This window comes from Petroclostridium xylanilyticum, from assembly GCF_002252565.1.
GTDB lineage: Bacteria > Bacillota > Clostridia > SK-Y3 > SK-Y3 > Petroclostridium > Petroclostridium xylanilyticum.
Genome location: NZ_NPML01000018.1, coordinates 57,672 through 288,357 on the forward strand (window position 1 = coordinate 57,672; position 230,686 = coordinate 288,357).

Here is a 230,686-nt window from a genome sequence, read left to right on the forward strand (position 1 = left end):
TCCTGCTTTAGCGCTAGATCTTTTGCTGTCTGAACGGACTGGCTTTCCAACACTTTAAGCTGTTCATGAAGTTTTATGCAATTATTCTCCGCTAACCTATAGCTCTTTTCAGTTTCGGCCAGCTGCTCTTCAGCCTGTTTTAGCTGCTGTTCTATTTCATGCATTTTTTGCTGCTCTACTGCATTTGCAGGGTTAGGGTGGTGTAAAGATCCGCAGACCGGACATGGAAGTCCTTCACTTAAATTTTTTGCCAAAGCATAGGCCGTATTTTTGTCATATAGTGTTTTAAATTTTTCAACCCTTTCACGACCGGTGTTAAGTAAAGCCTCCAGACTGGTTTTATGCAGTTCAGCTTCTTTGCATTTCTCCCCTTGCTGTTGGATGTGGGCATGAATACTGTCCAGGCGCGCACTAATGGCATCTATATCTGCTTTTTTGGACCTTAGTGCTTCCCATTTTAATTTTATATCATGGTAGCTTCTTTCATCCGCCATGAGTTCATTCCGGTCACCCGGTTTTGTGCTCTCATGCTTTACCTGCTGGGATTTTAACTCTTCCAATTTGGCCTGCAGCAGCTGTGTCTGCTTGGAAGCCTCCTCAAGTTTGATCTCCAGTTCACAGATTTTAGAAGACAGGTCATTATACTCCCGCTGGTGTTTATCCCTGTCCTGCCTGGCTTTATTTAATTCTTCCTCCAGCTTTATTCCTGCCTGTACTTGTTTTCTATCGTCAACATCTACTTTTAACTTTTCAATATCCTGCCTGCATTCCATGATGCTTTTCTCTAATGCCTCAAGCTCCTGCTTCTTTTTGATAACCTCCTGGTCTTTCGCCCTAATCTTCTCATTATGGCTTCTATAGCTGTCGCGAAGCATTTGCAGTTTTGTTTCAATTGCACATATTTCCTGTTTTACCTCTAATGCATTATTAAATTTTGCTTTAAGTTCTACCAGCATGGGAATTTCTATTTCTGCCTTTTCAAGGATTCTGTCATATTCGGCCTGCGCCTTATTCATTTGCGTCTCCAGATCAGGCAGCAGCTTGTATATTGATTCCAACTGATGCCGGGTATCCGCTAAATTCTTTTCAGCCTCCCTGTATTTGCTGATGACATCCACCAAGCCATCGGCCTTGACAGCCTTTTCATAGAGCTTCCTTTTATTGTTTATTTCCTCTAAGCCTGATAAATGTTCCTTTTCTTTATCGGTGATATCCTTTAATTCATTGACAAGCTCCCATACTTCTTTTGCTTCATTATATTCTATCTCAGCCATTTTAAGTTCATCATCCGAATTCTCTTTATCCTGCCACGCCGTTTTCATCTTTCCTTCAGCTTCTATCAATGCTTTTTCCGAGGCATCCCCTAAAGAAGACATGGCACCTTCTATATGGGACAGCTTATTTCTTATATCTGATAGTTTTTTGCCAACTTTTTCGGTCAACCCTCTCCCATATTCCTCAAGGTAGAATATGCGCTCCATCATATCCCTTTTTTTGGCCTTATCCAACAGAAGGAATTCCTGGAACTTGTTCTGCGGAAGTACTACGGAACGGGTGAAATCATCCGGATCAAGCCCTACAAGGTCTATCACCTTTGCTGTAACCTCCCGCTCCTTGTCTGCCATGACAATATCTCCATCACCGGCAATCTCAAAAAGTCTTACCAGTCTGGCCTCAATAAAACTGTCCGAACCTTTTTTTCTTTTATATACTCTTTCTACCTTATAGGTCTTCCGCGTATTTTCCTTTAACAGGTCAAAGGTGAAGGATACCCGGACATTGCTCATGTCGGTATTAATAATACCCTGAGTACCACGGTTTGCACGCTGCACATTTCCATATAGCGCTAAAGTAATGGCATCCAGTATGGTAGACTTTCCGCTGCCGGTAGGACCAAAAATGCCGAACAGCCCTGTTTCCCCCAGCTTGTCAAAATCTATTTTTTGAGTTTCTTTAAAGCTCTGCAAGCCTTCTATCTCTAAATATCTTGGTCTCATTATATCACCTCCTCCATCATCATTTCTTCATCTTCCTCACTATCATTTAACACATCAAGAAAAGTATTGATAAGCTCTTCGGATACTTCTACTCCCACTTTATATTTATAAAATTCTTTAAATAATTCATCAATCTTCTTTGTTTCCCTGCTTTGATATCCCTCTGCTTCCCTGTCCGCCGTCTTTATGATTGGTCTTATATTGATAATTCCAGGGTTTAGTTCTCTAAGCTTTTTTTGTTCTTCCATTGTTAATACCCTGTCGGTGTGAACCTCAAGGTCTATCCAGGCATTGGCATCCCTGCCCTGTTCGCACCATTCGAGGGCTTCTTCCATGCCGTTTTTTGCTACCCATTTTACCAGGGGCCTTCCACAATTTAATGTGATTTCATGAATCACTGATTCACTTCCTGGAACCGCATCTACGATGTATACTACTTTGCTGTATCCTGCTTCTGAAAAGCTGTATGCAAGGGGAGAGCCGGAATAGCACGTAGGAGACGGAGCACTTTTTATTCTCTGGGGTCTGTGCAAATGTCCCAGTGCAATATAATGGGCATTCCCCGGTAAAACTTGCGGGTCTACCGTCATCGCCCCTCCGACCTGCAGCGTCCTTTCAGACTCTGACTGTTTTCCTCCTCTTAAAAAAATATGACTCACTACAAGGTTAACCGTATCATCCCTGAATTTTTCGCCAAGCTTTGCAAATATACTCCCTATCTTATCCGAATAGGCCTGCTGAAGCTTTTCTTCATCCGCTTCCCGGGACAATACCTGTTCCAGCCTTGACTCCGAGGGATAGGGCAGGGCAATGATTACAGCATGGTGTTCACAACTGCCTATATGAAGTTCCAGCCATCCCGGCCCCGAATCAACAATTTTTACATTTTTACCGGCAATGGGATATGTACCTGCATCACTATCAGGATAACCCAACAGTATTACGCCATTTTTATATGCCAGAGGGCTTGCCGCACAAAGTCTTTCGGGACTGTCATGATTCCCGGCTATAACAACAACTGCCCTTCTTCCTTTACCATTGAGCCTGTCCACCGCTTCATAAAAAAGCTCCTCTGCTGCCGATGATGGCGTATATGTATCAAATATATCGCCTGCAATAAGGACGATATCAACGTTCTCCCGCTCTACGATATCACAAAGTTCATTAATAAACTCTCTTTGTTCATCTATCCTGTTTATATTCTCAAGACATTTTCCCAGATGCCAATCGGACGTATGAAGGATTCTCACTGTCATCACGCTCCTTGGTGTTAGTATGCTATGATTTCTCCATTCCCAAACAAATATATGTACTTTTCTTTTACCCTCTTACCTGTGATGCTTTCTAATGCTTTTGCATAGTAATCAATTTGTACCCTGTACTTCTCCTTGATGATACCTGTATTCCCATCCGTGATATAATCGGTCTTGTAGTCCAGTAGTACCAGTTCACCCTGCTCTTCGAAATAACAGTCAATAATTCCCTGCAGCAGAATGGTTTCGCCTCCATAGGTGTTTTCGTCCAGGTCCTTATATAATTCTGTACTCTTGAGTTCGATATTAAAGGGAATTTCTCTGCTTACCCTGTCGGACTGCAGCATCCTTTTTCCCAGCGGCGAGTCAAAAAACTTTTTAATCCTATGCAGATTTACAGCGTTCGCCTGCTGTTCGGTCAACAGCTCCCTCAACATCATTTCGACAACCTGGAATTCTATTTCTCTAAGGGTAGAGACTTTGTTTAAATCCAGATGCTGCATTACAAAGTGCATGATGGTGCCTTTCTCTGCTGCGGTCAACCCCTTGCTTTCTTCTAAAAACATAGGCCTTTTTACAAGAGGAGGTATAAAAATAGATACTGTATACTCATCAGAAAATTCAGCATTAAAATGTCTTTTTAACTCGGTTACCGATATTTTGCTCGGAAGCCTTCCACATATATGGTAAGGATATTGCCAGCTTAATCTTCTATGAACGTCCTCGCCGTATTGGCTGCATATACCCTGGTTGCCCAGTTCTTCAAGTTTTCGCAAAAAATCCTGTTCCTTTTGCTCCATCTCTGACTTTCCGGTTAGTACATCTTTTTTATTCCACAATTTCACCTGCCATAGGGAAGCATCTTCAAGCAATGTACCGGGATATTCCTGCTCCAGGCCGCCAATTTGCCTGAGCGGCCTGCAATCTTTATGACGCACAAGTGCACTGCCTATCCAGTCCAGATAGCTTTTTGCCCTCAGCATCTCATATTCCGGCAGCTTGGTATCTTCTACCCCGATACTACTGCACCATCGTCCGGCGGCCTTTTCAATATCCTTTACCGCTCCCGTAATAATTAATTTTTCTTTTGCCCGGGTGAAGGCGACATATAAAACCCTCATTTCTTCTGAGAGGCTTTCCAGTTTAGCCTTGTATTTTATCGCCTGTTTAGGAACAGTAGGATATGAAATCCTCCTTTTATAGTCTACAAAATCCGGGCCAAAACCCAAATCCTGGTGAAGCAGTATGCTTTTGTTCATGTCCTGCAGATTAAAGCCCTTACCGGTCCCTGATACAAAAACTACCGGGAACTCTAACCCTTTACTCTTGTGAATGCTCATAATTCTGACTACATTTTCATTTTCTCCCAGTATTTTAGCGCTGCCCATATCTCCTCTGCTGCTTTTTAACTTGTTGATAAAATTAATAAAGTTAAATAACCCTTTATAGCTCGTCTCTTCGTACTGCCGTGCCCTTTCAAAAAGGATTCTCAGGTTTGCCTGGCGCTGTACGCCTCCCGGCATGGCCCCTACAAAGCTAAAATAGCCTGTGTCGGTATATAAATACCAGATCAGCTCATCGGTAGACATATGGGCTGCATTTTTTCTCCATTGATGAAGGCGCTGTAAAAAAGCCGCCGACTTATTGGCGGTTTCACCACTGCCTTCAAGAACCATTTTTTTCATAGCCTCGTAGAAAGAACTTTCCCGGTCCGCCAAGCGGATATCAATCAATTCCTCCGGCGTAAAAGAAGCAATGGGTGAACGCAGCACTGAGAGAAGTGGAATATCCTGCATCGGATTGTCAATTACCTGCAAAAGGGACATCACTGTTTGTATTTCTATTGTGTTAAAATATCCTGTCCCGGTATCGGCATAGGCAGGAATGCCCTGTGCTCCCAGTTCTTCTACAAATATTTCAGCCCAATTCCGAGTTGCACGGAGTAAGATAACAATATCTTTATATTCTACAGGCCTATAGGACTTTAACTGTTTATCATATACTTTAAAAATTCTTCCTTCTTCATCGGGCAGCATTAGCTCCTTGATTCTCTTTACCACTATCCTTGCTTCAGCCTGAATGTTATCCAGTTCCTCTTCCTCTTCTGTGGTCAGTCCATCGGCTTCCTCATCATCGATTAACTCTTGTGTCCAATCATCTATCCTATCTTCGCCGTCTTTCATATCAATGATATGAAGCTCTACCGTCCCCCCTGCCGTCCCTTCCGGATCTTCCAGCACATCATATTTCGCACCTAAATTTAAAGCTTCTTCATCGGTGTAATCAAGTTCTCCTATGTTTTCCGACATAATCTGCTTAAATAGGTAGTTAACACTTTTTATGACTTCTTCCCGGCTTCTGAAGTTTTTATAAAGCTGTATTTTTTTCTCTTTTGCCTCTTCCTGGTCTGAATACCTGTTATACTTGTCAAGGAAAAGCTCCGGTCTCGCCTGTCTAAAACGGTAAATGCTTTGTTTTACATCCCCTACCATAAAAATGTTAGGTGTGCCGGTATCTTGTCTGGAGATCATGCTCATAATTACTTCCTGGACCATATTGCTGTCCTGGTACTCATCTATGAGAATTTCTTCAAACCGCTCCTGGAATCCAAGAGCTACTTTTGAAGGTTTCATATTCCCTTCTGTATCTGTCTCAGTTAAAATTTCAAGACAAAAATGCTCCAGGTCATTAAAATCCAATAGTGATTTTTCCTTTTTCTTATTAGAATATTTATCATCAAATTCAATAACAAGCTGTGCCAGGCAGTTCATTAAAGGATACAACTGTTTTAAATTAGCAGTTATTTCACGGGAAATAGACACAAAAATATCCTCTTTAATTTTTTTTAACCTTTTTTTTACTTCTTCCCTTATAGCTTTTACCTGTTCCTGCTTCTCCTTATCTGCATCTTTTGCGCAGCGTGGCAATTTGCCAAATTCAAATGCAGCAAATGCTTCATAAAGCTCATCCCATGTGGCATCACATTTTTTTAACAATATCCTTATATTCGACATATCTTCCTGAAAATTTTCGAGATAAGGGCTAAGGCCTTCCGCATACTTTATAACGTTTACTGCCCCCTGCAGCGCATTTAAAAGACCTTCAAGTTCAATTTTTATGCTTTTCATTAATACCCTGCCCCAGGCGGTATTTGAAAAATCCAGATCATCAGGCAGGTTAAAGTCTTCAACCTTTTCTTTCAGCCATTTTTTAGGCCATGGAGAGCTTTGTACGAATCCATGCAGGTTGAATACCATATCCTGGAGCATTTTGTCATCGGTATTGCCTCCGTAGCACTCTACAAGCTGAAGGAATTCCGAAACCGCTGAAAAAGTGCCTAATTGCTCAGGGCTTCGACATGAGGACAGTTCCTCAGTCGCATGAAAAGCGCATGCGACAGACGAACCGTCCCCAAGCCGCACAGCAGTTTCGAATTCCTGCTGCAGGTCGGCTGCCTCATACTTCTCTTCAAACAGCTCTTCCAGGGCTTCCATCTTTAAAAGCACAGCTTCAGTTTCATCGGCAATTCTAAAATTAGGATCCAGGTCAATACAGTGAAAATTATTTCTAATAACCTCCAGGCAAAAAGAGTGTATGGTGGTAATGCTCGCTTTGTGGAGCAGCATCAACTGTTTCTGCAACTGTCTGGACTCAGGCTTTTTTTCCAGCTCCTTTGCGATGGCATCACCTATTCTTTCCCTCATTTCGGCAGCAGCTGCATTGGTAAAAGTTACAATAAGCATTTTATCTATATCAACCGGATTTTTATCGTCAGTTATCTTTCTTATGATTCTCTCTACCAATACTGCCGTTTTCCCGGAACCTGCCGCCGCAGCCACCAGGAGGTTGCAGCCGCCGGTTGTGATGGCGGCCAGCTGTTCTTTGGTCCATTGTGTGGCGTTCATGATATCATCCTCCTTAATATGAAAATAGTGGGGAGTGAACAGTGGGGAGTAAAATCGAAATCATATTAATCACCGTGTTCCTTCATCAATTTCCACACTTCATCATCTTTCATATCCCTAAGAATTCTGAAATTATTATCGCTCATGCCAGGGTCAAACTGGCAGACCGACGCATAGCTGCAGTAGGTACATGAAGTAAATTTCTTTTTCTTATAGGGGGTGATGGACACATTTCCTTTTAACATCTCTTCCCCCAGCTGTGTGAGAAGCTTTTTAACATGTTTTCTTAGAAGCTCAAACTGTTCTATAGTAGCTGCCGAGGAAGATTTGCCCAGCACGTCTCCCTTGTTAATTCTCGCCGGGATGATCAGGGAATCGCCTTCCAGCTGCTTGTCCATTTCTCTAATCAATTTTACATCGGCAAGAAGCAGCCCCTTCATCTTCAACTGCTTCATGATTTCCTTTTCTATCTCTTCCTCAGCCGTATTCACCCCACTTTTTATGATAGGGTCATTGATTCTAAAATATAGAATTCCACCTGGCAAAATGGGATGCTGTATGTCTTCCCCACCGTTCTCCCATAAGGCATCCAGGTAGGTAATGAGCTGTATTTGCAGTCCATAATATACATCCGATAATTTGAAGGCTTTTGCCCCGGATTTATAATCAATAATTCTCAAATATGTACCAGCCTCGGTTTGCAGCGCATCAACCCGGTCTATTCTTCCTACGAGTTTAACAGTCTCGCCGGATGGCAGTTGTATGGTAATTGGGGGAAATTGCCCCTTTTCTTCAAAGGACATCTCATAGCCCAGTGGTTCAAAACTGCTCCGCTTAATATGTTCGGCAATTAACCACACTGCCCTTGCAAGTACCCGTTTTAACCTATGGGTAAGATACCTGTAGCGCTGGGAACTGTTAAGAACAGAACCTGACATTTTTTGCAACATTTCATCCACAATGCTTGATATGGCCTGGGCACACCATTCTTTCTCCAGTTCCCTCCAACTCATATGCTGTTCGTCAACTAATTTTGAAAACCGGTCCAGCACACTATGCATAAAAGTTCCCAGGTCCGGAGCATCCAGCCTGAATATCTTTCTTTCTTTTGCTTTCAACCCATATTGCACATAGTAGGCAAAAGGACAGGAAGCAAATCTTTCCAATCTGGATACACTGGAATAAACAGGATTCCCATAAAGCCTCTTCATTTTATCCGCTGAAATATAGCTTATCTGGTTGGAATAAAACAATCCGGACAGTGCTGTCTTACACTTTTCCCTCCATTGCTCATTCTGGATATACCACCGGTATACGTCCCACCATAAGGGCTTCACTTCGAACCCTTCAGCCTGTCTCCGTATAACAGATATCAGCCGGCTAAAAGTAGGAGTGGGGGTGGCTACCAGTTCAAGGTTTTCCCGGTCCGTATCGTGATTGACAATATTGCTGTATTCACTTATATTGGGAAAAATCTTCCTCACCCTTGAAATAATGACGGAAGGCCTCATGGTTTTTCCTTCATGGTCGGCAATGGGGTAACTTAATCTCAGATATCTACCGGCGGTAGCCAGTGCCATATAGATAAGATATTGTTCTTCAAAGGCCCGGGTCCGTGTATCCTGAGCAAGTTCTATTCCCCGGGCACGCAAACTTTCCCTGTCTTTATCGGATAGTATTCCTTCAGCCTGTACAGCAGCAGGAAATATGCCATCATTTACTCCCAATATGTATAATGCACTAATTTCATGGCTTCTTGAGCGCTCTACGCTTCCCACAAGCACTTGGTCCAGAGCGGGAGGAATCAGACCGATTTTATATTCCCCAAATCCAATGGCAAGCACTTCTCTAAACCGCTCTATATTGACATACTCATCCCCCATTACTTCTACAACCTGGTCCAGCACGCTCATTAGAATATTCCATATTTGGCCATATTCATTGGCAAGGTCCATAAGTCCCGAATTTTTAAATTCTTCTATTCGGTCTTCTATCCTTTCGGGAACTCTAATCTCGCATAAAAACTCATACAGTGCAGTACATATCTCCCTTGTTTTCTTTCTTCCCTTTGTCTTTGCCCGAAAATTCATAAGAGGTGAGATAATCCGCTGCCGTATTTCATTGACTCTATTTAAAATAGACTGCTCATACTCGGATATTTCCCCCTGTTCAAAGCCAGGATTGAGTCGAAAATCCCAGACTTCATTTTTGGTCCATGTACTTCCTTTTATTCCTGCAGCCAGCACATAGTTCTCGATAATATCTATATCCTCTTTTTCTATATCTGTCAGTCCTGTCTTCAAATACCTAAAAACCGATTCATAGGACCAATTTTTACTGAAGATCTCTAAAACCGAAAGCACCAGCAGCACCAGCGGATGGTTGCTGATATCCCTCTTCCGGTCAATAAAATAGGGTATTCCATATTCGTTAAATATGACTTGAATCAGTTTCTGATATCCTGCCAGATTTCTGGTGACTACTGCGATGTCCCTGTACCTTATGCCCCTATCCCGGCAGAGACGGATAATATCCCTGGCTGTGTTCTCCACCTCTGTATAAATATTAACTGCTGAAAAAATAGTGACATCCTTTGTTTTTTCCAAATATGTACGATAAGGATAGGAAAAGATATTTTTTTCCAGATGGCTGATTTCCCGACTATCCCTAAATCTGCAAAATGGTTCCTGCTTTAATGCTATGGGCGTCTCTACTTTAACATTATTTTCTCTCGCCAGCTTTATAAGTTTTCTTGCTGTATTTTTAGTGGCAGAAAATACTTCCGTACTGTCAATTGCAAAATCATCCATCAGGCAATCGGTACATAAACAAACGTTAATCCTTTGCGCCTTCTTTAGCAGCTTTTCAATTACTTTATATTCCTGGGGAGTAAACCCGGAAAATTCGTCTATCCAGATCTCCGCCCCGTCAAACTGGCGGGACAGGTCCAGTTTATTAGCAAGCATGGTTAAATCATCGTCAGAATCTATATATCTTTGATGAAGAATACTTTCAAATTCACTGAAAATTACGCTGATATCCTCAAGCTTGTCCTTTAAAAGTTGATCATCCTGTATATTATTTCTGATATTTTCCAGCAGTTGTGGAGAAATATTATACCGCTTCATCTCTGATATAGTACTGCAAAGAGTATTTACAAATCCCTGCTGCCGGACCGCCTTCGGAAACACTTTAAGGCTATCCTTAAGCCGGTCCATGACGCGATAAATGAGCATGCATTTACCTGCTGAATTAATATGCTGCCGGGTGACCCCTCCCACTTCATTGAACACCCTGTAGGCCATGCGGCGGAAGCTTAGAACTTCCGTCCGGATAATTCCTGCCGAACCAATAGTTTTAAGCAGATTTTTCTCTGCCTGGAGGGAAAACTGCTCCGGAATCAATAAAATTAATGGAGTGCTACACCCATTATTTAGTCTTTCTTTTATATCATTAAGGCAGAAGTAACTTTTACCACTGCCGGCCCTTCCGTAAATTATACGCAGACTCATGCGTCTATCACTCCTTAGTAGTTCACAGTTAACGTTCCACAGACTACAGCATTTGTTCGAATTGATACATGAACTATAAACTTATATATCCAACCAGTTATATGAAAATTTTTCTTCTTAATTTAATATATCATATTCTAGTAAATTATGCCACAGAGCATTTTTTTAATGCTACGGACTATTGGACAAACGAAAGGGAATATAAATATATTAACACCAATAATAAGTTCGGAATATGAAAGAAGGGGGAAGGATGTATTGTCAGAATTGTAAAAGCAAAATGATATGGGTTTTATACATTGTTCATAAGAAGAAATGCACCAGAGCATATTTTTGTACAGTGTGTGGAGAACTGGACCATATCAAAGGTACATACGTATTTAGAATATGGCGGGGTAATTACAAAAAGAGGTTTGCTTTTAAGGAACATATAGTATAAAATGGGAAAAGATAAATTACATAATTTTTAAGTGAATAAAGGCTGTCCTCTTTTGGACAGCCTCTTTTTTGTTTCTAGATTGAACAATATCTATCTGTTACTCGTATAACAAAGGCTTGATTTGATCAGAGTCTATGTTGGATTTATCATACCAATGGAATCCAGTATCGATGTTCTTCTCTACCTTTTCGCCTTTTATAGCCTTCACAGCGGCCTCAACAGCCTTATAACCGATACCGATAGGGTCCTGGGTGATAGCACCAGCCTGTACTCCGCTCTTGATCGCCTCTATCTGCTGCTTACCGGAATCGTAGCCTATAACTACAATCTTGCCTTCCTTCTTCATTTCTTTCACGGCATTCAGCACACCGATGATAGACCCTTCGTTCGCACCGAAGAAGCCTTTGAGATTCGGATGAGCCTGAATAATAGTTTTTGCAAGGTCAGTAGATTTGAGTTGGTCACCACCGCCATACTGGATGTCAACGATCTTTATATTCGGATATTTTTCCTTAATGCGGTTAACAAAACCATCTCGGCGGTCGACACCGGTGCGGCTGGTCTGGTCATGCACGATAACGGCAACCTCACCTTCGCCGCCGATCAACTCAGCCATTTTGTCAGCAGCCACAGCAGAAGCCTTAACATTGTCGGTAGCAGCAGTTGCAACCGGAATATCGCTGTCTACACCAGAGTCAAATCCGATAACAGGGATGTTGGCAGCCTTTGCCTTCTCGAGAAGTGGAAGAACTGCTTTACTGTCCAGGGCAGCTATAGCAATAGCTTTGGGGTTTTTGCCGAGTGCAGCCTGAAGCATTTCAATCTGTTTGTCAACCATAGCCTCGGTTTCTGGGCCTTCGAAAGTTACTTTTACGTTATAATCCTTCGCAGCCTTTTCAGCACCTGCCTTAACAGCTTGCCAGAACTGATGCTGGAAGCCCTTGGAGATAATAGGGATGTAGATTTCACCAGAATCAGCCGTTTTAGTATCTGCTGGCTTTGTGTCGGCTTGTTTAGTATCAGCTGGTTTGGTATCAGCTGGCTTAGTGTCAGCCGGCTTCTGGCCACAGCCGCCTAACAGCGCCACAACAAGCAGCAGGCTCACAAGTACAGAAAATAGTTTTTTGAACTTCTTCATGTCAATCTCCTCCTAAAGATTTTTTAGTATTTTATTTATTGTATTACACTCCTGTCAGGAGCAAATACCTTAATAAGGTTTCTGCAAATTTACTTGCTAAAATAAGCATTTTTAAAAAAACATTACTTACGACTTACGGCGACGTATAATATCCATGTATACAGCACCTATGACGATAACTCCAGTAACCACTGTCTGCCACTCTTGCGGAACAGAGAGTATACGCAGACCATTGGTGAGGACAGTGATAACAAAAGCACCTATTACTGTGCCCAGGATGCTTCCTTCACCACCGCTTAGGGATGTTCCGCCAATAACCGCTGCTGCAATTGCATCCATCTCGTAACCGGCGCCCAGCGCAGGTTGGGCAGAATTCAAACGAGATGCCATCATAACGCCGGCTAACCCGGCGAAAGTTCCACCCAGCGCGTAGATAGCAATTTTCCACCTGTCAACATTAATACCCGAAAGACGGGCAGCTTCTTCATTACTTCCAAGAGCAAAAGTATATCTCCCTAATACTGTCTTAGACAACATCACACTTGCAATAATCGCTGCCGCGAAGAAAATCAACACGGCATTCGGAATACCACCCACGGTACCCATGGAAATCTTTGTGAACATAGGTGTATCAGTAAAATAAATTGGTTTTGTACCCGAGACAACCAGTGAAAGACCTTTGGTCACCATCATCATGCCCAGTGTTGCAATAAACGGCGGGATTTTCATTTTAGCTACAGCCGTACCGTTAATACAACCGCATAACGCACCGACCAATATACCTCCCAATACCCCAACAGGAATTGGAAGTTTCCAAAATGTTATAAACACACCAGTCATCACCGCTGAAAAAGTCATAACCGTACCGATGGACAAATCAATACCTGAGGTTATGATAACAAACGTAATCCCCACAGCCAGTACGCCGTTAACTGCAGTCGCCAATAAAATACCCACAATATTGTCAAACTTTGCAAAGTTGGGTGATGCGATTGAAAATACAATAAACAATAAAATCAAGCTGGCGAATGCAAACAATTTTTGTGCGGCGTCTGAATTGACCAGGGATTTCTTTTGAGCACTTTTGTTTTGAACAACTTTACTTTCCATATCTACAGACCCCCGAATTCAGTTTTGTTTGAAACAACACCAACAACACGCATTATTTCCCGCGTTTGGTGGCAAATTGCATGATACGTTCTTGCGTGGCCTCGGCAGCAGTCAGTTCACCCGTGATGCGGCCTTCACACATTACGATTACCCGGTGGCTCATGCGCAAAATTTCCGGCAACTCCGAAGAAATCATGATAATTGACTTGCCTTGTTCTGCCAAATCGTTGAGCAACTTGTAAATTTCGCTCTTGGCACCAACATCGATACCGCGCGTAGGTTCATCAAATATCAAGATATTGCAGTCGCGGGTCAACCACTTGCCAATGACGACCTTCTGTTGATTACCGCCTGAAAGATTCTTGACCTTCTGGTGTATGCCGGGTGTTTTAATTTTGAGACTGTCAACGTAATATTCCGCCTCAGCACGGGTCTTGGCACGGTTCACCCAGCCGAGAAAACCCAGAAATTTTTTGTAGGTAGCGAGCACAATGTTGGTTTCCACATCCATCCCCAGTGTCAGGCCATAGCGCTTACGGTCCTCCGAGAGATAACCGATGCCATACTTGACAGCATCACTGGGACTTTTGATATATGCCTTTTGGCCCAGCACATAAACCTCTCCCGAGTCAACGGGGTCTGCCCCGAAAATAGCACGCGCCACCTCTGTGCGCCCGGCACCCATCAATCCTGCAAAGCCAAGGATTTCGCCTTTTTTCAGTTTAAAGCTGACATCCTTAATCACGCGACCCCGATTGAGGTTCTTTACCTCAAGCACGACTTCCTGGCTGGCATTTTCCGTGATTGGACGCGAAGTCTCATAAATCTCCCGGCCGACCATCATGCTGATGATCTGGTCAATTGTAACATCTTGCATATTAGCCGTATCGATATAGCAGCCGTCGCGCATGACGGTGATACGGTCGCAAATCTGCTTGAGCTCTTCCATACGATGAGAGATGTAAACAATTCCCACACCCTTATCACGAAGCTCACGAATAATCCGAAAGAGTTCTTCTATTTCCGATTCGGTCAATGCTGCCGTCGGCTCGTCCATAATCAGCACCTCGGAATTAAAGGACAGCGCCTTGGCGATTTCAACCATCTGCTGCTTGGCAACGGTAAGATCCGCAACCCTGGTGCGCGGGTCCAAATCCAGACGCAGCATATCAAGCAACTGCCGCGTCTTATCGTTAATCTCCTTTTCATCCACTAGAAACTTAACACCTTTTCGCGATTCACGTCCGATAAAAATATTCTGTGCCACCGTAAGGTGGGGCATCAAGTTGAGCTCCTGATGGATGATGCTGATACCTAAGTCTTGCGCCGCTTTTGGATTGGGAATTTCGACTTCATTACCCTTGTAAAGGATGCGGCCTGCGTCTTTCGTGTATACACCAGTGAGTATTTTCATCAGCGTGGACTTACCAGCGCCATTTTCACCGAGCAGGGCGTGCACCTCACCAGAGCGCAACTCAAATTGGCACTGTTTGAGTGCATGAACACCAGGAAAGGACTTTTCTATTCCTTGCATTGAAACAAGAACCTGATCCATTCCTTTATCCTCCTCCCTTTTTGTCATGAACTTATTATAGGCCAAATGGCCTGGAGGATGAATAGAATAAATTCCTATCATGGTTGAATATTTTCTTGTCTTTTACACAAAAAAATAAGGCTACTGTTTTTACAATAGCCTATAAAGTATATCTTACATTCACCGTTCTACAAACGGAAATAATAATTTCTGGTTTTCAGGACTGTACATGTTTTCTTTCGTAATGATTTCAAAACCTGTATCAATATTTTTCTCAACTTTCTCCCCACGGGCAGCCATAAGGGCGGTTTTTACACCAAGATAACCCATATTGAAAGGCTTTTGCACAGCAACTGCCTGAATGATACCCTTTTCGATATATTGGATTTGTTCTTCCGAACTGTCAAAAGCAACTATTTTTATCTTCCTCCCCATCCCGGAATCATTTACGGCCCGAGCAACCCCTTCTGCCGATTGTTGGTTTGAACCGAAGATTCCGGCTATATCAGGAATTTCCCTTAAAATCTGCTTGGTAATTCTGTATGCTTCCTCGGGACTGCTTTTGCTGTAGAACTTACCTATTATTTCTATATCCTTATATTTTGACACTGTGTTCATAAAGCCTTTTTCCCTTTCCATAGCAGTGGTAGTGCCCTGAATATGGCTTACGATTGCAACTTTGCCTTTTCTGTTTATAAGTTGTGCCAGCTTTTCTCCTATGGCCTCTGCTGCTGTAATATTATCAGTGGCAATAAAACTTTTTGCCGCTTTCGAATCAATCTCTGAATCAATAGTAATGAGCGGTATTTTTTCTTTGACTGCTTTTTCTGCCATAGGAGTCACTGCTTTATAATCAGCAGCTGCCAATACAATCGCTGCCGGCTTCTTTTGAATTGCGTCAGCCAAAATATCTATCTGCCCCTGTATATTTGTCTCACTTTGGGGACCTGTAAAAACCAAATCGCCATTAAATTCTTTGGCCGCTGTTTCCGCTCCCATTCTTACGATTTGCCAGAACTCGTTATTCGGATCACTTGATTTTACAATCATATAAACCGTTCTTCTATCATTAGAAGTGCTTTTTGTAATAATATTATTTTGACCTGCAATAATGGATACCAGTATCACAGATATTATTAGTAACGAAACTAAAGTTATCCTATTCATTCTACCACCTCCAACACCAATCCCCAGTATTAAATTATCACCGGCAGCCATACATTTACCGTCGTTCCCACGTTGACCTTGCTTTCAATGGACAGGCCATAAGCCTCTCCATAATAAAGCTGTATCCTTTCATGCACATTTTTAAGTCCGACACCACCTGTCCTGACTTTGTCTTCACTTTCACTTTGAAGAATATTTTCCAGTCTTTCTTCCGGAATACCCACTCCGTTGTCTTTTACCTGAAGCAGGATCTTGTCATCCACCTGCTTTCCAACAATCTCGACAGTACCTCCACCGGGTAAATTCTTTATCCCATGGTATATTGAATTTTCAACCAGGGGCTGCAGCACCAGCTTGAGTATGTCATATTTTAGAATGTCCTGGTCTACATCGATCGTATATTCAAGTTTTTTATCGTATCTTATTTTCTGTATTACTAAATAGTTTTTTATATGTTCAATCTCATCTTTCACCTGAATTACTTCTTTTCCTTTACTTAGACTTATACGGAAATATTTAGCAAGGGCCGATGTCATCAATACCACCTTATCGTGCTTTTTACTCTCTGCCATCCAGACGATTGCATCCAGCGCATTATATAAAAAATGCGGATTGATTTGGGCTTGTAATGCTTTTAATTCACTTCTGCGTATAGCCGCCTGGTCCTCTTTTGTTTGCTTCATTAATTCTTTAATTCTCTGAAGCATTACCTTGAAGGATGTTCCCAGGTGTTCTATCTCATCATTGCTTCTAATGTCGATATCAACATCAAAGTCCCCGTCTTCTACTCGCCGCATTAAAGCCTCCAACTTTTTAATGGGGCGGGAGATATTGGATGCAATTTTTGCAGATATCAATGTTGCAATAAGCAGGCAAACAAGGGTTATCATAATATATGAATTTCTGATATCGTCTTTGCTCAGTGAAAGGTCGTCCAGATAAGAAACCCCTACAATTTTCCACCCTACCTTAGGAAGAGTTTTAATTGTGACCAGCTTCTTCTCCTTGCCTTCTGCATCTATAAAACTTCTTTGTGTTGTATTCAGGATTCTCTCTATATTTTCACTCTTTAGCCTGGTATAGATTAATTGTTGCTGTGGATGGTAAACGATATTCCCTACTTCATCCAAAATAAAAACATATCCCTTTTGGCCCAGGTTGATTTTGCTGCATATATCTGTAATCGCTTTATAGTTTAAATCAATCAGAAGAACCCCGAGATGTTCCTGCGTCTGAAATGCATTAATCTGCCGGCTCAAAGAAACAACCCAGTTGTGACGGTCTTTAATAAAATTCTGGACATGGGAGGATGAGACAACCGGCAGGCCCTGCTTCTTTATGGCTTCTGTGTACCAACTGAGTTCTCTGATATCTACATACTCCTTTAGCTTATAATTTCTTTCATTGGTGATTACCTGCCCGTCCCTGCCAAATATATAAATGGATACGATATCACTTCTCATCTTCATGATGGAATCCAGTAATGCTACTATCTTTTGCTCCTCTGCTTCCTTATTCCATAAATTCTCTGGTTTTGTCATCAGGTAGCTATTAATAATGGGATTATAGTACAGGATGGAAGAAACATCTTCCATATACCCAATATAGTATTCTACATTTCTTCCAACCTGGTCAACAATCTGATAGGCATATTCATCAGCATTTTTTTCTATAGTCCTGGAAGATTTATAATAAAATATGGCGCCCATCGCTGAAACCGTGGCAATAATTAATATTGAGAAATAGATAAGGATACGTGCCTGTATACTGCGGGACTGCTTTTTCTTGTTATTCTGCTTAAACACTTTACGCCTTACCCCCTACTTTCTCTTTATACTCAGTGGGAGACATATTGGTAATCTTTTTAAAAATAGAACTAAAATAATGCGGGTCGCTATACCCCACTCTATCGGCAATTTCATAGGTTCTCAAGGACGAATTTTTCAATAGTTCTTTTGCCTTCTCCATCCTTACACGGGTTAAATATTCAATAAAAGTTTCTCCCATCTCTTTCTTAAAAATCAGGCTAAAATAACTGGGGCTCAAATGCATAATATCACACATTGCCCTAAAAGACAGATCCTTATCCCCGAAATTGTTTTCTATATATTCTATAACCTTTAAAATATGCATCTTGGTCGAGCTGGCCCTATCTTCAATATATGAAGCAATTTTTAGATACAGATGTTTAACCCATTCCTCTATTTCCTTCAGAGTCTTAAACTGGTTGATCTCTTTTAAAATATTAATGCGCTCTTCAAATATTTCATCCATTTGAATGCCAATTTCAGCAAATGCTTTTAGCATCACAATAAGCATTTCGATTACGGTATTCCGGCATATATCGATGTTTATGCTGGAATTTTTCATGTGTGTAAATATTTCATTTAAAATGCCTATTACTTCTTCCTTTGAAGAACCTTTTAGAGAACTTATCAACTTTTTCTCAAGATCTTTAGGATACCGATAACGTACACCTTCCGGCTGCCTGATTTCCTTAATATTTATAATGGCATCGTTACCCAGGAAAAACCGGTAGTCCAGTGCCCTCCTGGCCTCATTATATGACTTGTCCAGATCACAGATGTCAGGATATAAATCTCCTATTCCTATAGACATAGTCAATTTTAAATTATCTACCATCACTCGCCTTATTATCGAAAGAATGGAATTGATTATTTCCAGCCCGGTTTCTCTATTCGTAGTCTCTAAATAGAAAATTAAAGCTATTTCATCCTGGCCGGTTTTAAAAGCAATCCCGTTTTTCTTTTCATGCATAATTTCATTAGCTACATTAAGCAGAGCAAACTGTATTAAATCCATCTCATCCTGCCTAAAATCTACTTCAGCTTCAGAAAAGTTATCTATGTCTATCAAAGCTGCTGCAAACAACTTAGCTTGGGCATTTATTTGCAATATATCGAATTTTTCTCTGTGATTATCCGGGTTTAGTTCTCCATTGATTAGCTTGTTGAGCGTTTTTTCTCTAAGAAGCGGAAGACTCTCATCCAATTGTTCTTTAAGATGCCTTACTTCTCTTTGCTGCATTTTTTTCCAATCCAGCTCTTTAACTACTTTCTCTAACAACTCTGTCAATTCCGCACATGTAATAGGTTTTAATATATAGTCATCCACCCCAAGCCTTATTGCCTGTTGGGCATAATCAAATTCATCATAACCGGTCACAATAATCACTTTGCAGTCCGGGTGTGTATCTTTCACAAGACGGCTAAACTCCAAACCATCCATATGAGGCATGCAAATGTCTACCAGGAGGATATCGGGATTCTGTTTTTTGACCAATTCATATGCTTGAAGCCCATCCTCCGCTTCCCCGGCAAACTCAAGTCCCAGTGCAGCCCACTCTACATTGTCACGTATTCCTTCTCTTACGATTTCTTCATCATCTACAATAACAATCTTATACATTCACGCAACCCCCAAAACACAAACAGCAAACTGTTCAATACCTCATCATATTTTACGCTAGCATATTTGTAGTCGGGTGTCAATAGAAGGTGTTTCCTGTTGTCCTACAAAGAAAATCTTTTTCTTTACTCAAAAAGTTTTTTATTACATTAAATAATACAAATTTTATCTGATTTATATATAAATAATTTATATATTAACTATTTACATATTAATATAATCGTACTATAATGAATATTGGAATTTTTTTAAGAGGTGTGAAGGATGAATAAACTAAAAAAGCTAGCTGAGAGTTATGATTGGGTAGATGAAATTGCAAACAAGACAATTATTGAATTAAAAAAAACTGCCGATATCCTTGAAGAAGTTCATAGCAGTTTTTTCAATAAATTTAATATATCTCATACCAAATTTAATGTTCTTGTAATTTTATACAAGAATTCAGAGGAGGGGATGACGCTTTCAGACATAGGGGAACAAATGCTGGTTACAAAAGCAAACATAACCGGCCTCATCGACCGGCTTGAAAAACAGGGTTTCGTCAAAAGAATAAGAGACAGTGTGGACCGAAGAAAAATTACAGCAGTAATTACAGAAAAAGGCAAACAATTTACCGAAGAAATTATTATAAAGTATAAAGAGTGGTCCAGAGATATTATGACAATACTAAATGATCATGAAAAAAATCAGATACTTCATATTCTTAGGAAATTGCAACAAGGGTTAATCGATATAGCCCAATGACATGTTTAACACTCTTAGATAACTCCTAATATCATATTTTACTTTAATCTTTAAATTGGAAGAAGGAGGACCAAATGAAGCAAAAAATTGTTTCCATAATATTAATATCCCTATTGAGCACAATTTTTTTAATTCCGATGAAGCATGCAGCGGCCCAGGATGAAAATGTATTACGTTTGACACTAGAAGAAGCAGTTAAGCTAGGCTTAAAAAACAGTATCATGTTAAAACAGGTGGAAAATGAAATCAGCTTGAGTGCTTTAACTGATAAAAGAGCGAAATATCGCCGCAATAAACTCGACAATGGGGATGCAGCGATTGATGAAGGCCGCGACAAATTAAGTGAAGCAAAAAATTATTATTCCAACAACCAGGCCCCCGCTGATATTCCTATCTCTGGGACTCCATTTACTCTTCCTAAAGGGGCAGATATTGATAACTATGTTAACAATTTACCATTATCAGAGGAAGCAAAAGCCACAATTAAAACCAGTATCAAAGAATCCATAGAACAGCAAATCGAAAATGCAGAAAATGAACTGGCAAATGGACAGTCTTCTATCGATAATGCACTTGAAGAAGCGGGCGGAGTATTATCGGAAAAATTAAAAATGGATAACTTAGGTGCATTAAATAGCAAAGCAACCGGAGATTTAATGACAACAATGACAAAAGTGTCGTATGAAGTTACAAAAGCTTCTTATGACATTTATAAAAACCAGATTGCCATGCTCATTCAAAAAAGTTATTACGATGTTCTTAAAGCACAAAAAATGCTTGAAGTAAAGAAAAAAGCGATGGATCGTGCTGAAAAACAATACAATTTTGCTAAAGATAGTTATGAGGCTGGCATGAAGGCCAAAGATGACATGCTGCTGGCAAATTTATATTATACAGGGACTAAAATTGAATATCAAAAAGCACAGGGCGATCTCAACAATGCCCTCACAGAATTAAAGAAAAATTTAAATATTCCTCTGAACAGTGAGATTACATTGACCGATGTCCTCACAGACCATGTAGAAGAACCTGACCTTGAAGAAGGGTTGGCAAGCGGCCTGAAAAACCGCCTGGAGGTAAAGAAGGCTGCAGGCGAAGTGATAATATATAACTTAAACTTTGATATTATAACAAAGAAATATCCTTCCATAACGTTTCAATATCAGGAAGCAAACCTTTTAAAACAAAAAGCACTGCTAAATCTTGATAAAACAAAGTCAGACGTGGAAAGTTCCATCCGTCAGTCGTATGAAACATTGCAAAGTACCGGCCTGATGTTAAACACTTCTAAAGAGATGATTGAACAGGCAAAAGAAAGCGTGGAAATAGCTGAATATAAGTATAATGAGGGATTTGGAACAGAAACCAGCCTGCTTAAAAAACTGGATCTTGAGTCGGCCGCCGGAACAATTGTTGAAGTCCTTGCAGCACAAGAAAATCTTGCACAGGTAGAAGAAAAAGTTGTTGAGATCATGTATGGATATAATCTTGCTAAGATGAAATACCTTAATGACATTGGAAAATTTTTATACTAATAAAGTGAGGTTGGCATCTATGAATAAGAAAAAACTAATTTTTAATTTATTCAGCTTAATACTAATAATAGTATCTTTTGCTGCAGGATGTGCTGTAAAAAACGATACGGAGACCCGGGTTTTTAATCCCGAATTAGGTATTATTTCCCAAGGTGTTATTGAAGCAAAAGAAGTAAGCATTAACAGCAAGATTCCAGGCAAAATCGTGAAGCTTCACATTGAAGAGGGAAAAGAAGTAAAAACCGGAGATTTGTTGGTCGAAATTTCCAGCGATGAATTAAAAGCCAAGGAAGAACAAGCGATCGCACAAATTGAGGCGGCTAAAGCAGCTTATGAGGCAGCAAAGGGGCAGGTGGCTGCCGCAAATGCAACGCTGCAAAAAGCGGAAAATGGGGCAAGGGCACAGGAAATTGCGCAGGCACAGGCCTATTATGATCTTATGGCAAAAACTTACGAAAGAGTCCAAAACCTCTATGAAAAAGGTGCAGTATCAGGACAAAAAAGAGATGAAGTAGCGACACAGTTAGAAGTTGCCCGCCAGCAGTTAAGTATTGCCCAGGAAGGCGCCAGAAGTGAAGATAAGAGCGGCGCTCAAGCACTGGTGGCACAGGCTATGGCAATGGAACAGGCAGCCAAAGGAAAGCTTGAACAGGCACAGGCCGGCCTGCAGGAGGTCCAGGCATATCTAAAAGATACTAAAATAATCTCCCCTATTAACGGCGTCATTACAGCAATCAATTCCGATGAAGGTGAATTGGTGTCTACAGGGATGCCCATAGCCACCGTCACCGATTTAAGCAGTACATGGGTTGAAGTAAAGGTCAAAGAAACAGACTTGGAGAAAATTTCATTAAACCAGGAAGTGGATGTAAAAATACCTGGTTTTTCTGACAATATATTTAAAGGAAAAGTAGTGCGTATTAATCAAAAACCTGATTTTGCCACCAAAAGGTCTACTAACGATAATGGTCAATTTGATATTTTGTCTTTCGGCGTAAAAATAGAGCTTGAAAATAATTCAAAAGCCCTTAGGCCTGGAATGACAGCTTTTGTACAATTTAAAAAGTAGGTGATGCTGCCATGTTTAAAAGCATATTATGTACCATTGCAAAAGAATGGAATACGGCGGTAAAAGAAAAAATGATATTAATCGTGCTTATAGTGATTCCTTTGCTGGTAAACATCCTCTTAGGCTATGAATTTTCCGGTGATCAGATTCAACATATTCCAATGGCAGTGATGGACCAGGATAATTCTTCTTTGAGCAGAATGATTGTCCAGCAGTTTAGTGAAAGTGAAATTTTTAACGTACAGTATTATGTGGATACAAGCATGGAGCTGAAAAATTTACTAGACGACAGCATGGTTCGCGTAGGCATGATTATTCCAAAAGGGTTTGGTAAAGATGTAATCGAATTACGTTCCCCTACTATCTTAATGCTGTATGATGGCAGTCACATGTCTATTGTAAGTGCTGCAAAAACCCGGGCAAGTGAAATACTTCTTACATTGAAAACCGGTATTTTGATAAGAATTTTGCAGGGAAAACTGAACCTGCACAGCGATATGGCACAAAAAATGGCTTTAGCCATCAGTTTTAACAACAGAATTTTATATAACCCGGCTAAAAGTTTTAAAAATTTTTTAACACCAGGCTTTGGAGCTGCCATTGTACAAACCGCTATTGCACTAATGACTGCTGTGGCGGTAAAGAACCACGAACTTGAACAGAATTTAAGGAAACGGCTCGGATATGTGCTCGGAAAAATTATTTTTTACAGCGGGCTTGGTTTCCTGTCGCTGACTATAAATATCTATATACAAAATAAAGTTTTCAATATTCCTTTTAGAGGCAAAATCAGCCATGCGCTGGTACTAAGCTTTGTTTTTGCGCTATCTGTAGCGGCTTTTGGCATCATGGTTTCTACCTGGATTCGAAATGAAATGGTTGCCACCGCTATCAATGCGGTCATTTTTATTCCCAGTACCATTATGGCAGGCTACACCTGGCCGGTATTATCAATGCCGCAGCCTTACCAGCTGGCAGCTACCTTTCTTCCCTTTTACCATTATGGTGATAATGTTAGGGATTTGTTTTTAAAGGGCATTCCATTGGAAAATATGATGCAGGATATTGCCTGGCTTTCCCAATTTACGGCAGCCGCCCTTTTTGCCAGTATACTGGGAATTCTTAGGCTAAAAGCAGTAGAAACAAAAACTGCTTCCATGACTGTAGAGGAAGGTGAGCCGGTTGTTTTTTCTTAAAACGCTACTGAAGGATATTAAGACCACCTTTATAGACTTTGACGTTATTGTACTTCTTCTGGGAGCACCAATCTTCCTGACACTGCTGTTTGGTGGAATCTATGTAAATCCTTACATTGAGGACATTCCTATTGCTGTGCTGGACGAAGATAATTCCAGCATGAGCAGAATGATTATACAACAATTTGATGAAAATGACAGGTTCCATGTAAAATATAATGTAAACTCTAAAGAAGAACTTCATAAGCTGATAGATACAAAAAAAGTTTATATGGGCCTTTATCTTCCCCATGAGTTCTCAAAAAATGTTAATACTTTGCGTTCTGCCGAGGTCTTGGTAATTGTAGACGGAACCAACATGATTATCGGTAATAATGCTTATGCGGCTGCAGCCGGCATCATTCAAACCATCTCAGCGGGCGTCCAGATGAAACTGTTAGAAGCAAAAGGAGTTATGCCGCAAACCGCTCAGGCTATGGCAATGGTTTTTAACTTTAATGACAGGACTCTCTATGACCCCCGGCTGACCTATATGAATTATTTGATATTAGGATTTGTGGCAGTATTTTTGCAGCAAATTATGCTGTCCGGTATTGGAATTTCAGTGATTAAACATGGTGCGGATATCGCCGTAAAAAACACTTTTACAAGACTCATTGCAAAAATATTATCCTGTTGCTGTTTCGGTTTAATATCCACATTTGCTGCAGTTGCAATAGTATCAAATGTGTTTAAAGTTCCCATAAGAGGCAATCTATCCATAGCGCTATTATTATGCAGTATTTTTGTATTTGCCATTAGCTGTCCTGCTCTCATTCTTGCCGCTCTTACAAAAGATAAGCTAAAATTTGCCCAAGTTTCCTTTATGCTGTCTCTGCCGACCTTTGTAAGCTGCGGTTATGTATGGCCGCAAGAACAGATGCCAAAAATACTGGTCACTATCATAAAAATCCTGTGGCCTCTCATTAACTTTGCAAGGCCATTTGATGAATTATTGTTTAAAGGAGTCTCATTCAATACAGTACGTACGAATATGTTAGAAATGGTCATCTATACGCTAGCCTGGTTTCCTGTGGCTTTCTGGCTGGTAAAAAAGCGGTTTAAATCAAAAACAATATAAACATTTTTTCCCATTCATTTTTCTCCTTTAAATTTAAATACTAATAAAGAGTCTATTTTGAAAGGAGAAATGTGAATGAGAAGAGTAAGATTGGCAGTTATCGGCACAGGTATGGCTTGGGAGCGGCTGCACTGGCCGGCGATTCAGGAGCTTGGAGAGCGGTATGAAATTGTAGCACTTTGCAACCGTACTAAAGCAGATGCCGAGAATTTTGCCAGGAGAATTAATTTAGACCTTAAAAACGTCTATGATGATTATCATGAAATGTTAAAAAGAGAGGACATAGATGCTGTCGATGTAATGGTCCCGATATCCCAGAATTATGATGCTGCCGCTGCAGTAATTAAAGCAAATAAAAACCTTATTGCAGAAAAACCTTTGGCTGCTACTATGGAAGGGGCAAAACAGCTGCTTGACCTCCATAGGAAGCACAATGTTAAAATCATGGTAGCAGAAAACTATAGGTACAATGAAGAGATTAATAAGATCCGTGATATCGTTAACCAGGGTAAAATCGGAGAAGTTGTATACTTTATTCAAAATAACGTAGTAGATTTTGAATCCGAAATGAAAAAGGATACCTTTGCTGCCAAGGAATGGAGACAGCATCCTGATTACAAAGGCGGTGCTTTCCTGGATGCAGCGCTTCACGACCTTGCCGGAATGAGGCATATCTTCGGAGCTGTAGATCATGTATACGCAATGGGAAGGCCGCAGAAAGAAGACTTTAATCCTTACATGTCGGTTAATGTGCAGATCCTGTTCAAAAACGGTGTAATTGGGCAGTATGTTTATTACCCTGACGGCAAGGAAATGCAGGCACCCCTTGTAGGAATGCGTATCTTTGGTACAAAAGGCGAGATTTATCTGGAAGAGAAGACATGCGGCTTTATAAACGTAGCTTATAATGATGGCAACCGTGAATTGATCCAGTATACCCCTGGCCGGGGATACTTCAATGAGCTATTAAATTTCTATAATGCCATGATAGGAATAGAAAACATCTCAGTAACTCCTGAAATCGAATATGGCGACGTTAAGATGGTGTTTGACATACTAAAGTCTATAGAAACAAAACAGCCGGTTAAGGTAGATGTCCCTGAAAGCATTGGAGAAGAGGAATATAGAGTCTATGCTCATGTTTACCAGGAGCCGGAACATGGACAGTACCTTCAATAGTATGTATTGAATTTAGTTTACTAATTACATGGGAGGCTGCGACATGGGGACGGTTCCTCAGTCGCATGAAAAGCGTATGCGACAGACGAACCGTCCCCATGTCGCACAGACGAACTGTCCCCAAGCCGCATCCATTCTTCCTGCAAAACATGACTTTTTCAGTGATTTCGGATGGTTCCCCTGTTACGCTATGAAGTATGCTATGATAGGAATTGTCAAAACCGATAGCAATGTGGAAATAAATACGGACTGGGCGCCAAGATAGGCATTACCGTCGTATTTTTCAGCCAGTATGGAAGCATTGGCGGCTACCGGCATAGCAGTAATAACTACAGGTATGCCAATCATTAACAGATTCAGATGAAATGCTTTTAAAATAAACAACACAATCACGGGCAGAAAAATCAATCGTATAAAACTTACGATATATACTTTATAATTTGAAAAAAGTTCATTAGGCCGGGCATTGGCCAATATCAACCCTGACAGAATCATGGACAGAGGTGTTGTGGTAGAACCAATCATCTTTATTGACATGGTTATCGGTTCAGGGATTTTTAAAGAGAATACAAATATAAACAACCCTGCTATTGTGGCTAAAAAAGGCGGATTAATAACATTTTCCGGTTCCATTTTCACACTATTGGACTCACCTCTCTTTATAACCATGATTCCTAAAGAGTTAAATAAAAAATGTATTGGAATACTAAACATTGAGACATATAAGATTCCTTCCTCCCCAAATAACGCTTCTACAACCGGATAACCCATGAAGCCAAAATTTGAAAACATAATTCCGAATTGATATATGTTCCGTGACAAATTGTCTACTTTTAACCATTTTACTGCCAACACCGCCACAACATAAGAAAAAGCCAGTATACCAAGAGATATTACGATAAGCCACACACCGTTTGTCAAAATCTCGGCAGAAAAGGAATGGTTCATGCCATGAATAATCATCGCAGGCAATGTAATATTAAATAAAAAGTTAGACAGATTCTTGCTAAAGGAAGCATCTACTATATTCAATTTCCGTGTAATAAAACCAACTAATAGTAACATAAAAAGTATTAATATCTGATTAAAAGTTACAAAAAAGTCCATATCAAAACTCCTCACACTTATTAATAACTCCGGTTGCCCCAAATATTATACCACAAAAATTTTGATTTGGGTGCATTTAATTTATAATTGGACAGCTTCTAAGCCTTTCCGCAACGTTCTTTCCATAATATCCTTCAAATATAAAATATACACCCTTTTGATTTTGTAATATCTTGACCTTTTTACGACTTGGTGCAATAATAATAGATATTAAATTACAAAAGAAGGAGTACAGTATTTATGAATTCAGCGTACGTTACTGCTCCACTGGTAGGTGCCTTGATAGGTTATATTACAAATTTTATAGCAATTAAAATGTTGTTTAAACCGTTGGAAGCCAAATATATTTTTGGTATAAGGATTCCTTTTACTCCCGGTATTATCCCCCGTGAAAAAGCACGGTTGGCGAGAAGTATAGGTATAGCAGTGGGTGAAAAACTTTTAACAGATGAAATTATTATCGATACCCTCACCTCGCCCTATTTCCACCAAAAAATAGAACAATTTATCGACCAGAAGTTAGCTGAGGTTCAGCATAGTAATAAAACGCTGACCGACGTTATACATTATCTACTGGATGATGCTGAATCAGAAAATATACTTATTAATATTCAAAAGGATGTTGCTGACTTCTTATATCAAAAAATTAATTCTCCCGAGGTAATGGAAAAAATCAGTTTATATATATCACAAAGTTTAGTAAATTATATTGAAAAACAGTCAGCTAACCCGCTGATTAAAATGGCGTTGGGCTTTAATAAAGGTATTATAGATTCTATCATTGACATCATTACCGGAAAAATTAAAGAGTTGCTTTATACTGACTCCCGCGCTGTTATTGAATCATTGGTACAAGACGAAATACAAGGCATTTTAAACTTAGAAATAGGTAACTTGTCCCAAAAGGCAAGTGACAAAATTCCTGAAATAAGAGAGATGGCACTAAATATTTTTAATCGTATAATTAAAAATAATATTAGGACAGTTACAGCTCTGCTTGATATTCCTTCTATTGTCGAAAGACGCATCAATGATTTTGATATTCTGGAAGTTGAACAGCTTATTTTAAGCGTGGTGGATAAGGAACTTAAGGCTATTATTTGGCTGGGAGCATTATTGGGATTAATCATGGGCTTTTTAATGCCATTATTCAGTTAACATGAAACATAGTGGGGAGTGGGGAGTGGACAGTGGGGAGTGGAGAGTGGGGAGTAAAACCGAAACCACAGAAAAAGTCCGGTTTAGCAGGAAGAAGGGATGCGACTTGGGGACGGTTCGTCTGTCGAATGCGCTTTTCATGCGACTGAGGAACCGTCCCCATGTCGCACAGTCCCCATGTCGCAGCCCTGAGCAATCAAGCATATTTTCATCATTATTTGCGCCGGTGCAGTCCGGCGTGGCAGTTAATAGCAAAAAAGCGCTTCGAATAATACTCGAAGCGCTTCTTTCAGCTTATTTACGCTGTTTGTGTCTTCTTTTTAAAATTATCTACGAAGGTCATTTCGCCCATTCCACGTTCCAGGTTTACTTCGTAAATACGTTTTGAGCCCAACTTCTTTGCAATTAACTGTGCTGCTGTTTGTGGGTCAATTCTCTCCCCACAGGTAAATACGTCTATGCTCGCATAACCGTGCTCCGGAAAAGTATGGATTGCCAGGTGCGACTCAGAAATAATAACTACTCCTGATACTCCTTGAGGCGCAAATTTGTGGAAAGCCACTTCTCTAACCTCAGCTCCGGCTTCCAGTGCAGCTTCTACCATTACCCTTTCAACTAATTCCCTGTTGTCGAGAAATTCATTATTACATTCCCAAAGTTCCATAATACAGTGTCTTGAATAAGTATTCATGATACTGTCCCCCAATCTTTTTAATATTTTCTCCACCACGGGGGAAGGTTAGTTCAACCGATGCCCTAATCCACAGGATAGTTAGTTCAGCAGATGTTCCAACCCTTTAAGTGGAATAAGTACAAGTAAATTTGAATAAACTTAAGTATAATTAAGTCACTTAAAAAATATAACACAAATCTAGAGAAAAATCAAATATTTTTTTAAAATTTAACAAAAAGTTTAGTTTTATCTTTTCAAATAATGCTGTATAATATATATAAGAAGAAAAATACCTTTTTTACTTTAATAATGCATAATAATATAATATTATTATATTGTTTTTAAATTCGAAAGGAGCATATCTATGGAAGTTGACCGGATGCAAAAAGGTGATTTTTTTAACCTGGACAGCGCGGTCCCTATACCATTATCAATGACTAAGAAACTACTAAACATTTTATCTGCTGAAAGTACACTCATGTCAATAGAAACCGATAATAACCATCATTTTGTTGCAAAACTGCATTTACTTGCAAACCCAATTGAGTATTACAAAGAGATGAATAAAATCATTGGCAAAGCTTATAAAATCAGTAGGGATTTAACCAAGTACAGGAAATACAAGGAAAACTCACGAGTATTTAATAGTGTCAACATCATTCAAACTAACGGGATGTATTTTATTGATTTGCAATATAGAAGCGCCCAAGGATTTATTGATATACTTAACAATCATAAAACAGTATGAATAAGGCAGGTTGCTTTTCGGATAGGAGATGTCAAACATCTCCTTTTTATATTGTCAAAATCCGTTATTGAATAAATGTGTCCTAAAGTGGTACAATTATTGTATATGAAAAATTGGGGAGTTGAAATATGGTAGATTTATTGAAGCTGAAGACAGAAGAACTTAAAGCACTAGTTGAATATAAAGAAGTTCTCGAAAATGACGGTCAGTTCCCTAAAAATTTCTGGACTCAAGAGAAATACCAGTTAAAGGGAATTAAAGTTAAGTGCAGGATTCTAACCCGGTATTGCCTGGAGAATCTGGCCCACCTGGAAGTAACGGATTTGCCAAAGTACAATCTAAAACAAATCAAATCTATCCTGGTTAGAGGAAAACTTTTTGGAATGGTTCAACGTGTTTTTAACCATGATGTGCTGGAACTTTTAAAAAATGCTTATCCGGAGGAATTTAAGAACAGGACTTTAAAAGAATGGATGTGGAGCAAACACGGTTTATGGCACGACGATAACCTCATTATTGAAGCAGTCCAGGATATGGTGCGTAAAGAAGGTATCCGGCGAATTGAGGATATTCCTACCCTTGACTGGAAGAAGAGATTAATTAAGCACGGTATCTACAATGTTTTAGCCTATTTCAATTGGTCTATTTATGCTCTTTTTAACTTTGTATACCCGGATAAATTTCATCCTACCGATTTTAAGTATAAAATCAAATGGGCTGCCTCCGAATCCCTGGATAACGCTTTCTACTTCATGCATAAAATCTTTAAAAAGAAAAGGTATACTCTGGATGATATCCTTATGCTGGGAACCTCAGACTTCCGCAGGTTAGGGCTGGCCGGAATGCTGATGGCGTTATTTGATTCTTCTACTTTGAAAGCCAAAGAGTACTATTTATATAAAACTCTTGGCAATGAAGATCATCAAAAAGAGATTATTAATGACATCAATGCACTTATTAAGAAAAAACGTGATGAAGCCGTTATAAGAAGATTGAAAAAGGTTGCTGCAGGCAAATATATCTACAACCTGCATGCTCATCAAACCATATATGATTTTGTACAAAGGCATGCTAAAAAGAATAATATGACCATTGACGAATTTATTGCATCTTATGGGTTTGAATATAAAAGCGCCAAAAAAGATATACAGGAAATTTCTAAAGATGATATATGGAGATTGCGTAAACAAGGCTTGACCTATGTCCAAATAGCGGAAGAGCTGGGCAGCAATCCTACCACCATCTCAGAAATGTGCAAAAAGCATTTCGGTGGAGACCCGCTTATTCCAAGACCGATAGAGGATTATATTACCGTTCAGGAATTGATGAATAAGTATCATGTTGACCATAAGACCGTGATGAAACTGGTACACGAAAATGGTTTTGAAAATCATACCACCATACGGTTCAGATATTTAAAGAAATCTGAAATTGAACCAGCATTGAAGAAATACATTAAAACCAGCAAGCAGCATCAGTTTATGGTAAAGCGATATGCGAATTAAACTGCGACAGGATGCGACAAACAAGAACTGTCCCCTGTCGCATTTTAATACACCTTGTCTTTTTCAAGATATTTAATTACTTCATTATAGACTATCTGTTTCATTTCCCTTTCCTGCTTATAGCTTACATTTCCATCCACACAATTCATCTCATATGCAAAAACTTTGGAGTTCTTTTTCAGCTTGCTGATTCTTTTCATATGTTCCCTGCTCATGCGAAAAACACCGATGTTAACATCCCTGATTCCTTCCGGGGGAATAACAGCAAAAATAGAATGGATAAAGTTTTTGTAAACAGTTTCTAAATCATCTATCATAATGAGAGGTTCAAGGGATAGTCTAACCTTTAACCCTTTGGCTATTGCCTGTCTGATACTGTTTAACCTTGCCTCCAGTGAAGGTGCTCCGGCTTCATAGTTTTGTATCACCTCTTGCGGTGACAGTGTCCATGCAAAAATAACATTGCGCGGAATCTCCTTATCTGCAACTGCGTTAAAATTTGCACTTTTAGTTCTGATTTCTACCAAGACGTTAGCATTATTCCTTGCATAATGGATCCACCTGCCGGTAAACCCGGTTAAATTTTCAAATGCCAGCAGATCCGATTCGTAGGAAAGACACAGGTAAATCTTTTTATCCCTGGTCAATTCATCTACTGCACTGAAATAATCCTCCAGGTTCACGAAGATTACGATATTGCCGGAAGGATACATCCCCTGCAGATAACAGTACTCACATTCGTAAAAGCAGTTCATAATGCTTGACGAATAGTAGAAATGTTCTTCCCCAAAATTTTCACACAACCCCGAACCGGGATATATAAAGTCAAATTTCTTCTTAGCCAGGATCAGTTTTTGAGACCTTTTCTGGATAATATAATTTTGCCTGGGCCTGTTAAATATATCCCGATAGTTATTAATAAGTACCCTTTGCGCTTTTGGCAGTCTTTTTAAAATCTGCTCTGTCACTTCATGGCCCAATATCTCTTTCTCTATGTATATATGAGAAAAGCTATTCAGATAATTTTCCAATAATTTGCCGGAACAATTTTTTTCCTTCATCCTTTGTTTTCACCCTTAAATTCTCATACTCTTTCAAAAAATCTAAAACATTAACTGAATTCGTTTTATCCTTTCTAATTTTATAGTTTTCACATGCTTTAACCAATTGATTCTTTTGGGCCTCAGTAAGTCTCAGCCCCTGGATAACGCCGGCTATCATCCGGCGTTCATCAGCCTGCAGTATTTCTTCTTTTTGAAAGCTTTCTGCAATCACTGCCAGGAATTTATCAATTGCCTCCAGGTTATTATGTATTAATTCGAGTATAAAATCCTCTTTAAGCCTCTCCCCTTCAAGTCTATCCGAAACGATTTTAATCATATAAATCTGATGAGGAGAGAAAAATTTTGAAGCTGCCTGATAAAACCCACTACTTTCCATATCGCAAAGCTTTGCTGACAAGTTACTTTCCGTTGTTACCGGGCTGGCATAAGTTTCAATATCTGCTTCTTCAAATGGATGACGCATAAGAACATCCGGATAAAAATCCCTTCCCGTCTCATGGTCGGTAATTTTATTAATTAAATATGCCCTGCCTATTCCTGCATCTTCGGTCCCCGCCCCACAAATTCCGATATTCACAATGCAGTCCTCTTCTTTCAAAGTGTGTTGTGAAAGGATATGCGAAACTCCAATAGCACTGTTTACCTTTCCTACTCCTGTAATAATAAGGGCTATTATGTCGTTGTGGAAAACCTGAAAATAGTGGTCCTCATTATTCCTCTTCAATTTAAAATACTCAATGACAGGCTTTGCTTCAATATATAAAGCAGTTGCAATATACAGCATATTTGTGGTCCTTTCATTTTTAGCTATGGACAGGTGACATGGGGACGGTTCTTCTGTCACATAATTATGTGACAGAAGAACCGTCCCCATGTCACCTGTCATATTATATCATTAAAATTATATTATATATTTATCATAGATTCAATAGTGCGACAGATTTTACAAACACTGTTATATTATCCCACGGAACAAAAAGGTTGGCCTTACAGTCTAATTTAGTAAAACATATTGGAGGGATATATATGGATAATTTTGTAAATTTCATTTTTAAGTGTTATCACTTGTTTTGCCTCTTCTATTCCTTACTAAGCTATGCTATAATATAGAACAAACGTTCTAAATCATATGGATAAAGGTGATGTTATGCCTGGCAGAACCATCATTCATGTAGATATGGATGCTTTTTATGCCGCAATAGAAATTAGAGACAATCCTTCTTTGAAGGGTAAACCGGTAATTATCGGTGCTCTTCCTCACCAGCGGGGGGTTGTGTCTACCTGTTCCTACGAAGCCAGGAAATTTGGCATACGTTCAGCTATGAATATTAAGGACGCCTACCAGCGCTGCCCTGATGGGGTATATCTCCGTCCGTCCTTTGAGAAATATGAAGCAGTATCTTCTCAAATTAGAAAAATTCTTCTCGAATTTACGGATATAGCTGAATTTGTTGCATTAGATGAAGGGTACCTGGACATTACCTATACATCACATCTCTTTGGAGGCCCGGAACAGATTGCATGGGAAATCAAAAAGCGTATTAAAAATGAGTTACAGCTAACCTGTTCGGTAGGAATAGGCTATAATATGATGACTGCAAAACTGGCAAGCGAGGAGAAAAAGCCGGATGGTTTCTATAAAATAATGAACCCGGAAGACCTGGACGCTTTGATATTAGGCCGTCCTGTCAGTGTCATATATGGCGTAGGCAAAAAGACCCAGGAAATATTAGGAAAATACGGAATTTTCACTGTAAAAGATCTAAGACAATTGGACATGTCCTTTTTAAAATCATTGTTGGGTAGTCACGGTATAGATATCTATCATATGTGCCGGGGAATTGACCACCGGGAAGTAACTCCAAACGAAGAAGCAAAATCCTACGGCCGGGAAACTACCTACCAGGAAAACACAAATGATTTTAATTTTATCCGGAATACCTTGAAGGAAATCGTAAAAGAACTGGCGTTATTGCTGAAACAAGAAAAAAAATGGTGCAGGACTGTAACATTAAAAATAAAATTCAGCGATATGAACTCTATTACCCGCTCCCAGACAGTGGAAGAACCTATCAATGATACAAACACCATTTACAATATCGCCTGTAAACTGCTAAACAAGGTTGAAAGAAATAGATACATACGGCTGGTAGGACTATCTTTAAGCAACCTTACCAATCAATCCTTCCAGCAAATCAGCTTTGATATGTTGGATAACGCCCCTGTAAAGAAAGATAGGCTTTCCAATACACTCTTTCAATTGAAGAAAAAGCATGGAATGAACGTTATAAGAGATCCGATTGATTTCAGTAATAAAAGGTAAAGATAAAGATAAAGATTTAGATTTAGAAACAAGATCCTGTATCTATATCTATATCTTTATCTGTATCTCAGCCTCAATCTTTAATTATCTTCTTCGCAAGGTTAAGAATTGTCTTCTCGCTTGTAGCGCCTGAGATAGCATTATAAAATGTTCCATCGGGATTTATGATAAAGGTTATAGGTATTCCCTGTACTCCATACTGTGCGGATACCTGCCCCGTTTCATCCAGCAGCACCGGTAACGATAGATTATTTTTGTCAACATAATCCTTTACCGTCTGATAGCTTTCTTTTGAATCTACTGCCAGTATAACCGCTTTGCCTTCCTTGGCAAGCTTTTTGTTTGCCCGGTCAAGATCAGGCATTTCTTCTACACAATAGGGACACCATGTAGCCCAGAAGTTTAAAAAGACCAGCTTCCCTCTATAATCGGACAGCTTTACCTGCTTACCTTCCAAATCCTTGAGCTCAAAATCCGGAGCCACAATTTTTCTATCAATCTGTTCCAGTGCATTTTGTTCTTTGTTCCTGTTATAATAAGTATATCCAACGAAAAGAAGTACACCAATAATAACCGTCCAGAAAACTATATCAAATATTTTTTTTGCACCCATAATTTATTCACCCCCTTGTTACAGCGTCACACTAAAGTATTGCATTTTGCCTGTGAAAATAAGAATACCCATAATAATTAGGATGATTCCCGAGACTATGTTGACTACCTTTTGATATTTTTGAATAACTGTAAAGATTCCCTTAATTTTATCAAACAGAATAGCTGAAATTAGAAAAGGAATTCCCAAACCAAAAGAATATACCAGAAGAAGCAGAATTCCCCTGGTTACAGTTTCTTCAGTACCTGCCAGAAGCAATACGGAACCCAGGAAAGGCCCTACGCAGGGCGTCCATCCAAGGCTAAAAACTGCTCCAAATAACATGGAACTAAAAAATCCAAGTTCTTTGAATTCCATATGAATTCTTTTTTCTCTACTTAAAAAGCTTAACTTAAGTATCCCTAAAAAATATAAACCAAATATAATAATGATGGTCCCGCTAACCTTTTTAAGCGAGTCCGCATGGCTGCGCAGCAATCCCCCTATAGCAGTTGCAGATGCCCCCAATAACGTAAAGACAACAGTGAACCCCAGTATAAATGCGAGAGAATTGAATATCAGCTTTGTGTTAATACCTTCAGCAGTCTCATTTGACGTCCCCGCAAGATACACAAAGTATATCGGCAGCATGGGCAGAATACATGGAGAAACAAACGTGAGAATTCCCTCTATAAGTACCATTACGAGAGATACGTCGGTCATTGTACACCTCCTTTATTTAGGTGACACGGGGACGGTTCTTCTGTCACATGCATGCATGTGACAGAAGAACCGTCCCCGTGTCACCCGTGTCACCTTCTATCTAATAATTGATCTATAATCTTCATATTTCTCACTGTTTCTTCCAAACTAAACAGTGGCTGTCTATTATTTAGAACAGCATCGGCAAAGTCCTCGACTTCCAACTGATACCGGTCACTTTCTTGAACCTCTATTTCCTTCCTGCCTTCTGCAGTAGTGATAGTAATGGTTCCGGCGTTGCCAAAGAAGGTATCGGGTATTTCCATGACACCTTTGGTTCCTACTATTTCTGAGAATACCCGCGTGAAAGCGTTAAATCCAGAATTTATAACCGCTATGATACCATTTTCATATTTAAGTACAGCAGAAAATAAAACGTCTACTCTATTTTGCAGCACACACTCTCCGGACATGGATACTGGGGAACTGCCCGTAACCATACCAACAAAATTAATAGGATAGCATCCTACATCATATAGTGAACCTCCGCCTAGCTCTGGCGCCATTCTCACATCATTTTCCCTGCTCAATAAAAACCTGAAAGAAGAGTTGATATATTTCACATCTCCAATAATTCCGCTATCCAACAACTCTTTAACCTTCCTGGTCCTATCAGTATAGCGGTACATAAAAGCTTCCATTAATTTTACATTGTTCTGCTCGCATACTTTAATCATTTCGAGAGCTTCTTCCGTGTTTAATGCAATAGGCTTTTCGCATAATATATGTTTCCCTTTTTGTGCAGCCTTAATGGTCCATTCTTTATGTAATGAGTTTGGTAGAGGAATATATATAGCCTGTATTTCCGGATCGTCCAATAATTCATCATAGCTCTTATAGACCTTTGAACATCCGAATTTTTCCTGGCACTGCTTTGCTTTTTCTGCATCCCTGGACGCAATTGCGTAAAATTCTGAATTAGAGGCTCTTACTATTGCAGGTATAACTTGTTCCCTGGCAATCTTGGCATATCCCAGCACTCCCCATTTAATCCTTTTTTCCATTGTAGTTACCTCCTTGTTTTTAGTTCGAAGTTTGTGGTTTAGCCTTTTGAAAAGAACTGTAAACAACTTTCATTATTATTTGTACTATCATGTTGAATAAATTAACACTTATTAAATTATACCACTAATCTTAACACTTAATTTAAAAAATATGAAAATTATTTAAATTTATATCGATAACTCACTTTAAAATTATAAATAAATTAAGGTAGTTATCGATGAAATTCGCGAAGTTTGTATGAAGGAAATATTAAATTTTAAACTTCGCTCATTATAACCTTTTCATTAGTAAATATTTATGTTATATTGTTAAATGTTTCAAGGGAGTTGATAAAATGAAAATATATAATAAAAAGGTTTCATGGTTGTTGGTTATTTTATGGATGGGTGTAATATTCTTTTTCTCTGCAATGCCGGATACAGATTCCAGCCAGTCCAGCCTTGCAGCAGTAAATATAGTACTTGGTATCTTATCTGCTTTACAAATAACAGCAGACATTGGTTTATTGCATTTGATGATTCGAAAAATTGCTCACGGTACCGAATACTTTATACTTTGTACTCTTTGCATCAATGCATTTAGAAGTTCCGGTTTTTCATTACAACTAAGTCTTCTATATGGATTTTTCCTGTCAATTGGATACGCAGCAACCGATGAGTTCCACCAGCTTTTTGTACCGGGAAGGACAGGCACACTTACTGATGTGTTGATTGATAGTATTGGCGGTGGAATAGGGACACTAATATATTGGACAATAACTAAAACCCGGAGAAAATGAAAATAATGTTGAAACATTAAACATTATTTACTTTTTTTCGTATAATGTATAAGTATTCTGGAATTCCAGGGGGGGATAACAATCGAATTTATACAAAAAAAATTTGAGCAGTATAAGCATTTTAGTATACTAAGCTATTATCTGGTAATTCTCTCTTTATATAACATTTATGAGAAAATGACTGTTCCAAAATATATTATGTATTCAAGAATAGATGACTATATTCCTTTTGTTAAGGAGATGGTTGTGCCTTATTTATTCTGGTACATTTATATTATTATGGCGTTGGTTTATCTGGGTTGGACATCAAAGAAAGATTTCTACAATTTAGCCTTTTTTATGTTTATTGGAATGACCATTTGTTTTGCTGTTTATGCAATTTTCCCGAACGGCCAGAATTTACGCCCGGTTATCAGAGGCAATGATATTTTTTCCCGGCTTGTTTATTATATATATGTAACTGATACGCCAACAAATTCTGCACCCAGCATGCATACACTAGATGCAATAGCAGTACATGTTGCTGTAATGAAGTGTGAAGCTCTACAGAAAAAGTTCTGGATTCGGGCAGGGTCCTTTATTACAATGATATTAATTATCATGTCTACAGTGACGCTCAAACAGCATTCTATCCTGGATGTGATATACGGAATTATTTTAAGCACTGTGCTTTATTTGGCTATTTATAAATTTGACATGATAAAAATTTTCCTACTTGAAAATTCATATAGAAACGTTAAAGATTCAGAATAAAGTTCTCCCATAACTTTATTCTGAATCTTAATCTTAATCTCAATCTGAATCCGAGCTCCATACTTCTTCCATTAACTTCTCTATTTCCTCTTTTGTTTTCTTTGTTTCACAACTGTCCAGGTGAAAAAAACCATCCACAATATCCAGTACATCTCCCTCCCGTGCACAGGGTGGGAGCAGACTTCTTGCGATATTTTGTATTTGCCCGTTTTCCAGTTCCAGTACGGCAAATTTGCCTTCAAAGCGGTCTATTGTAGCCTTCATAAGTAACCTCCGTTTTCTGGACGCGGGGACGGTTCTTCTGTCACATGGACATGTGACAGAAGAACCGTCCCCGCGTCCACTAATTTTCTTTTTCTACCCAAACACTTATTTCTTGCCCGTCACTACTCATTACTACCGTACCATTCTTATCCGTCCTATAAATTTTTATACCCTTTTTATTCAAACGTCCTATCGTTTCTTTATGCGGGTGTCCGTAGGTATTGTCTTTTCCTACACTGATGACCGCGTATTCGGGACTGACTGCTTTTAAGAATTCCGGGGTTGTGGAGGATGTGGAGCCATGGTGTCCCAGTTTTAGTACATTGGCTTTTAGCCCCGTACCAAACTTTTCCAACATTTCCTTTTCAGATACATCTTCTGCATCGCCGGTCAACAGGAATGAAGTTTCACCATACGTCACCTTTGTTACGATACTGTAATTATTAAGCTCTTCATACTTTTCCGCGTTAGGAGCTAAAAATTGTACTTTCAGGTCTTCTTTATCGAAAATGATTTCCCCCGGCTTAGGGCTTGATACCTTTAGTCCTTTTTCTTTTACCGCCAGCAGTACATCTTTAAATGTTTTTGTATTATGTGAAACCTTGGGCATGTATACTTTTCCTATATCAAAGGTTTGAATAACTACATCCAGTGCTCCTATATGGTCCTCATGGGGGTGAGTACCTACGATATAATCAATGCGCTTAATTCCCTGATCCTTAATATATCTAACTATTTTTTCTCCGTCATTATTATTTCCGGCATCAATCAGCATTGTAAATTTTTGCGGAAGGTTTACCAGAATACTATCACCCTGCCCAACATCAATAAAGTGTATTTTTAGAGCATCCGGGTCCTGTTTTTTTTCTGTATCGGATGTAGTAATCGTGCAAGCAGCAGTCACAAACGTTAGTATGAATATTAGACATATGATAGAGAGTTTTTTTAGTTTCATGGGTGGATACCTGCCTTTGTTAGTTCGGAGCCTGAGCTCGAAAAAATGGTCTTGTTTTAAGTTATTTATAGTTTTATTATAGCATAAAATTTAACAGATAGTAAGTTGTGCTTTTTTAAAAACTTTAAAACAGCTTGATAAAAAGTTAATGAAAGAGTTTTATGAGAAGCTGGAGGAATAGTATGAGTTGAAATTTTTTCCATAATATTGTAGGATATAGATAATGAAGAGTAATAATGGGAGGTTTATGATGGATAACTTAAAAGTTCTTTTTGCATCTTCTGAAGTAGAACCTTTTGCTAAAACGGGAGGATTGGCTGATGTAGCAGGTTCTCTGCCTAAAGCACTTAAAAAGCTGGGTGCAGACATCAGGGTGGTTATGCCTAAATATAAGGGAATCCCCCAAAAATTTGTCCAACAAATGGAATATATCGGATATATTTATGTAGATGTAGGCTGGAGGCATCAATACTGTGGACTGTTAAAAACCGAATATGACGGGGTTACAGTGTACTTTATTGATAATGAATATTACTTCTATCGAGACGGCCTCTACGGTTATCACGATGAAGCAGAACAGTTTATCTTTTTCTCTAAAGCATTGATTGAAATGCTCCCCCGCATTGATTTTAAACCGGATATTATTCACTGCAACGATTGGCAAACCGGAGTAGTAAGCCTGCTTCTAAATGCTCATTATAAACGTCATGATTTTTATAAGGATGTAAAGACGGTATTTACAATACATAACCTGAAATACCAGGGTATATTCCCAAAGGAAGTGCTAACTGACCTGATGGGAATCGGATGGGAATACTTCACCCCTGACGGCATAGAATTCTACGACCACGTTAACTGCTTAAAAGCAGGACTAGCCTACTCAGACATTATCAACACAGTAAGCAAAACTTATGCAGAAGAGATTAAGTACGACTTTTTTGGTGAGAACCTTCAAGGGATCATTCGAAAGCGTTCCAATGATTTATACGGTATTGTAAACGGAATTGATGTCGAAGTTAACAATCCAGCTACAGACAAAAGGCTGTTTGTTAATTACGATGTAGAGCATCTGGAAGGAAAGTATGAAAATAAGCGGAGGCTGCAGGAAAGCCTTGGGCTGCCGGTCAGAGACGATATTCCCATTATCGGAATTATCTCCAGGCTGGTTGCACAAAAAGGCTTTGACCTTATTGCCTGTGTATTGGATGAAATTCTTAGAGAGGATGTCCAGCTTGTAGTGCTGGGTACCGGTGAATACCAATATGAAAATATGTTCCGCTGTGCTGCTGCCAATTATCCTACCAAAGTATCCGCCAACATCCTGTACGACGGCACCCTGGCCCAGAGAATCTATGCCGGAAGTGATATGTTCCTCATGCCGTCCCTCTTTGAGCCGTGCGGACTAAGCCAGTTATTCAGCCTGCGTTACGGCACAATTCCAATCGTAAGAGAGACCGGTGGATTAAATGATACCATCCAGTCCTATAATGAGGTCACCGGAGAAGGGAATGGCTTTAGCTTCACCAATTACAATGCCCATGATATGTTATACACCATCAGGCGGGCGATACATTTTTATTATAACAAGGATGTATGGAGTAAACTCATTAAAAGAGGAATGCGGCAGAATTTTAGTTGGGATAAATCGGCGAGTGAATATATTGAGTTATATCATAAAGCACTAGATAAAATGCACTAAGTATTTTGCATGATTGGTCAAAAATGATACATGGGGACACACCGCTCGTACTTCACGGAATGTCCCCAAGTCTCATTTCTTCTGCGTTCTAATTGTATAATTTCCCAGGCAAGAACAAAAACGAAGGAAACACACATAATGTGCGACCTTCGTTTCTTAATCTTAATCTCAATCTTAACGTTTTGAGAATTGTGGTGCTCTTCTTGCACCTTTGAGTCCGTATTTCTTTCTTTCTTTCATTCTTGGGTCTCTTGTCAGGAAACCTGCTTTTTTGAGAACAGGCTTGAACTCTTCATCAGCCTTTAATAATGCCCTTGCAACACCGTGTCTGATAGCTCCTGCCTGTCCGGTGAAGCCTCCACCGATAACCTTTGCAATGACGTCAAATTTATCAAGAGTCTTGGTAAGTGTTAAAGGTTGTCTAACAATAACCTTTAAAGTTTCCAATCCAAAGTAATCATCTATTGGTCTATCATTGATTGTAATGTTGCCATCACCGGGTACCAATCTAACTCTAGCTACTGATTTTTTTCTTCTTCCTGTTCCATAGTATTGAACTTTTGCCATTGATAGTCCTCCTCCCTCTCTCCTATTATATTTCCTGAGTCCATACTTCAGGTTTTTGAGCTTGATGGTTGTGCTCCGTACCTTTGTACACCCTCAATTTTTTTAGAGCTTTTCTACCAAGAGAGTTATGGGGAAGCATTCCTTTAACTGCCAGCATCATTGCTCTTTCAGGTTTAGTTGCCAGTAAATCTCTGTACTTTATTTCCTTTAATCCGCCTGGGTGTAAGGTATGACGTCTGTACAGCTTTTGATCCAGTTTTTTACCGGTCAATACCACTTTGTCCGCGTTAATTACAATTACGTGATCGCCTGTATCAACATGTGGTGTATATGTTGGTCTGTGCTTTCCTCTAAGAATTCTAGCTACCTGTGAAGCTACTCTACCAAGAGGTTTGCCTTCGGCGTCTATGATGTACCATTTTCTGTTGATTTCATTGGCTTTAGCCATGTAAGTACTCATCTGATTCCCTCCTATTTATTCATAAACGTATATACACTAATATCAGTGTACTCCTGTCCATAACCTTGAAACTGTCAATTGTGAGTTATATGTTACCAATTCGACTTGCTTAAGGCTAGCATTGACACGTATCATATTTTAATATATAAGCCTCACCATGTCAAGGACTTTTTTTCATTTTTTTAATTTATCATCATTATCCTTTCATTTTAAGGGTAAAATGTCCTTTTTTCTTCTTCTAGGTACGGCGTCATTTCATTTTTTCAATTTGTTCACGGTTCACGGTTCGCTGTTTGCAGATTGCTTGCCATCATGATTCAGACGAACAATACCGTAATTATTTCTAAATATTTCTAAAAATTCGACGTGTTTAAAACATTGATTAAAGTCATCGGAATAGTGTATAATTACTGTGAACTATGAACTGTGAATTGTGAACTGTGAACTAAATTTATGAAAGGAAGATCTTATGAAGCGTATTCTCAGCTTAGTACGCAAGGCTGTTGAGGATTATGACATGATTGAGGACGGCGATAGAATCGCTGTAGGCGTATCCGGTGGGAAGGATAGCCTGACCCTGCTTAGGGCATTAAAGGCTCTGCAGAGGTTCTATCCTAAGAAGTTTGAACTGGAAGCTATTACTCTTTCCATGGGTTTTGACAACTTTGACCTGTCCGGTGTCCGGAAAATGTGTGAGGAACTGGGGATAACCTATACCGTAAAGCCTACAAATATTGCAGAGGTTATCTTTGATATACGAAAAGAAACCAATCCCTGCTCATTATGTGCGAAAATGCGAAGGGGAGCCTTGCATGATGTTGCGCTTGAGCTTGGCTGTAAGAAAGTTGCATTGGGACATCACCATGATGATGTGATTGAAACTTTCTTCTTAAGTTTGTTTTTTGAAGGCAGGATTAATTGCTTCTCTCCGGTAACTTATCTGGATAGGAAAGGTATATACCTTATCCGTCCCATGATTTATGTACCGGAAAAGGAAATCAAAGGTTTTTCCAGAAGGATGGAACTGCCTGTAGCATTCAATCCATGCCCGGCTAACGGTAATACCAAGAGGCAGTATATAAAGGATTTATTAAAGGCTTTGAATAGGGAAAATAAAGGATTAAAAGACAGGTTGTTCGGAGCAATACAGAGGTCTGAAATTGATGGATGGAAATTAGAAAGAGACTGACAGGGGGGCATTCCCCAACAAAAATATCCCCTCCCTGTCAGCCTGTTCTCCCAGCTCAGATAATCTTTTTCGCTCTTAAGGTTTGAATAGCTATTTCATGGGCACCGTACATCTGCCCTAAAATGTCTATCTTATTATTCATTCTAACCTGTTCTTCTTTTATCTCTTTGATTTCTTCTTTTATCTCTTTAATTTCCTCTTTCATCTCTTTAATTTCTTCTTTCATTTCTTTCATATCTTCTTTTATCTCTTTGATTTCTTCTTTTATACCGTTGATCTCTTCTTTTACATTTAACTCAAATTTTTCCATCGAGTCAAATAACCGCTCAAACATATTTCTAATTTCAATATCCATATCATCCGCTCCTTTCATATGTACCCAATTTATTTTTTACCGGAATATTTTCTGACTGTATCTTATCATACGGTTTAAAATTTGTAAACTGTAATGCATAAGTAAGTTCATTTAATTTATTTAAAGAATTTTAATTATTTACTTATACTTTTTTTTTTGATAAAATTAACTTTGAATTTATGGATTATGAGTGGGAAAATAAAAATACAGGAGGTTATCAGCTCATGAAAGTCAGAAAAGCAATTATTCCGGCTGCAGGACTGGGTACCAGATTTCTGCCTGCTACCAAGGCGCAGCCTAAGGAAATGCTCCCTATCGTAGACAAGCCTACTATACAATACATTGTTGAAGAAGCTTGTGCTTCAGGAATAGAAGATATCATTATTGTTACCGGAAGAAGCAAAAGGGCAATCGAAGACCATTTTGATAAATCCTATGAATTGGAATCCGAGTTGCAAAAAAGCGGTAAGGAAGACCTGCTGCAGCTGGTCCAGAACATATCCAACATGGCGAACATCCATTATATCAGACAAAAGGAACCCCGCGGATTGGGACATGCCATATATTGCGCAAAATCCTTCGTAGGCAATGAACCTTTTGCAGTACTATTGGGCGATGATGTAGTGGATGCGGAAGTTCCCTGTTTGAAACAGATGATTGATGTATTCAATGAGTATAAAACAAGCATCCTTGGGGTGCAAACCGTCCCCGATGAAGATGTATCAAAATACGGAATTGTCAACTGCAAGCATGTGGAAGATAGAGTATACAAGGTTAAAGACCTGGTTGAAAAACCCAAAAGAGAAGAAGCCCCTTCCAATATCGCTATACTGGGCAGATATATCATTACCCCAAAAATCTTTGAGTGCCTGGAAAACACCAACCCCGGTGCCGGCGGTGAAATCCAATTAACCGATGCCCTCAAAGACCTGTCCCACATGGAAGCCATGTATGCCTATGACTTTATCGGCAGACGGTATGACGTAGGCAACAGGATGGGATTCCTGGAGGCGACGGTGGAATTTGCCTTAAAGCGGGATGATTTGAAGGATGAGTTCAGGGCATACCTTAAAAGAATTATAGATTGAGATAAAGATAAAGATAGAGATAGAGATTTTTAACTTCCAATCTGTGTCTTTATCTTTACCTTTCTTAATAATTACGGACGCTATTAATCGTTTTCCGCAATCCCTCAGCCAACATTACTTTCGGCTCCCATCCTAAAAGCTGCCTTGCCTTGCTGTTGTCGAGGGTGCTGTGTTTGATATCCCCTTTTCTTTCTTCACAGTAAACAGGTTTTCCGGCAAATCCTATAATACTGCTCATCAAGGAAAATAGTTCATTTACAGTTGTCTTCGTATTGGTGCTAATATTCATAATCTCATTATTCCCAAGCTGTAACGCCTTAACATTCGCCTCAGCAATATCCCCAACATAGATGTAATCCCTGGTCTGCTCACCATCCCCGAAAATCATAGGCCTTTCCCCGTTCAGCATTCTATTGGTAAAGATAGACACAACCCCTCCCTCACCCTTGGGATCTTGTCTAGGACCGTATACATTCGCATACCGGAGAATCGTATACTTAAGCCCATGTAATAAGCTATATGCTTTTATGTAGTGTTCCGGCGTATGCTTTGAAATACCGTAATAGGAGATGGGATCGACAGCATGATTCTCATCCACCGGCAAATAGTTCGGGACACCATATACCGCAGCGGATGACGCATAGATAATCTTTTTTATACCGTATTTTACACATTGTTCAAGAATGTTAACAGTTCCCAAAATATTCACATCTCCATCAAAGGCCGGCTGTCTGATGGACATCTGCACATCTATCTGTGCTGCATGGTGAATAACAATTCCCGGCTTTTGCAATTCAAATATACGGTAAAGTTCCTGATCTCTAATGTCTATATTATAAAAGGCAGCACGTCCGTTTATATTTTCAATATTACCAGTAGACAGATTATCCACCACCACTACCTCATGTCCACCTTCAATTAACTTATCAACAATATGGGAGCCAATAAACCCGGCTCCCCCTGTAACCATAATCTTCATCTCAGACTTCCTTCCAATTATTTTATATATTTTAATCTAATCATTAAATACCGGCTTTAAATCAATTACTAAATCTTCAAACAGACTTACTTTCACTTTATCCTCTTCTGAATAAATTTCAGGTCTTCCATATCTTTTATTATTTTCAAGAATAAAGACACTGACAAGCTTTCCTTCCGGCTCGACAATCCAGTATTCCTTTACACCTGCTTTTTCATATTTATTAAACTTCTCAAGCCTGTCTTTCTTAACTGAAGAGGGGGATAAAATTTCAATAATCATGTCCGGTGTTCCTTTACACCCTTTATCATCAAGTTTAGACTGGTCACACACGATAACGATATCAGGCTCTACCACTGTTTTTATATCTTTTTCATCTTTCTCATCGCCTTTTGGTAATCGTACACAAAAAGGCGCATGGTAAACTCTGCAAGGTTTTGCTTTTAAATAGTTATAAATTTGTGAAAACAGTTCTCCTGATATTTCCTGATGAATTCTTGAAGGAGTTGCCTGCATGTATGGTATGCCATCAATAATTTCCCATCTTTCATCTTCCGGCCAGGCCAAATAATCTCCGTAAGTGTAATTGTTATATTCGTTTTTTGATGGCAGTGGCATTTGCTTCACTCCTTTAGTATAAATATTTTCTAAGTTCTGATATATCATTAATATCAAGGATATCTAATGCCAGGATGTCCAGTGCAATAGCGTCCATTTTCATGATTTTTTCCTTTCCATTCTATCACATCTTCCATCTGTTGTAAATCCACCATATATCAAACACTTGTTCGTGTCAATGGATAAATATTAATCCTTTCTGCATCTGTAGTGCAAAAAGGATTGCCAAATATCTTAATGCGCATGTTAAAATTATAGATATTCTGTTCTTTTTTCTTCCTTCAATCTGTCCACAATTTTTTTGACATCCTGTGCTTTATCCTTAGGACAAACAAGCAGTGCATCATCCGTATTAACTATAATCATATTTTCCAGTCCGACAGTGGCAATCAACCTCCCACTGCCGTACACAATGCAGTTCTTTGTATCCACCCCGACGTAATCCGCTCTTACGATGTTGCCGTTCTCATCAGGCGGAAAGATAGCCCCAAGGGCATCCCAACTGCCCACATCATTCCAGCCAAAGTCTCCCGGGATTACCAGCACTTCATTGGAGCGCTCCATGATTCCGAAATCGATGGAGATGTTCTGAAGCGTGGGGTAAATCTGTTCCAGGACTTCTTTTTCCTTATCCGTGCCAATAAACTCTGTAAATTCCCGGATGCGGTCATAAATTCTGGGCAGAAACCGTTTAAAGTTTTCAATAATAACCGATACTTTCCATACAAACATACCACTGTTCCATAGATAATTCCCTGAAGCTATATACTGCTTTGCCTTATCAAAGTTAGGCTTTTCTACAAATTCCAATACTTCAAATACGTCTTCGCCATAAGGCTTGTATTTGTTGAAATTAATGTATCCATATCCTGTAGAAGGAAATGTCGGTTTAATTCCAAAAATACCGCCTTTAAATCAATTACTAAACTCCAACACCAAAATATTTGAAGCCCATGGCTTCTACTTCATGTTTGATATAAATATTTCTTAGATCAAAAAATAAAGGCTTATTAAGCAGCTTTTTCAATAACACCAAATCCATATTTCTAAATTCATGCCATTCAGTTACAATTACCAGTGCATCAGAGCCTTCTGCCACATCATATGCGTGTTTACAATACCGGATATTCTCCTCTATATCGGCAAAAACTTTTCTCGCTTCCTTCATGCCTTCCGGGTCATAAGCCCTTATTCTGGCTCCTTCAGCAACCAAATCATTTATAATGGCAATAGACGGAGCTTCCCGCATATCATCGGTCTCCGGCTTGAATGTCAGCCCCAGAACCCCTATCGTTTTACCTTTTAAATCTCCCACCTGGTTTTTGATTTTATCCACCATGAGATGCTTTTGTCTTTCATTTGCCTCAACGGTTGTCTCAACCAGTGACATCCTGCATCCATATTTCCTGCCTATCTCTACCAATGCCCTTGTATCCTTGGGAAAGCAGCTTCCCCCATAACCCGGGCCGGCATGTAAAAACTTGGGGCTGATGCGTCCATCCCTTCCCATCGCCTTTGCCACCTGCTGTACATTGGCGCCTACCTTTTCACAGAGATTTGCAATTTCATTGATAAAAGTAATCTTTGTTGCCAAAAATGCATTGCAAGCATACTTGATCATCTCGGCCGTTTCAATATTTGTCACAATAAACGGGGTCTCATTAAGGTAAAGGGGCCTGTATACCTTTTTCATAATTTCTGCCGCTTTTTCACTTTCCACTCCCAGTACCACCCGGTCAGGATGGGTAAAATCCTGAAGCGCTTTACCCTCCCTTAAAAATTCAGGGTTGGATACCACATCAAACTCATAATTTACGCCTCTTGATTCCAACTGTTCACGAATAATCCTTTTTACCTGCTGCCCAGTTCCGATGGGTACCGTACTTTTATCTACCACTACCTTGTATTCATTCATGTACTTCCCGATATCAGCAGCTACTTGATATACATAAGACAAATCTGCTTCTCCGTTTGCTGCCGGCGGCGTCCCAACGGCAATAAAAATAACTTCTGAATTTTCTACCGCATACTGCTTGTCCGTTGTAAACTCAATCCTGTTGTTTTGCCTGTTACGCTCCAAAAAAGTCTCCAATCCCGGTTCATAAATAGGAATCCCTCCGCTATTAAGCAAATCAATTTTTTCTTTATTAACATCTACACAGATAACATTGGACCCAAAATCAGCAAAACACACGCCGGACACAAGACCTACATAACCTGTACCAAATACACTAATCCTCATAGCTGCCCTCCTGTGAGTGATAGATTCATATTCTCATGATTCTTTACCTTTTCTCTAACTCAAATTATAGATATTCTGTTCTTTTTTCTTCCTTCAATCTGTCCACAATTTTTTTGACATCCTGTGCTTTATCCTTAGGACAAACAAGCAGTGCATCATCCGTATTAACTATAATCATATTTTCCAGTCCGACAGTGGCAATCAACCTCCCACTGCCGTACACAATGCAGTTCTTTGTATCCACCCCGACGTAATCCGCTCTTACGATGTTGCCGTTCTCATCAGGCGGAAAGATAGCCCCAAGGGCATCCCAACTGCCCACATCATTCCAGCCAAAGTCTCCCGGGATTACCAGCACTTCATTGGAGCGCTCCATGATTCCGAAATCGATGGAGATGTTCTGAAGCGTGGGGTAAATCTGTTCCAGGACTTCTTTTTCCTTATCCGTGCCAATAAACTCTGTAAATTCCCGGATACGGTCATAAATTCTGGGCAGAAACCGTTTAAAGTTTTCAATAATAACCGATACTTTCCATACAAACATACCACTGTTCCATAGATAATTCCCTGAAGCTATATACTGCTTTGCCTTATCAAAGTTAGGCTTTTCTACAAATTCCAATACTTCAAATACGTCTTCGCCATAAGGCTTGTATTTGTTGAAATTAATGTATCCATATCCTGTAGAAGGAAATGTCGGTTTAATTCCAATTGTTATTAATTTATCCGTTTGCTCAGCCAAAACCGCAGCTTTTTCCAATATATTGGTAAAACCTTGCCCATCAGTAATATAGTGGTCAGACGGAAACACACACATTACTCCATCTCCATATTTCTTCATCAGAACCAGCGCAGCATATATAATACACGGAGCCGTATTTCTTGCGGCCGGTTCTACCAGTATGTTATCATGCGGTACATATTCCAAGAGCACATCTTTTATCAATTTCTCCTGTACTTGATTTGTTACAATAAATGAATGTTCAAAGGGTATAATTCCATCATATCTTTTAATCGTTTCATTAATCATTACATCATTTCCACTGATGTTAAGTACCTGCTTAGGTGTAGTCTGACGGCTTAAAGGCCAGAAACGGGTACCGCCTCCTCCGGCCATGATAACAGCATATCGATTCACAGTATACCCCCTTCCATTATATTACTAATATCAAGGATATCCAATGCAACAGCATCCATCTTCATGATTTCCCTTATTATGGGCATCTATATCCATTTTATCATACATTCCATCTATTGTAAATCTACCATGTGCCAAACTGTTGTTGGTTTTAACAAGTAAATATTAATCCTTTCTGCATTTGTAGTGCAAAAAGGATTGCCAAATAGCTTAATGTGTCAGTTTTTTATGATACTCATTCAATATGCTCCGCCTTTTCTTAATAAAACAACACCTACAGTTTTAAAAATTAATTTTATATCCAACCATATCGACCAATTGTCTATATATGCTGTATCCAGTTTTACGATTTCTTCAAAATCATTAATTGCATTTCTACCGCTTACCTGCCACATTCCTGTAATACCAGGTTTTATACTGAGTCTTCTCCAGTGATAATGTTTATATCTCTCAACCTCGTCCAATGTAGGAGGTCTTGTCCCCACAAGACTCATATCACCTTTTAATACATTCCAAAACTGCGGAAGTTCATCTATACTGGTAGCACGTATAAATTTACCGACTTTAGTAATTCGTGGATCATCTTTAATTTTAAAAATTGCTCCATTCATCTCATTCTTAGCCATGAGTTCCTTTTTTCTTTCTTCGGCATCCATATACATTGAGCGGAATTTATAACATTTGAAAATCCTTCCATTCTTCCCAACTCTTTTTTGTGAAAAGAAAATGGGACCAGGAGATTCAATAAGTATGGCAGGCGCTACAAAAATGAACACAATAGCCGTAATTATAATTCCCACAAGCCCTCCGGCAATATCCAAGAGCCTTTTTAAAAACAACTGCCATTCATCTAATGAAACTGTATGGAAAGTAACTACAGGCAACTCTCCAATCGTACCAATTTTAGTTTTTGCTATTTTAAAATCAAATAAGTCTACAATCATATTCATTGTAATTCCCATTGCTTCACATTCAAGTACATAAGGTTCTATCTTGTTAAATGAATCTTTTGGTATTGCTAATACAACTTCATCTATTACATACTTTCTTATAATAGATATGATATTATTAATATTTCCAAGTACATTTAATTCTTTGTTATATTCATCCTTATCATTTACTTTTACATACCCAATAATGTCAATTAATAGATTTGAATTATCTTCAACATACCGAGTAAACTGATGTGCAAGCAAATCAGTTCCTACAATCAATATTCTTTTATGATTTCTTTTTGTCTTATTGGCATAATGGAAAACAATTTTGATACCTAGTCGTTCAATAGCTAAAAGAATAAAATTCACTACCGCAAAAATCCCATAAAATAGTCTACTGAAGCTATTGTCTTTCATAAAATAGAAAATTGCTGCAATTGTAATTACCGCAAGTGCTATAGAAGAAAATAATTTTAAAAAAATAGAGAAAAAAGATTCTTTATTTTTTAACTCATAATTACCAAAAATATAAAGACAAATTGGCCAGAGAGATAGCATCACCCAAAGAACCCACAGGTATTGATTCAATGTTCCTATTCTGCTATAGTTTTTAGCAAACCAATGATTCCTTAGATAATATGCTAGAAAAAATGACATACCTGTAAGTATGATATCTATAAGAATTGTAATTCTTTTAATAAAACTTAATGTCCCCCTATCCATCAGTTATCCTCCACTTTTACATTTTAGCCCCTTTTTATATATAGTTATTTTTATATATATTTTTACGGTTTTTACAACAAATTTACGTAAAAATTAGTTGAGAGTTTAAATTATTTATATTTATAAATATTTAGAAAACCTCTTTTAAGATTTTCATGTATAGTTGTTCAGTCTGCTTACTAATGGAGTCCCAATTATATTTTGTCAAAACATATTCCTCTACTAATTTTCTTTTTTTATAAACTTCATCAGGATTATTAACCAAAAAAGATAAAATCTGAGATAAGTTTACATAGTTCTTGTTCTCGAATGTAAAGCCTTTATCCTCTATTACCTCTAGGTTTTCATCAATATTGCTTACAATAGAACATTGTCCATAACTCAGAGCTTCTAATAAACTTATTGGTAGCCCCTCTATTTCAGAGGGCAAAACATATACATATGCATTTGTAAATAATTCACTTAATTCTTGTCCTTGAACATGACCTGTAAAAATAATATTTTTATTATTACCTGCCAAACTTTTTAACTTTTGCTCATAGTCGCTTGAATGACTGCTGCCCCCTGCAATGACTAATTTCTTATTAGTTAATATTTTATTATAAGCTTGTAGCAGGTAATGTACACCTTTTTCTGGAACTAACCTTGCCAAAAAAAGAATATATCCATCTTTTTGTAATCCGTATTTATTTTTTATTATTTCAGGTTCTTTTTTTAGTGGCGTATTTACACCGTTAGGTATAAATTGACTGTCTCTCTTATACTTATCATAAAGATATTTTTTCAAAGTATTAGATACAACTATAGTTTCATGCGGTATCTTACAAGCTGCTATTTCTCCCAACTTCAAATACATTTTAGCAAACTTTCCCCACTTCTCTCTTTTCCAATCCAATCCGTGAATAGTACACACAACCTTGCGAGCAAATATTCTAGGAATAAAGCTCATAGTAGAGGGACCAATAGCATGATAATGAATAATATCAAACTCTTTAAACAAGCTATGTACTGAGGATATAAAAGTATGAGTTATTGCGTCCAGATGTTTACTATTTATAGTAGGTAGCGGTATCAATTTCATACCTTTGTATTCTTTTAAACTCACATCAGTATAATGCGGTCTCGTATAAATATAAACTTCATGCCCCATACCTGCCAAACGTTTTCCTATCTCTTCTACATGAATCTCTATTCCACCAGCTCTAGAAGAAACACCTTTTTGTCCAATCATTGCTATCTTCATACTAATCACAGATCTCCTTTCGCCATTTATTTCTTAAAATCCACCTTATTGGAAGCAAAATAGATTTTTTCATGGCAGGAGCTGCACTACCAACCATCCAACAGTTTTTAGTACAGTTTTTAACAGCTTCTCGGACTTCTTTAGCTTCTTCACCATTCCAGATTTCATCAAATGTTTTTTCTTTAATATTGCCCATTGACATATCCATACCATTGCATGGTTTAATATTACCAAATGGATCCATAAAAAACACATCAGTTCCCATCTCACATGGGAGGAATCTGTTATTTCCTCTAATGTAATTTACTAATCCTTCATTAAAGTACGCCCTAAACCACTCTTTAGGATTTTTGCTCCTTAACATCCTCTGCTCCAATTTTCTAAATTCTTGAATTACCATTTCCTTATCTTCAATTTTGTTATCAAATTTATGAAAATAATATGAATTATGAACTGTAGCAGTTGCAAATTCCAGCCCCATCATTTCTGCTAATGTATAGAGTTCATTTAAATCCTTTGCATTTCTATCCGATACCGTTATTCCAAATCCAATATCTTTTAAACCCAATTCATGAAGTTTAAGAAGTGTTCTTAATCCATGATCAAATCCATCTTTTATTCCTCTTAAATCATCATTTGAACTAGGTAATCCCTCAATGCTAACTCTAACTCCTATATTCGGATACTTTTTTGCTACATCAACTATCCTTTCTGTAAAATATCCATTTGTACTAACAACAAGTCTTTTTGTTTTCTTCAAAACAATAGCAATTACGTCCTCTATATCTTTTCTTAGAAAAGGCTCTCCTCCTGTAATATTTGCAAATTTTAAACTTGAAGGTATTTTTTCTATGTCTTGTGCAGTTATTTCCTCTTCACTTTTACTTGGAAATTGCCATGTATTACACATATAACACTTTGCATTACATTTATAAGTAACAGCTATTAAAGCTTCCATTTACCTGCCCTCTTTTCTATGAATTGCTTCATTGTATATGTTCATAATCTTATCATAATATAGGTCTATAGAAAATCGTCTTACTTTCTCTCTACACTTAAATGAAAATTGATTCAAAATATCTCTATTATTATATAAATATTTAATTTTTTCAAGCAAGTCTAAATCATTCCCAGGTTGAAATAATAATCCATCAACACCATCCTCTATAAGTTCAGGAATACCTCCTATTTTTGCACCTATAACAGGAATACCTAAGGCTTGCGACTCCAGTACAGACATTGGACAATTCTCATACCATTCTGATGGATATACTGTAAATAAACTATCTTGAATAAGTTTTGTCAATTCCTCTCCACACTTAAATCCTACATATTCAAGGTTAGGGTGCTTTGTAAGTTCAACTTCTAATGGTCCTCCACCAGCAACAATAAATTTAATATTTTTTAATTTATCTATTGTTTTCAAGAGTGTATTAATCCCTTTTTCGCGAGATAGTCTACCAAAATAAAGCACATGGTCTTTTTTATTTACTTGTTTATTTCCAGGTATCTTTCCTATAAAATTATGCAATACTTTAATCTTGTCTCTGTCTATGCCAAATTCTATTATTTTATCAGCAATAAACTGACTTGGACAAATAAACGTATTAACATAGTCATAGGTTTTTAGCTTATAATATAAAAATCCTTCAAATGCACCAAGTATACTTCTTACTATTGATCCATGTATGCATTTTGTTTTAATACAATTTATATACTTCCTACCTTTACATTTTTCACAAATCTCACCAGTCTGGAAGTTATATAGTGAATGCGCAGGGCACACGATAGCAGGGTCATGAATTGTCTGGACTACAGGAATACCATATTTTCTAAATTCATAAATTATTGAAGGAGTTATTTGAAAATTGTAATTGTTTAAATGAACTACATCAGGTTTAAATCTTTCAATTACCTGCTTTACTTTTATTCTTGCCTCTCGTGAATAAATAATCTTAAAAGGATAAACTAAGTGTTTTATAGACCTCTTATGAAAGTTCATATTATTTACTAATAATTCAGGATCTGTATCTACAATATTTCTTTCATCAAACATTCCAAAAAATTCAACTTCATTTCCCTGCTTCATTAAATAGTCAGACAATTGAAACATATAAGTTTCACTTCCTCCATTAGGATAAAGAAACTTATTTACCATCAAAATCTTCATAGTATTCACCTTTTTCTAACAATAAATAAAAATATATATTATCTATGCATAGCTATAGCTTCTGCAAAAACTTTCCGATAAAAAGGTAACTGAGTAACCCAAGATAGCTCTTTCTCTGCAAACTTTCTTGCCTTCTTCTTTAATTCATTGTAATCCTGTAAAGGCATGTCAATTAGCACGTCAATTAATTTACTAATTTCTCCGACATTTTTAGGATTAACAATAAAACACGCATCCTGCTCACTTACAGGTATATACTGTTCATATCCTTTAATGCCTATAATACAAGGAATTCCAGATGCAATGCTTTCCGCAAGTACAGTAGTAAAAGCAGGCGGATTAGTCATATTAGGAATTACTATCAAATCAATTTTACTATATTGAAGTGGCATATCTTTATTGCTTATATGACCCATCAATTTTAAATTCTGAGGAATACGCGGTATCAACTTTTCTCTCTCAAATTCACTAGTAAACTCTCCTATCGCCGTAAAGCCTAACTGCTTATTTTTAATATATCGGCAAGCTATGTCTATGAATGTATCAAATCCTTTATTTTCTGCTAATCTACCAACATACCCAATATTAAATATTTTTTTATTTGTACTTCTTTCAGTAAATACAAATTTATCTAAATCAATAGGCTTTGGCTTTACTATAATTTTATTAGGATCAAGATTATATTTGTTAATTAGTCTTTCTTTGCCTCCATTACTATAAGTTATAATTTTTGATACATTGTTTGCTACAATTTTTTCTATCCACCTAAAAGCCATCATTCTTCCACCATCAGCACAATCTATCCATACAACAGGAATATTAAATAACTTACTGGCTATAAAGTTTAAATAACTTCTAGGAGTTAGTGTTGTGTAATTTGATTCGAAAATAATATCCGGTTTTATCTTTTTAACTTTAGAAATATATCCTATAGGAATTTGAAAAAAATTCGTAGACTCTACCTTTTTGAAATAAATTATTTTTTTATATAATCGAATCGAACTATAAAAAACAAACTTAAGGTTTTCTGGTATATATCCTAATATCTTTTCTACATTATTAATCTGAAAGTATTTTTGATTAAACAGCTTTTCATCAGCATAGCTATTAATCTTAGGACAAAGAAATATATACTCATCATTATACTTTTTACTTAAAAGATAACCTAATATTAGGTCTTTATGTCCTCTATATAATTCAATAAATTCGTGTGAATCAAGTATTCTCATAGCAACTCCTTTTTCAAAATAACACTAATATTAATTTTTTTATATGCTACCATTTGACATGAACTGCTCAGCAAGCTTGGATACAGATTATGAAGTCTTCCAAACCGCCCGAAACCAAACCTTTAACTATTATAAAAATTATACTTTCGCAATAGTTTTTTTAACACAGAAAAGAAGTAGTAGGAAATATGTCTAAAAGCAGTTTAATCCTATTTTTTATATAGGCTACATTAGGTGTGTTAATGACTATTCTACCTCCTGGTTTTAAAATCCTATTGATTTCAATCATCGCCCTAAATATATCTGGTATATGTTCAATTGTATCTGATATCAAGACACAGTCTAAAAAATTGTCATTTAACTCTTCGATATACTCTTGAATATTGCGATTTAATATTAAATGTTTATATGCTTTAAGTGCTTGTTTTGCATGCTCTACCCTGGAACTTGCAAGTTCAATTCCATAAAGCTTTTTATACCTATGCCTTAGATTATAAAGGACTGTCCCATTCCGCATCCAATATCTAATACACTATTTCCATTTCCTGCACAAAACAAAATACCTTCATATCTATTAGTAGACCACTTTCTTATACACAGATCAACTTTTCCTAAACTTTCATTTTCATATATTTTTGAGCAAGTAGTCTCCAAACTCATCATGTTTGCCACCTTTATCATTTATTATCTATCTCTAATATTTGACTTTAGCTGCTTCCTTTTGAGAAGAGTTTTCTTTGAAACTGGTGTTCTTTTACGTAAAGATTGTACGATAACATTTATTAATATAACGCAGTCAAAAACAAAAAATAAATTATTATTTTTTAGCGAATCATATATATATATGATTGTTTTTCCAATTGTTTGTAAAAGAGCAATATGGATAGGATAGTATTTCCATGCTACCCTAATATCATTAAAAAACTGTCTCTTTATAATTTTTTTTCTATTTCTCTGTTCATGTGACGCTTTATGAAAGATAATTGCTTGTGGAAAATATAAAATGTTATAACCATACTCTAGCGCACGTAAAGCAAGATCACTCTCCTCTGCTTGTCCAAAAAAATCGTTTGGATATAGGCCAACTTTATCAAATACTTCTTTTTTAAAAGCACTTGCCCCTCCAGAAAACAAATGAGTGTATCTCTCTTTATCAGATATATCTACATAAAATTTGCTAGGATCTTCTATAATTTTCGCCTGTACTATTCCAAGCTTCTCTTCCGCAGTAATTCTAGTAACTATCTTGTTTAAACTGTGTGGCTCAATAATTGCATCATTATCCAGAAAAAATAAAATCTCCCCTGAGGAATTTACTATACCTACATTTCTTCCCTCTGGACATCCTAAGTTATGAGGTAAGTGTATTAATTTTACTTCTGGATAAGTCTTTTTTATTGCTTGTGGGGTTCCATCTGTAGAAGCATTATCTACAACTATTATTTCAATGTTTTTATAGGACTGTTTGTAAATTGAATCTATACATTCTAAAGTATCTTCTTTTCTATTCCATGTTAGAATAATCACACTAACTAGAGGATCATTAATATTCATTTTTGAGCACTCCCATATAAATTTTTTCTATTTTTTTTACATTTATTTCAGCACTAAACATATCTTTTACTTTAATTGCTGCATTTTCTATAAGCTTTTGCTTTAACTGCTGATTTCTTATCAACTTTAACATTGATTGTGTAAGTGCTTCTACATTCCCTGGTGGTACTAATAACCCATTAACTCCATCTTCTATTATTTCAGGTACTCCACCTACAGTAGTCGCAATAACAGGTTTATTTGCAGCCATTGCTTCAACAATTGCTATCCCGAAACCTTCATACAATGAGGGCAGTACAAATACATCTGAATAATGTAATATATTAGGTATATCTTTTCTTTCTTCAAGAAAAACTACTTTTTCTGATATGCATAATTCACTACATAAATCCCTCACCTGTTCTAATAGTGGGCCACCACCTACTAGTAACAAGATATAGTCATCTACTTTGTATTCTGTAATAAGCTTATAGAAGGCTTTAATTAAATAAATATGTCCTTTTTCTTCATAAAATCTTGCAATTGTTAAAACGACTTTCTTAGCGCTATCAATATTTAACTTAGCTTTGTGGGCATATTTAAATTTATCATAATCAATAAAGTTATATACAAGTCTTATATCTTTTTTAAGAAACTCAAAATTTTTTAGATAATAATGTTTAACTGCCTTAGAAATTGCAATATTAACCGTAGGTTTTACTTTTAAGGAAAAATACTCTATATACTTTTTAATCTTATCTTTTAAGGCTGTACTCTCTAGCCAGGGGTCAGTACTATGAATTGTGGTTACAATCCGAGTCTTCAAGCCAAAAGTTGCAAAGCGTGCAATAATACTCGACTCGTATAAGTGTGTATGAACAATATCATATTTTTCTTCTTTAACAAGTTTTCTTAATTTCTTAATACAATATACCATTATTTTGATATCACTAATTTTAAAAGGTGGCGCTTTAAAATCATAAATTTTTATGTTCATGTTTTCTATTTCTTGTTTGAGAGGTTCACTCCGCCTAAGACAGCAGACATCTACTTGAAATCTTTTTCTATCTAAGTGTTTTAATGTAGTCACTAATAAATTCTCTGCTCCCCCTAAGCCTAAAGAATTTATTAAATACAATATTTTTGCTCCATTTGATAATTCAGCTTGCATCTTTTCATTCATTCCCTTCAATATCTAACACAGTATCCCCTCTAGATAAACCAAGCAAAAACATGAAAAAACCTAAGAAGCTTGCAAATGAAGAAACTACAGAAAACGTTTCCTGGGTTATTAAAGTAATTAGTATTCCTGTATAGGCAAATATTAGACAATAATTATATTTTTTTAGTAATGGAATTGTACTTTTTTTATAATTCTTCAAAATATACATATATATTTTGATAAGCAAAATTATAAAGGATATCAATCCTATAATGCCTGTTTCACCAAGTACTGTTAAGAAATTATTATGTGCTCCCCAGCCACCGGTTGTAGGATATAAAAAGTATCTAAAACCCATAAAACCTACTCCAAAAAATAATTGTAATAAACTATCAGGATAGTACTGAAAAAATTTATACCAAATAATGAATCTACTTCCTAAAGTAGTACTACTTATATCTCTTGAAAAAATCTTATTAATGTATAAAAATAAGTTGCTATTCTGTAACAATATATATATATATATAATAGTAATTGGAAGAAGAAATATAATATATTTTCTATATTTTTTATTAGACATAATAAATAAGAATAACGAAATTATAAATACTCCAATGGCTGCCATAGAATACGAATAAATGATTATTACTATAAATAATATAATGCTAGATAAATAACATATTTTTACTAAAAAGTTTTTGCTACTTTCAAAAAGTGCTAAAGTAACAAAAATTACTATCATCATATATATACCTAGATAAGCATAGTGAAAAGATAAATATCCTGTAATACCGCTTGTATACTGATCTCCGGTAATATTTTTGCCTATTTTAGCATATTCGTAAGTATAGGCAGCTAATATTGAATATTTTTGTAATAAGCCTATTATTGAAGTAAATAAACCTGAAATCCATACAATTTTTAAATAATTTTTAATATCTTTATCTTCTATAAAAGTCTGCACGAATATAAATATGGAAAAATATTGACTAATTTTAAAAACATGATAAATAGCATATTTTATTGCTGTAGCATCATTATATTGAAATACACTTGCTAAAGACATAATTATAGCAAATACATAAAACACTATGGGATAGAAAAGCTTATTTTTCCTTAAAACAATTTTTCTTGTAAGCATCTTTAATAAAAAAGATATTAGAACTATAAAATAAAAAATATCATCTAAACGTATAAAAATACTTGGACCAAAATTTGTTTTAATAATAGGAATAGTAAAACAAAAAGAAAAAAGTAATGCATGTAAAATATATCTTATATCTAATGTTATCAAGAAAATAAAACTTAAGCTAACTACCAATGCAATTCCAATTTTAATATTTAGTAAAGATAATATTACTGCAATTAATCCAAAAATTAAGAAAGAAAATTGCATTTTATTCTTTTTTACATACAAACTAAAATGATTAAACATGAAACTCCTTGTCACCTTTCATTAGTGGATAACCCATTTCAAATTTATATTATTTACTTTTTGTTGAATAATTTGACATTATATTACTAATAAATTTGTTTGCATATCCATAAATTATTAATGAACACATCTCTTTTTTACAAACATTAATAATAAAAAATGCTAACCAGCATAATCCAGTAGTTAAAAAAAGAACTATTGCTTTAAGATAATAAGATGTTAAATCAATGTTATTAAAAATATATAGTTTTGCTATTAAGATTAAAATTAAAAAAATTACTGATGACCAGATAATTTTTTCAATATTTAAAATATTAAATGATGATTTACTAAAACATTTAAAGTATTTTTTGATAAGATAAATTGTTCCTAATAATGTTGAAAGAACAGTTGCAACCGCTAACCCGAAAATTCCAAAAATTTTAACAAAAATATAATTACCAATTATATTTCCAATCAACATTATTAACTCAAGATGTAAAATAATTTTATTGATGCCTTTAGAAAAAAACATTTGAAGCATTATTGAATTAATACATGACAACAACAAAGTAGGTACATAAATCATCAATACTTTTGAAGTTTTTATTGTATCATCTATATTAAAAGAACCTCTCATATACAGTATAGCAACTATTTCTTTACTAAATATAAAAATTACTATGCAAATAGGCAATACTAACCATATAATAATATTCAAAAACTTACTTAAATGTATATTTTCTTGATTATTCTTTTCATGAATCATACTTGACATTATAGGAAATATAGCTGTTAAAATAGGTTCAATAATAAAAGATTTTGGCAAATACAATATTCTAAAGGCATAATCAATTATAGAAACACTCCCTTCAGCCAAAGATATTCCAAAGAATTTGTCAACAACCAAGTTTAAGTTTCCAACTAGTGAAGCAAATATTGTTACTGAAAAACCATTACTTAACAATTTAAAATATTCTATATTAAAAAAATTACTAATTCTTAATCCACTGAATAATAAACTTATAAATAAGATTATAAATTGAATTATTGCCCCTGCAATAGTTGAATAAATTAACGCATTAATACCATAACGTCCACTAAATAAAAACATTCCTATCAATATTGTTAAGCTATTTATAAATGCAGCCATAGAATATAAAAAATGTTTTGTCTGGGCTATATAGTATATTTGGATAATATTTGACAAAGTTATAAAAACTATGATAATTGATAGTATTCTAAGCATATTAGCTACAAGATATTTATCCCCGTCTATACTATTAATCATTATAATATTAACAATAAAATTGCTAAAAAATATACATATTAGACTTATTACTGCTGACACTATTAAAAATACAAATATCAATGAGCTTATGGCTTTTTGTTGTTGTACATTTTCATATTTTGTAAAATATGGTATCAATACATTTCTGATAGATAAAATACTTGAAGTAATTATTGTTGGAATTAAAAGAGCTATTAAATAATAATCATTAGCTTTAGATGTACCATACTGCTCCGCTCTTATACTTTGTACTACAAAATTTAAAGCTCTATTTAGAACTGTGAACATAGACAGTACAAATACAGATATTGATATTTTTTTTAAAGTCAAAAAAATTCCTCCTAGAATTATTCAGTACAACAAAATATACTATTAATATTTAAAGTAAAAGTGTATTTTGCGCCTATATGTTCAACTTAGTTAATATATGTCTATATCTATCATAATTTTCTTTATTAGTATCAATATTCTTTAACCTCTAACAATCATTGTACTTATTACTTAGTTTAAGTTTATTAGGTTAATTGATTATCTACTTACTTTTAATCTAATTGGTATAACATTATATCTGAAATCTCTACATAACCTTTATCATTACCATTATGATCAAACCTAATAAATTGTTTTCCATCCTTTATATCTTTAGTAGTGATAAATTCAAAATAATGTTTTTCCCAAGACAAATTCGGTCTAAGAATATTAGCACGAAATTGTACCTGCTCACCTTTCTCACTTATCATAAATACTTCAAAGGTTTTATCACTTTCTAACTCACCCTTTATTTTCATTTCTAACATATATTTTTTTTGCGGTTGTAAGGAAAATTTTCTTGTAAGTACAATACCTTCAACATTTCCAGTATTCGCAATTCTTATGGCATTCTCATTTATTATGTTAATTTGCAATTGTGATCCTTTATTTTTCCAAGACCACCATGAATCCGGCAGCCCATCCCCATTGGTATCCGCATCCATATACGCATTGAATACCAGTCTGTTGAACTTCCTTACACTCTCGGGATCTTTATAATTCCTCAGCAACCAGTCCGATCTTTCTATATACTCCATCGTTTCCGGCGTAAGGGATATAGGCTTCAATATCTTCTTATTTATCTCCTTCATCACCACAGGAATATTCAACACTTCTTTAAAAGCCTTCTCGGCCTCATTGTATTTTTTTGCATTGAGATTGTTTACCCCTATCTGGAAATAAACATCGGCTTTTTGCTGGTAGTTTTGTGCTCTAAGCGGTTGTACCTGTATAGCTTTATCTATATACTTCAAGCCTTCCTCTATCTTTCCTCTCCCCATTGCAATGGAGGCTGCATGGGCATATAACTGGGAATTGTACGGCTCCAGTTTTAAGGCTTTCTGTACCATCTTTTCCGCATTTTCAAATTGTTCTTGGTTTACTACCTGTTTTTTTCCATCTTTTTCTTTAACCGATAGATTGTTGTACAGCTTGGCCAAATCAATTTTATAGGAAGCAGTAAAAGGATCTTGCTTTACTGCTTTTTCAAAATATTTCACGGCTGATTTCAGGTCATTCTGCTTTACCTTCTGTACAGCAGCTTGTGCATTGGCATAACCGCTTTGCAGGCTTATTACTGCGAAAAGAATAGCAGCTGAAACTATGCCTGCACCTGCAATCTCATATCGATACCGTTTGAGTGTATAGTGTTTTATTTCAAATAGATCTTTTGTTATAAGAATGAGGCATGCTATCAGCTCCCACAGCATCAGGGATACTGCTGCCAGTGACAGGTCAAAGTCTATGGCACTGTGTGCTAAAAGGGATAGCACCGCTGCAGCTAATGTTGCAACGAGTATACTATTTTCGCCTGCTTCTCTATTTTGCGTCTTAAATCTGTAAATAGTGAATAGAAGCAGCCCTACAAAAGAGAGAAGTACTAATAATCCCAACGTTCCGGTTTCTATCCACACCTGTATGAAGTAGTTATGGGCCTGGGTGGACCAGTACATATAGGACTGGTACATAAAGTTCAATGCAGCCCATCCGCCGCCACCGGCTCCCAAGACAGGCCTGTCCTTTATGATCTTTAGTGAATCCTTATAGAATACTGCCCTTTCCGTAACGCTTTGCGTTTCAGTATTGATGTCATTAATTCTTGCTACAATTGTATCGGGTATATATTTGTATCTGAATATTACCTTTTTTTGCTGATTATTTGCATGGTTGGTCAGTGTCACGTTTTGCAGTTTGACATAGGTATTGGCATAGTGATTTTGTATCTTTATATTAATCTTTTCGGTATCTTCCAGTGCTTTAAAAGTTAATTCTTTATTATTTTGTAAATCTATATTGGTTGCTTCTACAATGTTTTGAACTTTTTTCTCGGCATTAATGCTGTCAATGATGAGCTTGTACGCCCATTTCTTTTCATCCGGTGAATCAAATTCAATATCATATTTTAAGGTGTACTCGACATTGGACTGGATACCGTCTACTACTTTGCCAACAGTCTTTGTACCATCTTTTTCACTTTGGGCATGAGACAGTTCTACAGGTTTTTCTATATTAAGGGCAAACCCTATTAAAGACCCGATAGATATTAAAGTTATTGCAATGAATACTGTTCCTGCTATTACCAGATGTTTTCTCCGGAATTTTTTCAGGAATTCTACTAAAAATCCTATTGCAAAAGAAAGAATTACTGCTAAAACTGCTCCACCTATCGTTATTTTCCATATTCCTGCGACGTCTTTTGCATTTACAAATTTATGAAAGAATGGCACTGCACCAAGTGTTAGAGTACCTGCAATACCTGAGTAAAGTATACCTTCTATCGCATGATATACATCCCGCAGCAGGATGATGAATAATATATAAACTGCCGGAAAAAGGAGCCATGCTCCACGGGAATAAGTAAAAATGAAAGTCAATAATAAGATAAAGGAGGCTCCGGTGTATATATGTTTTAAAAATTTATTTTTTGTGTAAACGGTTAAGCCGGTTGAAAGTATAAAGGCAGCCAGCAGGTAAGAAGCCAGTGTATTCGCATACTGGATCATTGATGTGATTCTGCCGGAAGTATACCCCCCAAAAATCTTATAATTCACCCCCGGAAGTACGTTTACTATATTTTCAACTACTCTTGCCACTTTTTCTCCTGCTGCTGAATCAATTCCGACAAGTGCTATTCCAACGGCACTTGCTACAATAATATTTAGAAGGGTGTATAATTCCTTCTTATTTTTTACTGTATCCCTTATGATAAGGTAAATAGCAAAATAATTGCAGTACTTGAGCAACTCCCCTACAGCCATTCTCATATTGGCTGCCTGGGTAAACACAATAGGCAGGAAATATACAACTACCATTCCTGCGGCTGCATAGTCCAATGGAGTCTTGAATACTGCATAGTCTTTGTTTAAAAACTTATAGATCCAGAATAATATGAATAAAGAGAATGACATTATATGAAAAGGAAGCAGCTCTTTATCAAAATATAATCCCCTTGCGTAAGGCGGATAAAATATTAATATTGCAAGCCCTGTTAAAATTATGGTCCTTAGTGCGCTAACGATATTGAGTTGTGCGATAATTTGCGTTTTCTTTTGTACGTTTGGCATTGAGAAACCCCCGAACCTGATTACATAAAATTATCATGCAGCATAACAAGAAATTTTTTTATATCATCTAATTTATTTTTCATTACATCATATACTATTTTCTTATCCAGACTGGTATACTGATGTGCTATAATATTTCGAAACCCAACCATTTTGATGTATGTTGCAGCTTCGCTGTCTGATATATATCCTTTCTGTTTCAATATTCTAAAGCCATCACTCAGCATTTCTATGGTTCCGTAACCATTATCAACAACTATATGATTAGCGATCTCCGCCATTTGATTTATAATAATAAATAAATTATATTCAACTACATTTTGGACAACTTTATCAGTTATAAACTGCTCATACCCAAGGTGTGCATATCCCGCAATCATCTGTATGGATTCATTAATTTGCACTATTTTTCTTTGTAATATTCTTTGGTCAACCATTTTTTATCTCTTCTTTCAATGTCGTAATAACATTTATATATTGTGCATCAAGGTAGGGTTTTACATCAAAATACTCGCCAAGAGAGCGTATCATGAATTCTGATTCAACTAGACGGTTTCTGCTTAATATTTTAATATGATGATTGATAATTCTGCTTTTTAAAAGCGGTTTTGCCGTATTTAAAATGACAAGGTCAACTTCTTTATTTAACAGTCTGTTTAATTCCGCCTTTATAGACAAATACGCCTCTATATCTTGCGATATTTCATCATTTTCATAATAGATTGCAATGTCCACATCACTCAATCCGGTTTCTTTATGCCGTGCATAAGAACCAAAAATATATACAAATACTACTTCATGTTTATCCTTAAAATAGTTTTTAACTTTTTGTATTATCTGTTCTCTTTCTTCATCGCCCATTGCAATCCCTCAACCCTCAACTTGAACACCTAGGTCTTTCCCGCTGCTTTTCCAGTATTCCATAAAGAATACGGCAAATACGCTTATCATAATTCCTAAGACGCCTGCTATGGCTACAATAAGTTTCTTATTGCTTACCGGTCTTGCCGGCGGCAGGGCATCAGATACAACGATTACACTGGATCTTCCTATTTCTGCCGATTGCTTAATATTTGCTTCTTTAAGCTTTTGCTGGTAGGCATCTCTTGTCTGCTTTGCCAATTCTACTTCATGATTTAAGATTTCAAACTGGTTTTCTTTCTCTGCCAGTTCTGCCTGCAATTGCTCTATTTCCTTTTGTCTTGCCTCTATTTCCCTCTTCAGACTATCTAATTGAGTAGTATACTGTGCTAAAGTAATTTCATAATTTTTAACAGCCGTCAATAAATCTGTGTACGCAGGATTTAACTGTTCATCGGTCATTTGCAAGCCTGCCAGATTTTTAAGCTGTGATCCGGAATTTTCTACCGCTACCTGCGACATTAATGGATCGCTTGCCAATGATTTTGTGGTTTTTATGGTTTTAGGCGTTGTTTCCAGCGCCTGTCTGGCTTTGGCTAATGCACCACTTGTAGATTCCACATCGATCTTGACTTGAGTTATCTTTGTCTTAAACTCTGTAAGCTGTGTAAGCTTGGAATTCAGTTCCTGCTTTAATTCGTCCACACCTCTTGGTTTTGCCAGGAAAGCGGTGAGTTCCTGTGTTGCTTTCTCCAAGTTCTGTTTTTCCATTTCCAACTGCTTTGTGATAAACTCTGCCGACTTTCCGGTCTGCTGCTGGAGTTTTTCGGAAATAAAATCTACATATTTATTGCTTAAAACGTTGGCAATATCTGCAGCAAGTTGAGGGTCAGCATTTTTTACATTTACATATATCAGGTTCGTATTTTTAGGTGATTCGACTTCAATGATGGATGCAAGGTCTGAACGCGTCATTTCATATTTTTCATCAAGCTTTAATTCTTTGATAACTGCATTTAAAACCGCAGGGGTTTTAATCTGTTCCTTATAAGTATCTAATGTCATCTGTGGGTATTGAGAAAGAGAATCCACCAGTTCAGAAAATTTGTTTTCTTTGTCTTCTGCAGATTTTATGTTTACCGGAGATACCATTAATACAGTTTTGGCATTATATACAGGTTCCATGATAAATACGGCATACAGGCTGCTTAACAATATACATACAGCAGTAAAGATTGCAATAATCCATTTTCCCCTCAGTATGACTTCTACATATTCTCTCAGGCTTATTTCTTCCATGATTTACCCCCTGGTTAGTCGTTCTTATTTTAAAACCAATGATATTTTAACATATATGCCAGGACAATGCCAGTGTTTTTATACACATATAGAACCAATATCATGTGTAAACATTACAACATTCGATACTTTTTACATTTTATATCATTATTTTACATATTTCAATGAATTTATAATAAAAAGCTGATAAAATTAGAAGATGTTCCTCTAATCTTAAAGGAACACCTTCTATATCTTACCCTCTTACCTTTGTAATTACTGTATCCTTAAAAATTTGCATCTTACTTTCAGCATCTTTGATATTGCCTGCCACCACTGAAAAATATATTTTTATCTTAGGCTCGGTACCTGATGGTCTTACTACAAACCAGGACTTATCCTCTAATTCAAAGTAAAGTACGTCTGATTCAGGCAAGTCAATTCCTTCTTGAGCATTATTTACAAAATCATATCGTTTACCGACTTTATAATCTCTTAGTGCAGTTACTTTGACACCATTGATTTCTTTAGGCGTCTCTTTTCTAAGCATCTCCATGATAGCTTTCATTTTTTCTATGCCCTCTTTACCTTCAAGGGTTATAGATTTGAGGCTTTCTAAATATACTCCATACTTATTATATAATTCCTGCATTCCTTCATACAGGGACATGCCTCTGGATTTATACCATGCTGCCATTTCTGCAATTAACATAGATGCTACTACAGCGTCCTTATCTCTTGCATAGGTTCCCGCAAGATAGCCATAGCTTTCTTCAAAGCCAAAGACGTATTGTTTGCTGTTTCCGTTTTCTTCAAATTCTTTTATCTTTTCACCGATAAATTTAAAGCCTGTGAGTACATCAATGATTTCGACATTGTAATGCTGCGCAACAGCTCTTGCCATCTCGGTAGTTACAATTGTCTTGATAATAACTCCATTGAGCGGCAATGTTCCTTTTTCTTTTTTCTGTGATAATATATATTCGGTGAGGAGTACTCCCGTCTGATTACCTGTCAGGGTAACATATTCTCCTTCTTTATTTCTTACTACCACACCTACACGATCGCAGTCAGGATCGGTACCGATGATAAGGTCTACATTTTCTTTTTTTGCCATTTCTATTGCAATGGCAAAGCCTTCTTTTTCTTCCGGATTAGGAGATTTGACTGTAGAAAATGCCGGGTCAGGCTGCTCCTGTTCTTTTACTACAATTACATTTTTGACGCCAATCATATCCAGAATCCTTCTAACCGGCTTATTGCCTGTTCCGTGAAAAGGAGTATATATTATTTTAAAGTCATCAGCAACTTTTGCTACTATTTCAGGGTTAATGCTTTGTTCCTTAACTTTAGCCAGATACTTCCTGTCTATTTCTTCTCCGATGATTTGAATGAACCCCTGTTTTTTTGCTTCTTCTTCATCCATTGTCTTTACATCGGTAAAAATATCTATAGAATTGATTACTTCAAGTACTGCATCAGCACTTTCGGGTGGAAGTTGTCCGCCGTCTTCCCAGTAGACCTTATAGCCGTTATATTTTGCCGGGTTATGGCTGGCGGTAATTACGATACCGGCAATTGCTTTCAGCTCTCTTACTGCAAAAGATAATTCAGGAGTTGGCCGGAGTTCGTCAAACACATAGGCTTTAATACCATTTGCAGCCAGCACCTTTGCGGATTCCATAGCAAATTCAGGCGACCTGTATCTTGAGTCATAGGCGATGGCTACCCCTCTTTTCTTTGCTTCTTCTCCCTGTCTGGTTATATATGCAGCTAGTCCCTGGGTAGCCTTACGTACAGTGTATTTGTTCATGCGGTTGGTCCCGGCGCCGATGATACCTCTGAGTCCTCCCGTACCAAAGGCCAGGTTTGTGTAGAATCTTTCTTCTATTTCTTTTTCATTATTTTCTATCTCTCTTAATTCTGCTTTTGTTTCTTCATCAACGTATGGGCTTTGAAGCCAATATTTGTAGGTTTCCATGCAGTTCATGTGTTAACCTCCTGTCTGTATTTAATCGTCTGATTAGTATTTGCTTTTCCACTGACTATAATACATTATTTTCCTAATTTTGTCTAGGGTGAACTACCCCCACCTATAGAGGTGGTGGCTTCGTGGTCAAGGCAAGCTACCTTGCCAGATTACCCACGCTCAAAGGGCTGTTCCATCCCCATATTGACCATATTACATGGCTAATTTTAGTAGATTTTTTGCTGCATTTATATCCCTATCATGTTTTGTATGGCAATTTGAACATTCCCATTCCCTCAACCCTAAATCTATTCCTACCCTATTATCTACTTTAGGTAAAGTTTGAATTTCTGCTTCCGCCAATACCGAAACATAATATTTACCTGTTGGTGTTTTAGATATAGTTACTGATTTTATAATCCCTTCAAATTGCCTGTGTTGTTTTATCTTTATTTTTGTTTTCAACTTTGGTATCTTTAAGTATCCATTATCTATACTTACTGTCCTATTTTGATTATTTGTTGTGTAAGATTGATATCCTTTTTTCTTCTTGAATTTTGGAAAACCTATACTTTTATCCCTAAAAAAGTTGTTATATGCTTTTTCTAAATTAAGTTGAGCATTAGCAAGGGCTAAACTATCTACTTCTCTTAGAAAAGGATATTCTTTTTTATATTTTGCAGGAGTTGTTTTTATCATTTTTCCTGTTTGTTTATAATAATCTATTTTATCTGATAGCATTTTGTTGTATATAAATCTTACACAACCAAATACTTTAGCAAAATATTCTTGTTGTTCTTTTGTTGGGGATATCCTATATTTATAGGCTTTAAGCACATCTACACCTCCTCCCTTTGATTTTCTATGTATTTTTTTATTACTTCAATTGGTGCTCACCGTGTATTACTAAATACATGACTATTCATTATATGATAAGAATAAAGTAATTTCACTTTTCATTTTTTAACCTAAGCCAATTACTTCTGCTAGTTGTATTACACTTTATAGCAGAAGCCATTAAAGACTCTGTATACATCTTGTTAAATAGTTTCTGATAAAATATCATTATATATACAAAAAAGAAAAGACCAACTGGTCCTTTCTTTCTTTTAAATATATAAAATTTGCCCATTTAAGGGTTCTTTGAAATTACAAGTTAAATTTACCCATTCAAGGGTTCTACGAAATTTGCTCACTTAAGAGTTCATTTATATTTTCTACTATAATTATATGCAATATACTAGAAAAAGTCAACTAGAATAATAATTTTTTAATTTTTTCATTAACTTCGCTAACTTTATTAATATCCTCCTGAAGTTCATATATTTTCTTTTTTTCGTTTAACCTTTGTATGTCTACAACTCTCATATCATCAATATGTAATCTAGTATATCTATCGTTTTCAAATCCTTTTAATTTTATATCAATTTCAAATCTTTCGTCCATGCTTGAAGAATCTTCTTTTACAGAAGTTGTTGGAATAACTAAATATTTAAAGCCATAGTCTTTTAAAATATAACAATAATGTCCATCATAAGTCTCTTTAGGATATCCTCTACGCAAATTAAAATATGCAACTTGTCCTTCTTTAGGGCGCTGTGAAGGTTTTACTTTATAAAAAGCCCTTGCTGGGTCTCCACCTTGCTTTGGTACTACATTATTATAGAAAAACTCTAACTCTTTAACCCAATAATATAACTGATTTACAAAACCATCAACATCATAATTACTTATTCCTTTTAATATACTTATTATCTCACCCATCTTTTTATCAATATCCATACTTGTCCCCCACAATAAACCTTTTTTAATATATTAATTTATATCTTATCTCCCTATAAAATCATTATATCAAAATTTATACATCATAGTATAATATTTTAATCACTATATAATCTTCTTATGGTAGTTATTTACTGTATATTTTAACTACATAATGATTTTATTTTAACAAACTGCTCTATTTGTGATAAGGAGCATTATGTATAATGCGGTAGGACCTGTAAATTTGTTCATAAATAATAATCAACAATATATTAATATCAATATCCATCCGAGAAATAGATAATACATAGTCTGCTTCGATATTATCCACACCTATAAATATAGTAATATTACTATTACCACTTACACCCAACTGCGCAATTTTCCCCGCTAATTGTTCAGAAGACAGTTGCTCACCATCTTTATCGATTTTAATTACATATGATTTATCGGTTATTTCTTTGGTCGGATTTTTCGCTTCTACATATTCTACTTTGCAGTATGCGCTTAAACGTTTAGTATATTCCTGTATAGCATCTTTAACATATTTTTCTTTTATCTTTTCTGTGTTAATAATTCTAATCTTCATACTCTCTCCCTATCGATAGTGTAAAATATCAGATAAATTATATCACTAATTGACAATGGGTAAGAGCACTGTGAACTACCCCCACCTATAGAGGTGGTAGCTTCGTGGTCAAGGCAAGCTACCTTGCCAGATTACCCACGCTCAAAGGGCTGTTCCATCCCCATATTGACCATATTACATGGCTAATTTTAGTAGATTTTTTGCTGCATTTATATCCCTATCATGTTTTGTATGGCAATTTGAACATTCCCATTCCCTCAACCCTAAATCTATTCCTACCCTATTATCTACTTTAGGTAAAGTTTGAATTTCTGCTTCCGCCAATACCGAAACATAATATTTACCTGTTGGTGTTTTAGATATAGTTACTGATTTTTTAATCCCTTCAAATTGCCTGTGTTGTTTTATCTTTATTTTTGTTTTCAACTTTGGTATCTTTAAGTATCCATTATCTATACTTACTGTCCCATTTTGATTATTTGTTGTGTAAGATTGATATCCTTTTTTCTTCTTGAATTTTGGAAAACCTATACTTTTATCCCTAAAAAAGTTGTTATATGCTTTTTCTAAATTAAGTTGAGCATTAGCAAGGGCTAAACTATCTACTTCTCTTAGAAAAGGATATTCTTTTTTATATTTTGCAGGAGTTGTTTTTATCATTTTTCCTGTTTGTTTATAATAATCTATTTTATCTGATAGCATTTTGTTGTATATAAATCTTACACAACCAAATACTTTAGCAAAATATTCTTGTTGTTCTTTTGTTGGGGATATCCTATATTTATAGGCTTTAAGCACATCTACACCTCCTCCCTTTGATTTTCTATGTATTTTTTTATTACTTCAATTGGTGCTCAACCTGTTGTAAGTAAACAGAAACTTCTTGACCAAAAATATTCTTTCCATAGTTGTTGCTTTATTTCTGGAAATTCTTTTTTTATTATTCTTGAGGAGGCACTTTTATACGCATTTATAAACTTAGATAATTCTGTATTAGGATGTGCTTTGAATAATATATGCACATGGTCTTTATCGTGATTCCATTCTTGCAAGGTGATATTGTAATTCTTTTGTATTTGTACAAACATTTCCTTTAGTCTGTTGGATATAGCATCATTTATTACTTTTCTTCTGTATTTAGTCACTAATACAAGATGGTAATATAGTAAGAATACTGAATGATTATTGCTATCAAGTTTCATTGATTTTCCTAAACTCCTTCCTTATAATACTGATTATATCGCAAAGGAAGGAATTGTCAAGCGACATTCATCACCCACTTATAGAAGTGGGCGACTTCTTCACTTCATACTCTCCAGCAGATAAAACATTACTGTCACAGCCAGCAAGTCTGCTGAGCCTCCTGGACTGATATTTTTCTTAATAAAGTCCTCATCCATCTCGTATATAATCTTTCTGCCTTCCTCCGTAAATATGCCTCCTAGGCTTAGTGCACGTCTTGCATACTCTTTTACATACTCAAGGATGCAAAGATCATGTCTGGCAATTACATTTGTATCTTCAGATACAGTCATTAGATAAAGAAGAACCTGCACTAAAATATCATTTATATCTGCTGCCCTTGAATTTACAAGTTCACGCATTACAGGCAGAGATGTGCTAAGTACTGTAGAATACCCGCTTTCAGCTTCTCCCCTTATGCCTTTTATTCCATACTTTTTATAAATTTTTTCTCCATAGGTCATCTTTTCTTTATTCTGACTGGCAGTTAATTCCCTCTCTGACAGTCCTCGAGTCATTTTTATTATTTTGCTGCTGATTATTTCACAATCAAGCTTGCTTCCGTTATTTTCAAAATAACAGCTTGCAGCAGCGGCACAAATAATTCCGAGAGAGAAAACAAGCCCTTTGTGGGTATTAACTCCACCTGTGGCTTCAAACATTCTTTTTTCTGCTTCTATACCCAAAGCCCTTAGATTGTTGAACAAATCTGCAGGATCTTTCTGAGCAGCCTCTGCTCCAAGAACAGCGGATTTGTAGAAGTAATGAGCCAGCGCCGCAGTACTTGACATGAATGTGAAATAATCCATGTCCTTATGGGCGCCTGCATTCCGCCTGTCCACCAATCCCGGCTTAGGAGTGGCAGAAACCTCATAGAGCAGGGATTCTACAGCATATTGGCTTATTTGTTCGCATATGTCAAAATTGGCAGTCATTTAATCAATTCCTTATATCAGATTTTTTACCTTTTTAAAAAGAGAAGGTACTTAACATATCATAGTATGCTTCAGTACCTTCTTAAATTAAACATCTTATTATGCAGCAGCTTTCTTTCTAAATACAGGCAGTGTCTTTATAAATGGGAAGAGCACGCATGCTATTGTAGCAATAAGCAGCACCACTGCAATCGGTGAACCTACAAATATGCTATAGCTGCCGTTGGATAGTACAAGAGCCTGCCTGAAAGATACTTCCATGGTATTTCCTACTATAACCGCCAGAATCATAGGAGATGAATCTATCTTAGCTTTTTGCATAAAGTATCCTATTATACCAAATATAATCATAATATAGAAGTCTGTTACACTGTTGCTGATAGCGTATGTGCCTATGAACGCCAGTCCGAGCACAATAGGATACAAAATCTTCGGCGGTATTGCCAGAACCCTTACCAAAGCACCTGCCATAGGGATATTTATAACAGCCAGGATAATATTTCCAACAACCATACTTGCTATAAGTCCCCATGCAATTTCAGGATTCTTTTCAAAAAGCAGAGGTCCGGGCTGAAGCCCCAACATTAACAAAGCTCCCATCATAACTGCTGTAGTACCGGAACCCGGTATTCCAAGTGACATCATCGGGATAAGAGCTCCCACTGAAGCGGCATTATTTGCGGCTTCCGGCGCTGCAAGTCCAATAATTTCTCCCTTTCCAAATGCATCAGGATCTTTTGACATCTGCTTCTCATTATTATAGGCAACCAAAGAAGCCATTGTTCCTCCTGCACCGGGAAGAGCGCCAATTACAAATCCTATCGGAGTGCTTCTGAGAATCGGAAGCCATGTTCTCTTCCAATCTTCCTTTGTTATCCATATCTTGCCGAATTTAGTCTGCATCTTTTTCTTTCCTTCTTTGATGTCCCTGAAGCACTTGAATACCTCTCCTAAAGCATACATGGCAATAATAACTGTTAAAAAGTCAATTCCTGATTGCAGATCCATAGAACCAAAAGTAAAACGTGCTACACCTGATTGAGCATCAAGCCCTACAGTGGATATTGCCAATCCAAAAAACATTGATATAAATCCGCGTATAACATTTCCTTTAGTCATGGAGGCAGTCATCGACAATGCTGCCAGCATGAGCAGACAATATTCAGCAGGTCCGAACTTCAACGCAAATTTTGCTACCGGAGTTGCCAGAAATATCATAAATATAACTGAAATCATTCCGCCTATAAAGGAGGCTATGGCTGAAATAGCAAGGGCAGCTTCTGCCCTGCCGTTCAATGTCATAGGGTACCCGTCAAATGTAGCTGCTATTGCAGCACCGTCTCCGGGTGTGTTTATCAAAATAGAACTTCTTGAACCTCCAAACATTGCTCCATAATACACACCGCACATGGTAATGAGTGCAGCAGTAGGTCCCATTGTATATGTCAGAGGCAGAAGTACGGCTACGCCGGTCGCAGGTCCTAGGCCGGGAAGCATGCCGATTATCGTACCAAGAACTCCTCCTAAAGTTACCCACAGTATATTCATTGGAGTTAAAGCTTCTTGAAATCCTATCAGCAAATTGTGCAATATTGTATCCATCTTATTATTTCACCCCAAATCTCAAATTTCTAAAAAGGCATCATTGGAAGCGGTATCGATAAAAACTTCATGAAAACTATATATACACCGATACTGAAACCAAGAGCAACTGCTATATTTGTTTTCCACTGTTCTTTGCCATTAAGCGCAAATAACATTGCACACATAAACAAAGTAGTTGACAGCACATATCCTATTTCTTCAAATAGGAAAGCATATATCAAGCTTACTGCGCAAGTATATATAATCAATTTTGTATCGTATGAAAGTCCCTTTTTGGCACTATCTTTTTCAACTTTTTTCTGTTCTTTCTTTCTGACTTCTCCAACAAAAAGCAATATTCCGCATATTATCATGCAAATTCCCAGTATCAATGGAAACATCATCGGTTCCAAAGGATTTCCTATACTGGGTCTTTCCATATTGTAAGCAAGAATACTATATACTATGCCGAATGCTATAGTAACAATTCCTGTTATTGAACCAGTATTCACTATAATACCTCCCGTTAATTAAATCATTTAAGAGACTGGATTACCAGCCTCTTAAATGATTAAAATTTTGCTTCCAGCCAACCGATTAGTTCTTCAGCATGCCTATTTCCTGCAGCAATGCTTTATATTCTTCATTTGTCTTATCAAGGAAACTTGCAAATTCCTGCCCGTCAGAATATACTATGTCCCAACCGTTCTTTTTGCAAAGTTCTTTCCATTCAGATGTTTCCGACATTTTCTTAAGTGTTTCAGACCAGTACTTCACTGCATACTCAGGCATTCCCGGTGCACCGAATAATCCTCTCCAGTTTACAAATGTTTCATTTATGCCCTGTTCCTTGCAAGTAGGTATTTCTTTAAACACACCTTCTCCTACACGTTTGTCTGCAGTTGTTGCAAGAACTTTAATATCTCCGCTTTCAATGAGGGCTCTGATATCTGCCAATCCTATTGAAATCAGATCCACATGCCCACCCATAAGCTGAGCAGAAGCTGTACCATCCTGGAAGCTGACATAATCTATTGCCTTCAAATCTTTTACACCTGCAGCTTTAGCTATTTTAAGGAACTGCAAATGATCCATGCTTCCGGCAGCTGAAGTTCCGCCGATTTTTACACTTTTCGGATTATTCTTCAAGGCATCCATTACTTCGTTAATTGTCTTATATTTTGAATTCTTTCCTACTGCAAATGCACCATAATCAGCAATTAATCTGGCAATAGGTGTTGTATCCTTATAGCTTAATTTTGTAGAACCATTTAGATTTATAAGGAGAAGCGGTGGTGAGTATACGCTTAATATAGTATCACTGCCTTTTTTCTCCTGCAGGTAGGAAAGCGCTACACCGCCGCCTCCACCCGGCTTATTTGTTACAGGCATAGGTACGGATACCAGTTTTGTATCCTGCAATGTTTTTGCTACTGAACGGATTGTTAAATCCCATCCGCCGCCCGCTCCGGCAGGTGCTATAAATTCCATTGTCTTTGTAGGATATTTTACTTCTTTTTGTCCTCCCTGCTTTGCTGCAGACTTGCCACAGCCGGAAACCAGCATTGATAATGCCAATGCAGCTGTAATGGTAGTTAAACCTAATTTCTTAAAAGTCATGAGAATCCCCCTTTAATTTACATAATATGATTTTTATTGCATATAATATGGCAGAATTTAATCACCTAATCTATTTTCCCTCCTTTCTTCAAGTGTTTTAGCCTAACTTAATAGACACGATCAAAATGCTGCCATTTAATTCTGAAAGAAAAACTGTAGACAGATAATGAATATTATAAATTAACCTGCATTTTTGAAATATTCATCAGCAATTTCTTTGATTTTAAAAAGCAATTCTTCTAATCTATGCTTTTTGCTGCGTGCACAGCTATATGCATCTTCTTCGCACAACAAACACTTTCTTTTACGTTTTTTAAGAGTATCTCTCTGAATCAGGTTGCATTTTCTGTCAATAACGTCAATGTCAAAAAGCCTTCCCATTGGATGATTTTCTTCAATCTCTACACAAATTTTTTTAATTTGAATTTCATCAGCATCTACTGAAACAAACGCCTCTGCACCGGTAAATTTATAGTTCGCTTCCTCATGAATTATCTTTATTCCGTTTAACTGAAATCCCCTTTTTATGGCGCTTAAACCTGCGTCAAAGATTCTTCTGCTTAATTGAGAGTCTTTGTTATTCCCTGGAATATTCACCGTAAAAGATATCAGCCCGGCTTTATGCCTTTCAATTAATTCTTTTTGTTTTTGCGCCCTCTGTTCCCTGGCTAAAAGAAGATCTTCCAATGATACCTCTTTTACTTGAGTCATCATGCTCTCTCCCTTTTTACCTGCCTTATCACGTCTATAACAGAGCCATCCCTGTAGTCTACAATTCCAACTACATTGTCTTCAACCTTTATGGGCTCAGGCTTCCCTACTACTCTTTCAGCCTTTGCTTTTAGTTCTTCTATGGTGCAAACAGGCATTTTTGCTGCTTTCAAGTTGTATAATAAATCCTGTCTTAAAGGATTAACTGCAATTCCCTGATCGGTAACAAGAATATCTACTGTATGACCAGGTGTAACGATTGTGTTTACTTTGTCTAATATAGTAGGCATTCTGCCTCTTATAAGCGGCGCTACAATAATTGATACAGCTGCTCCTGCAGCAGTGTCAGGATGTCCTCCTATTGCACCTCTTATAACACCGTCAGATCCTGTTAATACATTTACGTTGAAGTCTACGTCTATTTCCAATGCGCTGAGCACAACTATATCGAGCTGGTTTACCGCGCTTCCTTCATGGTCAGGGTTTGCATAGTATGATGCGTCTATTTGTGCATGGTATCTGTTATTTTTAAGTGATTCTGCCGCTATAAGGTCGAAACTCTGTACATCTAGCAGCTTTTTTATAAGCCCTTCTTCGTGGAGTTTTACAATCTGGCCTGTGATGCCTCCTAATGCAAAGCTTGCTTTAATGCCTTTTGCAAGCATTTTTTCTCTTAAAAACCTTGTAGTTGCCAGCGATGCTCCTCCAGAGCCTGTCTGCAGTGAGAAACCATCTTGGAAATATCCTGAGGCTTCTATAACATTTGCTGCATGCTGTGCAATTAGAAGGTCTCTAGGATTACTTGTGAATCTGGTTGCCCCTGACATAATCCCTTTTGGGTCGCCTATGGCATCCACTTTTACTATATAATCAACATGTGACTGCGGAATTCCAAACGGAACATTGGGGTATCCTACAATATTGTCTGTCAGCAGTATTACTTTATTTGCATACTGGGCGTCGACTTTAGCATATCCTAGTGAGCCGCATACGGATGCCGCATTACTTTCTCTTGAATATCCGTTTGCATTTCCATAAGGGTCGCACGATGGTACTCCTAAAAATGCTACGTCTATGGGAAGCTCCCCATTGCTTATGGCTCTGGCTCTTCCTCCATGAGACCTGAACCTTACCGGAATATTCATAAGCCCATCTGAAATTGCTTCTGCCAGAGGTCCTCTTAGTCCGCTTGTTTCAATTCTCCTGATTACTCCATTCTTTATATGTTCAATAACAGGAGCATGTACTTCTGATAATGAACTGGCTGCTAAAACCAGGTCTTTAATCCCCATCTTTGAAATGACATCCAATACCATGTTGACTACATAGTCGCCATTTCTGAAATGGTGGTGGAAGGATATAGTCATTCCATCTTTTAAGCCTGCTTCCACAATGGCTTTTTCCAATGTAGGCACCAGCTTTTTTATATGATGGGAAGCCTGATGCTCTTTAAGGCTTCTTGTATCCTTTGCCTGTCCGTCAACGTATTTTTTCCTGTAAGGTGTCAACTTTCCCAATCCTGATATTTCTTCAGGTATTTCTCTGCCTGTTTCGTTAAGCATTTTCCATCACCTCATTGTCTACATTTACTCTCGCAGCTTCAGCTAATTCAAGCACTCTACGCGCTCTTTCAACAATTGGCTTATCAATCATTTTCCCGTCAAGACTTATAACTCCGGAACCTTTTGCTTCTGCTTCTTTTATTGCCTGCATAATTCGCAGGGATTTTTTTATTTCCTCTTGTGTAGGTGTGAATATCCTGTTTACAGGTTCAATTTGTCTTGGGTTGATAATTGATTTTCCATCAAATCCTAACTGCTTTATCAGTTTTACTTCATTTATAAAACCTTCTTCATCATTTACATCTGAAAAAACAGTATCAATTGCCGCTATTCCTGCCGCTCTCGCTGCCAGTACAATCTGGTTTCTTGCAGTTAAAAGCTCAATCCCTTCAAGAGAGCGGGTTGTTTTTAAATCGGTTACAAAATCTTCAGCTCCTAGCGCTATACCTACTAGTCTGGGGCTTGCCACAGCTATTTTGTAAGCATTGATTACTCCCAGCGCGCTTTCAATTGCTGCAAAAAGTTTTATGGTTCCAGGTTCTATGCCAACCTCTTTTTCTATCTTTGTTATTAATTTATCAGCTTCTTCTACATCCTCAGGCTTTTCTGTTTTTGGCAAACGGATTACATCAGGCTTTGCCCTTACAATTGCCTCAAAATCTTCTCTGCCGTATGGAGTGTCGAGCCCGTTTACACGTACAACTGTTTCAGCAGTTCCATAGTCAAATGTCTTTAAGGCGTGGAATACTAAAAACCTTGCTGCATCCTTTTCTTTAATTGATACTGAATCTTCCAGATCAAACATAATAGAATCTGATCCGTAGATATGAACATCTCTAATCATCCCGGGATTATTGCCGGGCACATAAAGCATTGTCCTTCTTAATCGCCCCATTTATCTCTCCCCCCACTTGTACTCTGTATTTTCAGCAGCCCTGTATACAGCTGTTGACACTCTTGCTTTTATGGTGCAGTCAAGAGCTCCCTTATCGTTAGCTCTCACCAGAACATCTTCTACTCCTAATTCTTCGAGTGTTTCCTTGATAACTTTTCTTACCTGATTGCCAAACTGATTTTCAACAACGCTTTTAAGTTCGATTTCAATACCTTTTCCTTCGTTTGGTTCTACGGAAATGATAATATCACTTGATTCCATTGTCCCGGCAACTGCAGGATTTACTATCTTCATGGTTCTACCCCCTTGGCTTTAATGTCTTTTATTTTGTGATTGCTGTATTCTTTTAACTATCTGCTGGCCTTCTTCAGATATTAAATAGTTATAGGTAGTCTTAGGGACTAACTGCTTTATCGCATCCAATTCTCCATTTTTGATTAACTCCCTCACCCTTGATGCACTGACCGCCTTATCACCAACTGCTAATCTTGGAACTTCTATAACTTCAATATTCTTTTCAGGAAGCAGTTTCTTCATTATGCTGTTGTAAGTCCGTGTTACAGCACAGTACGGTTCTTCCCCTACAAATCTCTTTGTAATGTTAAGTGCAGGTGCAATATAATCTCCAAAAATTGTTAAGTCTAAAATAGCATGTGTTTCTACAATATCGCTGTATTCCTTGATGAAATATGAAGGGAAAGTAGCGTCTGATATTATATAGTCCTTTCCCATATGAACTGCAACATTAGATAAATGGCTTACCCCCTCTTTTACCAGCCTATATCTTACATTGGCAGGAAAACTTGACCTATCTTCCCAAACAACAAATATGTTAAGCTGGTCGCTCATGGACGCAGCATATTCAATTAAATACTGGTGCCCCAGTGTAAAAGGGTTGCAGTTTACTACTATTGACGAAACAACTCCTCCCTGCGCTTTATGGGCAGAAATTTCATTAAGATAATTCTTAAGCCCGTTGAGCCTGTTTTCCATCAATACTACTTTTGATGGCACTTCTGCTATTTTATAAAAACCTAGTTCAGTAAAAGTTTTAATATTCTCAGGTTTTGTATAAACAAAAAGATGTGTCCTTAAGCGCCTGTATTGCTCATTTATCAAATGGCTTACAATTTTATTCGATAATCCTCTGTTTTGATATTCAGGGTCGACAGCAATACACTTTAAAACTCTTCCTGAAAAAGAACCGGTTCCAATAATCCTGCCTTTATCAAGAAGTGCAACGCAATACTCAATATCTTTATCCATCAAAAGATTCTGTTCATTTAAGAAATTCTCCACCAAACTCTTTTCATGAATAGAATTTAAATTAATTATCTGCTCTGCAAAATTGTCAAATTCCACATCTATCTCCTCCTAACTCAAACATTCAGGATATTTAAATAATTTTCTTTATCCAACCATTATCCGGAGGATAGAACATCCCCTATCATCTTGCCAAGTTTTGCGCTGAAAATAGGTTTAATCATATAATCATCAATAATCTGCTTGTCTTTATATCCAAGTACTGTCTCGTCCAAAAATCCTGTAATCAATATAATTTTTATATCCTGACGTATCTGTTTTAACCTTTCTGCCAGTTCTACTCCAGTAAGATAAGGCATTGTCATATCTGTAATAACCAAATCAAATTTTTTTGGGCTTTCTTCAAAAATTTTGAGTGCTCCTATACTGCTCGTATCAGCAACAACATTAAACCCAAAATACTCCAATTCCTTTTTCAGCATATTTACTACCTTCTGTTTATCGTCAACAAGCAGGATAGTGCCCTCACCATATATTAATTTATCTTTTTCATTCACCTCGATTGAAGGCTTCTCCTTCATCTTCGGCAAATATACATTAAAACAACTTCCTTCTCCCAGTTTGCTTTCCACAGTTATTGCACCTTTATGTTTATCAATAATTCCCTGAACAATGAATAATCCTAAACCTGTTCCCTCACCCGCAGGTTTTGTTGTAAAAAACGGGTCAAATATCTTGGAAATAGTTTCTTCACTCATGCCGCATCCTGTATCTTTAACTGTAATGCGCACATACTCTCCCTCATATATGCCTGAATCTTTCAATGCCTTCTCTTTATCTGCTTCAACAGTATCAACCGTTATCTCAAGAGTGCCTCCGGAATGCTTCATTGCATGGTATGCATTAGTACATAAGTTAAAAATAACCTGATGTATCTGAGCCTTATTTGCAAAGATATAGCTACAATCACAATTTATATTCTCCACAACATTTATGTTTGTGGGTAAAACAGATTTCGCAAGCTTTAGAGTCTCTTTTAGCAAATCATTAATGCATATAGCCTGAAATTTTGAAACCCCATTATCATTCCGGCTTAGAATAAGTATTTGTTCAATCAGCTCCTTTGCTTTCACAGAAGAATCATATATTTCTGCAACATCTTCATATAATTCATCTTTTTCTGAGAGTTTGCTCATTAAAAGCTCTGAGTATCCAAGGATAGGCGTTAATAAATTGTTGAATTCATGAGCTATGCCTCCTGTTAGAAGGCCTATAGTTTTCAGTTTCTCAGAATGCTGCAGCTGAATATCCCTTCTTCTCAATTCTTCTGATGCGTTATTCAGTTCTCTGAGATATTTTGTTTCAATCTCAAGAGCTTCCTTATTTTTCTGAATCCTTACTGCAAGGAATACTATTATGGAAAACAGAACTACGATAACTAGCGCTATCATAATCGTTCTGTATAAAGTCTCCCTTATGGGCTCTACTACCTCATCATATGACATAGTAACCGCAACAACCCAGAAGTAATCACTTATATAAACCGGAGCAAAGCCGCTTATTTTTTTTGCCTTCACAAGCACTTCATCCTGCCACCAGTATGAATCATAAACGGCAGTTCCTTCAACGCCCGTCATTTGCCTTCTGACCAGCTCTTCAAGGTCTGATAAATCCAGATTAGGATATCGCTCTTTTCTTGTTTTAATTACGTCAATTCCTCTTTGTTCTTCGATAGGGTGCATCAATATTGAGCCATTCATGTCTTTTACCATTGCATACCCTTTTTCTCCTGCCCTAACCTGGCTTACAATTTGGTTATATATTGTATCAAGTTTTACTACACTAACCAGTATCCCTTGAAATTCATTTCCATGAATTATGGGAGTGTAAATATTTATGAAAAATATATCTGTTTCATCCTTACATGCATCGGATATATATTGGTTCCCAGTCACCAGAACACGATCCACGCCAGGTTCTCTGGTTCCGTCTATACCTGTTTGCGATATCTTGTCGCCGGACGGATAAGCAAATACTTCATTGCCTTTGCTGTCCAACAAGTGAACTGAATCTATGCTGTTTTTTTGTGTTTCCATGAAAACCTTTAATGTAGTTTTAACAGGTTCTGAAATACTTCCTCTTCTAATTTGATCACCTATATCTGCAAATTTAGGATCACCTGCAATAATTTTTGAATTCTCTGCCTTTTCTTGTATAAAAAGAGCAATACTTCTTGAAATAGAATTTGAGATTGTAAGCAGCTGCTTCTGCTGCTGCGTAACTATTGTCTTCCTGTAATCTTTATATGTCACATAAATCATCCAGCACAGCAAAACAACTAATACTGTGATGACAAAAAATATAGCTGATACACTTTTCCTTTTCCCAATTCTTTCGATAATATTGTCATATACTGCAATCTTCATTTGAACATCTCCTATCTGCGAGAGGATAGCATTTGCTATTTCATACCCTATTACGTATAATATTCTACAGGAAAAGCAGTATATCCTTTATGCAAACTTATCCACATATACCATACAGGATTTGTAAATTTTTTATGCCCATCCCTGCAGCTATGCCGCTTCGGGAAATATGACAAAAAACTATAAAATCATTGTTGATATTTTGTCTACATTGATTATAATAAATTATAATTCTTAAAATAATTTGATTAAGTCTTAATTTTTTTTAAGAAAATGGTATTATATTAAAAGACTAATTAAGTTAAAAGGTGGGTTAACTATGAATAATGCCAGAATTTTAATCACCGATGACGAAGAATGTGTTAGGACACTGATTAAAAAAAGTCTTGAACGAGAGAATATGAAAGTATTCCAGGCAAAAAGCGGCAAAGAAACTCTTAACATTTTGCAGGAGGAATCTTTTGATTTGATTATACTTGATGTCATGATGGGTGACATGAATGGTTTCGATGTTTTGAAAGAAATAAGAAAAACTGATGTTCATACTCCTGTGATAATGTTAAGCGGAAGAGGTGAAGACTATGATAAAATTCTCGGTTTAGGCATGGGAGCGGATAATTATATAACAAAACCATTCAGCCCTGCCGTCCTGTGTGCACAGGTTCAAGCCATTATCCGAAGAAATAAGGAAATTATGAATGTAAAGGAAAATACAAAGAAACTCACCGTTGGTCCATTTGTTTTTAATTATAAAACTTATAAGTGCTACAAAAATAACGATGAACTTCCTCTTACATCTAAAGAAACAAAACTAATGAAATTTTTTATGGAAAATCCTAACCAGGTTTTTACAAAAGAACAGCTGTATCAAAATGTATGGGAAGATGCAATTGTCGATGATAACTCAATAATGGTGTATATAAGGCATTTGAGAGCTAAAATCGAAGATAATCCAGAAAAGCCAACCTACATTCAAACCGTCTGGGGAATTGGATACAGGTTTTCAGTAGAAAGTTAGACAGTAAAGGCTTCCAGAATCTATATCTGGAAGCCTTAAACAATGAAATTTTTATTTCTCTGATTGTTCTTTTCCCCACAGCACGTTTGCCGGTCTGCATAATTGAACGGCCATACTATCGGCTTCTCCATTTATTTTATAACTTTGCAGGAGTCTTTTAATTTTATTATGACTATGACTTTTAGTCAGTAACCTATTGCCAACCGAACAGTTGTATTGTCTCCAATACAAAGGCTTTTGTGGCTGGAACTTTCCATGGCCTTGACCAGAAGCATTTGCAACGATACCTGGACGAATTTTGCTATAGGTTTAACCGTTATAACGCAAGAAAAAACACGACTGATTTGGAGTCATGTATTCAGTAAATCACGGTTCATTATTAAGAATTTTAAAAGCTCTGTATATTTGTTCTAATAAAATCAAGCGCATTAGTTGGTGGGGGAAGGTTAGTTTTGAGAAGCTTAAGTACAGGTCAGCCCGGTTTTTGACTTCTTGAGATAGGCCTACCGAGCCGCCGATGATGAAGGTGATGTTGCTTTTACCGGTAAGTGCAAGGTTTTCAATGGTCCCTGCCAGCTCAATGGAGTCTGGCTGCTTTCCTTCGATACAAAGGGCTATTGCATAGGTCCCTTCTTTTATCTGGTTTAAAATTTGTTGGCCTTCTTTTATCCGGACCAGTTCTTCTTGCTTTTCGCTGGCATTTTCGGGGATTTTTTCGTCGTTGAGTTCGATGATGTTAAGCTTGCAGTATTTGGATAGACGTTTAGTGTACTCACTTATTCCGGTAGTTAGATATTTTTCTTTAATTTTGCCTATGGCAATAATGTTTATAGTCATCATGATAAACCCTCCAGGAAACGCGGGAGAAGCACGGGGACATTTTCCAGTAATACATTTGCCCAGATGAGTACCATCATGTATTCCATGTACTGCCGTCGGCTTATACCGGCATCCGTGCCGGGATAAGCCTAAAATCACCCTCCATGGTGATTTTCCGGCTGCAACATTCCATACATGATGGTGCTTATCCCCACCAGGTTTATTGGAAATGCTCATGTGACAGGAGAACCGTCCCCATGTCTCCTCCATGTCTCCTCCTAAAGATTATAAACTTTGCTCCTTGTTTCTCTTTCTGCGACATCTAATAAAACATCTTTTCCCACTTTTATTTTTCTGCTTTCCAGTGCGTTATATACGGTTTGATAGGCGAGTTGGGGAAAATTGTTCTCTTTGCTGAGATGGCCGAGGAGGAAACGGGTGGTTCCTTTGGTGGCGAGGTGGGCTGCCAGTTCTCCTGCGGCTTCGTTGGAGAGATGACCTCTTGCCCCCAGTATCCTTTGTTTTAAATAGTAGGGATAAGAACCGCATTTCAACATTTCTGTGTCATGGTTGGATTCTATAAGGATCATCTGGCTCCCTTCCAGGTACGAGGTTAACTCCGCATTCACATGGCCTATATCAGTCGCTAAGGTAATCTTTGTATTATCTATATAGAAATTATATCCTACGGGTTCAGCAGCGTCATGAGGAATGGAAAAGGGGTGGATGCATATGTCTCTTATGCAAAAGTCTTCATGGGTATTAAAATATCTTTTGTTATCCGGTTTGATATTCCCTATCTCATTTTCCATGCCTGTCCAGGTGTTTTCGTTAGCGTATATGGGTATGTTGTACCGACGGGACATGATGCCTATGGCATGGGTATGGTCGCGGTGTTCATGGGTTACCAGAATGGCATCGATTTGCGAAGCGTCTACGTCGATACTCGCTAAAGAAGCGGCAATACGCTTGCCGCTTACTCCACAGTCGATTAATATTTTGGCGTTACCACTGGCTATGTATATGGCATTGCCGCTGCTGCCGCTGAATAAAGAACAAAAAGTTATCATTGTAATTCCCTTTCGTCTATTGAATTGAATCTTTCCTACTCTGTCCGTCTAATGGTTCTTCGACATTTGCACCTGCGAAACCACTGAAAAAGTGCCTCTGTTAAACTTTAACCCTTTTGATATTCGCACCGAGTTTTACCAGCTTTGCTTCGAAATTTTCATATCCCCGGTCGATATGTTTTAGGTCGCAGATTTCGGTGGTACCGTCAGCGACCAGGCCGGCGATGACCATGGCAGCACCGGCGCGGAGGTCGGTGGCCTTTACGGGACAACCGGATAAGCGTTGAATTCCTTCAATGATAGCGATTCTTCCTTCTACTTTGATATTTGCGCCCATGCGTTTCAACTCATCAACGTATTGGAACCGGGAATCCCAGACACCTTCTGTGACAATGCTGGTACCTTCAGCGATAGACAGCAAAACTACAATAGGAGGCTGCAAGTCCGTTGGGAATCCGGGATATGGCAATGTTTTCACGTTCGCTTTGGTAAGTTTTCCAGTTCTCCATACCCTTACAGCATCATCGTACTCTTCTACGCTTACATTCATCTCTATAAGCTTTGCAGTAATGGATTCCAGATGCTTGGGAATTACATTTTTAATTAGGACGTCGCCTCCTGAAGCTGCTGCTGCAATCATGAAAGTCCCTGCCTCTATCTGGTCAGGAATGACGGAATATGTACCACCGGTTAACTTTTTTACCCCTTTTATTTTTATCACATCAGTCCCGGCACCTTTTACATTAGCCCCCATGGCATTTAAAAAGTTTGCTACATCGACAATATGGGGTTCCTTCGCTGCATTTTCAATGATGGTAACACCCTCGGCTTTTACCGCTGCAAGCATGACATTGATGGTTGCTCCAACACTGACCACATCCATATATATTTGAGCAGCTGTTAATTTACCGGTTGAAGCATGTATAATCCCATGATCCATCTCAACCTTTACCCCTAGTGCTTCAAAGCCTTTTATGTGCTGGTCAATGGGTCTTACACCAAAGTCACATCCACCTGGAAATGCTACTTCCGCTTTATTAAAGCGTCCCAGCAATGCTCCTAACAAATAATAGGAAGCCCGCATCTTTTTTACCATCTCGTACGGAGCGGTATAGCGGTCCACTTTTGAACAATCTATTTCTATTGTATTCTTGTTTATGTACTCAACTCTGGCGCCTAGCTGCGCCAGCATATCTATAATAACTGTCACATCTTTTATGTCGGGAACATTTTCAATCCTGCATACACCTTCAACTAAAAGTGCTGCAGGAATAATGGCAACTACTGCATTTTTTGCGCCACTTATCGTTACTTCTCCAGTTAGTTTATTACCTCCGGTTATAAGGAGTTTCTCCAAGATGAGCACCTACCCTCATTAAATTCAACAGGTATATTATAGCACTTAACTTGAGGATTTTAAAGAAGAATTTTTAATGTAGTTTCCTGTCGTTGCCTCATAATAGTACACTTGCCCGTCGTCAGTGGTAATTCGCCATGCAGGGATGGCAGTGGTTTCTTTAATGTACGAATTTTTAGGGTCGACGCGGTGGTACCCGAGGGAAATATCAGTAACCGTTAGTTTTCTATCTTTTGGACGCTCATCATTGCGCAGGAAGTCTATAAGAATACCTGTTACATGACGTATGGGCAGTTTTTCCGTAGTGAATTTTTTAGGTATCAGCCAATATCCTTCCATTGAGATAAGGCCTTGAGGGGTAAGGATAACTGTAATATAATTCTCAAATATTTCGCGGCCTGAAAATTCCTGATAAAAAGTCACAGAATATTTTTCATCACCCTGTCTTTGTACCTTGGCAGTTACAACATACTTTAAGTGTGCCCCAAATTTTTCCAGTTCCTTCTTCGCGTAATTTTCTGCAGTGAGCTCATTTAAATCACTAATTGTTTGGGAAGGCGCTTCATCGCTGTAGGAAAATTCGCACCCACGTATCGCTAATGTTTTTTTGTCCAAAGTGTATTTATCACCTTGCTGTTTAAAACCGTCTCCAAGTATTTTTGCTGCTAAAGCTTTAGGGTCCTGTTCAGGATTTACCATTTCCAGCAAGGGCAAATTATGCATTTTTGTAGGTATGATATTCTTTTCAATTTCTATATTATTTCTTTTTAACACTTGTACAGTATCCTCTACTGTCTCGGAACTGATAGTTATAGTCCGGTTTACCGAAACCATCATACTGACAAGCAGAAAAATATTTATACATAAAAATAATATAATTAAAATTGTTTTAACTCTAGACCAATACATAAATACTTCCCTCTAATCATTTTTTCCCTACCGGTATGGTTAACCGTTTCCCGGTCCCTTCTATCCGGAAGTTCCACCTAGGCTGCAATATGTCTTCGCCGCTGCTTTCCTCATAACCTAAAAATAAGTCTGTTATTGTAATGTCATCCTGCTTTGCATCAATTTTTTTATAAATATTGTCTAATACGTACGGCATCGACACTCCTACTTCCACCGGTTTTACCTCTTCATAGTTTCTCAAATAGTGCCGATAGCTCTTTAAGGTTCCATTCACTACTTCTACTTTTATTGCATCCTGTATTTTGCCATTATCTAAACTCATAGTAATAGGTAATCCACCATAAAAATAGTTAAAAATAAATTGATAGGTACCAGGTTTATTTTGGTCTTCGGCAGCTGATGACAGCTGAATTTCCTGGTTTACATTTTCTATGCCTTTAATAAATTTTACAACCATATCCCAAGATTCCCGGAATGAAGGCATATTGTTGCCACCCGCAGGCGGTACAGGTGCCAATTTCAAACCTTTCCCCCCCTCGATAGCGTCGTATTCAATCAGTCCATCCGGATGAATTTTAAGGGTGCTGTAGTTTTCTACATACACAATGGTATTATCCATTTCGGTATACTTGCGAAGGCTATTTGAACTATATTTGAATGCCTTCAAAATATCCTTTATATCATGCTCAGATTTTACAGGGTTATTACTTTTTAATACTTTCAGATTTTGTTTATCAATTGGAATTAATACTCCCGAATCTACAACAACCTTCGTAAGCTTGGATTTTTTGTCAAGAGGTATTTCAAAAGAAAATTTGTAACGGTTGGAAGGTGCAGTTGCATGTTTCTCAAGCAAGTTATTTAACCGTGTCCTATCATAATTTAGATTAAACTTGCCTATCGAACCATTGCTGAAGTTCTTTATATAAAATGTTATATCATTGGAGATACTATCTCCCGGTACCAATATTAGTTCTTTTATATCTTTAATATAAGTTGAAAGAGGTGTTTCCTTTATACCAAAGAATTGACCTAGAAGTTTGGTCTTATATGGAGCTCGAAGGTCAACATAAATCGACTTTGTTTTCAACACATTAAACCATTCATCCGTAGCAGCCGCTGCCTGGTATTTTACCCCCTCTTCACTCCTTAAAAGCTGCTCAAAAGCTCTGGAAATCTCACTTAAGTATTGTGCATAAAGATTATCTCCATTAATGTATACAGTTCTAAAACTTCCATAATTTACTACAATTCTTTGCGGTGTATAGAAGTAGCTATCAATTGTTGGGCCTTTATGGTCCTGCCCGGAAGACCACGATACCTTTTTTAATACCGCTTGGACTAATTCGTTATTTTCCCACTTAACAAAAAAATTATAGTCCTGGGACCATAATTTTTCACTAAGCCATATTTGCGCTGTAAGAAAAATACTGCTTAACACAAGCAAAATAAGTACTATTGTTTTTATTTTATCATTTTTCAATCCTATCAATCTCCTACTTTATGCTGTGAGATTGCCGCGTCTATTTTTTTATGTTATCTATAAAATTTTTGATATCCTTGAAACCAATTGTAAGGTCTTTAATTGTGTTTAAAAATCCTTTTTTAAATGTAATATTTAACTTCTCAACCTGGTACGTTTTTTCATTCTTTTCAGCCCTCAGGGCAAACTTATTGTTTCCGTCCGACAGTTCAATCTCATCCATAAGCAGTCCGGATGCTCCTATCTGCCATTCAACCGGTTTCAGCTTGCCATCTTCCTGGATAAGTATCTTTTTATACTTGTTATCGGCACTGCTATATACATAGAGGGTAACAATTACTCCCTCCTGCCCGGAACCAGACAATATATAACTTTTTTCAAAAGTTACAATTTCCTCACCGGTAGGATTATTTAAAATAATTAAGTCCGTAGCATTACCCTTATCATCCGCCGCCATTTCATCCGGTGCTGCAAAACCAGTAACTGCTATTGATAGTATAAATGCTATTATAATAGCCTGGAATAAACGTTTAATCATATTTTCACCCCATTGTACATAGCTTTACATACTATTATTTATATTTATTATACATGAGAATTGTTACAATTTGTTTACATGCGAATTAAGAAAAATTTACATTCTTTTCATCCTGCGTAACAGGCAGCTTAATGATTACTTCAGTCCCTTGGTCCTGCTCACTGTCTATACTGATAGTTCCGCCGTGCGCCGTTACGATCTCTTTTGCAATTGCCAGCCCCAGTCCGGTACCTCCCAATTCTCTTGAACGGGCTTTATCTACCCTGTAAAATCTTTCAAATATTCTTGGCAGGTCCTCTTTAGGTATGCCAATACCATTATCTTTAATTTTAACATAAACTTCGTTATATATGTATCCTGCAAAAATAGAAATTTGTCCCCCATTTGGTGTATATTTTATGGCATTTGTAATTACATTTTTGAGGACTTGTTCTATTCTGTCCCTGTCCGCATAAATTTCCGGCATGTCCGTTGTTGAGGTAAAAGTAAGGGTATGTCCTTGGCTTTTTGCACTTAATGATAGTTTTTCTACCACTTCTGCAATTAATTGTTTAAGAGAAAAGTAAGTTTTATTCCACCGCGTCTGCTTGTGGTCCAGCCGCGAGAGGGTCAGCAAATCTTTTACCAATCTGGTCATTCTGTCCGATTCATTATTTACTACTTTCAGAAAATGCATTGCTGTTTCCCTGTCTTCCAATGCTCCTTCAAGCAGCGTTTCTGTATAACTTTTAATGGAAGTGAGCGGCGTACGGAGCTCATGGGATACATTTGCTACAAATTCACGCCTTGCCGCATCAAGTTTCTGCTGCTCGGTGACATCCTGAAGTACTACTACCACACCGCCTGCCTTTTCTTTTTCTACCTTAAAAGCGGCAAAGTATGCTCTAAGGTGCAGACCATTTGTATTTATTTCCCTTTCAATTGTATTCCAGTGTTCCAGGTACAGAAGGTCACCCATAGAAATGTCCACTTCGAGGCTTTTAAAAAAGTCATCAAATACAATATCTTCAACTGCATCAATCCCAAGCATCCTTTTGGATGCAGGATTTGCATGTATTACTTTTCCACCGGTATTAAAGGCTATAACACCATCTGTCATGTATAACAGTATTGTCTCTACCTTATTTTTTTCACTGGCTATCTCCTCCAGAGTATACTTTAACTCGGCAGCCATGTAGTTAAAGGCATTGGTGAGTTTACCAATTTCATCTTCTGATTTTACTTCTATGACTTGTTCAAAATCTCCTTTTGCCATTTTTTCAGCCTTACGTGTGAGGCTTGCAATAGGAGTAGTAATGGTACTGGAAAGGAAAAATCCTAAAACAATAGAGATTGCCAAACCAAAAAACAAAGCCTGAAAAATAATATTAAAAAGCTCTTGCATCATATCTTTGAGGTCATTTTTTTCATCTTTAATATATATAATATACCTTACTTCACCATCCACCAGTATCGGAATGGCATAATCCACATAATCACGGCCTGTCCATACCTCCGTGCCTTTCTTACCATTCATTGCAGAAATAATATTATCGGTTTTTTCAAGCCTTTCCGCTAATTCCATATTGGAAGATGCAAGAACTCCCCCCAATCCGTTCAGAATAAAATAATTTCTGTAAGTATCTATACCAAGCCTGCCTATATAGGACTTTAATTTGGCTTCCATCTGTTCTATATTTGCTGCAGCTTTTGTAAAATCTTCATTATTAAATACACTGTCCATCTTGTTTTTAAAGTCGTTGTGATAGAAACTGGTAACACTTTTTAACAAAAATGTCCCTACAACAATCATCACCGAGACAACAAGAAGGACAAACATGGCAACAAGTTTCCATTGAATACTTTTAAACATTTCAGATCACCTATTTTTCAAACTGCCATACCGGAACAAATAATGATGAAAATAGCGCTGATCAAACTTGATTATTGAAGTAATACCCTACTCCTCTTTTTGTAACAATATACTGTGGGTTGCCGGGGTCGTCTTCTACTTTTTCGCGGAGTCTTCTTACAGTTACGTCTACCGTGCGTACATCCCCATAGTATTCATAACCCCATACCCTTTCAAGGAGATTTTCCCTTGAAAATATCTTCATTGGCTGTGTAGCAAGAAACTTTAACAACTCAAATTCCCGGAGGGTCAGTTCAAGTATTTTGCCTTCCTTTTGTACCTCATACCGTTCAATATCTATTTGCAGTTTGCCAACTTCTATGGACCGGCTGCCGGGCTTATTGGAAGCCGCTTCAATATGGCTTCTCCTAAGATTGGCTTTTACTCTTGCCATCAATTCTCTCACACTGAATGGCTTTGTAATATAATCATCAGCACCCAGCTCAAGGCCTAAAACTTTATCAACCTCTTCCTCACGGGCAGTCAGCATTAATATGGGAGTCGATATTTTTTCCCTCAGCTTCTTGCAGACAGCAAACCCATCCGTCTTAGGCAGCATTACATCCAGCAGAATAAGGTCCGGGTTCTCATTTAACGCTTTCTTAATTGCTTCGTCACCGTCATAGGCTTCTATAACGTTATAACCCTCTTTTTTTAAATTAAATTTAAGTATATCTACAATAGGCTTTTCATCATCAACAACCAGTATTTTCCTGCTCATTGTTACCCTCCATTTTCAGCTCGGAGTTCAGGGTTGGGAGCTCGGAGTAATTTCTGCGGTCAAGTAATTAACGAAACTGATAAACCGGACTTTTTCAGTGGTTTCGTAATCAACTCCGAACCCCGAACTGCGAGCTTATGTTATGTTATTTATCTTTTATTGTATCAAATTATATACAACACTTTCAAGTGAAACTTGACTGTTCATTCCTATTTGGCCTTTTCCGAGTTGGTCCAGCAAATGCAATATTTTTTGTTCCCCGTATCTATCTGCGATTAACTTTATGATTTCAAAACTTTTTCTGTATGCCAGGTCTTGATCCAATAATTCAAAACGGTGTGTAAGCTGTGACAAAGTGTTGGGTATTTGAATGTTGGCCAGACCTTTTCCCCATTCGTAGCCTGTAAGCCGGTATTCATAGTATAATGCTATCCCTTCTGTAAACCAAAGAGGAAAGTTTCCATTGGCCTTTTCATCTACAATTAGATGAATAAGCTCATGTACCATTGGACCATTTGCGGCAAACTCCCTGCTCAATGTGTCCATGCTTGAATCATTTATCCAAACTTTTGGAGATAATATATGGAGTATTCCACCGTAATATATCCCCATAGGGTAATCCTTCTGCGAAAGATTCAGTTTATTCCTCATTATTTCCAAGTCAGGATAAATAATAATCTGGACCTTATTATGCAGTCGATGGTTAAGTCTTTGTTTTACCTGAAAAAAATCTTTTTCAATAGTATTTGCCACAATAGCTACGACGTCCCCATCTTCAGGCATATATTTTATAATAAAGTTTTCGGTTTCATAAGTTGAATAATTCTTTACGCTATAAAGGCTTTTAATTTTAATTGCATTTACGCAAAAGTTGTATAGTGAATTACGGATATATACAAAATTATTTATAGTTAACAGCATAAAAATAACCACTGCGGAAATAACAGTGGTTTTTCTAGCCATTATAGATCTCACAAGCCTCACTCCCCCACTTTATACATATTATAACAGAAATAGAGGGGAAATGGTAGTGTTTTTTGTAACTATTTGTTCAAGTAATTTAACGGATTTTGTGGTATGTCATTTTTTCTTACTTCAAAGTGCAGGTGTGGGCCGGTGCTGCGGCCGGTGTTACCTACCCGGGCAATGAGTTCACCTTTTGCAACCCTTTGGCCCGGTTTTACCAGTATCTTGCTGCAGTGGCCGTAGTAAGTTGTGTATTCATTATCGTGATAAATTTTTACCAGTAGTCCATAATTACCCTGCCGGCCTGCAAATATTACTTTTCCCCCATCGGCAGCGTAAATAGGATCACCTACATTTCCTGCAAGGTCTATACCGGTGTGCATTTCCCGTCCCCTCGTGCCAAACCGGGAGGTGAGTATGCCGTAAGTAGGCCTGCGAAATACACCTGTGCCATACTTTGGCGGTAATGGCTTTGTACCTACTTTCTCAGTTTGTACCTTAGGTTCAGAAAGTACATAAGTCTTGATTATTTCTTTATTAACTTCTATACCATTCACTCTGACAATTTCCGCTTCAACTTTCTGCTCCCCGTTGAAACCTTTATCCACAACTGTCCTTCTTCCCTGGTACATTTCCGGGTCTTCAATTTCTTTTACTTTATAGGGTATGTCTTCATTGTAAACAACCGCTTCTCTTGTCTCGATACCCAGGACAGGTTCCGGTACCGACAGATTAATCTTCTGGCCAGGCTGTATATTTTCAGAAAGACCGGGATTTATCCGGAGAATTTCTTCCACCGGAATCTTATAAACCAATGCGATATCCCATAATGTATCTTTTTCTTTTACCGTATAGGTTTTAACTTCATTTTTTGATGCAGAAAGCTTATTGAGAACCTCTTCTTTTTCCTGTATCTCTCCTACTTTTACATACTTTTTCTCTATTTTTACATCCCTGGCAAAACCAACTTTTACATTTGGCTTTTCAGACACGTATGGTTTTTTCAGATCTTCCAGGACGGACCTGGCAGTATCTTCATCTTTTAGCAGTCCCATCTGTTCACCATCCACCATTATGGTATATGCACCAACTGAAATGTCTACAATAGATTTTAGGTTTTTCTTTAGTTCATCCGGCTCAGTAAAGCTTTCTTTCTTTACTCTCTTTTTTATAAAAGTTGGTTTCTGTTCGATAACTACTTCTTTACCCTCAAGAAGTCCACTCAGTTCATCTCTTACTTCATCAAAATACCGTATGAATTCCTGCTCACTGGAAACAATTCCCAAATACTTTTCGCCAAATATTACTTCAACTGCCGGTTTATAACCGCTGCTCTCCGCATATGCCAATACTGATATAAACATAATCATTATGGCGAAAGCAATTGCAAATCTATTTTTGGCCAATTCATACAGCTTTGCCTTCAGTTGGGCCTTTTTTTCCAACTCTTTGGTTGGAGGCTTGATCTTCATTTTTGGAATTTTTACCGCAGGGACTGCTATACAGTTCCTTTTGGAGGAGGCGCGCCTTTTCTTATTTGCTCTATTAAACTCTTCCATGTAAGCATTACTCCTTGTTTCCTGAGCTTTAACAGCCATATTGATCCCTCCTGCCGTCTTTTGTATTTTAATGGTTCACAGCTCTCAGTTAACAGTAGTAAACGATTTAATAGCTTTTACTGTGACCGTGAACCGTGAACTGTGAACTTATTAACTTTTTATCTGTTATGTAAAATCATTAGCAGTAAATATATAGTTTAATATTAAAAAATTGTTACATATTTGTTACAAAATTTATTATTTCTACATTTATTCAAAAAATCCTGCTTTATTTCAAAAATTTCTTTAAAATATTTTCTTTCAATCTCATCATTGCCTACCACACCATACCACCACTGATGTGCTATTTCGTGGGTTATCAAATATTCTAGCCATAATTTGTCTCCATTATAAGCTGTACTATCTATCTGAACGATTTGGGGATACTCCATCCCCCCTACATAGAAATCCGATTCTGCAATGGGCACTTTTTCTTCATCTTATATAATAAAAATAGCCTACCCATAAAGGATAGACTGCTTATAATCATTATATTCAGAATAGGACTGGATTAGAACTATTCATCGTTCACGGTTGATACAGTGTACAATATATTTATATAACCCTCATCCCTTAATCCCTTCTCTCAATTTATTTTTTAATTAATTTGAAAAAATATTTTTTTATGATATAATTTTTGTGAGGTGATTTTGATGACAAACGAAGAGTTTCAGGCATTGGTATTACAAAAATTATCGGGCATCGACCAAAGGCTGTCCGACTTGGAGCAGACGGTGTCCGGTATCGACCAAAGGTTGTCCGGCTTGGAGCAGACGGTGTCCGGTATCGACCAAAGGTTGTCCGGCCTCGAACATGATGTAAAGGAACTCAAGCAGACTACAAAAGCAATTGAAGATCAGGTGGTCAGAAATTCTGAAGAATTGTTCCGGTTGAATAATTCATTTGATTTTATGAAAAAGTGTTTTTTCGATCAGCAGGAAGAAATCGACTATTTAAAGAAACGGATTTGTTAGCTGCATTTGCAATGGACTGGCATAAATTGCGGGGGACGGATTCCGTCCCCCGCTGCTTTCAATTCAGTTCGTAGTAACTACAATTGTACTGGCTTCGAAGACTCCTGTGTTTATGGTCCCTACGGCTGTTATTGTATCTCCGACTTTTATGTCACTTAGATAAATAGTTTTGGAGTCTTTGTGACTAATTATTTTTGTACTGCTGTTTATAAATATTTGCTGGAGTGTGGTCTCTCCGGTTGTGGCATCTGTCATGGAAATATTTATAAGTTTATAGCTGGTATTTACAAGTTCTACAGTCCCTGTGATGGTTTGAGCTTGTGTTATGGTTTTGGCTTCAACCTTTATAACCGTGCTGCCGTCTACAGTAAGCTGTACCGGATAGCCCAGTCTTAAGTCGTATATCTGCGCTGTTTTTCCATCAACCGTTATCGTTACATCTCTTGTAAGGTTATAGGCTGTGATCGTATTGTTGGTTTTTACTTTTATAGATGGAGTTTTTGATATAACAATTTCTTCTATATTTCCCGTTGTTGAACTTCTCACGCTGGTTGCAATGATTTTTTTAACTTTATTGTATTCCAGCGTTAGCTCAACTGTATCTCCTACCCGCACATTTCTCAAATCTGAGCTGCTGCTGTTCTTTGTTACTGTTACATTACTTAAAACCTCATATTCCTGTAATTTATTATCTGATTTTATTTGCAATTTCAGTACAGGTTCTAAAACTATATCTTGCACTACACCTTCTATTTCTTTTGTCTTACTCTCAGCTTCAATTTTCCTTACTTTACCGCCCTTAATATCCAATCGGGCATAGTCCTGCGTATTTATTGCATATAATGTAGATGTTGTATTATTATAGGTAACTACAACCTCATTATCAATTGCATATTCTTTTGTAGTCAAAGCATTGTTTTCGCTAATTCTAATGCTAATCTTTTTTTCTATCCCACTTCTTGTAAGTGATGTAATAACTCCTTCAACACTTTCATCAATTATCTCGTTTTTTTGAAGTACTCTGTGCAGCATAACTGCTATCTGTGCCCTGGACACATCCACCATCGGTCCGAACTCTGTTTCACTCATACCCTTCATTATATTTTCATTATTTACATATTCAACGTAAGATTTGGCATGGGAAGGTATTAATGATACATCCTGGTATGGAAGTACAGTCAATAACTTGTTTTTAACTTCTTTTTCTTTCCCCATCAATTTTGTAAATAATATAGCCGCTTCATATCTTTTCAATGGAGTATTGGCATTGGTAGAACTAATGTAAGTATCCAGTTCATCCTCAGTAATAACATTTTTATATAATAAGTAGGCAATTTCTTTTTTATTAGATACATTATAATACTGCAACTCATCTGCGTAAGCTTCCTCTGCCAGTTCAACATAATCTGCATTAGTCTCATCATTTACACCTAGTATCCTTGCAGATAATATCAATGCCTGAAGTTTTGTCACAGGCTTGGATGGACCGAAGGTCCCATCAGGATATCCGGTAATATAGCCTTTACTGCTCATTTCTTCAATAACAGACTTAGCCCAGCCCCATTTTACAGCATCTACATCAGGAAAAGATGCCGCTGATGCAATACCGGCAAATGAGATCATCAGGACAAAAGATAGGAATGTTAATCTTAACGTCTTTTTCACCTTACCCCTCCTAGTTTACCAGAATTTGGACCTATAGATTTACTTAATGGCCCTTATTTGCTGTATGACAATGTCATGGTCCTCAACTTTATTGATAAGCTTAGTAACCTTGCCCTGAATATCTGCCAGGATAAAACTCATCTTATCCTGTTCAGCCCTTGTTACTTTTACATTGTGCTCCAGCGATGTCAACATTCGATACATTTCTTCCTGCCTTGACTCCATGGTATCAAGTCTTGATTCTACTCCGTCAAGTCTTATTTCTACTCCGCCAAGTCTTGTTTCTACTCCGTCAAGTCTTGTTTCTACTCCGTCAAGTCTTGTTTCTACTCCGTCAAGTCTTGTTTCTACTCCGTCAAGTCTTGTTTCTACTCCGCCAAGTCTTGTTTCTACTCCGTCAAGTCTTGTTTCTATCTCTCCAAGTCTTATTTCTACTCCGCCAAGTCTTGTTTCTACCTCTCCAAGTCTTGTTTCCAATCTGTCGAATCTTGACTCCATTCCATCAAATCTTGAATCCATGCTTTCAAGCCTGTTTAAAATTAGTTCAAACATCACCCTGGTTTCTTTATCCACTACCCTGCACCTCCGTACATCAAATATTAACTAAATTATAACATTGCTGTATATAGATTTCAATGAAATATTAGGCTTAAATTGATGGATATTCAGGCACTCTTAATTTACCCCATAAATGTCTACCCATCAGTGAACTACCACCGAGACAAGCAACGGTGGCTTCGTGAGAGGTTTGGTATTTAAGTTTCCACCTTAACAGGCAACCCTTACTCTCAACGGGGAGGACACTCTCCCTTTATCCCTCATAGTTTTTACTATTTCGGGAATACATTTCTCTTCTTTTCTTAGTATATTTAAACTTCCATTAACATCTGCATTTACTAATCCAAAGTTTGATTTAAAAAGTCCTCTAACTACTCTACGAGTTTTGTTATAGTATTTTTTATTTATAGGTTCTAAATCGAAAGCACTGCACCCACTTGTATAACTCTCTTCCTTAAATTTAACCTCAATCCCTTGTAATTTAGCCTTATACTTAATTAGTTCTGCTAATTTTTGTATAGGTATTTGAACAAACGATTTATTATAATTCATATTTAGTTTAAGTCCTTCAATTTTGCCTATAACAATTTTGTAAACATTATGCTCTATTGCTTTATCTATAATATTTTTACTTACTTTATGAAGATAATCATTGATATAATTTTCTCTGTATCTTCTTAATGAATTAATCATTTTAGTATTTTTGAATTTATCAGAACCTATTTTTTTCATTTCAATACTTTGATAATAAGAAATTTTCTTGTTTACAAAAGCATTTATACTTTTAAGTTTTTTACCACAAAACAAGTAACTTTGATTACCTTCTTTAAATGTTAACGTTGCAAGATTATCTAAACCTAAATCTATAGCCATAACATTAGTTTCTTTTGCTTTTTCTAACTCTTGCTTATTGTAAATTATAATTAAATACCATTGTTTTAAAGAATTATCCCACTTAATTCTTACTTGTTGTATCTCATCCCAATTTATAAGGCTTTGAAGTTTATCTGAAACCTCAAAATTTAAACTCTCTACCTCAAATTTTTTCTGAACTGTTTTGGAAAGAGATAACATTAGCCTATTTTCTTTAAATCTTATAGCAAGATTGGTAAATATAATCTCATTCTTTCTTTTATCTGTATTTTTAAATTTTGGAGGTTTTGGAACTCCATTATATTTACTTTTATTCTCCTTATAATCTTTAATACTTGCAAAATAAGATTCCCAATTTTGCTCTACCACTTTAAAACAATGTTGTCTTGTATGGCTATGTAAATAATCACAGTGCCAATTATTTTTATATATCTTTTCAATTTCAACATAAGGCTTAAATCCATTTTCTCTTAAATCATAATTAACTATGTTATAGAGTTTTGTTGTATGAAATGATAATTCTTCTATAATCTTTAATTGTTCTTCGTTTAATTTAGGTTTAAATTTGAATGCTAATTTCACTTTTTTCACCTCCTTTACATTTTTATCTATGTATTTATCTTAACATGTCATTGATACATGGTCAACTATGTGGTAAAATTAATTTATACTATTTAGGAGGTGCTTAAAATGGCAAGAAAAAATATTAATACAACAATAGATGAAGATTTATATACTGAAATTAAAATATTGGCTATTAAATTAAAAGTCAATGCTAACGACTTAATCGAAGAAGGTATGAAATATGTCATTGAAAAATACACAAGAATGTTTAATTTTTAGGCATTTAACCTAAAAATTAAAGGCACAATTCATCCTCCGAGATAAACAACGGAGGTTTTCTTGTGCCAATATTATAAATCATGTAGTTAACATAACAAGAATGGTATTTGTCATTAATTTGTTTTGCATGCCTTTAGCATGAAATTGTAACATTTATTTTAAGCTAGATTTACAGAAGGGTTAATATTTTTTTACAAATTTGTTACTTTAATGACAATATATTATGTTTATGTTATTATGTTGACCAAGAGGTGGTAATAAATATTTTGCTTAAGACTTTAGAAGGAGGTGAAATACATATTGAATAGTCAAAGAGTGTTATCTGTTAAAGAAACAAATCTGTCTCAAAATTCTCATTTAAAACACAAATCAATTAACCAAAAATCTAAGGAGGTTTTTTTTATGTCAAAGGTAAGAAAGATTTTGTCTCTAACTATAGTGTTTGCGATGTTCCTTACACTATTTGCTGGAATCACTACTGTTTCTGCTGCATCTGATTACAGCAGCTCAGTGGAAAGAATGCAGAAATTTGGTATCATGAAAGGTGACCCAGATGGTCAATTAAGACCTAACTCTGATGTTTTAAGATCAGAATTTTTAACAATGTTAGTTAGAGCTTTAGGTTATGAAGATGCTGCTGTAGCAGCTGCTGGCAGCACAAGATTCACTGACGTTCCAGCAAACCACTGGGCATCCGGTTATGTAAATGTAGCTGTACAACTTGGTATTACTAAGGGTACAACTGAAACTACATTCTCACCAGATAAAAAAGTTGAAGTTGTTGAAGCCGTTGCAATGATTGAAAGAGCAATGGGTTATGAAGTTTTAGCGCAAGAAAAAGGCGGTTATCCTGTTGGACATTTAGTTATTGCAAAGGACAGAAACTTCGGTCTTAATCTTTTAGATGGAGTTTCTGAAGCAGCAACAATGCCTGCACCAAGGGGATTGGTTGCTAAATTATTTGATAATGCTTTGAATGCAGCTTTCTACGAAATTGATTCTTATAGCAATGGAGTTCCTACTTATAAACCAAATCCAAATATTACTTTCCTTACAAAGATGGGATATGAAAAATATACTTTGGGTGGCGATGATGTAGTTATTGTTTCAAGAACTCCTTATTACGGAACTGATAACGATAAGATCCAGGTAATCAGGGCCAACAAATCCGGGACACCTTCAGAATTAAATGTTAAAGGATATACACCGGAAGAATTAAATAGCTTTATAGGTAAACGTATCAAAGCTTATTTCGATGCAGATGATAATAATAAACTGGTAGATATTCAGTTGGCTGATAAAGATAAGACCGTAGTGGTGGCAGCAAAAGAAATATCTAAAGACGGCGATAAGATTAAAATCAAAGACAAAGATGGTACAGAAACAAAATATGATGCCAAAGACGGTAAAATCGGTGCAATAGTTAACTGGAATTTTGAAACAGCTGACAATGCAGACATTTTTGCTGCAGGTGCTTCATTCGGTGATAAGAAAGACCTTATTGAAGCCACAGCAGTTATTTTCGATGGAAAAGTTGACTTTGTATATGGATTTAAATATGAAGCTCCGGTAAAAGTTTCTTCTATTGTTGACAACAAAGTAACAGGGGCTAAATATGTAAGGACAAATGGTGGATCCAAATATATTGATAAAGACAAAGATAACAAGGCTAAATTCAGTATCATAATTAAGGATGGAAATCAGGTTGAACTATCAGCCTTAGCTGAACACGATATCTTGTATGTTGCTACTGAAAAATCTGATGCATCAGAATCTAACGCTAAGGATAACAGAATCAAGTTCTTCGTTGTAAGCAATACTGTATCCGGTGAGTTAAAAGCTGCAAAACTTAACGCTTCAAATGAAGCAGAAAAAATTAAGATTGGTGACACCACTTATGATGTATTAACTCCTACTGCACTTGCAAGCTGGTCTGTAGCATTTGGCGATACTGTAAAAGCTAGATTAACTAAAGATGGAAAAGTATATGAATTGGTTAAAGAATCCGGTGCTATTACTGAAGGTTATTCAATTGTGTTAAATAAAGCAACTGAAACTGACCGATACAATAATACATCAAAGTATGTAAAAGTATTAAAAGCTGACGGTACTAAAGTAGAATACAAAGTTAAGAAAGACAGTAATGCAGATACTAATTTTGCAACTATTGCAAAGGGTACGCTTGTTAAGATTGAATTAAATGCTGACAATGAAATAGTGAAAATAATTGAAGCAACTGCTGTCCCAGCTGGTAACCAAAATGCAAATGACATTAGCAAGAGAAAACTTGCCGCTGGTTTAGTTGCTAAAGAAGATACTGTACTCTTCAATATGACTAACGATAACTCAGGTTCTAACGATGATGCAGAAGCAAATGTTATAACTTGGGGCAACCTAAGCGATAATAATACTGTGACTTATTACTTCACAGATGATGGTTACATTGTTGCTGCTATGTTTACTAACGCATCCGCCGAAGCAACTTATGCTGTAATTGCTGATAAAAGTACTATTAAGGATGGTAAGAACCATTTAGTACTCATTACTAAAAACGGCAAAGTAGAATTTGATACTAATAGTGCTGTTGCTGAAGGTATAGGTGATGTTGTTGAATTCACCCTTAGTGCTGATAACAAAGTAAAGAGTACAACTCCTGTTACAGTGGCTACAGATGTATATGAAATTCAAGATATAACATCTAATATTATTAAGGTTAATAATACAATTTATACTTTCGCAGATAATGTTGTTGTATATTACAATGAAAACCTGGATAATACTAAAGATTTTACTGCCATGAGTAAGGCTGATCTTTATAAATATATGCAAGTTAAACTATACCTCAACAGTGACAATGACATTATAGCAGTTGCTATTAGCAAAAAATAATTAAGTATAAAAAGGTTGTGTTGATAAATCAGCACAACCTTTTTTAATAACTTATTTCCCATAAGTTGACACTAAATCATACTCCATTTTTCCAATAATATATTTAAATAAAGCTTCCCTGCTTTTATTATACCCATCCATTACTGCAAGTTCGCTATCCATAAGATCAAGAGAAGAAATCAAACCAAGGTCATATCTTAGTTTTGCGGTTTTATATTTATCTTTTGCGCTTTGTAAGGATAACTCAGAAATTTTATATGTATCCCTTAACAGTGTAATATTTTTTATCTTATCAGCTATTTCAATTTCTATATCCTTCATTTTATTGCTAACATCATTCTTTATAGTATCAAGTGCTATTTCTTCCAATTTATAAGTTGAAGAACCTACAGAATAATATGATTTGTAAACATCAACTTTAAGCTGCTGAAGTTCTTGTGAGTTTTTTAACTGTTTTAGGTCCAGTCTCAGTTCTAATGCTTTTTCAATTATTTTTTCAACATCGTATTGCTGTTCCTGATCAATTACAAAATTATCTATATACTCAACCACAAAATCTTCAGGAGCATTGATTAAATTGAGCAAGTCTCTTTTCATATTTTTTTCATTTGTACTTAATTGTACCATTTGATTATTGATTGAATCCAATTGTTCTTTTAATGTCTTAATTTCTAATTCGGTTGCCATATTAAGTTTTAGCCTTAGTTCCCCAATTTGGATGAGCTTGTTTAATTTTTCAAGGGATTTTTCCAAATATTTTTTTTGATTTTGTATTTGAATGGCTCCCAAATAGCTTTGATAAATTCCAAGCTTTAACAGTTGCTTTGTTTGCTCTTTTTTTTCTAACAGCAAATCATAATTGTACTGTGCTGCTTTTAAAGAATAACCTCTTTTTGCCAACCCCGTCTGTGCCTGACTGTCAATACTGCCTGCCAAACCAACGGGAAAATCAATATTTTTGACACTTTCAGCAGCTTTCTTGATATCTCGAAGATTAATTGCTAATTTTTGTATCTCGGTATCAATTTTTTCTAAATCTTTATTATTTTTTAAAGCATATTCAATCAAGTGCTCTAGCGATTTTATGTTTTTATCCAGCTCTTGTGCCCAAACTCCCACTGTAGTACATACAAATAACATTAGACATAATGATAGAGCAACTAGCTTTTTTAACATCATTTCACACTCCTATCTGAATTTTTCTTTTAATTAATATATATTACGGAAAAAGTCGATAAAAGTTTTATAATTTTATTATATTTATTTAAATTAAAAAAGTGGGCTTTGCCCATTCCAAACTCGCCCCGGCCCCTCAAGGCTTTGAGGGGGAGTTTTTTGTTTGCCTCCGACGGCCTGACGGTTTCCCTCGGATCACTTTTTTCCATAGCGATTTTCTTTCGCTCCTTATAAATCTCAAAACATCCAGTCTTCTTCTTCCTCGTCTGGAAAGCTTTTGTTCCCTGTTACATATATAACTTCCTCAGATTTATTTATCTTTGGACTTCCAATAGGCTTCATTATCCCTTTGCATTCCTTACACTCAAATTTTATTGCAACAGGCCTTACCCTATGACCAAATCTATTTAAAAATTCATCCCAATGGTCAGAAAATATCTGCTTTATTATCCCTCTTGTCATTCCACATACTTCCTGTTAATCTTTTACATTATTCTGATAGCCCTTGCTATTACTATGTTAAACCATAGTCATTTTACCAAAAAAATTTATACTTTCCTAGACAACTAGACAATAAAAAAGGAAGGAATAAAATCCTCCCTTTTTTATTTTAATCTATATTATTTCTTTTGAATACCTACTACTGCTACATCTCCATCAGCGTTCAAGAACAGACGAACATCCATATACTTGTAAAGATCATCCTTAGTTAAAGCTTCAAAGTCTTCGGTTACATCAAAATCTTTATTATAGTATACAACTACATCATCGGCAAATGTGTAAATTGTATCATTAACCTTAATAATATTGGATGTTACATCTTGAATTTCTCCATATACAGCATAGCTTACTGTGTTTACAGAAGTATTTACTTTGCTGTCAGCAGTAAGTGTGAAGGATATAACAGCACCTGCTGTTTGAGCAATAGTTCCATCAACGTCATATTCAACAGCACCGTCTTTAGTAATAAGTGCTACACGATGCTTATTGTCTTTGATTGTAGTCTTATCGGTGATTACAGCATAGCTTACATCAGCGGATGCATCAATAAACATAGCCGCAACAATGTAACCATCATCTGTGAAGTAATAAGTTACAGTGTTATTATCACTTAAGTTATTCCAGCCAATAACATCTGCTTCAGCGTCATCAGAAGTATCAACGTAAGCATTAGTCATATTGAAGAGTATAGCATCCTCTTTAGCAACTAAACCACCAGCAAGTTTTCTCTTGCTAATATCATTTGCCTTTTGGTCAACAGCTGGAACACCAGTTGCTGAAGTTACTTTAACTATTTCACTGTCAGCATTTAATTCAATCTTAACAAGTGAACCCTTTGCAATACTTGCAAAGTTAACATCTGCATCACTATCTTTATTAACTTTGTATTCTACTTCAGTACCATCAGCTTTTAATACTTTCACATACTTTGATTTATTACTGTATCGGTCAGTTTCAGTTGCTTTATTTAACACAATTGAATAGCCTTCAGCAGTCGCACCAGACTCTTTTACAATTTCATAAACTTTTCCATCTTTAGTAAGTCTAGCTTTAATAGTGTCACCGAATTTTACATTGTCCCAATCATCAAAGTCACTATCCACCGCATTGTATACTTTCTCTTTTCCTGGGTAAACTTCATAAGTTGTTGAATCAATCTTAACTTTTTCAGCCTTATTTGAGCCGTTAAGTTTTGCAGCTTTAAATTCACCGATTACGGTATCGCTTACAACTAAGAACTTGATTCTGTTATCCTTAGCGTTAGATTCTGATGCATCAGCTTTTTCAGTAGCAACATATAAAATATCGTTTTCAGCCAAGTCAGCTAATTCAACGATTTCACCATCTTTTACAATTTCAGTGAATTTAGCCTTGTTGTCTTTATCCTTATTGATATATTTGCTTCCACCATCTGTTCTAATATATTTAGCTCCCGTTACTGTATTGTCAACAGTAGAAGAAACTTTTACCGGAGCTTCATATTTAAATCCATATACAAAGTCAACTTTACCATCGAAAATAACTGCAGTAGCTTCAATAAGGTCTTTCTTATCACCAAAAACACCAGCAGCTTCAAAAGCAGTTTCATCAGTTACTGAGAAATTCCAGTTTGCAACTGCACCAATTTTGTCATCTTGCATTTCATAGTTAGTTTCTACATCAGAAGTATCTTTGATCTTGATCTTATCGCCATCTTTAGATATTTCTTTTGCTACTACTACCACGGTCTTATCTTTGTCAGCTAACTGGATATCAATAAGTTTATCGTCATCATCGTCATCATAATAAGCCTTTACACGTTTACCCATGAATTGATCTAATTCTTCAGCAGTATATCCTTTTACTTTTACTTCTACAAGACTACCACCCTTGTCTTCTGCAAGAAGTTTAACCTTATCAGCATCAGTTCCGTAGTAAGGAGTTGCTGCAACGATAAATGTATCAGAACCATTAATCTTCTTCTGTACATATCCCATCTTAGTAAGGAAAGTAACACCAGCGTCCTGCTTATAAGTTGGAACGCCATTGCTGTAAGAATCAATTTCATAAAAAGGACCATTTAAAGCATTGTCAAATAGTTTAGCAATTAAACCTCTTGGTGCTGGAAGAGTTGCAGCTTCAGAAACACCGTCTAATAATTTAAGACCATAGTTTCTGTCCTTTGCTACTACAAGATAACCTGTTGGCCAGCCACCTTTTTCTTTTGCCAATACTTCATAACCCATTGCTCTCTCAATGAATGCAAGAGCTTCAACAACTGTTACCTTATCATCCGGAGCAAAAGTATCTTCGCTTTTACCCTTAGTAACTCCAAGTTGTACAGCTACATTTACATACCCAGATGCCCAGTGGTCGGCAGGAACGTCTGCAAATTTTGTAGCGCCTTTTGCTGCTTCAGCTGCACCTTCGTAACCCAATGCCCTTGTAAGCATTGTCATGAATTCAGCCCTTGTTACATCAGCAAATGGTTTTAAATCGCCAGTGCCGTCACCTTTCATGATACCAAATTTCTGCATTCTTGCAACTGAACTGCTGTAATCAGAAGCAGCAGAAGCGGTTGAGATTCCGGCAAATAATGTCAGCATCATAGTAAATACTACTACTAATGCTAATGCCTTTTTGAGATTTCTCATACTCTCAAATCCTCCCTTATAATAAAATATAGTTTTTTTGAAAGAGGGGTTTATACTATGTACGTGGTTAGGTTATCCCTCCTCCTTTATAACCTAACGTTTGCATCAGGACTGCACTTGTACTAAAATTAGTAAAAGTTACCTGTCCTGATTCTATGGTAAATTATATCATTGGAATATTTAGGAGTCAAGAAGGCAGTTTGAGTTGTAACAAAACTGTAAAGTAAACGATATTGTTCACGGTTTACGGTTCACGGTTCACAGCCTGTTTTGATTGCATTTAGCTTCGATAGCCCTTTTCAGCGCTTGTAACATTTTCAACACAATAAGTAAATCTTTTGATAACATTTCATATGATTCTTGATTTATATAACCTAAATCTTTACTTAGCAGCAAAAGATATTCTACTTCATTAGCTGATCCTATGGATATAGAAATAAATCTTTTAAAATCTCCAAAAGAATTTCTTCCATGACCTTCGGCAATATTTGTAGGAATAGAGGCAACTGCTCTTCGGATCTGATTAGTCATTCCATATCTCTCGTCTGGTGGAAACTTATTGGTCAATTTATACATATTAATTGCTAATTGATGAGACTTTTGCCATACTTTAAGGTTCATATAATGCTTGACATTATCTAGATAGTCCTCTCTGGATTCTAAAACTAACATATCATCGTTAACATCTTGAACGTATTCCATAACTGTCTTATTCCTCCAATAGTATTAACGGCCCACAATTCTCTGTGAACAGTGAACTGTGAACCGTGAACATTACCTCTTAGTTCCGAACTCCAAGCTTGCTCGGATAAATTCCCTGAACAACGGATGTGGTCTGTTTGGTCTCGACTTGAATTCCGGGTGGAATTGGACGCCGATGAACCAGGGGTGGTTGGGGAGTTCGATGATTTCGACGAGGCGTTCGTCGGGCGAGAGGCCGGTGAGCAGCAGGCCTTTTTCTTTTAGTTGTTCCCTGAATTCGTTATTTACTTCATACCTATGACGGTGCCTTTCGTAGATTAGTTCGTCTTTGTAGGCATCGTAGGTTTTGGTGTTTTCGGCGATTTTGCATGGGTATAGTCCTAAACGCATGGTCCCGCCCATTTCCTCGATATCCTTCTGCTCGGGCATGAGGTCTATCACCGGATATGGAGTTTGCGGATTCAATTCGGAGCTGTGGGCATCTTTCAGTCCTGCTACGTTTCGGGCGAACTCTACTACCGCAAGCTGCATGCCGAGACATATCCCGAAGTAGGGAATATTGTTTTCCCGGGCATATTTTGCAGCGGTGATTTTTCCTTCCACTCCCCTGTCTCCAAAGCCGCCGGGTACCAGAATCCCGTTGGCATCGCCGAGCAATTCTTTGCAATTTTCTTCCGTTACATTTTCGGAGTTGACCCATTTTATCTCTACATCGGCATCATTAGCTATTCCGCCGTGTTTTAACGATTCTACAATACTGATATAGGCATCGTGCAAGGCAACATATTTGCCTACCAGTGCAATTTTTACCTTGTGCTTAAGATTCTTTACTTTGTTTACCATCTCCGTCCATTCGGTGAGATCGGGGTTGGCACAGGCTACGTTCAGGCGCTTGCATACGATTTCCGCAAGGCCTTCTTTCTCCAGCATCAGCGGAACTTCGTACAGCGTTTCGGCATCCAGGTTCTGAATGACCCAGTCTCCCGGAATGTTGCAGAATAAGCCGATCTTGTCCCTTGCTTCCTTTGACAGCGGCATTTCGGAACGGCATACGATAACGTCGGGCTGAATCCCCAAGCCCAGCAGCTCTTTTACGCTGTGCTGTGTAGGTTTGGTTTTTTGTTCCCCTGATTTGCCCAGGTAGGGAACAAGGGTTACATGAATGTACATGCAGTTTTCTCTGCCTACATCGGCAGCAACCTGACGGATGGCTTCCAGGAAAGGAAGGCTCTCGATGTCGCCCACGGTACCGCCTATTTCGGTGATAACGATGTCGGTATGTCCCGACTTGCCTACCCTATAGATCCTTTCCTTGATTTCATTGGTGATGTGAGGGATCACCTGCACCGTACCGCCCAGGTAGTCGCCTTTTCTTTCTTTTGATATTACAGACCAGTATATTTTTCCGGTGGTGACATTGCTGTTTTTGCTTAAGTTTTCATCGATAAACCGCTCATAGTGGCCCAGATCCAGGTCGGTTTCGGCCCCGTCGTCGGTTACAAATACTTCCCCATGCTGATACGGACTCATGGTGCCCGGATCAATATTTATGTATGGGTCAAATTTTTGTATGGTTACGTGCTGTCCACGCGCTTTTAACAATCGTCCCAGGGATGCAGCAGTGATGCCTTTGCCGAGGCCGGATACAACGCCTCCGGTTACAAAGATATACTTGACTGGCATGATTTGTCCTCCTTTATACACTTCCTGTTCATGGTTTACAGTTTGCAAATTTCATATTTTTAACCACACTATTTTATTATTAGTACGCTGGAGTGTCAAGGAGTTTTTTGCTTAAAGTTATATCCAATATAATACATTTTGACTGCTGGTGGAAAACCTCCGGTTATATAACCGGAGGTTTTCCGTAAAATTAGTAGCGGGTGAAATAGGTGTATCCGCTTGAGGACCTGTAATATTTTGCCAGTTTCTGCTGGTTATATGTATCATATACATACCCTTCTATATATTTATTTGAAAATTCATTTTTGATATCATTATAAATCTTGGACATCAGTGTTTGTATCTGACTATTTGTGAGTGAATTCCATTTGGATTTGTATTTATTATAATTTATATTAATATAAAAAGTAATATCATCCTCGTTTCCGTCCAGTTCTATGGAAAGTTCCACATCATCAAAATAATCATAATATTTGTCATCCAGTTCTTCTTCCAGGTCGGATAAATCCGTATTATATCCAAGCCGTACAGTTCCGTTGGAGGATGTTGAAAAGGATAATAATGTTGAAGAGCCTGAACTGCTTTTAATATAGCCGTCTATATCTGCATCGGGATATTCATCTTTAATCACGTCACAGATATCTTGAAGAAATTCTTTTTTATCGCCGGTTGTAAGCCTGCGCCACTCATCTCCGTACTTGCTCATATCTATGTATATTCTTACGGTAATATCATCTTCATCTCCGCTTAAAGAGATGTTGAACTTGATATCTTCATATTCGGAATAATCATCGTTTAGCTCATCTTCCAAGTCATCAATATCTAATCTATAACTGCTTGTTTGTCTGCCTTCAAGCATTTTAACTTTTTGTTCAAGCAGGTATATCTGGTAGTCCTTTGCTTGCAGCTGCTGCTTTAGGTTGTCCACGGTAGGATCCGGTTTATCGGTAATGGTTATTGTATAACTATTACTGTCCCAGTGCACATCTTTATTAAATATATTGGCTAGCGTACGCAATGGGACATAGGTCGTACCATTTACGACAAATGGTTGAACATCCATATTTATTTGCTGGTTGTTGCTTATGATTTTTATATCTGCGTACCACGCATCCAGTTTTTTGATGTTTCCTGCGGCGTGGACGACAGATATTAGTGATAATGTGATAATAAATGCAGTAATTACTGCCAAAAGCTTTTTTTTGGATTTCAACATTTTTTACCTCCTATGTTTGACTTTTACTTATGTTGATTGTATTTTACCAGGAGATAATTGTCAATATTTAATTCATCCTGCCGGCTGCTGTATCATCTCTACTTCTATTTCTCTGTTCTTCTCCAGCTCCTGCGATATTTTCTTTATGCATTCTACTATCGGTTCGAAGTTTTCGTAGAATATGATAATAAGGTCGCCGGGCCTTGCGTCCAGCATGGCTTTTTGGAGGGCTTCTACTTCGTTGTAGATAATCTCCACATTTTCTTTTGAAATGCCGCCTTCCAGTACCGAATTGTACAATATATCGGCTGCTTCGCCTTGTTTGCGTCCTCTCAGGTCACTGTCTTCTTTAATGTAAATATAATCAAAATTTTCTCCACACAGCCTGCCTACCAGGCTAATATGCCTGTCCAGCCTATCCCCCGGCATTCCTATGACTCCCACGAGACGCTGGGCGCCGAGACGCCTTGCCGAATCCAATACAGTCCTGTATCCTGCAATGTTGTGCCCATAATCGACCAGCACGCTAAAGCTGCCTAGCTCGAACAGGTTAAACCTTCCGGGGTTCACATTGACATCGGCACGGAAAGATTTAAGTCCTTGCACAATCTTTTCAACAGGTATCTTTAGCCCGCAAGCTCCGCTTACTGCCGCAAGACTGTTTTCTATATTACATTCCACCTTGCCCTGGTAAGTGGCAGGAATATCTTTTACATTTAGTACCGGTGTTGTTTCATTCCCTTTTGCCATTACAATTATATTATCTTTAATATATACTGCTCTTCCTCCCTGCTTGAGATGTTTGACCACTATAGGATTATCATGATTTTTCGAAAAATAGATGATTTCACTTCTTACCCTCGGGATAATTTCCAGTACCATGGCATCATCGGCATTAAGCACCGCATAGCCGTCTTTTTTTACTGCTTCCACTACCAGAGACTTGACAAAAGCCAGATCTTCAAGGGTATTTATTCCATCTATTCCAAGATGGTCTTCAGTAATGTTTGTGATAATTCCTACATCTGCCCGGTCGTATCCCAGTCCTCTTTTTACCATGCCACCCCTGGCTGTTTCCAGCACTGCTGCTTCTACCGACCTGTTGCCAAGAACCATCCGGGCACTGTGGGGACCGGTATTATCGCCTTTCAGTATACATTTTTCATCTATATAGATACCGCTGGTGGTTGTCATACCTACGGTCAGCCCGCACGTCCTGAGGATATGGGCGATCATCCTGGTAGTAGTAGTCTTCCCATTTGTCCCTGTTACCGATACAATAGGAATAGAGCAGGGCACTCCTTCCGGGAATAGCATGTCTACAATCTCTTTTCCTACATTTCTTGCTTTGCCTTCACTGGGATAAACATGCATCCTTATGCCCGGCGCTGCATTAACCTCTACGACCGCCCCACCGTTTCTATATAAAGGCACCGATATATCGGGGGATGTTATATCGATTCCGGCTATATCGAGTCCAATAGCCTGTGCAGCTTTTACTGCAATTTGTGCATTATAGGGATGTATCTCATCCGTCCTGTCGGTGGCTGTTCCACCAGTACTCAGGTTACCGTTTTCCCTTAACCAGACAACCTGCCCCTTTGATGGGATTGATTGATCAGTAAGCCCTTGCTTCTCCAGTACTTGCTGTACGGTATTATCCATTTTCAGCTGTGTAAGGGGTTTTTCGTGTTCTTCTCCTCTTAAGGGATTAAGGTTTTCCTTTTGAACCAGTTGAGCAATAGTGCTGGTGCCATCACCTACTACACAGGCAGCACGGCGTTCGGCTACTGCACTGACTTTATCACCTACTACCAGTACCCTGTAGTCTTTTCCTTCGATAAATTTTTCTACCATTACGGCAGGACTGAATGCAGATGCAGCCTGGAAAGCTTTTCTTACCTGCTGTTCGCTGCTGAGGTTCAGTGCCACCCCTTTTCCCTGGTTTCCATCATAAGGTTTTACCACAACCGGAAAGCCTATTGCCTCGGCCAGGGTTACTGCCGAATCTTCGGTATAGGCAATATCTCCGTAAGGTACAGGAATATCCTGCTCGCTTAAGATTTGTTTTGTTAAAAACTTATTGCCGGCTATATCCACCGCAATACAGCTGGTGGCATCAGTAATGGTAGACTGTATTCTTCTCTGGTATTTTCCATAGCCAAGTTGAACAAGGCTTTCATTTCCCAATCGTGTAACCGGAATCCCTCTTTTTACAGCCTCATCTACAATTGCTTTGGTACTGGGGCCCAGTTCATACTGGGAAGAAATCTTTACTAATTTTTTAATTTCACCATTGATATCCAATTCTTCGCCCTTAATGAGTGCGTTTATCAATTTTACTGCCAGTTGTGCTGCTTCTACAGCACATTTTTCATTTTTATATTCATATATAATATGATATATGTTCGGTTCCTTCCATACTCTTGCTTTCCCATACCTGCTGTCATATCCGGCTGCTGATTGCAGCTCCAGTATAATGTGTTCTGCTACATGGGCAAGATAGGTACCCTCCTTCAACCTATCTACAAAACCACCTTCATATCCCGGTGAACAGCAGTGCCTTTTAATACCGGGTAAGAGGTGTACAAGTCTATCATTAAACCCCTCTATTTCTACAGTGGGAGTATCACAGTAGTCTTCCAGATCTACCGTAAGTTTTACTACAGGTCTGTGGCAGTAAATGTTCCTGCCGCGCAGACACTGTATGTCGATAATTTTCATTTATGAAAATCCTCCTTATTTTGCACCTTACTCACTACTCTGCTTCTCATATCAAACTTATATCCCTGTGGAATTACATGTAAAGTTACATTGGAGAGTGCCAGTAATTCGTCGGGGCTTGATTCTGAAACGTTGGAACTTTTTATGGTCCTGCCATCCAGTATAGTAACTGCATTGGTTCCTATAACTTCGAAATAGTCTTCGGGATATACTCTAATCGCAGTATCTTCATCTATTCCTATCCCTAACATATAGGGGTTTTGTGCAATACCGCAAAGGAGCCTCCCTATTCTTCCCCTCTGGTCAAAGTGCTGGTCTATGATTGCTTCCTCCAGTAATCCCAGTCCGGGAGCCATTTTCAATGTACACTTTCTTGCAGCCTCATTATTACTTCCCTCAACAATCATTGTACTGCTCATTACTGATGCTCCGGCACTGGTCCCTACGATTAATACTCCTTTTCGGTATGCATCATGCAAAGCCTGATTCACCAAAGTGCCCCCCAGAATACTGCTGATTCTCAACTGGTCACCTCCGGTAAAAAAAATGGTTGTTGCGTTTCTAATAATTTCTGTATTTTGGGATTGGTCGGCATCATCCCTGGAATCTATATTCAATATTGCAATATCTTTCACACCTAGTCGTGTAAATACTTCCCTATACTGCTGCCCCACTTCCTGCGGCAGCTGGGTTGCAGTGGTAAGTACTACCAATCGGGCATTTTCTCCTCCTGCAATCTCTACCACTTTTTTCAATATGCTGCATTCATTCTTCTTATCTTCAGCACCACCTATAATGATAAGGTTTCCCCGTACTTTGTCGCCCATAAGAAACTCCTTATTTTCGTGGGTTGTGTTAGTATGCACTGCTCGATACCCACATGCCTATCGTTATGTCATTACGTATTTTTGCCATTTACTATAACATTATTCAAAATTTTACTATAAAGGATATGTTTATTGGTTTCTATATATTTACTAATAATGATTTTACATGGCAGATAGAGTTGATAAGTTCACAGTTCACGGTTCACTGTTCACTGTAAAAGCTATTAAATCGTTTGCTGCTGTGAACTGTGAACAGTGAACCGTGAACTATATAATAATTCATGAAAATTTAAAGCAATAGAATAGGGTAATTCGTCAAATTACCCTCCAGCTTCTTTTATTATGTTGTTGGTTTTAATCTCAGTCTTAGACTTAGACATCCTGTATTCAATATATGATTGTCATTACACCTAAAAAAGTTCTGAAGAAAGTTATTGTAATTGCTTGCAGCAATAGGCCTATGATAGCAAATACTATACTGAAGGTGATTACTCTTTTCCCTTGAGCTCCTTTGCTTTTTGCAATTAATCCCATTGCTATACCCAATGGTCCAAAAACAAAAGGTAACAGAAAGATTGAGGTTATTGCAAATATCCATCCCAGCGTAATATATGTCCTACCGTGATTGTGCGTCGTGCGGTCAAAGTTTTGGTCATGGCTGATGTGGTCCACAAAACTTCACCTCGAAATAAAAAATCATTCATAAGTTATTATGAATGATTTTTTATTGTTTTATTCAAATATATAAAATTCATATTGTATATTTTCTCAACTCGCCTTTAATGTCTTGAGTAAGCTGTTCCATTTGTTGTATATATGCCATGAGCTCCTTTATTTTTTCGGAATATTCTGTCACTGTTGCACTCATTTCTTCAGAGGAGGCAGAGTTTTCTTGGGCAATGGCAGCAAGGGAGTTAATGTTTTCAAATACATTGGTAATATGAGTAGTTTCGGTTGAAAGCTTTTCTACCAGTGCGGCAATCTGTTGTGCAACATGGGCCACCCGTTCGGTGGAGGACATGTTTTCCTGTGAGACCTGCACCAGTGTCCTGTTGCTTTCTTCCAATTGCTCAAACTGGCTTGAAATTTCTTCCACCACTGAACCGATCTCTCCGGTGAATTTGAGAAGATTATCGTTAATATTTTTCACTGCCCCTTTTGAACTTTCCGCAAGTTTACGGATTTCTTCGGCTACCACTGCAAAACCTCTTCCCATTTCTCCGGCCCTGGCTGCCTCGATTGCAGCATTTAATGCAAGGAGATTGGTCTGCTCGGAAATGGAGGCTACAGTGGTTACAATGGTCATAATTTCCTTTGCTTTTTCGGCAAGCTCTTCTGCCCGCCGGTTTACTTTTGCAAAATTATCTTTTACAGCTACAATCATGCTGGTGACTCTTTCTATGTCAGCATGAGATTTGGTAATGGTTTGGACCGATTTTTCCAGCTGTTCTTTCTCCTGCATTTCCAGATTTGCAATATTATTGAGGATTGTAACATTACTATTCAACTGATGGACGGCCTTTTCGGTTTCTTCGGCCTGATGTACCGCACCATAGGCTACTTCTTGTACCGCAGCCGAAATGCTGTCGGACAGTTCTTTCATTTTTACTGCAATTTCACTGAAGTCTTTGGTAAAGCGGTACATGTCATCGGTGCCGCCTTTAAGGGCTAGAAAGTCTTTTCTTATGTTTTCCTTAATTTTATTAAACTGTGCCACATATTTTTCAAAATCGTCACCGGTTTTAATATTTGTATTGCCTGAAAAATCAAGAGAACTCATGCGTTCTAATTCATCCCGGAAGTCTTTCATGGGATTTAAACAGCCCATGGATACAAACATGGATGCAATAAAGATAACTGCTGTATAAATCAAGCCTGTCCCAAGATTTTGCTGTATATTGGGCAAGATGTATGCCAGTGCAAAAAGCAACGAAGTATAGATTGAGATTTTTATTGGGACATTTTTTATAAAACCAAGTGAAAAAATTCTGTTGAATAGATGATTTCTGATGACGTCTTCCTGCTTTTCAAATTTGAGTCGGACAATCATAAAGCTGTCCCCTTCCGGAGTTTGTCCTCTTTCCAACTCAGTCCATTCCAACTTTTCTTTAAACAGTTGCGCACTGCCTTCTAATAAGCCTATAAAGTAGTCAAAAAATCCTCTTTTGGATACGTACTTTAATTCAATTTCTGTAGGAGACAGTTCTTTTACTAACATTCGCGGAGGACGTGCGCCTTTGATTTTTTTAGTAATCTGGGTATGTACGTCATCCATCAGTGTAATAAATCCTTTGAGACTCTTTCTTTCAAAATAGGAGGGAAACCATGTCCTAAATGAAAGAATATTATTGCGTCCCAATTCTCTTAAAATAACCGATACATCCTTACCTACCTGTTTTGCAACTGAGTCAAAAAATTGCTTTACTTCTCCATCGTCTATATCTTCCAGAGGTGAAATAACCCTGTCTGTTTGCCAGCCTATCGTACTCATGGCTTTGTTAATATTTTCTTCACCGTAGATATTTTTGAAAGTTTTTATCCATAGTGATACCACCGTGCCTTTCATGCGCTAACCCCCTTGTCTAATTTAGAATACATTAATTTAGAGTACATTTTACATCATTTGTTTAATTATTACAACAAATTTTATTGATGAAATCACTGAAAAAGTGCCTATTTTTTCAGCAGTTTGCTGCCGTCCCCATGTCGCAAAAAAACAGCGGAAGCTATTGCCCCGCTATTTTCTGTCAGCTAATGCTTTTGCAAACGCTACGCCGTAATCGTATATTTTCTTTAGCTCTTCTTGTGAAGGGACAAAATTGGCTTTTTGTCCTTCACCGAATAAATCCAGTTTCAGGCTTTTTACTCTTTCTTCCATCATCTTGACGGATTCGCCGCTCCAGCCGTAGGAACCGAATACACCGCAGAGCTTACCTTTGTTGGTAATCGCATCTACAACTGATAAGACATCCCAGATAGGTTTTACGGCATCCCTGTTGATGGTAGGTGAACCGAATAACAGCGCATCGGCTTTGTCAATTTTTTCTTTTATTTCTATTAAATCGTTATATATGATATTGATTACTTCTACTTCAAAGTCCCCTGTTTCTTTAATGGCTTTTTCCAATTCTTCTGCCATCCTTCGAGTGCAGCCGTAAGCAGAAATGTATGCAATTAAAACCTTCTTCGGACTGTTTTTCTCTAAAATGTCGCTGCTCCACTCCCTGTAGAGCTGCATCGCATTCTCTATCCCTTCCGTCAGAATCGGGCCATGGCTCGGGCATACAACATCCAGTTTTAGATTTTGTATCTTTTCCAGGCCTTTTAAAACATGTTCCTTAAAAGGACTGAATATGACATCGTAGTAGTATTTAAAAGCATCCTTAAAATTCTTACGGTATATAATCTTACCGTCAAACATTCTGGGCTCACAGAAGTGGCATCCTAAAAAGTCGCATGGGAACAGGGCGCTGTCTTCTTCAACATAGGTGAACATTGAATCGGGCCAGTGAAGAAAAGGAGCGATAATAAACTTTAGTGTCTTCCCCCCGAGGTCTATGGCATCTCCATCTTTAACCACCTGGAAGTCAAATTCCTGGTTAACAATAGCACCTATATACTTGTTCCCCGCCATAGAGGTAACTACCTTTATTTTTGGATTTTCTCTTAATAAATATTTTAATGCTCCTGAATGGTCCGGTTCAGTGTGATTAAGTATAATATAATCGATTTCGTTGATATTGATAATACTCTTAATATTATCTATATACTCATCAAAAAATTGGGTATGTACCGCTTCAATCAGGGCTGCTTTTTCTCCTTTTACCAGATAAGCATTATAGGATGTCCCGTATTCGGTCTTCATGATGATGTCGAATATTCTTAAGTTGGGATTTAATACACCTACAGAGTAAATCCCATTTTTTATCTCGAATGCTGGCATGTGTGTCTCCTTTCATATTTTTTCAAATGCATCCTTGCCCAGTCCGCACATTGGGCATACCCAATCATCCGGAATGTCCTCAAAGGGTGTTCCCGGTGCTATACCTCCGTCAGGATCTCCTACTTCCGGGTCATAAACATAACCACAAGCTGTGCATTCATATTTGTCCATGATTATTCTCCTCTCTTAATTGATTGATATTTTAAATATACCCTTTATAAGGTTAGTATAACCATTTTTTTGAATTCTGAATATAATTAAGATTGCTTGCTTATTTCTTCAAGTATCCCTTTAAAGTATTTTGCATGTTCTTTTTCTTCTTCAATCAAAATGGCCAGTACATTTTTAACTTCTTGATATTTGGCTCCTTCGTACATTTGGGTATAGAGTGCTGCGGTTGTTTCTTCGGCTTGCACCGCATCAGCTACAGCAGTTTTCAAGTCTTTAAAGGCGTCATCAGTTTTGGGCTTTTTACTGAATACCTGATTTTCTACCATTGATTTTAGATATGCTGCTACATCAGGCTCAAATAAGTATTCATCATTAAAACCATTTTTCTTTTCTAAAAACTCATTGTAAAGTCGGGTAAATTTCTCTTTGTGTGCCATTTCTTGTCCGGCTGCATGTAATAAAAAGTCTCTTAGTTTGCCGCTGGTATATTTAGCACCACTGGTATAGAAATTCATCCCCTCTTCTTCCATGGATATTGCTATCTTTATTATTTCCAAATCATTAAAATTACCATATATCATTATAGAGAACACCTCCATTGTTATTAGTTCGGAATTTGGAGCTCTGAGAATTGTCGTGCTGTAACCTGGCGAACTCGAATTGCCAAACTTTGCACTATTAATAATATACCACAGAATTGTTGTTAAAAACAGATTTTTTTACATTTAATTTAAATAAACAAAAAGATTGAGACTAAGGTTTATCTGCAATTAAAATTAAAATTTAAGTCTTAATCTCAACCTTAATCTCAATCTCATTATTGACCTTGCTTACCTTCTTTATCTGTTTTGTCTTTTGCATCTGCTTTATCTGCCTTATCATCCTTTACTTCCTTGTTTTCTTGTGCAATTAAATCCGGTTTTGCTTTAAAAGGCTTACTGATATCAAGATGTCCTTTAAATTCCGGTACTTTTTTACCATCTACCGTGAACTGTACCTGGTCAATGCCGCTTATTGCTGTAAGAGTATTAACGATGGAGTAAATCGTTAGTGTCTCTCCTGTTGAGCCCCCTGGATGTTTTTCAACAAACTCTTTTGAAAGGTCTACCATTGCCGTATTCTTTTCAACTTTTACTGATGGTATCTTTACACCTTTAGGGAAAGGACTGGTAAGATTTCCGCTAATTGGCCCTTTGAATAGTTCGGCCATAACTACCTTAGCTGTTTCATTTATATCCTTTACACTGCTTTTCGCTACAAATCTTTTTTCTGCTACCAGTTTCGTAGCCTGTTTATCTGCAAAGTACAGGGTTAGAATTACCTTTTCCCCTTCTTTTTTCAGTTGGTCTTCTGTAATCATAGTACTGCTAGCAGGCTGCACATCTTCTACTGTTGCGTTTTTTGCTGTTTCTTCGGATTTCTTCTTAAGTGATTTGAAAGAACATGCCGACAATGCTCCCACCATCAGTAACATAGCAAGGAGTATGCACATAAATTTCTTCATAGCTCTGAGCCCACCTTTCAAATTTGTTTCTAGCATATTTTATGCCTGGATTAACTGGGATATGACAAGTTTTGATAATTGCCCTCATGACTCACAAAAATTGTTTTTATATCGATAACCAATATTAAATTTACAAATAAATTAATGTAGTTATCGATGAAATTAACCAACTTTAAAATCACAATATTTAGTTTTAAAGTTGGTTAATTATAGTAACAGGATAATAAAAATATACATATATTGTATAAACAAAACATAAAATATTTAATACTTTCTTAACATTTATATGCTATTATGTTTATTTAATACAAAGGAGGTGTTTTTATGGATGAAAAGAAGATAAAGCCTGTTAATATTGCTGACAACAAATCTAAAGATAAAGAAAAGGGAGATCTTGATGATTTCATTTTTTCTCAACAGGAAAATAAGAAGTGCTCAGAGAAATGATAAGATACAGGCAAAGATACAGATAAAGATAAAGATAATTATGATAAGAAGCATGTCTTTATCCATATCTGTATCTTGAAGCATCAGTCTTACTTGGATAACAATTCCATTGCCTTTTCCAACTGTTTGTCTACTTCTATCTCCACATCTTGTACTGCATTATTTAAAGCTATCTGGGTAGTGATATCCAATACACCGTAAGAGAACAATTTCTGTTCTGCCTGGAAGTCTTTTATCGCTTTAAATGTTTTTTCATCCAGAATTTCATCGGGTTCGTCCACGTCATATCCTAATAGTTTAAGTCTTTGCTCAGCGGCTAAAACATCTTTACCTTTATCTCCAAGAGTAGGCTTAACTGTATATGACAGTTTTTCCAGAATATTCGCATCTACCTTTTTCTTTATATTCTTTACTTCTATATCGGGGTGAATTCCATCACCATCAATTGCCCTACCGTTTGGAGTAAGGTATCGTGCAATTGTCATCTTTATAGCACCACCGACACGAAGGGGTAATACTTCCTGCACCGTACCTTTACCAAAGGATTTTACTCCTACGATTTTTCCAGCCTTGGAATCCTGTATTGCACCTGCCAGGATTTCAGATGCACTGGCACTTCCTTCGTTAATGAGTACGACAACCTCATACTTAGTTTTTTGCAAATCAGAATAATATGTTTGTTTTTGGTTATCCTTGTATTCTATGTGTACAATCGCACCTCTATTTGGGACAAAATGCTTTGCAACCTCAACTACCTGCTCTAATGAACCTCCTGGGTTATTTCTTACGTCAATGATCACCTTTTTTATTTTCTGACTATCAAAGACTGTTAAAGCTTTTTGCATATATTCTTCTGTGTTTGCGTTAAAGTCTGAAATTTTTATATATCCTATATTCCCTTGTTTTACCTCAAAGCTAATCGGATTAATCTTTATTAGGTCTCTTACAATGTCAAAATATATTATTTTATCATTCCCTTCCCTTTTTATACCTAATCTTACGGATGTGCCAGGTTCCCCTCTCATTAATGGCACAGCCATCTCTACTTCATATGCTGACACATCAACATCATTTATATAGATGATTTTATCACCGGATTTTAATCCTGCCCTTTGGGCCGGAGTGCTTTCCAGGGTCGTTAAGACGGTAATATTTCCATCCCTCTTTGCTACAGTTATGCCAATTCCTCCAAATTGACCATCTACTGCCGTAGAAAACTGTTCATATTGATCCTGGTAAAAGAATGTGCTGTGTTGGTCTAAGGTACCGAACATTCCTTCAATTGCCTGTTCCAGGAGCTCTGGATTTTTTTCGATAATTTTACGAAGCGCACCTTCAAGTATTTGGGTATCGGTAATCTCACCTTTATACCTTGCCATGATATACTCTTTTACTCTTTGCAGATATTCATAATTAGGATCTGTTTTTGCTTCTTGTGCAAATACCACTCCGGTAAATAATAATATTATTGTTATTGCTAGTGCAATTGACCTTTTAAAATTTTTCATTTTACATTCTCCTTGTATAATAGTATTTGTGCGGGGTGACACGGGGACGGTTCTTTTGTCACCTTGGGACGAGGTGACAAAAGAACCGTCCCCGTGTCACCCGCGTCACCCACTAATTGAAGTATATTATATTCTCCCTGTAATCCCTCTGCAAGTCCCTTTCCAGGAACTCCAAAAAGCGTACCAGCATTGCTGACGCTTCTGCGCGGGACATGACCTTGTTGGGGTTGATATTGTTATATTCATCTCCGTATATCAGTCCCAATTCTCCGGCCACATATATGCTGTCTCTTGCCCAGTTAGGAATCTCCCGGTCATCGCTAAAGGAGGTATAGTAGCCGGGAGTGGGAGCTTTGTTTTCGAATCCCAGTGCCCTTATTAATATTGTGATAGCCTGTGCCCGTGTTAACGGTTCACCGGGTCTGAATAAATCTTTCGTTTTACCTTTTATAATTCCTTTATTTAAAGCATCTTTTATATATTCATAGTCCGGGTCTTCAACTGCTACATCAACAAAAGGCGACTCCTCTTTTGGCTGGTTTCTCTTCCTGACGATGGGTTTCTTTTTCTCTTCTACCGTGGGCCTTATGTTGCAGGCCTTTATAATTCCTTTGGTAAACTCCTGGCGGGTCATTGGAATCTCCGGGGTGAAAAACTGGGAATTTTCATCAAATACGTCCAAGGAGTACAGCTTTTCAATATAGCCCTGCGCCCAGTGTCCTGCTGTATCTCTAAACTTGGGTACAACCAGTCTTTCCAGCTTGGGCACCATGCTTTTTGAAATCATTATAATATCTTCATTGCGTTTTGTTTTGTCAGGAGCCGCAATTTCTATTTTACTCAGGCTGTATCCGGCATCGGCTTCATTCATTTTGGGAAGGTTATAATCATACTTGGATACCATCTCCCGGTTTGTAACCCTGATATACCCTCCATTGAAGCTTGAAAAATTGGCTTCATTATCTGCATATTTTAAAACCTTGGTAGTACTATCCGAAACCTGGATTTTAACAGTACCTTGCCACGATATGTTTTCAACCTCGGAACCATTGGTATTTTCATCGGCTCTATTCGCATCCACCTGCCTGTCATAAGTGATAACGCAGTCAAGCATTTGTGTTTCGGTATTCCCCCAGAAGTTTTGATATCCTACATCCCCTCCTGAGATATCTACGATGACCTTTCCCTGGTCCCTGTTGATGGTATAGTATTTTCTTCCCTTTATGTTTCCTGAGTAAAAGTTAGCCGCTGGCCGGTTGTCTATGACATCCGATTTTGAAAACTGGAAATCTGCCAGCTGATATCTGTCCGCCCCCATCTGAAGGGTTTCAGAGTACCTGCTTACACTGGTATCTGCGATAGTTTGTCCTTTGTCATTCCTCTTTGTATAGCTGGTTACATAGGTTATCATCCTGTCCAGCCTTGCAGATACGGTCTTATCCTCAGGCCTGAGATTGAGCCTGTAGGTTACAGTTTTCTGATCATCTTTTTCATTTTCTGTCATAATAAGCTTTCCCACGAATTTTACAGGTTCTCCGGTTAGAAATACGATTTCCTCATATTCATATTCGTTACTGACTCCGCCTGAAAATCCAGGGGGAGTTGCAAATACAGTTGTAAAGTTCATTATGCAGCTGAAGATGATAAAAGCTGCAATAAATTTTTTCACAAAATTCCCCCTTCCTGTGAAATGCAGAATTTATTTTACAATAACGACCTTCGCCTGGCTGCCGTCTCTGATCATATATAGTCTGTCTCCTGCCTTTAATTCCTGTGGTGAAATCATTGCGCCATCTTTAATGATCATAGCATCCTGCAAATGAATCATCAATGAAGTGTTTTTAGCCATCCAGGCGTCCTTTCTGCTGCTCCAGTCACTGGCATCTCTTACACTTATCCTCCATCCAACCAGTGAATGGTCCTCAACAAATTCGACTGTACCGCTGGTTGCTCTCTGGCCCATGATGGAATCCCTGTCCTTTTTGAGCAATATAGCAGCTATCCTGTCACCATCGGTATAAATATAAGCATACCAGTCGTTGAGGTTGTTTTCTTCTGCATAACTGCTGTCCTCATCTACCGCATAGTGCTTGGAGTAGAATTCCAGCGGCGTTATCTGCCTGTCTTCCTCCGAATCATAGATATTTATATCACTGTCATAGAATAATTCTTTTTCATCAGCAAAGGATTCCCATTCATTTTGGTTTAATAAGCAAAAATCTTTCAACACAACTTTATCTTTCACAATTTCATCCAGTCTTCCTTCATACAAATAGAACTGCCCCGCATTAGAATTATTGATATCCGTGTCATATATATAGACGACATTGGCCATCTGCTGGTTCCCGGTCCCATCTCCTACTACAAATACGTCTGAACCGGCATTAATGGAGTATTTATTTACCAGCCTTCCATTCTTGATAACAATGGTACCGTCGTTGAAGGCCAGATTTTTGTGGTTTGCAAGTTCAAAGGCATCGCTGTACCAGTTGATATCCTCTATTTTGTCAGAATAGATGGATTCATATTGATTTTTTATTACCATTCTTTCAATTTGGTCCCGGCCGAAGAAATCCTTGACCGCCATGTACACGGTCTTACCTTTATAATACTTTAAATTGTTATAAGATATTTTTGCTCCTCCGGTGTAGACCGGGACCTGGGCAGAGTAGAATATTCTCCTGGAACTGCTCAAATCCTGCCATTGTCCATTTCGAAAGACCTGCATTCCAGTTAGGGTAATTGCATTTTCCAGTGTATCTACTGTTGTTAATACCCCGCGGTAAATGTCTTTTACCCTCACAGAATCCCCTTCAATTTCTATCCTGCTTATGGTGGTTGATTCTACTTCGTCAAACAGGAGTTTTACCGAGTCTCCTTCATAAAGGATGCTTAAAGGTACGTTTTTCCCTTTTTTCAATGCAATGGTAGCCGGAGAGGTGTAATAGGTTTCTTCCTCTCCTATAGGAAGACGTATGGTGACCTGATTTCTGTCGATACTTTTGATAACCCCGGTTCTTACCTTGCCACCTTCAGGAATATACCCGGGAACCTCTGTTGAATAGCCTTCCATGTAGTCTATTTTTCTTCTTTTCAAGGTTGCATATATTTCCATCCCCGGCTTAAAGTCTTCGAAATCAGCCTGAACGGTGTCAATTACAAAGACTGCCTTATCGTCAAAGGAAAGGGTATGGACCGTGCCATCATATTCTTCAATTTCAATTTTATCCTGGCCTTTACTTTTTATAAAGCCTTCTATAAATCCTTCCCTGTAGGGAGTAATTGGGTCGGCGTAGGAGATGTTTGAAACTAACAGCATTAAGGTCAGAGCAAGTAACATTATTTTTAAATATGGCTTATTCACTTAATCACCTCGCACAATGCAGCTGGGAGCTCGGAGTCCGGAGCTCGGAGAAAACTCTCCTGCAATTAATGAGGTCTCCGAGCTCCCGGCTCCGACCTCCGAGCTTACTTAATTTTTGCTTCCAAATATTAAATATCTTCCCAATCTGTCTGTATAAGCTCTAATTGAAGTGCTGTAGCTGTCTGCCCTGTTGGCCAGCAGCATCCATGATTGGGTAGTTTGGTCGTATCGGTTCAAGCCTATATTCTTTAGCCTTCTCATATCTGCCTTGGCAGCATCAAAATCGAGGGTTATTTCCATGCCGGATGTTAAATAGTCTATTGGAGTACTATCCTTTCCAACAAAAACGTTTGCTTCCAATACGTATTGAGTGGATAAAGCGGTCTTTCCTGCATCCAGATCAGAGCTTCCAGTATAGGGAGAGATTTTAAACCTTACCCCGGCGTCCTTTCTGTGATCATTTTCTGCTACTTTGGAAGTATTAAAATTATTTGGATTAAATTTGATCACAAAATCCTTTCCTATGATCTTTATACTTTTAGCCCTATAGCTGGATGCAATTTTAGCTGACATACTGATTACTACTTCTTTACTGCCGGCTAAGGTTCCTCTGGTCAAGTCAATTGTCATCTCTTTGCTGTAACTGTCTTCACCAATGATGATGTTTGCTTGATCTCCTACTTTATCCATTGTTGTCTTGTCATTTAATTGCCCATCATCATCAGGAGGACCTACTTTGCTTCCTGTCCGTACGGAATTGCTTTCCTTGGACGGTTTGGATATATTATATTCTCCAACAGCTTTTACAATAAATTTGTAGGTAGTACGAGGCTCCAGGTCTTCATATACGAAACTTGTAAGTTTAGTAGATCCTATCAGCTCTACCTGAGTATTATCTACTACCACATATATTTCATATTCTCTGGCTCCTTCTACTTCCAGCCAATTGACTTTAATATAACGGTTGTATACCAGTTCTGCAGCAACTCCCTGAGGTATACCTATTTCAGGAAGTGAGTACGTGATATCTTCGTATATCTCGCTGGCTCCCCCGTCAGGATTGATCACAATGACTCCTGTCGTGCCCATCTTTCCCTGAGGGGTTTTAACGGTTAAGGTTTCAGAATTTATAAACTTGACATCTGTACCTTCAGTCCCTTGGTCAAGGGTATAGGCATCTCCATTGATATAGATTACATTTCCTGCAGCTGCCTTCCCCTCTTCTATCTTTTTCAGCACAGGGTTGAATACAACCTTGCTTCCTTCCTGGTACCCCGAACCTTTTAACTTTATTTCCTGTCCGCCTTCCACAGAAATGACATCAATTTTGGTGTTTTCACTTGGGTCGGCCGGGTCAACTACTGCTGTTATTTTTGGGTTGCTTATAAAGGTAAATATTTGCGTATTTGAAAGTTCTCCATCGGGGTTTTCTACTTTTATCTCAACCGGTCCCGGTGCATGGCTGGGGGTAGTGATGTATACGGTACCGGTATCTACTACAGTTACATTAGTTTCCGGTAATGGGACACCATCAAAATATACGGTAAATTTATTGTTTTCTCCCTCCATACCCTCGATTTTTTCTCTAAAATCCTTACCTTCTATTTTAACCCTGGTGCCGCCGTTTGACGGTCCTTTATCAGGCGTTATTCTGTCAATTTGCGGTGACGTTTCACCCTTAATAAACATCAGGTATATCGGAGGAATTAAGTTATCGGAAGCTGTCATGCCTCCATCTTCATTCAGGACAACTACCCTGTAAAGCTTGATGATGCCTACGCTCTCCTGGGATACCACATTATCGGGTACTGCAAACATTTTAAAGGTAATGTTGGATGGTGTAATATTTTCAGTGACAGGAGCTATGCCATTTTCATCAGTAATTCCAGGTATTAAAACCCTGGCACCCGGTCTGAAATCAGTTCCGGTAATTTTTACAATATTCCCGCCTTTTGCTGTCAGCCTTAAAATCTTAACATCCCCGTAGCCTGGCACATTCGCGTCCTGCGGCAGCTTTCCATCTTTTGTGATAGTGATGATGGCCGGCCGGCTGTCCGGGTTCTTATATTCAAATTTACCTTCTGCTACCCCGCTATCAGGATTGATTACCCTGACAGTTGTTATTCCCACTGCAGGATAGGATGGAGTTTTAAAAATAATCTGCCCCGTCCCTTTTAGTTCTGCCTCGGGAGAATATCCCCGTTCAACAATTAATCTCCTGTCATCCTTGTTTATTTCCACTCTTACCAGTTCATATTCCGGATAGCTTTCTGTGCTGTTGGATACGTTTTTGAGCAGACCGACCGGTATATATTTAATTGTATCATCATACCCGGTAAAGGTCTGAGCGTATTTGCCGTCTATTGTCTTTATGGTCAGCGTATCATCTTTTCCTTTATATTCGACAGTGATAGCTCCAAGTGTAACGCTCGCGGTTTCATTGTTGCCGATCAATCCGTAATCCAGATCATTAATTTGGCTTGCCCGGTTGGTGATGTCTCCAAATCTCACAAGGGGCATGATCTTTTCATCAAATTTATTTTTGCCCTGTGCGTCCTTCTCCAGATTGTAAACCTGTATCGTACTGTTGCTGAATTCCTTACCGACAATCTCTACATCATCTTTACCCTGTTTTTTCCCCTTGGATGGGGTTATGCTGTCAATCTTCGGACTTGAAGCGTTGTAAGCAAACGGCTTTTTATTTGAGATCCCGTAATCGTTGTTCACAACGTATACGTCTACATTTCCTTTTTCCCCTGCAGGCAATTTTACAATCAATCTTTCATCAGAAACTGCTATATATTCTGATACTTTAAATTTACCGAAATATACCTGGGGCAGTATCTTTTTATCCCCATCACCCAGGCTGGCAATATTTTCAACTCCTCTTAAGTCGGTCCACTCTCCATCTCCATTGATGTCAACATAATATAACCCGCTGTCATATTTATTATTCCTGTTTTTATCTTCAAAAGGTTCCCCTTCATCCCATTTGCCGTTATCGTTAGAATCGGTATATACTTCTTCATATACCTTCACCGAATCCCCCTTTGAATCGGTAAACGGCTCATAAAGCCTGAAATCAGAACCTCTTAACTGGACGGTAATACCTCCCGCCGCATTCCCGCCGGTAGGATCTATACTATCGATCTCAGGGTTACTGCGCGGAATGATGTAGGTAAAACCGTCAAGCTTGCTGCCCGTCCCGCCTCCATGGTTAACCACTATTACAGGCACCGTCTTTCTATCCGTTCCTGTCTCCTGTCTAATATCACCCGGATAAGGAGGAACCTTGACCTTGATTGTCTTCCCGTCTATATCTACCGTAACATTGTCCGGCGAAACCAAAACTCCGCCTATATAAACCTTTGTCTTCTTCTGTGGGTCTGCATTATGCTCAAAATATTTGCCATAAATTTCAATAAAATAGTCCCCCTCTGTAGAACCCTGGCTTGGATTGACAGAGTCTATTACAGGGGTGGATGGAGGGTCTTTTTTATAGGTAAATCCATCTATGATGGTAGCACTGTTTGTATCCGGATTGATAACCGTTACATCGTAGGTCCCCTGTTCCAATGCCGGCACGGTAAAGATCAACTGGTTTTTATTGATTATTCTAACCCTGTTGCCGATAATGGCCTTTGTTTCATCGCTAAATTTATAAGGGGTAGTAATGTTCAGTGTTATGGGAGAACCGGAGGGGTCTATAATAATTTTCCCTGTATCTACATTGACCCCGTACTCTCCTCCGCCCTCTTTGTCTGCTTTTATCGTCCCGTCAGGAGCTGCTGTGATAGTATATTTGTCATTTATTCCGTCTGAAAGGATGACATTCCCCCTCGGGTCTATGTCCAAAGTGTAATAGTGCGGCTTTTCTCCTGCCGGTACTTCTCTCTCCAGGATAATGCTGTAGTAATAATCTGCAACAACCAGCTGTGAATCTTCAACCCTTAAAATCACATTATTGCTTGCTGATTGATAAGGCTTTAGTATAATTTTGGTGTTCTCAGCATTTTTGTTATATTCATTGATTTCTTTGCCATCCATCAGTATCCTGGTACCGATAAGCTTATAAATTCCAAAGCCATCTATATTGGTAACGGTAGGGTCGGTCTTTAGGAAGTTGTCTCCATCTACTACAACCGGAGTCCCTTCTGTTCCCAGATTTGGGTTAAGCTTTAGAATGCTGGGCTTTGTATAAGTCTTTACATAGATAAACGGATATACTGCCTGCCCCCCATCAGGGTTCATCACCAACAGCTGTGTTTCACCTTCCGTCCCTTTGGGTGCTTTAAATTTTAATAAGATTTTATTTCCTGACCTGTCAACTTCACGGGTTACTCCCTTTACTTCCTGCGCATTGATATAAACCTTTATTCCTTCCTGAAAGTTATTTCCTTTTACAATAATATCCTGTCCGCCTTCAATGGTGACAATATTAGGCTCCACGCTTTCTATGGCAGGGCTCTCCAAATCTTTTACAAATTCAACTGCATCCACCTTGATACTGCTGGAGCCCGGTTCTGTGGACTGTCTTTTCGGGTTCACAACCTGTATGTTTCGTTTGCCCGCACTTGAAAGTATTATGCTTTTAGGAATTCTCATGACGATTTTTGTACCAAATTCTTTTCCGTCTGAACCATCAATGATATTTCCATTTTGATCTAATACGTCAAGAGTCAGCCCCGTTATAAACTGTTCTGTCCCATCCTTGTAATAAATTTTATCCTCATTTTTATCCAGTTTTATTTCATAATTGCCCAATTCATTGTCATTTGCAGTTTTTATAATCACTATCGGATACCGGGTAATCATATTTCCGCTTGCGTCTGTAAACTTGTGGACCATAAAATTTTCCCCGGTAACCGCAAGCAAAATTTCTTCCTTCAGGTTATACCTATCCGAACCCACCTCTTCCAACTGGACCTTTTCAGGTGTCACACTTTTAATCAAGGGCAGAGATGAACTTGGTATAAATTCATATCCATCTTTTTTTTCTGCAATTTCAACGAACTTATACTCATTTCCATTGATGTCCTTAAAAGTTGTAGTTAAAGTAGCTTTTACATCAACGATAGGGTCGGTATCTATTTGTGTAGTAGATTGGGTTATCACATATAAATAATCCGGATTTCCAAGCAAGATTTTGTATTTATCGGGGTCTGTGTCATCCGTCTTAAATTTTGCCTGTGAACCAATAAGCACAGATATTGTCCTTTTAACTTCACTGACACTGACTCCATTATATTTGGCCAATACGTCAGGGTAGTTGATTACTAATTGGGGAACACTTCCGGAATTAGTAGAACCATTGAATGTGATAGTGTCTTTACTATAGCTGATGTCCAATCCAGGTATATTAAGTCTGACAAGATTGTTACCTTCTATTTCAACATTATCATTCCCGGCAGACGGCCCCTTGCTGGGATATACCTTTGTAATGGTCGCTTTATTGCCTTTTTCTATAACTGTAAATACATCAACAAATTTTTCTGCGATGATTTCCCGGTCCTGCGTCTGGGTTAAATATACGTTATACTGGCCAATTGCAATTGCTGACGGGACTTTAACAGTAAGCCTGTTCAAGCCGTTGCCATCTATATTTTCTTCAAAAACCGGATTGGTTCCCTTGTTGGTATCCGAGTAAGAATCATTTCCGGTAACACTTAAAAAGTGCACATCATATTGGGGTAAATCTTTTCCCTCAAAATATATGCTGTCACCGTTTGTACCCACGTTCGGATACATTCTTAAATCATTGACTACAAGATTTTTTACAAACCTGAACTGGTTATAGTAAGTATGATTGATTTCTATATCCAATTCAGTGCTGCTCTTTATCTTTTTGAACACCATATCCTGAAAACCGTAAGCTCCGGGAGGCGTCAGGTTTTTCATCTTTAACGCATCGTATTTCTGTTCAGCAATGTCAGTGGAAATTACTTCCTTGCTGGCTGCACTTTTGCTGATATATAACTTGTAGTTGAAATCATCTATTGTTTGCCCTACACTGTCAAGATTTGTACCCTCAACGGTTAAGAAATACTGTATGCCGTCTGTTGCTGTATCTTCGTCAACATCGGTATTTATAATTTTCTTGGGTACTTTGGATATTGTGGGCAGATTGTTAAAATTTAAGTCGCTGATAACAACCTGGTCTCTTAAAAGCAAACTGCCGTTAAAGTCGCTTATTTCCTGGGCAGTGAACTCAAACTGTATGAATTTTTCGCCCTTAATGGTCTGCTTTGTAAAAGGTTTGAAAATATTATCCCTGTTTTTATATTTTACACTCAGATTGGATATGTCCGCACTGTCAGCCGTAGCTGTTATTTCAAGATACATTCCTTTTGAATTCCTGTTTTCGTCATATACCTTCGAGAGGGTAATATTTTTTATTTTTATGCCTCCACCCAGGTCTTTGCCTGTCGGCTCTGCTGCATGTGCAATATTTATGTTGTTCCACTGCACCAAACTAAAAGTCATTATAAATATCAAGGTGAAAGCTGTAATTTTTTTTAAAAGCTTGGAAATCCTCACATTAACACCTCCTACTCAACCACAACAAACACACCAGGCCGGTCACTGGTTATATGAACCTTCTTATCTGCCAGGTTTTTATAAAACTCTACTTCATAAAAGTTTCTCAGTTCTTCATCATACCTTAAAACCCTGATATTCTTTCCATCACTTTCCCTAAAAGGAATGTCCAGCACCACCTTGTAGAATTTATAATTGCTTCCCGCTACCTGTATAAATTCGGATTTTATGGCTTTTCCCTTTAATTTTGCTTTTAAGGATTGGGACAAAGCAGGTTCTGCCCTTCCCAGGCTCAGAATAATATTCGTATCATCGGATGCAGGGTCCAGTGTTAGACCGTAAACGGTAATATCGGCCCATTTTGACCTGGCAGCCAGTTCCCCTATAACATCTCTCGTCTTTCCTCTATACTGTATTTTGCGAACCAGTACATTTTCCCCCATAAGCTCATCCAGGTCAAATTTGAGGTAACTGTCATCAGCATATCTGGTTTCCAGCATCAGGGTATCCTCACTGACTTTAAGGTCTGCCCTGATTTCTCCTTTTCTGTCTTCTCCCTTTACTTTATACTGCCCATTGGGGACATTTTTTCCGGCCGGTACTACACTAAAGGCGCCATACAGGATACGCTGGTGGTTATCGGTATTTTGCACAGTGACATTATAAGTTCCGGCTTTCAGCCTGCTGCTTCCTTTTGGAAGATATACTTCCAGGTATTTTTCCTTTGTAACCGGATCCTCTCTTACTATTACACTTCTTGCCCTCACATCATTAAAATAAACCGCTACGGTACCGCTGTAAAACAGGTTTCCTGTAATCTTAACAGGCACATCTTCGTCATAATCTTCCACAACGGTTGCCGGTGTAATCGCTTTAACTGCCGGCACTCCCATGGTGGTAAATTCCCAGGTGATTGTTTCATTGCCGCTGCTTTCACCTGCGCTGTCGGAAAAATGGACAATATTTGCACTTACTGCAACGTCATATACGGTTTGCGGACGCAGAGGCTTTACAGGTATATAGAGATATGCTTCTTGTTTTGTCCTATTTTTTTCAAATATATAACTTTCTCTGACTGTTTGTTCCAACCCGCTTATGCTGTTTAAAAAGTCCAGATCCAGCAGGTTCATCCCGCTCCCGCGGACATATATCGTACTGTTTTTTATAGCATTAAAGTCGTTTAAAACTAAATTCCCATCAATGTCTTCAAAAGTAACTTTTATAAAATATTTTGTTTCACCGTTATAAACCCTGGAGTACAAGGTCTTTTCATCATACCATACGCTTCCGTCGCCGGGGTGCCTGGCTTTTACTACCGGACGTCCCTTAGATTTTGCAACGAAATTAACCGGACTTATATATTCGGCAGCGTCGCCTGTGAATTTTAACACCACCTGGTATTCGCCGGTGTAGCTTTCCTGCCCGAGAGTTTTTGCATTATCTCCCCTTATGCAGACCAGGAGTTCTGTAACACTTTTAAATACAATATCTCCCGCCCCAATTTCTATATTGGGCTTACCGGATGCATTGCCACTCAGAGGTTTTAAAATTACTTTTTCAATTCTTTCGTTAAAGTTGAAGCCTTTTATCAAAAAGCTCCCATTTCCCCAATACAGGTCGCGGACATTCAGCTCTTTTGGAACAATGGAATAAACGCCTTTCGCCTGCGCCGTATCCTGTTTTACTGTAAAATTGATTTCCAGCGGGTCAGTAAAAATTCCTCCCCTTGTCTGCAGTATATTTCCCGGAATGCTCAGCTTATAGAGGGTCCCGCTTTGTAATACTGAAGCCGGGTATAAGGAAAGCTTTGTCTTTTTGATATTATTTTCAAAGTAGTATTCCAGCTTATATTGTGAAAAATCTATTTTTGCAGTGTTACTGTCGGTGCTATAAACAGCATTTATAAGCGTAATATCCTTAAGTGCATCAAAGGTGATTATCTTAATTTTTTCCGGTGCTTCCTGCACCACTTTATCCTGGGCCCGCGGAATCACCTCTCTATCGATATAAAGCACAATCGGTTCACTTCCACCATATTGTGGAGCATTAAAAGCGGGTATGCGGCTGGTTTGCCAATTAGGTTTTACAGTTTCATTAGACTTTGCCGTCCAAAATGTAAAATCCAAATCCTTTTGAAGGTTATAGCCGTTTAGATCTTCTATATAATCCTTGTCTATTACTACCCTGTATTTATTCAGGTTGGTCAACGGATATTTAGGCTTGATGCGCAGAACATTCGGATAATCTGTAAGGATCTCTGCATTTTCCAAAAGAATCTCGCACTGAGGATCAACAGCAACATCTTCATGATCCAGACGGCCATCCAGTAATATGTCATCCCCGGAAGGAGTAAATACAAAGCTTTGGTCGTATATTTCCCCTGTTGCCGTATTTATAGCTGTGCTTGATGCCTTAGGAATCCTGTATAAATGTACATTTGCAATACGGGTACTTAGGTCACCGGGAAGCTGTTTTTCCCAACGTACCGGCTTTTCAAAACGGATATAGATACTTCCATCGGCAGCTAAACGGGTAGTGTCTACACCGGTAATATCATCATTTCCGTTAATGTCAGAGGAATAGGCATTACTGCTCTTAACAACAGGGCTCTCCCCTGCATTCCCGGTAGTAAAATATAAATCAATCTTTTTATTTTTTATAGCGTCCCCGGTCCCTGCCGCCTTATAATCTTTAAATTCAACAGCGCCTTCTTCCAACGTCACTTTATATAACGTATTTTTTCTCAACGGATATGTATTAGGTGCAAGGTCATCTACATTTATCTTTAAGAATTTTCCTTCGCAAGTCACTGTATAAGGGAGTAATATAGAGGGCTCGGCATCTGAAACAAGTGTAATATTTCCTGCGCCTCTTATAACAGGATATTTGAATTCAAATTCAATTGCAGGGTCTGCTTCTACGCCTGTCTGTCTATCTGCCGGAGTGGTTTTTACCAGCATATTATTGGTCTTAAAATGTATGCTTGCCGGTGCATTATAAATTTTTGTACCGGTGCTGTTTTTAAGATAGACTGCATCCTGTTTCAATTCCACGCTGTAGTCTGCAAAATCTTTCAATTGTCCCGATTTGGCTTCTAGTATCAGTTTTGTCCCCTGTACCGAAATATTGTAGTCGCTGATGGAATGGTCTCCTGTACCGTATGCGTCTGCAGTTGCATCTACGGGGTTGGTAAGTGGTAAGGAGCTTAGTTGTATATAGTTTTCAAGAACTGCTTTGTTATTGGTTTGTATTGCCGTTTGCAAGCCGGCATTCAAAGCAATATCATCTATAAATTCAATCTCTATTGTTTTTTGGCTCTTGTTAATCCGGTCAGCCGCATCAGCCGGGGTGGTTTTAACAAGAATATCGTTTTTTCCATTCCCTTTGGTGACAAAGTTGTAAATTATTTCACTGTTGGTTTTATTGTCGGCAGTATTCGTAAAAGCTCCCTGAGGTGCATAAATCTCGTATAGGGTATGCATTCTTAGCTGGGTATAAGGGCTTAATAGTTTGAATTCTATCTTTCCAGCTTGTAATAAGGATATTTTAAACTTGCCGGTTTCATCTGTTTTACCGCTTGCATAGGCATAAATCTTTAGTTTTGACAAATCGGGCGTATAAGAAGAATTAAATTCCATTGTGATGGTTGAAACGGCATACTCCACCCCTTTTTGTCCCTTTGCTATGTTTGCATCTGCAGTAGTATATAGTTTTAAATCCGGTAAATTCTCAACTGCAGGCGCAGCTTTTACTACTATTGCATTAAAGTCCGAACATAATAACAGGACTACTAAAAATATACTTATATATGGTTTTAATCTTTTCATATCTCCACCATCGCTTCACCTTATTATATGTATACTAATCGCCCATTTCCATATTTATTGTATCGTCATTTTCTTTCTTTTTCTTCACCCATAATTTCCAGTGTATGACCTTTTTCAAACATTTTACTTCTTCTTAACGTTTTCTTTACTTGCAGCAGTTTTTTCCTGCACCTGAATAATATGGGCAGTAGGTTCTTCCGGGTTGTCATTTTCACCGGCAACTATATACATCTTGTCGCCTGCTGCAAGTTTATCAGCAGTAACCAGCTTACCGTTTTTAAGGATTATGGTATCTTCATTGTATTGGAAAGTTTTGTTTTCCCCATGTATTTTCCTTGTATCGGCTTCAACCGATTTCACTGAATCACTATACCCGTCCTCAGTGTTGTGGTCAATATTTTTCACACTCAAAAATACTGCTTTTTCTGTACCGTCATTTCCCTGTGTTACGGCTATATATACCGGGCAGTCAGTATAATTGCTATTGATATAGGAAAGACTTCTTAACCTGCCATCTCCATATACTGCTATTTGTCCTCCTATTGCTATTTCTGTGAATTGCTTGTCTATAAGCGGATTCCACTGTTCCTCCTCAAGTTTGTTCAACTCGCTCACTATCAACTTGGAATTATATTCATCATATACATAGATGTTGGCTTTATAAATCCTAACAATAGGATAATTTTCTATTTCAGCAATGGTATTTTGTACGGTACCGGTTATCTTTATCATTCTTACATGATTTTGCTTATCAATGATATAACTGATTTCATCTTTTTCTTTTAACCTGCTGCTGTCGGCTGGTTTCCCTCTTCCCAATACGATTATGTCTTGTTGTGTCAGATTATTTCCCTGGAAATCACATATTTTTTCCAGAAGGATATGGTCTTGTTTGCCGTCGATATTTCGTATTTTAATAAGCACGGTTTTTAATACATTAGCTATCTGCGGTTGAGTGGTTGTCTGTATTTCTTCTATATACCCGTATTTCAGGGCTAAGCCTTGGCGTTCCAGGATAAATCTTTCAGCATTTTTGAGCACCTGGACCATTTCTTCTCTGGAAATGCCCTTGGCAGGGTATAAAAAACCGTTATTTCCATTCATAATCTTTTCTCTAACTAAAGCCTCAAGGTAAGGCGCCTTTGAAGGGTCGATCTCATTCCGGTCATTAAAGTAATTTAACGCTGTTTGCCGGTCATGAGCTATTGGCGTGAGTCCCAGCAGTTTTGCCATCCACTCCCCTATCTCCTGCCTTTGGGCCGGAGCAGTTTTTACAAAGCTTTTGTCATGTTCCAGTGCTGACTGGTCGTAAGCTAAAGCATCACTGAATTGTTGAGGTGTGATAAGTCCGTCATTAACCGCCAGTTGAAGATAACCATTGGCCCATGCTTCTATGGTGTTTATCCGGCCTTCCTGGTCTCTTTGCTGTTCAATTATTTTTGCTGCTTCCAGCGCTTCCTTTTCTTTTCCGATTGCACGGTAGATAAGGGCCAGCGCCTGCACCCGGGTAACAGGAGCACTTCCATTAAAATAATTTTCCCCGTATCCTTTTATGATGGAGAGTGCTGCCATATCATAAATAGCATTCCTTGCCCAGAAGTTTTCTCCCTTGGACTCTACGTCGTGGAATTCTATATTCTTTAGAATTTGTGCCGTTTCTCCATTACCCATGTATATATTTGATGGTATCTCCGGGGCAGCCAGGACTGGTACTAGGTTAAAAGTAAAGATTATTAGTAATAATAGTACTAATACGTATTTGAGTATAGGTTTCATATTTAGTGCCCCTTTTAAATTTTTTTAACGACAAAATTTTCTATTTTTCTTGTTAAAATATTCTACATTCAGGCTGGTAATTCCTGCAATGTAAAGAGAATGTAATATTTAGCTCGAAGAAGCGCGGGGACGGTTCTGATGCTTCCTTAGAAGAAGGAAGCATCGGAACCGTCCCCGCGCTTCTTTAGTCCCCGCGCTTCTTTACATTTTCTCCGGCGCCGATATCCCCAACATACTCAATACATTCTTAATGACAATCCTTACACAGTCAATTAGTTTCAATCTTGCCGCCATCAACTGCTCATCCTCCACTTTTACCCTGCAGGCATTGTAGAAGGAGTGGAACAGGGCTGCAAGGTCGAGGACGTATCTGGTCATCCTGCTTGGTTCCATGGACAGTGCGGCTCCTTTTATTTCTTCGGGAAGTTCAGCGAGCTTCTTTAACAGTTCAAGCTCTTCCGGCTGTACAAGAAGGGAAACATCAATTTTGTCTGCCGGTTGCACATTGATGCCTTCTTCAGCCAGCAGTCTTACAATACTGCAAATTCTTGCATGGGCGTATTGGACATAGAAAACCGGATTCTCATTGGATTGGGATACAGCAAGGTCAAGGTCAAAGTCCAGATGGCTGCCTGACTGTCTCATATTGAAGAAAAACCTTGCAGCATCCACACTTGTTTCTTCCAAAAGGTCACTTAGTGTTACCGAACGCCCTGTCCTCTTGGACATCCTTGCAACTTCACCGTTTCTTAATAATCTGACCAGCTGCATAATGATAATGTCCAGCTTGTCCGGGTCACAACCGATGGCTTTCATAGCACCCTTCATTCTGGCTACGTGCCCGTGATGGTCAGCTCCCCATATATCAATAACCCTCTCAAAGCCTCTTTTTACAAATTTATTTCTGTGGTAGGCAATATCTGCAGCAAAGTAGGTGGGAATCCCATTATTCCTTACTAATACTTCATCCTTTTCTGCCCCAAATTCAGAAGCTTTAAACCATACTGCATCTTCCTTCTCATAGGTATATCCTTTTTGAATAAGATAGTCTATGGTTTCCTGTACCTCATTACTTTCATACAGCCAACTTTCGTGGAACCATACATCATATTCTATTCCATATGCCTTAAGGTCTGATTTTAATTTATCAATATTTCTCTTGAGAGCAAATTCAACAAAAACTTTTTTTCTTTCTTCCGATTCTACATCCAGGTACTTATCCCCTTCAAGGGCAATAAAATCCCTCATATGATCCTTTATATCTTCCCCATGGTATCCATCTTCTGGAAAAGAAAATGCATCTTCTCCCTTAAGCAGTTGCACATATCTCGCTTCGAGGGATTTCCCAAACTTTTCTATCTGATTTCCTGCGTCGTTAATGTAAAATTCACGGGTTACATCATATCCGGCCCAATCCAGCACACTGGCAAGACAATCACCCAGTGCGCCTCCCCGGGCATTCCCCATGTGCATAGGTCCTGTAGGATTGGCACTTACAAACTCCACCATTACCTTCTGTCCATTGCCGATGTTTATTTTACCATAGTCTGCACCTCTCTGCTCAATAGCGGAAATTACCTGGTAAAGCCAGTCTTTTTTCATATAAAAGTTTATAAAGCCCGGCCCTGCTACCTCCACTTTTTCAATGAAAGTATCTCCCAATTCCATATTACCGATTAAAGCTTCTGCAATTATTTTCGGTGCTTTTCTTGCCTGACGCGTGATTTGCATTGCCACGTTGGTGGCAAAGTCTCCATGCTGCTTTTCCCGGGGAATTTCAATTACAATTTCATCAATATGTACCTGGGGTAACTGTCCTGCAGTTACTGCTTCTTCTATCGCCTTTTCAATCGTCTTGCTAATTTGGTTTTTTGCTGTTTCGATTAAATTGATCATTTGTCAAATTTGCCTCCCTTATCTGCAAGTAAAAGTCATTTTCTCCCGCTTTCATATTGTCAATTTGCAGGAGATAATCTACTGATATTTCACCACCGTTATCGTCTATATTTATATCTACATTGTTGGAAAAAACACCAACTGTAAATCCCCCATAGGCAGTTTCATAATAGCATAAATGCTTCTGCCCCTTTTCAAATATCAGCTGGGAATTGTTCTGTCCAAACCTCATGAGAGTAACCTTGCCATCACCAATCTTTAACGTGGTAGTAGTACCTTCCATCCCGGTGATCTCGGTCTCTTTATAGGTTACGTAATAACTATTGCCTTTTTTATAATATTTTCCTTCTGTCACCAACTCTATACTATCTTTATCATCATTATAATGTTGAGTGCCTTTAACAGAAATAATTACGTTTTTGTGCATCTTTTATCCCTCGTTAATATTTCTCTATATCGATTTTCTCCACCGACTGGATGATTTCTTTCTCCAAGAATAAACTTCCCAGCCGGCTAAAGCTCTCCACACTGTCACTTACAAAGTATCTGTATTCCGGCTTATTACCCGGTTCAGCCAGCATGTCCTTTTCTTGTAAGAATTCTTTTACGTATCTGGCCGTTTCTGCTCCCGGGTCCACCAGGCTTACCTGTTGTCCCATTATATCAGCTATCGTCTTTCTTAGCAAGGGATAATGCGTACATCCCATAATAATGGTGTCCACGCTTTCTTGTTTTAATGGTTCAAGATACTCCTTTGCTACCAGCCTTGCCACTTCATTATCAAGATATCCGTTTTCTACCAGAGGCACAAACAGAGGACACGCTTTAGAAAATGTCTTAATTGAAGGGTCTATTTCGTTAATTTTACGTACATAAGAGTTGCTGTTAATTGTACCCTGTGTACCTATAATCCCTATCTTTTTATTTGTGCTAATCTTTGCTGCTTGTGCTGCAGCAGAGTGAACCACTCCGATGATGGGAATGGCAAATTCCTTCTGCACTGCCTCTAAAGCTATAGAGCTCGCTGTACCACATGCTATTATAATAAGTTTTATATCAAAATTCAACAGGAACCGTATATCTTGAAAAACATATTTGGTAACAATTTCATTTGACCGGGTACCGTAAGGCACTCTGCCCGTGTCACCAAAATATACGATACTTTCCTCAGGAAGCTGTCGCATAAGCTCTTTAACCGCCGTCAATCCCCCCAGACCTGAGTCGAAAACTCCAATAGGCCTATTATCCATATATACACCTCAATACTAATTTAATCTTACTCTTTTTTCTTCTGTATCGCTAATTCTATTAATTTATCTAACAATTCAGAATAGCTCAAGCCCGAAGCTTCCCATAATTTTGGGTACATACTGATGCTGGTAAAACCAGGTATGGTATTAATCTCGTTAATGTACACTTCCCCTGTTTCTTTATGTACAAAAAAGTCAACTCTTGAAAGCCCGGTGCAGTCAAGTGCTTTGAAAGCTCTGACAGCATATGCTCTTATCTTATTGGTAGTATCCTCCGGAAGTTGGGCGGGAATAATTAGTCGTGATGTATCGTCGTTATACTTTGCATCATAGTCGTAAAACTCTCTACCGGGTACGATTTCACCTAGAACCGACGCTTTAGGATCTTCATTTCCCAGTACTGAGCATTCGATCTCCCTGCCGTTTATGAACTCTTCTACCAGTATTTTTCTATCATGCTGAGCCGCCAGTTTTAGTCCCTCTTCCAGTTCTGCCCTATTGTGTGCTTTTGTGATACCTACGGATGAACCGGCATTAGAAGGTTTTATAAAACATGGATAGGAAAATTTACTTTCTATCCGGTTTACAACTTGTTCCATATTATCCAACTCAGTTTTAAATACTACTTCCCAATCAGCCTGAGGAATTTGGGCGTACTTGAAAATAAGTTTGGCATATACCTTATCCATAGCAACCGATGATGCCAGTACACCTGGACCTACATAAGGTATTTGCGCCAGTTCCAATAATCCCTGTATTGTTCCGTCTTCTCCGTGCAGCCCGTGTAATACCGGGAAAACCACATCAATCTTGGCACTGGTAGCTTCATCCTCACTCAGTTTTATGATACCGTTCATTTTTGCATCAGGCGAAATTACCGCTCTTACAACATGGCCATTTTCCCATTCTCCTGTTGCAATCTTGTCTACAGGTCCCTGATACAAAAGCCATTTTCCATCTTTTGTTATTCCAATCGTAACGATGTCATATTTTTCTTTATTAAGATTCTTTATCACTGAAGTCGCAGATATCCTAGATATCTCGTGTTCTGAGGATTGACCTCCAAATAATACACACAACGTAAGTTTTTGAGCCATATGTATAACCCCCGATATTGATTAATAATTAAAATCATTCTATTTCGGTTCTGTGAGTGACCAAAGTTCTAAATATTTTCATATTAATTTTGCCCTGTACTATTATATTGTTAATTTTACTCTTTATGATAACATACTTCAATCATTTTTCAAATACAGGGCATATATTTTATTTTTGAAGAATATTATTCTAGGCTCTAAGCCTTTCCGCAACGTTCTTTCCATAATATTCTTCAAAAATATTAAATGCACCCTCAAATACAAAAAGGTGGAAATTATTCCCACCTTTTTTTGTAACGCTATTAAAAGTACGCTTTACTTCCGGTCAGCCATACTCCGTTCTGCCATTTCAATTGCCTTTGCTACGATGTTACCACAGTCACGTGAACTTACGCTTCCCCAACCTTCAGTCTTAACTATGTCGTAGACTCCAAGTTCTTTCGCTATTTCATACTTGAGCTTATCAGACATTATAGAATGACGCCTACTCATAGCCTAGCCTCCTTTTGTTTAGCGTTCAATATTATTCTGTACAGTATATTATTGATTTATACCTGGCAAATCCAATGTAAAGGGCGTATATTGTAACCGCTCCTACTGCAAATATAGTACAAAAAATAATGAAAATATGCTAAATCGGAATTTTTTAGTGATTTCGGCTTTGTTCTCCACTGTCCACTCCCCACTATTTTCATGCTAATTACATAGTTAATACCCCGTTTGGTGTCTCTAGCAGCATTAGTATTTTTTCTTCTTTTCCCGTTTCTGCATTAATATAAATTAAAAAGTTTCTATTATCAAAACTTCCATGAAATTCATAGCACAATACTTCCCTTTTTGATTCGAGAGGTATTACTGCCAGGCGGCTGGAATCAATTTTGAGCCGGGGATTTATTTTGGCTCTTGCTGCTTGTTCTGTGATTTTTATCTGCGGAAGATTTCTTGTTGCCTGATGAGCCATAATATATCCCTGGCTCTCAAAGCCCACGATCTCTCCATTGTCCAGTGCTACTTTAACTTTTACCAGGTCAGGGTACATGATGATATTGTCTTGCATGTAAGCATAGTTAATTGTTGCTATACCATCGCTTTTTAGATAATAGCTTTCCTTCATATTTGCATAGCCTTTTGAATCAAGAAAGGCTTTGGCTTTTTGTCTGGCCTGGTTAATGTTTAAGCTAATATTTGTTACGTTTCTATTATCCAACATCCATAGGACGTGTCCGCCTATTTTTGTAACTGCAATCGTAATCCTTCTGTCTCTATTACTGGTTCCCTGCCCACCGGGACTCATGGAAAAAGTGTAGGTCGGGATGGTCCCGTTACTCTCTCCTGTAAATTCAAGATTTTGAGCCCTGTCCTGTCCTACAAAGCTTACAACTTTATCCCGAGCCTGTTCCTGCGTAATTTGTGTTCCACCTTCCAACAGTCTTGGTGTCATGTTTTCAATATGGTCAGAAAAGGGCCCATCATAGATTAAGGACGGATATTCCTGGAATTCTTTTTCAATATTTTCTATTTTGTTTGCTGCAATATTCTTTGCCGCTCTGTTAAAATATTTTTTTCCTTCGGCTTTTAATTCACCAAATTTCAGTCTGCCATCATACAAATCATCCTGCATGCTGTTAAGTGCCCGGCTCAAAGTTGCGGAATACTTATGCAGCTGCTCCAGCTGCGCATATTCTTTATCGGTGATAGGTTGTCCATCCATAGCTTTTCTTGAAAGGCTATACGTATAATCCCCTACCTGGGTTAAGAACTTGGATGTCTTATCCAGCTGTATATGGGAAATAGGCAGTTGACCCAGGTTTGCCTGGGCAAACGCTGCTTTTCTCCATATCTCGGAAGATAACGCTGACATTTGTTCAGGGCTGTTTACCAGCATTCCTTTTGCCAGTGATACCTCTATGTTTTCAACATATCCCACAAGTTCATGAAAAGACCTGTTGTATTGATTTTCAACATAGTTTCTATAATTCAGGGCTTTTTTATACTGGTATATTCCCGCACTAGCGATTATTGCTGCAACTACCAGTACGATACTATACATATGTCTGTCACTTAGCCTGCGCTTAAAGTCTAATAACTTATTTCTTATTCCCATTTTAACGCCTCCTTATTTTGCAAATACATGTTTTCCTATCCTTTTTACGACTGGCCTGCTGTAAATCCATTTGTTTGTTGTTTTTGCCGGATTATAATAGTAAATTGCACCTCCAGTGGGGTCCCAACCATTTACTGCATCCTGGCAAGCTTTATATACTGTTGATTTAGGATCTATGGGCACATTAATCTGCCCATCAGCAACTGCAGTAAAAGCCCTGGGCTGATAGATGACTCCTGCAAGTGTATTAGGAAATGACGGATGTTTTACTCTGTTTAAAATAACTGCAGCCACTGCCACCTGTCCTTCATACGGTTCACCCCGTGCTTCACCATTTACGCATCTTGCCAGCAGCTGTACATCTCCGCTGCGGTTTGTTTGTTGTGCATATGCAGTACCCATCGTTTCGGTATCTTGTGAAATAGATAATTGTGTTTTAAGCATGTTAAAATTACCATATAATAAAGTAATGCAAATACAGCTTACAATCATTAGCATTATGATGTATGGATACTTTTTCATTCGTACATTCCTCCTTTATCCGAAACTGTACATATTTTTTGTTATTTTATGAAAAATATGCGAAAAAGTTAAAAGGCAGCAAAAAAGCAGTTTGGCTGCTTTTTTGCTGCCTTTTAACTTTTTTATCCAACTTTCTTCTGTCTTTTTGGAATTAACAACTGCTGCCCCGGACGAAGAACATCCGGATTTTCCAGATCATTTGCACTTGCTATTTCCTGGATAGTAGTACGGTATTGTTTCGCGATTTTCCAGAGTGTATCTCCTTTTTGTACGAAATAAATGATAATGCTTGGAGACGGTTTTTCGTTTTTAATATTGAAAGGTGCTGCATCAGCTTTAGTAATCAATTCTACCTGGGTAGTTTTTACAACCTTTGATTCCACGCCTACAATACATCTTACCTCTACTTCTGACGCCGCATTCATGCTGTAGCTGCAGTGATTAATCTCTACTTTTACATCACAAGCCATATCGGAAGCAGCACCTTTTACATCAATGTTGTGCTTGAATGGAATTTCCTGTTTATAGCTGTATACCGGATTTTCCTCACTGTCAGCCAGATAGAGGATATATGTATCAATAACTCCTTCAACAACAACTTTGCCGTTATCTACTGTTGTTTCAGTAATATAAGGCTTAGTAACCACATTGTACACCTGGGCAATGTCAGGAATATCCGCCGGAAGGTCTATTACCTGTTTGATAGTGGTTTGCGTTTTACTATCATCTACAATTTCATCAATGTTGTAAGTTTTCTTTTCAAGCTTAATATCGATATTTGGACTATAGGAATCTGCGACTATATCTACCGCTACCTCTTCACTAGCCCTGGTAGCTGCATTTAGTGCGGCTTCTATACTTAGGACCCGGGTCTCCCCATCACTATCCTCTTTAATGTTGAAATAGATATCCTGTATGTCGAATTCAAGGTCACAATGCATGCCCTCTTTTACTCCGTCCAGGTCAAAAATCTCGGTAAACGGGACTTCATGTTCCATAAATTGGATAGAGTTATCATCCATGTCTCCTATATAAAGGGTGCATACATTTAGTTCACCTTTGACAACAACTTTATTATTAATCACCTTAACATCTTTTCCCGTAATCTTTGTATCAATCTTTAACAAATCTTTTATAGAAGGTTTTCCGGCAGGAACCTCCATATCTTCTCTTATAATAAACTGTTCATTGCCCTCTGCTACAATATTGTGGGCTTTCACATTTTTCTTAAGTACCTGAACATCCTCCTCACCGGTAATATCGGTAACCATATCCAGGTTGAGTGCATTGAGCACTTTACAATCCATGCTTACAACAGCTTTTACATTGAGCTTCCTGCTGTTAATCATTGCAAATTCTATATGCTCTATATCACTTTCTATTTGAGCCTTCATATTCTGACGTGCAGATTTAACATCGATCTGATGAGTAAAATTGGAATTGGCATTAATACTTTTTACAGCTTTATCTGTCCCATCCGGAACATACAGAATTTTAAAATTTACCATACCGCTAATGATTACCTTATCCTGCTGTACTTCCTTATTGTTTATGATGGCTACCCCGTCTACCTGGAGAATCCTTAAGATATCCGGTTTAACATCAGGAACAATTATATCTCCTTCTACCAATGTCTGTGTAAATTCCTCTGCCACTACTTGATTTATATTGATTAGTTCCTTGGTGAGTTCAAGCGCCATTAACATCCTCCCCCTTAAAGTTATATGCGTTTGTACAAATTCTACTATGTAATATATATGAAGGATAGGAAATATTTATGACAAAAAAAGCTGATAAAAGGCGGCAAGCTTTTGCTTGTCGCCTTTTATCAGCTGCATTGAGTGACTTCATTATTTCCACAAACCACTAGTTCAACAGTTTTTGTAAGTACATCTGTATAGCTATAAGAAACTCGTCGCGTCATCTCATTTTCATTATCAAGTTTTATTACGAATATACTGGGATAGGTGCTTTCAATGATACCCTGTCTGATTACGGATTTCTTACGTCCCTTTTTTGCGGTCAATCGGACTCTTTGGCCAATGTTTTTTTCCAGATTCTTTTTTATTTTAAAAAGATCATTTTTCTCTATCATTATATCACCTCTTTTGTTTTATGGCCACCTTAATTATTATATCACAAATCAGAATATTTGTCAAAATAAAACGATATATTATAGCAAAACTTTTTCCACAATGCAAGGCCTAATTGTTGACATAAACGTAATTTATCATTTTATTTCTAAAAATACCAATGTCATATCGTCTAATATCTCGCTATCATCTAATTTTTCCCCATATTTAAAATTATATGTATCATTAATGATTAAATTTTTTATTTCATAAATATCTTTCTGTTTGTTGTTTAAAATAAGTTCTGTTAGTCTATGATTACCATACATCTCGCCGGAAGGATTTCGCACCTCAGTAATACCATCGGTAGAAAACAGTAATTTGTCCCCGGAAGCTAATTTTTCGCTATATTCCTTGTACTCTATTTCCTCTACCCAGTTACTTATAGGAATGCCGGCAGCTTCTAAACAGAATAGCTGCTTATCATTAAACACGATAGGCAACATATTATGTCCCGCATTTGCATATCTGATTTCTCCGGTGTTTATATCAATAATTGCATAAAACATGGTAATGTACATATTGGGTCCAAAATCAATTTCATTAAATTTTTGAAACAAATGAGTCAATACTTGTGCAGGAGATAGTTCATCTTTTTTTATGGTCTGCCTTAAAAACATGGTAAGCATGGAGGCTGGAACTCCGTGTCCGGATACATCGGCAATATAAACTCCTACATGTGAATGGTCAATTCGGAATACATCAAAAAAGTCTCCTCCTATAGCTTCGCACGGTCTGTACATATAGGTAAAGCCTATCCCATCTGTTTCTAATTCCTTTGGAAGTAAACTGTATTGCATTTTCCTTGCAATTTGCAAATCATCATTTAGTTTTTTATTCTGTGCTTTTATTTTTGCCTCCATCAACCTTTCCTGGGTTACATCCCTTAAAACCTCTATTACTGCCTCCACTTCTCCATTTAAATTTTTAAGAGGCGAACTCATCACAGAATAAATTTTGCCGTTGATTTTTTCCTCCTTTTGCTCTGCCTTGTACAAAGTTGCAGCTTGTTTGGAAACACAATCATCACAGGGTACGGTCCTTCCGATCACTTCAAAGCACTTTCTGCCAATCAGATAATAACCTAATTCTTCCTTCATTGCATTATTTGCATAAATAATATTATCTTCAAGGTCTACTACTCTTACCCAATCCTCCATACCATTCAGAATACTTTCAATAAAATGGATATGCTCTTCTATTGAAATACTCGGCTTATTATAATAAATCATCTCTTTTAATTTAATAACATGCTGTTCTTCTTCTTTTATAATGGAGTACAGCAGCTTTTGTACCTCATCATTTTGAGCGTTTTGTGCCAGCTTGGAATAAAACTGCATCGATCTGTACTCCTGTTCTAAAGCATCATTAACAATCTCTTTAAAGCTTTTCTGCTTATCTAAAAATACATCCTCTTTCGGCAATATAAAGTAATTTACAAGGGATTGAATAGTTCCTGCAACATGATTTTCAAATATGGCATGTTCATTTTGTTTATTCCATTTTTCCAGTGTTTCTTTATATAAATTTTTAAAAATTGCAGCATGGTTTCTTTCTTCATTTGCTAAAGCCAAAAATACCTGCTGCCTCTTCTCATCCTTCTTTGCATTAGCAAACATTTCATTGTACAGCTTCACGCCATCTTCTTCAACAGATATCGCAATTTTTAAAATATCCAACTCCGAAAAATTATTCATTGATGTCCGCCCCCTCTGATACAGCTTTATAGCAATTATACCATATATTAGTGGGTGGTGAATAGTGGTCGAAGTATACATTTATTGAATGTGGAGAAAATAAATAAAAGGAAATGACTTTTTATGGAGGATCATTGATATGATAGAATCTCAGCAGCACACCATTTATATCAATAGCAATCACCCCGGTGCCTTTAGAGAATTTACCCTGGCATTATCAGAACTTTTGAACGATGCTTCTCTTCCCCTGTATGATCATATTATCATCATGTGCATCGGAACTGACCGTTCTACCGGGGATAGTCTTGGACCATTGGTAGGATACAAACTTAATAATCTTAAATATCGAAATGTACATGTATTGGGAACGCTAGACCAACCGGTGCATGCAAAAAATCTGGAAGAAAATTTGCAATATGTTAAAATGACTTACAGCAATCCGTTAATTATTGCTATTGATGCCTGCCTGGGCCGGACGGACCATATAGGGTATGTCACAGTATCAAGAAAACCTATCAAACCGGGTGCAGGAGTAAATAAAGATCTCCCTGAAGTTGGAGACATTTCCATTACCGGAATTGTTAATTTTAGCGGTTTTATGGATTTCGTCGTCTTGCAAAATACCCGGCTGAGTATTGTAATGAAAATGACAGACCTGATTACATCAGGTCTGAAGTATGTACTGTGGAAACAGTGCAACCATACGATCGCGCCATACAGTTTAGTGAAAAGGAAAGATTTTATTTTCTAAAAGTATTTTCTCCCGTTACCCCTGAAAGTAAAGAAGACTCCCAGCAAAATAAGAATAACAGGAACCATATATCCTTTTGTCAATGTATTAAGAGTGGTCCCAAGAAATATAATTCCTATTCCGCCTATGATAAATACAGGTATAAGTACACCACCGGGTCCCCTGCCAAAGAAATAATATTCCAATAGCCCTATAGCTAAACCTGCGGGAAAGATTGGCCAAAAGGTTGTCATCAGTTCCCAGTTACCGGTATAGGTACAAACAGCAAAGAGAATACCGCTGGTGACAAACATTCCGCCAGGTACTAATATTTCCCCATTTTTATAGGGTCTAGAAAAATAAACCAGATGAAAAAATATTCCTAACCCCAATATGACTAATGGAAGAAGCCATAGTAATAAACTCCATGAAAGATTGTTAACCCCATCTTTTGAGAACAGAAAGAAGACACCTGATAATATTAAAATAATTCCTATAATGGGATGGTTGTTGCTTCTTCTCATATATATCACCTCAAGCTTACTTTCCCCTTTTCTATCAAACTATTCATGCTCCTAATAAAATATTCAGGATAGTATGAAAATAGTGGGGAGTGAACAGTGGGGAGCGGGGAGTAAAATCGAAACCACAAAAAAAGTCCGTTTTAGCAGGAAGAAGGGATGCGACTTGGGGACGGTTCGTCTGTCGAATGCGCTTTTCATGCGACTGAGGAACCGTCCCCATGCCGAAGCCCTGAGCAATCAAGCATATTTTCATCATTATTTGCGCCAGTGTGCCCGGTATGGCAGTTACTGTCCAACCGTCACAACTGTTTTATTTTTCTTTTTAAAAACACGCTTGAACTTTCTTCCAAAGTCGTCGAATAAGGTATAAAGTACCGGTATAAATACCAATGTCAGCAGCGTAGAAAAGCTCAATCCGCCGATAACGGTGATAGCCATTGGTGCTTGCTGTTCTGCCCCCTCACCAATTCCAAGCGCCAGAGGTACCAGACCTAGTACGGTGGTTAACGTCGTCATAAGGATTGGCCTTAATCTTACAGGCCCTGCCTTGAATACCGCTTCATTTCTTTCAAATCCTCTACCTCTCAGGATATTAATATAATCTATTAACACAATTGCGTTATTTACAACAATTCCGGCCAATATGATAATTCCGGTAAACGCCGGGACACTAAAAGGCTTCCTTGCAATACTCATGGCAATAGCTACACCGATAAATGCCAGCGGCACCGAAAACATAATTGTAAAGGGATGTAAAAGGGATTCAAACTGGGAAGCCATAATCATATATACCAATATGATTGCAAGCAGGAAAGCCAGACCAAATGCCTTGGCTGCTTCAATCATATCTTCATTTTCTCCGCCCAGCTTCACTTCATATCCTTGTGGAATTTTCATTGCATCAATTTTCTTTTGTATATCTACAAATACACTGCGGGCATCTCTTCCGCTGATATCTCCGGTGACATTGACCTGCCTTACCTGGTCGTTCCTCTGGATGCTGGCCGGTGCTTCATTGATAATAATATCGGCTATTTCATATAAAGGTATCTGCTGTCCGGTTGGAGTTGCAACCGTGATGGTTTCCAAATCCTTTAAATCCTTTCTTGAGTCAGATTGCAGCCTGACTCTTACATCTATCTCTTCCCCGCCAACTTTATACCGGGTTGCCGTTTGCCCCATGATTGCCGTCTGCACCGTATTGGCAAGCGTATAGGCTGAAATTCCGTATTGGGATGCTTTTTTTCGGTTCACCCTTACCTGCGCCTCCGGAACGGTCTGTGAAACAGAGGAGCTTACTTCCCTTGTGCCTTCCACTTTTTTAACTTCTTCTACCATTCTATCAGCAAGGTCCTTTAGAATCTCTAAATCATCCCCCTTGATATTGATGGAAATAGGCTTGCTGCCACCACCCATGGACATCATGCCCAGTTTTTCAACACTAATCTTGGCACCGGGGATATTTTTAATCTTTTCACGAAGTTCATCCAAAAGCTCATTGAGCCCTTTTTTTCTGCTGCTCTTTGAACCGAAAGATGCATAAATGGTAGCAGTACTTGGTTCCTCGCTTTCTCCATCCATTCCAACAAGTACAAATCTATATTTCAGTTCTTTAAATTCCTGCAGCTTTTCTTCCAAAATCTCTGCTATCTTGGCTGTTTCTTCCACTATAGCGCCTTTGGGCAGCTTAATTTTTACAGTAAACATGCCTTCGTCGGTTTGCGGGAAAAATTCTGCTCCGGTAAACATTGCCGCTAGGGCAATACTGAGGATAAGCAGCAAGGCAGTCCCAAAAATCACTGTTTTTCTATGTTTTAGTGCCCACTTAAGCAATTTTTGATAATTTGATTCCATTCCCCTGAAGAATCTTTCAAAAGCACGGTCAATTACAGCGATGGGGGTGTGTTTTTTCTCCAGGTCTTCCATTCTCTCAACCTTTAGTATCTTGGAAGCCATCATCGGAACCAGTGTCAGCGCTACCACCAGTGAAGCAATCAGGGAGAAGGTAACGGTCAGTGCCATTTCGCGGAACATTTCAATCGCCATATTGTCCCTTATGAAAGCAATAGGTAAGAATACCGCAATAGTAGTAAGTGTAGAGGCGGTAACAGCCATTGCTACCTCGTTGCTTCCTTCCCGGGCAGCATCTATACGCCCGTATCCTTCCTCACGATACCGATAGATACTTTCCAGCACAACGATACCGTTGTCCACCAGCATCCCTACCCCTAATGCCAGGCCTCCGAGAGACATCATATTCAAGGTGATACCGCTAAAATATACAAGGATGAACGTGGCAATAATTGAAATAGGGATTGCTGTTCCTATAATAAAGGTGGTCCTGACATTTTTTAAAAAGATAAATAGAATTAATATTGCCAGTACACCGCCAACGATAGCATTGTTGGTTACGCTGCCCAGCGACCGTTTTACGAAGTCCGCCTGGTCAAAAACCGTTTCAAATTCTACATCTTTGAGTTCTTTTTTGATTTTGTCAAGTTCTGCATTCACTTTGTCCGATACTTTTACAGTATTAAAGCCCGACTGTTTTCTAACCATTAGCAATACGCAGGGCTTCCCATCCATTGTTGCTTTTGCTTTTGTATCTTGAAAACCCTGTTGTACCTGGGCTATATCTTTTAACTGTATGACTCCCTTTGCAGTTGGGATAGGAAGGCTTTCAATTTCACTGATATCAGAGAACTCTCCGGTGGTTCTTACAGTAAATTCAGACTTTCCTTCTTTGAGTTCTCCTCCGGGAAGGTTCAGATTTTCAGCCTGTAAAATCTGCTTTAATTGAATGAGGGATAAGCCATACCCCTGCATTTTTTGAGGGATGATATTAATTTTAACTTCTCCTTCCAATCCTCCAAAAATTTCTACTGCGGCAACACCTTTTAAACGTTCCAGGCGGTCTTTTACCTTGTCTTCAGCCAGCGATTTCAAGCCTGCAAGGTCATCTCCATAGGACATTCCCACCTCAATAATTGGAATCATACTCATATCGTATTGATAGATGATGGGATTTTTTACGTCATCGGGAAGGGCGGATTTAATCATATCTGCTTTTTCGCGCATTTGCAGCGCTGCATAGTCCATATTGGTCCCCTGGGTAAATTCTACCATCACCATGGATATCCCGTTTGCGGAGGTAGAGGATACCTTTTTAAAATTATCTACTGTGCCCATTGCCTGTTCCATGGGCTTTGTAATCATTGTTTCAATTTCTTTGGGACCGGCTCCCGGATAGTTTGTAACAACAACCGCCATAGGGAAGGTAATATCCGGGAAAAGGTCCAGGTTGAGTCCGGCCAGTGATACTACTCCCAGCACAATAATCATGAACACCATCATGATAACGGTAACAGGCCTTTTTATAGCTATTTCTGAGATTCTCATTATTTTGCCCCCCCTACCGGCTGCACTTTTTCCCCATCAGCTACAAACTGCTGTCCTTTAATAATAACCAGTTCGCCTTCTTGAAGGCCACTGATGATTTCATAGTTTTTATCATCTTTGAATCCGACTTTTACATCTCTCTTCTTTGCAACATCTCCTTCCAGCACAAATACAAAGCTGTTAGCATTCCGGGTTATGACGGCTTCCATTGGTATTACTACGACACTGTCTTTTTTGTCAGTAACAAATTTTACTTCTGCAAACATACCCGGCTTGAGCTCATGCGTTTCATTTTTGATGATAATTTTCACAGGATAACCGATGTTTTGGCCGGTAACAGCAGGACTCATGGCATCTACCACTCCCTTAAACTGCTTGCCTCCTAAAGACTGGACTGTTACAAGCACCTCTTGTCCTTTTGTAATCTTATTGATGATTCTTTCGGTTACCGTTGTTTCTACAACTACTTTATCCATGTCTACAATGGTATAGGCCGGCATTTGCTGGGATACCATCTCTCCCACTTCTATATTCTTTTGTGCCACAATACCGGAAATAGGTGTTCTTACATCCGAATCTTCGATATTCTGTGATACAGCTTCCTTTTGAGTTGTAATTACTGATTTCGCTGCTTTATTTTGTAAAATCGCATAATTGTCCTGGGCATTCTTATATTGTACTTCTGCCAGTTCAAGTGCCTTTTTATATCCATCCAGTGCCTGTTTGGATATTGCTTCTCCTTCATATAATGCCTTACCATTTTCATAATCGGTTTTGGCATTATTGTACTGGATTTCAAGCTGTTTTAGTGATGCTTCCGCCTGTATAAGCTGCTGTGTGAGTTGAGCATCCAGTTGCTCCAGCTGCTGGTATAAACTTTTCTTTTCAAGGGTAAATAATATCTCCCCTTCCTTTACCCTATCACCAATATCTTTCAGTACTGATTCTACCTTACCAGGTACCTTGGGAATAATGGATACTTCTTTTAACGCATTGATACGCCCTGATGCTGCATATGTAACCTGGATATCCCCTTTTGCCACTTTATATGCCTCTACAGGAGTGAGCGGCACTACAACCTCTTCCTGTTTCTTTTTGCCACACCCTGAAAAAAGTGCTACTGTCATAAACACTGTTAAAATTAGACTTGTAATTTTCCACTTTGTCATCATTAACTACCTCCAAATCTTTTATCCGTCCTTTAAATACGTAATAGGAAAAAAAATGTCTGCATAAAGTTCAAACTTTATGCAGACATTTTTTTGTACAGTTATTCAAATCCTCTTTTTGTAGTCATATTATTTGGAGGGGTTTTATATGGATTTTTCTTTTTATAGCTTTGTGCAGGGTCCATATCGTCCAGATCTTTTTCTTCAACCATTTCTCCCTTAAATCCAACCCTCCGGTTATCGTATTGTACGTCTTTCTTAGCCACGGCAATCCTCCTTAAATAATTGAAAATTGGTAATTGACAATTAATTTTTATTTTTGTCCTCAATTAGGATTGCCAACTGCATCCTTAATTATTATAAAAGAAACTTTTCGATTGCATGAGCCACACCATCTTCTTCATTAGATAGAGTTATATAGTCTGCCAGTTTCTTTACTTCTTCCGGCCCATTGTTCATACATACCCCCAGGCCGGCATATTCTATCATACTGATATCATTATAGGTATCCCCAATGACCATAATCTCTTCCCTGTTGATTCCAAAATATTCTCCTAAAAATTTTACTGCTGCTCCTTTTGTTCCATATCTATTGGTAAATTCCAAATAATTGGGCTTTGAGAAGAATACATTTATATCTTCATCAACCAGTTTTTGCACCTCAGACTTTATTTCTTGCAGTCTTTCATGCTCATCAATTAAAATAATCTTGGTGGTAGGCTTATCTAAAAATTCACTGAGCTTTCCGACTGCTTTCATAGGTATAATTTTTGATAAACTATGGTAAAATTCAGCCCATTTACTCATTTCTTCCACATAGATTACGTCATCTACATAGACATTGCAATGAATACCAGTTTTTTCGGCAAATCTAATAACCGGCATTGCGCGGTCAGGTTCTATTTCTTTTTTATACATAACTTGTCCGGTTTTAGTATCTACTACCCGTGCACCCTGGTAAGCAATTACAGGTATTTCCAAACCCAAAACATCCAGGTAGTGCTGTACCGATTGAGTAGCCCTACCGGATGCCAGGGTAACCTTTACACCTTTCTGCACGGCTTCACGCACTGCAGCAATATTTCTTTGGCTAATTGCAAGGTCATGGCGCAGCAGTGTATCATCAAGATCGATAGCCAATAACTTATATTGCATATTCATTCCTCTCTTTCTTTAGTGCTAATATGAAAATAGTGGGGGCCGATGTGACTTGGGGACGGTTCGGGGATGCGACTTGGGGACGGTTCGTCTGTCACATGTGCCTTTCATGCGACTGAGGAACCGTCCCCATGTCGCATTTTTATATTTTAAATAGCTTCCTAAGTCTATACTTATAGTATCCCGCCGCCATACTATAGCCATAATCATATACAACAAAGGCGATTTCGCCCAATACAACAGTGATCCATATAGGGAAGCGGGTGGTTATGGTCTCAAACAACATTTTAACAGTGATGATATACAGTATGTACATTGATATGTTAAATAACAGCAGCTTAATGATCCACTCTATTATAAGATTATTTATCTTTTCAACATAGTATTTAATAATTCCATAATAGCCAAAGAATAACACATAAGGGATCAGCATCAATTTATCAGGTATTATGATAAATGCCAATAACGCCGTAGAAATATAGGTAACCACAGCGGAAGAAACCCCAAATTCAATTACCATGGCAAGCAGGAACATGGAACTGATTGCATAAAAAAATAAACGGTTGGTAGGCAGTATACTGGCCAAATACAGGCAAATTACCGCCAAAGCAGTAGCAAAACCGCCCAATGCCACCTTTTTCCCAATATTGCTATTCTGTGATTCAACCATTCTTTATCACCCCTATTAACAACAACTAATAAGGTCTCCTCCCAAACATTCACAACAGCAATCGGCACAGATCATGGAGGTGCAGCAATCACAGGTTGACATACCGCCACCGTAGCCCATTCCTCCGCCGACATTCCTGTAGGTTGTATTTCTAAAAGTTATATTATTTAATGCCGCCCGGTATTCAGGATTGGCAGGGTTCATATTGACTGCCTGCTGGAAGTATTGACGCGCCTGGTCATACCAGCCTCTTCTAAGTAATACAGCCCCTTTTAAAAAATACCATTCTGCATCGTGATTAGGAATATTTTCAAGCATACGGTCGGCTTCGGCAACATTACCCATTTCAATCATACGGCGTATTTGTATATATGCATCATAACTATTACTATTATAGTTCTGATTTCCCCAATTATTACTCTGACTTTGCTGACGGTGACCACCTTTATTTTTCATTAGAAAATCATATGCTTCATTGATTTCCTTCATTTTTTCCTGTGCCAGATCGGATAGAGGATTATTTGCATACTGGTCAGGATGATATTTCCTCGCCAGGTCGCGGTATGCCCTTTTTATTTCTTCCTCACTTGCACCCTCTCGCACTCCTAATACTTCATAAGGATTTTTCATATTTGGAACAGCCCCTTTTTTCAAATATTTGTCGCATTCTGTCTCTCAATCCCATGTAGATGATATTGTCCAATATGGTTTTATTATGCTTTATATCCAGCAGTTCAAAGCTTTTTGCTATATTATCCAGCGTAAAAGTCAAAGAAATTTCCAGCGATCCTTTTATTCTTTCCCTGAATGCTTCCATGTCTTCTTTTTCATCGTATTTATACTGCAATAATACGGGATTATAGCGGTTTTGTTTAGCATCCTTTTCAATATCATGAAAAGCGTCCAGAATATAAATCCATCTTCCCAGGTTGTATCCCATCCATCCCAGAATCCTTTTTGTTTTTTCGTCTTCGACATAGGGAGGGATAAAAATTTCCTGCATTAATTTTGCAAAAGCATCTGCACTCTCATCTATTATTTCACACTTGCTTCTTTCCAACTCAGACAATTGTTTTAAATATTGTTTAATATTCTCATACTTCCGGCGGTAAACTTCTTTAGCCTTTTTTACCGGCCTCAAATATGCCGGTAAAACAAACAAAGCCGGAAAAGATTTATCATCCTGCCAATCATCCAGTAATTTGAAATATACGAGTATTATGCTCATATAGGCACTATACTGAATATGCTGATTGGCCAACATAATGGGCTTCTTTTTGACAGGATTTGCAAAACAGCCTTCTATCGTAAATTCCTGCTTGTTTTCATGGATAGAAGACAGCAACAGAGCCAAAAATGCAAAGTCATAATTTAATCCCATTCTTACAGCCTGATTAAATTCTTTCCCCAATGCTTTGCACAAGCCACAGTAATACGCCCGAAAAAAATTGTATTCCCGAATCTTTAATTCATCTTTATATGGAATTACATAGCCAAACAATTATTTCACTCATTTCTAAACTCACTGTATACCAGCCACTATGTTTTACATTATTATCATTATTATTGTAAAGTAAAACTGGAAAAATAGCAATAAAAAAGCAAACAGTTCTTCTTAACATACCAGATTTATATATTTCCAGCATTCATTGATTTCTACAAATTCGTTCTTGATAACGGAAAAAAGACGGTTCTGGAGACAGGGGACGGTTCTGTTGACACCTTTATTTTGAGGTGATATACTTCGAAATGGAGGTGTCTTATTATGCCAAGACAAGCAAGAGAAAAAAGCAGCAGTGGGATATATCATATTATGCTAAGGGGAATAAATAGGCAAGATATCTTTCATGACGAAGAAGATAAGATGAGATTTACTGAAAATATTTAAAGAATTTATGATGGAAGAAAATAAAGATAAGTGCTTGGATGATGAGATTAAAAAAAGAAAGCAGTTATCAGATGAAGACGCTAGGAAGCTAGTTATGAAATTGATAAAATCAGATAACATACAAACACTCCAACAAATGAATAAAAATGAGCGAGATAATATAATAAAAGAACTTAAAAAGAAGGATGTTTCAATAAGACAGCTGGCAAGAATAACTGGGCTAGGTAGGCGGATAATTGAAAAAGCATAAAAGGCAGGTGACAGAGAACCGTCCCTTGTCACCTCTCTAATAAAATGGTTTTGTATTTTCCGTTTAAAGCCCTAAGCAACTCCAGTTCCCTTTGCTGACAGGTAAAAAGGATAACCTGTCTTTCTTGTGCAATCCTTAATAAGGACGCCAGTATGTTGTTCAATCTTTCATCATCATACTGGGCAAAGGGTTCATCCATAATTAAGGGAAGAGCTTCTTTTGCTGACAGCATATGCGCTACCGCCAGCCTTAATGAAAAATAGGCCTGGTCGATTGTACCATTACTCAATGTGTTAAGGTTAAGGACTCCATTGTCCTTATCGTGGATAACTACATCCAAATCCGGACCGGTATCTACTTTATAATATTTACCGGAAGTAACGGCACTTAAGATTGTACCCGTGTGATGATTGAGCAGAGGTGTATAATTCTGCTGTACTTCCTTGAGTGATTGATGAAGGAAGTCTTTGGCTATTTCTATAGCTTCCTTTGTCTCTTCATATTCTTGCTTTTCATTTAAAGCTATTTGCAGCTGTTCCTCAATATCGCCCGGATGGCAGTATTCTTTTAATAGAATCTCCAATTCCTTGCTGCATGAACTGATATTCAGCTCTATTTCTTTGAGCTGCTGCTTCTTCGTTTCTATTAATTGTTCTACTTCTACGGCAGTCATGTTCTCTTCTATACCATATTCCCCGGCAATCTGTCTGTATCGCTGATCATCTATTGGCTCTGAATGCTTCCAGTCGAGGCTTGCTGTTGTTTTATCTGCTATCTCCAAACTTTCACTCACTGTAGCAATTTCTTTCTCACTTTCTTCCATCTGTCTTAATATTTCCATGCGGGCGTAGAAAGCTTGCTTTAACTCATGTATAACGGCAGAAAGCATATCCTTTTCAATATCTCCAATTCCCTTTTGTGCTAGCTTCTTCAAAAGAGCCAGGTATCCTTCCTCTATTTTTTCAGAAATTTGCCTGTACTCACCATCAAGACTCTGTATAAGTTTGTTAATTACCTGGAGGTCTTCATATTTCCTCAAACCAATACCCAGCTGTTGCTGCTTCAGTTGTAGCTGCTCCATCCTGTATTTTATTCCACTGCTATAGTGGTAGAGCAGCATTATGATAATTGGAAACAAAAGGAATAAGGAATACCACAGCGGATGAATATCGCCTAATATAAGTGCTCCTAGTACTGACAGTCCGCTACTGGCAAAACCTATTATTTTGGCTATATTTAAATGGTTTTTCAACTCGGCTATCTTATCTTCAAGCAGCTGAACACGCACACCTGCCTGTCCAAAATTTTTACTCTCATGTTGAGTCTGCTGCTGTATTCTTTCTTTTTCGGTTGTCTGCAGTTCTATTTTATTTTTTAAGTCTTCGGCTTGTTTTTCCAGCAGCTTGATTCTTTCAAATTCTTTTTCAACATCCTGTATATCCTCTTTAACTATATTGGATATACTATTATACATAGCTAGCTGTTGTTCCAGCATCTTTCTCTTTTGTCTGCATTCCTCCAGCTTGTTTTTTAACTCCTCATAACGCTGTAATAATGGAAGCCTTTTATACTGCTTTATCATCGACAGTTCTTCTATCTCATTATGAATAAGCTGCAATTTCCCATTAAGCAGATTGAGTTTTTGCTGTAATTCCCGGGTTGTCTGAATATTTTTACATGCCTTTTCTTTTTCTGCCTGCAAATTCAAAATTGTTTGATTTACCTGGATTAATTTTTTATATTTTCCTGTGTTCCCCAATCCGATGGCATCCTTTATTTCGTCCAGCTTTTGAATGGCTTTATTGTAATCAATGTTCTCGTCACCATATTGGCTTAACCGTATAAGGCGTTCTATAATATCTTTACTACCTTTTTGTTCCATCTTTACTTCCATCTGCTTTACGAATACAGAAGATTCAAAAGCTGTAAGATTCAGTCCTGTCTGTTCTTCCATGAATAGGACATTCCCTTTTTTTACAGGAAATAAAGCTGTCACTTCTTGATAAGGTTCAGCCGTATATACTGATGCGGTTTTGCGGTTAAAATTCTTCTCTACCCTGTAAGTTTGTCCATTATCAAGTGTATATGTTATGATATTCACTGCTCCAAATTCCTTCCGCCCCCAAGGCAGGTATTTCTTTTCTTCTTTTTTATCCGGATAGTACAACATGGCTTTTATAAATGCCTGAATGGTAGACTTCCCCGATTCATTGGTTCCATATACAATATTAAAACCTTTGTCAAACTCTATCTCTTTTTTATCAAACTTGCCAAAGCCATTTATTAAGATTTGATCTATTCTCAAAAAAATTCACCTCTTAATTTAACGCGTCCAATCCCAAATATAATGCTTTATACAGCTTCTTTTTCATTTGCTCATCCTGAGTCTTATCAATTTCCTCCAGCATTTTTCTCGTAAATATTCCTTTGAGATTATATTGCTTGCATAGTTCTTCCAATTGATAGTCGGGACAAGTGTCATCTACTATCTTTAAATAAAAGCAGTGATGCACCAAGCGGGAGGTTATCAACTGAATATCCAAATCCATTTCCCTGTTTTTTCTCCCGGTCAAAATAATTTTGACAAAATCATCAGTTAAGCTGTATAACTGCTCTTTCATATTGCTTTCAAGCTCATCAATGGTCGCCATATTGGAAATGTCCATCTCTTTGGTTATATATTGCCTCTTATTCATTTTAATAAATTGAGTCGCAATGCCCTGTTTTGTTATCCTTCCAAGAATAATGCCATGATCTCCCGGTTCATCAAAACCCAGAGGTTCAGGACTGCCACAATAGACTGCTTTTACATCAGGATAATCTTTTCCCTGACCCATTTTGTGAATATGCCCAAGTGCAACATAGTCAAACCCCCAACGTTTGATATCAGTGCTTTTAACCGGGTGATAAGGACATTCCGATGAGATATTATCGAGTGTTCCATGGGTCACGAGTATATTGATTTTGGAATAATCCATATTTCTAAGTCCCGTCAGCATTGATTGGTACTGGTATTTGCCGGTGAAGCCTACTCCATAGATAGCTGCATTATATTCCGGTAATTCTATACTCTTCATCATATTTGTAAATATATGTACATTGGAGGGCCAGTCCAGGGTAACATAATAGGAGTTCGCTACATAGGGGTCATGGTTTCCCGGAGAAATAAATATTTTTACACCAGGAATTCTCTTAAATTGGTTTATAATAAATTCCGCAGTATTTCTGCTTATATATTCATGCTCAAAAAGATCTCCGCTGATAAATAGTACATGTACTTTGTGTTTTATGACTTCATCTATAATACGGGAAAAAGTATCTCCGATCTCCTGCCGTCTCTCTTTTGCTTTTATATTACTCAGCCCGGTTGCCGTAAACCGTGCATCCAGGTGTATATCTCCGCAATGAATGAAGGTGAGCTCCTTCATCTTTATTCCCCCAAACATATGTTTTTATCTATTTTATAATATATTTTGCTATATGTAAACTCTTGTCGCTCTACAACTTTTTCGCCAACATTCAAACATTCATATTTAAGCTAGCGCAATGAGTTAATTTATGTTAAAATAATTATGAGGAATAAATATAAAGGATATGGATATAAACAAACAAATCCCAGGCAGAATACTCTCCCTGGGATTTGTCGCAAGTTCGTCAGATAGCTGCACTTTCATGGATACCATGCTTACTCTGTAAGTTTCAACCCAATTTAAGGATATTTCCTGGCATCAGGTCATGGTGCGGCAGCAAAAACACCATATTAAATTATTTGTATTAACTCATTCAAATCTTCAGCTTCTTCAAGCTTTTTTATTAAGCTATACTTTTTCATAAATTCCTTGTTTCTTGCATTACTGCTTATATTGCCATAAAAGTCCTGTATGATTCTTTTTATTTCTGTTGAAAATTCGTCCATACAGTTATGCGGATCACTAGGATGAAATTCCAACCCTAGTATTTTATTTGTAAATTTTATGCCTTTCGATGTTTTTTCAACTTTTATCTTAAGTGTTCCCTTACTATGCCGATTTAATTTCCGGGCTAGATTCAAGCTCCCTAAAGATTCAATATCCAAGGTGGTACCGCAGGCTACGCATATAAACATATCTTTGGAAAATCTATTGCGTCTGGTATGCAGTCCACATTCAGGACATGTATAGTAAATACCTATTGGACTTACCTTAATAGGAGGCGGCAGGCCTTTGCCTCTCAATTTATATTCCAGTATTCTGGCCAATTGGTTATAGCTGTGGCAATTTAGTATCGGCATATATTGCTCTTTGTTTTCATCTATCCACTGCAGTTTATCTCCCTTATCAATTAAAGACTTCATTACCACTTGTGATCGTTCCTGATAGGCAATATCCACAATGGCATTAGCTATCTTATGAAGTTCCTGAATAGTTACCGGGTTATTCCTGCTTTCCGATACAGCTTTTGTCACTATAGCACCATCACTTATGATATTACTTCTGTTATCAACTATCGTATAGTGGACAGGACTTTTAAGTGCTCTTCCTATACCTAAGAAAGTATCGGTTTTTATTTTTTCAGCCTCACCGGTATCAACACTGATAGATAGGTAATAATCGCCCTTTTTCTTAATAAGTCTTGCTGTTTTAAGGATTTCAGGAGTGTCTAATGCCTTTTTGAGATATTGCTCTTGCCACTGACCAAAAGAAAGTGGAACTAATATAAATCTTTCCTTTCTCCCGCTGCTTTCCAATATATTGCTATCCTTATGAATGTACCTAAGTTCTATTTCGTTATTGCTATTTATTTCTTTTCGTTTTTCATCCTTAACATTCATAAGATAAAGTTTTGCATAATACCTGTTATTTTTTGCATCATATAGTAAACAATAATCCCTGTTAGCAGCATAGCGGCAAAAGAATAACGGTTTTAACACATTATTCTTTTTTACTATTTTTTTTATTTCCCGCTCACATTCGTCTAACGTTTTACTGCCATTCTCCAATCCATTAATTGCATCGTTATAGCTTTTCTCCAAATCCCGGTCGGATAAATATGCGATAGGATAGTTGGCATCCTGCCGGATTTCATTTAAACTCAAGTAGCTTGCCAGCGTCATGCCAAAGTCTATCTTTAAGGCATCTTTAAAGGGTTGAACGTGGAACTGGTTGAGCTCTTTACTGAGCTCTTTATCCACCCACTTGGCAATGTTAATTGCCCTATAATTTCCCTTGTTATCTTTATAGTCCCTTCGTATCTCTTCTATTTGTGCGTGGGCCTTATCAAGGAGATACTGATAGGCACGGGAATAGTTGAGCATGGCCTGATCTATAATTTGACGCTTACGTTTGCTGGGATTATGAAGTTTTAGAGTTATTGTTTTTATTGGCATAGAAATTCATCCTTAACCTAACAGGTAACTAAAAAATTGAGATTCAACAATACATTATTCTTATTTGCCGTAAGCTCGAATATAGATTTCTTCAAGTTCCTTTACCAACGGCATCCTTGGGTTTGCAGTGGTACACTGGTCTTCAAAGGCCTTGTCAGCTAGTTCTGGTACCTTCGCCATAAATAGCTTTTTGTCTACTTTACATTCAGCGATGGTTGATGGCACATTGATTTCTTTCATTAAGTCTTTTACAGCCTTGATTAAGCTCTTTACTCCTTCTTCTGTTGTTGATGCAGGTAAACCAAGCGCTTTTGCAATTTCTGCATACTTCTTGTCTGCGATGAAAGTTTCATATTTCGGGAAGGATACAAACTTGCTTGGTTTCTGTGCATTGTATTCTATTACATGGGGCAGGAGAATGGCATTGGCTCTTCCATGAGGAATATGGAATTCTCCTCCCAGCTTGTGTGCAAGACTGTGGTTGATTCCTAAAAATGCATTTGTGAACGCCATTCCTGCAATACAGGATGCATTGTGCATTTTTTCTCTTGCTACACGGTCATTTCCGTTTTTATATGCTTTTGGCAGATATTCAAATACCATTTGGATGGCTTTGATTGCCAAACCGTCGGTAAAATCAGAAGCCAGTACAGAAACATAAGCTTCAATTGCATGGGTTAATACGTCCATCCCGGTATCGGCAGTTACCGAAGGCGGTACGGTCATTACAAAATCAGGGTCTATAATGGCAACATCCGGGGTTAATTCGTAGTCTGCCAGAGGATACTTCACATTTTTTTCTTTGTCGGTTATAACTGCAAATGAAGTTACTTCCGAACCTGTCCCCGAAGTGGTAGGAATGGCAACCATTTTTGCCTTTTTACCCAGTTTTGGGAACTTAAACACTCTCTTTCTTATATCCATAAACTTTAATCTTAGAGAGTTAAAGTCGGTTTCAGGATGCTCATAGAACAACCACATTCCTTTTGCTGCATCCATTGCCGAACCCCCGCCTAGTGCAATAATTACATCCGGTTGGAACTTATTCATCAAGTCGCAGCCCTTCTTAACGGTGTCTACCGATGGGTCGGGCTCAACTTCGGAAAATATCTCACAATGCACATATTGTTGTCTTTTTCTGAGATAATATAATACTTTATCTACATATCCCAATTTCACCATATACGGGTCGGTAACAATGAATGCCCTGCTGATATCAGGCATTTTTTCCAGGTATTGAGTTGAACCGTATTCAAAATATATTTTTTCAGGAATCTTAAACCATTGCATATTGACCCTTCTCCTTGCCACTCTTTTCTTATTGATTAAGTTTACTGCCGATACATTGGAAGTAGTGGAGTTTCTTCCGAAAGAACCGCAACCCAGTGTTAGAGAAGGCATATTAGTATTGTAAATATCTCCTATTGCCCCATGGCTGGATGGAGAATTTATAATTAACCTTCCTGCCTTGATTCTCTTTGAAAATTCCTCTATTACTTTTTCATTTTCTGAATGAATTACGGCTGAATGACCTAATCCTCCAAATTCAACCATTTCTTCTGCTCTTTTAATTCCCTGTTGGGCATTTTCTACAATATAGTATGCAAGTATTGGACTTAGTTTTTCACGGGATAATGGGTATTGTGGTCCAACACCCTCCAGTTGCGCAATCAAAATCTTGGTATCCTGAGGTACATCTACACCTGCCATTTTTGCAATGGTATAAGCCGATTGTCCTACTACTGCCGCATTCATTGCGCATTTCTTTTCATCAATTGCAAGTTTTTCTACTTTTGCTATTTCATCCTTGTTTAGGAAATAGCATTTGTTTTCTTTCATAAAAGCTTCAAATTCTTGTGCTATCTCTTTATCTACTATTACCGCCTGCTCGGAAGCACATATCATTCCGTTGTCAAAAGTCTTTGAAATGATAAGGTCTGTAGCCGCTCTTTTAACATTAGCAGTCTTTTCTATATAGCAAGGCACATTACCCGGCCCAACCCCAAGTGCCGGCTTTCCGCTGCTGTATGCGGCTTGAACCATTCCGGAACCACCGGTTGCAAGAATTAATGCTACCCCTGGGTGATTCATTAATAATTGTGTTGCCTCCAGTGAAGGCTCTTCTATCCAAAGAATACAATCCTCCGGTGCTCCTGCTTTTACAGCAGCATCTCTTACAATTCGGGCCGCTTCAGCACTGCACCTCTGTGCAGAAGGATGGAATGCAAAGATGATAGGGTTTCTGGTCTTCATTGAAATAATGCACTTAAACATTGTTGTAGATGTTGGATTGGTCACCGGTGTTACTCCGGCAATTACCCCTACCGGCTCAGCAACTTCCACATAGTCTTCAAGTTCATTTTCACTGATGATTCCAACAGTCTTGTCATATTTTATGCTATGGTAAATGTATTCTGTGGCAAAGATGTTTTTAGTAATTTTATCTTCATATACACCTCTACCTGTCTCTTCAACAGCCATTTTGGCCAAGCGCATATGTTGGTCTAAACCTGCCATGGCCATGGCTTTGACAATATTATCAACTTGTTCCTGGTCTAACTCCATAAATTTATTTAACGCTGTCTGCGCTCTTGATACCAGGTTATCTATAGTTTGTTTTACAGTTTCTTCTTTTGTTGTTTCATTGATTAATACTTTTTCTGTCATTATAAAAACCTCCTTTTGAAAATTGTATTTATGTCAAATAGCATAATGGCTATTTATTTTTAGTTATTGTTAATTATTTAACAATTATATTATAAAACATTGTTAATTATTTGTCAATATATATTGTTAAAAAAATAACATTTTGATATTATATATAATGTACTAAGCATCTTGTATGACTTGGTCAGGACTTCGACATGGGACCAGTTCCTCAATGCTATATTTGCCTTGGATGGGTAACATCATATATTTCATGACTCCAAGCTATTTTCATATTACGCTTATTATTTAATATTGTCAGTAATACTCTACGTTTACTTCCTTCCCCAGTCCCCGCAGGCATTCGGCCATTTCGTCAACCAGCTTGAGTTTTATACTTAAGTTTAGTGGAAGCCCAGGGTTTTGGTGAGCGGGATTCATGGCCCTTCCAACAAAAAAGTTAACTTTTGTAGCTTGCTCTAGTAAGAGCTTGGCCAGTTGTGATGCTCCATCCTTTTGGTTCAATTTGAGAATATCCTGCATGGTACTCTCAGAGGAACAGTATTTTTTCAGGTAATCCAACGTTTTCCCCAGGGTTAAAACACCCTCCGTTGTTAGGTCTATTCCTTCTATCTCTGCTGCAGGAGGTATGGAAGGGTTGAAATAATTAAAATTAGTTATAATCTCTTTTCCCAACTCCCTGCTTACAATTTGTGAAGTGGTACCGCCACATACAACCTTCTTTCCTTCTTGGGCAATGAATCTATCTACAACATAGCGGTCCTGCTGCCGGTCTACCGGAGGTCCTACCATTACACTGACTGTCATCGGATTTCTTACTTTTACAGCAACTACGGTTGCATCATCCCCCGGCTTTTGCATGTATAAATTATCGCAAACCGATAATAGAAGTTTTGCAAGATTTTTAGCTGTAGTATCCGGTTTGTATACCCTCTGGATATATTCCTTTACATTTTCCCACTGCCAACCCAGGTTTAACGTTCCACCTATCCCGGCATGAATTACGCCATCGCTTATCATAACAAACAGGTCTTCGGGGACAACCCTGAACCTGCTCTCTTTTATTATTTTACCCTTGATTGTTCTGATCTGCCTTTGTATATCAGCAAAGTTCCCTTTTTTGAGGAGAAGCACAGAAGGATTATCAAATTCTACAAGATATGCATCCCCCGAATTAAAAATCTGTAATATTGAAAATGTTGAATAGGCTATTCCTCTTTCCCTACATTCCGGAAGTGTACTTGCGATTGTCTCCACTGCTTCTTCAATACTTGCACCATGTACCAGCATGGTCCCTATGATTTTACTTGTCAATGTAGCCAGTATATTGGCTTTAACACCACTTCCCAATCCATCTGCAAGTACAGCAATTACAGAATCTCTATTCCTAATAATTTCCACTTTATCGCCGCACAATTCTTCATTGTACTTATTTAAGCTTTCAAAGCTTGCTTCAATAAATAAACTCATTGCTCTTCACCAATATCTGATAGGATTGATTTTTTAAGTTTTGTCAGTGCTATTTTTGTCTCTGCCGTTGTCTCCCCCAGCAAACTAGCAATTTCCTGTGCCACCCGCATTTGTTTTTCTATAACTTTCTGAGCTATGTCTATTGTCTCGGAGCGGACCTTGTACATTTGCTGCTGCTGCTTCTCTTCTTTTGATATATCAGTCATTATTGCTATAATCAATTGCTGTTCTTTGATATACAGTATAGACTGTACGACGGTGATATCATATCTTTCATAATAATATTTCTTATTCAGAATATTTTGAGTTGTTTCTTTTACACGTTCAAAATCAGGACAATCAAGTACATCATATATATGCTTTCCCTGTACATCTGTCTTATCTAACCTAAATAACTGCTGTGCAGACTGGTTGAATTCTTGTATATATAAATTATCATTTAAGGCAATAATTGCATTTGGTGTTGCTTGAATGATGATATTGGAAATAGATTCGGCCCTTTCTCTCATATAGGGTAAGCACATGTGCAGCTCAGCCTTACCGTTATATACAGCTATTGCTTTTTCCTTGCAAGTAGGATAACCGCAGGCCCCGCAATTTAACTCTTTATCCTTGTTAAATTTCCCTATTTTGCTTAATATTTCCCTTATTGTTTCTTCGTCAGGTATTTTATAATCTTTGGATTTGTCTACAAATCTCTTTCCCAGCTTAACATCTACATCTTCAGCTACTGCAAAATTTATATCCCGCATGTTCTTTTTAACATATTCGGTTAACCTGTCTTTTGCGTCCAGGAAACCGCTTTTGGCTGATTTGATGCACGGTCCTCCCAGGCATCCCCCCGGACAGGCATTCATTTCAATAAAGTAGTTAGAGATTTGCCCTTCTTTTATGGAGTCCAATATGTTTATACACCGGTCAACGCCATCTACACTGACACATTTATATATTTTTCTTTCATCCTTCCCCAGTGTCCGGATGATTCCTCCGGTTGCTGGATAGAGTCTTGCCATCGGGTTTCTTGCACCTTTTGGTTCTTCACCTTCATCAACGCTAAAATCGACTCCTTCACTTTCCATCCATTTTTCCAGTTCTTCGAATGTAATAATTGCATTGACTATTCCATCATTCTGTAGATCATTACATTCTTCTTTTTTAGAAATGCAGGGCCCGATAAATACAATCTTTATTCTTGAACCGTATACTTCACGCATCATTTTGGCGTGGGCAATCATAGGTGATACTACAGGAGCCATTTGATCGATGAGCTCAGGATAATATTTTTCAATTAGGGCTACCGTTGTCGGACAGGCAGTAGTAATTATATTTTTCATCTTTTCTTCCCTTATAAGCTTTTCATATTCTTTAGATACCTGGGCTGCTCCTATAGCAGTTTCCTCCACATGTGTAAATCCCAGCCTTTTTAGAGCTGAAAATATCTTTCTACTGTCTGAAACTTGAAAAGCTGAAACAAAGGAAGGCGCAAGGCTTACATAAACCTTTTCCTTTTTCTCTATATATTTTTTAACTTTTTCAACATCACTTCTTACACTTTTTGCATTTTGCGGACAGGCCAACAGACATTGTCCGCATAATATGCATTCTTCTTCTATGATTTGTGCCTGCTCATTTTTAAAGGCTATCGCTTTAACGGGGCAGCTGCGAATGCATTTATAGCAATTTTTGCAATTCGCTTCTTTAAATTGAATAATACCCACGTTATAACCTCCCCATTATACATTCCTTAAATTTTTGCTCAACATTTGATACGGTGATATCTTCGATAAATTCATCTCCTACTTTTACCGAAACACCCTTGGTACAGCGTCCAAGACAAAAAGATGCCTTTAATTCCACTTTTCCTTCTAATCTATTTTTTTTGATTAGATCCTGGAAAGTTTTGATGATATGATAAGACCCTTTAAGATGACACGAACTCCCTACGCATATATAAACCTGTAACACTCAAGACACCCCCGGTATCAAATTATATCGCTGAAGGAATCATTATTGTTAAATCATTAACAATTAATATTATAAATGTTTGTTAATTTATTGTCAATTATATGATAACTCTTTTAGATACGGTTTTTTATATCAATTATTTTGTCAGATATGGTTTTTCATTAAGTTTATAGTTCACAGAGTATAAACTATTAGGGCAGACACATAGGTCTGCCCTACAATTCCTGTGAATAGTGAACTGCTATTTAAAATTTTTCGTGGAAAGTTCTATTTATTACATCCATTTGCTGTTCTCTGGTTAATCTTATAAAGTTAACCGCATATCCTGATACCCTTACAGTCAATTGCGGATATTTTTCAGGGTGCTCCATCGCATCCAGCAATATTTCCTTGTTAAGCACATTTACATTGATATGGTGTCCATCCTGGCTAAAATAACCGTCCAACAGTGCTGTAAGGTTATTGTATTTTTCTTCATCCAGTTTTCCAAGTGCACCCGGTATAATGGAGAAAGTATAAGAAATACCGTCTTCACTATAGTCATAAGGCAATTTCGCCACAGAAGCCATTGAGGCTATGCAACCCTTGGTGTCCCTCTTATGCATTGGGTTAGCTCCCGGCGCAAATGGCTCACCGTACTTCCTACCATCTGGCGTATTTCCGGTTTTCTTTCCATATACAACGTTGGAAGTAATGGTTAATATGGATAGGGTAGGCTTACTATCTCTATAGGTTTTATGCTTGCTGAGCTTAGACATAAAGTTCTTCACCAATTCAACCGCAATGTTATCTACTGCAGGATCGTTGTTACCAAACTTCGGATAGTCTCCTTCCACTTCATAATCTACTGCCAATCCGGTTTCATTTCTTATTGCTTTTACTTTTGCATATTTAATCGCTGACAGAGAGTCAACTACTACTGATAAGCCTGCTATTCCACATGCTGAGGTTCGCAGAATTTCTTCATCATGAAGAGCCATTTCCAGCCTTTCATAGCAGTATTTATCATGCATATAGTGGATAATATTAAGTGTATTAATATATAGATTAGAAAGCCATTCTAAAATATCATCAAATCGCTGCACTACTTCATTATAATCCAGGTATTCGGATGTAACGGGTGCAAAAGCCGGGCCTACCTGTTCTCCTGTTATTTCATCTTTTCCGCCGTTAATTGCGTACAGCAAAGCTTTCGCAAGGTTCGCCCTTGCACCAAAGAACTGCATCTGTTTACCAATTTTCATTGCTGAAACACAGCAGGCAATTCCATAGTCATCGCCAAATTTTTCCCGCATTAAATCATCATTCTCATATTGGATGGAAGAAGTCTGGACAGACATCTTTGCGCAATACTTCTTAAAGTTTGCCGGCAATCTGGTTGACCACAGCACAGTCATATTTGGTTCCGGTGCAGGACCCAAATTGGTAAGGGTGTGCATAAATCTATAGGTCATCTTTGTAACCATATGCCTTCCATCTATTCCTATACCTCCAAGGGCTTCAGTTACCCAGGTGGGATCCCCTGAGAATAACGCTTCATATTCAGGAGTTCTTAGAAATCTAACCATTCTAAGTTTCATTACAAAGTGATCAACCATTTCCTGAATTTGCTCTTCGGTATATCTTCCTTCCTCTAAATCTTTTTGCGCATATATATCCAGGAAAGTAGAAACTCTCCCCAGGCTCATTGCTGCACCATTTTGTTCTTTAACAGCTGCAAGATATGCAAAGTACAACCATTGAATGGCTTCTTTTGTGTCCTGCGCCGGTCTGCTTATGTCATAACCATAGCTTGCCGCCATTTCTTTCAGCTCTTCCAATGCTTTTATCTGCTCGCTTAATTCTTCTCTTTGCCTTATTACCGGAGAATCCATGGTAGCAAATACATAGTTCTTCTTGGCCTGTTTCTTTTTCTCTATTAAGAAATCCACGCCATAAAGAGGGACTCTTCTATAATCACCAATAATTCTACCCCTGCCATAAGCATCGGGTAACCCGGTAATGATTCCTGTATGTCTTGCTTTTTTCATTTCATCCGTATAGGCGTCAAATACACCATCGTTATGCGTTTTTCTATATTTGAATACATGCTCCACATCAGGGTCCATCTGGCGGCCATAAGCCTTTAGAGAATTTCTAACCATTCTGATACCACCAAAAGGCATGATCGCCCTTTTCAAAGGAGCATCAGTCTGCAATCCTACGATTTGCTCCAGTTCCTCATCTATATATCCAGGTTTATGAGAAGTGATGGTGGATATAGTTTTTGTATCTATGTCCAAAACTCCACCCTTTTGCCTTTCTGTTTTCATAAGTTCCTGTACTTTTTCCCACAGCTTCAAAGTTGCCGCGGTTGGCTTTGCCAAAAAGCTTTCATCCCCATCATAAGGTGTATAATTCTTCTGTATGAAATCCCTCACGTTTACTTCATTCGTCCACGTTCCAGGTTTAAAGTTTGTGTTCATATATATTCCCCCATTTTTGATTTTCTATTATATTTATTCCACCCATTTTTAGTGATTAAACATTTTTAATACATTATACAGTATATTGTATACAATATACTTTTGTCAATAGGCTGATATAACCAAAAGTTTAAAAAGTTAAGCACTATTATAACTCCAAACTGTATAAGTTTAATTCCAAGGTTTTATGCACCAGTTATAAATTTTATCTTTAACTATTTAATATTTCCAACATTTGCATTATAATTAATAAAGGAGAAATACATTAACGAATGAGGTAATTATGATGAGTTTTCAATACTATGTAAAGCAAAACCTGTTAAAGCCAGTCCACATGTTTAAATCTTTGAAAGGAAATGCAAGAGGAGCTGCCATTTATGAACCTTTATGGGCTATCCCTTTTCAAATGTTTAACTTTTATGCATCTTTATATATGCTTGCATTAGGGCTGAGCGAAAAGCAAGTAGGGCTAGTAAGTTCCATCTATATCATCTCCCAAATTATTTGGTCATTTTTAGGTGGAGCTATTACCGACAAATTGGGAAGAAAAAGAACTACACTGATTTTTGATCTCATCGCCTGGCCTTTTGTTGCACTTATATGGACTTTTGCTTCTAATTTCTGGCTATTTGCCATTGCTGCGCTTCTTAACGGCCTAGGCAAAGTTGTATTTATTTCATGGAGCTGCCTTCTGGTAGAAGACTCCCCCCCTGAACAGAGAGTAAATATTTTTACGGTTATCAATATTATCGTGCTGTGTTCCGGTGTTTTTTCACCGGTTGCCGGCTTAATCGTAAATAGGTTTGGTATAATTAACGGAACGCGAATATTGTATATCTTTGCTGCCGTTTCTATGACAATAATGATTTTGGGCCGGAATTCATTACTTACAGAGACTTCTATTGGCAGGATTATGCAAAAGGAAAGCAAGGGTTTTTCCTTTCAGCAGCTTATCTATGATTTTATGTATACGGTAAGGTTTGTTAAGGGGCATTCTTCAACCCTCATTATTCTTGTTATTCAATCACTGGTGAATTTTCACCTTCTGCTTAAGCCTGTATTTTATTCAGTATATCTTACTAACAATCTGCTTCTGGATAAATCGTTTATATCAATTGTCCCTGCTCTGTCATCTATCAGTATGCTTGTTATATTTTTATTTGTCATTCCCATGGTTAAGGGCAACCGCGAAGCATTTTACTTGTGCATAGGCTTGCTGGTATGGACTGCAGGGGCCATTGCATTAGTGCTTGCCCCCGCTGCAAATATGGCAATTATCCTATCATCTGTTATAATTGATGGAATGGGGCTGGCGCTTACCCGTCCATTTCTGGATACACTCTGGGCTAATGTGGCAGGTGAAAAGGAAAGGGCTAAAGTCCTATCCTTCGGTAATACATTTATGTCTTTGATTTCCGCCCCCGCTGGGGTTGTGGCAGCTTTACTTTATGATTTCAAACCGTCTGCACCATTTATTTTTTCTGTTATTCTTTTAGGAATCTGCCTGCTGCTTGCTGTGTTTTCCCTTAAGAAAACAATAGGTAGACAATTGCATTAAAAAACTGCATTAAGTATTGAAACTTAATGCAGTTACTTTATAATTGAGTTGCAAAAAACATTTTAAAATATATGTATTTCTTTTAATTATTTTATTTATCTTACTTTTTATTTGCCATATCTCAGCTTCGGCACCTGTTTTCTGCACATATTAACTTCCTCTAAAGTAGGCATCGCAGGAATGGCTCCTTTTTTGGTTGCCGTTAAAGAACCTATGGCATTGGAAAAATCGATAATATCTTCAAATTCATCCTTGGGAAGCTGGCAAATATCTTCCAGTCTCTTCTCACTCAATCTATATAGTACCCCTCCCAGAAAGGAATCTCCAGCTCCTGTAGTGTCTACGACTTTTGTATCATAGGTATCCAATCTTCCGGTTCCGCCTTTATACCTGTAGAAGCATCCTCTTGGGCCAAGTGTAACGAGAACTACTTTTACACCCATATCATAAAGCATTGCAGCCCCTTTGTCCATATCCTTTATACCGGTTATAAGTTCCAGCTCTTCTTCCGAGATTTTTAATATATCAGCATACTTTAAACCCACCTTCATGTTTTCTACTGCATCGCCGGCACTTTTCCACAGAGGCGGCCTAAAGTTTGGATCATAGGAGATAATTAGCCCATTCGCTTTTGCAAATTCTACTGCAGCCAGCGTCGCACTTCTTGAAGGTTCATCGGTCATTGAAATGGAACCGAAGTGAAATATTTTTGAGTTTTTAATAACATCATAGTCTATATCATCTTTGGTCAGCATCATATCTGCACCGGGTTTCCTATAAAAACTGAATGAACGGTCACCTTTTTCATCGAGATGGACAAAAGCAAGGGTAGTGTTGATTTCTTTGGAAAACTTCATTCCGGTTACATTTATACCGTTTTTTTTCAACACTTCTTTAAGGAAAATCCCAAACTGGTCTTCTCCCACCATCCCTAAAAATGCTGTGGATTTTCCCAGCTTTGATACGGCTGCCAGGACATTCGCCGGAGCCCCTCCGGGGTTCTTTTCAAACAACTCATTTCCTGCATTAGAGATACCTGCAGGAGTAAAATCAATGAGTAATTCTCCTAAAGCTACAACATCAAACATTACATTTCCTCCTTTTAAAATTGTTCCCAATGCAGCACTGCCGACAGGTCCTTTTTTGCTGCATTGCTTTCCTGTTCGGCATACCCTATTGCTATCAAAGAAATGAGCTTGCAACTTTCCGGTGCATTCAGATATTGCTCTATTTCTGCTGCATAGGGCTTTTTATGGCCTGCTATCCAACAGGAACCCAAGCCGTGTGCTTTGGCAGCAAGCAAAATATTCTGGGTTGCAGCAGATCCATCCTCCAATATGTATTTTGTATCTTCACAAAGTACTGCTACACATACCGGCGCCTGCGCAATAAATTTCCCGTTATCTGTGATGTCTGCGATGTGTTTTTTTCTTTCTTCATCGGTAATTACTACAAAATGCCATGGTTGAATATTTCTCGCCGTTGCTGCCAGACGTCCGCAGTCAATAATATCTTCAATAATCTCTTTGGGCACCGGCTTTGATAAATATTTTCGAACGCTTCGCCTTTCTTTTAAAACTTTTAATGCGTCCACGTCAATACCTCCTCTATTGTCACTTCGTAACCTATTATACCACATGTTAGTCCATTATACTAAACAAATATGAGAAAACTGCGAACTATAAACCACCAACATCAACTCAATCTTTATCTGTATCTTTATCTTACATTAACTACGGTTGAATTGTAATTGCCTTATCCGAAACAACCTGTTCTCTATAAGTGTTTACCATTATTTTTCCGTTCACAACACGTTTGCTTTGATCATTCACGATATATTCACCTTCGAAGAAGGTATCATCGGCTGTGGTATCGCCAAGGGTGCCATCATTCCTTAGTAAAATTTCTCCCGGTTGGTTTGCAATCCTTGCAAATATCTCGGACATACCTATTTTAGGAGATAACTGTGGATCAAAATTTTCAACCTCAACCTTAATATGCACCTTGTCTCCTTTTTTCAGCGGGTGCTCCGCATCATGGGTTACCGATTTAATTTTTATTTCGCCCGGCTGCATCCCTGGCGGAACTTTGCTTGCAGCTTTTTTAGCAGCCCCGCTGCATGCCGATAAAACTATAAACAATGTACAAGACATGGCCAATACTTTTACAAACCGGTTTAACATTTTCAACAACCCCTTATGTAAGTGTTATTTAATACTATATTTAGACTATTCTACAACAAAAAAGTTCCATTAAAAAGATAAAGATACAGATATAGATTATTATTGTACTATATGGTTCACAGTTAACAGTTCTCAGTTCACAGTAGTAAACGATTTAATAGCTTTTACTGTGAACTTATTGACTTTATCTGCCATGTAAAATCATTATCAGTAAATATATAACAACTGCAACACAACCTTCAACATCATTCTAAATCTATATCTATATCTTTATCGAACTATCCAAGGATATTTCGATAGTATATCATGCAACTTTTCAAATAGTAATCCTGCTACAAACCATGCCGGTGCATAGTCCAGACGTATAAAGCCGTTTATCTGATATTTGGTACTTCCTGTATAATCCCATGGACATAAGCCTGCTATCCCCTTGATGGCCCAACCGGTTATATATTCTATTGCCCAGATTATTAATACCCAAATACACCCCCTTGCTATCCAGGGCATAAACCGGATTTTATCATGAATTGGTTCTAGCAGAACTGCTGAACCGTATATGGGAAACATCCATAGATAGGTTGTCCCTTGCAGACGAACATCACCACGAAACACAGAACCTAAGCCTGTCCAGAAAATTTCCATGGCCCATCCTATTATTCCGTAAATAAAAAATCGTACTATCATGAGCATAGTTTGTGAGAAATTATACTTAATTATTCGATTTTTAATTTAAATAGCATAAAAACCGGGCACACTGCCCGGTTTTATTCATTTTTATCTTTCTTTATCCAACAAGGGAGTTCGCCCATTTACCGCACTTGTCGCCCCACATGGCCACTGTCTTACCGTTTAAATCCACCTTGATTACTTCACAACTGTTGGCACAGCCACCACATTCGATACTTGTAGGGTTGAATTCAAAATCTGCCGCACCAAAGCCTCTGAATTTAGTGGTATCGCCTGTTTTCTTGATATGTTCCTTGGCAAGAATGGCAGCACCTATTGCCCCCATTACATTATAGTGCTGGGGTATGATTATTTCACATCCAACTTCTTTTTCAAAAGCTGCCTTAATTCCCTTGTTTGCTGCTACACCGCCTTGAAAAACATAGGGGGGTTTAAGGTTCTTTCCTCTACCGAGATTGTTGATATAATTCCTTACTAATGCATCACATAGCCCCTTAATAATTTCAGCTTTTGAAAATCCGTATTGCTGTTTGGCAATCATATCTGATTCAGCAAATACAGTACACCTTCCCGCTATTCTTACATCTTTTTTAGCTGTGAGGGCAAGATCCCCGAATTCCTGAATTGGAACTCCCAGCCGCTCAGCCTGGTGATCCAGGAAGGAACCGGTACCTGCTGCACAGACAGTATTCATGGAAAAGTCTACTACCATCTTGTCTTTGATAATAATGATTTTTGAATCCTGACCTCCGATTTCGAAGATAGTACTTACGTCAGGATGAAAATGTACCGTTGCAGCGGCATGGGCTGTTATTTCATTTTTAATGATATCTGCCCCTACCATGATACCCGCTAGCTGCCTGCCGCTTCCTGTTGTCCCTACACCAGCTACACAGTCAAAAGTACCATTGAGGCTTTCCTCCAGCAATTTTAACCCTTTCTTTACCGATTCCAGCGGCTGCCCGTTGGTACGTATGTATTCCTTGAAAACTACATTATAATTTTGGTCAATAGCTACAACATTGGTGCTTACCGATCCCACATCTATTCCTATGTATATTTTCATAATATGCTCCACTCCCTGTTTTTATCACTAATAAGCATTTATACATTCTACAAATATAGTGCAAAAAAGTTCGGAGCTCGGAGTTCGGAGTTCGGAGAATTTTAACTTTTCACTATGAACTCCGAACTCCAAACTCCGAACTATTTCATCCTGCCAACTCATGTTCCGTATATTCCGTAACCCAAGTATCTTCTTGCTCTTCTATTTCTTTTGTATTTTGTGCTTTCTTTTTATTGCGTACGAGATCTATAAAAGCTTCTATCCTGGTTTGGTTATTGGCCGTACCCATCTGTTCATCTAAAGAAAGAGACAGTATAGGCAGCTGCAGCTGTTTTGAAATGGCAGGTATAGCACTTTGGGTTACTAATTCCGGTAAACATCCAAAGGGCATAAGATGGATAATCGCATCAAAACCCCGTTCTTTAAAATCCACCATCCATCCTATATTTTCCATATCATGCCCGCCACAATTTATTTTTACAAATCTTCTCGCTTTTTTTATAACCTGATGAGCTTTACTGGCACCTATCAATCTCGGTTGGATATTATGGTTTACCCAGTTGGAGATGTATTGTACATTTTCTACTTCTATGCCTATGTTGTTCAGGGTCTGTTCAATATCCATATTTACTGAACTTTCCATAATTACATAGATTTCTCCAACGATTCCTACTCTTATCCTTTCTCCTTCCGCAACTTTTCTTACCGGAACGTCGGCCAGCATTTGCCTTGCTTTTTTACTTATATTGTCAAGGTCTCTTTTCGTCCAGCAACCATCGTACATCTTTTGAATTTCAGCCCAGACACGGTTGAAGTCTCCTCTTTTCTGCTCATAAGCCCGCAGTATTTTAATTTTCTTTTCTATTTCATCCATCTGGCAAATAATCTGATAACTAAACCAGATATCCTTAAGTAACTTTATAATAGATGCACCGTTTCTTACTCTGTTCAAATTTTTATAAAATTCTCCAAAATCTCTGAACATGGAATCAAAAATTATTACTTCAACGTCGTATCCCATGCTTTTTAAGATTCGCTGATGAATCTCACCATAGAGGCCGGCTCTGCAAGGGCCATGCCCTCCGGATGAAATAATGACTTCTGCTCCTGCCTGTGCCGCTTCAATATATGTCCCCATCATTACCTTAAATGGAAAACAAATAAATTCAGGACTATATTTTACCCCCAGGTCGATTGTCCTTTGAGTAGGCTTATGAGGCATAATCACTTCATGTCCAAGCAGTTCTAATACTTTTTTATATCCCGTAACACATCCCATATAGGGAAAAGAGATCTTCATGCAGGTTCTCCCCTTTGCTCTGCAAACTTTTTTCTTTTTATCATATCAACGAAAGCTTCAATCCTTGTCAAAAGATGGCTTTCTCCCGTGTGCTCGTCCACCCTCAGCGTCATAAAAGGCTTTTTGTAGTTTTCACTATCCAGCTCAATTAATTTACCCGCAATGGAATCCGGACCGCACCCAAAAGCTGTGACATGGATAAGGCCATCTACTTCAGGATTTCTCATCAGGTTAGCAGCGGTCCCATACACTTTATCGGTGAATGTCCAGTATAGCCTTTTTGATTTTTTCCCAAACCTGTTGGAAATTTCTTTTTCATCCATCATTTCGAAAGTAATAACTCTTACGTTCATCTGCCGCAGTTTTTTAATAATATCCATACTTACAAAAGAATCATAGATGTTATAGACATACCCCAGAACGCCTAAGGTAATTTCAGAATGTCGTTCTGATAAGATCTGCTCTTTGCTCACACCATGATTACACACCTGTTCCGCTTCTTCTATTGTAAGACCTTCCTTGCAACATTGCCTGAACTGCTGCCAGGAACGTGCTGCTGCAGCCATTGCTTTTTTTAACTCTTTCTCCCTTATCTCGAGAATATCACAAAGCGGACGGTAGCTGCTCCATTCACAGGTATCTTCTTTTTTACCATTAATGTCCAGTGTTAATATTTTTTCTTTTGCCCCGTCAATCGTATAACTTACCAATTCCGGCAAACCTAGAAACTTTGGACAAAACCATTTTTTGGATTCTATACTTACAAAGCGGGGAACAAAAATATAGTCTACATCCTTGGACAGAAGGTTTATTACATGCCCGTTAAATATTTTTATCGGAAGACATATCTCAGGCACCGTCACTTTTATACCTTTTTGAATTAGTTCTTTAGAAGTGATATCAGATATGACTATTTCTGCACCTAACTGCTCAAATAAGCATTTCCATAAAGGATAGTAATAATAGTAAATTAATGCCCGCGGCAAACCTATCCTCACAAAATCATCTCCCCATACTGTTGTTATGTAAATATTTTTTCAAATCGTGCAATAAATAAAATATACAGTCATTATGCCCCTTACTTCATTAAGATTTTTATTATTATGTTAAACTCGCTGTGCCAGTTTTAACATTTTACCAAGACCAAGATACCTTTTGCAATGCTGCTCACTGACACAACAAGGTATTTTCATATGGGAATCTTTATACGGACAAAGTTAAACTATTTATAATATATATAAATTAATTGCAAAATATTACTTATCAATCTTATCATTTTGATAAAAATTTGTGAATGTACGTTTTTACTAAATTATAAGCTTTTTATAGTCTTTTTATTGATTTTTAATGCCGCAGTTTATTACTCTTACGCGCTGTCGAATTTTCACGTTATTAGAAACTTTCTTCAATATCTCAATCTTGCTCTCAATATCTACTCCATGCCTTTTCGTAGTACTGTAACAGCACGGGGTTTGTCAAGCTATTTACTTCAACCTTATTATATCCTATTTTTTCATCTTTACCGAAATGGAATGCTGCCTTTGCTATTTCATCATTCATATATCTTGTTGGCACTGAGATTTTAATATCCTCCTTGGAGAATTCCCTGTTTGATGCCAGCGTAAAACCCCAATCCCCAAATGACGGTACGTTAATATGATATCCTGAGGTATAAAAACCTTCTGATTCTACAGTCTTTCTAATAGACCAATATGCTTCACTGGCATAGTAAGGACTGGTAGACTGAATTGCCACCATGCCACCTTTATTTAATCTTTTAAATACCAACCGATAAAACAGGTTGGTGTAGAGTTTATTTAAGGATTCATTGTTTGGGTCAGGCAAGTCTATGATAATGACATCAAATAGTTTTTGAGTTTTTTCAAGGTATTTATACGCATCTTCATTGATAACCCGTACTTTTTGATGCTCTAGCGAGCCTTCATTTAGCTGCTTGATTAAGGGATTTGTCCTGCAAAACTCCACAACCTGGGGATCCAGGTCTACCAGTGTAATATCTTTAACCTCCCCATATTTGAGCAGTTCTCTTGCAGCCAGCCCGTCCCCGCCTCCTAAGATCAATATATTTTCCCGCTTTGCCGCGAGAGCCATAGCAGGATGCACCAACGCTTCATGATAGCGGTATTCATCGATGGAACTAAATTGGATATTTCCATCCAGGAAGAGGCGGACATCGTCACGATGTTTGGTTACTACCATCTTTTGATAAGGCGTTTGCTTGCTATATATAATTTGGTCCCGATAAAAACTGTCTTCTATGGCATCTGCAGTATAGTCACCCGTAATAAAACCTATTAGTATAAGCAGTGCAAATAGGATGGATAGCATTTTCATTATATTAACATTCTTTATAAATTTTTCATATTTAAATATTATGAGAATTGCAACGCTAATATTGATTAAGCCTACCAGAAAAGCTGTCCTGATTTCGCCAAGATATGGAAGTAATATTAGCGGAAACGCCAATGATCCTAACAATGCCCCAATATAGTCAAAGCTCAGTACATTTGCAATCGTAATACGGAGATTATTTTCCCTTTCTTCAATGATCCGTGTAATTATAGGTATTTCCAGGCCTACCAATGTACCAATGATTATAATAGTAAGGTACATCACCAAATAATAAATCCGGGTAAAAGCATAGGATGCAAACAGCAGTACTGCCGATATTCCTCCTATCAGTCCAATGGAAAGCTCTATGGCTGCAAATACGTCAAAAAGGTTCTTGCGGAACCTTTGAGACAAATATGATCCCATTCCCATTGCACTCATAAATAAACCTATGGTAATAGAATACTGTTTGACACTGTTGCCCAGTAAATAAGAGCTAATAGCGCCTATGATTAATTCGTAAATAATTCCGCAAATTGCAATTATGAATATGGCAAATAAAAGGGGCGAAGCGTTGATATATTCTCGTTCGTTTCTGTGAGTTCCCATAAAGTTCTCCTTTGTCCTGAGTTATATGAACTGTGAACTTAAAATAACCTATTGTGCTAGTTCATTTCAAAAGTGAAAGCTCCAGGGCTAAGAGATTGTAAACTCACTCCGGGTCACATCAAACTCGCTTAGCTCAAACAGGTGATGTGACTTCTCCTCCGCTTCGTTAACAATCTCTAAGCCCTTCCGCAAAACTTTCTACATGAACTAGCACAACAAGTTAAAATAATAAGGAGTTAAGACAAGGTTATTTTTGAAACTTCAGACTTTTTCAGTAGTTTCTCATTTCTTACTCCCAACTCCTCATATCCAGCTTATTACAATATTGCCGCACTTATTACAATTGCTATCCCGATAAACATTCCTGCAATTGCCAGTCCCGCCGCTATGTTATGATTATCAATTTCCTTACTTAAGTCAATAGGCGTAATCCAATCAAACAGTTTATAACCTAATGCGCAAAATACCATACCAATCACAAAGTAAATAATAGTTGAAATAATTGGATTCATTTTTCCGACCTCCTTATGATACAGCAGCCTTAACAATGATAGCTGTGGCGATAAATATTCCGGCAATTACAGCCCCAATGGCAGGGTTTTTTTCTTTAATTTCTTCTGCAAAGTTGTAAGGCGTAATAATATCAAAGAACTTGTAGCCTATCATCATTAGCACTAATCCCAACAATGCATATACAATGGTCGCAACATATTCATTTGCAAGTAAATCCATATTCCCGTCCCCTTTCACATTTCAAATTTCTATTTTCCAAAACTGGTCCCACCGCCCATTTTGGGCCTGGAGCCAATACTTCCTGAACGAATAGAACCGGAACTAGACCCTGTTCTTATTTTGCTTGAAGCATTCTGGTCGGTTCTTATTTTACCGGATGAATTATTATCCGTTCTTATCTTACTATCACTATTTGATTTTGGCGTTTCAGGTTCTGGCTGCCTGTAATATCCCCCGCCATATCTCCCTTCATCAGTCCTGTAATGTCCCCATCCCCTATATATGTCATCATAAAAAACAATAATATTTCTATCAAAAGGCCTGTATAGGCCATAAAAGCCATTCCTATGAACATACTTGCGTGAGGAAACCTGTACATAGGTCTTTCCTTCCTCTCCCTTATAAACTAACACATAGTGATCATCATAAGTAAGGTTAATGCTTTGTTCATTGTTTAAATCGGTATGGGATAATGGCTTTTTTTGTTTTATGATATACCGTGCAGCATCAGGCACACTCATGTCCGTTGTATATACATTTGCCCTGTCTGAATTGCTGTAATTCCCGGTAACACTGGTTGTATAACGAAACTTCGAATCAGTTTCAATCATTTTTGCTACAGTTTTTGAAGGCATACTTACCAGTATGGTTACTATTAATATGATTGCAACTACGGCATAGGTTATTCGTTTATCTCCCATTAAAACCACCCTTCGCTCGCGCTTACGTGCGAATTCAGATTCAGAAATGTGAACTACCCCCACCTATAGAGGTGGTGGCTTCGTGGTCAAGGCAAGCTACCTTGCCAGATTACCCACGCTCAAAGGGCTGTTCCATCCCCATATTGACCATATTACATGGCTAATTTTAGTAGATTTTTTGCTGCATTTATATCCCTATCATGTTTTGTATGGCAATTTGAACATTCCCATTCCCTTATGTTGAGTTTTTTTACATCTTTGTTTTTATATCCACATATGCTGCATATTTGACTTGATGCATAGTTTTTGGGTGCTATTATTATTTCTCTACCATACCATTTCGCCTTATATTCTAACATTCTTCTAAATTCATACCACGATACTTCTCCTATAGCCTTTGATAAATTGTGATTTTGCTGCATATTCTTTACCTTCAAATCCTCTAAAACTATAACTTGGTTTTCGTTTATAATTTTAGAGGATAATTTGTGTAGAAAGTCTTTTCTTTGATTTGATATTTTTTCGTGTGATTTTGCAAGTCTTATCCTCGTCTTTTCGTAATTTCTACTTCCTTTTTGCCTTCTTGATAATGCCTTTTGCACTTGTTTTATTTTTTTTTCTGTTTTTCTTAACCACTTTGGATTTTCTACCCTTGTTCCATCTGAAAATATTGCAAATTCCTTCAACCCTAAATCTATTCCTACCCTATTATCTACTTTAGGTAAAGTTTGAATTTCTGCTTCCGCCAATACCGAAACATAATATTTACCTGTTGGTGTTTTAGATATAGTTACTGATTTTTTAATCCCTTCAAATTGCCTGTGTTGTTTTATCTTTATTTTTGTTTTCAACTTTGGTATCTTTAAGTATCCATTATCTATACTTACTGTCCCATTTTGATTATTTGTTGTGTAAGATTGATATCCTTTTTTCTTCTTGAATTTTGGAAAACCTATACTTTTATCCCTAAAAAAGTTGTTATATGCTTTTTCTAAATTAAGTTGAGCATTAGCAAGGGCTAAACTATCTACTTCTCTTAGAAAAGGATATTCTTTTTTATATTTTGCAGGAGTTGTTTTTATCATTTTTCCTGTTTGTTTATAATAATCTATTTTATCTGATAGCATTTTGTTGTATATAAATCTTACACAACCAAATACTTTAGCAAAATATTCTTGTTGTTCTTTTGTTGGGGATATCCTATATTTATAGGCTTTAAGCACATCTACACCTCCTCCCTTGTAGAAGTGGGCGACTTCTGTCGTAAATTAGGTTAAAAATACTTTATCTGTATCTTTATCTCCTTTTACTATGTCCTATTAACTTCCCGGATATATCTCAATATTATAGTCCTCTACCCACCGTCCTATGCTCATTTCTACTTCTCCATTCCATATTTCTATCGATAGAAGATTTTCCCCATCTTCATCGCTGTATTCATAATAGTCTACCTGTTCTCCTTTGACCACATTGATATTTCCCTGTACCTCTTCTACCACTGCATCGCTGCCTTCCTGCATATAATATTTGATCCCTTTGTATTCATACACTCTGGGCGCTTCGGTAGTAATAGCGACTACCTCTTGGTACAAGCTGATTTCCAGGTCATCATCCTGCTCTACACTAAGCCAGTAGGTCTTTCTAGAATCTTTAATCTTATATTCGGTCCATTTCCATCCATGGTCATTGAATTTGAGCACTGCCTGCACTTCATAGTCTACATCCTCGATACTCACTATATCACCGGGACGCATATTAAATATATCCCTGGCCTCTGCAGGCTTCTTATCGGCATTTTTATTTGCCCTTATTACGTTTTTAAACCTATCCAATATGCCCATAAAAACACCTCCATATTTGGATCAAAACTGCTTACCCTCTGCTTTCACCATCGGGCTGGCGCACGTAAGACAGACTTTGACCTTCTTAATTGTATCACAAATAGTTAGTAAATGAAAGAGAAGGGGAAATTCATTTTTATTAACTTTTTTAGACTATTTCTTGAGTTTTACGTATATTAATATATATAATATACTTAATATATACTTACTGATAATGATTTTACATGGCAGATAAAGTTAATAGGTTCACGGTTCACAGTTCACAGTTCACGGTTCACGGTAAAGGCTATTAAATCGTTTACTACTGTTAACTGTGAACTATATAGATTAATTTCAACAAAGGAGGTTTTTTATGGATACCAAGGACAGGATTGAGAAATTCATGCTTGATATGAATCTTAGTTTTGAAGAAATCGATGAAAACACTTGGATGATCGAAGATGAACTGGCCAACATCGATAATATTGTCGTAAAACTTTTGGAACCAATTGTTTTATTTAGAGTAAAAATAATGCCTGTACCGAAAGAAAACCGCGAAGAGTTTTATAAGAAGCTGCTGGAATTAAATGCAACAGATTTGGTACATGGTGCCTATGCAATTGAGGGGGACAGCGTAATAATTGTTGATACCCTCCAGGCTGAAAATCTTGATATGAATGAATTTCAATCTACCATTGAAAGTATAGGCCTGGCGCTTATACAGCATTATGAATTGTTAGTAAAATATTTTAATTAGTGAAATGTATCGATAACGCACTTTAAAATTATAAATAAATTAAAAATTAAGGTAGTTATCGATGAAATTCGCGAAGTTTGTATTAAGGAAATATTGAATTTTAAACTTCGCTCATTATAAACAATGGAGAATGGAAGAGTGAATAGTAAGGAGTATTGTAAGAAGAAACTCCGAACTTAATAAAAGGGAGGCTATTTACGTGGGTATTTTTGATCGTTTGGCAACAGTCATAAAGTCTAACATTAATGATCTGATTTCAAAGGCTGAAGATCCTGAGAAGATGCTTAACCAATTAATTATTGATATGAGTGAACAGTACAACAAAGCAAAGATTGAGGTTGCTTCAGCCATTGCTGATGAGAAAAAATTAAAGAAACTTTTGGATGAACATGAAGCCAAAGTTGCAGAATGGGTCAGCAAAGCAGAACTGGCTGTTAAAAAAGGAGATGACCAGCTGGCAATTGCTGCTCTTAACCGCAAAAAAGAATATGAAGGCCTTGCTTCCCAGTATAGAGTCCAATGGGAAGCCCAAAAAGCTGCTACAGATAAGCTTAAAGACAGCTTAAGAGAGCTCAGCAATAAAATAGAGGAAGCAAAACGTAAGAAAAATCTTCTCATTGCCAGGACAAAGAGAGCAGAGGCTCAAAGATCAATCCAAAGAACCATGGCAAGTCTTAATGACACCAGCGTATTTGATACTTTTAACCGAATGGCGGAAAAGGTTGATGAAATAGAAAGTAAAGCTATAGCAGAAGCAGAATTAAATGAATCCATGGCCGGTGATGACCTGGAAAAGAAATTTTCTGAACTGGAAAATGAAAATTCTGAAGTTATGGATGAATTGGCCGCGTTAAAAGCAAAATTAGGAAAATAAATCGAAGGAAGCATTTCAATGCTTCCTTCGATTTATTTGATACCAATCCTATTTTTCAAATATTTTATATCCACTTCATCCATTCCGGCATATTTAAAGACAATATATAATAAATATCCTGTGTAAACTTCAAACCTATAAGAATTAACCCTATCACCAGAGGAATGTATTGAGAGAATGTTATGTTCCGGTGTTCATTCTCTACTCTCCACTCCATATTCTTCACTTGATCATTATTTCGCCCCACTATATCTTGCGTATTATGCCTTAACAAGGTAATCAAGCCGGCAAAAACCACTGCAGAAAATATTACAATAAATAACCAGAATATTGCCGCTGCAATATTCATAGCCTGCAGACCCAGTGCTTGTTGACTTTCTGTTAGCTCTTTTATATCTATACCCGCCATTTCAGCAAACTTATTTAATCCAAAGGTAATCACCACTACTATTGCATTATTTGTAAAGTGAGCAATCATACCTGCAAAAATGGAATTAGTCCTGTATACCAGATAACCAATCACAAGGCCAATAAAAAAGATGCCTGCTACATTTTGAATATTCCTATGCATAACAGCAAACAGCAGTGAAGTAACAATAAGTGCAGTAGTTTTTCCGAACCTTTCGTAACCTCTAAGCACTACCCCTCTAAACATAACCTCTTCGCATATTCCCGCCGAACCGGCAATAACCGCAGTACCTATTATAAGGCTCCGAATATTTTTAATATCCAATAATGGATTGGGAATAGGTCTTCCAATAGCATTGATGATTGATATTACAATAAAATTGATAAAGCCTATCAAAGGTAATGAAAATACCATAATGCCTACTGTTATTAATACATTTACAATTGATAACCGATTTATTCTTAAAACCTTCCTTACTTGTTTACCTGTAAAAAGCACATATAAATAAGAAGGTAACAATATAAATAAAAACTCAGTAATTAGTGCGACAGAATAAAATGTATTAGTACTAACTTTAATATTTTTTGCTTTGATAAATACATTGACAAGTATATCTACAATAAATAAGGCCAAAATTCCAATTAGAAATATTGTGTTTGCTCCTAACAGAGGGAGATGTTCTTCCTTTTCTGCCATTCGTTTATCTTCATTCATTTATTGCTATGCCTCCTTTTCAGATCAAGCCGTATATTATGCTATAAAGTTTTAATACAAACACTATTCTATAATCCTCAGTCTTTTTTATTCTATAACATCATAACCCAGAAAGCAATAGAAACAAAAAGCCAGCCCCGTGACTAATTTCAATCAGGACTGACTTTTTAATATTAAAATTGAGAACCTTGAATTAATCAATTCTTTTATTCTCAATTTTTATCTTATGTGAGAAAATTTTGCTTATCTTACGCTTCTCCAGCAAGAACAAGAAGTTCATTCCATCTTCTGTCTACTTCCGCCTGGATTTCAGCAATCATGTGTTCATTACCTTTTTTGAATAAGTGTCTGAATCTTCCCTGTGGTTTCAAATATTCTTCTACGGGAAGCTTGTTCTTTGGCTTATAGTTGATTACATATTTCCCATCGATTACTTCATATAACGGCCAGAAACAAGTTTCAACTGCCAGTTTGCAGATGTCCATTAACTTAGGAGTATCATATCTCCATCCTCTAGGACATGGAGCTAATACGTTCAGGAAAGTAGCACCTTTTGTATAAAGTGCTTTTTCAGCTTTTTCATGAAGGTCTCTCATGTTTCCTAAAGGCGCAGTCTGTGCTACGTATGGCAGGTGATGATTTGCCATAATTAAAGTGAGGTCTTTTCTGGACTGCTTTTTACCTGGGATTACAGACCCAGCAGGAGAAGTTGTAGTATCAGCGTACTTAGGAGTAGCTGAAGAACGTTGAATACCTGTGTTCATATATGCGCCGTTATCATAACATACATAAAGCATGTCATGCCCTCTTTCCATTGCTCCGGATAAGGATTGTAAACCTATATCGTAGGTACCACCATCTCCACCAAATGCAATAAACTTGGTTTCGCCTTCAGGTAATTTACCCTTTCTCTTCATTGCAACATAAGCTGCTTCTGCACCTGAAATTGTTGCAGCAGCATTTTCAAAAGCACTGTGAATGAAAGAATCCTTCCAGGATGTATATGGATAAAGGAATGTTGAAACTTCAAGACATCCTGTTGCAGCACCGCAAACTGCATGGTCTTCCGGCTTTAAAGCTCTTAAAATAGTTCTAACAACAACTGGAGCTCCGCAACCAGCACACATTCTATGTCCACCGGTAAATCTTTCCGGTTTTCTAGCTTCTACTTTTAAATTGTAAGCCATTACTGCACCTCCTATTCTCTTACACCAAGATAATTATAAACAGACTTAACTTTTCCGGTCTTAACGATTTCAAGCAATTCGTTATAAACCAATTCTATGTCATCAGTCTTAACGTCTCTTCCGCCCAAGCCATAGATGTAGTTAATTACTTTCACTCCATCTGCTCTTCCGAACATTGCACTGGTTACTTCTGTAAATAACGGACCTCCAGCAGCATTGAAACTGTCAGCTTTGTCCATAACTGCTATAGCTTTGCATTTTGAAAGTGCAGCTGCAAGTTCTTCAACAGGGAATGGTCTGAATACTCTGATTTTAACCAAACCAGCTTTTACACCCTTTGCTCTCAGTCCATCTACTACGAATTTAGCAGTACCGGCAGTAGAGTTAATTACTACGATTGCAACTTCTGCATCTTCCATTTTGTATTCTTCAAATAAGCCGTATTTTCTTCCGGTTAATTTTTCAAATTCGGCAGCTATTTCGAGAATTACTTTCTTGGCATTTCTCATTGCTTCAGCTTGTTGTCTCTTGTGCTCGAAGTAGTGGTTTTGCAGATCTAAAGGACCCATTGCAACCGGATTGTTTCTATTATTTAAGAAATGTTCTGGTTTGTATTCACCTACAAATTCTTTTACTTTATCATCTTCAATTAAATCAATATTTTCAACAGCATGGCTGGTGATGAATCCATCATAGCAAACCATAACAGGCAGCATTACATCAGGATGTTCACCGATTCTGATCGCTTGAATCAAGTTATCATATGCCTCCTGGTTTGTTTCACCGTATAATTGGATCCAACCGGAATCTCTAGCTCCCATCGTATCACTATGGTCGTTGTGAATGTTGATAGGACCGGAAAGTGCTCTGTTTACTGCTGCTAAAGTAACAGGTAATCTGGAAGAAGCAGCTATGTAAAGCATTTCCCACATTAATGCCAAACCGTTTGCTGATGTAGCAGTAATTGTCCTGGCACCAGCAGCCTGTGCACCAATACATGCACTCATTGCACTATGCTCAGATTCAACAGCTACAAATTCAGTATCAACTTTTCCATCTGCAACAAAGGATGAGAAGTATTGAGGTACTTCTGTAGACGGTGTTATAGGAAAAGCTGCAACAACATCCGGATTAATTTGCTTCATAGCAACTGCTACAGCTTCGTTACCGCTTAATCTATCTCTTATTGCCATTATCTTGTCCCTCCCTTATTTACTCTTCTTCAACAAAATCAATTGCATCAAATGGACATACTTCCACGCAAACGCCGCAGCCTTTGCAATGGTCGTAGTCAAAATCAACCCTCTTACCTTCTTCATTGATAAGAATAGAGGTATCAGGGCATACCGGATAGCAAAGCAAACATTGCTTACATTTTTCCTGTAACCAGATAGGCTTCATTGAACGCCAGTCCCCAGTTTTGAAATCTTCTGCATTACCGGCATCAATAACAATTCCGCCGGGAGTAGTTTCTTTCCAGGTAATATCAGGAGTTATTACTTTTTTTCTTTCCTTACTCATAGTCCTTTCACCTCCGTTAATGCCCTCTTAAGAGCTTTCATGTTACCTTCGATAACCTGTGGCTTAGAAGCAAACTTATGAGCAAATGATTCTTCCATGTCTTTTACGAATGCATCTTCATCCATAACTCCGCTAACCTTAACCACTGCTGCCAGCATCGGTGTGTTAGGGAAGTATTTTCCAAGACAATCTACAGATATAGCTCTTGCATCAATTGTACAAACTTTTCCCTTGTAGCCTTTTAACTTAGGCCTGATTTCTTCAGGGCTCTTAGAAGTGTTAATGATAATTGCACCCGTTTCTTTAAGACCTGCAGTTACATCTACAGAACCTATCAAGGTTTCATCTACTACTACTACATAATCCGGTTCATAGATATTGCTGTGAACAGTAATTCTTTCATCACTAATTCTGTTGTATGCAGTAATTGGAGCACCCATTCTTTCAGGACCGTATTCCGGAAAACCCTGAATATACTTGCCTGTATTGAATGCTGCATCTGCAAGCAACAATGAAGCTGTCTTTGCGCCCTGGCCGCCACGACCATGCCATCTGATTTCAACAACTTTTGACATAGAGTATTCCCTCCCTCTAAAATTCATAGATGAAATTATTAAACTTAAGGTAAATTTAATATATATGTAGGATTTATAAACGAAAAGCATTGCATGAATTGTATACAGTATACATAGAAAAAAACATACCTACACATACTAATATTTTTCACATTATTACCTCTAAATAAGTATACCAATATGATAATTTATTGTCAAGCAGGTTTTTTGAAAGAAGGCTAAATATGTGGGGTTGACGAGGTAGAGAGTGATTATTGTATACAATATAGGTGGGTAGTGAGTTATGGGTGGAATTATAAAAAAACGGAAGGCAACTAATATCTCCCGTTTCTTTATAATAGCGGTACCGTACAAACAGTCCCCAATGAATCCCATAGACCCGATGTCCGTACGGCCTTTATTAATCCGAATATACAACTGGTCCATCTCCATGTCAGTGCAATTATTATTGTCACCTTTGTCCCAAAAAGATCAAGCAGCCAAGGTATTGGTTCCCACTAAATTGGTAATACGTAAAAGCTGCAGGAAAAGACACTGAATAACCGTCTCTGCTTGCCAATGGAACTTTTTGCTGTTTCGTCAAACAGTATCTTCTTCATACCCTAAAAACAAACTGTAATACCAAAAGCAATGCAATTCCGGGTATTCCTAGTACTCCCGCAGCTAAGGCAGTTAAGGGGTTTACTCCGATATGTATACCTGCAAAACCTCCAAAGAAATTTATTAATACCAGCGCAATACCTCCTAATACGCTATTGTAGATAAGTTTTATTATAATCTTAAGTGGAACAAGTAAAACCCACCCAACAAAATACAAAAGGATGAGCCCAAAGACATATGCAAATACGACATTATATTCTATTGCCGGCACCTTTATCACTCCTATAGCATTAGTCCACAGTTCATCGTTCATAGTTTTTAGACCTTTTTTCTTTATTTTTCAACTAACTGTAAGTCATGAACTACAAATCATATTACTACAATTATACGATCGTTTGCCCGGCAATATGATAAAAATTTGGACAAATCTTTGCTAATTATATTTTTTTGTTTCTATTCCATATATGCACATTTTCGAAGTTTGTTACATTGATGTTTTTTTCCCTGGCTTTTTTCAATAGATATTGGTATTTCGTTTCGGCTGCTTTGATTTCATAGATATAGTAATCTACCAATCCTTCATCCTGTGCAAATTCAAAATTGGCATTTGCCACATCTAAATCCCTCTTTGCCCGATTTAAATTCTCAAGTATTTCTTCTTTTTCTCTATTTTCCGGGTCCATTTTTATCGGCGTTTTTTTACGGGTAATAAAGCTATTTAAGAAATCTTGTAAAAGATTACTGTTCTCCGATGGTTTCATCTCAATCATTAAGATTTTAGCCATAACAACCCTCCAGATCATTCCGTCCCAATATTCAACAATGATCAATAGAATAATAACTTACTGTAATTATAATCAATTTTCGCTGGTTTTATACTTTGTCCCACCAAATTTTTACACTTTGGTACTTCATTAAATAATTAAAATATCATTTTTTACTGTATACTAAGACACATTTTATTCAAATTATGAATATAATACTTAAGATGATTTTGCAGGAGGGATATATATGTACTTTGAGACAATAATTTATGAAAGAAATGAACGGTTCTGTCCGGTAATCAGAAAAAATGTCCTTATGGACGTAAATGAAAAGAGTTGTAACGGCTGTACAATTATTAACGTAAAATGCTGCAATGAAAATCAATGCGCCAAACAGTTTGGAAAATGTAAGAATAAGGTTTTGCAGGGAATTTAGAAAGATACAGATATAGATAAAGACAAAGATATAGATATAGTATTTAATTTGGTTAGACCGGTTAGCTAAACTAAATCTAAATATGCACGTACCTTTTATTCCACTGTATTCCATAATATACACATCATATTTTACTACTTATGTTGGCATAATGCAAATATAATTTATTCGCATTATGCACATTCTGTCCCTTGAAAATATCATATACCATTATTTAGAAGGGTGGAGGAGAGGTGGATGAGAATATGGATAAAGATAATCCATTTACTTTTTCGTAAAATCTATGAAAATGCCGACTTGCTGATTTATCAAAAAGACGGTTCTTGTGATATATTTTGTGTATCGCAAGAACCGTCTTCTTGATATGCCCTTGATATATTAAATTCAACCTATCTGCCGCACCATCTGTGGCAGAACCTATTTTTCTTCTCACAAACTACCTCGCTTGAACCACAGGATGGGCAAGTATTTCTATCCTGTTCATAATTTATATCATAAACTTCACCACAGTTTAAACACTTAAATTGGCATGAACCTGAAGTATAATAGCCTCCGCTTATGTGTATGGCACTGCCTTGAGTTAGTGCTATCGCTACCTTCCTTCTTGCACTGTCAATAATGTTTTGGAAAGTCTGCCTTGAAACCTGCATCCTCTCCGCACACTCTTCCTGACTAAGCCCCTCAATATCTTTCAATCTCATGGCCTCAAGTTCTTCAACCTTGAGAGCAATTTCTTCTACCTCGCACTTTCTTTTGCCTAATGGTATAAAATAAGTGTTCTCTGGAAAAAATTCAACTCTTCTGCATTTTATCGGTCTTGGCATTCGTTTACCTCCCTGCATCTTTTACATAACCCAATGAGCATTATATTGACATCGTAAATTTCCAAATCATTTATATCTTCTATAGCCTTGTTTACCTTTAAATATTCTAAAGCAACTTTTCTTTCATCAATGTCTATTATATCATTACACTTAACACACTGGAAATGAATATGCAGGGGCTTTTTACTGTAAATTTTCAGTTCATAATAACTTACTCCATCCACAACAATTCCTTTTACGATGCCAATACCATTAAATATCTTCACGTTCCTATATACTGTGGCAAGACCAATGTTGTTTTCTTTCAACCTTTGATATATCTCTTCCACACTCAAATGCCTGTCAGCAAGAAAAAACTGTTCCAGTATCAATTTTCTTTGCTTCGTAAATTTAAATCCGTTTTTCTCTATCAACTTTCTAATCAGAGAGAACTTATCCTTTGTCAGAGTATTATTTTTTACCCCCTCCATAAGGATAACCCCTACCCGTTATTCATGGCAGTGGCCTTCGTGCTGATGTTCCCTGCATATGCTTCCTGTGGATTTTAACTCGTTTTTTAAATACTGCTGGATGACATCATCACTATACCCTTCCGCCCCTACAATCACATCTATATTGTTTTGGGCAAACAACTGCTGGGCTGTTTCTCCCATACCCCCTGCAATTACAACATTCACGCCTAATTGCTTTAGAAAATCAGGCAGAAATCCTGGCCTATGCCCCGGATTTTGTATGAAATCCTTCTTTAACGCCTTGTTTTCTTCAACCTCATACACTGTAAATCCTTCACAGTGTCCAAAGTGTCCGCTAACAAATTTTCCTTCACTTGCAACTGCTATTTTCATTTATAAACGCCTCCTAAAATTTATTGGTTTATGCGATTTATATACTCCTGAATGTTATCCCACATCTTCCTGATGGCCTGATTTGCCTTACTGCCCTCATAATGAACAATAGGCTTCAACTCGTTAATTGACTTCATGACCGTATCATCATAGGGTATTTTCCCTATTACATAAACATCATTCTCTCTGCAAAAACCTCCGATTTCCCCTGCCATCTTATCATTGATATCATACTTATTGATACAGGCGAAAGTTAGGACTCCGAAATGCCTGCATAATTCCATTACCCTCACAAAGTCCTCCAGACCCGACTGGGTAGGCTCTGTAACAATCAATACCGCATCACTTCCCGTAATTGAAGATATTACAGGACAACCTATTCCTGGAGAACCGTCTATAATGATAAGGATATTCTCATCCGAAAACTTTCTGGCATTACTGCGAAGTTGGGTTATAAGTTTTCCCGAACCTTCACTCCCCACCTCCATCTGAGCCCTTGAAATAATCCCTTTATTAGTTTGCGTGATATAAACATCAGCGGTTTTTTCTTCTTTTAATCGAACGGCTTTTTGAGGGCAAACCAGAGTACAAGCACCACAGCCCTCACATTTAAAGGGATTCACTATACCGTCTTTGATTGCGTCAAACTGGCATACCTTTTCACATTCCTTACAGTCTGTACAAAACTTTTTATCGATAACCGCTTTTTTTCCTCCATAAAAATATTCTTTTTTTATATCTCTTCCTTTGTAAAAAAGGTACAGGTTGGGTGCGTCCACATCGCAGTCTGCTTTTACCACATCTTTTGCAAGTTCAGATAGGGCCATGGCTATTGTGGTCTTGCCTGTACCGCCTTTTCCGCTTATCACTGTCAGTTCCAAGGAAACACCTCCCTTAACCTCTTTGCAATCTCTTCAAATATTTCTTTATACTCAGGCAGTTCCACAATCATTTTTCCTGAAGAATAGGCCTCTGCTGCTTCTCTCCGGTAAGGTATAGCCCCTAATATGTTTATATCCTCTTTCTCACAATATTTCTGAACTCTGTCATCCTCGGCATTATATTTATTGATAATAACACCAAATGGAAGATGAAAATTTCTCACCAGTTGCACTGCCATCTTTAAATCATGAAACCCAAAGACAGAAGGTTCCGTTACCAGTATTGCACTATCTGCATATTGAAGTGAATTCACCACGTTACAGGACGTCCCGGGGGCACAGTCAATAAGGTTGATTCCTGTAGGAAAATTTTTCAGTAACTTTTTAATAACTGGTACTGCCATAGGCTCTCCTACATTTAAAATTCCTCTTCTACAAATTAAATTGCCATATCGTCCTTCTTCTATTATTCCTATTTCCCTTTTTTCAAAGGTTAAAGCACCCTGTTTACACACTATCTCGCACGCATGGCAACCATGACAGAGTTTTTCAAAGAGCATGATATCTTTCTTTGTCCTTACCAAGGCATGAAACTGGCATACTTTTGCACAGTCTCCGCATAAAGTACATCTGTTGCTATCAACAACCGGATAATCCACCTGCACTTCTTCTCTTTTTATTTGAGAGGGATTTAAAAATATAAATCCATTAGGCTCTTCCACATCGCAGTCGATATAATTGGCACCTATAATGGTAGAAAGATTGGTGGATACGGTGGTTTTCCCCGTACCTCCCTTTCCGCTTAATATGGCTATGTTCAATTTATCTTCCCCCTCTGAATCCCCTGCCTGCTCCCATACCCATCCCGGCATGGGCTGGACCTGCCTCGGTTAATTCCTCTAATTTCCCTTCCTTGAATGACTGTATAGCCGAATCAATTTTGATACTTCCACATCGGTAGACTTTGATATCCGAGTTTTTAAAAAGGTTAAAGGCATTGGGTCCCACATTTCCTGTGATGACGACATCCACACCCTCGTCAATGATTTGCTGGGCTGCTGCAATTCCTGCCCCTCCCCCTGACATTTGGCCCTTATTCTCAATTGCTTTTACTGAACTATCTTCTGTATCATAGATTACAAAGTAATTGCACCTTCCAAACCTTACATCCAGCATACTGTTTATATCCTTACCCATCGAAGAAAGACCGATTTTCATGTAACACACCTCCATTTTTTATTTATTATTCACTGAATGGATTATCTTGTCTTTTACTTTAAGAAGTCTTGCAATACTGGGGCCAGTAATATCTGCATCCAGAATACCGACTCTATTCCCTTTTTTATTTAACTCTTCTGCAATAAGGGCAGATACCGTTGATTTCCCAACACCTCCCTTTCCACTCATTACGCCGATTATTTTCTTTACAAAGTTATACGGATTGTTCTCTATCAGACAACCCTCTTTTGTTTTGCAGTCCTCTTTTGTAGGACAATTTTCACAGTTAGACACTTTAAACACCCCTTTTGTAATTAGCATATGCCAATTATATTATACATCCATATTATGTTATTGTCAAATGCCATTTATTCACCAAAGTTTTATAATGACTAATGTTTATATCACAAACTTGACTCCAATCACAGTCCACTAAAAACAAAAAACCTCACAGCAAATGAAGTATTTCCCCACATTCCCTGTAAGGTTTTAGAACCAAATCGCAAGTTAGTATTTAGATGTAATAATTCAATTTTTTAATTTTACACTTATTTATTCGATAACATTTCCCATCCGCTGCCGATAAAATAGATTGATTTTTCAAACTCTTCAAGACTGATGGTTTCCTTAGCCTTTTTCCTGCTCATCAGCCTTCCTGCCCCATGAGGTGCGGAGTAATTCCAGTCTTTATTGCCTTTCCCAATGCAAATCAGACTTCCGTCCCGCATATTTATCGGGATTAATACTCTTTCGCCATTTCGGGCAGAAATAGCACCTTTTCTTAAAATCATGGTGTCCAAATCAATATAGTTGTGTATGGTGGTAAACTGTTCTTCTATTTCAAGCCCCATTCTGTTTATAATCTCGTCAACAATGGCCTTGCGGTTATATACGGCATACTGCTGGACTATTTTCATATCGTGCAAATAGTTGTTATAACTTTCCCCCTGTACATAGGCTAATTGTCTGCTGATTTTAACAGGGCTGATTTTCTGAATTTCATCCTGGATTTCTTTTTCACGCCCTTCTGCCTTCAGTTTCTTAACTATATCAGCCTTCAGCCTGTTTATATCCGTAAGTTCCTTATAAGCCAGTTCCTGATAGTATTCTGCAACCTGCTTTCCCAAATGCCTGCTTCCAGAATGGACAACAAGGTATAATGTCCCATCCCTGTCTTTGTTGACTTCTATAAAGTGATTTCCGCCTCCCAAGGTGCCAATACTCAACCTTGCTCTTTCAAGGTTAACATGTTTTTTACAGGCTAAACTATCAAAATCTATATTTTGAGCATATTTATGCTGTTTTTTTCTAATATCAAACCCTGAAGGGATATAATCATAAATAACCTTATCCAGTTTTTCAAAGTCAATCTCTTTTTGCTTTAATCTTATGGTTTCCATGCCGCAGCCTATATCCACACCAACCAGATTGGGCACAATTTTATCAGATATTGTCATTGTTGTGCCAATGGTGCACCCTGCACCGGCATGGGTGTCAGGCATAATCCTGATAACGCTGTCCTTTACGAACTCCTGATTGCATAATTCCGTGATTTGGGCTATTGCTTCACTCTCTACATTATCAGTAAACACTTTAGCGGTATTATATTTTCCCTTAATCTCAATCATGCTTTCACCTAATTTCCGGCCATTTAATAGATAAAACATTGATAATGGCGCTTAATAAATTCGATAGTATTTTAAAGTTACTATCCATAGTATCACAGCAGAACTAAAAAATAAAGTTTTAAAATAAAAAGCAAGTGCATCCGATTACAATCGTAATGTACTTGCCTGCAATTAGATTAAGGTTTAAAGAATATTAGCCGTGTAGTTATCCTCAAATATTATTGTACATATTTTATATATTTTATAATAAGTTTATCCAGTTTTATACTTAGTTCCAATAGTTCTTTATTAATTGATACGTTTGACTCCTGAACCACTTTACTGTTTAATTTGTCCCTTACCGTTTCTATTTTCTGTTTTAAATTCTTTAGTTCATCCGCTATCTGTCTTACTTGAACCTTTTTTTCATTTTTCTCTTTATACATTTTATTGTCAGCCATAGTTATCACCTTTTCCAGTTTATGAATAGAATCGGAGCAGGCTGTCCCTGTACTTATTTCAATATGAATATTTTCTGCCTTCCCTTTTTTGTTGATGCTTTCCCTAATCCTATTTATCACCTTTTTTACTACAACTCTTTTAGTGCTTGCAAGCAGTATAAAGAACTCATCGCCTCCATACCGTATAGCAATATCCTGTTTTCGAATACTATCTCTAATAGACTGCCCGACAATCCGTATAGCCTTGTCTCCCGCCAAATGGCCCTTATTGTCATTAAGGTGTTTTAAATTATCAATATCAATAATGATTAAAGAGAAACTAGGAGATGTGCAGGTGTCTAATGCACCTGACCTCAACTGTTCCCAATAGTTTCGATTGTACAAGCCCGTCAGTGAGTCCCTATATGCATATCTATATAAATTTCCTTGTGCTTGAATGAGAATCAAGTAGTATTCTGCGTTATCCAAATTAACCTTATCAGCAGTCATACTATAATGCTGAACATTGAAACTAACAGTATCGTCAACAGGCAAATGGTCAAAGATGTGGATATCTTCCAGGTACTTTTCAGCAGTATCCTTATCGATATTGCTGTAGTAAATCTCACCTTGCTGGTTTATCAATATGCATATTGTTTTCTCGGCTTTTACAAACTTCTTCATAGCACATTCTCCTACAAAAAATATCATGCGCTTTATTAGAACATATAAGTTTAAATGTTGGGTTAAACTTATAATGTTCTAATAAAACACAAAGGTGGTAAACATGAAACTAGTATTAGATAACGATAATCGAAATATCATCGGGCCTCGGTTAAAAGTTGCAAGGCTAAAAAACAACCTAACCCAGCAGCAGTTGTCCGCCAAACTGGAAACCATGGCCGTGTACATAGACAGAGCCAGCATCTCAAAGATAGAACAGCAGAAGCGCATTGTCACTGATTACGAGTTGTTAGCCCTGTGCGAAATCCTTAAAGTCAGTGTCAACTGGCTGTTAGGGTTAGAAAAATAACTCTTGTTCTAATATAGAACATTATAATATATATCCTTATTTTTGTAAATCCAACAGCCCCTTTTTCCTTCCCTTGCACCCTATACCTTATATGCGTCCACATGCACCCGCCTTGTTTGTTATATATTTAACCATCTTTCTCAGAGTGTAAACAAAAACACACTGTTAGCGCCGGCTTAAAAAATCCGCAAATCTATCAAATTTCCGATGTAAAATTACGTATTTGTGTGATAAAATAAAAAGAAAAAAGAAAGCTACTCATAACAGAGTTATGAAGTAGCAACAACAAAATCTTATGCAAATCATAACACAAAAGCCAGAAGTATTCCCCCTGCAAGAATGCCTACAGTCAATGAAGGAATAATTCTTTTAGTAAATATTGCAAGAATAATCACAACTAAAGGAATAAGCAGGGTGCCCTTGCTCTGTCAATACTCTTGCATAATCTCCTATTTGAAGGTACTTATAATTATAAGGTCTTGGATTTACAGCCTGCAACTCAAACCAAGCAAACCATCTATGAAGTTCCCCATCGGGCAACTGCACAGCATATAACATACCTACTTGAGGTGAAATGATAGTAGCCTCTGTCCCACTTTTTATCTCTGGTGGATGAAACACTAGTGATACAATTCTATCTTCAGATTTAAATTGTGGATAGCTCATACACCAAACTGCCATTATAATCCTCCCCTTAGCGCATTAATACATTTTATGAATCAAGCGACATAAATGTGATTATTTAAAACCATCTACAGTCCTAAATATTTAAATGGCCTTGTACATCAAAGGATTTTTCATGATTCCTAGAATAATAATACAGCTTGGGTTAAATACTAACTTCTGTATTAAATAAATGAAAGGATGATTAAAATGGGAATAGTAACTAAGACAACCGATAAGTATCAGGCATGCATAGATGCATGTAACAGATGCGCTCAAGCCTGTTTTGAATGCTTCAAAATGTGCTTGAATGAACCGGATGTCGGTGCCTGAAAAGGCTGCATAAGCATGCTCATTGAATGTGCATGTATCTGTAAAGAAGCATCAGCATTTATGGCAATGGATGCTCAGTATGCAAAAGACCTTTGCAAACTTTGTGCAACTATTTGTGACAAATGCGCTCAAGAGTGCGATATGTTCAAAGATGACCACTGCAAAAAGTGTGCAGACGAATGCCGTAAATGTGCTGATGAATGCAGAAAAATGGCTGGAATGTAATTTACCGAATAACCAGTAGATACCCTCTACTGGTTATTCGTTTTCAACCCAATTTAATTCAAGTTGGCTACTTTTCATTGTGTATCACTATTTTCTTTACAATATCACCAGTTAAGTTTGTAACTTCAACATCGGTGTATCCTGATTTATGAATATTTTCTATTGTTCTTCGGTTTATATTTGCACCGTAAGTATTTACAACAAGTGGGTTCAAGGCATCCATAATCAAGCCTAATACTTTCTTTTCACTCCTGACATGTTCAATCATAATAATTTTACCGGTAGGTTTGCACACTCTTCTAATTTCTTTCAATCCCTTTATCGGGTCTGGTACGGAGCAAAAGACGCAGGTTGCAAACACTGTATCAAAGGCATCATCGGGAAACTTCATATCTTGTACATCCATCTGGATAAGATTTACTTCCTTGTTAAGCCTCTTTGCTTTTTCCTTTGCTCTTTCCAACATTTTTTCGCTAAAATCTATTGCAGTAATATCAATGCCCTCAGGATAATATTCAATATTCTTTCCCGTACCTACTCCCACTTCCAATACTTTTCCCTCCAAATCTTTCATAACTTCCATTCTCCATTTTTTCAAAACCATAATTTCCATGGGTTTTTCAAGTAAATCATAGAATCGGGCTGCCCGGTTATATCGTCTCCTTATCTTTTCATCTATTTGACTCATTTTATTCTCTCCATTATTAGCCATTTGTTTAATTGAAAAGTTACATAATACTCTTAAGCCTATTTTTAATAGTAGTATCTTTATAAAAAGAATATTTCTAAAACGCGGTATAGTAGGATTATTATGAACAAAGGTGCTATATCATCATGTAGCACCTTTTGTGGCATATCTGAAACTGTACTCCTCCATCTACGATTAACTAAAACTTTCTGGCATCACCTTTTCATTATCAGCGCTTTTTTCTGCTTATATTCTTCTTCACTGATCTCGCCTCTAGCAAACCTTTCATTAAGAATATCTAAAGAATTATCATAACTTCTTCCATAACCTATATGGTTATGCCCTGATAGTCTGATTGCTGCATATACAATAACTGCAATTAAAATTAACGGAATAATCATTCCAAACCAGCCACCCATCATACCGTAGCCCCATCCCATCATAACAATCTCTCCTTTCTTATTCTTTATCGTGTTCTATAATATTTTCTAATTGGCCATGCCAATCGTGATACCAAACATCCCCGGTATAATAATTAACACTTAACATTCCAACTGGTTTATCGCCTTCATTTACATGGAATGTATAATATCCATAAAACTCATGTCCCTCATTTAAAACCGAAAAATCCTTATCTATACTTCTTTTCACATACTCATCACCAATTTTTACTGCTTCTTGTCTTTCTATTTGCTTTGAATCGTAGTTGTCTTGATAATTCCTATTCCATCCTGAACCTCTCATCATACTGGGGCCCATAATACCATACCCTCTTCCACCATGCATTCCGTATTTTTCATTCCACATCATATTAGGACCATATTCATAATATCTTATCTCTACGCATATTTTCACCTTCCTCCTAAAACTATAGTTTACCCCGAACATTAAGATATTACAGGCAACTTTTTATTCTTTAGTTTAAATTTTCATTTCGAATTCTTTTCTAATACCATTATAGAGTATAATTATGAAGATGTTATGAAGACATATATTCCGATATTAACCATTATTTATGTTGTAGAATCGTTTGAGGATACCTCTACAGAATACTAAATCTCTACCAGATGCTGTTAGCCTATATTTGCCATTTGTTTGCTAACATAAAAAATCTGTGAAAGTAATCAGTTTATCTCCTGAAAATATTTCACAGAGTATCAGTCATCTTTATTTTCATTTCATTGGACATTATTATGAGCCAACAACAAATAAAGTTCTATCTACCGATTAAATAGCATATGCCATCCACCAACAACAAACTTAATAGAGAATATAATAATAAAAGCACCTAAAAATAAGATAACCCGTCGGTATATGGTATCATTCATTAATTTCTTACCTCTTGAAAAAGCAGTAGATATTGCAGCAAACCATGTGAAATCTGATAAAATGTGTCCAATAAAAAAAGCCAAAACACCTATTATCCCTAAAACATAAGCCTGGCCGAATAGATTCCATCCCAATTGACGCCCACCAGAGAATAAAGTAAGGGTTTGTAGCGCTTACAAGTCCTCCTGCCGATACTAGGTTTCTCATCCCTGTATTATTCCTTGCTCCTTGATTCTCTAAAGAAACCTACTTATTTATACCGGATTTTATCATTCCATACCCCATCCATGCAAAAAAAGCGCCTCCAAACAATCCAATAAGTCCTGCGACTGTCGGATTAGAAAAGAAATCTTTAAGTCCAAATGTCATAATAATAATTAATATAAGTTCCAGGATTCCATGTCCTAATACTGCCAAAGGGCCCGCTGTCCACCCCTTTTTAAGACTGCCGTCAATCGTAATCCCTAACATAGGCCCAGGCATCATTGCTCCTGAAAAGCCTATTAAAAAAACACTAACAAAAATTCCCCACAAAACCATATTAATAAACCTCTCTTAATCAAAAGCAACTTTTTCACAGTGAGGGATATTCTCTATAAATATTCTTATTCCCCTTACTATCCCCCGTACTTTTACTTTATCATCTTCAACACATAATTAACTTCATCCACGCTAAATTCTTCAGGGTCAAAAGAGCCTCCCACCCATTCAAGCATGGATTCATGCTCTGGATGCTGCGGGTCTTGGATTGCTTCAAGGAAATCTTCATATCCCCACGGTCCCCCTACATCTTCAGGCGGGCAGTTTCTTTTACCACCGATACATATTGGATATTTAATGCCTTCTTCCGGGTCAAGCACCTTCTCAACAATAATGTCATGTCTCCAGTCATCACCAAAATCGTAAACATACCTGAATTTATCCTTGGGTGCAAAGTTCATACTGTTTAACTTTACCCTTTTTGCACTTTTTACTTCATATCTGCTGTAAAAGTCCCAATCATCATCTTTTTCCCCTATAATCATATCACCCAGCCTGAACTCATAAAGATGGGATTCAAACCACCCCATCGCATACTGGATTATCCTGTGGAGTTTAAAAAACGTAATATCGTCTTTAACCAATACCCTTCTCCATACAGGAGGCTTTACATCTTTTAATGTTATTTTCAACTGAAGAATTTTCATACTTTCACGGCTCCTTTTACTTTTATTTATGAATTTTCCATTATCAATTATCTAAATACCTGCTTTGTTAACACCTTAAAATCCTCACAAAATTGCTTCCATCAGAATTTTATATCAACGTTACGTTGGTGTAGTTACCTATATTTCTTACACTATTACTCAATTCATTTAGATAAAACTCTGCGGCAACTGTAAGTGCAAAATGCATCAATAAACATTTTGTCGCAATTAAATGATTCAAATATTTTCTTATTGCGACAAAATAATGAGACATATGCTTATTTATTAGTTTTACTCCTCTTTAGATAAACAATAATATGCTCCTGTGCTCACGTTTATTTTTTTGTAACTAAATGCGACATGTTGCATTTTAATTGCATCATTTTATCCTTACCTCCCTTTATTTTAATAGGCCTTATCTTATAATGAAAGTACTTTTCTGTTTTAAGATTTTTCATTCATATCATTTTGGAAACAGAAAAAACACCCCATGTTATATATAAAGTGCAAATAAAGTTCTGTTAGGATTGAAGATTTAAGGCTTACTCCTTTACAGGTAAGTAAATAATATAATTACATCCTCATTCTTGTATCAAGAATTATAAAATATCAGAACTATATTTTCTTTTTAATACAACTTTATCCTTCATGAAAGAACTTTTCTGTTTCTAAAATTTTTGCCCCTATGAATTTTGGAAACAGAAAAAAGCCCTATGTTATATAGTAAAAGTAAATAAAGTCCTATTATAAATTTCCTTTAATCCCCATTTGTCTTGTGCCTTAAAACTCCTTTAAATTTAGTATTTTCATTAGTATTTTCAAGACTTTCCCTTATTCCTTATCCCTTTTTATAAAACTACTTTATTTTTGCAACAACTAATTACCCCCTAAATACGCCCAAAATTTTTTCCTGTTTTCCTTACCCCTAAATCCTTAATCCTAACTATGTATAACCAAAATAAAATCACAACAAAAATCAAATAAACTCCTTTCACAAATCCCCCTCAAACCCTTGATACTACTTACTTGTTATTCTCTTCCAATTTCCCATTTAATTCCTATTCACTTATTCCTCACTTCCTAAAGTCCTTTCATTCCTAAATTTTTGGGGCAAAAAATGAAAATAAAGTGCTTTTAGGATTGAGGGTTAAGGGGGAAGGATTAAGGAGTTTTATTTCCATTTCTCCTCTTCATTTTTTCTCCCATCATTTCTTCTAATCCATTGATTTCACTGACTTTAAGCCTTATCTCACTTTTCTATTCTAATGAGAATTTCTAATAAAAAAACATGGCTTAACCGAGATTCCTTATCCCTTTTAAACCATGTTTTCTGCAAGAACTTTATTTTCTTCCTATCGATAATTTGCAAAATGAAAGGAGTTTATTTGATTTATACATAGATACAGGGATTAGGTAACAGGTAATAGGTTAATAATATTTTCACCGTTGTTTACCGAATACATGACTATCTTATGAATAAAAGTTTTATATTCCTGTACAACAACTCTATAGATTTTCATATACCTGCCTCTGTTCTCTATATCTATAACCAGTATAATAAGTTCTTTATCATTCTCGGTAAAAATAACTCATCCCCAACTCTAAGTCTATAATACTCATAGCCTTTTAACTTCTTTACATCGCCCTTAGGCAATCCATAAATAGCAGACAATATTCTCTTTCTTTGCTGAGTATCCCTAATATTAAACTTCATGCATTTTCGCTAATGTTAATTTTGTGGTTCCAATTGATTAATTTCTAATTCCATTAGGATTGTTGCATGTTGATAAATTCAAGTTCTTAAAATTATAATTTCTAGCGTATCAGGTTGGACTTATTCAATATTACCCTTAAATATCTGTCATTTTAAATATATCTTACCTGATTTTTTCTTGATATCTATTAAACGTTTTCGAAGTATCTACATGTAAATCGTTTAACTTTAATAATATTATTTCAATTGCATCCTTATTCATTTTTCTTTCTCATTTTTAAAAAAACAAATCCCAGGTCTCATCCCCTCCGTAAAATTTATTATAAAATACAAATATATTAAAATTTACATTATAATACATTAAAACTGTTAATTAAACTTTTTTCGTGGTATAATGTCCCTGATGTGTAGAAAGGGGGCGAAGTATGTTTGGAAATCAAAGAATTAAAAACTCAACAAGATTTAGAGAATAGTTTAACTCAGGTCTTAAATGAACTTAAAAAAACAATTTTGAATGATTTAGATTTTAAACAAGCAAAACTATTAACTTATTGGTTAAACGACTGGAATGAAAAATTTTTAAAAAATGAGAAACAGTTTGACCCGAAAAAACTTATAAAATATAGAAGAGGCAATATTGTATCCGTTCATTTAGGCTATAACATTGGCTCAGAACAAGGTGGACTTCACTATGGCTTAGTAATTGATAATAATAATGAAAAAAGTTCTAAAGTAATAACAATTATTCCTTTACGTTCTCTAAAAGATAATGAGAAACCAGAAGATATTGATGACAGGTTTGAACTCTATTTAGGTGATGCGATACTTACAGATAAAATTAAATTTTTAGAAAACCAAATAGCCTACTTAGATGAGCAAATAAAACAGTCAACAATTAAAGATAAAAGTCATATATTATGTAGTAGAAAAAGGGATAGATATATGAAAGAGTTGAATAATCTAAAAAAAGGTTCTGTAGCCATAGTGTCCCAAATAAGGACAATAAGCAAAATGAGAATTTATGAACCTATAAAAGCCTATCATTCTTTAAGCAATTTTATACTTAGCACCGATAAATTAAATGAAATCGATAATATGATTAAAAAATTATTTTTAGGGAAAACTATCGATACATAAAAATTTTGATAGAGGTCTTGACGAAATTATAAAAATGTATTAAAATTTAATTACTAAAACAATGTTCTTTAAGGTTTTCTTAAAGAACCGTCCATTTGGACATCACGAATACAAAAAATTATTTTAAGAGCCCCTTAGCCATATGCTAAGGGGCTCAAACGTTATCCCTGTCACTTATAATACAGTTCCTCCTATATTGATAAATACATGAATTTTATTGTTAATATATTAATATAGAATTACATGGCTATCATAAATATGACATCTACCTTCATATTTAATACACTTATTTTCTTTAGTATCTGTAATATGGACAAACTCATAGTAGTTATCCTCTGTGTCTTCAATCCATTGTGAAATAATCAAATATCTATTATTTATATATTCTTCAAAGGATATGTTCCTATCTTTTTTAAAACATAAATTATAATCACAATTATAGATTCCTTTAATCTCTATAGAATCATCTGATTCTATTTCTTCATATATTTTATTATTATCATATATTAATCTACCCTTAACATCTTTGTGGTTTATTTCCTTCACAACAGTAGATTCAAAATTTGTTTTATTTATCGCAAATATCTTCTCTATTTGAGTTATAAAATCCTTTTCTCTAAAATATATATTTTTGTCATCCATTCCAAGATATCTTACCCAGCCATTAATATGCCTTTTACAAATAACCTTAAATGGTACATTTTGTTCGCCAATTTTAATAGTTTTTACAAAATCATTTATGTTGATTAAATACAATGCCTCTATTTCTTTAACTAAATCCTTACTTAACTTGTTTGATTGAATTAAATTATAAATATCTTCATACTCCCAATCATCCATATAAGTCTCATTAAATATCAAATATTGTTGATTGTCGTGTATAAATGTAGGTAATTTATTTATTAAACCATGTACTACTGAAAGTCCATCCACTAACCTCAAGTCTTTTATAAAATATATTTTATCCTCTGATAAGTCACATAAATAAAGGTAATGACTATACCCCTTCTCCTTATTTTCAGTATATTTCCTTTCATTCATTTCATCTATATCCCCATAGAATACGAAGTAACGGTTGTTGATTGATATTGGAATAGAAGTGATTTCCTCCTTAATCTCAAAGGAGTGCATTGATTTAATTTTCTTCGTTATCTTGTTTAAGATATCTATCTCTACTTTATGTGGAAATTTCATCTTAATTATGAAAATCTCTTCTCCAAAAATATAAGCATATTGATTATAAAACTCATAATGAGGAATTTCATATCTATATATTTCTTCTACAGTATTCGAATTAAGATTATATCTGCTAATACAATAATAATATTTTTCTTCTATTTTATTGTCTTTTGAAAATATGATTTCATTAGTCTTATAATCTAATATCCTTGTATTTAAACCAGAATAAGGTCTTAAATCAATAATCTCCACTAATATACTCTCCTCAATGATTACTTTTGTTTATGCTAATCTAAAAATGGACCCCGGTTATAATTGAAAAATCCCCCCCTGACAGGTAAACTCTCTTATGTAAAACATGCATAAGAGGGGGCAAGAGGAGTTGATTAAGTTGAGCCAGAAGCAGCAAATTATCATAGCAGCATATTTGGAAAATAAAGCAAAAAAGGCTATAGCAAGGGAGTTGGGTGTTAACGTAAAGACTGTAAGAAAGTATATTGCGGAATATGAGGCAAGCAGGCAAAAACTTCTAGATGCCGGTACTATTGATGATATAAGAGAATTGACTGACAGTATAGTCGAAAAGCCTACATATGATTCTAAAAACAGATCCAAGAGGAAGCTAACTGATGAAATCATAGAAAAAATAGAATTTTATCTTAAGGAGAATGACTACAAAAGGAGTATCGGTCAGTCCAAACAGCAAAAGAAGAAGACAGACATATATGAAGCATTGATTGCTGAAGGTTATGATATTAGCTATCCCACTGTTGTAAATACAGTAAATAATCTATTGAGCAAAGGAGCTGAGGCCTATATAAAAGCTGAATATGATCCAGGAGATGTATGTGAATTTGATTGGGGTGAAGTAAAATTATACATAGATAATGAGTATAAAGTTTTGCAGTTGTCTACTTTTACAAGTGCAAAGGGTAATTTTAGATATGCAAGATTATTTACAAAGCAGGATACGGCATGTTTTCAAGAATCTCATGCATTGTTTTTTGATAAGATATCCGGGGTTTACAGGACAATGGTTTATGACAACACAAAGGTTGCAGTAAAAAAATTTGTTGGGCCACATGAGAAGGAGCCTACTGAGGCATTACTAAAGCTGTCCATATACTATGGCTTTAAATTCAGGTTCTGCAACATACGTTCCGGAAATGAGAAAGGCCATGTGGAGCGGAGTGTGGAGTACATCCGCAGGAAAGCATTCGCATTTAAGGATCATTTCAGTTCAATAGAGGAAGCAAATGAATATCTTGAAAAAGTATGTGACCAATTGAATAACAGGAAACAAAAGCTTAACGATAATAAGACTGCTTTTGAAATATTGGAAGAAGAACGTGAGGGGTTATTACCCAAAATGCCTATGTATGATGCTGCAAGGATTGTAGAGCCCCGTGTTGATAAGTATTCCACTATAATTATTGATACATGCCATTATTCTGTCCCTGACATGTACGTAGGTAAAAAAATATTTACCAAGGTATATTCAAACAAAATCCTATGTTTTTATGAAGGGGTCAAAATAGCAGAACATAACAGGAGATATAGGTTTAACGAGTGGGATATCAAGATAGAGCATTATGTGAACACATTAAAGAGAAAGCCGGGAGCTCTAGCCAGCAGCACAGCAATGCATCAGGCAGATCCCAGGCTTCAACAAATCTACAGTAGGTATTATATCAAAAGGGAGAAGCAATTCATAGAGTTACTGGAATTAATTTCACAAAAAAGTATAGAAGAAGTTGAAGAAGCAATTTCAGCTTTAGAAAAGATAAGCCCTCTTGATGTAACGACTGAGAAGATAAAGGCAATTTGCAACCGCTCACAGGATGTAACCTTAACAGGAAGCAGCGCAGAATATAATGCCAAAGTCTGTGAAATAACTGCAAAAGCTGAGGAAATGCTTGAAAAATTTAAATATCTGATACCCACTTCTTCTGAAGAATTTACGAAGGAGACGGTAATTATATGAGTATAAAAGATAAGAAGGAAATGTATAAGGATATAGAAAGGTATGCAACATTTTTAAGACTTCCAGCCATAAGGAAATACTTCGAAGAGGAGGCAAAAGAATCAAGTACAAGAGATGTAAGCTATGAAGAGTATTTATTACGGCTATTAGAGAGGGAGCATGATCTAAGGCAAGAACATGCAAAGCAGAACAGGATAAGGCTTGCCGGTTTCCCGTATAAAAAATATATTGAAGATTTAAAGGTTGAGGATTTACCAGAGGATGCCCAAAAGAAACTTAAGACGCTAAGTTCTCTTGAATTTATATCTACCGGTCAAAACGTGATACTCGCAGGGAATCCCGGTACAGGTAAAACCCATCTTGCGATAGGATTGGGCATAAAAGCTTGCCTTAAAGGCTATAAGGTGCTTTTTACGGCAGTGCCTATACTGATAAACCAGCTTAAAGAGAGCCGTTCAGAGAAAAGCTTGCGGGCCTTTGAAAATAGGTTTGAGAAATATGATCTGGTTATAGCAGATGAACTAGGTTACATTTCCTTTGATAAGGAAGGATCTGAACTGCTGTTTACCAATCTATCATTAAGAGCCGGGAGAAAATCAACAATTATAACTACTAATTTATCATTTGAAAGGTGGGGAGAGATATTTAAGGATCCTGTCATGACAGCTGCAATGATTGACAGACTAACTCACAAAGCTTACATAGTGAATATGAACGGTAACTCATTCAGGCTCAAAGAGACCAGAGAATGGATGCAGAAACAATAATTTTAACAACCATGTCATAAGAAGGGGGGCGATAGTTTAAGAAGTTTATTTAAGGATACCTGAAGCTCGGGAGAAAAAAGTTTTTTAAGTGCGGTTTACAATGAGAGGTTCCTGTATGATAGCCTGTTAAGGCGCCAGCCGCCCATCTCCCTCTATGCTCGAACTTCATAGCCATACTTCGAGGGGGTGGGGGCTGGCCGCATCGGCTGGCTAATCATAGAGGGGAGGCTTGTTGTCAACTGGATTCTTGAAAAAGTTTTTTCCCTATGTGAAAGGAACATGTTAATGTTAATTATTTACACTAATGTCATCTTTAAGGGGGGTAAAATTTAATTATAAAAAGGTCCATTTTTCACTTGACAAATACATACTTTAAAATAAAATTTATTTTAATTTCTACTTATGATATGTCTCATTATATCTTATTTTCAACACTGGTTCCATTGGTGATGGTTTGTGATTTTTTAAGTAGAACACTTTTAAAGTATCGTCTTAAGTTTTCTATTATCGCTTAAGCACTAGGATGAGTTTCACAAACTCAGTATTATATGTCTTCTCAATAATACCTAAACATGCAATGTCTTATCCTTATATGTAGTCTTGAACCTACCATTTAAAATTACAATCATATCCTTTATTCTTTAATACCTGTTCTATTTCCTTATAAATTTCTTTCATATATCTTGTTTTAACACCTGCTGTTTCTGCCAAATTCCATAATGTCATCGGTTTCCCTTGCTTCTCTAGTTCATTTATAGACCACTTAATTTTTCTTATATGAAACTCTTCCATACTTTCCACTACAGACTCAATATATGCCTTAGTCAATGGAAGTTTCTCTTTCTTCTTAGAGAGCCAACCGCTAATCCCTAATCTACTTCCTATTGTTGTCCAAGTTATCCTTTCAGGCTTGCCTTCTTTCATCTCTTTTACAACTTCTTTTACTTGTGGTAGCAATTCAGCATCCCTTTTAGCCCAATCAACGGTATTAACTACTGTTTGTATCCTGCGATAGTTTTGTTCTAACCATTCGCTATCATATTTTTTCAGCCATGTATATAATCCATCATTTTTTCTTCTTATCTGGTTACTACTTATATCGGCATGCTGAGCGTGAAGTTGAAGCCATTTCTTCCTAAATTTTTCTCTTTTTATTTTAAATTCTTCAGTATCAGTATATTTTTCGTGAAGGTATTTCCCACCGCCGTTAAACTTCCAAAATGGTTCAATTCCAAGTCTATCGATACTTTTTCTAATTGTCTTGGTGGATGATTTTAATACTTCTGCAATTTCTCTAATCGATAATCCTGACTGGGCAAGTTCTATCAGTCTCTGGTCCCACAGTTCCTGATAAGCATCAATATTATTCTCATCTTCATCATTAAAACCAAGTTTTATATTAAACAAATCAGCGACAGGAATATCAAGAAATCTCGCTAGTAATAGATATCTTACTGTATAAGTTGTTCTATTATTTTTTCTTACCATATCTGATAACCAACCTCCGCTATTATTCGATACAGGAGATTGAACTAGTTGTAAATATTCATGTCCATAAAAGTCTACAAAGTCTTGCTTTAATTTCTTCTGGTAAATATAGTTATTCATTCTTGCATAGCCTTTTTCAACTAACTTGACTCGGAACTGACTTTGAAACCATTCAGGCTCCTTAAATCCAAACTGATTGTTTAAAAGTATTTCTGCATCCTCTGCCATCCAAAGCATCTTCTCCATCAAATCATTTGAATAACTTATTTCTTCTTCTACTATACAGTTCTTATGAGATGCACTGATGTACCTCTGCCTGTTTCCTGCTCTTATAAGTTCCGTACTATTATAAAGGGGTATTTTATGTTTAGAACATACAAATACCCCTGTAATTTGATGGCTTCTGTGCCAGTATGGTTCCCCAAATGTTTCTATATCTTCTTTGAAACACTCAGGGCAAAATCTAAAATACTTATTTAAGGTAATGGAATTTGATATTAAACCTATTCTTATGTAGGAAACAGCACCCTCACCGTTTCTCATAGTTTGAATTATTTTTTTAGCACGTTCCTGAGGAATAAATGCTGCAAGAAAAGGAAATAAGGTGTGCTTAAAGATAAAGTATTCTGCTGTATATTTTGTATTTACAGGCATATTTTCGATTAATGCATCGAGTTGTGTAGGCAGTTCCATTACTGCTATACAGTTCCTTGTTCCAAACAAGTCCTCAAAGTTATGAATTTCCTTTATGTTTCCACTTCGCATACAATAGCGTGCTAACTACTATATAGTACTTCATCTGGATAAGGCACAGGAAAAAAGTTCACCATACCAACTCCATAGAAAAAATATCATCCTCAAAACTTATAATATATTCCGCTTCCTTTAAGGACTTGTAAGCGCTTTTATTATCCTTTTTCCCCTGTTCAACAACAGTTCGGATATCAAGTGGATTTGCCGTACTCTGTTTTTCCTTTCTTCCTTTTACCTTCCTTATTCCCTTTTTCTCTGGCTCTTCCTTCATGCCTTCATCTTTAAGCAGCGCCATCGCATCTTCCACCATGCCCTCTGCACTTACATCCTGATTTTGAGAAAGCATGGTATCAATTATTTTCTGAGCCTTCTTAGCATCCATTCCTAAATCAACAAGTTTTAATACGGCTTCCTTTTTCTCCTCCATGAGGTTTTCCTGCTTCATTTTGTTTTGCCTTTTCTTTATTTCCTTTGCCCGCAAATCCAGGTTAATAGATTCTTTGGTTCGGGTTAAAAAGTCATCGAAATCAATACCAGTCATGCAGATATCTTCATATTTAGCAATTTCTCTGATGTTGCCAGTCTTTAAGGCAGTCAGCATTGGCTGTACTAATTTTAAGTTTTCCTTCGCCGCCTTCCTAATAATATATGGAGTTATCTCTTCCTTTCCTGATGAAATGGCGTAGGCTTGAGCAATAGCATAGACTTTTTTTAATAAATCAGGTATCCCCTGCGTTTCTTCATATAAAATACTGCTTATTTCAGGAGTAAAGGGAGTTTCTTTCCTCGTCCACTGGTAGTGCCATATAGAACTTACTAATAAATCCCACACCTCATCTTTTTGAATCCTGTCGCATACCATATCGCCACCAAGACCTGACCCTCTTCGTGCCTGTCTGAAATCCCCCTGAAGTACCTTAACTGCCTTTGGGGTTCCCACTAAAATAACTGGCACCCCTACATTATTTACAAGGTTTACAAAGAAATTCAGCATTTTTTCGCTTCCTCCCGATTTAGCCATGCTTAAATGCTGGATTTCATCTATAATTAATATGCCTAAAGAGCAGTTTCTGACTACCTGATTCATCACCGTCATCATGGCATCTGCTGTTGCCCTTGTCCTCATCATCTTTTGATAATAGTTGGTTCCCAATAGCCTGTCTATTTCTGAAAAAAATTCATACAGCAATCCCTTGATAGACCCGTCATGAGGACACTCTAATTTTACCCATACTACCTGATACGCTGAAAAAGGGATGCCTCTATACTCCGAATGAACAATAACTTGTGGATACATATTTAGTATACGCTTTAATGAAGATGTCTTCCCTAATCCCGATATGCCTATAAGAGTAAATCCAAAGGATGATGGATAAAATACGTCATCATCCTTTGAATTAACAGGATTCGTTCCATAGTAGTCTCTGCAAAAGCCCTGAGCCAGTTTACTTCCAAACGGATTTCGAAAAACATACCCCTGACGCAGGGCACGTGATATCTTTCTTTCCAGTTCTATGTTCATTGGTAAGGGCTGAAAGACTTGAAAGAGCCTGTCTACCATATAAATTCTGTAGTGGCTGTCCAACTTCCTTTCATTTTGGTGGTATTGAGGATAAAAAGCCAGTTTTTCTACCACTTTATGAGGAGAAAGAAGATTTGGAAGTGCTTCTATGAAAGGATTATCCTGATAATCTGGTATCACCTGTTCCTTATATTGTGCTTCTTCTGCCATGCTGCCATTAGGAATTATTATCTTCTTCACCCTTCAGCACCTCCTTCTGCCTTTTAAAAAGCAACTGCAGGGTATTCATCCCTTCTTCAAAATCTTCTTCATTAAATACGCTGCTGTCATAATCTCCTTCGTTATTTCCTAGTTTAAATGCTTCTTCCGCCCTTCTTGCTGTTTTTTCAATCTTCCTGTTTCCCCTTATGTTTTTTACCCTCTGCCTGTCGCTCTCTGCAGTACTTGTCTCCCTTTTATAATCTTCATCCGCCTGTTTTACGATATCTTCTATTTCTGCAATCAGTTTTGTTTTTGCTTGTGCCACCGAATCTTTACTTTTCTCTTTCTGCATTCTTTCTACCGCCAACAAATACTCTATTTCCTCAATTGCTTTATCTTTATATCTGGTACTGCTCTCTATTAAAAAACATTTCTCATATTCTTTGGGATTATCGCCACAGACATAAATGCAGTTCATATTGCGTGGGTCGTAACTTATCTTTACTCTCCACCTTCCATTTGTCCGTGCATTTGCAAATACATCATTTTTTAGCATGTTCGAAGATGCATAATACATATCTTTATATTTTATTCCTTTTTCAGTAACTACCGCTGTATCAGAAGGCATAAGGGCCAATTTAACAATGTCCTCCGATATACTCCGCAGGGTTCCTCCCCTGTTTGCAATTCCCCAGTTCCAAAGTTCAATGGGAATGCAGGGGACATCATCCTCCACCATCATCTCGTCCCGCTTATAGTAATCTAAGTGATAATAGTTATTGTGGTATAAAATGCACTTTATCATAATCTGTGTAAACTGGTATAAATCAAGTTTTGCTTTCAGTCGGTAGTCCTTGTCCCCTCTTTCCCTGCCGTCTAAATCTACAGAACCAGGTAAAAATGGCTTTACCCTCTCATTGGTAAGGCCAAAGAACCGTTCTACCGCCGATTTTAAGTCTGCACGGTATGGAGGTGTATTCTGCACTTTTATATTCAGCATGTTTATAAGGTTTTCAATATTTCCTCCTTCTAATTCCCCTCTATCAGCGATAATAGTCTCTGGTAAGTAGTGGACTGGCCAATCCTTTTCCTCTATTTCAATACCGTACTGCTTGCAGTATTCTACTTTATTCATAGTTGCATTTAAAAGCGCCATCATGGCACCAGTATAGGAGCCACTCTCCAGTCCTATATAGATTCCGCATATCATACGGCTAAACTTGTCAATTACTGCATAAATGGCAGGTCTGCCTATGACCCAGTTTCTATTAAACCTTGATACTAAGTAGACATCACCTACCTGGCAGTCTATTTCAAAAGTTCCAGGCTGCATTACTCCGCTTAAAGCACTTCCCGTTATGGCTCTGTACTGCTTTAGAAATTTCTTGTTGCTATAGCGGCTAGTTATCTCTTTTTTAATACTGCGCTCCTTCTCAAACCAATATCTGAACTGGCCAAAACTCGGAATCTCTGATTGAGGTTTTATGACAGGTATCTTTACGCCATTTTCTTCTTTAAAGCCGTCTGTAAAATATTCTTTCCTCATCAGTTCATATGTCAGCGTAAGAGAGTTTTTTGCTGTAGTGTAATAATATTTATTAACAGCAATGCGGAAAATTCTTTTAATATCCTCGGTTACATTTACCCCTTCTCCATTTATGTCCTGATACTTCCTTGGCCTGCCCCTTTTGGCATTTCCAGCCTTCCTCTCTTTACCTTTTCCCCCGCAGTTCCTATAGTCTGGTATTAAGGCATTAGGTGTTTTCCCTCTTTTCCAGTACCGCTTAAGATACTCAAATACCCACAATTCACTTATATTATGAAATGCAGAAGCCTCACGAACTGCCTTCCTCCTGAAATGAGACTCAAAAATTTCTGGTTCGCAAGCCACCATATCCTTAATCACTTTCCAAGCATTGTCCCTCATCTTTTTATGTTTTTCTGGAATATCTTCTTCTTTTAATATAACTGCAAGCGTGTCATCTTCTTTAATAACTGCCCTTCCATTTATCAGTGCACTATCTATGTCTGCAGTACTACGCAGATATGGGGCGCTGTTTTTATTAACATCAATAACATACACTAATTCTTCATCCATCCAAAGTACTCTTTCTATGCTGGTACTTTCACTTTCATCCTTCCATTCGATTAGCGAATTAACTGTATATTTTAACAACCTCATGCCCTCCTTTACCGCTTGTTTCAGGCAGGCGCAGTGAATAACCGCTCTCATTGAGATTGATAGGCTTATCCATATCAAGGGCTATCCTTTTTCCCGCAATTAAATGCTTAAACAGCAGTAACCCTGCCCCCGCATCCAAGGAATAGTCCTTTTCAAATCTTGATATAATTTCCCTGATATTCTGCTGATTATCTATAAGCCTATATAAAAGTGCGTCTAGTAATTCATCAAAATCATCTTTAGAAAGCCCGTTGCAGTCGTCGGAAGTCATCGCCGAATGAATCCACTCTATATTTTTTGCCCTAACATCGTTGATGTCCTTATTTGTCACAATACCCCAGTTAATTCCTTTAGCAGTCCAGTATCTTCTTTCAATCTCCAGTTTTTCAATTGTAGTCTTTTTTGATAATTCCGATGCATATTTTATGCTTCTTGCAGCGAAATTCTTTTGTCCATCAGGATTTAACAGCGTAATTAAAAATGTTGTAGTTAATATGTAGGGTTCTTTTGTTTTCTTATCTATAAACTTATCCAGTTTTAAATCTGCAGTATCTTCCAGTACTGTCTCCAGGTCTAAAAGCGGATAATGTTCCCTAATATCTACTACTTTTTCTTCCCAGTCTAATAAATAAAAGTATTTCAATTGAGAGTCAGAGAAGAAGTGGTGTATTCGCTGTGTAGTCCAGCCAAATATCCTTGTTGCTCTTCCCATCGAAGGATAATCTTGTATAGTAAGCCAGGGCTTATATTCCTTCCCTTCTCCCTGTCCCCTGCCTTCTTTTATCCATCTTTTTAACTTGTTTTCATCCCAATTTGTGTTTCTTTTGGCCACGCAAACACCTCCATATGTTAGGGATTAGAGACTATGGTTTAGGAATCAAGGATTAGTATAATCGTAATATCCCTTATGCCTTAAACCTTATCCCTAAACTCCTAAATTTCAAAATAAAAAATGCCACTGACTCCAAGACACCTTTTACTTAGATGTCTGTGTCAATGGCATTTAAACCATCTATGCTGTGTATTTTATTTTAACATAAAACAACTTTATTTTAAACGTCAAAATTATTGCTTGAAATGATATGTAGTAATCGGATAAGATTCCATACAATCTCGAACATAAGGAGGTATTTTATGAGGCATAGTGTTTTTAGAACTTTAAAACTGCTTATCTTGGGGAATATCTTTTTAATTCCTCTTTCCATTGTTGTGGAAAACCTTATCATTCGCTTAATTATCGGCTCTGTAGCAGGCATTTCATTTATTATGCTTCTATCCTTTATTACCAAAATTGAGGCTATATACACAAAAGACAAAAAGTATTGAGTTAAAAGGCATTAGCAGGATATTATTCCCTAATGCCTTTTTTCTTGCTTTAGTGAATAGTATTATCTATAATTTTGCAGTTCTTTATAAAATCCCAATACACTTTTATCTCATCTCCATCTAGCATCTCATAAATGCTTTCAATATATTCGTAAAACTCTTGATATGACTTTAAAATATATGGTTTCATCTTTGCTTGTAGATGCAGGAGTGAATTATTACAATACACACAATCCCGCAGAACTAAGAATTCTGCTACACTCAGTTCCATGTGAATATCATCTTCTCTGTCATTGGCTACTGCTATACAAAGAAACAACTTTGTCCTTATAACCTCTGTATTGCTAATACCTTCTTGTATAGCAAGATTATCATACAATTCCTTCTCAAGATTTAGTACTTCCAGGTGTTGATTTATCTGTCTTACTAAATTTAATAACAACTTTTTCGGAATCTTTAGTGATATAGAGTCATTTATATATTTCCAATAAGTTTCTTCTCCATTCAGCATTATAATAGTCCTCCTTACATTCTAAAATTCCATCTTTTTGCTTCTATATCATAAGAAGGATATTATAGGCATTTCAAGATTGTTTTGATTTAATCAAGTGCTACCACATCGTTTCACCAATGCCGCTGTCTTGAAATCCGATAATTAAATCCTTATAAAACCGCTAAATCTTATGAAAAAAACAATCCGTCCATTTGATATCAAAGGCTTGCTCCAATTTTATATTTATTGAGTGATGGTATAACAAATACCGAAATTACCCATCTTTTCTTTTTTCACAATTTTTTATATAAAGTGTATTGATAAGTCAGTTAAAACAGAAATATTCAAAGTACTGTCAAAAATTAAACTCTTACTTTAGTATAACATACAAGTTTGATTTCACTGCAATAACTCATTTTTATTAAGTTTTGCTAATAAATATACAGTTAATTCACCTTTATAAGCATTGAAATTAGTATAATTATTCTCATAATTTTCATATTTTTGAGTTATTGCAGCAGAATCAAGTTTAGAGTATTTTTAACTAATATGATAACAAATCTTTATAAATCTAAATCTACGTCAATTGCTAAAATAATCTTGAAAAAACATCCATATATTAATACAATATATCCATATTGTAGGTTTTTGAGAAATTATGACAGGAGGTATATGATTATGAATAATAATGAATATGAAAAATGTTTGAAAATGGTTAATGAGAATTTAAATGGTAATGTTGCCATATTCGTTGACTATGACAATATATATCACGGTTTAAGAAGTTTTGCATTAGATGCAAACAGTGACGAATATGATATTTTTAACTTACTTTGGCGATTATATAACCGTGATGTAGTGAGGGTATTTAGAGCATATGCGGATTATGACCAAATTAAGGTGTCTTTAAGAAATATCCAGCAAAAAAGAGTCCAAATTAGACATGTTTATGGTAATGGATTAGGAGAAATGTTTAGAAAAAATGCTTCAGATATTGAATTATCAATAGATGCCATAGAAACTTGCTATAAAGATATATCCGTAAATACTTTTGTGTTTGTTACTACGGATAGTGATATGATACCAATAATGAGCAGAATGATATATAAAGGAAAAAAAGTACATTTGCTGTATATTGGGGTAAATTCTTCACAATATCAGGATATTACACAGTATGCACATGTGTCTTATGACTTAGTAAATATATTTGATATTAATACTGAAAGAGCAAAACCTGAATTTTGGAAAGATTCAGTATTAGAGCATATTAGTAATTGGTACTCTGACCCAAAAAACAAAGGCAAAATCTATGGTGCAAAATGGTTAAATGAAGATATGCAGCAAAAATTCCAAATGTCTCAAAAGTTGGCGAGCAGTGTCATTCAGTATTTGGAAGAAAACAGGTTTATAACAAAAGAATTAAATACTGAAAAAGGTATTGAAGGCTATATAATAAATAGTTAAAAAAAGGGTTGATTTTTAACTCTATTTTGCATATAATAATATCAAGAAATTAATGTTTCGATTTATTAATGTTTCGGTTTTTATTGTTTCGTTATTTTAAAGTTTCGAATTATTAAGATTAATAAAGGCTCTGTGTATATAGAGCCTTTATTACATTTAGTTAGCCAATTTTGGTATCTTTATATTTGTACTTTGAGTCTTTATTCTCATTTTTTTAACTTTCTCCATATGGAACAGTTGTAAAACTAAATCCTGCTGTTCTTTTTAAGTTGCTTAACATACTTTAAAATCAATGATAAAACCACTTAGTCGGCAATAAAAATGTCCACGGCATTGTAATAATAGCAATAGTAATTGCTACTTTTAATCTTAACTTCTTGTCTTCAATCTGTTTTTTAAAAGTAAATTTATAATTAAATACAAATATAAAAACTGCAGATATCAGCATGGAAAATATTATTATTGCAACTGCCGCAGGATGGCTAAATGGGTCATAATTTATTCCTGCAATCAATTCATTAGGTAATTTCAGGGAATTTCCGACCGCCCCCAATAAAAATAGTATTGAAGCACCTATAATATCTGCTAAAAATCCAAATATCCAAACTTTTAATATGCTTTTCTTATAAAATGTTTTTAGGTTGTTTTGTACATTACCCAACCTGAACACGAAAAAGCAAACCATTATTACCAATGAATCAATGATAAAATTACCTATCAGCGTTATCATGATGACTGGAGGTAAAAACAATAAAAACCAAATTGGAAAAATTATATTGTATAATGTTATTTTTTTCATAAATTCTTTGCTCCTCAAATTATATTTTTCACTTTAGTTATCGGATACCTTTAATATTCTCAATACATATTGACAAATAACTTTTCCGACAGGAAACTGTATTTCAATTATCTCGCATAACAATAAAGGCACTCATGCCCGCAACTCTGCCCACTATATGCTCCAATATCTCTTGACCTGGTACATCCGCATTCTTTTCTTTGCCCTGCATCTTTTGCATGTGAGGCTCTTTTCCCGAACAATGCTTCAAGGTAGGCCCCGTCTATACAATGTCCCTTCTTCACCCCAGGTACTCCTTCAATGATGGGGCTGGTACATGTATAAATAGTAGTCCCATATTTATCTGCAATTTCCACTAATTGGCTTACTAATTCAATCTGCTGTTGCTGTGAAGGAATTAAATAGGTAAACTTCGATGCTTTCATTCTTTGTTCCACTTTTTTATATAAGCAAAGAAAACTTATGGTACAACGATTGACTCCAAAGGAAGAAATATCCCTGCATAAAGCCTCAAACACCTTTAGCCTTGCTCTTTCAAAGTTATCTGGTGTCGGATTTTTCTCTCCCTTGATACTAAGAATGATAGGGTCAAATCTCCAGTTTATTTGCTTAGGCGAGTAGTTTCGAGCCAGTTGCTCCATCTGCCTCAGCGCTTCTTCTGTATCAACAACATTTGGTTCCAGGAATTTGGAGTAGCCCGTGATTGTAAACTGAAAGTACAGATTATACAGCGACAAATATCCAGGGTTTTTAAGTACATTGGCAAACGACTTTGACCACAGGCATATGGAATGCACCCTTTCAGGAGACAAGTCTACCATATATGTTGATTTACTGTAAGGATTTTTTACCATTACATATTTATTTTTCAGACATTCCTGAAGCCAATCATAATAAAACGCAGGAATATCCGTTCTTCTGCTGCAACTTATTATCTCAAGCATCGGTTTTGGATAATGCCTCCATAAAAAGTTTGTGTTTACGGTGTGTGTAAAATATTTAATACTATTATTTTATATATCCGCCATGAAAAGACAATCTATATATTTCAATACCACCAAAGCATATTGCCTCATTCCCGTTAAACTCAGATATATCTCCCTGCCATGAACATTTATAAACAAACCCATCCTGTTCAAATAAAGCAGGTCCTCTGAATGGGTTTTCAACAGGAACTGCCTTTAATGCACTTTTCAAGCATTTGCTGAATCCTGGCGGAACTTCATCAACGAGCATCTTCCCATAGTAATTCATGTGTGAGTAAAATATTTGTGGGTGACATTCAGGAATGATTCCCCGACGAGGGTTGCGAACTTTTGTTCGCGACGCTCGTCGGGGCCACCAAGCGAAGCGCGGTAGAAAAAAGCAAATGTCATGCAAAAAGGACTCTCTCCCTGCTATGATGGTGATGACCAACATCCATAAAACAGGAGGGAGAGAGTCCATGAAACATCTTACCACAGAATGGCCTTTATTAAAAGAGCTGGAGGAACAATTAGTCAGAACTCTTCAAAAGGTGTTCGCTGTCTTGTTGGCGGCCCTTTTGGAGGAGATTGATCAACAACTGGCGGAAGCGCGGGACAAGCGCCGGTATCAGCTGAAAGACAAACGGCCGACCACGATCCAAACGCTGTTTGGAGAAGTGACGTTTCGACGGAACTACTACTATGATCGGCAGGCGGGGGCGTATACCTTCTTGCTGGATGCCGAACTGGGCTTTGATGGAGCGCAGTCGATCAGCCCTTGCCTCGAGGAAACGGCGGTCGAGTTGGCCGTAGAGTGCTCTTCCTACCGCAAAGCGGCCCGTACGTTGGAGTCGATCGTGGGGTATGCGGTCATGAGCCACGAGGCGATTCGCCAACTGGTGCTGGAGGCCCCTGTCTCGCTGCACCACCCTGTTTCCAAACGGCACGGCCGAGTGCTGTTTGTGGAGGCGGATGGGCTGTTCATTTCCCGCCAGGGGAAAGGGAAACGGGCGAAAGAAGAGAAAATCCTGGCGGTTCACGAGGGATGGAAACGAAACGGTTCGCAGCTCAAGCTCGTGAACCGGCGCCACTACCTCCATGAAGGGGTGGGAGACGTGTGGGAACGGTTTGAAGAGTGGCTGATGAACGAATATGCCTATGACCCGTGCCGGGACCTTTTGATCATCAACGGCGACGCGGCGTCGTGGATCACAGCCTGCCGGGAGTATTTTGGAAAGCGAGCCTGCTTTCAGCTGGATCGATTTCATGTGGCGCGGGAGCTGCGCCAATGCCTCTCCGGCCATCCGCGTTGGCGGGAGGTGCGGAAGAAGCTGGCGAAACAAGACGAAGAGGGGCTTCTGGTGGAGCTGAACAGCGCGGTCGGCACGTTGGGGGACGAAGGCAAAGAACAACAGCTGGCCGCCTTGATTCGCCGGATCGAGTCGATGCCGGGATGCATCCGGGACTATCGGGAGTGGCTGTCGGAGCAAGGGGTGGAGACGACCGGCATGCGTCCGATGGGCCACGCCGAGAGCGTGATGAGCCGGTTTGCGCATCGGGTGAAATCCCGCCGCAGCTGGAAAGACCAAGGGCTTCGGGCGTTTCTGAGGGCGATGGCAGCCCGAATCGACGGGATCGGGTGGAGAAAGGGACGGTGGGAGGAGCAAGAGCCCCAGTCGGCCGTCTCGGCCTCAACAAAGTCCAAGCGGATCGAACAGGCCAAACGGAAGGCCGGACGGTTATGGGCAGATGTGGTGCGTCAGAATCTACCGTGTCTGCAGCGGTCATCCGGGACGCCGATCCATCAAGCGTTGTCGGCGCTCCGGGATGGTGGTTGGGTGTAAAAAAATGGAATATCGTATCATCGCCTCAAGATGAGGGATGAGAGTCCGAAAGCGCTTACGATATTAATTCCTGAAAATGGTTCGCTAACTAGTGATTGACAACGCCCGTAGTGAACCGAAAAAATGTTCTCCACAAAGTCTTGACTGACTCGGGCCGGAGATTTGCCACCGGCTTCCTTCAGATTCTACCTCGCGGTAGAGACCCTTGCCTTAAGCTAATGGCTACTACTGCCTTCGCCATTCGGGACTTGAACCCTATAGATAACGCCCATGCCGGGCGCACATAAAGGCTGCCTCGACGGCAGCCGTGTAGAATAAATTCTACACGGTTCACTCAAAAAGCAATTTGTCAACAGCCCCTTCAATGGGTTCCTTTTTTGTTTGATTTATTAACAAATTTAATTAATCGCATTGCAAATTCCAATTATTATTTAATCATTGTGCGTGTCAAGATTCAGTAGGTGACCCCCACACACTAGCGAATTTCATGTTTTAGGCAACAATTGGTAACTTCTTTGTAAGTACACGTAGCACGTACTTGACCCATGGCTCATCTGCTGCTGGGCCATACAGCGCCGGTAAGCTGGCTCGCAGCCAGGCGGCCGGATCTTGACCGGGTAGCCGGCCTTCGGCACGGATGGGCTTGTCCCCAGCAACACGGCGGATCAGTTCGGGTTGTGCCTGCCAGACCTGCCGTGCCACTTCTGACAACTCGCCGTTAGCCCGTGCTGCCAGCAGGCGTGCGAGATGGTCAGCCCCTGTATTACTCCAACGGGCCCCGTGCCGCTTCATCCGACGGGCAACATGGTGGAACACCTGGCCCTCTATCGTGCCAAGACGCTCTGCTACTTTCTTCTGGCAGATCCCTTCCCAGTTCCCTTGCAAGTATCGACGCAGTTTTGTTATTCGCTGGCGTTTAGCTCCTTTGCTCGCTCGCTCAGCGGCCACCAGAGCTTTTTCTACCTCTGCCCAGTTCTCCTCCACAAGAGCAGCACTTACTGCCTTGTACGCCGCCTCATCATGGCCCAAACCCTCCAATAATGCCCGCCGCAAGTGGTAGGGGTCCAACTGGTACGTTGCCCCTGGGAAATACTCACAACCCAGCTTCACCCATGGTGCGCCGTCACCACCTACGCAGCAGTTCTCTACGGCAGAAAGGTCCCACTGCCGCCCAAATTGGGCTACTGCTTGCTCCCAGAATACCCGTGCTTCCGCTACTCCGGTGACTACCCGGCGTCCCTGCAAACTCTGCCTATGCGGCCCCATACTCACCTTCCGTTCATACCCTACGCCAATTTTTATCGCTAATTTCCTTCGTTCCTTACAATTGTTGCGGGCCGCCACCCATACCTCATCTGCTTCTACCCGCAGGCTCTGGCTCTTCCGTCGCGCTTCTGGCACTTCTCCCCGGTCAAAAACCGCCGAGCGTTCTTGCTCTACCTGCTCCGCAAGCCTTTTCCCAGCCTCTTGTGCCTCTTGCCACAGGCTCATCGCTTGTATGTCTACTGCACCCAGCGTTACCTGTTTTAGCCAGGCAGCTGCCCGGTGGTACGGCATCTCCGCCGCTGCTGTCACCGCCAACTCTGTCGTCCACGGCGACAAGCGTTGCCGTGGCGCCAGGCCCAATGCTTCATCCAACAGATACCTGCCTTCTCCTGTCTCTTGATCCCGATAATACCTCCGCTCCAGCGCCACTTCTCCAAATGGCGTCACTATAACCCGGGGTTTTGTATGTACGAGCTTCAGCTGCTTCCTGTTCCTATCTCGCATTAGTTGTTCGTCCAGATAATTGCAAGCTGTCACTAACAACTTCAACGTTATCTTTTGCACCAACCGGTAGATACCTTTCTCTAGTTCTGCAAAATCCTGGTAAGTGGTTATTAATCGATACATTTCTCGTATGACTAGCAGGATAATCTCCACAATGTCGCGAATCATCCACATGAGACCTCACCCTCCTTGGCTATTGTGTTAGGGGTGGTTGCCTGAGGAGACAACCGGTGAGGTCTCTTTTCTATTTCCGCCTCACTTTCTCCTACTGAAATTTTACACGCTCTTAATCATTAATTAACACAATTTTAATACTCCATTGATATATGTATGTTAATATAAGAAACAAGGGGAGGTGACAACATGGTATTGGAAGTGGAAAATCTCACGAAGAAATTTGACCACCTGGTGCTGGATCATATCAGTTTTCAAGTTTCCCAGGGTGAGTTTGTTGTCATTCTGGGTTCCAGCGGCGCGGGGAAATCAACCTTGATGAGATGCCTGAATGGCTTGATGGCGCCTACCAGCGGAAAGGTTAGGGTCCATGACATCGAGGTGTGCAAAAAAAACCTTCACAAGATCCGTCAAAAAGTAGGTTTTATTTTTCAGAATTTCAACGTCATCGGGAATTTGACCGTGATGCAGAATGTGCTGATCGGCCTGCTGGGAACCAAATCGTTTTGGAACATTTTTTTCACCAAGGAAGAAAAAAAGATCGCGGAAGAAGCGATTGAACTGGTGGGTTTAAAGGACAAAATTTACACGCGTGTTGAGAAATTGAGCGGGGGGCAAAAACAAAGAGTGGCTATCGCCAGGGTGCTGGTGCAGAAACCCGATGTGATTCTCGCGGATGAGCCGGTCTCCAACTTGGATCCGGTCATCAGCCGGGAAATCCTCGATATTTTGCGGAACATCAACGAAAGCAAAGGAACGGTGGTCATTTGTAACCTGCATCAACTCGAATACGCAGTAGAGTATGGCCATCGGATCATCGGCATTCACAGCGGAAAAGTGGTTTTTGACGGCAACCCCCAGGTAATGCGGGAGCAAGACTTAGCCCGGATATATGGGGAAAAGTTTGTGCAAAACGAAATACGGAAGCCTAATCGATCGTTACTGAAAAGAGAACTAGTTCAAGTATAATGGAGGGAAGCGGACATGAAAAAAACAGGAGTATTGGTAATCATCACGACATTATTGATTTCTCTGTTGTCCGGTTGCGGCGGGGAGAAGTCTGGGGCAGGAGCGGCAAAATCGGGGATTGATCCGAACCCAGCAAAATTGAGGATAGCTCTTCTGCCCGACGAATCACCTTCCACGGTAATCAAAAACAATGAAGGATTAAGGAATTATTTGGCGAAAACTTTAAATAAAGAAATCGAACTCGTCGTAACGACCGACTATTCTTCGATGATCGAAGCGATGCGCAAAGGGCATATCGAGGTTGCTTATTTCGGGCCTCTATCTTATGTACTGCTCAAGCAAAAGATGGAAAATGTCGAGCCGTTCGCCGCCAAGCTCGATAAAGGGGCGCCCACTTATAACGCGGTAGTCATCGCAGGAGCGAATACGGGTATCGCCCAATTAAGCGACATCAAAGGGAAAACTGTCGCTTTCGGAGATGCTGCCTCCACCTCAAGCCATTTGATCCCGAAGGAAATGCTTAAAAATGCCGGTTTGGAAGCGGAAAAAGACTACAAACAACAGTTTGTCGGAGCACACGACGCTGTAGCGATAGCTGTGCAAAACGGCAATGCCGAGGCCGGCGGGCTCAGCAAACCGATCTTTGATTCCCTCGTGGAAAAAGGCACTATTGATAAAAACAAGGTGAAGGTCATCGCAGTATCCAAGCCGTATCCAAATTATCCATGGGTCATGAACAGTGAACTCGATCCGCAATTGAAAGAATCGATTAAAAAGGCGCTGTACGATTTGAAGGACAAAGATGTCCTCAAGCCGTTAAAAGCCGAAGGTTTCGTGCCGATTACTGATAAAGATTTTGATGTCATTCGCGATATGGTAAAATCGCTTGGCATCGATCTGGAGGAGGTACAATGAGTGTAATCAATGCGTCGGCTGCTTCTATCAAATCGCACAGCGGATCAGTCTTGATGAACGGATGGTTTTTCATTATCCTGATCGGAGCGGTGTTAATCCTAGGCTCCTTGTTTTACACCTTGAATGTCAGTTGGGACTTGCTTGCTAACAGCAGAACGCTAAGCAATTTCATATCGACTGTCGGAGAAATGTTTCCGCCCAATTTCGCCGTTGTGCCCACATTGGGGAAAGCGATCGTGGAAACTCTTGTAATGAGTGTTATGGCTACGATTCTTGCCGTTTTCTTATCGTTTCCTCTCAGCTTTTTGGCGGCGGAAAAAACATCGCTCCATCCCTCGGTTTGCTATATGGCCAAAGGCATATTTAACGCGTTGCGGACGATTCCTGAACTTATCATGGCGATTATCTTTGTGGCTTCCGTCGGCTTCGGAATTCTTCCGGGAATTCTCGCGCTGGGAATCCATTCGGCCGGGATGCTCGGGAAGTTTTATGCGGAAGCGATCGAAAAAGTGGACACCGGCTTGATCGAGGCGGTTGAGTCTTCGGGTGGATCGCGTTTTCATGTCATCGTCTTCAGCGTAATCCCTCAGATAGTAAGCCATTGCATTGACTTTACTTTGTACCGGTGGGAATACAATTTCCGCGCCTCGACGGTCGTCGGCATGATCGGCGCGGGCGGAATCGGCTTTCAATTAATCACTTCTCTGCGGATCATGCAGTACCAAGATGTTCTTGCGATTCTTGCGGTTGTGTTTGTGATGGTGCAGTTGGTCGACGCGTTCGGGAATATGATTCGCAGAAAATTATTGTTTGGGGAGAGTGGTACAAACAGATGAGCAGACCAAGGGTGTTTATTTCACACTGGATGCCGCAAATCGGTGTTGATATGATTAAAGAGTATTGTGAAGTCGATTATTACGACGGGATAGAGCCTTTATCCAAAGAAGCCTTTATCGCTAGAGCCAAGAAGGCTGATGCGGTGCTCGCTTTCGTATGCGACACCATTGATGAGGAAGTTCTGCAAAGCTGCCCGAACGTGCGGGTGATCAGCAGTTTCGGTAAAGGGTTCGATAATATTGATGTGGAAGCTTGTACCAGGCACAATATACTGGTGACGATTAATCCCGATGCGCTGACGGAATCTACGGCGGATTTGGCGATCGGATTGCTCCTATCGGTTTCCCGCAATATTTTAGCCGGCGACCGTCATGTGCGCAACAGGGAATTTAAAGGTTGGCATGCGGTTCATTGTCTAGGCCGCGACTTTCATCATTCCAAGTTGGGGATCATCGGATTTGGTGCCATCGGCCGGGCGATCGCAAAGCGCGCCAAAGGCTTTGACGTTGAGATATCCTATTATGATGTTCGCAGATTTCCGGAAATGGAAGATCATCTGGGAGCGAGGTATATCGAATTGCCCGCACTGCTCAGCGAAAATGATTATGTGGTAGT

Annotated in this window: 202 protein-coding genes and 5 pseudogenes (2 of these 207 only partly in view); 40 read left to right on the top strand and 167 right to left on the bottom strand. The window is 37.7% G+C overall.

Going from position 1 to position 230,686, the window contains the following annotated elements:
- From CIB29_RS10270 to CIB29_RS10320, 10 genes are all read right to left on the bottom strand, one after another.
- Positions 1-1,997, bottom strand: the 5' portion of a protein-coding gene (locus CIB29_RS10270; RefSeq protein ID WP_094549398.1) for an AAA family ATPase. The gene continues 1,612 nt to the left of window position 1, outside the view; 1,997 of the gene's 3,609 nt are visible here — the first part of the coding sequence; its start codon is at positions 1,995-1,997; its stop codon lies off the left edge, out of view.
- Positions 1,997-3,253, bottom strand: a complete 1,257-nt coding sequence (locus CIB29_RS10275) for an exonuclease SbcCD subunit D (RefSeq protein WP_423241303.1) — start codon at positions 3,251-3,253, stop codon at positions 1,997-1,999. Before CIB29_RS10275 ends, CIB29_RS10270 begins: the two co-directional genes overlap by 1 nt.
- Positions 3,254-3,267: 14 nt before the next feature.
- On the bottom strand, positions 3,268-7,155 hold the full coding sequence (gene addA, locus CIB29_RS10280) for a helicase-exonuclease AddAB subunit AddA (protein WP_094549402.1): 3,888 nt from the start codon (positions 7,153-7,155) through the stop codon (positions 3,268-3,270).
- Between the two features lie 65 nt (positions 7,156-7,220).
- On the bottom strand, positions 7,221-10,667 hold the full coding sequence (gene addB / locus CIB29_RS10285; RefSeq protein ID WP_094549404.1) for a helicase-exonuclease AddAB subunit AddB: 3,447 nt from the start codon (positions 10,665-10,667) through the stop codon (positions 7,221-7,223).
- A gap of 536 nt (positions 10,668-11,203) precedes the next feature.
- The gene (locus CIB29_RS10295; RefSeq protein WP_094549408.1) at positions 11,204-12,244 is read right to left on the bottom strand and encodes an ABC transporter substrate-binding protein; all 1,041 of its coding nucleotides are present in this window, start codon (positions 12,242-12,244) and stop codon (positions 11,204-11,206) included.
- Between the two features lie 126 nt (positions 12,245-12,370).
- On the bottom strand, positions 12,371-13,354 hold the full coding sequence (locus CIB29_RS10300) for an ABC transporter permease (protein WP_094549410.1): 984 nt from the start codon (positions 13,352-13,354) through the stop codon (positions 12,371-12,373).
- Positions 13,355-13,406: 52 nt separating this feature from the next.
- Entirely contained in the window at positions 13,407-14,909 is a 1,503-nt protein-coding gene (locus tag CIB29_RS10305) for a sugar ABC transporter ATP-binding protein (protein ID WP_094549412.1), read from the bottom strand.
- Between the two features lie 159 nt (positions 14,910-15,068).
- Positions 15,069-16,106 (bottom strand): substrate-binding domain-containing protein, encoded by a 1,038-nt coding sequence (locus CIB29_RS10310; RefSeq protein ID WP_094549414.1) that lies wholly within the window; start codon positions 16,104-16,106, stop codon positions 15,069-15,071.
- The gene (locus CIB29_RS10315) at positions 16,085-17,860 is read right to left on the bottom strand and encodes a cache domain-containing sensor histidine kinase (protein WP_094549416.1); all 1,776 of its coding nucleotides are present in this window, start codon (positions 17,858-17,860) and stop codon (positions 16,085-16,087) included. Before CIB29_RS10315 ends, CIB29_RS10310 begins: the two co-directional genes overlap by 22 nt.
- 1 nt (position 17,861) lies before the next feature.
- Positions 17,862-19,484 carry a response regulator transcription factor gene (locus CIB29_RS10320; protein WP_094549418.1) on the bottom strand — a complete coding sequence of 541 codons (1,623 nt, stop codon included), beginning with the start codon at positions 19,482-19,484 and terminating at the stop codon, positions 17,862-17,864.
- Positions 19,485-19,748: 264 nt separating this feature from the next.
- On the opposite strand from CIB29_RS10320, the gene CIB29_RS10325 reads away from it, so the two are divergent.
- The 6 genes from CIB29_RS10325 (at position 19,749) to CIB29_RS10350 (ending at position 26,327) form a co-directional block, all read left to right on the top strand.
- Positions 19,749-20,228, top strand: a complete 480-nt coding sequence (locus CIB29_RS10325; protein ID WP_094549420.1) for a MarR family winged helix-turn-helix transcriptional regulator — start codon at positions 19,749-19,751, stop codon at positions 20,226-20,228.
- A gap of 74 nt (positions 20,229-20,302) precedes the next feature.
- Positions 20,303-21,763 carry a TolC family protein gene (locus tag CIB29_RS10330; protein ID WP_094549422.1) on the top strand — a complete coding sequence of 487 codons (1,461 nt, stop codon included), beginning with the start codon at positions 20,303-20,305 and terminating at the stop codon, positions 21,761-21,763.
- A gap of 19 nt (positions 21,764-21,782) precedes the next feature.
- The gene (locus CIB29_RS10335) at positions 21,783-22,832 is read left to right on the top strand and encodes an HlyD family secretion protein (RefSeq protein ID WP_157910270.1); all 1,050 of its coding nucleotides are present in this window, start codon (positions 21,783-21,785) and stop codon (positions 22,830-22,832) included.
- Between the two features lie 11 nt (positions 22,833-22,843).
- Positions 22,844-24,028: an ABC transporter permease gene (locus tag CIB29_RS10340; protein WP_094549426.1), complete on the top strand. Its 1,185-nt coding sequence runs from the start codon at positions 22,844-22,846 to the stop codon at positions 24,026-24,028.
- On the top strand, positions 24,015-25,148 hold the full coding sequence (locus CIB29_RS10345) for an ABC transporter permease (protein WP_157910271.1): 1,134 nt from the start codon (positions 24,015-24,017) through the stop codon (positions 25,146-25,148). The genes CIB29_RS10340 and CIB29_RS10345 overlap by 14 nt, the downstream gene beginning before the upstream one ends.
- Positions 25,149-25,223: 75 nt before the next feature.
- Positions 25,224-26,327, top strand: coding sequence for a Gfo/Idh/MocA family protein (locus CIB29_RS10350; RefSeq protein WP_094549431.1), 1,104 nt, complete (start codon positions 25,224-25,226; stop codon positions 26,325-26,327).
- 183 nt (positions 26,328-26,510) lie between these two features.
- Here the strand turns inward: CIB29_RS10350 and CIB29_RS10355 are convergent, their stop codons facing one another.
- On the bottom strand, positions 26,511-27,434 hold the full coding sequence (locus CIB29_RS10355; protein WP_094549433.1) for an AEC family transporter: 924 nt from the start codon (positions 27,432-27,434) through the stop codon (positions 26,511-26,513).
- A 240-nt stretch (positions 27,435-27,674) separates the two neighbouring features.
- Here CIB29_RS10355 and CIB29_RS10360 point away from each other — a divergent pair, with 240 nt between their 5' ends.
- Positions 27,675-28,592: a DUF445 domain-containing protein gene (locus tag CIB29_RS10360; RefSeq protein WP_094549435.1), complete on the top strand. Its 918-nt coding sequence runs from the start codon at positions 27,675-27,677 to the stop codon at positions 28,590-28,592.
- A 298-nt stretch (positions 28,593-28,890) separates the two neighbouring features.
- On the opposite strand, the gene speD is transcribed toward CIB29_RS10360, so the two are convergent.
- On the bottom strand, positions 28,891-29,283 hold the full coding sequence (speD, locus tag CIB29_RS10365; protein WP_094549437.1) for an adenosylmethionine decarboxylase: 393 nt from the start codon (positions 29,281-29,283) through the stop codon (positions 28,891-28,893).
- Between the two features lie 346 nt (positions 29,284-29,629).
- Between speD and CIB29_RS10370 the strand changes: the two genes are divergently transcribed.
- Positions 29,630-30,013, top strand: a complete 384-nt coding sequence (locus CIB29_RS10370) for a hypothetical protein (RefSeq protein ID WP_094549439.1) — start codon at positions 29,630-29,632, stop codon at positions 30,011-30,013.
- A gap of 128 nt (positions 30,014-30,141) precedes the next feature.
- Positions 30,142-31,518, top strand: coding sequence for a DUF4046 domain-containing protein (locus tag CIB29_RS10375; protein ID WP_094549441.1), 1,377 nt, complete (start codon positions 30,142-30,144; stop codon positions 31,516-31,518).
- A gap of 44 nt (positions 31,519-31,562) precedes the next feature.
- On the opposite strand, the gene CIB29_RS10380 is transcribed toward CIB29_RS10375, so the two are convergent.
- Together CIB29_RS10380 and CIB29_RS10385 are read right to left on the bottom strand one after the other, a co-directional pair.
- A complete protein-coding gene (locus CIB29_RS10380) occupies positions 31,563-32,579 on the bottom strand; it encodes an SPL family radical SAM protein (protein ID WP_198543832.1) in 1,017 nt (338 codons plus the stop codon).
- Entirely contained in the window at positions 32,530-33,468 is a 939-nt protein-coding gene (locus tag CIB29_RS10385) for a 5'-methylthioadenosine/S-adenosylhomocysteine nucleosidase family protein (RefSeq protein WP_198543833.1), read from the bottom strand. The genes CIB29_RS10380 and CIB29_RS10385 overlap by 50 nt, the downstream gene beginning before the upstream one ends.
- Before the next feature lie 243 nt (positions 33,469-33,711).
- On the opposite strand from CIB29_RS10385, the gene CIB29_RS10390 reads away from it, so the two are divergent.
- Positions 33,712-34,905: a DNA polymerase IV gene (locus CIB29_RS10390; protein WP_094549443.1), complete on the top strand. Its 1,194-nt coding sequence runs from the start codon at positions 33,712-33,714 to the stop codon at positions 34,903-34,905.
- Between the two features lie 73 nt (positions 34,906-34,978).
- On the opposite strand, the gene CIB29_RS10395 is transcribed toward CIB29_RS10390, so the two are convergent.
- The 3 genes from CIB29_RS10395 to CIB29_RS10405 all read right to left on the bottom strand — a co-directional run bounded on the left by CIB29_RS10395 (position 34,979) and on the right by CIB29_RS10405 (position 37,263).
- Complete coding sequence (locus CIB29_RS10395; RefSeq protein ID WP_094549445.1) at positions 34,979-35,518, bottom strand: peroxiredoxin family protein; 540 nt, start codon at positions 35,516-35,518, stop codon at positions 34,979-34,981.
- Between the two features lie 18 nt (positions 35,519-35,536).
- The gene (locus CIB29_RS10400; RefSeq protein ID WP_094549447.1) at positions 35,537-36,220 is read right to left on the bottom strand and encodes a cytochrome c biogenesis CcdA family protein; all 684 of its coding nucleotides are present in this window, start codon (positions 36,218-36,220) and stop codon (positions 35,537-35,539) included.
- Between the two features lie 89 nt (positions 36,221-36,309).
- A complete protein-coding gene (locus CIB29_RS10405) occupies positions 36,310-37,263 on the bottom strand; it encodes a Gfo/Idh/MocA family protein (protein WP_094549449.1) in 954 nt (317 codons plus the stop codon).
- 335 nt (positions 37,264-37,598) lie between these two features.
- Here CIB29_RS10405 and CIB29_RS10410 point away from each other — a divergent pair, with 335 nt between their 5' ends.
- Positions 37,599-38,042, top strand: coding sequence for a VanZ family protein (locus CIB29_RS10410; RefSeq protein WP_094549451.1), 444 nt, complete (start codon positions 37,599-37,601; stop codon positions 38,040-38,042).
- A gap of 198 nt (positions 38,043-38,240) precedes the next feature.
- A complete protein-coding gene (locus CIB29_RS10415) occupies positions 38,241-38,795 on the top strand; it encodes a phosphatase PAP2 family protein (RefSeq protein WP_242965157.1) in 555 nt (184 codons plus the stop codon).
- A gap of 39 nt (positions 38,796-38,834) precedes the next feature.
- Here CIB29_RS10415 and CIB29_RS10420 read toward each other — a convergent pair whose 3' ends face one another.
- The gene (locus CIB29_RS10420; RefSeq protein ID WP_094549456.1) at positions 38,835-39,059 is read right to left on the bottom strand and encodes a DUF3006 domain-containing protein; all 225 of its coding nucleotides are present in this window, start codon (positions 39,057-39,059) and stop codon (positions 38,835-38,837) included.
- A 79-nt stretch (positions 39,060-39,138) separates the two neighbouring features.
- A complete protein-coding gene (locus tag CIB29_RS10425) occupies positions 39,139-40,014 on the bottom strand; it encodes a ComEC/Rec2 family competence protein (RefSeq protein WP_094549458.1) in 876 nt (291 codons plus the stop codon).
- Positions 40,015-40,264: 250 nt separating this feature from the next.
- Here CIB29_RS10425 and glgA point away from each other — a divergent pair, with 250 nt between their 5' ends.
- A complete protein-coding gene (gene glgA / locus CIB29_RS10430) occupies positions 40,265-41,713 on the top strand; it encodes a glycogen synthase GlgA (RefSeq protein WP_094549460.1) in 1,449 nt (482 codons plus the stop codon).
- Positions 41,714-41,887: 174 nt separating this feature from the next.
- Here glgA and rpsI read toward each other — a convergent pair whose 3' ends face one another.
- Positions 41,888-42,280 carry a 30S ribosomal protein S9 gene (gene rpsI / locus CIB29_RS10435; RefSeq protein WP_094549462.1) on the bottom strand — a complete coding sequence of 131 codons (393 nt, stop codon included), beginning with the start codon at positions 42,278-42,280 and terminating at the stop codon, positions 41,888-41,890.
- A 25-nt stretch (positions 42,281-42,305) separates the two neighbouring features.
- Positions 42,306-42,740 carry a 50S ribosomal protein L13 gene (gene rplM / locus CIB29_RS10440; protein WP_094549464.1) on the bottom strand — a complete coding sequence of 145 codons (435 nt, stop codon included), beginning with the start codon at positions 42,738-42,740 and terminating at the stop codon, positions 42,306-42,308.
- 469 nt (positions 42,741-43,209) lie between these two features.
- Between rplM and CIB29_RS10445 the strand changes: the two genes are divergently transcribed.
- Positions 43,210-43,929 carry a tRNA 2-thiocytidine biosynthesis TtcA family protein gene (locus tag CIB29_RS10445; RefSeq protein WP_242965159.1) on the top strand — a complete coding sequence of 240 codons (720 nt, stop codon included), beginning with the start codon at positions 43,210-43,212 and terminating at the stop codon, positions 43,927-43,929.
- Between the two features lie 55 nt (positions 43,930-43,984).
- On the opposite strand, the gene CIB29_RS10450 is transcribed toward CIB29_RS10445, so the two are convergent.
- Positions 43,985-44,284 carry a hypothetical protein gene (locus CIB29_RS10450; protein ID WP_094549466.1) on the bottom strand — a complete coding sequence of 100 codons (300 nt, stop codon included), beginning with the start codon at positions 44,282-44,284 and terminating at the stop codon, positions 43,985-43,987.
- 224 nt (positions 44,285-44,508) lie between these two features.
- Between CIB29_RS10450 and galU the strand changes: the two genes are divergently transcribed.
- A complete protein-coding gene (gene galU, locus CIB29_RS10455) occupies positions 44,509-45,372 on the top strand; it encodes a UTP--glucose-1-phosphate uridylyltransferase GalU (protein WP_094549467.1) in 864 nt (287 codons plus the stop codon).
- Between the two features lie 64 nt (positions 45,373-45,436).
- Here galU and CIB29_RS10460 read toward each other — a convergent pair whose 3' ends face one another.
- From CIB29_RS10460 to CIB29_RS10630, 36 genes and pseudogenes are all read right to left on the bottom strand, one after another.
- Complete coding sequence (locus CIB29_RS10460; protein WP_094549469.1) at positions 45,437-46,351, bottom strand: SDR family oxidoreductase; 915 nt, start codon at positions 46,349-46,351, stop codon at positions 45,437-45,439.
- Between the two features lie 36 nt (positions 46,352-46,387).
- The gene (locus tag CIB29_RS10465) at positions 46,388-46,969 is read right to left on the bottom strand and encodes a Uma2 family endonuclease (RefSeq protein WP_094549471.1); all 582 of its coding nucleotides are present in this window, start codon (positions 46,967-46,969) and stop codon (positions 46,388-46,390) included.
- A 252-nt stretch (positions 46,970-47,221) separates the two neighbouring features.
- Entirely contained in the window at positions 47,222-47,872 is a 651-nt protein-coding gene (locus CIB29_RS10470; RefSeq protein WP_094549473.1) for a sugar phosphate nucleotidyltransferase, read from the bottom strand.
- A 19-nt stretch (positions 47,873-47,891) separates the two neighbouring features.
- Positions 47,892-49,211, bottom strand: coding sequence for a UDP-glucose dehydrogenase family protein (locus CIB29_RS10475; RefSeq protein ID WP_094549475.1), 1,320 nt, complete (start codon positions 49,209-49,211; stop codon positions 47,892-47,894).
- 64 nt (positions 49,212-49,275) lie between these two features.
- A complete protein-coding gene (locus tag CIB29_RS10480) occupies positions 49,276-50,349 on the bottom strand; it encodes a mannose-1-phosphate guanylyltransferase (RefSeq protein WP_094549477.1) in 1,074 nt (357 codons plus the stop codon).
- Between the two features lie 239 nt (positions 50,350-50,588).
- Entirely contained in the window at positions 50,589-52,007 is a 1,419-nt protein-coding gene (locus CIB29_RS10485) for a sugar transferase (protein WP_094549479.1), read from the bottom strand.
- Positions 52,008-52,137: 130 nt separating this feature from the next.
- Entirely contained in the window at positions 52,138-53,250 is a 1,113-nt protein-coding gene (locus tag CIB29_RS10490; RefSeq protein ID WP_094549481.1) for a glycosyltransferase family 4 protein, read from the bottom strand.
- Between the two features lies 1 nt (position 53,251).
- Positions 53,252-54,208: a radical SAM protein gene (locus tag CIB29_RS10495; protein ID WP_094549483.1), complete on the bottom strand. Its 957-nt coding sequence runs from the start codon at positions 54,206-54,208 to the stop codon at positions 53,252-53,254.
- Entirely contained in the window at positions 54,209-55,408 is a 1,200-nt protein-coding gene (locus tag CIB29_RS10500) for a glycosyltransferase (protein ID WP_242965161.1), read from the bottom strand. It lies immediately after the preceding gene.
- 50 nt (positions 55,409-55,458) lie between these two features.
- On the bottom strand, positions 55,459-56,649 hold the full coding sequence (locus CIB29_RS10505) for a glycosyltransferase (protein WP_094549487.1): 1,191 nt from the start codon (positions 56,647-56,649) through the stop codon (positions 55,459-55,461).
- A gap of 160 nt (positions 56,650-56,809) precedes the next feature.
- Positions 56,810-57,166, bottom strand: a complete 357-nt coding sequence (locus CIB29_RS10510) for a class I SAM-dependent methyltransferase (RefSeq protein ID WP_094549489.1) — start codon at positions 57,164-57,166, stop codon at positions 56,810-56,812.
- On the bottom strand, positions 57,136-57,330 hold the full coding sequence (locus CIB29_RS18895) for a hypothetical protein (protein ID WP_198543834.1): 195 nt from the start codon (positions 57,328-57,330) through the stop codon (positions 57,136-57,138). The genes CIB29_RS10510 and CIB29_RS18895 overlap by 31 nt, the downstream gene beginning before the upstream one ends.
- 3 nt (positions 57,331-57,333) lie before the next feature.
- Positions 57,334-58,203 carry a glycosyltransferase family 2 protein gene (locus CIB29_RS10515; protein WP_094549491.1) on the bottom strand — a complete coding sequence of 290 codons (870 nt, stop codon included), beginning with the start codon at positions 58,201-58,203 and terminating at the stop codon, positions 57,334-57,336.
- Entirely contained in the window at positions 58,193-59,365 is a 1,173-nt protein-coding gene (locus tag CIB29_RS10520) for a glycosyltransferase family 4 protein (RefSeq protein WP_094549493.1), read from the bottom strand. The genes CIB29_RS10515 and CIB29_RS10520 overlap by 11 nt, the downstream gene beginning before the upstream one ends.
- Entirely contained in the window at positions 59,358-60,761 is a 1,404-nt protein-coding gene (locus tag CIB29_RS10525) for an O-antigen ligase family protein (RefSeq protein ID WP_198543835.1), read from the bottom strand. Before CIB29_RS10525 ends, CIB29_RS10520 begins: the two co-directional genes overlap by 8 nt.
- Before the next feature lie 67 nt (positions 60,762-60,828).
- Positions 60,829-62,379 (bottom strand): murein biosynthesis integral membrane protein MurJ, encoded by a 1,551-nt coding sequence (murJ, locus tag CIB29_RS10530; protein WP_094549496.1) that lies wholly within the window; start codon positions 62,377-62,379, stop codon positions 60,829-60,831.
- A 212-nt stretch (positions 62,380-62,591) separates the two neighbouring features.
- Positions 62,592-65,642: an O-antigen ligase family protein gene (locus tag CIB29_RS10535; RefSeq protein ID WP_094549498.1), complete on the bottom strand. Its 3,051-nt coding sequence runs from the start codon at positions 65,640-65,642 to the stop codon at positions 62,592-62,594.
- Positions 65,643-65,662: 20 nt separating this feature from the next.
- Positions 65,663-66,079 carry a type VII toxin-antitoxin system HepT family RNase toxin gene (gene hepT / locus CIB29_RS10540; protein WP_094549501.1) on the bottom strand — a complete coding sequence of 139 codons (417 nt, stop codon included), beginning with the start codon at positions 66,077-66,079 and terminating at the stop codon, positions 65,663-65,665.
- The gene (gene mntA, locus CIB29_RS10545; protein ID WP_094549503.1) at positions 66,072-66,503 is read right to left on the bottom strand and encodes a type VII toxin-antitoxin system MntA family adenylyltransferase antitoxin; all 432 of its coding nucleotides are present in this window, start codon (positions 66,501-66,503) and stop codon (positions 66,072-66,074) included. The genes hepT and mntA overlap by 8 nt, the downstream gene beginning before the upstream one ends.
- A gap of 9 nt (positions 66,504-66,512) precedes the next feature.
- Complete coding sequence (locus CIB29_RS10550) at positions 66,513-67,802, bottom strand: GumC family protein (protein ID WP_094549505.1); 1,290 nt, start codon at positions 67,800-67,802, stop codon at positions 66,513-66,515.
- A 235-nt stretch (positions 67,803-68,037) separates the two neighbouring features.
- Entirely contained in the window at positions 68,038-69,771 is a 1,734-nt protein-coding gene (locus CIB29_RS10555; protein WP_094549507.1) for a phospho-sugar mutase, read from the bottom strand.
- A gap of 201 nt (positions 69,772-69,972) precedes the next feature.
- A pseudogene (locus tag CIB29_RS10560) lies at positions 69,973-70,587 on the bottom strand (RNA-guided endonuclease TnpB family protein); the annotation flags it as partial.
- A 417-nt stretch (positions 70,588-71,004) separates the two neighbouring features.
- Positions 71,005-71,532, bottom strand: a complete 528-nt coding sequence (locus CIB29_RS10565; RefSeq protein WP_094549511.1) for a hypothetical protein — start codon at positions 71,530-71,532, stop codon at positions 71,005-71,007.
- A 178-nt stretch (positions 71,533-71,710) separates the two neighbouring features.
- Positions 71,711-72,103, bottom strand: coding sequence for a 23S rRNA (pseudouridine(1915)-N(3))-methyltransferase RlmH (locus tag CIB29_RS10570; protein ID WP_094549513.1), 393 nt, complete (start codon positions 72,101-72,103; stop codon positions 71,711-71,713).
- 183 nt (positions 72,104-72,286) lie between these two features.
- Positions 72,287-72,901 (bottom strand): annotated as a pseudogene (locus CIB29_RS10575) (RNA-guided endonuclease TnpB family protein); the annotation flags it as partial.
- 56 nt (positions 72,902-72,957) lie between these two features.
- A complete protein-coding gene (gene tnpA / locus CIB29_RS10580) occupies positions 72,958-73,305 on the bottom strand; it encodes an IS200/IS605 family transposase (RefSeq protein ID WP_094549517.1) in 348 nt (115 codons plus the stop codon).
- A gap of 99 nt (positions 73,306-73,404) precedes the next feature.
- Positions 73,405-74,280 (bottom strand): triphosphoribosyl-dephospho-CoA synthase CitG, encoded by an 876-nt coding sequence (gene citG, locus CIB29_RS10585; RefSeq protein ID WP_094549519.1) that lies wholly within the window; start codon positions 74,278-74,280, stop codon positions 73,405-73,407.
- A 99-nt stretch (positions 74,281-74,379) separates the two neighbouring features.
- Entirely contained in the window at positions 74,380-75,882 is a 1,503-nt protein-coding gene (locus tag CIB29_RS10590; RefSeq protein ID WP_094549521.1) for a tripartite tricarboxylate transporter permease, read from the bottom strand.
- A gap of 29 nt (positions 75,883-75,911) precedes the next feature.
- Positions 75,912-76,376 (bottom strand): tripartite tricarboxylate transporter TctB family protein, encoded by a 465-nt coding sequence (locus tag CIB29_RS10595; RefSeq protein ID WP_157910273.1) that lies wholly within the window; start codon positions 76,374-76,376, stop codon positions 75,912-75,914.
- A gap of 85 nt (positions 76,377-76,461) precedes the next feature.
- Positions 76,462-77,484 carry a Bug family tripartite tricarboxylate transporter substrate binding protein gene (locus CIB29_RS10600; protein ID WP_094549525.1) on the bottom strand — a complete coding sequence of 341 codons (1,023 nt, stop codon included), beginning with the start codon at positions 77,482-77,484 and terminating at the stop codon, positions 76,462-76,464.
- Between the two features lie 180 nt (positions 77,485-77,664).
- Complete coding sequence (gene citX, locus CIB29_RS10605) at positions 77,665-78,198, bottom strand: citrate lyase holo-[acyl-carrier protein] synthase (protein WP_094549527.1); 534 nt, start codon at positions 78,196-78,198, stop codon at positions 77,665-77,667.
- Positions 78,195-79,757: a citrate lyase subunit alpha gene (citF, locus tag CIB29_RS10610; protein WP_094549529.1), complete on the bottom strand. Its 1,563-nt coding sequence runs from the start codon at positions 79,755-79,757 to the stop codon at positions 78,195-78,197. The genes citX and citF overlap by 4 nt, the downstream gene beginning before the upstream one ends.
- The gene (citE, locus tag CIB29_RS10615) at positions 79,750-80,652 is read right to left on the bottom strand and encodes a citrate (pro-3S)-lyase subunit beta (protein WP_094549531.1); all 903 of its coding nucleotides are present in this window, start codon (positions 80,650-80,652) and stop codon (positions 79,750-79,752) included. Before citE ends, citF begins: the two co-directional genes overlap by 8 nt.
- A complete protein-coding gene (gene citD, locus CIB29_RS10620) occupies positions 80,653-80,946 on the bottom strand; it encodes a citrate lyase acyl carrier protein (RefSeq protein ID WP_094549533.1) in 294 nt (97 codons plus the stop codon).
- A gap of 18 nt (positions 80,947-80,964) precedes the next feature.
- Positions 80,965-82,014, bottom strand: coding sequence for a [citrate (pro-3S)-lyase] ligase (gene citC / locus CIB29_RS10625; protein WP_094549535.1), 1,050 nt, complete (start codon positions 82,012-82,014; stop codon positions 80,965-80,967).
- A gap of 59 nt (positions 82,015-82,073) precedes the next feature.
- Positions 82,074-84,341 (bottom strand): sensor histidine kinase, encoded by a 2,268-nt coding sequence (locus tag CIB29_RS10630; RefSeq protein WP_094549537.1) that lies wholly within the window; start codon positions 84,339-84,341, stop codon positions 82,074-82,076.
- 319 nt (positions 84,342-84,660) lie between these two features.
- Between CIB29_RS10630 and CIB29_RS10635 the strand changes: the two genes are divergently transcribed.
- Together CIB29_RS10635 and CIB29_RS10640 are read left to right on the top strand one after the other, a co-directional pair.
- Positions 84,661-85,359, top strand: coding sequence for a response regulator transcription factor (locus CIB29_RS10635; protein WP_094549539.1), 699 nt, complete (start codon positions 84,661-84,663; stop codon positions 85,357-85,359).
- Between the two features lie 215 nt (positions 85,360-85,574).
- Positions 85,575-85,676 (top strand): annotated as a pseudogene (locus CIB29_RS10640) (transposase); the annotation flags it as partial.
- A 49-nt stretch (positions 85,677-85,725) separates the two neighbouring features.
- On the opposite strand, the gene rlmH reads toward CIB29_RS10640, so the two are convergent.
- The 11 genes from rlmH to CIB29_RS10695 all read right to left on the bottom strand — a co-directional run bounded on the left by rlmH (position 85,726) and on the right by CIB29_RS10695 (position 97,139).
- Complete coding sequence (gene rlmH / locus CIB29_RS10645) at positions 85,726-86,196, bottom strand: 23S rRNA (pseudouridine(1915)-N(3))-methyltransferase RlmH (RefSeq protein ID WP_094550052.1); 471 nt, start codon at positions 86,194-86,196, stop codon at positions 85,726-85,728.
- 260 nt (positions 86,197-86,456) lie between these two features.
- Entirely contained in the window at positions 86,457-87,248 is a 792-nt protein-coding gene (locus CIB29_RS10650; protein WP_094549541.1) for an MBL fold metallo-hydrolase, read from the bottom strand.
- Between the two features lie 100 nt (positions 87,249-87,348).
- The gene (locus CIB29_RS10655) at positions 87,349-88,605 is read right to left on the bottom strand and encodes a UDP-N-acetylglucosamine 1-carboxyvinyltransferase (RefSeq protein ID WP_094550054.1); all 1,257 of its coding nucleotides are present in this window, start codon (positions 88,603-88,605) and stop codon (positions 87,349-87,351) included.
- A gap of 45 nt (positions 88,606-88,650) precedes the next feature.
- Positions 88,651-89,514, bottom strand: a complete 864-nt coding sequence (gene yycI / locus CIB29_RS10660) for a two-component system regulatory protein YycI (protein ID WP_094549543.1) — start codon at positions 89,512-89,514, stop codon at positions 88,651-88,653.
- Positions 89,515-89,530: 16 nt separating this feature from the next.
- A complete protein-coding gene (locus CIB29_RS10665) occupies positions 89,531-90,997 on the bottom strand; it encodes a hypothetical protein (protein ID WP_094549545.1) in 1,467 nt (488 codons plus the stop codon).
- 40 nt (positions 90,998-91,037) lie between these two features.
- A complete protein-coding gene (locus tag CIB29_RS10670; protein WP_094549547.1) occupies positions 91,038-91,535 on the bottom strand; it encodes a hypothetical protein in 498 nt (165 codons plus the stop codon).
- Between the two features lie 85 nt (positions 91,536-91,620).
- On the bottom strand, positions 91,621-93,387 hold the full coding sequence (locus CIB29_RS10675; RefSeq protein WP_094549549.1) for an ATP-binding protein: 1,767 nt from the start codon (positions 93,385-93,387) through the stop codon (positions 91,621-91,623).
- 61 nt (positions 93,388-93,448) lie between these two features.
- Positions 93,449-94,147 (bottom strand): response regulator YycF, encoded by a 699-nt coding sequence (gene yycF, locus CIB29_RS10680; RefSeq protein WP_094549551.1) that lies wholly within the window; start codon positions 94,145-94,147, stop codon positions 93,449-93,451.
- A 156-nt stretch (positions 94,148-94,303) separates the two neighbouring features.
- The gene (locus CIB29_RS10685) at positions 94,304-95,122 is read right to left on the bottom strand and encodes a peptidase MA family metallohydrolase (protein WP_094549553.1); all 819 of its coding nucleotides are present in this window, start codon (positions 95,120-95,122) and stop codon (positions 94,304-94,306) included.
- A gap of 68 nt (positions 95,123-95,190) precedes the next feature.
- On the bottom strand, positions 95,191-96,711 hold the full coding sequence (locus CIB29_RS10690; protein WP_094549554.1) for a M23 family metallopeptidase: 1,521 nt from the start codon (positions 96,709-96,711) through the stop codon (positions 95,191-95,193).
- 164 nt (positions 96,712-96,875) lie between these two features.
- Complete coding sequence (locus CIB29_RS10695; protein ID WP_094549556.1) at positions 96,876-97,139, bottom strand: hypothetical protein; 264 nt, start codon at positions 97,137-97,139, stop codon at positions 96,876-96,878.
- Positions 97,140-97,364: 225 nt separating this feature from the next.
- On the opposite strand from CIB29_RS10695, the gene CIB29_RS10700 reads away from it, so the two are divergent.
- Positions 97,365-97,685 (top strand): hypothetical protein, encoded by a 321-nt coding sequence (locus CIB29_RS10700; protein ID WP_094549558.1) that lies wholly within the window; start codon positions 97,365-97,367, stop codon positions 97,683-97,685.
- 63 nt (positions 97,686-97,748) lie between these two features.
- Here the strand turns inward: CIB29_RS10700 and CIB29_RS10705 are convergent, their stop codons facing one another.
- The 3 genes from CIB29_RS10705 to CIB29_RS10715 form a co-directional block, all read right to left on the bottom strand.
- Positions 97,749-99,350, bottom strand: a complete 1,602-nt coding sequence (locus CIB29_RS10705; RefSeq protein ID WP_094549560.1) for an S-layer homology domain-containing protein — start codon at positions 99,348-99,350, stop codon at positions 97,749-97,751.
- A 39-nt stretch (positions 99,351-99,389) separates the two neighbouring features.
- A complete protein-coding gene (locus CIB29_RS10710; protein ID WP_198543836.1) occupies positions 99,390-99,923 on the bottom strand; it encodes a coiled-coil domain-containing protein in 534 nt (177 codons plus the stop codon).
- 195 nt (positions 99,924-100,118) lie between these two features.
- The gene (locus CIB29_RS10715) at positions 100,119-101,363 is read right to left on the bottom strand and encodes an RNA-guided endonuclease InsQ/TnpB family protein (protein ID WP_094549562.1); all 1,245 of its coding nucleotides are present in this window, start codon (positions 101,361-101,363) and stop codon (positions 100,119-100,121) included.
- Between the two features lie 108 nt (positions 101,364-101,471).
- Here CIB29_RS10715 and CIB29_RS10720 point away from each other — a divergent pair, with 108 nt between their 5' ends.
- On the top strand, positions 101,472-101,624 hold the full coding sequence (locus tag CIB29_RS10720; protein ID WP_094548563.1) for a ribbon-helix-helix domain-containing protein: 153 nt from the start codon (positions 101,472-101,474) through the stop codon (positions 101,622-101,624).
- Positions 101,625-102,026: 402 nt separating this feature from the next.
- On the top strand, positions 102,027-104,513 hold the full coding sequence (locus tag CIB29_RS10725) for an S-layer homology domain-containing protein (protein WP_094549564.1): 2,487 nt from the start codon (positions 102,027-102,029) through the stop codon (positions 104,511-104,513).
- A gap of 51 nt (positions 104,514-104,564) precedes the next feature.
- Here the strand turns inward: CIB29_RS10725 and CIB29_RS10730 are convergent, their stop codons facing one another.
- The 15 genes from CIB29_RS10730 to CIB29_RS10800 form a co-directional block, all read right to left on the bottom strand.
- Positions 104,565-105,692, bottom strand: a complete 1,128-nt coding sequence (locus CIB29_RS10730) for a TolC family protein (RefSeq protein WP_094549566.1) — start codon at positions 105,690-105,692, stop codon at positions 104,565-104,567.
- A 26-nt stretch (positions 105,693-105,718) separates the two neighbouring features.
- The gene (locus CIB29_RS10735) at positions 105,719-105,898 is read right to left on the bottom strand and encodes a hypothetical protein (RefSeq protein WP_094549568.1); all 180 of its coding nucleotides are present in this window, start codon (positions 105,896-105,898) and stop codon (positions 105,719-105,721) included.
- Positions 105,899-105,926: 28 nt separating this feature from the next.
- Positions 105,927-106,151 (bottom strand): hypothetical protein, encoded by a 225-nt coding sequence (locus CIB29_RS10740; protein ID WP_094549570.1) that lies wholly within the window; start codon positions 106,149-106,151, stop codon positions 105,927-105,929.
- A 158-nt stretch (positions 106,152-106,309) separates the two neighbouring features.
- Positions 106,310-108,823, bottom strand: a complete 2,514-nt coding sequence (locus tag CIB29_RS10745) for an S-layer homology domain-containing protein (protein WP_094549572.1) — start codon at positions 108,821-108,823, stop codon at positions 106,310-106,312.
- Between the two features lie 258 nt (positions 108,824-109,081).
- Entirely contained in the window at positions 109,082-109,525 is a 444-nt protein-coding gene (locus tag CIB29_RS10750; protein ID WP_198543837.1) for a four helix bundle protein, read from the bottom strand.
- Between the two features lie 72 nt (positions 109,526-109,597).
- Positions 109,598-111,208, bottom strand: a complete 1,611-nt coding sequence (locus tag CIB29_RS10755; protein WP_094549574.1) for a CTP synthase — start codon at positions 111,206-111,208, stop codon at positions 109,598-109,600.
- Positions 111,209-111,398: 190 nt separating this feature from the next.
- Positions 111,399-112,424, bottom strand: a complete 1,026-nt coding sequence (locus CIB29_RS10760; RefSeq protein WP_094549576.1) for a copper amine oxidase N-terminal domain-containing protein — start codon at positions 112,422-112,424, stop codon at positions 111,399-111,401.
- A gap of 72 nt (positions 112,425-112,496) precedes the next feature.
- On the bottom strand, positions 112,497-115,148 hold the full coding sequence (cphA, locus tag CIB29_RS10765; RefSeq protein ID WP_094549578.1) for a cyanophycin synthetase: 2,652 nt from the start codon (positions 115,146-115,148) through the stop codon (positions 112,497-112,499).
- Positions 115,145-115,975, bottom strand: coding sequence for a cyanophycinase (locus CIB29_RS10770; RefSeq protein WP_094549580.1), 831 nt, complete (start codon positions 115,973-115,975; stop codon positions 115,145-115,147). The genes cphA and CIB29_RS10770 overlap by 4 nt, the downstream gene beginning before the upstream one ends.
- Positions 115,976-116,362: 387 nt before the next feature.
- The gene (locus tag CIB29_RS10775; protein WP_094549581.1) at positions 116,363-116,647 is read right to left on the bottom strand and encodes a hypothetical protein; all 285 of its coding nucleotides are present in this window, start codon (positions 116,645-116,647) and stop codon (positions 116,363-116,365) included.
- A gap of 79 nt (positions 116,648-116,726) precedes the next feature.
- Positions 116,727-118,541, bottom strand: coding sequence for a heme NO-binding domain-containing protein (locus CIB29_RS10780; RefSeq protein ID WP_094549583.1), 1,815 nt, complete (start codon positions 118,539-118,541; stop codon positions 116,727-116,729).
- Between the two features lie 171 nt (positions 118,542-118,712).
- On the bottom strand, positions 118,713-119,918 hold the full coding sequence (locus CIB29_RS10785) for an FprA family A-type flavoprotein (RefSeq protein ID WP_094549585.1): 1,206 nt from the start codon (positions 119,916-119,918) through the stop codon (positions 118,713-118,715).
- Positions 119,919-119,930: 12 nt separating this feature from the next.
- Positions 119,931-120,089: a rubredoxin gene (gene rd, locus CIB29_RS10790; RefSeq protein ID WP_094549587.1), complete on the bottom strand. Its 159-nt coding sequence runs from the start codon at positions 120,087-120,089 to the stop codon at positions 119,931-119,933.
- Between the two features lie 86 nt (positions 120,090-120,175).
- Positions 120,176-120,670 (bottom strand): ferritin family protein, encoded by a 495-nt coding sequence (locus tag CIB29_RS10795; RefSeq protein ID WP_242965162.1) that lies wholly within the window; start codon positions 120,668-120,670, stop codon positions 120,176-120,178.
- A 236-nt stretch (positions 120,671-120,906) separates the two neighbouring features.
- Positions 120,907-121,593, bottom strand: a complete 687-nt coding sequence (locus tag CIB29_RS10800; RefSeq protein ID WP_157910276.1) for a GerMN domain-containing protein — start codon at positions 121,591-121,593, stop codon at positions 120,907-120,909.
- A gap of 324 nt (positions 121,594-121,917) precedes the next feature.
- Here CIB29_RS10800 and CIB29_RS19455 point away from each other — a divergent pair, with 324 nt between their 5' ends.
- Positions 121,918-122,040 (top strand): hypothetical protein, encoded by a 123-nt coding sequence (locus CIB29_RS19455; protein ID WP_278335844.1) that lies wholly within the window; start codon positions 121,918-121,920, stop codon positions 122,038-122,040.
- A gap of 89 nt (positions 122,041-122,129) precedes the next feature.
- On the opposite strand, the gene CIB29_RS10805 is transcribed toward CIB29_RS19455, so the two are convergent.
- The 16 genes from CIB29_RS10805 to CIB29_RS10880 form a co-directional block, all read right to left on the bottom strand.
- A complete protein-coding gene (locus CIB29_RS10805; protein WP_094549591.1) occupies positions 122,130-123,548 on the bottom strand; it encodes a S41 family peptidase in 1,419 nt (472 codons plus the stop codon).
- A 112-nt stretch (positions 123,549-123,660) separates the two neighbouring features.
- Positions 123,661-125,217 (bottom strand): S-layer homology domain-containing protein, encoded by a 1,557-nt coding sequence (locus CIB29_RS10810; protein ID WP_198543838.1) that lies wholly within the window; start codon positions 125,215-125,217, stop codon positions 123,661-123,663.
- Between the two features lie 30 nt (positions 125,218-125,247).
- Positions 125,248-126,888: a hypothetical protein gene (locus tag CIB29_RS10815; protein ID WP_198543839.1), complete on the bottom strand. Its 1,641-nt coding sequence runs from the start codon at positions 126,886-126,888 to the stop codon at positions 125,248-125,250.
- A gap of 132 nt (positions 126,889-127,020) precedes the next feature.
- Positions 127,021-133,449, bottom strand: a complete 6,429-nt coding sequence (locus tag CIB29_RS10820) for an IPT/TIG domain-containing protein (RefSeq protein WP_094549593.1) — start codon at positions 133,447-133,449, stop codon at positions 127,021-127,023.
- Positions 133,450-133,460: 11 nt separating this feature from the next.
- Complete coding sequence (locus CIB29_RS10825) at positions 133,461-137,276, bottom strand: Ig-like domain-containing domain (protein WP_094549595.1); 3,816 nt, start codon at positions 137,274-137,276, stop codon at positions 133,461-133,463.
- Between the two features lie 123 nt (positions 137,277-137,399).
- Positions 137,400-139,052: an S-layer homology domain-containing protein gene (locus CIB29_RS10830; protein ID WP_094549597.1), complete on the bottom strand. Its 1,653-nt coding sequence runs from the start codon at positions 139,050-139,052 to the stop codon at positions 137,400-137,402.
- Between the two features lie 201 nt (positions 139,053-139,253).
- Positions 139,254-140,948 carry an arginine--tRNA ligase gene (gene argS / locus CIB29_RS10835; RefSeq protein ID WP_094549598.1) on the bottom strand — a complete coding sequence of 565 codons (1,695 nt, stop codon included), beginning with the start codon at positions 140,946-140,948 and terminating at the stop codon, positions 139,254-139,256.
- Positions 140,911-141,375: a YwiB family protein gene (locus CIB29_RS10840; protein ID WP_094549600.1), complete on the bottom strand. Its 465-nt coding sequence runs from the start codon at positions 141,373-141,375 to the stop codon at positions 140,911-140,913. The genes argS and CIB29_RS10840 overlap by 38 nt, the downstream gene beginning before the upstream one ends.
- A gap of 13 nt (positions 141,376-141,388) precedes the next feature.
- Positions 141,389-142,198 (bottom strand): glutamate racemase, encoded by an 810-nt coding sequence (murI, locus tag CIB29_RS10845; protein ID WP_094549602.1) that lies wholly within the window; start codon positions 142,196-142,198, stop codon positions 141,389-141,391.
- A 26-nt stretch (positions 142,199-142,224) separates the two neighbouring features.
- On the bottom strand, positions 142,225-143,295 hold the full coding sequence (locus tag CIB29_RS10850; RefSeq protein WP_094549604.1) for a D-alanine--D-alanine ligase family protein: 1,071 nt from the start codon (positions 143,293-143,295) through the stop codon (positions 142,225-142,227).
- A gap of 315 nt (positions 143,296-143,610) precedes the next feature.
- Complete coding sequence (locus tag CIB29_RS10855) at positions 143,611-143,787, bottom strand: alpha/beta-type small acid-soluble spore protein (protein WP_094549606.1); 177 nt, start codon at positions 143,785-143,787, stop codon at positions 143,611-143,613.
- 208 nt (positions 143,788-143,995) lie between these two features.
- Entirely contained in the window at positions 143,996-145,399 is a 1,404-nt protein-coding gene (ypeB, locus tag CIB29_RS10860) for a germination protein YpeB (RefSeq protein WP_094549607.1), read from the bottom strand.
- A gap of 12 nt (positions 145,400-145,411) precedes the next feature.
- Entirely contained in the window at positions 145,412-145,921 is a 510-nt protein-coding gene (locus tag CIB29_RS10865; RefSeq protein WP_094549609.1) for a cell wall hydrolase, read from the bottom strand.
- A gap of 122 nt (positions 145,922-146,043) precedes the next feature.
- Positions 146,044-147,621 carry a DUF3794 and LysM peptidoglycan-binding domain-containing protein gene (locus CIB29_RS10870; protein ID WP_198543840.1) on the bottom strand — a complete coding sequence of 526 codons (1,578 nt, stop codon included), beginning with the start codon at positions 147,619-147,621 and terminating at the stop codon, positions 146,044-146,046.
- 128 nt (positions 147,622-147,749) lie between these two features.
- Positions 147,750-148,016 (bottom strand): Veg family protein, encoded by a 267-nt coding sequence (locus tag CIB29_RS10875; RefSeq protein WP_094549613.1) that lies wholly within the window; start codon positions 148,014-148,016, stop codon positions 147,750-147,752.
- A gap of 135 nt (positions 148,017-148,151) precedes the next feature.
- On the bottom strand, positions 148,152-149,750 hold the full coding sequence (locus CIB29_RS10880) for a SpoIIE family protein phosphatase (protein ID WP_198543841.1): 1,599 nt from the start codon (positions 149,748-149,750) through the stop codon (positions 148,152-148,154).
- 139 nt (positions 149,751-149,889) lie between these two features.
- Here CIB29_RS10880 and yyaC point away from each other — a divergent pair, with 139 nt between their 5' ends.
- Positions 149,890-150,501: a spore protease YyaC gene (gene yyaC / locus CIB29_RS10885; protein WP_094549617.1), complete on the top strand. Its 612-nt coding sequence runs from the start codon at positions 149,890-149,892 to the stop codon at positions 150,499-150,501.
- Here yyaC and CIB29_RS10890 read toward each other — a convergent pair.
- From CIB29_RS10890 to CIB29_RS10920, 8 genes are all read right to left on the bottom strand, one after another.
- Complete coding sequence (locus CIB29_RS10890; protein ID WP_094549619.1) at positions 150,498-151,004, bottom strand: hypothetical protein; 507 nt, start codon at positions 151,002-151,004, stop codon at positions 150,498-150,500. The two genes, yyaC and CIB29_RS10890, sit on opposite strands and share 4 nt — an antisense overlap.
- 285 nt (positions 151,005-151,289) lie before the next feature.
- Positions 151,290-154,403 (bottom strand): efflux RND transporter permease subunit, encoded by a 3,114-nt coding sequence (locus CIB29_RS10895; RefSeq protein ID WP_242965163.1) that lies wholly within the window; start codon positions 154,401-154,403, stop codon positions 151,290-151,292.
- Positions 154,403-155,575, bottom strand: coding sequence for an efflux RND transporter periplasmic adaptor subunit (locus CIB29_RS10900; RefSeq protein WP_094549623.1), 1,173 nt, complete (start codon positions 155,573-155,575; stop codon positions 154,403-154,405). Before CIB29_RS10900 ends, CIB29_RS10895 begins: the two co-directional genes overlap by 1 nt.
- 98 nt (positions 155,576-155,673) lie before the next feature.
- Entirely contained in the window at positions 155,674-155,838 is a 165-nt protein-coding gene (locus tag CIB29_RS18545) for a hypothetical protein (RefSeq protein WP_157910277.1), read from the bottom strand.
- Positions 155,839-155,929: 91 nt separating this feature from the next.
- Entirely contained in the window at positions 155,930-156,727 is a 798-nt protein-coding gene (locus CIB29_RS10905) for a Cof-type HAD-IIB family hydrolase (protein ID WP_157910278.1), read from the bottom strand.
- A 145-nt stretch (positions 156,728-156,872) separates the two neighbouring features.
- Positions 156,873-157,400, bottom strand: coding sequence for a hypothetical protein (locus CIB29_RS10910; protein ID WP_094549627.1), 528 nt, complete (start codon positions 157,398-157,400; stop codon positions 156,873-156,875).
- 15 nt (positions 157,401-157,415) lie between these two features.
- Positions 157,416-158,030 carry a J domain-containing protein gene (locus tag CIB29_RS10915; RefSeq protein WP_094549629.1) on the bottom strand — a complete coding sequence of 205 codons (615 nt, stop codon included), beginning with the start codon at positions 158,028-158,030 and terminating at the stop codon, positions 157,416-157,418.
- Positions 158,014-158,901, bottom strand: coding sequence for a DUF5685 family protein (locus tag CIB29_RS10920; RefSeq protein ID WP_094549631.1), 888 nt, complete (start codon positions 158,899-158,901; stop codon positions 158,014-158,016). The genes CIB29_RS10915 and CIB29_RS10920 overlap by 17 nt, the downstream gene beginning before the upstream one ends.
- A 264-nt stretch (positions 158,902-159,165) precedes the next feature.
- On the opposite strand from CIB29_RS10920, the gene CIB29_RS19460 reads away from it, so the two are divergent.
- Together CIB29_RS19460 and CIB29_RS10925 are read left to right on the top strand one after the other, a co-directional pair.
- A complete protein-coding gene (locus tag CIB29_RS19460) occupies positions 159,166-159,288 on the top strand; it encodes a hypothetical protein (RefSeq protein WP_278335846.1) in 123 nt (40 codons plus the stop codon).
- Between the two features lie 7 nt (positions 159,289-159,295).
- Positions 159,296-159,538 (top strand): hypothetical protein, encoded by a 243-nt coding sequence (locus CIB29_RS10925; protein WP_242965164.1) that lies wholly within the window; start codon positions 159,296-159,298, stop codon positions 159,536-159,538.
- A gap of 28 nt (positions 159,539-159,566) precedes the next feature.
- On the opposite strand, the gene CIB29_RS10930 is transcribed toward CIB29_RS10925, so the two are convergent.
- From CIB29_RS10930 to pflB, 8 genes are all read right to left on the bottom strand, one after another.
- Positions 159,567-161,843, bottom strand: coding sequence for an ATP-binding protein (locus CIB29_RS10930; protein ID WP_157910279.1), 2,277 nt, complete (start codon positions 161,841-161,843; stop codon positions 159,567-159,569).
- Positions 161,844-161,856: 13 nt separating this feature from the next.
- The gene (locus CIB29_RS10935; protein ID WP_157910280.1) at positions 161,857-162,966 is read right to left on the bottom strand and encodes a metallophosphoesterase family protein; all 1,110 of its coding nucleotides are present in this window, start codon (positions 162,964-162,966) and stop codon (positions 161,857-161,859) included.
- 332 nt (positions 162,967-163,298) lie between these two features.
- Positions 163,299-164,903 carry a zinc ribbon domain-containing protein gene (locus CIB29_RS10940; RefSeq protein ID WP_094549637.1) on the bottom strand — a complete coding sequence of 535 codons (1,605 nt, stop codon included), beginning with the start codon at positions 164,901-164,903 and terminating at the stop codon, positions 163,299-163,301.
- 60 nt (positions 164,904-164,963) lie between these two features.
- A complete protein-coding gene (gene adhE, locus CIB29_RS10945; protein ID WP_094549639.1) occupies positions 164,964-167,570 on the bottom strand; it encodes a bifunctional acetaldehyde-CoA/alcohol dehydrogenase in 2,607 nt (868 codons plus the stop codon).
- Positions 167,571-167,867: 297 nt separating this feature from the next.
- Positions 167,868-169,040: a SpoIIE family protein phosphatase gene (locus CIB29_RS10950; protein ID WP_094549641.1), complete on the bottom strand. Its 1,173-nt coding sequence runs from the start codon at positions 169,038-169,040 to the stop codon at positions 167,868-167,870.
- A complete protein-coding gene (locus CIB29_RS10955; protein WP_094549643.1) occupies positions 169,037-170,758 on the bottom strand; it encodes a [Fe-Fe] hydrogenase large subunit C-terminal domain-containing protein in 1,722 nt (573 codons plus the stop codon). The genes CIB29_RS10950 and CIB29_RS10955 overlap by 4 nt, the downstream gene beginning before the upstream one ends.
- Before the next feature lies 1 nt (position 170,759).
- Positions 170,760-171,005: a (2Fe-2S) ferredoxin domain-containing protein gene (locus tag CIB29_RS10960; RefSeq protein ID WP_094549645.1), complete on the bottom strand. Its 246-nt coding sequence runs from the start codon at positions 171,003-171,005 to the stop codon at positions 170,760-170,762.
- Positions 171,006-171,250: 245 nt separating this feature from the next.
- The gene (gene pflB, locus CIB29_RS10965) at positions 171,251-173,470 is read right to left on the bottom strand and encodes a formate C-acetyltransferase (protein WP_094549646.1); all 2,220 of its coding nucleotides are present in this window, start codon (positions 173,468-173,470) and stop codon (positions 171,251-171,253) included.
- Positions 173,471-173,753: 283 nt separating this feature from the next.
- On the opposite strand from pflB, the gene CIB29_RS10970 reads away from it, so the two are divergent.
- Positions 173,754-175,028, top strand: a complete 1,275-nt coding sequence (locus CIB29_RS10970) for an MFS transporter (RefSeq protein WP_094549648.1) — start codon at positions 173,754-173,756, stop codon at positions 175,026-175,028.
- A gap of 107 nt (positions 175,029-175,135) precedes the next feature.
- On the opposite strand, the gene CIB29_RS10975 is transcribed toward CIB29_RS10970, so the two are convergent.
- The 13 genes from CIB29_RS10975 to CIB29_RS11035 all read right to left on the bottom strand — a co-directional run bounded on the left by CIB29_RS10975 (position 175,136) and on the right by CIB29_RS11035 (position 186,499).
- The gene (locus CIB29_RS10975) at positions 175,136-176,116 is read right to left on the bottom strand and encodes a carbohydrate kinase family protein (protein WP_094549650.1); all 981 of its coding nucleotides are present in this window, start codon (positions 176,114-176,116) and stop codon (positions 175,136-175,138) included.
- Positions 176,117-176,130: 14 nt separating this feature from the next.
- Positions 176,131-176,622 (bottom strand): nitroreductase family protein, encoded by a 492-nt coding sequence (locus CIB29_RS10980; protein WP_094549652.1) that lies wholly within the window; start codon positions 176,620-176,622, stop codon positions 176,131-176,133.
- A gap of 139 nt (positions 176,623-176,761) precedes the next feature.
- Positions 176,762-177,211 carry a hypothetical protein gene (locus CIB29_RS10985; protein ID WP_094549654.1) on the bottom strand — a complete coding sequence of 150 codons (450 nt, stop codon included), beginning with the start codon at positions 177,209-177,211 and terminating at the stop codon, positions 176,762-176,764.
- 270 nt (positions 177,212-177,481) lie between these two features.
- Entirely contained in the window at positions 177,482-177,895 is a 414-nt protein-coding gene (locus tag CIB29_RS10990) for a putative ABC transporter permease (RefSeq protein ID WP_094550064.1), read from the bottom strand.
- Positions 177,896-177,995: 100 nt separating this feature from the next.
- Positions 177,996-178,964 carry an acyl-CoA dehydratase activase gene (locus tag CIB29_RS10995; RefSeq protein ID WP_198543842.1) on the bottom strand — a complete coding sequence of 323 codons (969 nt, stop codon included), beginning with the start codon at positions 178,962-178,964 and terminating at the stop codon, positions 177,996-177,998.
- A gap of 145 nt (positions 178,965-179,109) precedes the next feature.
- Positions 179,110-180,264: a 2-hydroxyacyl-CoA dehydratase gene (locus CIB29_RS11000; protein WP_094549656.1), complete on the bottom strand. Its 1,155-nt coding sequence runs from the start codon at positions 180,262-180,264 to the stop codon at positions 179,110-179,112.
- On the bottom strand, positions 180,261-181,262 hold the full coding sequence (locus tag CIB29_RS11005) for an acyl-CoA dehydratase activase-related protein (protein WP_094549658.1): 1,002 nt from the start codon (positions 181,260-181,262) through the stop codon (positions 180,261-180,263). The genes CIB29_RS11000 and CIB29_RS11005 overlap by 4 nt, the downstream gene beginning before the upstream one ends.
- A gap of 427 nt (positions 181,263-181,689) precedes the next feature.
- Positions 181,690-183,225 (bottom strand): polyamine aminopropyltransferase, encoded by a 1,536-nt coding sequence (locus CIB29_RS11010; RefSeq protein WP_094549660.1) that lies wholly within the window; start codon positions 183,223-183,225, stop codon positions 181,690-181,692.
- A gap of 317 nt (positions 183,226-183,542) precedes the next feature.
- Positions 183,543-183,737, bottom strand: coding sequence for a DUF350 domain-containing protein (locus CIB29_RS11015; RefSeq protein WP_094549662.1), 195 nt, complete (start codon positions 183,735-183,737; stop codon positions 183,543-183,545).
- 13 nt (positions 183,738-183,750) lie between these two features.
- A complete protein-coding gene (locus CIB29_RS11020) occupies positions 183,751-183,957 on the bottom strand; it encodes a DUF350 domain-containing protein (protein WP_094549664.1) in 207 nt (68 codons plus the stop codon).
- A 29-nt stretch (positions 183,958-183,986) separates the two neighbouring features.
- Positions 183,987-184,658 carry a hypothetical protein gene (locus CIB29_RS11025; protein WP_094549666.1) on the bottom strand — a complete coding sequence of 224 codons (672 nt, stop codon included), beginning with the start codon at positions 184,656-184,658 and terminating at the stop codon, positions 183,987-183,989.
- A 152-nt stretch (positions 184,659-184,810) separates the two neighbouring features.
- Positions 184,811-185,881, bottom strand: a complete 1,071-nt coding sequence (tnpB, locus tag CIB29_RS11030) for an IS200/IS605 family element RNA-guided endonuclease TnpB (protein ID WP_094549668.1) — start codon at positions 185,879-185,881, stop codon at positions 184,811-184,813.
- Between the two features lie 96 nt (positions 185,882-185,977).
- Entirely contained in the window at positions 185,978-186,499 is a 522-nt protein-coding gene (locus tag CIB29_RS11035; protein WP_094549670.1) for a DUF4178 domain-containing protein, read from the bottom strand.
- A gap of 352 nt (positions 186,500-186,851) precedes the next feature.
- Here CIB29_RS11035 and CIB29_RS11040 point away from each other — a divergent pair, with 352 nt between their 5' ends.
- Together CIB29_RS11040 and CIB29_RS11045 are read left to right on the top strand one after the other, a co-directional pair.
- A complete protein-coding gene (locus CIB29_RS11040) occupies positions 186,852-187,235 on the top strand; it encodes a YbjN domain-containing protein (RefSeq protein WP_094549672.1) in 384 nt (127 codons plus the stop codon).
- 199 nt (positions 187,236-187,434) lie between these two features.
- Positions 187,435-188,109: a PspA/IM30 family protein gene (locus tag CIB29_RS11045; protein WP_094549674.1), complete on the top strand. Its 675-nt coding sequence runs from the start codon at positions 187,435-187,437 to the stop codon at positions 188,107-188,109.
- 64 nt (positions 188,110-188,173) lie between these two features.
- Here the strand turns inward: CIB29_RS11045 and CIB29_RS11050 are convergent, their stop codons facing one another.
- From CIB29_RS11050 to CIB29_RS11080, 7 genes are all read right to left on the bottom strand, one after another.
- Positions 188,174-189,232, bottom strand: a complete 1,059-nt coding sequence (locus CIB29_RS11050) for a type II CAAX endopeptidase family protein (protein WP_094549676.1) — start codon at positions 189,230-189,232, stop codon at positions 188,174-188,176.
- 248 nt (positions 189,233-189,480) lie between these two features.
- Complete coding sequence (locus CIB29_RS11055; RefSeq protein ID WP_094549678.1) at positions 189,481-190,419, bottom strand: thiamine pyrophosphate-dependent enzyme; 939 nt, start codon at positions 190,417-190,419, stop codon at positions 189,481-189,483.
- Between the two features lie 11 nt (positions 190,420-190,430).
- Positions 190,431-191,612 (bottom strand): pyruvate ferredoxin oxidoreductase, encoded by a 1,182-nt coding sequence (gene porA / locus CIB29_RS11060; protein ID WP_094549680.1) that lies wholly within the window; start codon positions 191,610-191,612, stop codon positions 190,431-190,433.
- A 19-nt stretch (positions 191,613-191,631) separates the two neighbouring features.
- On the bottom strand, positions 191,632-191,940 hold the full coding sequence (locus CIB29_RS11065; protein ID WP_094549682.1) for a 4Fe-4S binding protein: 309 nt from the start codon (positions 191,938-191,940) through the stop codon (positions 191,632-191,634).
- Positions 191,937-192,515, bottom strand: a complete 579-nt coding sequence (locus tag CIB29_RS11070) for a 2-oxoacid:acceptor oxidoreductase family protein (protein ID WP_094549684.1) — start codon at positions 192,513-192,515, stop codon at positions 191,937-191,939. Before CIB29_RS11070 ends, CIB29_RS11065 begins: the two co-directional genes overlap by 4 nt.
- 595 nt (positions 192,516-193,110) lie before the next feature.
- Positions 193,111-193,428 carry a pro-sigmaK processing inhibitor BofA family protein gene (locus tag CIB29_RS11075; RefSeq protein ID WP_094549686.1) on the bottom strand — a complete coding sequence of 106 codons (318 nt, stop codon included), beginning with the start codon at positions 193,426-193,428 and terminating at the stop codon, positions 193,111-193,113.
- A gap of 124 nt (positions 193,429-193,552) precedes the next feature.
- Complete coding sequence (locus CIB29_RS11080; RefSeq protein WP_157910281.1) at positions 193,553-193,900, bottom strand: YaaL family protein; 348 nt, start codon at positions 193,898-193,900, stop codon at positions 193,553-193,555.
- 226 nt (positions 193,901-194,126) lie between these two features.
- Here CIB29_RS11080 and CIB29_RS11085 point away from each other — a divergent pair, with 226 nt between their 5' ends.
- Entirely contained in the window at positions 194,127-194,315 is a 189-nt protein-coding gene (locus CIB29_RS11085) for a hypothetical protein (RefSeq protein WP_094549690.1), read from the top strand.
- A 389-nt stretch (positions 194,316-194,704) separates the two neighbouring features.
- Here CIB29_RS11085 and CIB29_RS11090 read toward each other — a convergent pair whose 3' ends face one another.
- The 9 genes from CIB29_RS11090 to CIB29_RS11130 form a co-directional block, all read right to left on the bottom strand.
- Positions 194,705-195,139, bottom strand: coding sequence for a DUF134 domain-containing protein (locus CIB29_RS11090; protein WP_094549692.1), 435 nt, complete (start codon positions 195,137-195,139; stop codon positions 194,705-194,707).
- Positions 195,124-195,609, bottom strand: coding sequence for a Fur family transcriptional regulator (locus CIB29_RS11095; RefSeq protein WP_094549694.1), 486 nt, complete (start codon positions 195,607-195,609; stop codon positions 195,124-195,126). The genes CIB29_RS11090 and CIB29_RS11095 overlap by 16 nt, the downstream gene beginning before the upstream one ends.
- 18 nt (positions 195,610-195,627) lie before the next feature.
- Entirely contained in the window at positions 195,628-195,984 is a 357-nt protein-coding gene (locus CIB29_RS11100) for a NifB/NifX family molybdenum-iron cluster-binding protein (RefSeq protein WP_094549696.1), read from the bottom strand.
- Between the two features lie 20 nt (positions 195,985-196,004).
- Entirely contained in the window at positions 196,005-196,865 is an 861-nt protein-coding gene (locus CIB29_RS11105) for an ATP-binding protein (RefSeq protein ID WP_094549698.1), read from the bottom strand.
- Positions 196,856-197,686: a nucleotide-binding protein gene (locus CIB29_RS11110; protein WP_094549700.1), complete on the bottom strand. Its 831-nt coding sequence runs from the start codon at positions 197,684-197,686 to the stop codon at positions 196,856-196,858. The genes CIB29_RS11105 and CIB29_RS11110 overlap by 10 nt, the downstream gene beginning before the upstream one ends.
- 1 nt (position 197,687) lies before the next feature.
- Positions 197,688-198,083, bottom strand: coding sequence for a NifB/NifX family molybdenum-iron cluster-binding protein (locus tag CIB29_RS11115; RefSeq protein WP_094549702.1), 396 nt, complete (start codon positions 198,081-198,083; stop codon positions 197,688-197,690).
- 18 nt (positions 198,084-198,101) lie between these two features.
- On the bottom strand, positions 198,102-198,377 hold the full coding sequence (locus CIB29_RS11120) for a P-loop NTPase (protein ID WP_479724522.1): 276 nt from the start codon (positions 198,375-198,377) through the stop codon (positions 198,102-198,104).
- 254 nt (positions 198,378-198,631) lie between these two features.
- Positions 198,632-199,711 carry an RtcB family protein gene (locus CIB29_RS11125; RefSeq protein ID WP_094549704.1) on the bottom strand — a complete coding sequence of 360 codons (1,080 nt, stop codon included), beginning with the start codon at positions 199,709-199,711 and terminating at the stop codon, positions 198,632-198,634.
- A 218-nt stretch (positions 199,712-199,929) separates the two neighbouring features.
- Complete coding sequence (locus tag CIB29_RS11130) at positions 199,930-200,814, bottom strand: diguanylate cyclase (protein WP_094549706.1); 885 nt, start codon at positions 200,812-200,814, stop codon at positions 199,930-199,932.
- Between the two features lie 103 nt (positions 200,815-200,917).
- Here CIB29_RS11130 and CIB29_RS11135 point away from each other — a divergent pair, with 103 nt between their 5' ends.
- Positions 200,918-201,163 (top strand): helix-turn-helix domain-containing protein, encoded by a 246-nt coding sequence (locus CIB29_RS11135; protein ID WP_094549708.1) that lies wholly within the window; start codon positions 200,918-200,920, stop codon positions 201,161-201,163.
- 369 nt (positions 201,164-201,532) lie between these two features.
- On the opposite strand, the gene CIB29_RS11140 is transcribed toward CIB29_RS11135, so the two are convergent.
- A complete protein-coding gene (locus CIB29_RS11140; RefSeq protein ID WP_094549710.1) occupies positions 201,533-201,844 on the bottom strand; it encodes a hypothetical protein in 312 nt (103 codons plus the stop codon).
- Between the two features lie 192 nt (positions 201,845-202,036).
- On the opposite strand from CIB29_RS11140, the pseudogene CIB29_RS11145 reads away from it, so the two are divergent.
- Positions 202,037-202,384: pseudogene (locus tag CIB29_RS11145) on the top strand (four-helix bundle copper-binding protein).
- A gap of 67 nt (positions 202,385-202,451) precedes the next feature.
- On the opposite strand, the gene CIB29_RS11150 reads toward CIB29_RS11145, so the two are convergent.
- The 7 genes from CIB29_RS11150 to CIB29_RS18900 form a co-directional block, all read right to left on the bottom strand.
- Positions 202,452-203,072 (bottom strand): class I SAM-dependent methyltransferase, encoded by a 621-nt coding sequence (locus tag CIB29_RS11150; RefSeq protein ID WP_094549712.1) that lies wholly within the window; start codon positions 203,070-203,072, stop codon positions 202,452-202,454.
- Between the two features lie 215 nt (positions 203,073-203,287).
- Positions 203,288-203,515 carry an SHOCT domain-containing protein gene (locus CIB29_RS11155; RefSeq protein ID WP_242965165.1) on the bottom strand — a complete coding sequence of 76 codons (228 nt, stop codon included), beginning with the start codon at positions 203,513-203,515 and terminating at the stop codon, positions 203,288-203,290.
- A 16-nt stretch (positions 203,516-203,531) separates the two neighbouring features.
- Complete coding sequence (locus CIB29_RS11160) at positions 203,532-203,927, bottom strand: hypothetical protein (RefSeq protein WP_094549714.1); 396 nt, start codon at positions 203,925-203,927, stop codon at positions 203,532-203,534.
- A gap of 365 nt (positions 203,928-204,292) precedes the next feature.
- The gene (locus tag CIB29_RS19210) at positions 204,293-204,535 is read right to left on the bottom strand and encodes a LysE family transporter (RefSeq protein WP_242965166.1); all 243 of its coding nucleotides are present in this window, start codon (positions 204,533-204,535) and stop codon (positions 204,293-204,295) included.
- Between the two features lie 112 nt (positions 204,536-204,647).
- On the bottom strand, positions 204,648-204,941 hold the full coding sequence (locus tag CIB29_RS19215; protein WP_242965167.1) for a LysE family transporter: 294 nt from the start codon (positions 204,939-204,941) through the stop codon (positions 204,648-204,650).
- Between the two features lie 92 nt (positions 204,942-205,033).
- Positions 205,034-205,588 (bottom strand): plasmid pRiA4b ORF-3 family protein, encoded by a 555-nt coding sequence (locus CIB29_RS11170; RefSeq protein ID WP_094549716.1) that lies wholly within the window; start codon positions 205,586-205,588, stop codon positions 205,034-205,036.
- Between the two features lie 1,543 nt (positions 205,589-207,131).
- Positions 207,132-207,302 carry a type II toxin-antitoxin system RelE family toxin gene (locus CIB29_RS18900; RefSeq protein WP_198543843.1) on the bottom strand — a complete coding sequence of 57 codons (171 nt, stop codon included), beginning with the start codon at positions 207,300-207,302 and terminating at the stop codon, positions 207,132-207,134.
- Positions 207,303-207,731: 429 nt separating this feature from the next.
- Here CIB29_RS18900 and CIB29_RS11175 point away from each other — a divergent pair, with 429 nt between their 5' ends.
- Complete coding sequence (locus CIB29_RS11175; protein WP_094549718.1) at positions 207,732-208,439, top strand: type II toxin-antitoxin system PemK/MazF family toxin; 708 nt, start codon at positions 207,732-207,734, stop codon at positions 208,437-208,439.
- A 228-nt stretch (positions 208,440-208,667) separates the two neighbouring features.
- Here CIB29_RS11175 and CIB29_RS11180 read toward each other — a convergent pair whose 3' ends face one another.
- A complete protein-coding gene (locus CIB29_RS11180; RefSeq protein ID WP_094549720.1) occupies positions 208,668-209,870 on the bottom strand; it encodes a hypothetical protein in 1,203 nt (400 codons plus the stop codon).
- A 130-nt stretch (positions 209,871-210,000) separates the two neighbouring features.
- On the opposite strand from CIB29_RS11180, the gene istA reads away from it, so the two are divergent.
- Together istA and istB are read left to right on the top strand one after the other, a co-directional pair.
- Entirely contained in the window at positions 210,001-211,602 is a 1,602-nt protein-coding gene (gene istA / locus CIB29_RS11185) for an IS21 family transposase (protein ID WP_198543844.1), read from the top strand.
- On the top strand, positions 211,599-212,369 hold the full coding sequence (istB, locus tag CIB29_RS11190; protein ID WP_094549724.1) for an IS21-like element helper ATPase IstB: 771 nt from the start codon (positions 211,599-211,601) through the stop codon (positions 212,367-212,369). Before istA ends, istB begins: the two co-directional genes overlap by 4 nt.
- A gap of 606 nt (positions 212,370-212,975) precedes the next feature.
- On the opposite strand, the gene CIB29_RS11195 is transcribed toward istB, so the two are convergent.
- From CIB29_RS11195 to CIB29_RS11210, 5 genes and pseudogenes are all read right to left on the bottom strand, one after another.
- A complete protein-coding gene (locus CIB29_RS11195) occupies positions 212,976-214,103 on the bottom strand; it encodes a TnsD family Tn7-like transposition protein (protein ID WP_479724523.1) in 1,128 nt (375 codons plus the stop codon).
- 117 nt (positions 214,104-214,220) lie between these two features.
- Positions 214,221-214,625 (bottom strand): annotated as a pseudogene (locus CIB29_RS19750) (TniQ family protein); the annotation flags it as partial.
- A 55-nt stretch (positions 214,626-214,680) separates the two neighbouring features.
- Positions 214,681-216,372 (bottom strand): ATP-binding protein, encoded by a 1,692-nt coding sequence (locus CIB29_RS11200; RefSeq protein WP_242965171.1) that lies wholly within the window; start codon positions 216,370-216,372, stop codon positions 214,681-214,683.
- Positions 216,350-218,509 carry a Mu transposase C-terminal domain-containing protein gene (locus CIB29_RS11205; protein WP_094549726.1) on the bottom strand — a complete coding sequence of 720 codons (2,160 nt, stop codon included), beginning with the start codon at positions 218,507-218,509 and terminating at the stop codon, positions 216,350-216,352. The genes CIB29_RS11200 and CIB29_RS11205 overlap by 23 nt, the downstream gene beginning before the upstream one ends.
- On the bottom strand, positions 218,490-219,347 hold the full coding sequence (locus tag CIB29_RS11210; protein ID WP_094549728.1) for a TnsA endonuclease C-terminal domain-containing protein: 858 nt from the start codon (positions 219,345-219,347) through the stop codon (positions 218,490-218,492). Before CIB29_RS11210 ends, CIB29_RS11205 begins: the two co-directional genes overlap by 20 nt.
- 302 nt (positions 219,348-219,649) lie before the next feature.
- On the opposite strand from CIB29_RS11210, the gene CIB29_RS11215 reads away from it, so the two are divergent.
- Positions 219,650-219,841, top strand: a complete 192-nt coding sequence (locus CIB29_RS11215) for a ribonuclease BN (protein ID WP_094549730.1) — start codon at positions 219,650-219,652, stop codon at positions 219,839-219,841.
- A gap of 49 nt (positions 219,842-219,890) precedes the next feature.
- Here the strand turns inward: CIB29_RS11215 and CIB29_RS18905 are convergent, their stop codons facing one another.
- Positions 219,891-220,352: a hypothetical protein gene (locus tag CIB29_RS18905; protein WP_242965173.1), complete on the bottom strand. Its 462-nt coding sequence runs from the start codon at positions 220,350-220,352 to the stop codon at positions 219,891-219,893.
- Positions 220,353-221,012: 660 nt separating this feature from the next.
- Between CIB29_RS18905 and CIB29_RS11225 the strand changes: the two genes are divergently transcribed.
- Complete coding sequence (locus CIB29_RS11225; protein WP_198543845.1) at positions 221,013-221,798, top strand: NYN domain-containing protein; 786 nt, start codon at positions 221,013-221,015, stop codon at positions 221,796-221,798.
- Between the two features lie 289 nt (positions 221,799-222,087).
- On the opposite strand, the gene CIB29_RS11230 is transcribed toward CIB29_RS11225, so the two are convergent.
- The 3 genes from CIB29_RS11230 to CIB29_RS11240 form a co-directional block, all read right to left on the bottom strand.
- Positions 222,088-222,597, bottom strand: coding sequence for a hypothetical protein (locus CIB29_RS11230; protein WP_094549732.1), 510 nt, complete (start codon positions 222,595-222,597; stop codon positions 222,088-222,090).
- 107 nt (positions 222,598-222,704) lie between these two features.
- Positions 222,705-223,541: a DUF1848 domain-containing protein gene (locus CIB29_RS11235; protein ID WP_094549734.1), complete on the bottom strand. Its 837-nt coding sequence runs from the start codon at positions 223,539-223,541 to the stop codon at positions 222,705-222,707.
- A 64-nt stretch (positions 223,542-223,605) separates the two neighbouring features.
- Complete coding sequence (locus CIB29_RS11240) at positions 223,606-223,851, bottom strand: DUF5680 domain-containing protein (protein ID WP_198543846.1); 246 nt, start codon at positions 223,849-223,851, stop codon at positions 223,606-223,608.
- Positions 223,852-224,041: 190 nt separating this feature from the next.
- On the opposite strand from CIB29_RS11240, the gene CIB29_RS11245 reads away from it, so the two are divergent.
- On the top strand, positions 224,042-225,406 hold the full coding sequence (locus CIB29_RS11245) for an ISLre2 family transposase (protein WP_094549738.1): 1,365 nt from the start codon (positions 224,042-224,044) through the stop codon (positions 225,404-225,406).
- Positions 225,407-225,898: 492 nt separating this feature from the next.
- Here the strand turns inward: CIB29_RS11245 and CIB29_RS11250 are convergent, their stop codons facing one another.
- Complete coding sequence (locus CIB29_RS11250) at positions 225,899-227,350, bottom strand: ISLre2 family transposase (protein ID WP_094549740.1); 1,452 nt, start codon at positions 227,348-227,350, stop codon at positions 225,899-225,901.
- Between the two features lie 189 nt (positions 227,351-227,539).
- Here CIB29_RS11250 and phnC point away from each other — a divergent pair, with 189 nt between their 5' ends.
- The 4 genes in view from phnC to CIB29_RS11270 are tightly spaced (at most 15 nt apart) and all read left to right on the top strand, a layout consistent with a single transcriptional unit that may run on beyond the window.
- Complete coding sequence (gene phnC / locus CIB29_RS11255; RefSeq protein ID WP_094549742.1) at positions 227,540-228,319, top strand: phosphonate ABC transporter ATP-binding protein; 780 nt, start codon at positions 227,540-227,542, stop codon at positions 228,317-228,319.
- Between the two features lie 15 nt (positions 228,320-228,334).
- A complete protein-coding gene (phnD, locus tag CIB29_RS11260; RefSeq protein WP_094549744.1) occupies positions 228,335-229,234 on the top strand; it encodes a phosphate/phosphite/phosphonate ABC transporter substrate-binding protein in 900 nt (299 codons plus the stop codon).
- The gene (gene phnE, locus CIB29_RS11265; RefSeq protein ID WP_198543847.1) at positions 229,231-230,070 is read left to right on the top strand and encodes a phosphonate ABC transporter, permease protein PhnE; all 840 of its coding nucleotides are present in this window, start codon (positions 229,231-229,233) and stop codon (positions 230,068-230,070) included. The genes phnD and phnE overlap by 4 nt, the downstream gene beginning before the upstream one ends.
- Positions 230,067-230,686, top strand: partial view of an NAD(P)-dependent oxidoreductase gene (locus CIB29_RS11270; protein ID WP_094549746.1) — the 5' portion only. 391 nt of this gene lie beyond the right edge of the window; the window shows 620 of its 1,011 coding nt (coding positions 1-620); it begins with the start codon at positions 230,067-230,069; its stop codon lies beyond the right edge, outside the window. The genes phnE and CIB29_RS11270 overlap by 4 nt, the downstream gene beginning before the upstream one ends.

What these genes read in the sequence shown, in the direction of transcription:
- CIB29_RS10275 (WP_423241303.1), bottom strand. Translation starts at nt 3,253, where the DNA reads ATGACAGTGAGAATCCTTCATACGTCCGATTGGCATCTGGGAAAATGT.
- addA (WP_094549402.1), bottom strand. Translation starts at nt 7,155, where the DNA reads ATGAACGCCACACAATGGACCAAAGAACAGCTGGCCGCCATCACAACC.
- addB (WP_094549404.1), bottom strand. Translation starts at nt 10,667, where the DNA reads ATGAGTCTGCGTATAATTTACGGAAGGGCCGGCAGTGGTAAAAGTTAC.
- CIB29_RS10295 (WP_094549408.1), bottom strand. Translation starts at nt 12,244, where the DNA reads ATGAAGAAGTTCAAAAAACTATTTTCTGTACTTGTGAGCCTGCTGCTT.
- CIB29_RS10300 (WP_094549410.1), bottom strand. Translation starts at nt 13,354, where the DNA reads ATGGAAAGTAAAGTTGTTCAAAACAAAAGTGCTCAAAAGAAATCCCTG.
- CIB29_RS10305 (WP_094549412.1), bottom strand. Translation starts at nt 14,909, where the DNA reads ATGGATCAGGTTCTTGTTTCAATGCAAGGAATAGAAAAGTCCTTTCCT.
- CIB29_RS10310 (WP_094549414.1), bottom strand. Translation starts at nt 16,106, where the DNA reads ATGGCTGCCGGTGATAATTTAATACTGGGGATTGGTGTTGGAGGTGGT.
- CIB29_RS10320 (WP_094549418.1), bottom strand. Translation starts at nt 19,484, where the DNA reads ATGTATAAGATTGTTATTGTAGATGATGAAGAAATCGTAAGAGAAGGA.
- CIB29_RS10325 (WP_094549420.1), top strand. Translation starts at nt 19,749, where the DNA reads ATGAATAAACTAAAAAAGCTAGCTGAGAGTTATGATTGGGTAGATGAA.
- CIB29_RS10330 (WP_094549422.1), top strand. Translation starts at nt 20,303, where the DNA reads ATGAAGCAAAAAATTGTTTCCATAATATTAATATCCCTATTGAGCACA.
- CIB29_RS10335 (WP_157910270.1), top strand. Translation starts at nt 21,783, where the DNA reads ATGAATAAGAAAAAACTAATTTTTAATTTATTCAGCTTAATACTAATA.
- CIB29_RS10340 (WP_094549426.1), top strand. Translation starts at nt 22,844, where the DNA reads ATGTTTAAAAGCATATTATGTACCATTGCAAAAGAATGGAATACGGCG.
- CIB29_RS10350 (WP_094549431.1), top strand. Translation starts at nt 25,224, where the DNA reads ATGAGAAGAGTAAGATTGGCAGTTATCGGCACAGGTATGGCTTGGGAG.
- CIB29_RS10355 (WP_094549433.1), bottom strand. Translation starts at nt 27,434, where the DNA reads ATGGACTTTTTTGTAACTTTTAATCAGATATTAATACTTTTTATGTTA.
- CIB29_RS10360 (WP_094549435.1), top strand. Translation starts at nt 27,675, where the DNA reads ATGAATTCAGCGTACGTTACTGCTCCACTGGTAGGTGCCTTGATAGGT.
- speD (WP_094549437.1), bottom strand. Translation starts at nt 29,283, where the DNA reads ATGAATACTTATTCAAGACACTGTATTATGGAACTTTGGGAATGTAAT.
- CIB29_RS10370 (WP_094549439.1), top strand. Translation starts at nt 29,630, where the DNA reads ATGGAAGTTGACCGGATGCAAAAAGGTGATTTTTTTAACCTGGACAGC.
- CIB29_RS10375 (WP_094549441.1), top strand. Translation starts at nt 30,142, where the DNA reads ATGGTAGATTTATTGAAGCTGAAGACAGAAGAACTTAAAGCACTAGTT.
- CIB29_RS10380 (WP_198543832.1), bottom strand. Translation starts at nt 32,579, where the DNA reads ATGAAGGAAAAAAATTGTTCCGGCAAATTATTGGAAAATTATCTGAAT.
- CIB29_RS10385 (WP_198543833.1), bottom strand. Translation starts at nt 33,468, where the DNA reads ATGACAGGTGACATGGGGACGGTTCTTCTGTCACATAATTATGTGACA.
- CIB29_RS10390 (WP_094549443.1), top strand. Translation starts at nt 33,712, where the DNA reads ATGGATAAAGGTGATGTTATGCCTGGCAGAACCATCATTCATGTAGAT.
- CIB29_RS10395 (WP_094549445.1), bottom strand. Translation starts at nt 35,518, where the DNA reads ATGGGTGCAAAAAAAATATTTGATATAGTTTTCTGGACGGTTATTATT.
- CIB29_RS10400 (WP_094549447.1), bottom strand. Translation starts at nt 36,220, where the DNA reads ATGACCGACGTATCTCTCGTAATGGTACTTATAGAGGGAATTCTCACG.
- CIB29_RS10405 (WP_094549449.1), bottom strand. Translation starts at nt 37,263, where the DNA reads ATGGAAAAAAGGATTAAATGGGGAGTGCTGGGATATGCCAAGATTGCC.
- CIB29_RS10410 (WP_094549451.1), top strand. Translation starts at nt 37,599, where the DNA reads ATGAAAATATATAATAAAAAGGTTTCATGGTTGTTGGTTATTTTATGG.
- CIB29_RS10415 (WP_242965157.1), top strand. Translation starts at nt 38,241, where the DNA reads ATGTATTCAAGAATAGATGACTATATTCCTTTTGTTAAGGAGATGGTT.
- CIB29_RS10420 (WP_094549456.1), bottom strand. Translation starts at nt 39,059, where the DNA reads ATGAAGGCTACAATAGACCGCTTTGAAGGCAAATTTGCCGTACTGGAA.
- CIB29_RS10425 (WP_094549458.1), bottom strand. Translation starts at nt 40,014, where the DNA reads ATGAAACTAAAAAAACTCTCTATCATATGTCTAATATTCATACTAACG.
- glgA (WP_094549460.1), top strand. Translation starts at nt 40,265, where the DNA reads ATGGATAACTTAAAAGTTCTTTTTGCATCTTCTGAAGTAGAACCTTTT.
- rpsI (WP_094549462.1), bottom strand. Translation starts at nt 42,280, where the DNA reads ATGGCAAAAGTTCAATACTATGGAACAGGAAGAAGAAAAAAATCAGTA.
- rplM (WP_094549464.1), bottom strand. Translation starts at nt 42,740, where the DNA reads ATGAGTACTTACATGGCTAAAGCCAATGAAATCAACAGAAAATGGTAC.
- CIB29_RS10445 (WP_242965159.1), top strand. Translation starts at nt 43,210, where the DNA reads ATGAAGCGTATTCTCAGCTTAGTACGCAAGGCTGTTGAGGATTATGAC.
- CIB29_RS10450 (WP_094549466.1), bottom strand. Translation starts at nt 44,284, where the DNA reads ATGGATATTGAAATTAGAAATATGTTTGAGCGGTTATTTGACTCGATG.
- galU (WP_094549467.1), top strand. Translation starts at nt 44,509, where the DNA reads ATGAAAGTCAGAAAAGCAATTATTCCGGCTGCAGGACTGGGTACCAGA.
- CIB29_RS10460 (WP_094549469.1), bottom strand. Translation starts at nt 46,351, where the DNA reads ATGAAGATTATGGTTACAGGGGGAGCCGGGTTTATTGGCTCCCATATT.
- CIB29_RS10465 (WP_094549471.1), bottom strand. Translation starts at nt 46,969, where the DNA reads ATGCCACTGCCATCAAAAAACGAATATAACAATTACACTTACGGAGAT.
- CIB29_RS10475 (WP_094549475.1), bottom strand. Translation starts at nt 49,211, where the DNA reads ATGAGGATTAGTGTATTTGGTACAGGTTATGTAGGTCTTGTGTCCGGC.
- CIB29_RS10485 (WP_094549479.1), bottom strand. Translation starts at nt 52,007, where the DNA reads ATGGATAGGGGGACATTAAGTTTTATTAAAAGAATTACAATTCTTATA.
- CIB29_RS10490 (WP_094549481.1), bottom strand. Translation starts at nt 53,250, where the DNA reads ATGAAGATAGCAATGATTGGACAAAAAGGTGTTTCTTCTAGAGCTGGT.
- CIB29_RS10495 (WP_094549483.1), bottom strand. Translation starts at nt 54,208, where the DNA reads ATGGAAGCTTTAATAGCTGTTACTTATAAATGTAATGCAAAGTGTTAT.
- CIB29_RS10500 (WP_242965161.1), bottom strand. Translation starts at nt 55,408, where the DNA reads ATGGTAAATAAGTTTCTTTATCCTAATGGAGGAAGTGAAACTTATATG.
- CIB29_RS10505 (WP_094549487.1), bottom strand. Translation starts at nt 56,649, where the DNA reads ATGAGAATACTTGATTCACACGAATTTATTGAATTATATAGAGGACAT.
- CIB29_RS10510 (WP_094549489.1), bottom strand. Translation starts at nt 57,166, where the DNA reads ATGCGGAATGGGACAGTCCTTTATAATCTAAGGCATAGGTATAAAAAG.
- CIB29_RS18895 (WP_198543834.1), bottom strand. Translation starts at nt 57,330, where the DNA reads ATGATAAAGGTGGCAAACATGATGAGTTTGGAGACTACTTGCTCAAAA.
- CIB29_RS10515 (WP_094549491.1), bottom strand. Translation starts at nt 58,203, where the DNA reads ATGAATATTAATGATCCTCTAGTTAGTGTGATTATTCTAACATGGAAT.
- CIB29_RS10520 (WP_094549493.1), bottom strand. Translation starts at nt 59,365, where the DNA reads ATGAATGAAAAGATGCAAGCTGAATTATCAAATGGAGCAAAAATATTG.
- CIB29_RS10535 (WP_094549498.1), bottom strand. Translation starts at nt 65,642, where the DNA reads ATGCCAAACGTACAAAAGAAAACGCAAATTATCGCACAACTCAATATC.
- hepT (WP_094549501.1), bottom strand. Translation starts at nt 66,079, where the DNA reads ATGGTTGACCAAAGAATATTACAAAGAAAAATAGTGCAAATTAATGAA.
- mntA (WP_094549503.1), bottom strand. Translation starts at nt 66,503, where the DNA reads ATGGGCGATGAAGAAAGAGAACAGATAATACAAAAAGTTAAAAACTAT.
- CIB29_RS10550 (WP_094549505.1), bottom strand. Translation starts at nt 67,802, where the DNA reads ATGGAAGAAATAAGCCTGAGAGAATATGTAGAAGTCATACTGAGGGGA.
- CIB29_RS10555 (WP_094549507.1), bottom strand. Translation starts at nt 69,771, where the DNA reads ATGAACTGCATGGAAACCTACAAATATTGGCTTCAAAGCCCATACGTT.
- CIB29_RS10565 (WP_094549511.1), bottom strand. Translation starts at nt 71,532, where the DNA reads ATGGATATTGATAAAAAGATGGGTGAGATAATAAGTATATTAAAAGGA.
- CIB29_RS10570 (WP_094549513.1), bottom strand. Translation starts at nt 72,103, where the DNA reads ATGAAGATTAGAATTATTAACACAGAAAAGATAAAAGAAAAATATGTT.
- tnpA (WP_094549517.1), bottom strand. Translation starts at nt 73,305, where the DNA reads ATGAAACTTGATAGCAATAATCATTCAGTATTCTTACTATATTACCAT.
- citG (WP_094549519.1), bottom strand. Translation starts at nt 74,280, where the DNA reads ATGACTGCCAATTTTGACATATGCGAACAAATAAGCCAATATGCTGTA.
- CIB29_RS10590 (WP_094549521.1), bottom strand. Translation starts at nt 75,882, where the DNA reads ATGGATACAATATTGCACAATTTGCTGATAGGATTTCAAGAAGCTTTA.
- CIB29_RS10600 (WP_094549525.1), bottom strand. Translation starts at nt 77,484, where the DNA reads ATGACTTTTAAGAAATTAGGTTTAACTACCATTACAGCTGCATTGGCA.
- citX (WP_094549527.1), bottom strand. Translation starts at nt 78,198, where the DNA reads ATGATGACTCAAGTAAAAGAGGTATCATTGGAAGATCTTCTTTTAGCC.
- citF (WP_094549529.1), bottom strand. Translation starts at nt 79,757, where the DNA reads ATGCTTAACGAAACAGGCAGAGAAATACCTGAAGAAATATCAGGATTG.
- citE (WP_094549531.1), bottom strand. Translation starts at nt 80,652, where the DNA reads ATGGGGCGATTAAGAAGGACAATGCTTTATGTGCCCGGCAATAATCCC.
- citD (WP_094549533.1), bottom strand. Translation starts at nt 80,946, where the DNA reads ATGAAGATAGTAAATCCTGCAGTTGCCGGGACAATGGAATCAAGTGAT.
- CIB29_RS10630 (WP_094549537.1), bottom strand. Translation starts at nt 84,341, where the DNA reads ATGAAGATTGCAGTATATGACAATATTATCGAAAGAATTGGGAAAAGG.
- CIB29_RS10635 (WP_094549539.1), top strand. Translation starts at nt 84,661, where the DNA reads ATGAATAATGCCAGAATTTTAATCACCGATGACGAAGAATGTGTTAGG.
- rlmH (WP_094550052.1), bottom strand. Translation starts at nt 86,196, where the DNA reads ATGACTATAAACATTATTGCCATAGGCAAAATTAAAGAAAAATATCTA.
- CIB29_RS10650 (WP_094549541.1), bottom strand. Translation starts at nt 87,248, where the DNA reads ATGATAACTTTTTGTTCTTTATTCAGCGGCAGCAGCGGCAATGCCATA.
- yycI (WP_094549543.1), bottom strand. Translation starts at nt 89,514, where the DNA reads ATGTATTGGTCTAGAGTTAAAACAATTTTAATTATATTATTTTTATGT.
- CIB29_RS10670 (WP_094549547.1), bottom strand. Translation starts at nt 91,535, where the DNA reads ATGATTAAACGTTTATTCCAGGCTATTATAATAGCATTTATACTATCA.
- CIB29_RS10675 (WP_094549549.1), bottom strand. Translation starts at nt 93,387, where the DNA reads ATGTTTAAAAGTATTCAATGGAAACTTGTTGCCATGTTTGTCCTTCTT.
- yycF (WP_094549551.1), bottom strand. Translation starts at nt 94,147, where the DNA reads ATGAGCAGGAAAATACTGGTTGTTGATGATGAAAAGCCTATTGTAGAT.
- CIB29_RS10690 (WP_094549554.1), bottom strand. Translation starts at nt 96,711, where the DNA reads ATGGCTGTTAAAGCTCAGGAAACAAGGAGTAATGCTTACATGGAAGAG.
- CIB29_RS10700 (WP_094549558.1), top strand. Translation starts at nt 97,365, where the DNA reads ATGACAAACGAAGAGTTTCAGGCATTGGTATTACAAAAATTATCGGGC.
- CIB29_RS10720 (WP_094548563.1), top strand. Translation starts at nt 101,472, where the DNA reads ATGGCAAGAAAAAATATTAATACAACAATAGATGAAGATTTATATACT.
- CIB29_RS10725 (WP_094549564.1), top strand. Translation starts at nt 102,027, where the DNA reads ATGTCAAAGGTAAGAAAGATTTTGTCTCTAACTATAGTGTTTGCGATG.
- CIB29_RS10730 (WP_094549566.1), bottom strand. Translation starts at nt 105,692, where the DNA reads ATGATGTTAAAAAAGCTAGTTGCTCTATCATTATGTCTAATGTTATTT.
- CIB29_RS10735 (WP_094549568.1), bottom strand. Translation starts at nt 105,898, where the DNA reads ATGGAAAAAAGTGATCCGAGGGAAACCGTCAGGCCGTCGGAGGCAAAC.
- CIB29_RS10740 (WP_094549570.1), bottom strand. Translation starts at nt 106,151, where the DNA reads ATGACAAGAGGGATAATAAAGCAGATATTTTCTGACCATTGGGATGAA.
- CIB29_RS10745 (WP_094549572.1), bottom strand. Translation starts at nt 108,823, where the DNA reads ATGAGAAATCTCAAAAAGGCATTAGCATTAGTAGTAGTATTTACTATG.
- CIB29_RS10750 (WP_198543837.1), bottom strand. Translation starts at nt 109,525, where the DNA reads ATGGAATACGTTCAAGATGTTAACGATGATATGTTAGTTTTAGAATCC.
- CIB29_RS10755 (WP_094549574.1), bottom strand. Translation starts at nt 111,208, where the DNA reads ATGCCAGTCAAGTATATCTTTGTAACCGGAGGCGTTGTATCCGGCCTC.
- CIB29_RS10760 (WP_094549576.1), bottom strand. Translation starts at nt 112,424, where the DNA reads ATGTTGAAATCCAAAAAAAAGCTTTTGGCAGTAATTACTGCATTTATT.
- cphA (WP_094549578.1), bottom strand. Translation starts at nt 115,148, where the DNA reads ATGAAAATTATCGACATACAGTGTCTGCGCGGCAGGAACATTTACTGC.
- CIB29_RS10770 (WP_094549580.1), bottom strand. Translation starts at nt 115,975, where the DNA reads ATGGGCGACAAAGTACGGGGAAACCTTATCATTATAGGTGGTGCTGAA.
- CIB29_RS10780 (WP_094549583.1), bottom strand. Translation starts at nt 118,541, where the DNA reads ATGAAAGGCACGGTGGTATCACTATGGATAAAAACTTTCAAAAATATC.
- CIB29_RS10785 (WP_094549585.1), bottom strand. Translation starts at nt 119,918, where the DNA reads ATGCCAGCATTCGAGATAAAAAATGGGATTTACTCTGTAGGTGTATTA.
- rd (WP_094549587.1), bottom strand. Translation starts at nt 120,089, where the DNA reads ATGGACAAATATGAATGCACAGCTTGTGGTTATGTTTATGACCCGGAA.
- CIB29_RS10795 (WP_242965162.1), bottom strand. Translation starts at nt 120,670, where the DNA reads ATGATATATGGTAATTTTAATGATTTGGAAATAATAAAGATAGCAATA.
- CIB29_RS10800 (WP_157910276.1), bottom strand. Translation starts at nt 121,593, where the DNA reads ATGAAGAAATTTATGTGCATACTCCTTGCTATGTTACTGATGGTGGGA.
- CIB29_RS19455 (WP_278335844.1), top strand. Translation starts at nt 121,918, where the DNA reads ATGGATGAAAAGAAGATAAAGCCTGTTAATATTGCTGACAACAAATCT.
- CIB29_RS10805 (WP_094549591.1), bottom strand. Translation starts at nt 123,548, where the DNA reads ATGAAAAATTTTAAAAGGTCAATTGCACTAGCAATAACAATAATATTA.
- CIB29_RS10815 (WP_198543839.1), bottom strand. Translation starts at nt 126,888, where the DNA reads ATGTTACTTGCTCTGACCTTAATGCTGTTAGTTTCAAACATCTCCTAC.
- CIB29_RS10825 (WP_094549595.1), bottom strand. Translation starts at nt 137,276, where the DNA reads ATGAAAAGATTAAAACCATATATAAGTATATTTTTAGTAGTCCTGTTA.
- CIB29_RS10830 (WP_094549597.1), bottom strand. Translation starts at nt 139,052, where the DNA reads ATGAAACCTATACTCAAATACGTATTAGTACTATTATTACTAATAATC.
- argS (WP_094549598.1), bottom strand. Translation starts at nt 140,948, where the DNA reads ATGATCAATTTAATCGAAACAGCAAAAAACCAAATTAGCAAGACGATT.
- CIB29_RS10840 (WP_094549600.1), bottom strand. Translation starts at nt 141,375, where the DNA reads ATGCACAAAAACGTAATTATTTCTGTTAAAGGCACTCAACATTATAAT.
- murI (WP_094549602.1), bottom strand. Translation starts at nt 142,198, where the DNA reads ATGGATAATAGGCCTATTGGAGTTTTCGACTCAGGTCTGGGGGGATTG.
- CIB29_RS10850 (WP_094549604.1), bottom strand. Translation starts at nt 143,295, where the DNA reads ATGGCTCAAAAACTTACGTTGTGTGTATTATTTGGAGGTCAATCCTCA.
- CIB29_RS10855 (WP_094549606.1), bottom strand. Translation starts at nt 143,787, where the DNA reads ATGAGTAGGCGTCATTCTATAATGTCTGATAAGCTCAAGTATGAAATA.
- ypeB (WP_094549607.1), bottom strand. Translation starts at nt 145,399, where the DNA reads ATGGGAATAAGAAATAAGTTATTAGACTTTAAGCGCAGGCTAAGTGAC.
- CIB29_RS10865 (WP_094549609.1), bottom strand. Translation starts at nt 145,921, where the DNA reads ATGAAAAAGTATCCATACATCATAATGCTAATGATTGTAAGCTGTATT.
- CIB29_RS10870 (WP_198543840.1), bottom strand. Translation starts at nt 147,621, where the DNA reads ATGGCGCTTGAACTCACCAAGGAACTAATCAATATAAATCAAGTAGTG.
- CIB29_RS10875 (WP_094549613.1), bottom strand. Translation starts at nt 148,016, where the DNA reads ATGATAGAGAAAAATGATCTTTTTAAAATAAAAAAGAATCTGGAAAAA.
- CIB29_RS10880 (WP_198543841.1), bottom strand. Translation starts at nt 149,750, where the DNA reads ATGAATAATTTTTCGGAGTTGGATATTTTAAAAATTGCGATATCTGTT.
- yyaC (WP_094549617.1), top strand. Translation starts at nt 149,890, where the DNA reads ATGATAGAATCTCAGCAGCACACCATTTATATCAATAGCAATCACCCC.
- CIB29_RS10890 (WP_094549619.1), bottom strand. Translation starts at nt 151,004, where the DNA reads ATGAGAAGAAGCAACAACCATCCCATTATAGGAATTATTTTAATATTA.
- CIB29_RS10895 (WP_242965163.1), bottom strand. Translation starts at nt 154,403, where the DNA reads ATGAGAATCTCAGAAATAGCTATAAAAAGGCCTGTTACCGTTATCATG.
- CIB29_RS10900 (WP_094549623.1), bottom strand. Translation starts at nt 155,575, where the DNA reads ATGATGACAAAGTGGAAAATTACAAGTCTAATTTTAACAGTGTTTATG.
- CIB29_RS10905 (WP_157910278.1), bottom strand. Translation starts at nt 156,727, where the DNA reads ATGCAATATAAGTTATTGGCTATCGATCTTGATGATACACTGCTGCGC.
- CIB29_RS10910 (WP_094549627.1), bottom strand. Translation starts at nt 157,400, where the DNA reads ATGGTTGAATCACAGAATAGCAATATTGGGAAAAAGGTGGCATTGGGC.
- CIB29_RS10915 (WP_094549629.1), bottom strand. Translation starts at nt 158,030, where the DNA reads ATGAAAAATCCTTATGAAGTATTAGGAGTGCGAGAGGGTGCAAGTGAG.
- CIB29_RS19460 (WP_278335846.1), top strand. Translation starts at nt 159,166, where the DNA reads ATGCCAAGACAAGCAAGAGAAAAAAGCAGCAGTGGGATATATCATATT.
- CIB29_RS10925 (WP_242965164.1), top strand. Translation starts at nt 159,296, where the DNA reads ATGATGGAAGAAAATAAAGATAAGTGCTTGGATGATGAGATTAAAAAA.
- CIB29_RS10935 (WP_157910280.1), bottom strand. Translation starts at nt 162,966, where the DNA reads ATGAAGGAGCTCACCTTCATTCATTGCGGAGATATACACCTGGATGCA.
- CIB29_RS10940 (WP_094549637.1), bottom strand. Translation starts at nt 164,903, where the DNA reads ATGCCAATAAAAACAATAACTCTAAAACTTCATAATCCCAGCAAACGT.
- adhE (WP_094549639.1), bottom strand. Translation starts at nt 167,570, where the DNA reads ATGACAGAAAAAGTATTAATCAATGAAACAACAAAAGAAGAAACTGTA.
- CIB29_RS10950 (WP_094549641.1), bottom strand. Translation starts at nt 169,040, where the DNA reads ATGAGTTTATTTATTGAAGCAAGCTTTGAAAGCTTAAATAAGTACAAT.
- pflB (WP_094549646.1), bottom strand. Translation starts at nt 173,470, where the DNA reads ATGAACACAAACTTTAAACCTGGAACGTGGACGAATGAAGTAAACGTG.
- CIB29_RS10970 (WP_094549648.1), top strand. Translation starts at nt 173,754, where the DNA reads ATGATGAGTTTTCAATACTATGTAAAGCAAAACCTGTTAAAGCCAGTC.
- CIB29_RS10975 (WP_094549650.1), bottom strand. Translation starts at nt 176,116, where the DNA reads ATGTTTGATGTTGTAGCTTTAGGAGAATTACTCATTGATTTTACTCCT.
- CIB29_RS10985 (WP_094549654.1), bottom strand. Translation starts at nt 177,211, where the DNA reads ATGTTAAACCGGTTTGTAAAAGTATTGGCCATGTCTTGTACATTGTTT.
- CIB29_RS10990 (WP_094550064.1), bottom strand. Translation starts at nt 177,895, where the DNA reads ATGATAGTACGATTTTTTATTTACGGAATAATAGGATGGGCCATGGAA.
- CIB29_RS10995 (WP_198543842.1), bottom strand. Translation starts at nt 178,964, where the DNA reads ATGAAAATATACATAGGAATAGATGTGGGATCGGTAAGCACCAATGTT.
- CIB29_RS11000 (WP_094549656.1), bottom strand. Translation starts at nt 180,264, where the DNA reads ATGAAGATCTCTTTTCCCTATATGGGATGTGTTACGGGATATAAAAAA.
- CIB29_RS11010 (WP_094549660.1), bottom strand. Translation starts at nt 183,225, where the DNA reads ATGGGAACTCACAGAAACGAACGAGAATATATCAACGCTTCGCCCCTT.
- CIB29_RS11015 (WP_094549662.1), bottom strand. Translation starts at nt 183,737, where the DNA reads ATGAATCCAATTATTTCAACTATTATTTACTTTGTGATTGGTATGGTA.
- CIB29_RS11020 (WP_094549664.1), bottom strand. Translation starts at nt 183,957, where the DNA reads ATGGATTTACTTGCAAATGAATATGTTGCGACCATTGTATATGCATTG.
- CIB29_RS11025 (WP_094549666.1), bottom strand. Translation starts at nt 184,658, where the DNA reads ATGGGAGATAAACGAATAACCTATGCCGTAGTTGCAATCATATTAATA.
- CIB29_RS11035 (WP_094549670.1), bottom strand. Translation starts at nt 186,499, where the DNA reads ATGGGCATATTGGATAGGTTTAAAAACGTAATAAGGGCAAATAAAAAT.
- CIB29_RS11040 (WP_094549672.1), top strand. Translation starts at nt 186,852, where the DNA reads ATGGATACCAAGGACAGGATTGAGAAATTCATGCTTGATATGAATCTT.
- CIB29_RS11050 (WP_094549676.1), bottom strand. Translation starts at nt 189,232, where the DNA reads ATGAATGAAGATAAACGAATGGCAGAAAAGGAAGAACATCTCCCTCTG.
- CIB29_RS11055 (WP_094549678.1), bottom strand. Translation starts at nt 190,419, where the DNA reads ATGGCTTACAATTTAAAAGTAGAAGCTAGAAAACCGGAAAGATTTACC.
- porA (WP_094549680.1), bottom strand. Translation starts at nt 191,612, where the DNA reads ATGGCAATAAGAGATAGATTAAGCGGTAACGAAGCTGTAGCAGTTGCT.
- CIB29_RS11065 (WP_094549682.1), bottom strand. Translation starts at nt 191,940, where the DNA reads ATGAGTAAGGAAAGAAAAAAAGTAATAACTCCTGATATTACCTGGAAA.
- CIB29_RS11070 (WP_094549684.1), bottom strand. Translation starts at nt 192,515, where the DNA reads ATGTCAAAAGTTGTTGAAATCAGATGGCATGGTCGTGGCGGCCAGGGC.
- CIB29_RS11075 (WP_094549686.1), bottom strand. Translation starts at nt 193,428, where the DNA reads ATGAACGATGAACTGTGGACTAATGCTATAGGAGTGATAAAGGTGCCG.
- CIB29_RS11080 (WP_157910281.1), bottom strand. Translation starts at nt 193,900, where the DNA reads ATGGCTAAAATCTTAATGATTGAGATGAAACCATCGGAGAACAGTAAT.
- CIB29_RS11085 (WP_094549690.1), top strand. Translation starts at nt 194,127, where the DNA reads ATGTACTTTGAGACAATAATTTATGAAAGAAATGAACGGTTCTGTCCG.
- CIB29_RS11090 (WP_094549692.1), bottom strand. Translation starts at nt 195,139, where the DNA reads ATGCCAAGACCGATAAAATGCAGAAGAGTTGAATTTTTTCCAGAGAAC.
- CIB29_RS11095 (WP_094549694.1), bottom strand. Translation starts at nt 195,609, where the DNA reads ATGGAGGGGGTAAAAAATAATACTCTGACAAAGGATAAGTTCTCTCTG.
- CIB29_RS11100 (WP_094549696.1), bottom strand. Translation starts at nt 195,984, where the DNA reads ATGAAAATAGCAGTTGCAAGTGAAGGAAAATTTGTTAGCGGACACTTT.
- CIB29_RS11115 (WP_094549702.1), bottom strand. Translation starts at nt 198,083, where the DNA reads ATGAAAATCGGTCTTTCTTCGATGGGTAAGGATATAAACAGTATGCTG.
- CIB29_RS11125 (WP_094549704.1), bottom strand. Translation starts at nt 199,711, where the DNA reads ATGATTGAGATTAAGGGAAAATATAATACCGCTAAAGTGTTTACTGAT.
- CIB29_RS11130 (WP_094549706.1), bottom strand. Translation starts at nt 200,814, where the DNA reads ATGAAGAAGTTTGTAAAAGCCGAGAAAACAATATGCATATTGATAAAC.
- CIB29_RS11135 (WP_094549708.1), top strand. Translation starts at nt 200,918, where the DNA reads ATGAAACTAGTATTAGATAACGATAATCGAAATATCATCGGGCCTCGG.
- CIB29_RS11140 (WP_094549710.1), bottom strand. Translation starts at nt 201,844, where the DNA reads ATGGCAGTTTGGTGTATGAGCTATCCACAATTTAAATCTGAAGATAGA.
- CIB29_RS11150 (WP_094549712.1), bottom strand. Translation starts at nt 203,072, where the DNA reads ATGAGTCAAATAGATGAAAAGATAAGGAGACGATATAACCGGGCAGCC.
- CIB29_RS11155 (WP_242965165.1), bottom strand. Translation starts at nt 203,515, where the DNA reads ATGATGGGATGGGGCTACGGTATGATGGGTGGCTGGTTTGGAATGATT.
- CIB29_RS19215 (WP_242965167.1), bottom strand. Translation starts at nt 204,941, where the DNA reads ATGGTTTTGTGGGGAATTTTTGTTAGTGTTTTTTTAATAGGCTTTTCA.
- CIB29_RS11170 (WP_094549716.1), bottom strand. Translation starts at nt 205,588, where the DNA reads ATGAAAATTCTTCAGTTGAAAATAACATTAAAAGATGTAAAGCCTCCT.
- CIB29_RS18900 (WP_198543843.1), bottom strand. Translation starts at nt 207,302, where the DNA reads ATGAAGTTTAATATTAGGGATACTCAGCAAAGAAAGAGAATATTGTCT.
- istB (WP_094549724.1), top strand. Translation starts at nt 211,599, where the DNA reads ATGAGTATAAAAGATAAGAAGGAAATGTATAAGGATATAGAAAGGTAT.
- CIB29_RS11195 (WP_479724523.1), bottom strand. Translation starts at nt 214,103, where the DNA reads ATGGAGAAGATGCTTTGGATGGCAGAGGATGCAGAAATACTTTTAAAC.
- CIB29_RS11215 (WP_094549730.1), top strand. Translation starts at nt 219,650, where the DNA reads ATGAGGCATAGTGTTTTTAGAACTTTAAAACTGCTTATCTTGGGGAAT.
- CIB29_RS18905 (WP_242965173.1), bottom strand. Translation starts at nt 220,352, where the DNA reads ATGCTGAATGGAGAAGAAACTTATTGGAAATATATAAATGACTCTATA.
- CIB29_RS11225 (WP_198543845.1), top strand. Translation starts at nt 221,013, where the DNA reads ATGAATAATAATGAATATGAAAAATGTTTGAAAATGGTTAATGAGAAT.
- CIB29_RS11230 (WP_094549732.1), bottom strand. Translation starts at nt 222,597, where the DNA reads ATGAAAAAAATAACATTATACAATATAATTTTTCCAATTTGGTTTTTA.
- CIB29_RS11235 (WP_094549734.1), bottom strand. Translation starts at nt 223,541, where the DNA reads ATGCTTGAGATAATAAGTTGCAGCAGAAGAACGGATATTCCTGCGTTT.
- CIB29_RS11240 (WP_198543846.1), bottom strand. Translation starts at nt 223,851, where the DNA reads ATGAATTACTATGGGAAGATGCTCGTTGATGAAGTTCCGCCAGGATTC.
- CIB29_RS11245 (WP_094549738.1), top strand. Translation starts at nt 224,042, where the DNA reads ATGAAACATCTTACCACAGAATGGCCTTTATTAAAAGAGCTGGAGGAA.
- CIB29_RS11250 (WP_094549740.1), bottom strand. Translation starts at nt 227,350, where the DNA reads ATGTGGATGATTCGCGACATTGTGGAGATTATCCTGCTAGTCATACGA.
- phnC (WP_094549742.1), top strand. Translation starts at nt 227,540, where the DNA reads ATGGTATTGGAAGTGGAAAATCTCACGAAGAAATTTGACCACCTGGTG.
- phnD (WP_094549744.1), top strand. Translation starts at nt 228,335, where the DNA reads ATGAAAAAAACAGGAGTATTGGTAATCATCACGACATTATTGATTTCT.
- phnE (WP_198543847.1), top strand. Translation starts at nt 229,231, where the DNA reads ATGAGTGTAATCAATGCGTCGGCTGCTTCTATCAAATCGCACAGCGGA.